149 protein-coding genes, 1 tRNA gene and 5 pseudogenes (2 of these 155 cut by a window edge) are annotated in these 230,686 nt (G+C 65.5%); 91 read left to right on the forward strand and 64 right to left on the reverse strand.

Annotated elements, in window-relative coordinates; translation table 11 throughout:
• On the reverse strand, positions 1-967 hold the 5' portion of the coding sequence (locus OHQ90_RS13725) for a M48 family metallopeptidase (RefSeq protein ID WP_328410604.1). The gene continues 110 nt to the left of window position 1, outside the view; 967 of the gene's 1,077 nt are visible here — the first part of the coding sequence; it begins with the start codon at positions 965-967; its stop codon lies beyond the left edge, outside the window.
• A gap of 105 nt (positions 968-1,072) precedes the next feature.
• On the opposite strand from OHQ90_RS13725, the gene OHQ90_RS13730 reads away from it, so the two are divergent.
• From OHQ90_RS13730 to OHQ90_RS13765, 8 genes are all read left to right on the forward strand, one after another.
• Positions 1,073-1,162, forward strand: a complete 90-nt coding sequence (locus tag OHQ90_RS13730) for an Ms4533A family Cys-rich leader peptide (protein WP_328410605.1) — start codon at positions 1,073-1,075, stop codon at positions 1,160-1,162.
• A 198-nt stretch (positions 1,163-1,360) separates the two neighbouring features.
• Positions 1,361-2,407 (forward strand): sulfate ABC transporter substrate-binding protein, encoded by a 1,047-nt coding sequence (locus OHQ90_RS13735; RefSeq protein WP_328410607.1) that lies wholly within the window; start codon positions 1,361-1,363, stop codon positions 2,405-2,407.
• A gap of 107 nt (positions 2,408-2,514) precedes the next feature.
• On the forward strand, positions 2,515-3,354 hold the full coding sequence (cysT, locus tag OHQ90_RS13740) for a sulfate ABC transporter permease subunit CysT (protein WP_442941461.1): 840 nt from the start codon (positions 2,515-2,517) through the stop codon (positions 3,352-3,354).
• Complete coding sequence (cysW, locus tag OHQ90_RS13745; protein ID WP_328410609.1) at positions 3,351-4,157, forward strand: sulfate ABC transporter permease subunit CysW; 807 nt, start codon at positions 3,351-3,353, stop codon at positions 4,155-4,157. Before cysT ends, cysW begins: the two co-directional genes overlap by 4 nt.
• A gap of 22 nt (positions 4,158-4,179) precedes the next feature.
• Positions 4,180-5,175 carry a sulfate/molybdate ABC transporter ATP-binding protein gene (locus tag OHQ90_RS13750; protein ID WP_328410611.1) on the forward strand — a complete coding sequence of 332 codons (996 nt, stop codon included), beginning with the start codon at positions 4,180-4,182 and terminating at the stop codon, positions 5,173-5,175.
• Between the two features lie 531 nt (positions 5,176-5,706).
• Positions 5,707-6,861, forward strand: a complete 1,155-nt coding sequence (locus OHQ90_RS13755) for an Hsp70 family protein (protein ID WP_328410613.1) — start codon at positions 5,707-5,709, stop codon at positions 6,859-6,861.
• Positions 6,862-7,003: 142 nt separating this feature from the next.
• On the forward strand, positions 7,004-8,008 hold the full coding sequence (locus OHQ90_RS13760) for an AurF N-oxygenase family protein (protein ID WP_328412825.1): 1,005 nt from the start codon (positions 7,004-7,006) through the stop codon (positions 8,006-8,008).
• A 1-nt stretch (position 8,009) separates the two neighbouring features.
• Positions 8,010-9,593, forward strand: coding sequence for an FAD-dependent oxidoreductase (locus OHQ90_RS13765; RefSeq protein WP_328410615.1), 1,584 nt, complete (start codon positions 8,010-8,012; stop codon positions 9,591-9,593).
• A 290-nt stretch (positions 9,594-9,883) separates the two neighbouring features.
• Here OHQ90_RS13765 and OHQ90_RS13770 read toward each other — a convergent pair whose 3' ends face one another.
• A complete protein-coding gene (locus tag OHQ90_RS13770) occupies positions 9,884-10,645 on the reverse strand; it encodes an SDR family NAD(P)-dependent oxidoreductase (protein WP_328410617.1) in 762 nt (253 codons plus the stop codon).
• 577 nt (positions 10,646-11,222) lie between these two features.
• On the opposite strand from OHQ90_RS13770, the gene OHQ90_RS13775 reads away from it, so the two are divergent.
• Positions 11,223-13,472: an Hsp70 family protein gene (locus OHQ90_RS13775; RefSeq protein ID WP_328410619.1), complete on the forward strand. Its 2,250-nt coding sequence runs from the start codon at positions 11,223-11,225 to the stop codon at positions 13,470-13,472.
• A gap of 500 nt (positions 13,473-13,972) precedes the next feature.
• The gene (locus OHQ90_RS13780; protein ID WP_328410620.1) at positions 13,973-14,821 is read left to right on the forward strand and encodes an HAD family hydrolase; all 849 of its coding nucleotides are present in this window, start codon (positions 13,973-13,975) and stop codon (positions 14,819-14,821) included.
• A gap of 112 nt (positions 14,822-14,933) precedes the next feature.
• Here the strand turns inward: OHQ90_RS13780 and OHQ90_RS13785 are convergent, their stop codons facing one another.
• Positions 14,934-15,338: a VOC family protein gene (locus tag OHQ90_RS13785; RefSeq protein ID WP_328410622.1), complete on the reverse strand. Its 405-nt coding sequence runs from the start codon at positions 15,336-15,338 to the stop codon at positions 14,934-14,936.
• 92 nt (positions 15,339-15,430) lie between these two features.
• Here OHQ90_RS13785 and OHQ90_RS13790 point away from each other — a divergent pair, with 92 nt between their 5' ends.
• Positions 15,431-16,372, forward strand: coding sequence for a helix-turn-helix transcriptional regulator (locus OHQ90_RS13790; RefSeq protein ID WP_328410624.1), 942 nt, complete (start codon positions 15,431-15,433; stop codon positions 16,370-16,372).
• Between the two features lie 298 nt (positions 16,373-16,670).
• Positions 16,671-17,093: a hypothetical protein gene (locus OHQ90_RS13795; RefSeq protein ID WP_328410625.1), complete on the forward strand. Its 423-nt coding sequence runs from the start codon at positions 16,671-16,673 to the stop codon at positions 17,091-17,093.
• A gap of 110 nt (positions 17,094-17,203) precedes the next feature.
• On the opposite strand, the gene OHQ90_RS13800 is transcribed toward OHQ90_RS13795, so the two are convergent.
• Positions 17,204-17,902: an SGNH/GDSL hydrolase family protein gene (locus tag OHQ90_RS13800; protein ID WP_328410627.1), complete on the reverse strand. Its 699-nt coding sequence runs from the start codon at positions 17,900-17,902 to the stop codon at positions 17,204-17,206.
• 74 nt (positions 17,903-17,976) lie between these two features.
• A complete protein-coding gene (locus OHQ90_RS13805; RefSeq protein ID WP_328410628.1) occupies positions 17,977-19,392 on the reverse strand; it encodes an MFS transporter in 1,416 nt (471 codons plus the stop codon).
• A 108-nt stretch (positions 19,393-19,500) separates the two neighbouring features.
• On the opposite strand from OHQ90_RS13805, the gene OHQ90_RS13810 reads away from it, so the two are divergent.
• Entirely contained in the window at positions 19,501-20,136 is a 636-nt protein-coding gene (locus OHQ90_RS13810) for a TetR/AcrR family transcriptional regulator (protein ID WP_328410630.1), read from the forward strand.
• A 119-nt stretch (positions 20,137-20,255) separates the two neighbouring features.
• Here the strand turns inward: OHQ90_RS13810 and OHQ90_RS13815 are convergent, their stop codons facing one another.
• The 7 genes from OHQ90_RS13815 to OHQ90_RS39380 all read right to left on the reverse strand — a co-directional run bounded on the left by OHQ90_RS13815 (position 20,256) and on the right by OHQ90_RS39380 (position 27,894).
• Positions 20,256-21,125, reverse strand: coding sequence for a hypothetical protein (locus tag OHQ90_RS13815; RefSeq protein ID WP_328410632.1), 870 nt, complete (start codon positions 21,123-21,125; stop codon positions 20,256-20,258).
• Positions 21,126-21,363: 238 nt separating this feature from the next.
• Positions 21,364-22,143 (reverse strand): sirohydrochlorin chelatase, encoded by a 780-nt coding sequence (locus tag OHQ90_RS13820; RefSeq protein WP_328410634.1) that lies wholly within the window; start codon positions 22,141-22,143, stop codon positions 21,364-21,366.
• Positions 22,144-22,513: 370 nt separating this feature from the next.
• On the reverse strand, positions 22,514-23,809 hold the full coding sequence (locus tag OHQ90_RS13825; RefSeq protein WP_328410636.1) for a sulfate adenylyltransferase subunit 1: 1,296 nt from the start codon (positions 23,807-23,809) through the stop codon (positions 22,514-22,516).
• 1 nt (position 23,810) lies between these two features.
• Complete coding sequence (gene cysD, locus OHQ90_RS13830) at positions 23,811-24,791, reverse strand: sulfate adenylyltransferase subunit CysD (RefSeq protein ID WP_442941391.1); 981 nt, start codon at positions 24,789-24,791, stop codon at positions 23,811-23,813.
• Positions 24,770-25,516 carry a phosphoadenylyl-sulfate reductase gene (locus OHQ90_RS13835; protein ID WP_328410639.1) on the reverse strand — a complete coding sequence of 249 codons (747 nt, stop codon included), beginning with the start codon at positions 25,514-25,516 and terminating at the stop codon, positions 24,770-24,772. Before OHQ90_RS13835 ends, cysD begins: the two co-directional genes overlap by 22 nt.
• 63 nt (positions 25,517-25,579) lie before the next feature.
• Positions 25,580-27,391 carry a nitrite/sulfite reductase gene (locus tag OHQ90_RS13840; RefSeq protein ID WP_328410641.1) on the reverse strand — a complete coding sequence of 604 codons (1,812 nt, stop codon included), beginning with the start codon at positions 27,389-27,391 and terminating at the stop codon, positions 25,580-25,582.
• A 134-nt stretch (positions 27,392-27,525) separates the two neighbouring features.
• Positions 27,526-27,894 (reverse strand): Ms4527A family Cys-rich leader peptide, encoded by a 369-nt coding sequence (locus OHQ90_RS39380; RefSeq protein ID WP_442941392.1) that lies wholly within the window; start codon positions 27,892-27,894, stop codon positions 27,526-27,528.
• Here OHQ90_RS39380 and OHQ90_RS13845 point away from each other — a divergent pair.
• The 8 genes from OHQ90_RS13845 (at position 27,830) to OHQ90_RS13880 (ending at position 33,454) form a co-directional block, all read left to right on the forward strand.
• On the forward strand, positions 27,830-28,237 hold the full coding sequence (locus tag OHQ90_RS13845; RefSeq protein ID WP_328410642.1) for an SgcJ/EcaC family oxidoreductase: 408 nt from the start codon (positions 27,830-27,832) through the stop codon (positions 28,235-28,237). The genes OHQ90_RS39380 and OHQ90_RS13845 overlap by 65 nt on opposite strands.
• 214 nt (positions 28,238-28,451) lie before the next feature.
• On the forward strand, positions 28,452-29,612 hold the full coding sequence (gene hemW / locus OHQ90_RS13850) for a radical SAM family heme chaperone HemW (RefSeq protein ID WP_328412826.1): 1,161 nt from the start codon (positions 28,452-28,454) through the stop codon (positions 29,610-29,612).
• A 309-nt stretch (positions 29,613-29,921) separates the two neighbouring features.
• Positions 29,922-30,266, forward strand: a complete 345-nt coding sequence (locus OHQ90_RS13855; protein WP_328410644.1) for a type VII secretion target — start codon at positions 29,922-29,924, stop codon at positions 30,264-30,266.
• Complete coding sequence (locus OHQ90_RS13860; protein WP_328410646.1) at positions 30,263-31,162, forward strand: hypothetical protein; 900 nt, start codon at positions 30,263-30,265, stop codon at positions 31,160-31,162. The genes OHQ90_RS13855 and OHQ90_RS13860 overlap by 4 nt, the downstream gene beginning before the upstream one ends.
• 343 nt (positions 31,163-31,505) lie before the next feature.
• Positions 31,506-31,727: a hypothetical protein gene (locus OHQ90_RS13865; RefSeq protein WP_328410647.1), complete on the forward strand. Its 222-nt coding sequence runs from the start codon at positions 31,506-31,508 to the stop codon at positions 31,725-31,727.
• A gap of 322 nt (positions 31,728-32,049) precedes the next feature.
• Positions 32,050-32,238, forward strand: coding sequence for a hypothetical protein (locus tag OHQ90_RS13870; RefSeq protein WP_328410649.1), 189 nt, complete (start codon positions 32,050-32,052; stop codon positions 32,236-32,238).
• Positions 32,239-32,289: 51 nt separating this feature from the next.
• Positions 32,290-32,643, forward strand: coding sequence for a hypothetical protein (locus OHQ90_RS13875; protein WP_328410650.1), 354 nt, complete (start codon positions 32,290-32,292; stop codon positions 32,641-32,643).
• A 10-nt stretch (positions 32,644-32,653) separates the two neighbouring features.
• Entirely contained in the window at positions 32,654-33,454 is an 801-nt protein-coding gene (locus OHQ90_RS13880; RefSeq protein WP_328410651.1) for an alpha/beta fold hydrolase, read from the forward strand.
• Positions 33,455-33,501: 47 nt separating this feature from the next.
• On the opposite strand, the gene OHQ90_RS13885 is transcribed toward OHQ90_RS13880, so the two are convergent.
• Complete coding sequence (locus OHQ90_RS13885) at positions 33,502-34,194, reverse strand: hypothetical protein (RefSeq protein ID WP_328410653.1); 693 nt, start codon at positions 34,192-34,194, stop codon at positions 33,502-33,504.
• A 588-nt stretch (positions 34,195-34,782) separates the two neighbouring features.
• Here OHQ90_RS13885 and hrcA point away from each other — a divergent pair.
• The 10 genes from hrcA to era all read left to right on the forward strand — a co-directional run bounded on the left by hrcA (position 34,783) and on the right by era (position 44,764).
• The gene (gene hrcA, locus OHQ90_RS13890; RefSeq protein ID WP_328410654.1) at positions 34,783-35,814 is read left to right on the forward strand and encodes a heat-inducible transcriptional repressor HrcA; all 1,032 of its coding nucleotides are present in this window, start codon (positions 34,783-34,785) and stop codon (positions 35,812-35,814) included.
• A gap of 104 nt (positions 35,815-35,918) precedes the next feature.
• Positions 35,919-37,067: a molecular chaperone DnaJ gene (gene dnaJ / locus OHQ90_RS13895; RefSeq protein WP_328410656.1), complete on the forward strand. Its 1,149-nt coding sequence runs from the start codon at positions 35,919-35,921 to the stop codon at positions 37,065-37,067.
• A 3-nt stretch (positions 37,068-37,070) separates the two neighbouring features.
• Positions 37,071-37,811, forward strand: coding sequence for a 16S rRNA (uracil(1498)-N(3))-methyltransferase (locus OHQ90_RS13900; RefSeq protein ID WP_328410658.1), 741 nt, complete (start codon positions 37,071-37,073; stop codon positions 37,809-37,811).
• Positions 37,812-38,167: 356 nt separating this feature from the next.
• On the forward strand, positions 38,168-39,349 hold the full coding sequence (locus OHQ90_RS13905) for an RNA-guided endonuclease InsQ/TnpB family protein (RefSeq protein WP_328412828.1): 1,182 nt from the start codon (positions 38,168-38,170) through the stop codon (positions 39,347-39,349).
• 43 nt (positions 39,350-39,392) lie between these two features.
• Positions 39,393-40,271, forward strand: coding sequence for a LysR family transcriptional regulator (locus OHQ90_RS13910; RefSeq protein WP_328410660.1), 879 nt, complete (start codon positions 39,393-39,395; stop codon positions 40,269-40,271).
• A gap of 153 nt (positions 40,272-40,424) precedes the next feature.
• The gene (locus tag OHQ90_RS13915; protein ID WP_328412830.1) at positions 40,425-41,477 is read left to right on the forward strand and encodes a PhoH family protein; all 1,053 of its coding nucleotides are present in this window, start codon (positions 40,425-40,427) and stop codon (positions 41,475-41,477) included.
• Positions 41,478-41,601: 124 nt separating this feature from the next.
• Complete coding sequence (ybeY, locus tag OHQ90_RS13920; RefSeq protein WP_328410662.1) at positions 41,602-42,156, forward strand: rRNA maturation RNase YbeY; 555 nt, start codon at positions 41,602-41,604, stop codon at positions 42,154-42,156.
• Positions 42,153-43,520: a hemolysin family protein gene (locus OHQ90_RS13925; RefSeq protein ID WP_328410664.1), complete on the forward strand. Its 1,368-nt coding sequence runs from the start codon at positions 42,153-42,155 to the stop codon at positions 43,518-43,520. Before ybeY ends, OHQ90_RS13925 begins: the two co-directional genes overlap by 4 nt.
• Positions 43,513-43,872, forward strand: coding sequence for a cytidine deaminase (locus OHQ90_RS13930; RefSeq protein WP_328410665.1), 360 nt, complete (start codon positions 43,513-43,515; stop codon positions 43,870-43,872). The genes OHQ90_RS13925 and OHQ90_RS13930 overlap by 8 nt, the downstream gene beginning before the upstream one ends.
• Complete coding sequence (gene era / locus OHQ90_RS13935; protein ID WP_328410667.1) at positions 43,865-44,764, forward strand: GTPase Era; 900 nt, start codon at positions 43,865-43,867, stop codon at positions 44,762-44,764. Before OHQ90_RS13930 ends, era begins: the two co-directional genes overlap by 8 nt.
• Before the next feature lie 95 nt (positions 44,765-44,859).
• Here the strand turns inward: era and OHQ90_RS13940 are convergent, their stop codons facing one another.
• Positions 44,860-46,284, reverse strand: a complete 1,425-nt coding sequence (locus OHQ90_RS13940; protein ID WP_328410669.1) for an amidase — start codon at positions 46,282-46,284, stop codon at positions 44,860-44,862.
• Between the two features lie 180 nt (positions 46,285-46,464).
• Between OHQ90_RS13940 and OHQ90_RS13945 the strand changes: the two genes are divergently transcribed.
• The 5 genes from OHQ90_RS13945 to OHQ90_RS13965 all read left to right on the forward strand — a co-directional run bounded on the left by OHQ90_RS13945 (position 46,465) and on the right by OHQ90_RS13965 (position 50,232).
• Complete coding sequence (locus OHQ90_RS13945) at positions 46,465-47,331, forward strand: alpha/beta fold hydrolase (protein ID WP_328410671.1); 867 nt, start codon at positions 46,465-46,467, stop codon at positions 47,329-47,331.
• The gene (locus OHQ90_RS13950) at positions 47,318-47,920 is read left to right on the forward strand and encodes a TetR/AcrR family transcriptional regulator (RefSeq protein WP_328410673.1); all 603 of its coding nucleotides are present in this window, start codon (positions 47,318-47,320) and stop codon (positions 47,918-47,920) included. Before OHQ90_RS13945 ends, OHQ90_RS13950 begins: the two co-directional genes overlap by 14 nt.
• A gap of 110 nt (positions 47,921-48,030) precedes the next feature.
• Positions 48,031-48,822: a DNA repair protein RecO gene (gene recO / locus OHQ90_RS13955; RefSeq protein ID WP_328410675.1), complete on the forward strand. Its 792-nt coding sequence runs from the start codon at positions 48,031-48,033 to the stop codon at positions 48,820-48,822.
• A gap of 137 nt (positions 48,823-48,959) precedes the next feature.
• Positions 48,960-49,790, forward strand: coding sequence for an isoprenyl transferase (locus OHQ90_RS13960; RefSeq protein WP_328410677.1), 831 nt, complete (start codon positions 48,960-48,962; stop codon positions 49,788-49,790).
• Between the two features lie 85 nt (positions 49,791-49,875).
• Positions 49,876-50,232 (forward strand): YbjN domain-containing protein, encoded by a 357-nt coding sequence (locus tag OHQ90_RS13965; RefSeq protein WP_328412832.1) that lies wholly within the window; start codon positions 49,876-49,878, stop codon positions 50,230-50,232.
• Between the two features lie 264 nt (positions 50,233-50,496).
• On the opposite strand, the gene OHQ90_RS13970 is transcribed toward OHQ90_RS13965, so the two are convergent.
• Complete coding sequence (locus OHQ90_RS13970) at positions 50,497-51,117, reverse strand: TetR/AcrR family transcriptional regulator (protein ID WP_328410679.1); 621 nt, start codon at positions 51,115-51,117, stop codon at positions 50,497-50,499.
• A gap of 102 nt (positions 51,118-51,219) precedes the next feature.
• Here OHQ90_RS13970 and OHQ90_RS13975 point away from each other — a divergent pair, with 102 nt between their 5' ends.
• Both OHQ90_RS13975 and OHQ90_RS13980 read left to right on the forward strand, forming a co-directional pair.
• The gene (locus OHQ90_RS13975; protein WP_328410681.1) at positions 51,220-52,089 is read left to right on the forward strand and encodes a hypothetical protein; all 870 of its coding nucleotides are present in this window, start codon (positions 51,220-51,222) and stop codon (positions 52,087-52,089) included.
• Positions 52,077-52,199, forward strand: coding sequence for a hypothetical protein (locus OHQ90_RS13980; protein WP_328410683.1), 123 nt, complete (start codon positions 52,077-52,079; stop codon positions 52,197-52,199). The genes OHQ90_RS13975 and OHQ90_RS13980 overlap by 13 nt, the downstream gene beginning before the upstream one ends.
• Positions 52,200-52,266: 67 nt before the next feature.
• On the opposite strand, the gene OHQ90_RS13985 is transcribed toward OHQ90_RS13980, so the two are convergent.
• The 3 genes from OHQ90_RS13985 to OHQ90_RS13995 form a co-directional block, all read right to left on the reverse strand.
• Positions 52,267-52,785, reverse strand: coding sequence for an alpha-ketoglutarate-dependent dioxygenase AlkB (locus tag OHQ90_RS13985; protein ID WP_328410685.1), 519 nt, complete (start codon positions 52,783-52,785; stop codon positions 52,267-52,269).
• A gap of 139 nt (positions 52,786-52,924) precedes the next feature.
• Entirely contained in the window at positions 52,925-53,356 is a 432-nt protein-coding gene (locus tag OHQ90_RS13990; RefSeq protein WP_328410687.1) for a Fur family transcriptional regulator, read from the reverse strand.
• 3 nt (positions 53,357-53,359) lie between these two features.
• The gene (locus tag OHQ90_RS13995; RefSeq protein WP_328410690.1) at positions 53,360-53,710 is read right to left on the reverse strand and encodes an ArsR/SmtB family transcription factor; all 351 of its coding nucleotides are present in this window, start codon (positions 53,708-53,710) and stop codon (positions 53,360-53,362) included.
• Positions 53,711-53,909: 199 nt separating this feature from the next.
• Here OHQ90_RS13995 and OHQ90_RS14000 point away from each other — a divergent pair, with 199 nt between their 5' ends.
• Entirely contained in the window at positions 53,910-55,301 is a 1,392-nt protein-coding gene (locus OHQ90_RS14000; RefSeq protein ID WP_328410691.1) for a glycine--tRNA ligase, read from the forward strand.
• A gap of 52 nt (positions 55,302-55,353) precedes the next feature.
• Here the strand turns inward: OHQ90_RS14000 and OHQ90_RS14005 are convergent, their stop codons facing one another.
• From OHQ90_RS14005 to OHQ90_RS14015, 3 genes are all read right to left on the reverse strand, one after another.
• On the reverse strand, positions 55,354-55,749 hold the full coding sequence (locus OHQ90_RS14005; protein WP_328410693.1) for a DUF1707 domain-containing protein: 396 nt from the start codon (positions 55,747-55,749) through the stop codon (positions 55,354-55,356).
• A 206-nt stretch (positions 55,750-55,955) separates the two neighbouring features.
• Positions 55,956-56,681, reverse strand: coding sequence for a DUF899 domain-containing protein (locus OHQ90_RS14010; RefSeq protein WP_328410695.1), 726 nt, complete (start codon positions 56,679-56,681; stop codon positions 55,956-55,958).
• 80 nt (positions 56,682-56,761) lie between these two features.
• Positions 56,762-57,973 (reverse strand): FAD-dependent monooxygenase, encoded by a 1,212-nt coding sequence (locus tag OHQ90_RS14015; RefSeq protein WP_328410697.1) that lies wholly within the window; start codon positions 57,971-57,973, stop codon positions 56,762-56,764.
• A gap of 91 nt (positions 57,974-58,064) precedes the next feature.
• On the opposite strand from OHQ90_RS14015, the gene OHQ90_RS14020 reads away from it, so the two are divergent.
• Positions 58,065-58,841 (forward strand): TetR family transcriptional regulator, encoded by a 777-nt coding sequence (locus tag OHQ90_RS14020; RefSeq protein ID WP_328410698.1) that lies wholly within the window; start codon positions 58,065-58,067, stop codon positions 58,839-58,841.
• Positions 58,842-58,986: 145 nt separating this feature from the next.
• On the opposite strand, the gene OHQ90_RS14025 is transcribed toward OHQ90_RS14020, so the two are convergent.
• On the reverse strand, positions 58,987-59,898 hold the full coding sequence (locus tag OHQ90_RS14025; RefSeq protein WP_328410699.1) for a tyrosine-protein phosphatase: 912 nt from the start codon (positions 59,896-59,898) through the stop codon (positions 58,987-58,989).
• Positions 59,899-60,320: 422 nt separating this feature from the next.
• On the opposite strand from OHQ90_RS14025, the gene OHQ90_RS14030 reads away from it, so the two are divergent.
• Positions 60,321-61,022 carry a TetR/AcrR family transcriptional regulator gene (locus OHQ90_RS14030; protein WP_328410701.1) on the forward strand — a complete coding sequence of 234 codons (702 nt, stop codon included), beginning with the start codon at positions 60,321-60,323 and terminating at the stop codon, positions 61,020-61,022.
• Between the two features lie 140 nt (positions 61,023-61,162).
• On the opposite strand, the gene OHQ90_RS14035 is transcribed toward OHQ90_RS14030, so the two are convergent.
• Positions 61,163-61,771, reverse strand: coding sequence for a TenA family protein (locus OHQ90_RS14035; RefSeq protein WP_328410703.1), 609 nt, complete (start codon positions 61,769-61,771; stop codon positions 61,163-61,165).
• Positions 61,772-61,841: 70 nt separating this feature from the next.
• Here OHQ90_RS14035 and OHQ90_RS14040 point away from each other — a divergent pair, with 70 nt between their 5' ends.
• Positions 61,842-63,122 carry a phthiocerol/phthiodiolone dimycocerosyl transferase family protein gene (locus OHQ90_RS14040; RefSeq protein WP_328410705.1) on the forward strand — a complete coding sequence of 427 codons (1,281 nt, stop codon included), beginning with the start codon at positions 61,842-61,844 and terminating at the stop codon, positions 63,120-63,122.
• Between the two features lie 15 nt (positions 63,123-63,137).
• Here OHQ90_RS14040 and OHQ90_RS14045 read toward each other — a convergent pair whose 3' ends face one another.
• Both OHQ90_RS14045 and OHQ90_RS14050 read right to left on the reverse strand, forming a co-directional pair.
• On the reverse strand, positions 63,138-63,413 hold the full coding sequence (locus OHQ90_RS14045) for a DNA-binding protein (protein WP_328410707.1): 276 nt from the start codon (positions 63,411-63,413) through the stop codon (positions 63,138-63,140).
• The gene (locus OHQ90_RS14050; RefSeq protein WP_328410709.1) at positions 63,410-63,700 is read right to left on the reverse strand and encodes a hypothetical protein; all 291 of its coding nucleotides are present in this window, start codon (positions 63,698-63,700) and stop codon (positions 63,410-63,412) included. Before OHQ90_RS14050 ends, OHQ90_RS14045 begins: the two co-directional genes overlap by 4 nt.
• 607 nt (positions 63,701-64,307) lie before the next feature.
• On the opposite strand from OHQ90_RS14050, the gene OHQ90_RS14055 reads away from it, so the two are divergent.
• Complete coding sequence (locus OHQ90_RS14055; protein ID WP_328410711.1) at positions 64,308-64,607, forward strand: hypothetical protein; 300 nt, start codon at positions 64,308-64,310, stop codon at positions 64,605-64,607.
• Between the two features lie 333 nt (positions 64,608-64,940).
• On the opposite strand, the gene OHQ90_RS14060 is transcribed toward OHQ90_RS14055, so the two are convergent.
• Entirely contained in the window at positions 64,941-65,276 is a 336-nt protein-coding gene (locus OHQ90_RS14060; RefSeq protein WP_328410712.1) for a cupin domain-containing protein, read from the reverse strand.
• 71 nt (positions 65,277-65,347) lie between these two features.
• Here OHQ90_RS14060 and OHQ90_RS14065 point away from each other — a divergent pair, with 71 nt between their 5' ends.
• Positions 65,348-66,283 carry a GlxA family transcriptional regulator gene (locus OHQ90_RS14065; RefSeq protein WP_328410716.1) on the forward strand — a complete coding sequence of 312 codons (936 nt, stop codon included), beginning with the start codon at positions 65,348-65,350 and terminating at the stop codon, positions 66,281-66,283.
• A gap of 263 nt (positions 66,284-66,546) precedes the next feature.
• Positions 66,547-67,995 carry a molybdopterin-dependent oxidoreductase gene (locus tag OHQ90_RS14070; RefSeq protein ID WP_328410718.1) on the forward strand — a complete coding sequence of 483 codons (1,449 nt, stop codon included), beginning with the start codon at positions 66,547-66,549 and terminating at the stop codon, positions 67,993-67,995.
• Positions 67,996-68,301: 306 nt separating this feature from the next.
• On the opposite strand, the gene OHQ90_RS14075 is transcribed toward OHQ90_RS14070, so the two are convergent.
• Both OHQ90_RS14075 and OHQ90_RS14080 read right to left on the reverse strand, forming a co-directional pair.
• The gene (locus tag OHQ90_RS14075) at positions 68,302-69,126 is read right to left on the reverse strand and encodes a MerR family transcriptional regulator (protein WP_328410720.1); all 825 of its coding nucleotides are present in this window, start codon (positions 69,124-69,126) and stop codon (positions 68,302-68,304) included.
• Between the two features lie 69 nt (positions 69,127-69,195).
• Positions 69,196-71,175, reverse strand: coding sequence for a TPM domain-containing protein (locus tag OHQ90_RS14080; RefSeq protein WP_328410722.1), 1,980 nt, complete (start codon positions 71,173-71,175; stop codon positions 69,196-69,198).
• Between the two features lie 90 nt (positions 71,176-71,265).
• Between OHQ90_RS14080 and OHQ90_RS14085 the strand changes: the two genes are divergently transcribed.
• Positions 71,266-71,910 (forward strand): MBL fold metallo-hydrolase, encoded by a 645-nt coding sequence (locus OHQ90_RS14085; protein WP_328412834.1) that lies wholly within the window; start codon positions 71,266-71,268, stop codon positions 71,908-71,910.
• Between the two features lie 9 nt (positions 71,911-71,919).
• Here OHQ90_RS14085 and OHQ90_RS14090 read toward each other — a convergent pair whose 3' ends face one another.
• Positions 71,920-72,816 (reverse strand): NAD(P)-dependent oxidoreductase, encoded by an 897-nt coding sequence (locus OHQ90_RS14090; protein WP_328410724.1) that lies wholly within the window; start codon positions 72,814-72,816, stop codon positions 71,920-71,922.
• A 256-nt stretch (positions 72,817-73,072) separates the two neighbouring features.
• On the opposite strand from OHQ90_RS14090, the gene OHQ90_RS14095 reads away from it, so the two are divergent.
• From OHQ90_RS14095 to dnaG, 3 genes are all read left to right on the forward strand, one after another.
• Positions 73,073-73,750 (forward strand): YdcF family protein, encoded by a 678-nt coding sequence (locus OHQ90_RS14095; RefSeq protein WP_328412836.1) that lies wholly within the window; start codon positions 73,073-73,075, stop codon positions 73,748-73,750.
• A gap of 6 nt (positions 73,751-73,756) precedes the next feature.
• Positions 73,757-75,034 carry a deoxyguanosinetriphosphate triphosphohydrolase gene (locus tag OHQ90_RS14100; RefSeq protein WP_328410726.1) on the forward strand — a complete coding sequence of 426 codons (1,278 nt, stop codon included), beginning with the start codon at positions 73,757-73,759 and terminating at the stop codon, positions 75,032-75,034.
• A gap of 144 nt (positions 75,035-75,178) precedes the next feature.
• Positions 75,179-77,101 (forward strand): DNA primase, encoded by a 1,923-nt coding sequence (dnaG, locus tag OHQ90_RS14105; RefSeq protein WP_328410728.1) that lies wholly within the window; start codon positions 75,179-75,181, stop codon positions 77,099-77,101.
• Positions 77,102-77,165: 64 nt separating this feature from the next.
• On the opposite strand, the gene OHQ90_RS14110 is transcribed toward dnaG, so the two are convergent.
• Positions 77,166-77,411 (reverse strand): hypothetical protein, encoded by a 246-nt coding sequence (locus tag OHQ90_RS14110; protein WP_328410730.1) that lies wholly within the window; start codon positions 77,409-77,411, stop codon positions 77,166-77,168.
• Between the two features lie 211 nt (positions 77,412-77,622).
• Between OHQ90_RS14110 and OHQ90_RS14115 the strand changes: the two genes are divergently transcribed.
• Positions 77,623-77,695, forward strand: a tRNA-Asn gene (locus OHQ90_RS14115).
• 79 nt (positions 77,696-77,774) lie between these two features.
• Here the strand turns inward: OHQ90_RS14115 and OHQ90_RS14120 are convergent.
• The gene (locus OHQ90_RS14120) at positions 77,775-78,989 is read right to left on the reverse strand and encodes a site-specific integrase (RefSeq protein WP_328410731.1); all 1,215 of its coding nucleotides are present in this window, start codon (positions 78,987-78,989) and stop codon (positions 77,775-77,777) included.
• A 227-nt stretch (positions 78,990-79,216) separates the two neighbouring features.
• A complete protein-coding gene (locus OHQ90_RS14125; protein ID WP_328410733.1) occupies positions 79,217-79,495 on the reverse strand; it encodes a helix-turn-helix domain-containing protein in 279 nt (92 codons plus the stop codon).
• Positions 79,496-79,922: 427 nt separating this feature from the next.
• Here OHQ90_RS14125 and OHQ90_RS14130 point away from each other — a divergent pair, with 427 nt between their 5' ends.
• The 4 genes from OHQ90_RS14130 to OHQ90_RS14145 all read left to right on the forward strand — a co-directional run bounded on the left by OHQ90_RS14130 (position 79,923) and on the right by OHQ90_RS14145 (position 84,930).
• Entirely contained in the window at positions 79,923-80,303 is a 381-nt protein-coding gene (locus OHQ90_RS14130; RefSeq protein ID WP_328410735.1) for a hypothetical protein, read from the forward strand.
• A 183-nt stretch (positions 80,304-80,486) separates the two neighbouring features.
• Positions 80,487-82,874, forward strand: coding sequence for an ATP-binding protein (locus OHQ90_RS14135; RefSeq protein ID WP_328410737.1), 2,388 nt, complete (start codon positions 80,487-80,489; stop codon positions 82,872-82,874).
• Positions 82,871-83,995, forward strand: a complete 1,125-nt coding sequence (locus OHQ90_RS14140; protein ID WP_328410739.1) for an aminotransferase class V-fold PLP-dependent enzyme — start codon at positions 82,871-82,873, stop codon at positions 83,993-83,995. The genes OHQ90_RS14135 and OHQ90_RS14140 overlap by 4 nt, the downstream gene beginning before the upstream one ends.
• Complete coding sequence (locus OHQ90_RS14145) at positions 83,992-84,930, forward strand: aminoglycoside phosphotransferase family protein (protein WP_328410741.1); 939 nt, start codon at positions 83,992-83,994, stop codon at positions 84,928-84,930. Before OHQ90_RS14140 ends, OHQ90_RS14145 begins: the two co-directional genes overlap by 4 nt.
• Before the next feature lie 718 nt (positions 84,931-85,648).
• Here the strand turns inward: OHQ90_RS14145 and OHQ90_RS14150 are convergent.
• From OHQ90_RS14150 to OHQ90_RS14170, 5 genes are all read right to left on the reverse strand, one after another.
• Positions 85,649-85,846 (reverse strand): hypothetical protein, encoded by a 198-nt coding sequence (locus tag OHQ90_RS14150; protein WP_328410743.1) that lies wholly within the window; start codon positions 85,844-85,846, stop codon positions 85,649-85,651.
• 2 nt (positions 85,847-85,848) lie between these two features.
• Positions 85,849-86,469 carry a hypothetical protein gene (locus tag OHQ90_RS14155; RefSeq protein ID WP_328410745.1) on the reverse strand — a complete coding sequence of 207 codons (621 nt, stop codon included), beginning with the start codon at positions 86,467-86,469 and terminating at the stop codon, positions 85,849-85,851.
• 69 nt (positions 86,470-86,538) lie between these two features.
• A complete protein-coding gene (locus tag OHQ90_RS14160) occupies positions 86,539-86,760 on the reverse strand; it encodes a hypothetical protein (protein WP_328410747.1) in 222 nt (73 codons plus the stop codon).
• A 6-nt stretch (positions 86,761-86,766) separates the two neighbouring features.
• A complete protein-coding gene (locus tag OHQ90_RS14165; protein WP_328410749.1) occupies positions 86,767-87,378 on the reverse strand; it encodes a hypothetical protein in 612 nt (203 codons plus the stop codon).
• Positions 87,379-87,384: 6 nt separating this feature from the next.
• Positions 87,385-87,603, reverse strand: a complete 219-nt coding sequence (locus tag OHQ90_RS14170) for a hypothetical protein (RefSeq protein ID WP_328410751.1) — start codon at positions 87,601-87,603, stop codon at positions 87,385-87,387.
• 300 nt (positions 87,604-87,903) lie between these two features.
• Between OHQ90_RS14170 and OHQ90_RS14175 the strand changes: the two genes are divergently transcribed.
• Positions 87,904-89,112 (forward strand): helix-turn-helix domain-containing protein, encoded by a 1,209-nt coding sequence (locus OHQ90_RS14175; RefSeq protein WP_328410753.1) that lies wholly within the window; start codon positions 87,904-87,906, stop codon positions 89,110-89,112.
• A 5-nt stretch (positions 89,113-89,117) separates the two neighbouring features.
• On the opposite strand, the gene OHQ90_RS14180 is transcribed toward OHQ90_RS14175, so the two are convergent.
• Complete coding sequence (locus OHQ90_RS14180; protein WP_328410755.1) at positions 89,118-89,516, reverse strand: YunG family protein; 399 nt, start codon at positions 89,514-89,516, stop codon at positions 89,118-89,120.
• A 305-nt stretch (positions 89,517-89,821) separates the two neighbouring features.
• Positions 89,822-91,768, reverse strand: a complete 1,947-nt coding sequence (locus OHQ90_RS14185; protein WP_328410757.1) for a DUF2075 domain-containing protein — start codon at positions 91,766-91,768, stop codon at positions 89,822-89,824.
• Positions 91,769-91,927: 159 nt separating this feature from the next.
• On the opposite strand from OHQ90_RS14185, the gene OHQ90_RS14190 reads away from it, so the two are divergent.
• The gene (locus OHQ90_RS14190; protein ID WP_328410759.1) at positions 91,928-92,290 is read left to right on the forward strand and encodes a nucleotide pyrophosphohydrolase; all 363 of its coding nucleotides are present in this window, start codon (positions 91,928-91,930) and stop codon (positions 92,288-92,290) included.
• A 287-nt stretch (positions 92,291-92,577) separates the two neighbouring features.
• Here the strand turns inward: OHQ90_RS14190 and OHQ90_RS14195 are convergent, their stop codons facing one another.
• Positions 92,578-92,961, reverse strand: coding sequence for a hypothetical protein (locus OHQ90_RS14195; RefSeq protein ID WP_328410761.1), 384 nt, complete (start codon positions 92,959-92,961; stop codon positions 92,578-92,580).
• A 252-nt stretch (positions 92,962-93,213) separates the two neighbouring features.
• Between OHQ90_RS14195 and OHQ90_RS14200 the strand changes: the two genes are divergently transcribed.
• From OHQ90_RS14200 to OHQ90_RS14270, 15 genes are all read left to right on the forward strand, one after another.
• Positions 93,214-93,708, forward strand: coding sequence for a hypothetical protein (locus OHQ90_RS14200; RefSeq protein ID WP_328410763.1), 495 nt, complete (start codon positions 93,214-93,216; stop codon positions 93,706-93,708).
• A 59-nt stretch (positions 93,709-93,767) separates the two neighbouring features.
• Positions 93,768-96,194 (forward strand): ATP-binding protein, encoded by a 2,427-nt coding sequence (locus tag OHQ90_RS14205; RefSeq protein ID WP_328410765.1) that lies wholly within the window; start codon positions 93,768-93,770, stop codon positions 96,192-96,194.
• Between the two features lie 641 nt (positions 96,195-96,835).
• On the forward strand, positions 96,836-97,636 hold the full coding sequence (locus OHQ90_RS14210) for a hypothetical protein (protein ID WP_328410767.1): 801 nt from the start codon (positions 96,836-96,838) through the stop codon (positions 97,634-97,636).
• Positions 97,629-98,813, forward strand: coding sequence for a helix-turn-helix domain-containing protein (locus OHQ90_RS14215; RefSeq protein WP_328410769.1), 1,185 nt, complete (start codon positions 97,629-97,631; stop codon positions 98,811-98,813). The genes OHQ90_RS14210 and OHQ90_RS14215 overlap by 8 nt, the downstream gene beginning before the upstream one ends.
• Positions 98,814-100,056: 1,243 nt before the next feature.
• A complete protein-coding gene (locus tag OHQ90_RS14220) occupies positions 100,057-100,845 on the forward strand; it encodes a DUF6883 domain-containing protein (RefSeq protein ID WP_328410771.1) in 789 nt (262 codons plus the stop codon).
• A gap of 978 nt (positions 100,846-101,823) precedes the next feature.
• Entirely contained in the window at positions 101,824-105,837 is a 4,014-nt protein-coding gene (locus OHQ90_RS14225; RefSeq protein ID WP_328410773.1) for an AAA domain-containing protein, read from the forward strand.
• A 1-nt stretch (position 105,838) separates the two neighbouring features.
• A complete protein-coding gene (locus OHQ90_RS14230; RefSeq protein WP_328410775.1) occupies positions 105,839-106,723 on the forward strand; it encodes a hypothetical protein in 885 nt (294 codons plus the stop codon).
• A gap of 666 nt (positions 106,724-107,389) precedes the next feature.
• A complete protein-coding gene (locus OHQ90_RS14235) occupies positions 107,390-107,710 on the forward strand; it encodes a WXG100 family type VII secretion target (RefSeq protein ID WP_328410777.1) in 321 nt (106 codons plus the stop codon).
• The gene (locus OHQ90_RS14240) at positions 107,707-108,003 is read left to right on the forward strand and encodes a WXG100 family type VII secretion target (RefSeq protein WP_328410779.1); all 297 of its coding nucleotides are present in this window, start codon (positions 107,707-107,709) and stop codon (positions 108,001-108,003) included. Before OHQ90_RS14235 ends, OHQ90_RS14240 begins: the two co-directional genes overlap by 4 nt.
• Positions 108,000-109,424, forward strand: coding sequence for a WXG100-like domain-containing protein (locus tag OHQ90_RS14245; RefSeq protein WP_328410782.1), 1,425 nt, complete (start codon positions 108,000-108,002; stop codon positions 109,422-109,424). Before OHQ90_RS14240 ends, OHQ90_RS14245 begins: the two co-directional genes overlap by 4 nt.
• Positions 109,424-109,837 (forward strand): ankyrin repeat domain-containing protein, encoded by a 414-nt coding sequence (locus tag OHQ90_RS14250; RefSeq protein ID WP_328410784.1) that lies wholly within the window; start codon positions 109,424-109,426, stop codon positions 109,835-109,837. The genes OHQ90_RS14245 and OHQ90_RS14250 overlap by 1 nt, the downstream gene beginning before the upstream one ends.
• A gap of 38 nt (positions 109,838-109,875) precedes the next feature.
• Positions 109,876-110,271, forward strand: coding sequence for a YbaB/EbfC family nucleoid-associated protein (locus OHQ90_RS39385; RefSeq protein WP_442941393.1), 396 nt, complete (start codon positions 109,876-109,878; stop codon positions 110,269-110,271).
• Positions 110,272-110,834: 563 nt separating this feature from the next.
• A complete protein-coding gene (locus OHQ90_RS14260) occupies positions 110,835-110,963 on the forward strand; it encodes a hypothetical protein (protein ID WP_328410787.1) in 129 nt (42 codons plus the stop codon).
• A 432-nt stretch (positions 110,964-111,395) separates the two neighbouring features.
• Positions 111,396-112,241, forward strand: a complete 846-nt coding sequence (locus tag OHQ90_RS14265) for a hypothetical protein (protein WP_328410789.1) — start codon at positions 111,396-111,398, stop codon at positions 112,239-112,241.
• 59 nt (positions 112,242-112,300) lie between these two features.
• On the forward strand, positions 112,301-112,492 hold the full coding sequence (locus OHQ90_RS14270) for a hypothetical protein (protein ID WP_328410791.1): 192 nt from the start codon (positions 112,301-112,303) through the stop codon (positions 112,490-112,492).
• An 809-nt stretch (positions 112,493-113,301) separates the two neighbouring features.
• On the opposite strand, the gene OHQ90_RS14275 is transcribed toward OHQ90_RS14270, so the two are convergent.
• Both OHQ90_RS14275 and OHQ90_RS14280 read right to left on the reverse strand, forming a co-directional pair.
• A complete protein-coding gene (locus OHQ90_RS14275) occupies positions 113,302-116,046 on the reverse strand; it encodes a hypothetical protein (protein WP_328410793.1) in 2,745 nt (914 codons plus the stop codon).
• Between the two features lie 210 nt (positions 116,047-116,256).
• The gene (locus OHQ90_RS14280; RefSeq protein ID WP_328410795.1) at positions 116,257-116,406 is read right to left on the reverse strand and encodes a hypothetical protein; all 150 of its coding nucleotides are present in this window, start codon (positions 116,404-116,406) and stop codon (positions 116,257-116,259) included.
• A gap of 220 nt (positions 116,407-116,626) precedes the next feature.
• Here OHQ90_RS14280 and OHQ90_RS14285 point away from each other — a divergent pair, with 220 nt between their 5' ends.
• Positions 116,627-117,694 (forward strand): DUF4365 domain-containing protein, encoded by a 1,068-nt coding sequence (locus OHQ90_RS14285; RefSeq protein ID WP_328410797.1) that lies wholly within the window; start codon positions 116,627-116,629, stop codon positions 117,692-117,694.
• A gap of 356 nt (positions 117,695-118,050) precedes the next feature.
• Here OHQ90_RS14285 and OHQ90_RS14290 read toward each other — a convergent pair whose 3' ends face one another.
• Together OHQ90_RS14290 and mobF are read right to left on the reverse strand one after the other, a co-directional pair.
• Positions 118,051-118,317, reverse strand: a complete 267-nt coding sequence (locus OHQ90_RS14290; protein ID WP_328410799.1) for a hypothetical protein — start codon at positions 118,315-118,317, stop codon at positions 118,051-118,053.
• Positions 118,318-118,365: 48 nt separating this feature from the next.
• A complete protein-coding gene (mobF, locus tag OHQ90_RS14295; RefSeq protein WP_328410801.1) occupies positions 118,366-123,759 on the reverse strand; it encodes a MobF family relaxase in 5,394 nt (1,797 codons plus the stop codon).
• A gap of 1,830 nt (positions 123,760-125,589) precedes the next feature.
• Between mobF and OHQ90_RS14300 the strand changes: the two genes are divergently transcribed.
• Both OHQ90_RS14300 and OHQ90_RS14305 read left to right on the forward strand, forming a co-directional pair.
• Positions 125,590-130,791, forward strand: coding sequence for an AAA family ATPase (locus OHQ90_RS14300; RefSeq protein ID WP_328410803.1), 5,202 nt, complete (start codon positions 125,590-125,592; stop codon positions 130,789-130,791).
• A 911-nt stretch (positions 130,792-131,702) separates the two neighbouring features.
• Positions 131,703-131,951, forward strand: a complete 249-nt coding sequence (locus tag OHQ90_RS14305) for a hypothetical protein (protein ID WP_328410804.1) — start codon at positions 131,703-131,705, stop codon at positions 131,949-131,951.
• Between the two features lie 64 nt (positions 131,952-132,015).
• Here the strand turns inward: OHQ90_RS14305 and OHQ90_RS14310 are convergent, their stop codons facing one another.
• On the reverse strand, positions 132,016-132,186 hold the full coding sequence (locus OHQ90_RS14310; protein ID WP_328410807.1) for a hypothetical protein: 171 nt from the start codon (positions 132,184-132,186) through the stop codon (positions 132,016-132,018).
• Between OHQ90_RS14310 and OHQ90_RS14315 the strand changes: the two genes are divergently transcribed.
• Entirely contained in the window at positions 132,185-133,684 is a 1,500-nt protein-coding gene (locus tag OHQ90_RS14315) for a helicase associated domain-containing protein (RefSeq protein ID WP_328410809.1), read from the forward strand. The genes OHQ90_RS14310 and OHQ90_RS14315 overlap by 2 nt on opposite strands.
• Before the next feature lie 101 nt (positions 133,685-133,785).
• Positions 133,786-134,530: pseudogene (locus OHQ90_RS14320) on the forward strand (IS701 family transposase); the annotation flags it as partial.
• Positions 134,531-134,538: 8 nt separating this feature from the next.
• Here OHQ90_RS14320 and OHQ90_RS14325 read toward each other — a convergent pair.
• Both OHQ90_RS14325 and OHQ90_RS14330 read right to left on the reverse strand, forming a co-directional pair.
• A pseudogene (locus tag OHQ90_RS14325) lies at positions 134,539-135,028 on the reverse strand (transposase); the annotation flags it as partial.
• Positions 135,029-135,178: 150 nt separating this feature from the next.
• Positions 135,179-136,894 (reverse strand): hypothetical protein, encoded by a 1,716-nt coding sequence (locus OHQ90_RS14330; RefSeq protein WP_328410811.1) that lies wholly within the window; start codon positions 136,892-136,894, stop codon positions 135,179-135,181.
• A gap of 835 nt (positions 136,895-137,729) precedes the next feature.
• Between OHQ90_RS14330 and OHQ90_RS14335 the strand changes: the two genes are divergently transcribed.
• Both OHQ90_RS14335 and OHQ90_RS14340 read left to right on the forward strand, forming a co-directional pair.
• Positions 137,730-139,682 (forward strand): ATP-dependent nuclease, encoded by a 1,953-nt coding sequence (locus OHQ90_RS14335; protein WP_328410813.1) that lies wholly within the window; start codon positions 137,730-137,732, stop codon positions 139,680-139,682.
• A 68-nt stretch (positions 139,683-139,750) separates the two neighbouring features.
• On the forward strand, positions 139,751-141,205 hold the full coding sequence (locus tag OHQ90_RS14340; protein WP_328412838.1) for a UvrD-helicase domain-containing protein: 1,455 nt from the start codon (positions 139,751-139,753) through the stop codon (positions 141,203-141,205).
• Between the two features lie 778 nt (positions 141,206-141,983).
• Here OHQ90_RS14340 and OHQ90_RS14345 read toward each other — a convergent pair.
• On the reverse strand, positions 141,984-142,889 hold the full coding sequence (locus OHQ90_RS14345; protein ID WP_328410815.1) for a hypothetical protein: 906 nt from the start codon (positions 142,887-142,889) through the stop codon (positions 141,984-141,986).
• A gap of 529 nt (positions 142,890-143,418) precedes the next feature.
• Here OHQ90_RS14345 and OHQ90_RS14350 point away from each other — a divergent pair.
• Positions 143,419-144,148, forward strand: a pseudogene (locus OHQ90_RS14350) (IS3 family transposase); the annotation flags it as partial.
• Here the strand turns inward: OHQ90_RS14350 and OHQ90_RS14355 are convergent.
• Positions 144,147-144,388 (reverse strand): annotated as a pseudogene (locus tag OHQ90_RS14355) (IS30 family transposase); the annotation flags it as partial. The pseudogenes OHQ90_RS14350 and OHQ90_RS14355 sit on opposite strands and share 2 nt — an antisense overlap.
• Before the next feature lie 225 nt (positions 144,389-144,613).
• On the opposite strand from OHQ90_RS14355, the gene OHQ90_RS14360 reads away from it, so the two are divergent.
• Complete coding sequence (locus OHQ90_RS14360; protein WP_328410817.1) at positions 144,614-144,991, forward strand: nuclear transport factor 2 family protein; 378 nt, start codon at positions 144,614-144,616, stop codon at positions 144,989-144,991.
• Positions 144,992-145,277: 286 nt separating this feature from the next.
• On the opposite strand, the gene OHQ90_RS14365 is transcribed toward OHQ90_RS14360, so the two are convergent.
• Positions 145,278-145,784 (reverse strand): IS110 family transposase, encoded by a 507-nt coding sequence (locus OHQ90_RS14365; RefSeq protein ID WP_328410819.1) that lies wholly within the window; start codon positions 145,782-145,784, stop codon positions 145,278-145,280.
• A 196-nt stretch (positions 145,785-145,980) separates the two neighbouring features.
• Positions 145,981-146,284: pseudogene (locus tag OHQ90_RS39390) on the reverse strand (transposase); the annotation flags it as partial.
• A gap of 482 nt (positions 146,285-146,766) precedes the next feature.
• Here OHQ90_RS39390 and OHQ90_RS14375 point away from each other — a divergent pair.
• The gene (locus OHQ90_RS14375) at positions 146,767-150,342 is read left to right on the forward strand and encodes a tetratricopeptide repeat protein (RefSeq protein WP_328410820.1); all 3,576 of its coding nucleotides are present in this window, start codon (positions 146,767-146,769) and stop codon (positions 150,340-150,342) included.
• 148 nt (positions 150,343-150,490) lie between these two features.
• On the opposite strand, the gene OHQ90_RS14380 is transcribed toward OHQ90_RS14375, so the two are convergent.
• Together OHQ90_RS14380 and OHQ90_RS14385 are read right to left on the reverse strand one after the other, a co-directional pair.
• Positions 150,491-150,943 carry a hypothetical protein gene (locus tag OHQ90_RS14380; RefSeq protein WP_328410821.1) on the reverse strand — a complete coding sequence of 151 codons (453 nt, stop codon included), beginning with the start codon at positions 150,941-150,943 and terminating at the stop codon, positions 150,491-150,493.
• Positions 150,944-151,253: 310 nt separating this feature from the next.
• The gene (locus OHQ90_RS14385) at positions 151,254-152,180 is read right to left on the reverse strand and encodes a hypothetical protein (protein WP_328410822.1); all 927 of its coding nucleotides are present in this window, start codon (positions 152,178-152,180) and stop codon (positions 151,254-151,256) included.
• A gap of 160 nt (positions 152,181-152,340) precedes the next feature.
• Between OHQ90_RS14385 and OHQ90_RS14390 the strand changes: the two genes are divergently transcribed.
• Positions 152,341-152,910, forward strand: a complete 570-nt coding sequence (locus OHQ90_RS14390; RefSeq protein ID WP_328410824.1) for a restriction endonuclease — start codon at positions 152,341-152,343, stop codon at positions 152,908-152,910.
• Between the two features lie 982 nt (positions 152,911-153,892).
• On the opposite strand, the gene OHQ90_RS14395 is transcribed toward OHQ90_RS14390, so the two are convergent.
• Positions 153,893-154,666 carry a phosphotransferase family protein gene (locus OHQ90_RS14395; protein ID WP_328410825.1) on the reverse strand — a complete coding sequence of 258 codons (774 nt, stop codon included), beginning with the start codon at positions 154,664-154,666 and terminating at the stop codon, positions 153,893-153,895.
• A gap of 125 nt (positions 154,667-154,791) precedes the next feature.
• Here OHQ90_RS14395 and OHQ90_RS14400 point away from each other — a divergent pair, with 125 nt between their 5' ends.
• A complete protein-coding gene (locus OHQ90_RS14400; protein ID WP_328410826.1) occupies positions 154,792-157,323 on the forward strand; it encodes a LuxR C-terminal-related transcriptional regulator in 2,532 nt (843 codons plus the stop codon).
• Positions 157,324-157,715: 392 nt separating this feature from the next.
• Here the strand turns inward: OHQ90_RS14400 and OHQ90_RS14405 are convergent, their stop codons facing one another.
• The 3 genes from OHQ90_RS14405 to OHQ90_RS14415 all read right to left on the reverse strand — a co-directional run bounded on the left by OHQ90_RS14405 (position 157,716) and on the right by OHQ90_RS14415 (position 162,066).
• Entirely contained in the window at positions 157,716-158,141 is a 426-nt protein-coding gene (locus tag OHQ90_RS14405; RefSeq protein ID WP_328410828.1) for a hypothetical protein, read from the reverse strand.
• 451 nt (positions 158,142-158,592) lie between these two features.
• Complete coding sequence (locus tag OHQ90_RS14410; RefSeq protein ID WP_328410829.1) at positions 158,593-160,146, reverse strand: acyl-CoA carboxylase subunit beta; 1,554 nt, start codon at positions 160,144-160,146, stop codon at positions 158,593-158,595.
• Positions 160,147-160,620: 474 nt separating this feature from the next.
• Positions 160,621-162,066, reverse strand: a complete 1,446-nt coding sequence (locus tag OHQ90_RS14415; RefSeq protein WP_328410831.1) for a class IV adenylate cyclase — start codon at positions 162,064-162,066, stop codon at positions 160,621-160,623.
• Between the two features lie 1,200 nt (positions 162,067-163,266).
• On the opposite strand from OHQ90_RS14415, the gene OHQ90_RS14420 reads away from it, so the two are divergent.
• Genes OHQ90_RS14420 through OHQ90_RS14435 form a run of 4 tightly spaced genes read left to right on the forward strand, consistent with a single transcriptional unit; the run spans position 163,267 to position 219,992 of the window.
• A complete protein-coding gene (locus OHQ90_RS14420; RefSeq protein ID WP_328410832.1) occupies positions 163,267-177,228 on the forward strand; it encodes a type I polyketide synthase in 13,962 nt (4,653 codons plus the stop codon).
• Positions 177,225-182,762 (forward strand): type I polyketide synthase, encoded by a 5,538-nt coding sequence (locus OHQ90_RS14425; RefSeq protein WP_328410833.1) that lies wholly within the window; start codon positions 177,225-177,227, stop codon positions 182,760-182,762. Before OHQ90_RS14420 ends, OHQ90_RS14425 begins: the two co-directional genes overlap by 4 nt.
• 52 nt (positions 182,763-182,814) lie before the next feature.
• Entirely contained in the window at positions 182,815-208,842 is a 26,028-nt protein-coding gene (locus OHQ90_RS14430) for an SDR family NAD(P)-dependent oxidoreductase (RefSeq protein ID WP_328410835.1), read from the forward strand.
• 11 nt (positions 208,843-208,853) lie between these two features.
• Entirely contained in the window at positions 208,854-219,992 is an 11,139-nt protein-coding gene (locus OHQ90_RS14435; protein ID WP_328410837.1) for a type I polyketide synthase, read from the forward strand.
• A gap of 44 nt (positions 219,993-220,036) precedes the next feature.
• Here OHQ90_RS14435 and OHQ90_RS14440 read toward each other — a convergent pair whose 3' ends face one another.
• From OHQ90_RS14440 to OHQ90_RS14455, 4 genes are all read right to left on the reverse strand, one after another.
• Entirely contained in the window at positions 220,037-220,690 is a 654-nt protein-coding gene (locus tag OHQ90_RS14440) for a thioesterase II family protein (RefSeq protein ID WP_328410839.1), read from the reverse strand.
• 131 nt (positions 220,691-220,821) lie between these two features.
• Positions 220,822-221,691 (reverse strand): class I SAM-dependent methyltransferase, encoded by an 870-nt coding sequence (locus tag OHQ90_RS14445; RefSeq protein ID WP_328410840.1) that lies wholly within the window; start codon positions 221,689-221,691, stop codon positions 220,822-220,824.
• Positions 221,692-221,956: 265 nt separating this feature from the next.
• Positions 221,957-222,421, reverse strand: a complete 465-nt coding sequence (locus tag OHQ90_RS14450) for a hypothetical protein (protein ID WP_328410842.1) — start codon at positions 222,419-222,421, stop codon at positions 221,957-221,959.
• Positions 222,422-222,484: 63 nt separating this feature from the next.
• Positions 222,485-222,964, reverse strand: coding sequence for a DNA-directed RNA polymerase subunit beta (locus tag OHQ90_RS14455; protein WP_328410844.1), 480 nt, complete (start codon positions 222,962-222,964; stop codon positions 222,485-222,487).
• 112 nt (positions 222,965-223,076) lie between these two features.
• On the opposite strand from OHQ90_RS14455, the gene OHQ90_RS39395 reads away from it, so the two are divergent.
• Positions 223,077-223,607 carry a malic enzyme-like NAD(P)-binding protein gene (locus OHQ90_RS39395; protein WP_442941394.1) on the forward strand — a complete coding sequence of 177 codons (531 nt, stop codon included), beginning with the start codon at positions 223,077-223,079 and terminating at the stop codon, positions 223,605-223,607.
• On the opposite strand, the gene OHQ90_RS14460 is transcribed toward OHQ90_RS39395, so the two are convergent.
• Positions 223,579-224,382 carry an alpha/beta fold hydrolase gene (locus tag OHQ90_RS14460; protein WP_328410846.1) on the reverse strand — a complete coding sequence of 268 codons (804 nt, stop codon included), beginning with the start codon at positions 224,380-224,382 and terminating at the stop codon, positions 223,579-223,581. The two genes, OHQ90_RS39395 and OHQ90_RS14460, sit on opposite strands and share 29 nt — an antisense overlap.
• A gap of 227 nt (positions 224,383-224,609) precedes the next feature.
• Here OHQ90_RS14460 and OHQ90_RS14465 point away from each other — a divergent pair, with 227 nt between their 5' ends.
• Positions 224,610-225,860 carry a GAF domain-containing protein gene (locus OHQ90_RS14465; RefSeq protein WP_328410848.1) on the forward strand — a complete coding sequence of 417 codons (1,251 nt, stop codon included), beginning with the start codon at positions 224,610-224,612 and terminating at the stop codon, positions 225,858-225,860.
• A gap of 494 nt (positions 225,861-226,354) precedes the next feature.
• Positions 226,355-227,878, forward strand: coding sequence for an FAD-dependent monooxygenase (locus tag OHQ90_RS14470; protein WP_328410850.1), 1,524 nt, complete (start codon positions 226,355-226,357; stop codon positions 227,876-227,878).
• Between the two features lie 87 nt (positions 227,879-227,965).
• Here the strand turns inward: OHQ90_RS14470 and OHQ90_RS14475 are convergent, their stop codons facing one another.
• Both OHQ90_RS14475 and OHQ90_RS14480 read right to left on the reverse strand, forming a co-directional pair.
• Positions 227,966-228,439, reverse strand: a complete 474-nt coding sequence (locus OHQ90_RS14475) for an iron chaperone (protein WP_328410852.1) — start codon at positions 228,437-228,439, stop codon at positions 227,966-227,968.
• A 142-nt stretch (positions 228,440-228,581) separates the two neighbouring features.
• Positions 228,582-228,938, reverse strand: a complete 357-nt coding sequence (locus tag OHQ90_RS14480) for a VOC family protein (RefSeq protein WP_328410853.1) — start codon at positions 228,936-228,938, stop codon at positions 228,582-228,584.
• A gap of 176 nt (positions 228,939-229,114) precedes the next feature.
• Here OHQ90_RS14480 and OHQ90_RS14485 point away from each other — a divergent pair, with 176 nt between their 5' ends.
• Positions 229,115-230,686, forward strand: partial view of a LuxR C-terminal-related transcriptional regulator gene (locus OHQ90_RS14485; RefSeq protein WP_328410854.1) — the 5' portion only. 1,272 nt of this gene lie beyond the right edge of the window; the window shows 1,572 of its 2,844 coding nt (coding positions 1-1,572); the start codon lies at positions 229,115-229,117; its stop codon lies beyond the right edge, outside the window.

The raw sequence follows: 230,686 nt of genomic DNA on the forward strand, positions 1-230,686 counted from the left end.
AACCTACGTCCTTGCCGAGGTTGCGGACGGTGCGGATCAGTGGGTCCTCGGACTGGTCGAAGTTCTGTCGGTAGGTGCGGGCGGCTTCTTTCATTTCGTCACTGATTCTGGTGTTCTTGTCGTGCTCGCGGCGTGGGTATTCGCCTGCCAGGATGCGGTTGTATTCGCCGGATTGGATCCAGCGGCGCAGTTCGGCGGCGCGGAGCACCGAGAACGGGTGGCTTTGCAGCTCCAGGTTGAGCAGTTTCAGGACGCCGTCGCGCAGGTCGCCGGAGCGTTCGTAGTCGTCGGCTTGAGCCAGGAATGCGCCGTGGTTCATTTCCTTGATCCAGGTGCCGCCCGCGGTCTTCATGTGCACTCGTACCGAGGCTTCGACGTCCTGACCGCACAGGAGTCCGGCCCGGTCGCCGGACAGCTCGGATTTGCGACTCCACTCCATCAGCGCGGCCACGATGGCGCGTAATGCCCAGCCGCCCACCGGCATCCAGCCGATGCTGGCCGACAGCCGCAACAGGTGCATGAGCATGGTGCGGTAGACGGCGTGGCCGGACAGGGCGTGGCCGAGTTCGTGGCCGACGATGAAACGCAACTCTTCGGTGTCCATCAGGTCGATGAGTCCGGTGGTCAGCACGATGAACGGGGTGTCCATGCCGATGGTGAAGGCGTTGACCTCCGGGCTCTGCAAGACGAACATCTCGGGCGTCGTGCGCGCGTCGAGGATCTCGACGCAGTCCTCGCGCAACTGGTGCAGTGAACGGAACTGGCGCTCGTCGACCCGGACGGCGGTCGCCAGATACAGCAGCCGGTGCTGGCGTTCCTGCAACAACCCCGACAGCGCGCGCAGCACCACGTCGAATCCGGACAGCGAGCGCAGTGTCACCAGGGCGGTGCGGTCGGCCGGATGTTCCCAGGCGCGCGTGCTGATGCCCGGCAACCGGGTGTGGACACGATCCGGGCTGGTAGTCATGGGATGAAAACCCCCTCTTCCTGGAACTCTGCCTGTTGTCAGCAACCTGCAAGCAGTCGCCGTCACAATTCGAGACAGTGGCGTCCGCTCTGCTACAGTCTGCCCGTGTCTTCGAGTGCCGTCCCGCTGGTCCGCCATGAATTGGCGTTGATCGCTGTCGGCAACCTCGATGTCGCCGATATTCACTGTCGTTGATCGGTAACCCGGCACTTCTGCGCGTCGTTTCCTCGTAGACTGGCACGCACCTTTTTCGCAGATGTGTCCGAACCCCGACGGCCGTCCGGCCGAGAGTCGCGCCACTGCCGCAGCGGCAGGTCTACCGATCAGCATCAGCTCCTCCGTCATCGATCGCCGTGCCGGCAGTGACGGTTCCGTTGGAAAGGTCCACCCCAGATGTCTCGCAAATCTTGGCTCTCGCCGCGTCGACGCTATGCCGCCGCCGCTCTCACAGCGATCGCGGCGGTTGCACTCACCGCGTGCGGCGGTGGAGCCAGTGACACCGTCGGAGGTAGTGGTTCCGACGGTAGCGGCGGCACCCTGAACCTCTTCGCCTACGCCGTGCCGAAGCCGGGCTTCGACAAGGTGGTCCCCGAGTTCAACAAGACCGAAAAGGGCAAGAACGTTCAGGTCAACGGGTCCTATGGTGCCTCGGGCGACCAGTCCCGCAAGGTCAAGGACGGCGCCGAGGCCGACGTCGTGAACTTCTCGGTGGAGCCCGACATCACCCGACTGGTCGACGCGGGTCTGGTCGACGCGAGCTGGAATGCCGACGCCACCAAGGGAATTCCGTTCGGTTCGGTCGTCGCGATCGTGGTCCGCAAGGGCAACCCGAAGGGCATCAAGGACTGGGATGACCTGCTGAAGCCGGGCGTCGAGGTGGTCACCCCGAACCCGTTCAGCTCCGGCTCGGCCAAGTGGAACCTGCTCGCCCCGTACGCCGCCAAGAGCGATGGCGGCAAGAACCCGCAGGCCGGCCTCGATTACCTGAGCCAGCTCATCTCCAAGGAGCATGTGAAGGTCCAGCCGAAGTCCGGTCGCGAGGCCACCGAGACCTTCCTGCAAGGCACCGGTGATGTGCTGCTCAGCTACGAGAACGAGGCGCTCTTCTCCGAGCGCAACGGCGACCCGATCGAGCACGTCGTCCCAGCGACCACGTTCAAGATCGAGAACCCGGTCGCCGTACTGAAGAACAGCAAGAACCTGGAGAAGGCCACCGCCTTCCGCGACTTCCTGTTCACCCCCGAGGGCCAGAAGGCGTGGGCCTCGGCCGGTTTCCGCCCGGTCGACCCGAAGGTAGCCGCCGAGTACGCCAAGGACTTCCCGACCCCGCAGAAGCTGTGGACCATCGCCGACCTCGGTGGCTGGAAGACCGTGGACAAGGAGCTGTTCACCGCGAACACCGGCTCCGTCGCGGTCATCTACGACAAGGCCACCAAGTAGTTCGGTGACCTGAGCCACACGGGATACTCGAGACTGTGACAGACAGCAGCAACACCGGAACCGGGCCCGCGCCCGGTTCCGGCGTTTCCGTAGAGGCGGGCGCGAAAGTGACCGCCGCAGCGCCCGGGCGCTTCAACTGGTCGTGGCTGCGGGTCACCGGCTCGGTCGGTCCGCTCGGCATCGCCACCGCCGTGCTGTGGCTCAGCATCATCGTGCTGTTGCCGCTGGCCGCCCTTACCGTCACGTCCTTCGACAACGGCTGGTCCGGGTTCTGGGACGCCGTCACCGCACCCGCCGCGCTCGACTCGCTACGGATCACCATCCTGGTGTCGGTGGTGGTCGCGGTGATCAACGTCGTGATGGGCACGCTGGTCGCGTGGGTGCTCGTCCGCGACGAATTTCCCGGCAAAGGCGTCGTCAACGCACTCATCGACCTGCCTTTCGCATTGCCGACCATCGTGGCCAGCATCGTGTTGTTGTCGCTGTACGGGCCGCAGAGCCCGATCGACATCCACCTCAACGCCACCCAGCCCGGCCTGATCGTGGCATTGGCGTTCGTCACGCTGCCGTTCGTAGTGCGCTCGGTGCAGCCGGTGCTCATCGAGGCCGACCGCGAGGTGGAGCAGGCCGCACTGTCACTCGGCGCGGACAACTGGACCACTTTCCGACGGATTGTGCTGCCGACCCTGGCACCCGCCGTCATCAGCGGCGGCGGCCTCGCCTTCGCCCGTGCCATCGGCGAATACGGCTCGGTGGTGCTGATCGGTGGAGCCATTCCACGCAAGACGGAGATGGCCTCGCAGTACATCCAGAAGCAGATCGAGATCGACCGGCCGGTGAACGCGGCGGCGGTGTCGGTCACGCTGCTCGCCATCTCGTTCGTGGCGCTGTTCGTGCTGCGGCTGCTTGCCGAGCGCAGTGCGCGTAAAGAACAGGCCGCTCGATGAAACTTTCTCCACTGACCCGCATTTCGTTGCGGATCATCGCACTGGGCTATCTGTTCATCCTGCTGGTGTTGCCGCTGATCATCATCCTGTGGCGCACCTTCGAGAAGGGCGTCGGCGCGTTCATCGACTCGATCACCACGCCCGCGGCGATCTCCGCTTTCCAGCTCTCGATCATCATCGTGGCGATCGTGGTGCCGGTGAATGTCATCTTCGGCATCGTCACCGCGCTCGCGCTGGTGCGCGGTAAGTTCCCCGGCCGCACGCTGGTTCAGGGCATCGTCGACCTGCCGTTCGCCGTCTCACCGGTCGTGGTCGGCGTCGCGCTGATCCTGCTGTGGGGCGCCAACGGCTGGTTCGGCGGTCTGGAGGACCTCGGCTTCAAGGTGATCTTCAATCTGCCGGGCATGGTGATCGCCACCATCTTCGTCACACTGCCGTTCGTGGTGCGTGAGGTGGAGCCGGTACTGCACGAGATCGGCGACGATCAAGAGCAAGCCGCGGCTACGCTCGGCGCATCCCGGTGGCAGACCTTCTGGCGCATCACGCTGCCCGCGATCCGCTGGGGCCTGACCTACGGCGTTGTACTCACCGTCGCTCGCGCGCTCGGCGAATTCGGTGCGGTGATCATGGTGTCCTCCGCGCTGCCCGGCAAGTCGCAGACGCTGACCCTGCTCGTGCACGGCCGATACATCAACGACCACAACACCTTCGGCGCATATGCCGCCGCCACCCTGCTGATGGGCATCGCGCTCGTCGTACTGCTGCTGATGACCCTCCTCGAACGTAAGCGGGGCACCAAGTGATCACCCTTGCCGGAGGCCACCCATGATTACCGTGAACAACGCGAAGAAGAACTACGGTTCGTTCGCCGCTCTCGACGATGTCTCCATCGACATCCCCTCCGGAGAGCTGACCGCGCTGCTCGGACCGTCGGGTTCGGGCAAGTCGACGCTGCTCCGATCGATCGCCGGGCTGGAGTCGCTCGACTCCGGCGTCGTCGTGATCGCGGGGCGCGATGTCACGAGGGTGGCGCCGCAGAAGCGTGACATCGGTTTCGTGTTTCAGCATTACGCCGCGTTCAAACATATGACGGTGCGCGACAACGTGGCGTTCGGGCTGAAGATCCGCAAGCGCCCGAAGGGCGAAATCGCCAAGCGGGTCGACGAACTGCTCGGCATCGTCGGCCTCGACGGCTTCCAGCATCGCTACCCTGCACAGCTGTCGGGCGGTCAGCGTCAGCGCATGGCGCTGGCGCGCGCGCTGGCCGTCGACCCGCAGGTGCTGCTGCTCGACGAGCCGTTCGGCGCATTGGACGCCAAGGTTCGCGCGGACCTGCGCACCTGGTTGCGCCGGCTGCACGAAGAGGTCCACGTGACCACCGTGCTCGTCACCCACGATCAGGAGGAGGCGCTCGACGTCGCCGACCGGATCGCGGTGATGAACAAGGGCCGCATCGAGCAGGTCGGTACTCCGGAGGACGTGTACGACCGTCCCGCCAACGAGTTCGTGATGTCGTTCCTCGGTGCGGTGGCTCGGCTCAACGGACACCTGGTGCGTCCGCACGACATTCGGGTCGGCCGCGACGCGAGCATGGCGCTGGCCGCGCACGAGGGCACCGCGGAATCGGCGGGTGTCACCCGGGCGACCGTGGAACGCATCGTGCATCTGGGCTTCGAAGTGCGTGTCGAGCTGCGCAACGCCGCCACCGGCGATCTGTTCGCGGCTCAGGTGACCCGCGGTGATGCCGAGGCGTTGCACCTGAACGAGGGGGAGACGGTCTTCGCCCGTGCCACCCGTATTCCGGAGTTGCCCGCCGGATAAGGCACTTCAGGTGCACGTGCCGGACTTCACGCACCCGGCCCTTCTGGCATGCCGCCACCCAGCGTTGCGCGCTCTTTGCTCAGGTGGCAGGAGCAGGCGGCGGACATGGTCACGGAAATCGTCACGCACCAGGCGAATGTGCACCCGGTGGAGATCCGGAAGTGCCTGTGCAGTGGAGGGATTCAGCCAGACGGTAACTGGGGCGGTGCTGTCTTATTGCCGGACGGGATAGCGCTGTGCCTGTATCGCAGGGCAGAAGGTGTATTTGTTGGCAACTGGACGGTCTGCTCCGCGGCTGGCTAACTCGGACAGGGCATCCTCGAATTTCGCCGCGCCGTAAGGAAATCCGACTGCCTGCGCAAAGTTGGGCGCAGCGCGGCAGGTGAGCGGCGCTCGGTGCCTTCGCTATACGACGTGTGTCGGTGCGGGCGGATGCGGACAATCGTGTGTCCGGTGGTTGGCAGGCGGGTCGCCAAGTGGTTGCGTTAGTAGGGTTCGAAGCAAATCGGCTCGGCGATCAGGTGGATTGCGATGGCGGTTGGTCTCGGTTTGAGCATCGGCACAGTGAACACGGTTTCCGCTCTGGCGCAGGAGGGTTCGGCCAAGGCTCCGCCGGGGCGACGCTCCGCCGCCGAGCGTTCGCCCGCCATCACTCGCCGCACCACACTCACCTTCGACAGCACCGGAATGGCGCGGGTCGGCATGATTCCGCGGCACGGTCGCGCCATCACCGAATTCGCCGACCTCACCCAGCGCACCACCTTGCGGGCCCGAGTCGGGCACCGCGCCCTGTCGTCCGCCGACCTGGTCGCAGTGGTCGCCGAATGTCTGATCACCGAGGCGCGGCGCGATCGCCGGGCGGTCGAGGCCGGGATCGCGCTGACCCATCCGGCGGGCTACACCGACGATCACCTGGCCGAGTTGCGCGCGGCACTGGATGCCGTCGCTCTCGGGCATGTGGCGCTGATCGCCGAGCCGGTCGCCGCCGCGACCTGGCTGGAAGCCACGCGCGGCCCGCTCATGCCGGGGCTGGCGCTGGTCTACGACCTAGGTGGGTCCACCCTCGACGTCACCCTGGTCCGAGTCGGCGCGGGCTGTCCACACAATCCGATCGTCGGCGTCCCACTGCGCTCACCGAAATTCGGCGGCCGCGCCTTCGGTGCGCTGGTTGCCGAGCGGGTCGGGACCGGTGTTGCCGCCGCCTCGCTGTCGGGGGCGGTCACCGGCACGACCGCCGATGCGTTGCGTACCGAGCATGTGCGCCGCTCTTTGGAATTGGTGTATCGCTGCCTCGGCATGGCCGACGTGACGATGGCCGATGTGGACTGCGTACTAGTGGTCGGTGGCGCGGCTCGGCCGATCGAGGTCTCTCAGGTGCTGGCAGGTGAGTTGGCGCGCCCGGTGATCACGGCCCCGGATCCGGAGCGCACGATCGCCGACGGTGCCGCGATCATGGCACGCAGGTCGGCGGCCGCTGCCGAGGAGGCAGCGGGCATTCCACACGGGCGCAAACATCGCGGGTCGCACCGCAGGGCGACGACGAGGGCCTTGTTGTTGTCGCGACGGACGCGGCGCAAGCTGACGAAGGTCGCCATTGCGGCGGGGATGTCGGCGGGCGGTGTCGCGCTTGCCCTCGCCTTGTCCGCAGATTCGGTGGTCGCGGGATTGTCGCAGCTCGGGGTGTGACAACGCGGGGGAGAGCGGCTGCGGTGGCGAGTATCCGGTTCGCCGCCGGGGAGGCCGAGTGGGTGCCGGGTTGACTGCCGCCGTCGTTGGTGTAACCATGGGAAACAGATAACTGGTCCCATGAGGAGAGGCAGTGACGACGATGTCTGCAGCCGTGACGCCCGCAATCGATCCCGATCTGGAGAAGGCGCAGGAGTACGCAGCGAAATTGCTGCTGCTCTCCGAGGGTTCGGTCAACAAGCACTTCGACCCGTTCGAGGACATCGACTGGGACAACCCCGACTACGCGGCCGACGCCGGCGAAGAGCGGTGGATCCTGCCGATGTCCGGCGACACCCTCGGCCGCCATCCCTGGTACCTGGCACTCTCCGACGAGGAGAAGATCAAGATCGGCAAGTACCGTCAGGCCAACGTGGCCAAGGTCGGTCTGCAGTTCGAGTCGATCCTCATCAGCGGTATGGCGACGCACAACTTCGGCCTGCCCAACGGCTCGCCCGAATTCCGCTACTGCTCCCACGAAATGATCGAGGAGCACAACCACACCCTGATGTTCCAGGAGATGGTGAACCGGATCGGCGTCGACGTTCCCGGTATGGGCCCGCTGGTGAGCAAGTTCAAGTACCTCGGCGCTCCGGTGGCCGGGCTGTTCCCGAATCTGTTCTTCATGGCGGTGCTGGCCGGCGAAGAGCCGATCGACCACATCCAGAAGGCCATCCTGCGCTCCGGCGAAGAGGTCCATCCGATCATGCTCGGCGTGATGGCCATTCACGTCGCCGAGGAAGCGCGCCATATCTCCTTCGCGCACGAGTTCCTGAAGAAGCATGTGCCGGAGGCGAACCCGGCCGGCAAGCTGGTGCTGTCGGTTGCGATGCCGATCGTCATGTGGATCCTCGGTCGCTCGATCGCGACGCCGCCGAAGGCGTTCTTCAAGAAGTTCGACATCCCGCAGTCGGTCCGTAAGGAGCTGTTCTACGGCTCCAAGGAAGCCAAGCAGGTCTTCCGCGACTACTTCGCCGACGTGCGCACCCTGGCCAACGACATCGGCCTGATGAACCCGATCTCCAAGGCGGTCTGGAAGCTGCTCCGGATCGACGGCCACACCACCCGCTACCGCTCGGAGCCGTTGCGCGCGGTCAAGGCTTCCTGACGTGCCCTACGTTGTCACGCAATCCTGTTGCAGCGACGCGTCCTGCGTCTACGCCTGCCCGGTCAACTGCATCCATCCCACGCCCGACGAACCGGACTTCCTGACGGCGGAGATGCTGTACGTGGACCCGCAGGCGTGCGTGGACTGCGGTGCTTGCGCCAGCGCTTGCCCTGTCGATGCCATCACCTCGTCGAAGAAGCTGACCGATGAGCAGAAGCCGTTCATCGAGATCAACGCCGACTTCTACCGACAGGCGCTCCCGCGTCCGCTGCTCGCGCGGCCGGTGCCCGCGGCCGAGATCCATACCGAACGCCGGCCGCTGCGGGTGGCGATCGTCGGGTCGGGGCCGTCGGCGATGTATGCGGCCGATGAGCTGCTGACCCAGCCCGAGGTGTCGGTGACCGTCTTCGATCGCCTGCCGGTGCCCTATGGGCTCGCCCGCCACGGCGTCGCGCCGGACCATGGCAAGACCAGGCAGGTCAGCGAGCTGTTCGACGTCATCTCGGCGCAGCCCGGGTTCAGGTCTTATCTGAATGTCGAAGTGGGCAAGCATGTTTCGCATGAGGAGCTGCTCGGGCACTTCCATGCGGTGATCTACGCGGTCGGTGCGTCCTCGGATCGCAAGCTCGGTATCCCGGGTGAGGGGTTGACGGGCAATATCTCCGCCACCGACTTCGTCGCCTGGTACAACGGGCATCCCGATCATGCGGGCGATACCTTCGATGTGTCGCAACGCCGGGTCGTCATCGTCGGCAACGGCAATGTGGCGCTCGATGTCGCGCGCATCCTCACCGGCGATCCGGAGTCGTTGGCAGGCACCGATATCGCGCCGTACGCGTTGCGGGCGTTGCGGCACAGCAAGATCGAGGAGGTCGTCATCCTCGGCCGCCGTGGTCCTGCCGAATCTGCTTTCACCGTTCCGGAATTCGTGGGTCTGCTCGGGGCCGATGTCGACATCGCCATCGAGGGCGAGTTGCCCGAACCGGTCGAGGGCCTGCCTTACCAGGTGGAGCAGAAGCTGCGACTGCTGCGCAGCGTGGCCGACCGCCCGTTCGGTGCCCGCAAACGGATCATCTTCCGCTACCTGACCGCGCCGACCGAAATTCTCGGCACCGATGAGGTCTCCGGTATCGAGGTCGGTCGCAACGAACTCCGCACCGATCCGGACGGCCGGGTACATGCCGTCGCGACGGGGGAGACCGAGCGGATCGACGCCGGACTTGTCCTCACGTCGGTGGGCTATCGCGGTGTTGCGTTGCCCGGCTTGCCATTCGACGACCGGGCCGCGGTGATCCCGAACCGGAACGGACGTGTCCTACAGGAGGCGGGCGGATCGGTGCTTCCTGGCGCCTACGTCACCGGCTGGATCAAGCGCGGCCCTACCGGCTTCATCGGCACCAACAAGTCGTGTGCGCAGGAGACGGTGCGGCAGTTGGCCGACGATTTCAACGCCGGTCTGCTGAGCGAACCCCGCAGCAGTGCCAAAGAATTCGATCGCCTGGTGCGCAACCGTCAGCCTGCGGTCCACGCGACAGGGGCGGCGCAGCGTCCCGGCCCGATCCGCCGACTGCTCGCCCGCGCTTGATCGCAGGCCGAGCCGCCCCTCGCAACCCGCAGATCGGTGCGGACGGGCGGCAACGGCTGCGGGGGCGGTCTGATACGCACAGTCGCAGACCGTCATGGCACTGCCGGATCGCTTTCTGCCCTCGGCCGGCGCGCTCTCGGGCCGAATGCGGGACTGTTGTCCGGACTCGGTCCGGCGGCGGCGATCACGCGGTAGGGTCGCCAGAGCGGTTGTCGGCACCTCGGCCGGCGGCCACGCGATGAGGGCGTGTTCGAGCCGAGGTGCCGCGCCTGTCCACAAGGACGCGATACCTATCGAGCTGTGAACCCGCCGTCGATCGCGAGTGCCGCGCCGGTGATGAAGCTTGCTTCAGCACTGAGCAGGTACGCGCAGAACGAGGCGATTTCCTCGGGCCTGCTGATTCGGCCGAGGGGATGCAGTGCGGCAATGGCCGCTTCGCCCTCCGGTGTCGCGCCCATCGAGTTGCGGAAGGCAGGCGTGTCGATCGCGCCGGAGGTGATCGCGTTCACCCGCACACCCTGTTCGGCCGTTTCCAGCGCCACCGCGCGGGTCAGCCCGATCACGCCGTGCTTGGCCGCGACATAGGGGGCGACCTGGCCCATGCCCACCACGCCGAGGTTCGAGGCGTTGTTCAGGATCGCGCCGCCGCCGGAGGCGACCAATGCCGGAACCTGGTGGCGCAGACCGTAGAACACGCTGGTCAGGTTGAGCTCGATATCGGCGCGCCAGCCCGACTCCTCGATATCGGAGACCGGGCCGAAGGCGTTGATCGCGCCCGCGTTGTTGAAGGCTCCGTCCAGGCGGCCGTATTCGGTCAACGCGGCCTGTGTCAGCCGGGCCACGTCGGCTTCGACGGTGACATCGGTCGGCACGAACAGCGCGCGGCCGCCCGCCGCGCGGATGTCGGAGGCGATCTGCTCGCCTGCGTCTTTGCCACGAGCGCCGAGTACCACTGCCGCGCCCTCGGCGGCGACGCGCAGGGCCACAGCCTTGCCGACCCCCGAGCTCGCTCCGGTGATCAGCACGACCTTCTCCGCGAAGCGTGTAGACATCGTCTTCAGTTCCCTTCTCGTCCTTGACTTTTCATGTCGGATGTAGCTGCAGACCTGGATCTTGTCTCGGTCGTGCGCCGCATCGCTGTACTCAGTCAAGCCGCAGCGGTAGTGCGGTGCTGGCGGAAAACAGCCGTTGCATTTGACATGTCATATTCATCGAATGGGACGCGTGTGCCACGAAATTCATGACACTGGCAACGTTTTGGTTACCGACCGGTCGGTGTGCGTTGTCCGGGTTTGGTCGAAGGGTGCCAAGTGGCGAAAATGGTGCATCCAAAATGGATATCCAGGTCGCTGTGTGGTAGCGGAATCCGCGTTACCGCAGTCGAATCGCCGTCGTCGAGGGGTCTGAATCGTGCTTGCGCAATCCGCCTACCTGGGCAAATGATGGAATGTCAACGGCAGTAAAATTTTCCATATCAATTCAGCATCCATACTGGCCGGTAAGCAGTTAACCTGTGGGGGCTGTTTGGAAGACGACCGCGGCCACATGGATCTCCTGTGTGATGGACGTGGTCACGGTGCGTTGACGGGATAGCGAATGACTACTGGCGTGGGCTTCAGCATCGGTTCAGTGAACTCCGTATCGGCTTCGGTGAGCGAGGAACGCTCCCGGCCATCGGTGCGCACTCGACGTTCGGCGGTGACGTTCGACAGTGCGGGCGGCATCAGAATCGGGGGGATACCCCAATTCAGTATGGCGGTCAGTGATTTCGCTGATCTGGCGCGCGATCCGGAGCCGGTGATCGTCGGCGGGCGGATCTGGTCCCCCGCCAATCTGGTTGCCGCCGTGGTGAACGGCCTGATCGAGGCGGTCGAGCCGATCGCGGGCGCCGTATCGACCTATCCGGCAGCGTATACCGACAAACAGTTCGCGCTGCTGCGTCAGGCCATGGATCTCGCCGGAGCGCGAGACGTGCTGCTGGTGCCCGAACCGGTGGCCGCAGCGGAGTGGCTCGAGCAGGAGCAGGGTCCGCTGGAACCGGGCTTCATGCTGGTGTACGACCTCGGTGGCACCTGTCTGGATGTCACCGTCGTCCGGGTCGGGCCCGACTGGGAAGACCATCCGATGGTGGGAAAGCCGCTGCGCTCCTATGACTTCGGCGGCCGCCCGCTCGGGTCGATGATCGCGCGATACACCCAGCCCGGTCGCACCGCGCCGTTATCGATGACGTCGATCGTCGACGTCGACGGGTTGCGCACCGAGCACATCCGCGATTCCTTCGATGTGGTGCGGGCGTGTGTGCAGTCGACCGGCCTCACCCTCTCCGATATCGGACGCATCCTGCTCATCGGCGGTGCGGGCCGGCCTGCAGAAGTCGCGCGGACGCTCGCCGAACTCGGTCGCCCCGTGGTGATGTCGGCCGATCCTGGTCAGACCGTCGCCGCCGGCGCCGCATACTACGCCGCGCGCACCTTCGTCCCCGCCGTCACCGGCAACCATTTTGGGCCGCACCCCACGGTGTTCTCCAGCGCCGCAGTCGCATCCGCGATCGCGGTCTCGGCAGTCACCGTGTTCGGCGGACCCGTCGACACCGGCCTATCCCCGGCGCTCGAGCTCTTACCGGGCATCGACGTTCCCGCGGACGCGCTGCTGTACGAACCCAGCGGCGACGGATCGCTCGACAAGCTCTGGCGAACCGGGGGCGTGGGATCGCGGCCGGTCACCTATATCCCCTCCGGTCTGGCGATCGCACCTGTCGCCCGGTCGACCCGATTCGGCCCTACGCTGGCCGAATCCGGCCCCCGTCCCCACGAGAACCAACGATCCTGTTGCGACACACCACAATCCGGCCTCGGCACCTACGCCAACCCAGCTCAATTCATCAACCCGCTGCCTTTCATTCCCGCACCCAACCTCAACCTGCCGCCGGGTGTCCCCGTCATTCCCAGGATCAGTTTCCCGCCCGGCTTCCCAGGCACGACTCCTGCTCCCGCCCCGTCCAATCCGGCCCCCGCCACCCCAACGACTCCCAGCACGGGAACTCCTTCTGGTGGTGGGGCTGGTTTCCCGTCGTCTGGTGGTGGGGCTGGTTACCCGTCGTCTGGTGGTGGGGCTGGTTACCCGTCGTCTGGTGGTGGGGCTGGTTACCCGACGCCCGGTGGTGGGACTGGTAGTCCGACGTCTGGTGGTTCGACTGGTGGTCCGACGTCCGGCGGTGGGACTGGTGGTCCGACGTCTGGTGGTGGGACTGGTGGTCCGACGTCTGGTGGTTCGACTGGTGGTCCGACGTCCGGCGGTGGGACTGGTGGTCCGACGTCCGGTGGTTCGACTGGTAGCCCCACGTCCGGTGGTGCGACCGACACTCCAGCCTCCGGGGGCACCTCCGGTTCCACGTCAGGAACAACGCCAGGTGGTGCGACTTCCGGCGGCGGGGCCTCCGACCCGGCCTCGGGTGGCGCATCGTCCGGCGGCGACACCTCGGGCGGTGCTTCCTCCAGAGGAGCTTCGTCCGGTAGCACGTCCTCCGGAGGTGCGCACGGTTCGTCGTCGGGTGCATCCGGTGGGACATCTTCGGGTGGTCCAAGCTCTGGGGGAGCTGCGCCCGGTGCTGCCTCGACTGGCGGAACATCGTCTGGCGGAGCCACTTCGGGTGGTGCGTCCTCGGGTGGGACTTTCTCTGGTGGAGCTTCGTCGGGTGGCGCGAGTTCAGGTGGAGCTTCATCGGGCGGTGGTTTCTCGGGCCACTCTGGTGGTGCGGGTGGCTTGGGTGGTGCGGGTGGCTTGGGTGGTGCGGGCCACTCTGGTGGTGCGGGTGGCTTGGGTGGTGCGGGTGGTTTCGGTGGCGCAGGTGGTTTCGGTGGTGGTGCGCGCGGCCGCTGAAGTCGAGTCGAGGACTTCGAGAGCTGCACCGGCGCGTACGTGAGCGACTGCCCAATGGCCGTCCGCGAGCTGGTCGCGCGCCATTGCCTTGCGCTTGTCGGCCATGCCGTCCGCCGGTCCAGCTCCTACCTGACCATCGTCCTGCCGGCAACCAGGAATGTCGGCCGACGACCAGGGCGGCGGCGAGCGTGACCAGGATGCGGCGGACCCACGCCACCCGAACTCTGCCAGGTGTATCCGGCCGTTTACGCGCTGTTCGTCGGTGTGCATCGGACGGGTGCGGGGAGTCGCTCGAGTGTTGGTCGTCATCGCCGCCTTCGCGCTGGTCGGTCCCGCGGTGTTCACGGTGTCGGCCCGGGGACGTCATCGGGAAACGGCCTCTCGTGCGATCGGCAGGCGCATCGAATCAAGTCGTGTGGCCTATTCGCTCGCAAGCGAGTGGATGACCGCGACCGTGCCGGGTCGGTAGGTCTGAATGACCGAGTGCGCGTGGAAGTCCGGTGACAATTGACCGGATGACGCCCGGCGGCGCGCCGATGCACAATGGGTGGGTGGTTGTAGTCGGGGGACCCCAGCTGATTGCGCTGGATGTGGACGGGACGCTGCTGCAGACGGGATCGCCGGTCTCCGAACGGGTGACCGATGCCGTGCGGGCAGCGGTCGCGGCGGGTGCGCATGTGGTCGTGACGACCGGACGGACGTTGCTGACAACGCGTCCAGTGTTGGAGCAGATCGGACTGATAGAAGGGCATGCGCTGTGTTCCAACGGCGCCGTCCACATAGATGTGGCGAGGCGCGAGCCGGTCACCGTGCAGGCGTTCGATCCGGCGCCCGCCGTCACCGCTTTGCGCGCGCTGTTCCCGGACATGATCTTCGCGGTGGAGAAGGTCGGCATCGGCACCTGGGCGACCGGTATCAGCCCGGGGGAGTTCTCTATCGGTGAATACCTGCTGGTCGACGACGGTGAATTGAGCAAGGAGCCGACGCCGCGACTGAACGGCTGGTGGCCCGACGGCTCGCTGGAGGAAATGCTGCGATTGCTCAGTTCGCTGCAGGTGCCCGGCGCGAGCTGGGTACACGGTGAATTCGGTCCGTGGCTGACGGTCTCGCGCCAGGGTGTCTCGAAGGGCTGGGCCCTGGAACGCCTGCGCACATCCCTCGGCATCCCACGCGCCGCAACCCTGGCGATCGGAGACGGCTACAACGACCGCGAAATGCTGCGCTGGGCCGGACATTCCGTGGCGATGGCAAACGCACCCGACGAAATTCGAGTACTCGCCGATGAAATCGCCGACGACGTCATGGACGACGGCGTCGCAAAGGTGCTCGAGCGCTGGTTCGGCGCTTGACGAACCGGCCTTGTCGGACACCGTCGTTTTCGGGGAGGGTAGTGAAATGGCGGCTCGAAGAGACTGACGCAACCGTCATTTCACTACCGCCGATGACTACTGCCCGAGTCGGCTACGCGGGTGCGGTCTCGGCCAGCACCTCCATGTAGTGCGGGTTGCTCATCACGCCGAGCACGTTGCCGAACGGGTCGACCACGGAGGCGACGGCGAATCCCTGGGTGAGTGTCCGGACCGGCTGGTACTCCTTCGCGCCCAGTTCCATCAGCCGATCCAGGGCGGCCTGCAGGTCGTCGACGGCCCAGTACAAGACCTGGCCACCTGGCTCGGTGGGTGCGCCCTCCGGAGCGAACTGCCGGTTGAGGATGCCGAGTTCGTGTTGGTAGTCGCCGATGCGGAACTCGTAGTACGCGCCGGGCACGTGGAAGTAGGGCTCGACGCCGAGCAGTTCGGTGTACCAGTCCTTCGCGCCCTCGAAGTCTTCGGCCCAGTACGTCACGGTCGCCATTCCACGCAGCATTTCGGTCTCCTTCGGTGTTCGTCTTCTGGTACAAACCATCATCCAACCCAAAGTGCTCACGGAATGAGCACTTTTACGGGCAGAATGAAAACATGCGAGCGGACAGATTGGTGGCGACCCTGCTGTTGATGCAGGCGCGTGGACGGGTGACGGCGGCGGAGATCGCCGAGGAACTCGAGGTCTCGGTCGCCACCGCGCGCCGCGACCTCGAAGCGCTGTCGGCGGCGGGGGTTCCGGTGTACCCGCAGATGGGGCGCGGCGGCGGTTGGTCCTTGATCGGCGGCGCACGCACCGATCTCAGCGGCCTGAACGAATCGGAAGCGCGCGCACTGTTCCTCCTGGCAGGCCCGTCGGCGAACGCGGTACCCGAACTGAAGTCCGCGCTACGGAAGCTGGTGCGCGCCCTGCCGCAGACCTTTCGCGACGATGCGCAGGCCGCGGCCGACGCCGTGGCCATCGATCCCGCGCGCTGGGGCGCCCATGATCCGACGCGCCCGGAAATGGTCACCCGGTTGCAGCGGGCCGTCGTCGAGCGCCGCAAGGTGCGCCTGGACTACGACCGCAAGGGTGAGAAAACGCAGCGGCTGGTCGATCCGTGGGGTCTGGTCGACAAAGACGGCACCTGGTACCTCATCGCGGGCACCGATCGCGGTAAGCGCACCTTCCGTGTGGACCGCATCCTCGACGCGCTCGTCACCGACGAAACAGCCCCTCGCCCCGCCGATTTCGATCTGTCCGAGGCATGGGGCGAAGTGGTCGGCGAGATGGAGCAACGTCGGGCAGCCACCTCCGCAACCGCCTTGATCGCGGAGCATCTAGTGCCCGTCTTGCGCAATCAGCAGGGTAGGCACTGTGTGGTGGACGGCCCGGTCGAGGACGGCCGCATCCAAGTCTGTGTCACCGCGCCGACACCGCGCATGATCGCCCAGCAGTTGGCGGGCTGGGGGGCCGAAATAGAAGTGCTCGGTCCGCAGTCGGTGCGTGACCAGCTTGCGGTACTCGGCACCGAACTCGTCAACAGATATCGGACCTGAATCGGATTCGCAGAATGAGTCCTGCACATCGAATCATCAAGATTTCGTCTTCGAATCATCGGCAATGAATTGATGTGGCCCAGGGATTCTCGATCGGCGCGGTCGTGCCCGATCTGATTCGGCGGAGTGCCGCCGTGATCTCGGCGGCGGGGTTCCCTGGCCTGAAAAGGGTTGCGGCAGAACGGTTTGAAATCTGAACAGTCGTCCGTTACGTTGAGCTGTTCGGATCATCCTGAGCCGAACGGCAATTCGGAGACGTTCGATTCGATATCGGGGGTCGGGGAGAAATGAGAAAGACATGGTCCGTCGGACCTTTGTGAACAAGCTGGTTGCCGCGGCGATGCCGTTGGCGGTTGCGGTCACCGTCGCCGGTGTGGCATCGGCCGATCCGGGGCAGCTGGCTCCGGCACCTGCACCGGTTGTGCAGTTGGTCGCCGAGCCGGTCGTTGCGCCGGTGGCCGCCGGGATCCCGTTGGAAGAGATCGCGACCAATCCGGAAGCGACAAACCACGATCCGCTGGCCAACGGTGCGGCGGGCGGTGCTCTCGCGGGCGCCGCAGGCTCGGGCGTCCTCGCGGGTGTCGCGTGCCTGCCCGCCTTCATCGTCGGCGCGATCCCGTGTGCGATCAGCGGTGCACTGAACGGTGCGCTGTGGGGCACGGTCATCGGTCTGCTGGTCGGTGCGCTCGCTCCGGAGATGGTGCCGCAGGTGCTGCCCTGATTCCGGGGGCGAATTAGCGAACGCTGGGCCGTGTCCGGACAGAAATGTCCTGGCACGGCCCAGTGTCGTTGCGGGGCACATTCTTCGAATAAGTATGGCCGTGCGGGTAATTAGTGTGCGTGCTCTTCGGCGCGCGTGGAGAAGCGGCTGTGGAGTGCGCGCACCATCTCGGCTGCCACCACGGCATGTCCGCTCATCGTGAAGTGGATGAGGTCGGCGCTCATTACGTCGGGGCGCAACCGCAGTGGGTGATCCCAGAATTCCACCAGGATCGCGTCATAGCGCGCGGCCATTTCACGCACAACATCATTGAGTGCTGCCATCCGATCCCGCATCGGACGCATCGGACGCATTCGCTCCACCTCCCACACATCGGCCAGCGTGAACGTGCACACCTGAGCGCCGCTGCGGGCCAGCGCGCCGAAGAGCGCATCGAGATTCGTGCGCAACTCCTCGACACTGCCGCCGGGCAGGAACAAATCATTGCCGCCGCAATTCAGGTGCACCAGGTCGGGCTCGAAATCGAGAACCGGCTGCAGTTGCTCGGCAAGCACCTGTGCGGTGGTGGCGCCGATCCGGCCGGTATTCAGATACGCCAGACCGGGATTCACCGACGAAAGCGTTCCCGCGACACGGTCGGCCCACGCGGTGCTCGTATAGCCGGGGCTCGGATCGCCGACGCCCTGGGCGATGGAGTCACCGAGCACCGCGTAACGCTGCCACGGTGCGCCGACCAGTAGGCGCCGCGCTTCATCGGCGGGCAGCAGCATAGGGTCGTCGGCTTCAGTACGAACAATGTTGTCGGTCACGGTGACTCCCAATTCTCGAGCTGAGTGTTCGGCGACGTCGGCGGGCCGAATGCTGTGGTGCGGCATGCTTGCTCCTACTGTGTCGCGGGTGCGGTAGCGGGCGTGCGACTCGGGATCGCGATGAGCAGCGCAGCCGCAACGCCGATGGCCGCGGAGACGGCGAACACGGTATGGAATCCGCCGAGCGGATCGCCGGGATGCGCCGCGAACACTGCGGCCAGCACCGCGATGCCCAGCGCACCGCCGACCTGTCGCGCGGTCAGGTTCATCCCGATACCCGCGGCAAACTCCTGCGGCGGAAGAGAACTCGCCGCAGCCGTGCCGAGCACCGTGACGACGATCCCGACGCCGCCGCCGCCGAGCAGTCCCGCAGGGATCCAGGCCGACCACAGCGCCGGTGTCGAACCGAATGCATCAGTACTCATCCACGCCGTGGTGGCGGTGTACATCAGCGCGCCGAGCACGCCGACCCAGCGCCGCGTGGTGGGGGAGGTGATACGACCGGCAATGGTGGCGGTCACCATCGAGGACACCGCGCCGACGGTCAGCGCGCCGGCCGATTCCAGCACCGAGTACTGCCAAATCGCATCCAGGAAAAGCGGTCCCGCCAAGAGCCAGGCGAACATGCTCCCGCCGAACACGAAGGTCGAAGCCGTAGCGAGCGCGTACGGCCTGCTGCGCCACAACCGGACGGTGATGGCGGGATTGTGGTGCCGGGTCGAGCGGAGCAGTGCGGCGAGGAACAGCAGGGCTCCGCCGATCAGCGCGATCAGCGTGACCGGTGCGTTCCAACCCCACTCTTGTCCCTCGGTGACTCCGACGACAAGGCCGCCGAGTCCGAGCGCGATGGCGATCGTGCCGAGCGGGTCGGGCATGGCGCCGCCCGGCTGCCGGGTGTCGGGCACCGGAATGCGCAGACCGGGCACGATGAGCGCGATCGCGATCGGGATATTGATCATGAATACCGAGCGCCAGCCGAACGTCTCGACCAACGCACCGCCGATCGCGGGACCGACTACGGCGGCGAATCCGCCTGCGGCAGACCAGGCTCCGATCGCCGCACCGATCTTCTCGCGGGGAGTGACGCTCAGTACGAGCCCGAGCGCGGACGGCACCATGAGTGCCGCTGTCGCACCCTGGAGTAGGCGGCCGGCGATCAGCCATGGCGCGCTCGGCGCGAGTCCGCACAGTAGGGAGGTCAGCGCGAAACCGGCCATGGCGATCAAGAAGAGCTTGCGCCTGCCGAGGGTGTCCGCGAACCGGCCCGCCGGGGTGAGCAGCGCGGCGAACGCGACTGCATAGCCGCTGACGATCCAGGTCAGCGTGGTGGCCGGGGTGCTGGGGAAGTCACGAGCGATCGAGGGGAAGGCGATGTTGACGACGGAAAGGTCGAGGAAGGCGATGAACGCGGCGCCGGATGCGATCAGGAGGGTGCGCGCTGCGGTGTTCGTGGTCGGCGGGTTGTCGATCCGCGCGGTCACTTCGGTCATGGGGGAGATCCTTTAGCGAGGAGGACGAACAAAGCGTACGATCGTTCGTGCAATTAACGTACGACCGTACGTTCGTATTTGCAACCCCTAGGTGGAACAATGGCAGTCATGGCTGAGTCGACAACCCCTCCAGAGCTGCTGCCCGGCACCGACCAGCGCCTGGCCAAGGGCGCACGGGCCAGGGCGGCTATCGCCAGGCACGCCGTGGAAGTGGCCTCCGTCGAAGGGTTGACCGGGGTCAGCATCGGCAGGCTCGCCGCCGATCTCGGCCTGAGTAAGAGCGGCATTGCGACCTTGTTCGGGACCAAAGAGGCGCTGCAGGTAGCCGCGGTGAAGTCGGCCCGCGAAGCCTTCATCGAGCGGGTCATCGCGCCGAGCATGTCCCAGCCGCGGGGCTACGACCGCCTCCGGGTCCTGATCGAGCTGTGGTTCGAACACATCACCGACCCGACCTTCCCCGGCGGATGTTTTCGCGTCGCCACCATCGCCGAATTCGACAGCAAGCCGGGCCCGGTCCGTGACGCCATCGCCGAGGACCGTAGGGACTGGCTCGCGTTCCTGGCGAAAGAGATTCGCCGGGCCCAGGAGCAAGGTCATCTCGGCGAGCGCAACGCGGATGTCATCGCCTTCGAAATCGAGGCCGTGCTCAGCGCCGCCAACACCGCCCAGCAGATGGGCGAGGACTGGGGTGTCGCCGCCGCTCGTGCCATCGTCGACAACCTCATGGGTGAGCCGGCGCGCTGATCGGCCGACCTCGATCGGCGAAAACCGAAGCGGGCGCCCGATAATGGGCGCCCGCTCGCGGATATTTCAGTAGTGGTGAGCATTTCGGATCTCGTTTGGAGCCCTGCACCCGCAGTGGTTCAGTGTTCGTGGGTGGCAGTGGTGGCCAGGGTGAATGCGGCGGTACGGACGGTGTCGCCGTGCTTGAAATCGAGGAAGAGACGGTAGGTGCCGGGGCCGGGAACCACTGTGTGGAAGGTGATTTCGGGGCCGGGCGCGGTGACTCCGTCGCCGGGTTCGCCGTTCGGGTGGACGTGGACGTAGGCGAGGTCACCCGCGCGTAGCACCACGAGGTGCCCGAATGCGGCGAGATAGGGCTGCAGGTCGGTGACCGGCTCGCCGTCCTTGCGCACAGTGAGCGTGATCAGGCGGCCGGCACCGGGAACCAGCTCTCCATCCAGTGCAACCTCGTATCCGTCCACCACGTAGGTGCGAGCCACCTCCGGTGTGGGCTGCGGCGCGTAGTCACCCGCGACCGCGAGATCCGCACCCAGTGTGATCGTTCGCCCGAGTGCTCGCGGCGCGATATCGGTGAACACCCGATATGCCCCCGCCGCAGGCAGATTCAGCCGCACCGACCAGGTGCCGTCGGCGGCACGCTCGGGATGTACATGCCAGAACCCGGTCAGCTCCCGCTGCGCAACGATCAGATGCAACTCCTTGTCATGGATTGATGCGTACTCGGTGACCGGCAGCCCGTCGGGCCCGACAATCCGGAACCGGAAGTCGATCTCACCCGCCTGCGCAATCGTGCTCGCCAACTCCAACGTGTACCCATCCTGGGTGATCTGCAGCCCGCCGGGCCCCGTCGCCGCATGAGCGCTGTGGTCGCCGTGGCCTGCGTGGATGTCATGACCCGCGTGGGTGTCAGAAGTCGCGTGCGTCGAAGGGTCGGCGGTGGCCTCATGGTCCACGGGGGTGTTGTGCGCGGTATTCGCCTGAGTGCTCATTGCTCGGCCTCTCTGATCTTGTTCTTCGTTCCGACAGAATCGAAAATATACCCCATGGGGGTATCAAGCAAGGCTGGCTCGTGTGAGGTGTCTCACGCGGGTTCTGCATCGTCGGCCGCGCAGGTCGCACCATCGATCAGTGGTCGGCGCAACGGAATACATCACTGGTGCGCGGCGTCCCGACTTGCCGGCGAGAGCGAGGTTCCGGCCGTTGACCTCGGCGTCGACGAGCTCTCGTTCAGGCCGAGAGGGTCAATGTGGATGCGAAGGCGGCGTCGTAGCGGTTCCACACGATGTCGGCGAGGGCGGGGTGCGCGCCGATGACCTCGGCGTGGACGAGTTCCGGTGCGCCGGCCGCCAGTCGGTCGGTGAGCAGGCCTGGGGCCAGGAACCAGGGGACTACCAGGACATGGTCCGCCCCGCGTGACCGGAGGCGCGAAACCGCCTCGGTGACACCGGGTTCGGTTGTGGCGAAGCAGATCTCGGTGCGCCACCCCGTCACAGCGGACAGCCGCTGCGCAACCAGCGCCGTCCGTCCATTGGCCGCCCCCGACGACGACCCCACCGCCGCCACCGCAATCCCGACTCGCGCGAGTGGCTCCGTGCGGGTGCCGAGTGGCACGCCATCATGGGCGTCTGTCGCGATATGCCGCAGCCATGTGCCACTCACCGGGTGGCCATCGGCGAGGTACGGGGCGCCGGCGGGGTGGGAAGCGAGGGCTTCCAGAGCTCGGTCGCGGAGCGCGGCGACGAGGCGGGGGTCGGGGCCGAGGACGTCGGCCTGGGTGAGGTGAAGGCGGGGGTGGCGGGTGCGGACGGTGTCCAGGAGACCGGGTAGGTCGATTCGGGCGTGGAAGGCATTGCCGAGCAATAGGGGTGCGACCACGGCATGGGTGTGGCCGTCTGCCGCGACGGCATCGACGACCTGCTCGACCGAAGGGGTGCTCAGATCGAGAAACGCCAGCCGCACGTCGACGTCCGGGCGCGCGGCGGCGATCAGCGCGACGACATCGGACATGGTTGCGGCCGAGCGCGGGTCGCGGCTGCCGTGGGCAACGGCGATCAGTGCCGGTCGCGGTGCCGCCGTCCAAGCGGCCGTCGGGAACGTCGCCGCGGGTGCGTGGAGTTTCGCACCTGGCCGAGTCGACGTGGAGAGATCGACGTAAGGCGCCGGCGGGTGGGTCTCAGCAGTCCACGTCGGTGTCGACACGGCGAGCGTGGAATTGGCCGAGGGCGTTGCGGCGGCCTGCTTTGGCGTGGGCTCGATCGGTTCGCAAGCGCACAGGGCCGTGGCGGTGTGCGTCGATGCGGGGAGACCGAACGAGGTGTGCGGTGTGGCAGCGGTCCGCGCCTGCGCGGGGTCGAAAAGAGCTGGCGCGGACCGCATATCAGACCCCGGTACCGACCTCGACGGCCGACAGCACGTCGCCGACCAGGCCTGCGGCCAGGGTGTTGCCGCCTGCGGGGTCGATGAGCAGGAAGCTGCCGGTGTGCCGGTTCACGCGGTAGTCGTCGGCCGCGACGGGCTCGGCGACGCGCACGGAGATGCGGCCGATGTCGTTGAGTTCCAGCGACTCCGGGTTCGGGTCAGCGATCAGGCGCTGCTCGTCGAACCGCTCCAGCAGGGCGCCGACGATGGCCTGGGTGGTGCGGGTGCCGTGCTTGAGCAGCAGCCGGGCGCCGGGGCGCAGCGGCCGGTCGCCCAACCAGCACACGGTCGCATCGAAGGCATCGATCGGCTCGGGGGCGTCGGCCACCGAGGCGATGATGTCGCCGCGGGAAATGTCCACATTGTCGGCGAGTATCAGCGTGACGCTGCGCCCGGTTTGTGCCACCGCGAGTTCGCCGTCGGGGGTGTCGACCCGCTCGACCGTGGAACGGATACCCGAAGGCAGCACCACGATTTCGTCGCCGGGTGCGACCGAACCCGCTGCGATCTGACCGGCGTAACCGCGGTAGTCGGGGTATTCGGCGGTGCGCGGCCGGATCACGTACTGCACGGGGAAACGCAGCCCGAGCGCGTGCGCACCCGAGCTGTCGGCATCCACCGGCACCGACTCCAGATGCTCGATCAGCGAAGGTCCGTCGTAGTACGGGGTGTTCGCCGAGCGGGTGGCGATATTGTCGCCGTTCAGCGCGGACACCGGGATCTCCTGCACGTCCTCGCTCGCCCACCCGAGCGTGCTGGTGAGCTGATTGAACTCGGCGGAGATCTCGGCGAACACGGTCGCGGCGTCATCGACCAGGTCGATCTTGTTCACCGCGAGCACCAGCTTGGGCACGCCGAGCAGTGCGAGCACCGCGGCGTGGCGACGGGTCTGCTCGATGACACCCTTGCGGGCATCCACGAGCAGGATCACCAGCTGTGCGGTGGACGCGCCCGACACGGTATTGCGGGTGTACTGCACATGCCCGGGGGTGTCCGCGAGCACGAAAGACCGCTGCGGCGTAGCGAAGTAGCGGTAGGCGACATCGATCGTGATGCCCTGCTCGCGTTCGGCCCGCAGCCCGTCGACGAGCAGCGAAAGATCCGGAGTGGCCAGACCTTTGTCCACCGACGCGCGAGTGACGGCGTCGATCTGATCGGCGAGCACGGACTTCGTGTCGTAGAGCAGGCGTCCGACCAGAGTGGACTTGCCGTCGTCGACAGAACCGGCGGTGGCCAGCCTCAATAGGTCGGACATATCAGAAATAACCCTCTCGCTTGCGGTCCTCCATCGCGGCTTCCGACACTCGGTCGTCACCACGCGTCGCACCGCGTTCGGTCAATCGGGAGGCGGCCACCTCGGCGAGGATCGCCTCGTTGTCGGCCGCCTCGGAAAGAATTGCGCCGGTGCTGGATCCGTCACCGACGGTGCGGTAGCGCACCGAACGGGTCTCCAGCACCTCGCCCTCGCGTGGGCCGCCCCACACGCCGGGCGTCATCCACATGCCGTCGCGCTGGTACACCGGGCGCTCGTGGGTGTAGTAGATGCTCGCCAGGTCGATGTCCTCGCGCGCGATGTAGCGCCAGATGTCGAGCTCGGTCCAGTTGCTCAGCGGGAACACCCGCACGTGCTCGCCGGGTGCGTGCCGCCCGTTGTACAGGTTCCACAGCTCGGGACGCTGCCGCTTGGGATCCCACTGTCCGAAGGCGTTGCGCAGCGAGAAGATTCGCTCCTTGGCGCGGGAGCGTTCCTCGTCGCGGCGGCCGCCGCCGAATACCGCGTCGAAGCGGTGCTCGGCGATGCCGTCCAGCAGCGGGACGGTCTGCAACGGGTTGCGGATGCCGTCGGGCCGCTCGGCCAGCCGTCCGTCGGCGAGATAGTCCTCGACCTTCGCGACGTGCAACCGCAGACCGTACTTCTCGACGATCTTGTCGCGGAATTCCAGCACCTCCGGCAGGTTGTGCCCGGTGTCCACGTGCAGCAGCGCGAACGGCAGCGGCGCAGGCCAGAAGGCCTTCAGCGCCAGATGCAGCAGCACCGTCGAGTCCTTGCCGCCGGAGAACAGGATCACCGGCCGCTCGAATTCGCCTGCCACCTCACGGAAGATATGGATCGACTCGGATTCGAGCGCCGCGAGGGTGTCGAATTCGGTAATGCCAAGGGCACGTTCGGCGGTGTTCGATGATTCGTTCACAAATTCACCCACGATGGTTTCGGTCATGACTGATGCAACCCGCATTCGGTCTTGGCGAGGCCGGCCCAGCGGCCGCTTCGCGGATCGGAACCCGGCTCCGGCTTCCGTGTGCACGGAGCGCAGCCGATGGACGGATATCCCTCTTCCACCAGAGGATTGACGAGGATGCCGTGTTGCTCGATGTAGGCCTGCATCTCGTCGTCGGACCAGGCGGCGATCGGATTGATCTTCACCAGGCCGAACGCCTCGTCGAACGAGATGAGTGGCGCGTTGGCCCGAGTCGGTGCTTCCACCCGGCGGATGCCGGTGACCCAGGCGTTGTAGCCGGCGAGCGACTTCTTCAGCGGCACTACCTTGCGCAGCCGGCAGCACTCGGCGGCATCGCGCGCGAACAGATCCTTGCCGAGCAGCTGATCCTGTTCGGTCACCGAATGCTCGGGCCGCACATTGATCACGTTCACGCCGTACACGGCCTCGACCGCGTCCCGGGTGCCGATGGTTTCGGCGAAGTGGTAGCCGGTGTCGAGGAACAACACCTCGACTCCCGAACGGACCTGCGCGGCAAGGTGAACCAGCACGCCGTCCTGCATGTTCGAGGCGACGATGTAGCCGGCGCGATCGCCCTGCGCTCCGTTCGACCCGGTGCCGAAGTTGTCCTCGGTCCACCGCAGCAGTTCCGCGGCCGAAGCGCCGTCGAGCTCCGCGGCGCCGCGCTCGGCGATCGCCCGCAGCTCGTCCTCGGACAGCTTGCCCACCAACTGTGTTGTCATGTCAGATCTCCCGTACCGAGCCGTCGCACAGCTCTGCCCGATCGCCGCTGTTCGCCGCGCTCATCACTTCAGGTCGGCCTCGTCGGCGCGAACCGCCCACTGCGCGAACCGTTCGCCGTCCTCGCGGTGCTTGATGAAATTGCGCACCACCCGCTCGATGTAGTCACCGAGTTCGTCGCTGGTCACCTTGTGCTGGCGCAGCTTGCGCCCGAAAGCGCTGTCGAATCCGAGGCTGCCACCCAGGTGAACCTGGAAGCCCTCGACGTGATTCCCGCTGCCGTCATCGATGAGCTGACCCTTGAACCCGATGTCGGCGATCTGTGAGCGCGCGCACGAGTTCGGGCAGCCGTTGATGTTGATGGTCACCGGAACATCCAGCTGCGCATTGAGATCCGCGAGCCGCTCCTCGAGCTCGGGAACGAGCACCTGGGATCGCTTGCGGGTCTCGGCGAAGGAGAGCTTGCAGAACTCGATGCCGGAGCAGGCCATCAGGTTGCGCCGCCACAGCGACGGGCGGGCCTGCAGGCCCAGCGGTGCCAGCTCGTCGATGAGTTCGTCGACCTTGTCGTCGGCGACGTCGAGCACGATCAGCTTCTGGTACGGCGTGAACCGGATCCGATCCGAGCCGACCTTGGCCGCCGCGTCGGCGACCTTGGTCAGGATCGTGCCCGACACCCGGCCCGCGATGGGGGAGAAGCCGACGGCGTTGAGCCCGTTGCGCAGCTTCTGCACGCCGACGTGGTCGATCGGCTTGGTCGGCTGTTCCGGCGCGGGACCGTCGATCAGCTTGCGCTTCAGGTACTCGTCCTCGAGCACCTGGCGGAACTTCTCGATGCCCCAGTCCTTGATGAGGAACTTCAGCCTGGCCTTGGTGCGCAGCCTGCGGTAGCCGTAGTCGCGGTACAACGAGACAACGGCCTCCCACACGTCCGGCACCTCGTCGAGCGGCACCCACGCGCCGACCCGCTGAGCCAGCATCGGGTTGGTCGAGAGACCGCCGCCGACCCAGAGGTCGAGACCCGGTCCGTGCTCGGGGTGGTTCACACCGATGAAGGCGATGTCGTTGATCTCGTGCACCACGTCCTGCTGGCCCGAGATCGCGGACTTGAACTTGCGCGGCAGGTTGGAGTACTCCGGTTTACCGATGTAGCGGCGCACGATCTCGTCGATCGCGGGCGTCGGGTCGATGATCTCGTTCAGCGACTCACCGGCCAGCGGGGAACCGAGCACCACACGCGGGCAGTCGCCGCACGCCTCGGTGGTCTTCAGCCCGACCGCCTCGATCCGCTTCCAGATCTCGGGGACGTTCTCCACCTCGATCCAGTGGTACTGGACGTTCTCGCGGTCGGACAGGTCGGCGGTGTCGCGGCCGAACTCGGTGGAGATCTGGCCGAGGGTGCGCAGCTGCTCGACATTGAGCGCGCCCGCATCGCAGCGGATGCGCATCATGAAGTACTTGGCCTCGAGAATGTCGATGTTCTCGTCGCCGGTCCAGCTGCCGTCGTAGCCCTGCTCGCGCTGGGTGTAGAGACCCCACCAGCGGAACCGGCCACGCAGATCGCCCTTATCGATGCTGTCGAAGCCCTGCTTCGAGTAGATGTTCTCGATCCTGGCGCGGACGTTGAGCGGGTTGTCGTCTTTCTTGGACTGCTCGTTCGGGTTCAGCGGCTCGCGGTAGCCCAGCGCCCACTGGCCCTCCGCCTTGCGGCGAACGGGTTTACCGGTGCGGGCGCGCGGGGCGGCACCGGCCTCGGCGCGTGGCCGGTCCGGCCGCACGCGTCGCTCGGAGGCCGGGCGGTCCGGGCGGGTGTGATGCCCGGGCCGGGACTCCGGCGAAGGCTGATCGGTTGGACCGGCGTCGGTGCTCGACGTCATGGGGTCGCTCCTGCGGGGTGAGTGAACATCCGTGCTGAGGGCGCGAGGGGCTGACTCACGCCTGCGGTATCAGCGGGCCGATGTCATCGAAATCGGAAGATCGCCGGGGAGACCCGGGAATGCGCGCCGCTGAACTACCGGGGACAATCGGGGAGACAGCAGGCGCTACAGACGCGCTTGAAGTCGACGTGGCGACGTGCCACAAGTCGTACTCCGGATCCGCGCATGCGCCTATTGTGCCACGTCAGGGTGGACGTTCCGACCGTGCGGCCATATTTCCCGCAGATTCGAGGGAAATTCCCTGGACCGATGGTGACAACTGTGATGGCTGTCATAGTTCGCGGTACGAATGCGGGCGGTGATACGTCGGATGGGTTCACCGTGAACTGGCGCACATCCATTGACCTGAAGTTAACTCGAGGTAGCAGGCTCGGTGCCATGAGCACAGCCGCCGTCGAAGTAGACACCGACATCGAAGCGATCCGCCAGGTGGTCGCCACCATTCAGCATTCCCAGCAGAACGAACTCGTCGACGAATTCGTCGGCTTGTTCCGTGCCGACGCTATCTGGACCACCGGCGGCGGCAGACGCCTGTTCGGTCGTACCGCCATCGCCGAATTCACGGCCCAGGTATTGCCCGGCGCGATGCGTACGGGCACCGCGACCTACGAGGTCGAACACGTGCTGTTCATCCGCCCTGACGTCGCTGCCGTCAAAGTCGTCCAGCGCTACTTCGCAGAGGACGGCCAGCAGGCCGGCCAGGGCAGCCCCATGTACGTCATGTCCAAAGAAAACGGCCGCTGGCTGCTCACCGCCAACCAGAACACCGTGGTCGCCGATTCCTGACGCCCGCCGTCGATACCGGGTCCACGGCCGCACCTGTATCGAGATCCGTCCTCTTCCCGGCACCCGCAAGGCGGCGGATCTCGATGATGGTCGCGGTGTCCTGCGTGTCAGGCCGGCGGTCGGGCTGCCCCGTGGCGAAGGCCGAGTGGGCGGCGTTCACACTGGTGGGGTGAGTTCTGCTGCTACCGCGACCGATGCCGAGACTGCTGACCTCGTGCTGCGTGATTTCGGGGGCGGGGCATTCGGGATCTATGTGCACGTGCCGTTCTGTGCGACGCGGTGCGGGTACTGCGACTTCAACACCTACACGGCGGGGGAGCTCGGTACGTCGGCATCGCCGCAGTCCTGGCTGGAGGCGCTGCGCGGTGAACTCGCCACGGCGGCCGAGCGGTTTGCCGCGTTGCCGACGGCGACTCCGAAGGTGGCCACCATCTTCGTCGGCGGTGGCACGCCCTCGCTGCTCGGCGGTGACGGGCTCGCCGCGGTCCTCGATGCGGTGCGGGCGAACTTCACCCTCGAGTCCGATGCCGAGGTGACCACCGAGTCGAATCCGGAGTCGACCTCGCCCGAATTCTTCGAGCGGATCCGCGCGGCCGGATTCACCAGAGTGTCGCTCGGTATGCAGTCGGCGGCACAGCACGTGCTGAAGGTGTTGGACCGCACACACACTCCCGGCCGGGCCGTCGCCGCAGCCAGGGAAGCGCGCGCGGCCGGATTCGACCACGTGAACCTCGACCTGATCTACGGCACCCCCGGCGAGCGCGACGGCGACCTCGACGCCAGCCTCGACGCGGTACTCAGCGCCGGCGTCGACCACGTCTCGGCGTATTCGCTCATTGTCGAGGACGGCACCGCCCTCGCCCGCCGCGTCCGCCGCGGCGAACTGCCCGCTCCCGACGACGACGTGCTCGCCGCCCGCTACGAACGCATCGACGCGCGACTGAGCGCGGCCGGACTCACCTGGTACGAGGTATCCAATTGGGCCGCAGGCGATTCCGCGCGCTGCAGACACAACCTCGGCTATTGGGACGGTGGCGACTGGCTCGGCGCAGGCCCCGGCGCGCACAGCCACGTCGGCGGCGTCCGATGGTGGAACGTGAAGCACCCCGCACGGTATGCCGATCGCGTCGCGCTCGGCGGCCTGCCTGCCGCGGGCTGGGAGGAACTGACCGACGAGGAGCGCCACACCGAACGCGTCATGCTGGCGGCCAGGCTGCGCAGCGGACTGCCGTTGGCCGAGCTGAACGCGGTGGAAACCGCGGCGGCCGAACGTGTTGTCGCCGACCGCCTCGCCGTCCGTTCGGGCGATCATCTGGTGCTGACCGATCGCGGTCGCCTGCTCGCCGACGGTGTGGTGCGGACGCTGCTGGACTGAGCCGGGCCGCCGCTGTTCGCGTGCGGCTGGCGCGCCGATTCCGCAACGGAATCCATTGCCTCCGTGGGCATCGGGCTGTTCCTTCGTGCGCGTTGGACAGCGGTCGCGGCGCGTCCTAGGGTGGCCGCAGTTGAGAGCGGGGCAGATCGATGGAACCGAACGGCGTCGAGTTGCGTCGAATCCCATGACTGAAGGTTGAGAATCCTGCGGCGCCCAGGTGGCCGCCGCGAGAGTAGGGAGGCAGGTTATGTTCGGTGCCGATTCCGGCCAGACATCGTCCAACCGGCGCCCGTCCGGGGCGGTGCGGCGATGACATCTCCGGCGGACGCCATATCGATCGATCCGGACGAAGTACGCAGCCACGCCGAGAAGGTCAAGACACTGCTGGAAAGCATGACCTCGGCGCTCGAAGCCGCGAGTTATATCGGTGCCGCCGATGACGGCTTCGGCTCGATACCGCGCCCGTTCGTCAAGATGGTGATCGACGACAACCAGCAGGGCGCTGTCGAGGCCATCCGCAAGCTGGCAGGTGAGGTGGCCGAGTTGCCGGACAAGCTCGCCACCGTCGCCAGCACAGTCGAGGACTACGACAAGGCGTTCAAGAGGGACCTCGACGAGTTGCGCGCGACGATCGGCGAAAAGGGTGGGAAATGACCGGCATCGGCAATTGGCTCAATGAGAACACGCCGGGATTCGACGACCAGGCGGCGCCCGAGAACAACAAGCTCATAGAAGCAGGCACTGACTACCGCGAAGAATATTTCAACGAAACGCTCTTCCCCTTCTCGAAAATCGGCCTGAAGAAAGATGACAAAGGGGTCCTCGAGGTCCTCGGGGGCACCGTCGCCGGTGATGCCTGGACGGCGTACTCGGATCTGCGCTCGGCGAAGATCGCAGACGCGGTGTTCGGCGCGATCGGGGTCGGCCTCGATATCGAGGAGGCCGTCACCGACCCGTTCGGCTTCGTCGGCTCGCAGATCGCCGGGTGGATGCTCGAACATCTCGATGTGTACCGCAAGACCCTCGACGCGTTGGCGGGCAGTCCCGGCATGGTCGAGGCGTACTCGAAAACATGGAACAACATCGCGGGCAAACTGGTGGAAGTCAGCGGCGACTGGAAGACCGGGCTGGAAAAGGACATTGCGACGTGGACCGGTGCCAGCGGTGACGCCTACCGGGCCAAGGCCACCGAGTTGATCGATCACATCAGTGCGGCGGGCGGAGTCGCCGCGAGTATGGGTGAGACCATGAACCAGACGGCCGCCATCGTCAAAGCGGTCCGAACTCTGGTCGGTGACATCGTCGCCAGCCTGGTCGGTGCGTTGATCGCCTACACCATCGAACTCGCATGCACCCTCGGCGGCGCGACTCCGGCCGTCATCGCTCAGGTGATGGGCCGCTTCGCCAGGGACGGATTCAAGATCGCGACCCTGCTCACCAAGATGGGTGAAGCCTTCACGGACTTGTCAGGCTTCGCCAAGGTGATCGGGGACGCCATCGTGAAGCTCCTGACGCCCAGTGAGAATCAGCAGCAGCCGGCACCGGCCTAGCGACGACACCGCCGCGGATGTGACTGCGAGCCGGGGTGATTGGTGATGTGAGCGCGTCGGCGACGTCGCGGCCTATCGGATAGCCGCGCGTTGATCGACCGTCCGTTCCGAGACAGCATCCGGCGTGGTGGCGGCCGATCACCGCCGCACAGTTGTTGTGACGCGCGCCACGTCGTCGGGTGGCGTGGATTATCAGCTCGTCGTGCCCTGGCGGCCGCGTGGTCGTCGGCCGGCCCGAGCGCCCGACGCTGCCTATCTGTTGCCGATCGCGGGCGTGTTGCGATGGTTGCACTATCACGGTTCGGTCAACCCGCGTAGGCTCCGAAGTAACCCAAGGAGTCTTATGCCCCCGGCACGACACATCACTCTGATTCACGAACAAAGCGACTTCGCGGAGGCGCGGGCCGCAGAAAAAGCAGAAACCGCGCGACAGAGCGCGATCGCGGCCAGGACGGTCGCCAGCCATTCCGAGAACGCCGAGGACTGCGTGTCCCTCCTGGCGATGCTCGGTCTGGATGCCCTCGCCGGCAAGCTCGCCAGGGTCACCACCGGCCCTGAGCTGTAGTTCCACCCGCGCCGCGAACGGGACACGGTCGAAGTAGAGTGTCCCGTTCCACGCGGAGCGGTCAGCGGATGGCTTCTTCCGGTGCTGTCCGGCGCCACTCGCGGGGTGACATGCCGAAGGCAGCGCGGAAGCGTCGCGCGAAAATGCGACGGATCGCGGAAACCCCAGCGGCGCGCGACCATCGCGATTGATCGGTGTCTGCTGTCCGCGCGAGCGAGTTCGGTGGGCACCTGATCGAGCCGCTGGCTGATGATCCACTGTTCGAGGCTGTACTCGGCGCTCGCGCAGATTTGTACAGGTGCCGCACCGAGACGTTGTGCGCGTGAGCGATCTGTTCGGCGCTGCGGTGGGGGTCGGTGAGGTTGCGGCGCACGTACGCTCGGATCCGGCTCAGCATGATCTCGGCGGGGACAACGCCACCGTCACGGCCGGAGCCGCCGGCACAACAACAACCCGCGAACGAGTTCGATACTGGCGCAGCCCGATAGCGGTGCGGCGGGATCGTCACTGAGCGAATCGGCATCGCGGGTCAGCGGGCGATGTGGCTGGCGACCAACCGGTAGTGCGGGCTGTCCTGGACGTGCGGTGCGGCCCGGCGAATCATCTCGACCGGCAGCCCGAGCTGGTCGAGCGGCACATGCAGGCACGCCGCCGCGCCAGGTATGCCATCCCCGCGCCCGCGCTGCCGTTGTTCCAAGCAGGCCTTGCCCGGGGATTTGCGGGGCATCCAGGTTCGGTGCTGGTCGCACTCGGTGAAACGACCAGGTCGTGCCGATCGCGGTGGGGTGCGAAGTCGGCGCGGCTACCGCTCAACGGTCGGCCGCCGACCTATCCTGATGCGCCGCACGGATTGTGTGGAGACTTCGAAACGACCTTCTTCAATACCGACCTGCTCGACTTCATCAAGAACGGATAGGTAGGGACTGATGACCATCATTCGTAGCGTGCGCGCCTGCCTGGTCGCGCTGACTCTCGCTCTGACGCCCGTCGTGGCGGCCGCGCCCGCAACTGCCGAGCACCAGCCGACGATCGTGCTCGTGCACGGCGCGTTCGCCGACGCGACGAGCTGGGACGGTGTCGCGGCTCTGCTGCGCGCTGATGGCTACCGGGTGGTGACACCGGACAACCCGCTGCGCGGCCCGGCCAACGATGCCGCGGCCGTGCAGCGGACGCTGGATACCATCTCGGGACCTGTTGTGCTCGTTGGGCATTCGTACGGCGGGTTCGTCATCAGCAACGTGCACGACCCCAAGGTCGAATCGCTGGTCTATATCGCGGCCTTCGCTCCGGTGCAGTCGGAGATCGCCCAAGCCGAGCTGGACCCGATCCGCTTCCCCGGCAGCCGATTGCTGCCGCCGGTGCTGCAGGTCGCGGTCGTCGACGACCCCAAGGGCGTCGCGGGCAAGAACATAGATGGATACGTCGCGCCCGGTAGCTTCCACGAGGTCTTCGCCCAAGACGTCAGCGACGCGACCGCTGCCGACATGTTCGCCCACCAGCGCTCGATCGCCATTGTCGCGAATCTCGAACCGTCGGGTGCGCCGTCCTGGGCATCGACGCCGAGCTGGTATCTGGTCTCCGGCGCCGATCGCATCATTCCGCCTGCGTCCCAACGATTCATGGCCGACCGCATGGGCGCGCAGACCCGTGAAATCGACTCATCCCACGCGTCTCTGGTCTCCCACCCCGCCGAGGTGGCGGCCTTGGTCGAAACCGCCGCGCACTGATCCGGCGCACGAGTGGCACACCACCCCGGGGGGTGTGCCACTCGGCGTCAGTTCGTGAAGTTGGCGACGATGGCGAGCACGACGGGAACGAGGACGATGGCCCACACGATGAGGTACCACGTCCTACCCGGCGATTTCGGCTGCTGTGGTGCGAGTGCGCCGTTCAGGATCGGCACAATGGGCCCGCGGTAGTGGGTGCTTGTGCGGTGACCTGTGGCTACCGGGATCATCGCGTCTGCGAAACCGAAATCGCGCCCCATCGGGGCGACGCCCAACAGCATGGCCCTTCGTGATTTACGCAAATACACCCGCACGTGGTGCAGGCCGGGCGGGACGGGAATATGCGTAGTGCCCCATCGTGTTTCGGGCACTACCTGACCATTGACCAGAATCGTCGGCCCCGTGAGCGCGAGTAGGAACACGTACGGGAAGGTCCACGGGAAGTACGAGGTTTCCACCACGATCCCCGTCTGGCCGGGCTCCGGCTGATACTGCGGGATCGGCGACTGTGGGGTTGCGCCGTGTGGAATGACGAAGTCGGCGGGCAGGGGAGTGCTCTGATACGTCGGCGTCGTGCTGGCTTGATACCGGCCGAAGTCGGCCGGGGGCTGATGTTGCTGCACTGTGAGCTGATGCTGCTGCGCCGGGTGCTGCTGGAGTGGCTGCGCATACGGCTGGTGTGGCTGCGGGCCTGGTCTGCTCGGTTGCCAATTCTGTTGTTCACCAAGGGGATTGCTCATAGCTCTACCTCTGTCTCGAATCCGGCTGTGTCAGTAGCGATCGGGCTGCCGGTGCCCGCGATGTCGGCCATGGGCCGCGCGTGGTTTCTTCGTCGAGTTCCAGGGACCTGGAGACGGCGATGCCGAAGTCGAGCGCGGATGCGTCTCGCGGGTGCGAGCCGCCAGCTCGGGGACCGAGCCGCGGCCGGCTTCGATGGGCGCGCAGTTGTTCCGGTCATCGCGCCGTCGGTTGCCATCACAACGCCCGTGCCGCCGGCACGGGATCACCGCAGCTCTCGGTACACCGGCGGTCGGTTCACGGGCGGCGTTCGACCGCGCGCGTGGAGCAAAATCAGGATCCCCCCTGCTGATCATCGTGCCTGCGAACGATGTCGGGCACCCTATCAGCCGTATGGCTTCCGTCGAAAGACGATTCGTCGGCCGTGTACCGCTGGAGGTCGGTGCATCGGCCGAGCTCGACCGGCATCCCCAGGTGCGTGAACGAGCGGTCGGTGGCCCGGCAATTAGACTGGGTGAATAGCGAACCGGAATTCCGGCTGCGCCATCAGTGCGGGGCGTACCCGTAGACGAAGCGAGGAGGTGGGGTCGATGTCGAGCACCGAGGATCGGCGCTTCGAGGTCCTGCGCGCGATCGTCGCGGATTATGTCGCGACCAAGGAGCCGATCGGGTCGAAGACCCTGGTGGAACGGCACAACCTGGGTGTGTCCAGCGCCACGGTCCGCAACGATATGGCGGTGCTGGAGGCCGAGGGCTACATCACGCAGCCGCACACCAGCTCGGGCCGCATTCCCACCGACAAGGGCTACCGGCAGTTCGTCGACCGGATCTCCGAGGTGAAGCCGCTGTCGGGAGCCGAACGCAGGGCGATCATGGACTTCCTGGAATCGGGGGTCGACCTCGACGACGTGCTGCGCCGTGGTGTGCGCCTGCTGGCCCAGCTGACCAGGCAGGTCGCGGTGGTGCAGTATCCGACGGTGTCCGCGTCCACGGTGCGTCACATCGAGGTCGTCGCGCTGAATCCGGCCCGGCTGCTGCTGGTCGTGATCACCGACACCGGTCGCGTCGACCAGCGTCTGGTGGAACTCGGCGCGCTCATCGGCGACGACGACCTGGCCGCATTGCGCGGCATGCTCGGCGGCGCGATGGACGGCAAGCGCCTGGCCGTGGCCTCGGCGGCGGTCGCCGAACTGCCCGAGCGGGCTCCGCAGCGGCTGCGCGATGTGCTGGTGCGCGTGTCGACCGTGCTGGTCGAGACGCTGGTGGAACATCCGGAAGAGCGCCTGGTTCTCGGCGGCACCGCCAACCTGACCCGCAATGCCGCCGACTTCGGCTTCCCCGGCTCGTTGCGCGCGGTGCTGGAGGCACTCGAAGAGCAGGTGATCGTGCTCAAGCTGCTGGCCGCCGCGCAGCACCCCGGTACCGTGACGGTGCGCATCGGTGAGGAGACCCAGGTCGAGCAGATGCGGGGGACCTCGGTAGTGTCGACCGGCTATGGTGCGGCGGGCGCGGTGCTCGGCGGCATGGGTGTGCTCGGTCCGACGCGCATGGACTACCCAGGAACGATCGCCTCGGTCGCGGCCGTTGCCCGGTATATCGGTGAGGTGCTCGCCGAGCGCTGAGAGGAGCGGCGCCTGCCGACGTCGCTGCTACCCTCGAACTTTCGGCCGGATAAAGTTGAGTGCATCCGACTAATGCTGTTGCGACCAAGGACTAGAGAACTCAAGTGGCACGGGACTACTACGGACTGCTCGGTGTTGCGAAGAACGCGACCGACCAGGAAATCAAACGCGCCTACCGCAAGCTGGCGCGCGAACTGCATCCCGACGTCAACCCAGACGAGGTAGCGCAGGCCAAGTTCAAGGAAGTGTCCGCGGCCTACGAGGTGCTGTCGGACGCCGAGAAGCGGCGCATCGTCGACATGGGCGGTGACCCGCTCGAATCCGGTGGCGGCGCGGGTTATTCCGGCGCCGGTTTCGGTGGTCTCGGCGACGTGTTCGAGGCGTTCTTCGGTGGAATGAGCGGCACCGGCGCCACCCGCAAACCGCGCGGCCGCGTGCAGCCCGGCGCCGACTCACTGCTGCGCACCAGGTTGAGCCTGGCCGAATGTGCGGTCGGTGTCACCAAGCATCTGACGGTCGACACCGCCATCCTGTGCGATGTGTGCACCGGTTCGGGCACCAACGGCAATTCCAAGCCGGTGCGCTGCGAAACCTGTGGCGGTGCGGGTGAAGTGCAGTCGGTCCAGCGCTCGTTCCTCGGTCAGGTACTGACCTCGCGTCCGTGCCCGACCTGTCGCGGTGCGGGCGAGACGATCCCCGACCCGTGCCACAAGTGTGGCGGTGACGGCCGCGTGCGGGCGCGGCGCGAAATCGCCGCGCCGATTCCGGCCGGTGTCGCCAACGGTATGCGGGTGCGGTTGGCCGCGCAGGGCGAGGTCGGCCCCGGTGGCGGGCATGCGGGTGACCTGTATGTGGAGATCGTCGAGCAGCCGCACGATGTCTTCGTCCGCGACGGCGACGACCTGCACTGCACCGTCCGGCTCCCGATGGTCGACGCCGCGCTCGGGACCACCGTGGTCATCGACACCATTCTGGACGGCCCCACCGAGCTCACCATCCCGGCAGGCACCCAGCCCGGCGAGATCTCGGTGCTGCGCGGCCACGGGATGCCCCGCCTTCGTTCCGGCGCGCGCGGCGACCTGCTCGCGCACCTGGACATCGTGGTGCCGACCAAGCTCGACGCCAAGCAGACCGATCTGCTGCGCAAGTACAAGGGCACCCGGGAGCGGGAGCGCGCCGAGGTGATGTCGGCCCAGTCCGAGCACAACAGCGGCCTGTTCGCCCGGTTGCGGGCGTCTTTCAGCGGGCGATAGTCGTTGGCCGCCACGGTCTTCTACCTCGACGACATCCCGGAGCCGGGTTCCATCGCGGTCCTCGACGGCCCAGAGGGACGGCACGCCGCGACGGTGCGCCGGACCAGGGTCGGCGAGCCGATCACTCTCTCCGATGGTCGCGGCCTGCTCGCCGAATCGGAAGTCGTCGCGGCGCAGAAAGATCGACTCGAGCTGATGGTCCACAACCGCGTGCTCGCCACACCGGCGACACCGCGGGTGACCGTCGTGCAGGCACTGCCGAAGTCGGACCGCTCGGAGCTGGCTGTCGAGCTGATGACCGAAGCGGGCGCCGACACGATCATCCCGTGGCAGGCAGCTCGCTGCATCGCCAATTGGGAAGGCAAGGCGGGCAAGGCCGTCGACAAATGGCGCGCCGCCGCCCGCACGGCCGCCCGCCAATCCCGTCGCGCCTACATCCCCGAGGTCGCCGACCTCCACCGCACCCGCGACCTGCTCGACGCGATCCGTGCGGTCGACGCGGACGGCGGAATCGTGGTAGCACTGCACGAATCCGGTGCCGCCCGCTTCGCCGAGCTGCCCTTCGCCGAGTCCACCGCGATCATGCTGATCGTCGGCCCAGAAGGGGGGCTTGCCGACTCCGAACTCACCGCATTCGCCGCAGCCGGAGCCGAGGTAGCCCTGCTCGGCCCCACCGTGTTGCGCACCTCCACCGCCGCCGTCGTCGCCCTCGGTGCCTTAGGTGCACTAACCTCCCGCTGGTAGCCCCGCTGTCGTCCAGCGGATGTTCTCGCGGTCCGATGGCGCCTATCCCACCCCGAACGCGCTGGATAGGCTCGGCAACAAGGCTAGGGCGCTGTACATCGACGCAAGAGTGGTCAGTCCCGCGGCGAACAACGCGGTGGTGATCCATGCGCTCGTGCGAGGTTGCGGTGCCGGGCACTGCGGTTGTGGCTCGTCCTGACGTTCAGGATTGCCATGACGGCGAGTCAGGTTCCCCGGTTCCGTTGATCTCACCTCGCGGCTTCCTCCAGCATCATCTATGTCGCACCCCCCTGTCATGATCTGTTCGCAGCGGGTATCGGACAGGGAAGGGGCGGCTTGTGAAGCGGGTCGTTGTCGTGAAGCTCGCTCCCACCCCGGAGCAACATGCGGCGTTGAAAGCGACACTGGCGTTGTGTAACGCGGGGGCGAACACGGTTGCGCAGTACGCGCACACCGCCACCGATCGTCGACCATTCGCACTACAAAAACACGTGTACGCCCACCTCAAAGCGTCCGGGTTGTCCGCGCAACCCGCGATCCGAGTCATCAAGAAGGTCGCCGACGCGTATACGACCAGGCAAGCGAACTTGACCAACGGGAACTACGGCCCACCGGGATCGAAACGATATACGAAAATAGTCGGGAAACCGATCATGTTCCGCCAGCACGCGGGTCAACCGTTCGATGACCGGTGTCTGTCGTGGCAGATCGATCAGTCGACGGTGTCGGTCTGGACCACGGCAGGGCGGCTGCGAGGTGTTGGATTCGTTTGCGCGCCATGGCAGTTGAAACTGCTCACTGCCCGTAAGGGTGAGTCGGATTTAGTGTTCCGCGACGGTCACTTCTACCTGCACGCCACCGTCGACACCGACACCCCACCGCCGCTGATCCCGGCGGATGACCCCAGCGGGTGGTTAGGGGTGGATCTGGGGATCGTGAACCTGGCGGTGACCACCGCGGATGACCCCACCGACTTGGATGTTCGGTGGTCTGGTGGCGCGGTCACCGCACGCAGGAAGAGGAACCAAACCTTGCGGTGCGCCTTGCAGAGGGTGGGGTCCAAGTCCGCGAAACGGAAACTGAAGACCCGGCGCAGGAAGGAAACTCGTTACGTCACCGATATCAATCATCAACTCTCCAAAATGATTGTCGCGCAAGCGCAACGCACCGGTCAGGGAATCGCGGTAGAAGACCTATCGGGAATCCGGGACCGGGTACGGCTGGCTCGGAGGCAGCGGCAGCAATTACATTCGTGGGCGTTCGCGCAGCTGCGTGACCAGATCACCTACAAGGCGCAAGCCGCAGGACTGCCCGTGGTGATGATCAATCCGCGCAACACCAGCAGAACTTGTCACCGCTGCGGGTCCTGCGCCACAGCGAACAGACCCAGCCAAGCACTGTTCCGGTGCCGTAGTTGTGGGTGGAGTGGTCACGCCGACCAAAATGCCGCGCTCAACATTGCCGCACTCGGACACAAGAACTATCGGGCCGCCCAATCAACCGTGCCTAAGGCAGCCACTCCTCTGGCAGCCAGCTAGAGAAGTGAGCAGCAAACCCGAGTCCTTCAGGACCGGGTAGTTGATGACACTCGCCGAATTGGAGCAGGTAGGCGCTGCCGCCGAGCGACTGCACATCGCCCAACCCACGCTGTCGCGCATGCTCGGCCGACTCGAACGCAGGCTGGGTGTGGAATTATTCGACCGCAACGGAAAACGCATCGCGCTCAACGATTTCGGTCGAATCTATTACGAGCACGCGCGCCGCGCACGAGCCGAACTGGATGCCGCGGCACACGCCATTGCCGATCTGGCCAATCCAGCCAAAGGTGTTGTGCGACTTTCTTTTCTGCATTCTTTCGGCGGCTGGTTGGTGCCGCAGCTCGTTGGTGGTTTCCGCCGCGGTTCCGGCCGCATCACCGTCACCCTGCGCCAGGCGGCCGCCGAAGTGGTGACCGCGCACGTGCTCGACGGGGAAGCCGATCTCGGCATCGTCTCCCCGCGGCCGACCGAGACGGGCATCGGCTGGCGCAGCCTGCTGCATCAACCGCTGGTGCTGGCCGTACCTGCCGACCACCGGTTGGCCGTGCGGCGCCAGATCCGGCTCGCCGACGTCGCCGACGCGGAATTCATCACGATGCATCCTGGCTTCGGTATGCGCCGGATCTTCGACGAAATGTGCGCCGCAGCGGATATCCGTCCCCGCATCGCATTCGAATCGGGCGATCTCGTCACCGTTGCGGGTTTGGTGGCGGCGGGCCTCGGTGTCGCGGTGGTTCCGCTCGAAGATCCGGCCCCGCTGCCAGGACTGGTCACGCTGCCGCTGGCCGATGCGGGTTCGGCCCGGGATGTCGGGCTGATCTGGTCTGCGGCGGGTCCGTCCTCGGACGCGGTGCGACGGTTCCGTGATTTCGCCGAGGATTGGGCGGTGCGCAGGCGGGGAATCCAGTTACCGCGGCGGTAATCGGGTGCCCTGCGGTAGCGACTTATTCACTGTGTGTTGTCAGTGGGGCGCGTTAAACTTTCATCATCAAGGCAGTCGAGACCGGAAAGCAGGCGGTAGCCACTTTTGAGAACACAAGGCGAGATCGGCGACCCATCCACACCCACGGCAGGCATCGGTGCCGGTACGGGTCCCGCAGCACGGACCGTGCGTTCCAGCATCGAACTCGCTCCAGAATCCGTGTTCCCGTTCCTCGGTTCGGCTGATCAGAACCTGCGTGAACTCGAGCGGCTGCTGGATGCGGACATTCACGTACGCGGCAACTCCGTGACCCTCACCGGCAAGGCGCCCGATGTCGCGCTCGCCGAACGGGTCATCGAACAGCTCGTCGCGCTGACCGGGCGTAATCGAGTGGTGACACCGGAGGCGGTCCGGCACACCTTCTCGATGCTCACCGAGGGCGCCTCGGAGTCGCCCGCGGAGGTGCTGAGCCTGGATATCCTGTCCCGGCGCGGCAAGACCATTCGGCCCAAGACACTCAACCAGAAGCGCTATGTCGATGCGATCGACGCCAACACCGTCGTGTTCGGCATCGGTCCCGCGGGCACCGGCAAGACGTATCTGGCGATGGCCAAAGCCGTGCAGGCATTGCAGACCAAGCAGGTCACCCGCATTATTCTCACCCGTCCCGCGGTGGAGGCGGGCGAGCGTCTCGGATTCCTGCCCGGCACGCTCAACGAGAAGATCGACCCGTACCTGCGCCCGCTCTACGACGCGCTGCACGACATGATGGATCCGGAAGCCATTCCGAAGCTGATGGCGGCCGGTGTCATCGAGGTAGCCCCGCTCGCATACATGCGTGGTAGAACCCTCAATGACGCATTCATCATTCTGGACGAGGCGCAGAACACCACGGCCGAGCAGATGAAGATGTTCCTCACCCGCCTCGGCTTCGGCTCGAAGATCGTGGTGACCGGTGACGTCACCCAGGTCGACCTGCCGGGCGGCGCGCGGTCCGGCCTGCGGATGGCCAGCGAAATCCTCACCGAGATCGACGACATCCACTTCGCCACGCTTACCAGCAGCGACGTGGTGCGACATCGGCTGGTCGCGGATATCGTGGACGCCTACGGCCGGTTCGAGGAAGAGAACAGGCCACAGGTCGCTCCGCACTATGCGGGCAACCGGGCACAGCGCCGCGCCGCGGGTCGCAACGATCGGCGATAGTCAGCGCAGGAAGGCCGACGCCACCTCGATGAGGCGGCGTCGGCCTGTCGTGTCCCGCGGTGATTTCCAAGCGCCACCCTGCCTCCGGTCCGACGGCACGACCGTCGGGCCGTAGTCTTATCGGGTGAGTATCGAGATCGCCAACGAATCGGGTATGGACGTGCCCGAAGAAGAGCTCGTCAGTGTCGCGCGCTTTGCCATCACCCAAATGGACGTGCATCCGGCGGCCGAGCTGTCGATGGTGCTCGTCGATCTCGACACCATGGCGGACCTGCACATGCGCTGGATGGACCTACCCGGTCCGACCGACGTGATGTCGTTCCCGATGGACGAGCTGGAGCCGGGTGGACGGCCCGACAGCCCCGAACCCGGCCCCTCGATGCTCGGCGACATCGTGTTGTGCCCCGAGTTCGCGGCGGGCCAGGCTCGCAAGGCAGGCCATTCGCTCGACCACGAACTAGCGCTGCTCACGGTGCACGGCGTGCTCCACCTCCTCGGCTACGACCATGCCGAGCCGGAGGAGGAGAAAGAGATGTTCGCGCTGCAGGCCCGGCTGCTCGAAGAGTGGTACGAGAGCTTGCGCGAGGAGCAACGCCGCGCCGAACTCGCCGCCCGCGACGCCAGGTTGCTGGGGAAGGCGGGTTTCACTACACCGGGTGACGCGCTGGGCCCCGCGTGAATTCGCTGGCCCTCATCTTGTTGGCAGTCCTGCTGGTCCCGGTGGGCGGCGTGTTCGCCGCGGTGGATGCGGCATTGAATACCGTCTCACCCGCTCGTCTCGACGATATGGTCCGTATCGAACGGGCCGGCGCCGTCCGGCTGAGCCGGATCGTGTCCGACCGGCCTCGGTACGTGAATCTCCTTGTGCTGCTGCGCATCCTGTGCGAGATCAGTGCGACGGTGCTGCTCGCGGCGGCGCTGATCCCGCTCTGGGACGACGATTGGGCGCTGCTGTTCACCGCCGCCGTCATGGTGCTCATCGACTATGTCGTGATCGGGGTCGGCCCGCGCACCCTCGGTCGCCAGCACGCGTACTCCATTGCCTTGGCGGCCGCGGTGCCCTTGCAGTTCATCGGCGCGCTGCTCGGCCCGGTGAGCAGGTTGCTGATTCTGATCGGTAATGCGATTACGCCGGGTAAGGGATTTCGCAACGGGCCCTTCGCCTCCGAGATCGAACTGCGTGAGGTGGTCGAGATGGCCTCCGAGCGCGGCGTGGTGGCCGACGACGAGCGCCGGATGATCCAGTCGGTCTTCGAACTCGGCGACACCCCGGCTCGTGCGGTCATGGTGCCGCGCACCGAGATGGTCTGGATCGAGGCCGATAAGACCGCGGCCCAAGCGATGTCGCTCGCGGTGCGCAGTGGCCACTCCAGGGTTCCGGTGGTCGGCGAGAACGTCGACGATATTCTGGGCGTCGTCTATCTGAAAGACCTTGTGCCGTACGCGGATCGGAGCAAGAAGGTGCAGGTGCGCGAGGTGATGCGCACGGCCGTCTTCATGCCCGACTCCAAGCCGCTCGACAGCCTGCTGGACGAGATGCAGCGCAGGCGCAACCATATGGCGCTCCTGGTCGACGAATACGGCGGCATCGCCGGGTTGGTGACCATCGAGGACGTGCTGGAGGAGATCGTCGGCGAGATCGCCGACGAGTACGACACCGACGAGACCCCGCCCATCGAAGATCTCGGCGACGGCCGGTACCGGGTGTCGGCCCGGCTGTCGGTGGACGACCTCGCCGAGATCTACGGCATGGAGATCGAGGAGGAGGACGTCGACACCGTCGGCGGTCTGCTCGCGCACGCGCTCGGCAGGGTACCGCTGCCCGGTTCGAAGGTCGTCGTGCACGGCCTGATGCTGTGCGGTGAAGGCGGCCCGGATGCCCGCGGTCGAGTGCGGGTGAACACCATCGTGGTGCGCAGGGCACTCGAGAAATCACGCAGCGACCACGCCGAGTCCGAGAAATCGAACGGCAAACGCAGAGCCAATGGATCGGAGCGGGAGACCGTGCCCGATCGGGACCAGGATGGAGACAGCGATGACTGAATTGGATGCCGAGGACACCAAACTCGTGGTTCTTGCGCGAGGCGCGTTGGGCCGCACCGGTGGTGGTGCGGGTGCGGCGATCCGCGACACCGACGGCCGGACCTATGCGGCGGGCGAGGTCGCACTGCAATCGCTGCGCTTGACCGCGCTGCAGGCCGCGGTGGCCGCCGCGATCTCCAGTGGCGCGGAGGGATTCGAGGCGGCGGTGGTTGTCGGCGGCCGGTTCTCCGACGCCGGAGTCTCGGCGGTTCGGGAAGTGTCCGCCGAGGCGCGGATCGTCTTCACCGATCGTGACGGTGCGGTCTTCGACATCGTCGACGACGCTGCGGCCACCGAGGTGCACGGTGGCTGAATTCCGTTCCGGTTTCGTCTGTTTCGTCGGTCGACCGAATACCGGCAAGTCGACGCTGACCAATGCGCTGGTCGGTTCGAAGATCGCGATCACCTCCTCGCGTCCGCAAACCACCAGGCACACCATCCGCGGCATCGTGCACCGCGAGCACGCCCAGCTGATCCTGGTCGATACGCCCGGGTTGCACCGTCCCCGCACACTGCTCGGCCAGCGACTGAACGACCTGGTGCGCGACACCTATTCCGAGGTCGATGTCATCGCGCTGTGTATCCCGGCGGATGAGAAGATCGGCCCCGGCGACAAGTGGATCGTCGCGCAGATCAAGCAGATGGCGCCGAAAACCACCGTCCTCGGCGTGGTCACCAAGATCGACAAGGTGAGCCGCGACCAGGTCGCCGAGCAGCTGATGGCGCTCTCGCAACTGCTCGGCCCGGACGCCGACGTGGTGCCGGTCTCGGCCGTCAAGGGTGAGCAGGTCGAAGTCCTCGTCGACGTTATCGCCTCGAAGATGCCCGAGGGCCCGGCCTTCTACCCCGACGGTGAACTCACCGACGAGCCGGAGGAAACCCTGATGGCCGAGCTCATCCGTGAGGCGGCGCTCGAGGGTGTCCGCGACGAACTGCCGCACTCGCTTGCCGTCGTCATCGAAGAGGTTCTCCCGCGCGAAGAGAACGAGGACATGCTCGACGTGCACGCGCTGCTCTACGTCGAACGCCCCAGCCAGAAGGCCATCGTTATCGGCAAGGGCGGCGCGCGCCTGAAGGAGGTGGGCACCAATGCCCGCCACCAGATCGAACACATCCTCGGCGTCCGGATCTACCTGCACCTGCATGTGAAGGTGGCCAAGGACTGGCAGCGCGATCCGAAGCAACTCGGCAAGCTCGGCTTCTGACGGTGTGCGCCCGCACTCGGTGGGCAGGGGCGCACGGTGGGGTCACGACCGGTCGTGGCGCACGACCGCGGCGGTAAACCCCGCAGCGGGCTGGTTCACCACCAGGGGTCGGGCCGGTGCCGGTCCCAGCGGAGTTCCGATTCCAGTTGGGCGGCAACGGAAACGAGCAATGGCTCCGAGTTCGCGGTGCCCATCAGCTGGGCGCCGACGGGCAGGCCGGTGTCGGTGAAGCCGGCGGGGACGTTCACGCTCGGCCAGCCGAGGACGTTCCACGGCCAGGTGTAGGGGCAGGCCGCGGTGATGAGGTTGTTGGTGGCATTGACGCCGATGCCGTCGATGTCTTCGGCGCGGGGTGGCGGGGTGGCGGTGGTCGGGGACAGGACGACGTCGAAGTCACGGAAGAAGCTGCCGATTTGTTTGTGCAGCAACGGTTCTGCCTGGCGGGCGGCGAACAGGGCCGGGCCGCTGAGCAATTGACCGACGCGGACGTTGGCGCTGGTGCGCGGGTCGACGACGGCGCCGGGCATTTGCTCGTGCCGCGCCTTGATGCCCGCCATCGACCGTGGCAGGAACGTCGCGCCGATCATGACGCCGTAGTTCAGGTCGGCGACGGTGACGGTGTGGCCGAGCCTGCGCAGCGCGGTGGCGATGCCATGTACGGCTGCCTCTACCTCGGGGTGCAGCGCAGTCCTGGTGGCGGTGAAGGGAATTCGCAGCGACAGCGCGATCCGCAGCCGCCCGGGATCGCGGCCGACCGCGTCCGAGACCCGCAAGGGGGCGGGGGTGTGCTTGTCGCCGGGATGCGGGCCTGCGGCGAGGTCGAGCAGCAGTGCGGCATCGCCGACGGTCCGGGCCAGCGGTCCGTTCACGGTGAGGCCGTGGAACGCCTCGGCCTCCGGCCAGGTGGAGATCCGGCCGCGCTGTGGCTTGATGCCGACGAGATTCGTCCATGAGGCGGGGATCCGAATCGAGCCCGCGCCGTCGGAACCCAGTGCGGCGGGCACCAATCCGGCGGCGACCGCGGCAGACGAACCACCGGAGGAGCCACCAGGTGTGTGTGCGGCGTTCCACGGATTGCGGGTGTGGCCGAAGGCCGCGCCGCTGGTGAAGGGCAACTGTCCGAGTTCGCAGGTGTTGGTCTTCCCGACGATCACCGCACCGGCCGCGCGCAGTCGCCGAACCGATTCGGCGTCTTCGGTTTTCGGCGCGAAGTCGCCACCGCAGCCGAATGCTGTCGGCATACCGGCGATATCGGTGTCGTCCTTCACTGCGATCGGCACACCGAGTAGCGGCAGGCGCTCGCCCGCGGCCAGTCGCCGATCCGCTTCGGCCGCTTCGGCGAGTGCCTCTGCACGGCGCACGTGACGAAAGGCGTTGAGCGTCGTCTGGCTTGCTTCGATGCGATCGAGGACCGAACCAACTGCCGCGACGGAGCCGACGGTGCCCTTGGCGATCGCGGCCGCGAGGTCGGCAAGTCCGAGGTCGTCGGTCGGCAATTGGGTGGGGTCCGCTACGAACATGTGAGCTCCGTCTCCTAATTCTCTGCCTATGCACGGTAGCGCGCATTTGGTCAACCGTCCACATCGGTGCGATCTGTCGGGTCTACGTGCGCACCGGCCCAGGGGTTCGTCGCGAATCTGTAGACATACATACGGTATGTATGTAACAGTGGATCGGTACCGCGAGCACCTGGAGGAACCATGGGAACCAGTACGTCACTCGGCCGCACGCATGAGGTGGAACTGCCGGGCGGCCGCATCCGATATCACGACACGGGAGAGGGGCCGCCCGTCGTGTTCGTACACGGACTCCTGGTCAACGCCGATCTATGGCGGGAGGTCGTCCCGGCCGTCGCCGCGGCGGGCCATCGCTGCTTGAGTCCGGATCTGCCGCTCGGCGCGCATTCGATCCCGGTCCCCGGCGCGGACCTCACGCCGACCGGCGTCGCCGATCTCATCGCCGCCTTCCTGGAACAGCTCGACCTCACCGACGTCACCATCGTCGCCAACGACACCGGCGGCGCGATCACCCAGATCCTGCTGACCCGTAAACCAGACCGCATCGGCCGCGTGGTGCTGGCCTCCGTCGACTCCTATGAGAGCTTCTTCCCGCCGCCGTTGAGCACACTGGCTGCGATCGCGCGCATCCCCGGCTCGCTACGGCCGTTGACCGAGCTGATGCGCATCCGCGCACTGCACCGACTGCCGATCGCCTTCGGGTGGGCGGCCAAGTACCCGGTGGCACCCGAGATCGTCGATTCCTATCTGCTGCCGAGCCGCAATTCCGCTGCCATCCGCAAGGATCTGCGGCGCTTCATCACGTCGGTGCACCGCCGCTACACACTGGAGGCTGCCACCCATTTCGCGTCGGTCCGGATTCCTGTCCTGGTCGCCTGGGCCCGCGAGGACAAATTCTTCCCGGTCTCCTTCGCTGAGCGCCTGGCTCATGACCTGCCGAACGCCACCATGACACTCATCGACGACTCCTACACCTTCCTGCCGGAAGATCAGCCCGAGTTGCTCGCCGAAACGATTCTGGAGTTCACTCGGCTGCATGCCACGCCGTAGCCAGGAGGATCGCTCCCGCACCACGAAAGCCGCGCTCGAGCAGGCAGGCCGCCGCCTGTTCGCCGAGCGCGGCTTCGCTGCTACCTCGGCGGAGGAACTGGTCACCGAGGCCGGCGTTACCCGCGGCGCGCTCCACCACCACTACGGCGACAAACGCGGTCTGTTCCTCGCGGTGCTGGAGCAACTGGAGATCGAGAGCACCGCAGAGATCGAAAACGCCATCGGCGCGGTAGGCCCCGACGACATCATGACCTCCATGGCGATCGGCCTCGGCGTCTTTCTGGAAATCTGCCAGCGCCCCGAGATGATCCAGATCGGGTTGTTCGACGCCCCCGCCGTGCTCGGCTGGCAGGCCTGGCGCGAATTCGAGGCCCGCCACGGACTCGGACTGATCATCTCCGAACTGGAACGCGCCCGCGCCGAAGGGCTGATCCCCGACGTGTCGATCACTGTGCTCGCCCAACTGATCCTCAGCGCTGTCAGTGAGGCCGGACTGATCGTCGCCCACGCCGCCGACAAAGCCGCCGCCCGCTCCCAGGCCCAGCAATCCCTGATGCTGCTGGTCGCCGGCCTCATCCAGAACGGATAGCAAAGGCCGCGCGCACGTCGAGAGGCCGCGCCACCATGTCCTGCGCGGCGGGATGAAGCGGTGGGGTGCGTCGGAGGGTGGGTGTCGGGTGGGCGTGGGAGGATGGCCGGGTGCGGTTGTATCGGGACGAGGCGGTGGTGGTTCGCCAGCACAAGCTGGGCGAGGCGGATCGCATTGTCACGTTGCTGACCCGCCAGCACGGGTTGGTGCGCGCCGTGGCCAAGGGCGTGCGGCGGACCAAGTCGCGGTTCGGTGCTCGGCTGGAGCCCTTCGCCTACGTGGACGTGCAGCTGCATCCGGGACGCAATCTCGACACCGTCACCCAGGTGCACACGATGGAGGCCTTCGCCTCCGACATCGTCGACGACTACGGGCGCTACACCACGGCGTGCGCGGTGCTGGAGACTGCCGAGCGGCTGGCCGGCGAGGAGCGCGCACCCGCGCCGCGGTTGCATGCGCTGACCGCGGCCGCCTTGCGTGCGATCGCGGCCAAACAGCGGCCGCACGAATTGATTCTGGACGCATTTCTGTTGCGCGCCATGGGTTTCGCGGGTTGGGCGCCCGCACTGGACGAATGCGCCCGGTGTGCGACCCCCGGTCCGCATCGAGCGTTCCATGTCGCCGCCGGTGGCGCGGTGTGCGTGCACTGCCGTCCTCCCGGTGCGGCCACCCCCGCGCCGGGAGTGCTCGATCTGCTGATCGCACTGCGCCGCGGCGAGTGGGACTACATCGAGACCACCTCCGACGGAGTTCGCCGGCAAGCCAGCGGTCTCGTCGCGGCCCACCTGCAGTGGCACCTCGAGCGTCAGCTGCGCACCTTGCCGCTCATCGAACGCTCTCGGACCCAGCAGGCGCTCGGCGGGGCGGCCCCGCAACCCGCGGCCGCCGGCCACACCGGCTGATCAACCGCCCCGGCCCCTCCGGATACCCCGGCTGAGCGGCACCTCATGGCGTGCGCCACGCCACCGTCGGCACAGCGGTGTGCCTCCCGGCCGGCGATGGTGGAGGGCGTTCCGAAGCGCGGGTGGCATCAGGCAGGATGGAGGCCGTGATCCTCCGTCGAGACTCTTCCGGGACCAGGTCGAACAGCGCGCGGCCCGATGCCGAGCGCACCGTCCGTCCGCCGTCGCAGCACCCCTCGGGGGCGCGGCCGCCGGAGTTGCCGCCGGAGTTGGTGCCCACCCACGTCGCACTGGTGATGGACGGCAACGGGCGGTGGGCGCAGGAGCGCGGGCTGCCGCGCACCGCCGGACACGAGCGCGGCGAGGCGGTGCTGATGGACACTGTCGAGGGCTGCATCGAGATCGGCGTGAAGTGGCTGTCGGCCTACGCCTTCTCCACCGAGAACTGGCGGCGCAGCCCGGAGGAAGTGCGCTTCCTCATGGGCTTCAATCGTGACGTCATCCGCCGCAGGCGCGACGAGATGAACGAGATGGGCGTGCGCGTTCGGTGGGCCGGCCGGCGGCCGCGGTTGTGGCGCAGTGTGATCAACGAACTGGAGACCGCGCAGGAACTCACCAAGGACAACACGGTGATGACCCTCACCATGTGTGTCAACTACGGTGGGCGCGCCGAAATTGCCGATGCGGCAAGGGAAATCGCGCGTCGCGTTGCGGCGGGCGAGATCGACCCCGAGCGGGTCACCGAGGCGACGGTCGCCAAGTATCTCGACGAGCCGGATATGCCGGACGTCGACCTTTTCCTGCGGCCGTCGGGGGAGTTCCGCAGTTCGAACTTCCTCATCTGGCAGTCGGCGTACGCCGAATTCGTCTATCAGGACACCCTGTTTCCCGATTTCGACCGGCGCAACCTGTGGGAGGCATGCCTCCAGTACGCTTCGCGTGACCGCCGCTTCGGTGGGACCAAATGAACGGCGGCACCAACTGAACGGCGGCACGGATATGGATGCAGCGGTCACCCCGGAGCAGGAGCTACAGGCGCGGGCCGGCGCCTGTATGTCGCTCTACGACGTCGACGTGCGTGTCGACCCGGAGGGTTCGCTCGGTTTCGAGTACGAAGGCGCGCTGTGCTCGCTGCGCGCGGTCAACTTGGCGCCCGGACTGGACGTGCTGACGCTGACCTGCGTGCTGGCCTGGGATCGTCCGCTGAAAACGCAGCTGCACAAGCGCGTCGCCGAACGCAACAGTGCGCTGCAGTTCGGCTCGATCACCCTGATCGCACACGGGCAGCTCGCCGATGTGATTCTGCGCTACACCTTCCCGGCCGCGGGCCTGGACGATCAGGCGTTGGCGACCATGCTGTTGCTGGTGCTGTCGGGCGCGGGCCGGGCCAGGCAGGGCCTGCTGCCCTGATCGGTCGGCGGCCCGATCTCACTGTCGTCGAAAGCGTGCGACTGATCGGCGCCTAGCATGTCGACCGCGTCCGGTCGAAGAGACGCTCGCCAGGGCGGTATCGCCGAGTGCGGCCGCATGCTCGGCAAATGATCGTGCCGTCGGAAATAGCGGCTGTGCTTCGCACCCGGAACGAGTACCCGCACGACAGCGGCCCCGCCGCCGAACGCCTCGGCTGGCGTTGAGCCGGAAACTCGGCCCCCGCTCCGACACGGTGGAGGTCGGTCAGGTCGTCACGGGCTGTGCGACAGGTTCGCCGTAGGGGAGCATGGTCCGGACGCCGCGAGCCAGCGTTTCGGGGTCCGGATCGCCGATGATCAAGTGCTGCAGCATGAATCCGGGAATGAAGCAGATCATCGCGGTCGCCACCGCGTGGGTGTCGGCGTTCGCGGGCAGCCAGCCCGCGGCGTGCATCAGCTCGGCGTACTCGTGCCACAGCCCGCGCATCGCGAGGATGGCGTCTTTGACGTACTCGGACGCCTCGGGATGGACCATGGCCAGCGCCCAGACCTGCGGAGCAAGTCGGATTGTGCCCTCCGGTCCGCTCTGCGCGACGATCTGCTCGGCGAGAGCGGCGACCAACTGGGCCGGGGTGGGCAGCGGGTCGCCGTGGATCAGTGTCGACATGGTCGCGCGCACGTCGACCATGGTCTGCGTGGCCAGCGCCGAGATCAGCTCGTTCTTGCTTTTGAAATACCGGTAGACCGCCCCAGCGGACAGCCCGGATTCGGCGAAGACGTCCTGCATGGATGTCTCGTGGAAGCCCCTACGGGCAAAGCACAGTTGCGCGGCGTCGAGGATCTGCTGGCGACGGCGTTCCAGGTGTTCTTCGCTGACTCGAGGCATGTCTCCAAAGTAAAACGAATGTCCGTTCTTGACAACTTTCCTGCCGCGTGTAACGGTGTTCTCATCGAAAGAGAACGAACATTCGATTTTCGGGAGATTGACATGAACACCACCCAGCGGGCGCTCGCTGTCGGCCTTGGCGCCGCCCTGCTCCAAGCGTTGATGCTGATCGCATTCGCTTGGCCCGCCGCCAATATCGCGCCGCGCGATGTGCCGCTCGCTGTCACCGGACCGCAGGCCGCCATGGTCGCCGACAAGCTCGGCCAGCACAGTCCCGATGCCTTCGACATCTCGAACCCGGCCGACGAAGCCGCCGCGCGCGCCGCCATCGAAGACCGTGAGGTCTACGGCGCGATCATCACCGGTGGTGGCGCGCCACGGGTGCTCGTTGCCTCCGGCGCAAGCCCCGCCGTCGCCCAGCAGCTCACCGCGATCGCGCAGCAGCTCTCCGGCGCACCGGCCACGCAGGTCGAGGACGTGGTCGCGGCCGACTCCGACGACCCGCGCGGCACGGCCTTCGGGGCCATGGTGTTGCCCCTGGTCATGTCGGGTATCGCAGCGGGCGTGCTGCTCAGCCTGCTGATTCCGGCGATCGGTGGCCGAGTGGTCGGTCTGGTGACCTTCGGTGTCGCCGGTGGCCTGCTCAGCATGGCGATCGTCGAGGGGTGGATGTCGGTGGTGCCGGGTCCCTATCTCGGGCTGGCCGCGGTCGCGGGACTGGTGTCCTTCGCCGTCTCGGGTGCGGTCGTCGGCCTTGCCACGGCCATCGGCCGGCCGGGCATCGGCCTGGCCGCGCTGACCATGCTGCTCATCGGCAACCCGTTCTCCGCCGCCACCTCGGCCCCGGAGCTGCTGCCGCAGCCGTGGGGCGCCATCGGTCAGCTGCTGCCGCCGGGCGCCGCCGCATCGCTACTGCGCTCGGTCGCCTACTTCGACGGTGCTGGTGCCACGAAACCCTTGTGGTCCTGCTGATCTGGGCTGCTGCGGCGCTGGCTCTGCTCGGTGTCGGCGCACTGCGCGGCACCCGCGCGGACACCCCGCAGACGCGGGCCGCCACATCCGAGCCGGTCGCGGCCGTCTGACTCGCTCGGCACAACCCGAAGGCCACCACCACTCGGTCCGCCGAGTGCTGGTGGCCTTCAACCATATTCAGCCCAGGACGGTCCGAAAGGTGACCGAGACGCGACGTCCGCGGGTGACCCGGCCGCGCGGGGTCATATCCGACTTCCTCGGTGCGATGGCGTGGCGCCACCGATAACGCGATGGGCCGGTCATCACGATCAGGCTGCCCGCCTCCAGCCGGACCGGGATGCGCACACGAGTGTCGGGATCGAGGAAATCCATGGTGTATGCCGAGCCGAGGCTGATCGCGGCGACCTCGGGGCCGAAGCACGGAACGCAGTCGACGTGCGCGCTGATGCCCTGGCCCGGCTGATATTCGTTCACGATGACCTGGTCGGCGCGCTCGTTCAGCTGCCGGTCGCGGTGCAGGCGCGCTGTCGCCGAGAGCGCCCAGATCGGCAGCGGTGGCGCGGCGCTGCTCCTGATCGGTGACCGCTCGACGTCCGTAGTCGTAGCGATGGCCGTAATGCTGCACCCGGCGTCTGAGTTCGGTGGACCAGGTCGCAGCATCGATGGCAGCGAGCATGCCGGATTGCTCGTCGTCATCGAGCCACCTGGAGATGTACCGAAGTCCGGGTACGAGCTCGATATCGGTGGGCACCGTTGTATTCTCGCCGACCTTCGCGGTGTGGGAACAAGGCAAGGCCGCCCGGGGACCGCGAACGATACGTGGTCCTGATCCTTGTCAGACGGTGCGACCCGCTTTCGCGCAGGACTGGCAGGTGCCGAAGACCTCCATAGTGTGGCTGACCTCGGTGAAACCATGTTCACTCGCAATGGATTCGGCCCATGCCTCCACTGTGGGGCCTTCCACCTCGACGGTGCGCCCGCAATGGCGGCAGACCAGATGGTGATGGTGTCCGGTGGAGCACTGTCGATAGACCGACTCCCCGGTGTCGGTGCGCAACACGTCGACGAGGCCGGCGTCCGCCAGCGACTGCAGGGTGCGGTAGACCGTGGTCAGCCCGATGCCCTCGCCGCGGCGGCGCAGCTCGTCGTGCAGCTCCTGCGCGGAGCGGAACTCTTCGATGTCGCTGAGCAGCGCGGCGATCGCACTGCGCTGGCGGGTACTGCGAATGCCCACCGGCTTCTGTGGGAAGACCGTCTTGTCCGTCACGAATTACCCTTCCTCGGCATGCGCCACGGCGTCGACGACGATGTGTGCGAGATGGTCGTCGACGAGTTCGTACAGCACCTCGCGGCCCGACCGCTCCCCGTGCACGACGCCCGCGGACTTGAGAATGCGCAGATGCTGGCTGACCAGCGGTTGGGTGACACCGAGCGCATCGACCAGCTCGTGCACACAGCGCGGCGACTCGCGTAGTTGCAGCACGATCGCGATGCGGACCGGGGCGGCGAGGGCGCGCAGCAGTTCGCCCGCGTCCTCCAGGACGGTCCGTGCGGGCACCGCGGCGGGCGCGGGCGACCGATACGGGTTGTGGGGATGAGCGGTGGCGGTCTCGGCGGTCATCGAACCAACTCCTTATTGGAAAGCGATTCCATTTTGATATGCACAGTTGCGCATGTCAAACGGGCTCGCCGCGGGTGTCGCCCTGTGCGGTGGAAATCCCATTGGCCGATGCCGATAGTCTGGTGACACTTGCAGCGTAGTGACTACGCGAATCCGTCGTCACTACCAATCCGACTCGCAGTGGATGGAGAATTCTCGCGTGGCACCCAAGTCGAAGGTGGACACCGTTGCCAACCTCGCCAAGCGCCGGGGTCTGGTGTACCCGTGCGGTGAGATCTACGGAGGCACCAAATCGGCGTGGGATTACGGTCCACTCGGCGTCGAGCTCAAGGAGAACATCAAGCGGCAGTGGTGGCGCTCCATGGTCACCGGACGCGAGGACGTCGTCGGCCTCGACTCCTCGGTGATCCTGCCGCGCCAGGTCTGGGTGGCCTCCGGCCACGTCGGCGTGTTCAACGATCCGCTCGTCGAATGCCTCAACTGCCATCACCGGCACCGGCAGGACCACCTGCAGGAGGCCTACGCCGAGAAGAACAACTTCGACGACCCGGACAGCGTCTCGATGGACGTCATCGCGTGCCCCAATTGCGGCACCGTCGGCAAGTGGACCGAGCCGCGTGACTTCAACATGATGCTGAAGACCTACCTCGGCCCGATCGAGTCCGAGGAAGGCCTGCACTACCTCCGCCCGGAGACCGCGCAGGGCATCTTCGTCAACTACAAGAACGTGGAGACCACCGCGCGCAAGAAGCCGCCGTTCGGCATCGCGCAGATCGGCAAGAGCTTCCGCAACGAGATCACGCCGGGCAACTTCATTTTCCGCACCCGTGAGTTCGAGCAGATGGAGATGGAATTCTTCGTCAAGCCCGGCGACGACGAGCAGTGGCACCAGTACTGGATCGACACCCGGCTTGCCTGGTACACCGACCTCGGCATCGACCCGGAGAACCTGCGGCTCTACGAGCACCCCAAGGACAAGCTCTCGCACTACTCGACCCGCACGGTCGACATCGAGTACCGCTTCCGCTTCCAGGGCAGCGAGTGGGGCGAGCTGGAGGGCGTCGCCAACCGCACCGACTTCGACCTGAAGACGCATTCGGAGCACTCCGGCACCGACCTGAGCTTCTTCGATCAGAACACCAACGAGCGCTACACCCCGTACGTCATCGAACCAGCGGCCGGTCTGACCCGTTCGCTGATGGCCTTCCTGGTGGATGCGTACGCCGAGGACGAGGCGCCGAATGCCAAGGGCGGCGTGGATATTCGCACGGTGCTGCGGCTGGACCGCAGGCTCGCACCGGTGAAGGCGGCCGTGCTGCCGTTGTCGCGCAACGCGGATCTGACGCCGAAGGCGAAAGACCTGGCCGCGCAGCTGCGGAAGAACTGGAATGTCGAGTTCGACGATGCGGGCGCGATCGGCCGCCGCTACCGTCGCCAGGACGAGATCGGCACTCCGTTCTGCATCACCGTCGACTTCGACACGCTCGACGACCAGGCCGTCACCATCCGCGAGCGCGACTCGATGGCGCAGGAGCGGATCGCGCTGGACAAGGTCGAGGGCTACCTCGCTCAGCACCTGATCGGTTCCTGAGACCAGCAGAACTGTCGAGGCCGTCAGCAGAGGTGCTGGCGGCCTCGCTGTTTCAACGCTGCGACGTCGTCTGTGATCCGACGGTCAGCCCGATGGCGGTCGGGATCAGCAACGCGAAACCCCAAGGCGCCGCCACCCAGAACGGCCAGAAATACCCAGCGCCGGTCGCCACCCAGATCGTCAGGCACAGCGCGTTGACCGCGACCCACGGAATCCACATGATGACGACCCACGGCGGTATGCGTGACGCCGCCTTCGGTGGATTCTGGCGAACAGGTAAGTCCGACAGGAGCGGAGTCAGTTCGCCGTAGGTCTTGGCCGCATAGGCCTGCTGGATTCGGTCGTCGTATTCGTGCAGGGACAACCGCCCGTCATCCATCGCTTGCCGCAGTTGCTCGACGATTTTTTCGCGGTCTGCGTCCGATGCGCGCAGCCTGTCCTCACCCACGAAGGTCAGCTTAGATGCTGAGGTGTTCGGCGGCAGCGTGATTCGACAGGCCACGGCACATCGAGCTCGTGCGCACAGTGATCGGTGGGTTCGGTGAAATTGCCGGACTCGAGTCACGGAATCGACCGAGCCGTCCGGATGTCGGCTGGTGTCCCTGCGATGGATTCGGTTGTGCTCCAAGCGATGACGACCCGGTGGGTGCGTGGTCAGTGGCAGTGGTCTGCGGTGCTGCCGTAGCGGTCGTGGTGGGGGAATTCGGCGACGTGCTTCTGCCTGCCGAGCGGGGTCAGATCCAGGTAGTTGTTCGTGCCGATGAGGATGTCGCCGCCGCGGGCATAGGACGAATAGGTGTGGAAGACCGCGTTGTCGTCGTCGCGCCAGAAGATGCTGGTGCCGGGCTGTTCGCCCTCGGCCTGCCAGGTGAGTCCCTTGGCCTGCATTTCCGCCTTGCTCGCATAGTTGTATTCGACGGGTGCCATGGACTCGTCCTGTGTCACGTGGAAGTCGTAGTTGAAGTCGCTGTCGAAGGACGAGTACATCGGGAAGGTCCAGCCCATGCGATCCCGGTAGCGGTTCAGCGTGTCCCACGGCCCGCGCGAAACGGCGACGAACCTGGTGTCGTTGTATTCGAGATGCTCGGTGTGACCGACGTTGTCGAGCAGCAGCGCGCAGCTGGGACAGCCCGCGTCCAGGTCCCAGCGCCACATCATGTGATAAACGATCAGCTGTCGTTGCCCGTCGAAAAGCTCGGCCAGGCCGACCTTCCCCTTCGGCCCCTCGAATTCGTATTTCTTGTCGATGGCGACCATCGGCAGTTCGCGACGCCGGGCGGCCAGCGCATCCTGGCGATGGGTCTGTTCCCGTTCTTCGGCCAGCAGCTGCATACGCGCCGTCAGCCATTCGTCGCGGGAAACCACGGTCGGACGATTCATGACAATTCTCCTCGGGCTCCGATGAACACACGTCTGCGTATGTAGACCGGGCAGCCGAGCAGAATTCATCGCATCGGCGATCAGATCGCCGACGTCGAGGGCACTGGCCGATATTCGGGCAGCGCGGCGGTCGTCGACGGCGCCATGATGCGCTCCATGCCGGCAAGGGACTCCAGCAGTGGCGATCGCGCGATGGTGTTGCGTACCGCCATGCCGATCCGCGTCTTGGGCGCCATGAGGCGCAGGTTCGGGCCGATCTTCTGCTTGCGGTCCACCAACTCGCGGTGTGTTTCCTCATAGCGACGGAAGGCGGTTCGATGATCGCCACCCGCGGCCGCCAGCTCGCCCGCCAGCCGGTAGGCGCCGATCAGCGACAGCTCGGCACCTGCGCCCGAGGCGGGCGATGCGCAGTATGCGGCGTCGCCGACCAGCGCGATGCGACCGGTCGCCCAGGAATCCATGCGCACCTGGCTGAGGGCATCGACGTAGAGGTCGGGGTCCGCGAGCGCGCCTGCGAGGAGCTCCGGTATCCGCCAATCGGTTCGGTCCGCGAACGCGTCGGTGAGCAGGCGGCGCTCGGCAGCGGGATCGCGATGGTCGTAGTCGCGTTGCGGGCTGCGGAACATGAAGTACGCCTTGGCCTGGGCGTGGTTGCCCGAGCGGTAGACGCCCGCCATCGTTCCCGGCGTGTTGAACACCGTCATCGTCCGGTCCTGGCCATGTGTCGAATCGGCGTTGCCGAAAGCGAAGTAGTGGTCCATATGGTGCACGAACCGCGATTCCGGACCGAAGGCGAGACCGCGCACGGTCGAATGCATGCCGTCCGCGCCGATGACCAGGTCGAAGCGCCGAGGCCGGCCGTTTTCGAAGGTGACCGCGACACCGTCGTCGTCCTGGTCGAGGGATCGGATCGAATCGCCGAAGAGGTACTCGATGGGGTCGGCGTTGGCGTCGTGCAGGATCCCGACCAGGTCGCCGCGCATGATCTCCACCTCGCCGCTGCCGTACTTGTCCTGGATACCGGACATATCGATGCGAGCCAGACCGCGATCCTGCGCGTCGACGAACCGCATGCCGGCGACATCGGCGGCGGCCGCCCGTATCTGCGGCATGACGCCCATCCGCTCGGCGACCTGGATGGCCTGATCGCGGACGTCGACGCCCTGTCCGCCGGAGCGCAGTTGCGGCGCTCGCTCGACCACGGTGGGCCGGAACCCGTGTCGCGCAAGCCAGTACGCCAGTGTCTGCCCCGCGATGCTGGCACCCGAGATGAGAATCCGCTTGTTCTTCATATCCACTCCCGTGTCTCATAAATACTGACCTATGGTCAGTCGTGACCATAGGCTCCTGACCATGGGTCAGTCAAGGGCTAGAATTTCGCGGATGACCGATGACACTCGCGCCCGCATCCTGCGGGCGGCGCTGGACATGTTCGCCGCACGCGGCTATCACGCCGTCACCGTGCGGGAGATCGCCGAACATCTCGGTTTGACGAAAACTGCTGTGCTATATCACTTTCCGAGCAAGAGCGACATCATCCCCGCGCTGGCCGAGCCGCTGCTGACCGAGATGGACGCCGTGCTCACGACGGCAGGCAGGCAGTCCGATCCCGAGAGCGCGCGGTGGGCGGTTGTGGTCGGACTGCTGGATCTGTGGCTGTCACATGGCCTGCTGCTACAGATGCACATGCGGGACCAGGCGCTGTCGGCGCACGTCGAGACCTTCGGCAGGCTGCGTGATGCGGCCCTGCGTGCGCAAGAACTGATCGCGGGCGCAGACGCCGACTTGGCCGCGCGGGTGAACGCCGCACAGGTCTATGCCGCACTCAGCGACCCGGTGGTCATCTTCGCCGATCAGCCGACCACCGAGTTGCGCGCCGCGATCCTGGACGGGGCACGTCGTCTCCTTGATATGGCTGTGCCACAAGGAATCTCGACCGATTCACCGGTCGTCGCGACGGCGGCGCTGTCGAGTTCGGATCGGCGCAATCTCCGAGGCAGGCCGGGCGCGATGAGCGCAGCGATGGTCGAATCCGCGCGGCAGATGCGCGCGTCAGGCGCGTACACAGTCGATGATATCGCCGCCGAGCTTGGCGTCTCGCGTGCAACTCTTTATCGCCATCTTCCGACGCAGGGGGAGTCGCCCGCGCCGGGGAAGTAATTACGAGACGATTTGTGAGACATGAGATTCGCCGAGGCGCGCGAGCCGGCAACGTCGTTCATGTCGTCAAATCGGTGGTCGGCACGAGGGCGGGTGAGTTTCGCGTCGGTCATGTCCACGTGGTCTCAGTATTAAGCAACCGTGCCTACCGGGTCAGCAGCCGATCGCTCATCGCGGCGAGTTCGGAGTCGGTGAATCCGTGGGCGCGCAGATACTCGGCCGCGCCGCCGTACTCGTCCAGCGCGTCGAACATCGCCTGCATGGCCTCGCGTTCCGGTGGACGCACGGGTTTGCGACCCAGATCTTCGCAGGTGCCGGTACGGAAGTCTGACATCAGATAGTCGTCCATGATCGCACTGCGTTTGACACCGATCGCATCCAGAGGGACCGCGATGAAGAAAGCGGTGCGGTCCCGCCCATTCAGGCAGTGCGCCAGGGTCGCACCATCGGTGTCGAGCATCTCGCGCAACGCCGCCACGAGCGCATCACCGCTGTGCGCGGGCATGCTCCGGTAGATCGAGGGCAGGTCCCGCCTTGGCACATTGGCCTTGTCCTTGTGCAGCGCGTTGACACGGTCCGGATTGCCGCTGAGGGTGATGGTGACGCTCTCGCCGGGCCAGTTGCCCGGCGTCTTCGCCTCGCGCTCCGAGCGCAGGTCGAGGATCTTGCCGATCCCGCGGGCGAGGAGTCGGACCACATCCTCGTCCGTCGCGCACTGCGGTGTACCGCTGCGGAAGAGCACACCGTAGCGAACACTGCGGCCATCGTGCGTCATCAGCCCACCGACGTCCCGGAAGTTGTCGATGGCGTCAAAGAACCACCAGCGACGGGGACCGGAACGCCATGCGTCGGCGGATGCGTGCGGCTTGAAATGCGATGGCGCACCGACGAAGTTCTTGGCGATGAGTCGGTCCTGCGCCACCAGTTCATTGGTCACGGCCAGCAGTGGCGTCCGGAACTGGCCATCGACGCTCTTGGCCAACCTGTTGAAGTCCCGCGCGATCTGGTCTTTTGCCGCACAGAAGGCATTCGCAATCGAGTTAGTGCCAAGTGCCACCGGATTGACCTCGCGTTCTCGGTGACCACCGACGTGTCGGCGGACTGACATGTACTGTGCCGCTGAATATCACCAAATCGGTCACTCGATTCCACGTCACCGGCGCCGGCATCCAACCCGGCGAACATCAAGCATCTTCTGATGGCAAACTATCGACGATGTCCTGAGCCCTTTCGCTCCGTGCCATGCCATAAGGCCGGGCGATGCTGCCGATGATCATGCGGATGGCGACGCACATCGGGCCGCCGCGTGGGTCGAGCACGGTGGTAGCGGGGTCGGGCCGATCGGGGGCGGATGCAGCCCGGCGAGCGCAGGGCTCCAGGATGTCATCCGTTGTCATTGACCTGTTCTCTCCCGTGAAAGCATAAAGTGCTGTGACTGTAAATATCTTGTGACCATACGTCGAGTGTTACCGTGAACCGGTGACCGAACTCGGATTGCGGGCGCGCAAGAAACTTCAGACCAGGCAGCAGATCGTCGAAACGGCCGCGGCGCTGTTCGCCGAACGCGGCTTCGACAACGTCACGGTGGCCGAAATCGCCCGCGCCGCAAACGTTTCCGAGAAGACTGTCTTCAACTACTTCGGTACCAAGGAAGATCTGATCTTCAGTGGGATGGACGACTTCAGCGCCGCTCTCCTGCGGGCGATCCGAGAACGGCCCGACGGTATGTCGCCATTCGCCGCATTCGGCGAATACGTGGTCCGACCTCGTGGCCTACTGGCCGCCGACGACCCTGCCGCCATCGAACGGCTGGCCGCAGTGGCCCGAATGATCGACGCCAGCACTGCCCTGCAAACCCGCCAACGGCAACTCTTCGACGCCAGTGCCGACAGCCTCGCCGCCCTGATGGCCGAGGAGGCCGGTGTCTCCGATAGCGATATCGGCGCATGGGTAGTGGCCAATGCCCTGATCGGAGTACTACGTGCGATGCAGAAATACATCCACCGTGAGGTGCTTGCCGGTCGCCGCGGCCCCGACCTGATTCGTGACATACTCGCACAGGGCAGGCGCGCGGTCGAAGTGCTGGAACATGGACTGGCCGACTACACCGTGGGCGACCGGATGGTGTCTCCGCAGCATCCGAGCCGTTCGAAATTCGGCCGGGACGCGCGGGAGAGCTGAACGGCCGGTTCGTCCGATGCGTGATGCCGCGCGCGGTGCCCGGCAAATCGATGTGGACGGCATTCGATATCGGCGATGGAGCCGATCACCGGCGGGTCGGCCATCACGATGCGCGACTTCGGAACTGGGCGTTGTGCAGATCAGCGCGGTACGTCCCAGAATGCGAGCTCGTGGTGCATGCTTGCCAGGAAGAGCTCTTCGGCGCGGGCCTGCTCGATGTCGGCATCGTCGAGCATCTGGGCGCAGCGCCGGGTCAGCGCGGCGAATCCGGGGTCGGCGTAGGTGTCGACCCAGCGGCGATAGCGAGGTTCGGCCGGTGGGTTGCGGGCGAGGATGCTGCCAAGTGTCGAGTAGCCCCACATGCATGGGTACAGCGCGGCAAGTCCCTCGCCGTAATCGGCGGCCGACTCCAGCAGAAAGGCCGTATAGGCAACGCACGGACCGCCTTTCGTCGCGCCGTCGAGGTCGGCGTCGAACTCGGCGGCCAGCGAACGGTGCAGCGACAGCTCCTCGTGATAGGTGGCGTGGGCCAGATCCACCAGGTCGCCGAGGTGTGCCGCGGGCGCCTGCCAGGCCAGTCGGGAGAACACCCGGACATAGTCGAGCAGGAACAGATAGTCCTGCTCGAGCCAGGATCGGAAGATCGGCTCGGCCAGGTCGCCGGCCGCGATCCCGGCGACCGTGGGGTGCGCGAGTTGGTTATCGACCAGTGGACGGCCGAGTTCCTCCAGATGTGCCGCGAGACTCATATATGCAGTCTCTCGCAGCCTGCGCGGTTTCCGGTTTGCACCCGGCTCGCAGTTGCCGCACGCTTGCGGTGTGTTGCGGGATGAGGACGATGTGGTGCGGGTACTGGCACCCTCGGAGGAGCGATTTGTACGCCACGGGACCTACACCGGTCGCTCCGTGTCGGTGGTCGGCGATCTGGATATAGACGCACTGAGCGCCGCGTTCGCCGCGCTGCAGCAGGCTTATCCGGTGGCGACCTGCCGCATTGTGGAGGATGCGGCAGGCACGGGCTATCTGCTGCGTCCCGGGGCGCGGACACCGGTCGGCGTCTGGGCGAACTTCGGTGATCCCGATACCGTGCGGTTGCCCGCCGAGCCGATCGATCCGGCGGTCCAGCTGGTTTACCTGGACATCGTGCGGACGGACGCGGCACGGTCGCGCATCACGTTGTTCGCTCATCACAGCATCGCCGACGCGGGCCACTGCGTCGAGCTGTTGGCGCGGCTCTGGGACCACTACACCGATTATGTCGAGTCCGGAACGACAACTGTTGTGCCGCACGAGTATCCGCAGGCGCTGGAATGGTTCGCGGCGACGCGTGGCATCAGCCGGAGCACGCGCTCCGGGTTCGAAGACATCGCGCGGCCGCTCACGCCGCAGGAACGGTCGGTTCCCGCCGACTCCGCCACCCCGGCGCCGAGCGCGCTCGTCCGACCCCGGCGGGCCGTGCTGGACCGCGCGGCCACCACGCGCATCGTCGGACTCGGCCGCCACCAGGGCGTCACGGTCAACGGGCTGGTCACCGCCGCACTGCTGCGCGCCTACACGTCCGAAAAGGACGGAGCCGCAGGCGATCCGGTCCCGGTCGGCTGTCTATACCCCGTGGACATGCGCTCGCGCCTGCCCCCACCCGTCCCCGCCGCCGCGGGCACCAACATGGCGGGCCTGGCTTCCTTCGCCGCCGACATCGACGTCTCGGCCGGAATCATCGAACTCGCCCAACGGATTTCGTCCCGACTACACCACGACCTGGCCGCGGGCATCACCCAGCAGTCGGTGCTCCATTTCCCGGACTTCTTCGGCCCCGCCAGAGTCCACTCGCTGGCCGGCCATATCGCCGTGACCAACACCGGCGTCGTCCCCACCTTCCGAATCCCCGCGAACCTCGAACTCTCCGACTACGAAATCGTCTACCTCTCGGCCCATCCGCGCCCCTCCGCAGGCGCCTCCGCCGCCGTCACCTTCCTGGTCTACACCTTCGCCGGTCGCCTCACCGTCGGCCTACTCGGCGGCGGCCCCACCGCCGACCGGCTCCTCACTGCCGTCCGCAAAGAACTGACAGCCTTGTCGGAGGAAGCGCTCGACGGATGAGCTCTATGGTCGGGGCTACACCTTGACGATCCTGATTCCGTTGCCGCACAACAGAGTCAGGTCGTCCGGATCGGACGTCAGTACGGTGACCGGTGGTTTGGATGCGCGGGCAATTGCCGCGAGTGCGGAATCACTGGCGAATTTGTGACCATCCAGATCATGGGCGCGCAGCAAGTCTGCGGCAGCGTCGCTGACGGCGCGGGTGATCTCGTGGACGTCGATGCGCGACAGCGTCCAGGCGACCCGGGATCGGTGCACACGGCCGAGCTCTGCCTCCAATCGTGACATCACGCTGGTGCCGACGCGGGCCCCTCGGCGCGGGCCGCCGCCACGCACGTGACGACCAACCGGTCTTGCTGATAAAGCTTCGACAACCCTTCGCGGTCGAGCAACAGTGTCCCGGGCATCAGACCGAGCTGGTCTGCGGACTTACCGCGGTTTCGGGGCAGGTTCTGCTCGCGTGCCAGGCCGTCCTCGTGCCGAAGTAGCGCTCGGGCTGCCTCGACTTCCGCGCTCGACAACGGATCGTGATCCTTGGCGTAGTCCTCGACGGTCTCGCCGAGCTTGTCCATTGCCACTCGCTGCTCCAGAGCTTCCGCGAACGGCGGTTGGTGTAGCGGCCGCGATTGGGCTGTTTCCTCCTGATTGGGTGATGACCCTGGATGAGCTGCTCATGATGCGGTCGGGTGACCGCGCTGTTGTGGCGACGACAGTGGATGAGCTGGTTGAGGCCGGCTATGTGCGCAAGGAGTGGTTTCGGCGAGGGGATCGGCTTGTGGATCGGCTGGTTTCGACGGGAAAGAAGTCGATCTGCGGTGACGCCTTATCTCTCCGTAGTCGCCTCGGGTGTGGCGTCATACTGTCCATGCAGAACGGGGGTGCGGAGTGATCAGCGTTCTGATTGCGGCTGTCGGAATTGTCGGGACGGCGCTCGGGGCTGTGCTGACCGCGTCTATTGCGGCCAGAACCGAGGGGCGGCGCCAAGCCGCGTTGGAGCGGCAGCAGGTCCGAGACGCACTTACTCACAGAGACAGCCAAATTCGCGAGCTACGGCTCGAACACCTGAGGTGGCGTCGGGAACGTCGTCAGGCGGCCTACCTTGATCTGCTCACGGCCTCGAGTGCCGCGGATCGGGCCAACCAGCAGTACTTCCGGGAACTGCGAGCCGAGTCAGGACCGGTGCCGGTGGATGAAGGCCGACTGGCCGAGATCCGCGGCCTCCTCAAAGGCGCGGAGCAGATCTTCTACAAGGTCGTCCTCGAAGGACCGGGCAGCGTTTCTGAGGTAGCGCAGAAGCTGGTCGACCAGTTCAGTGCTCTGGTTGGCGAAGTCCGGCGTTTCGCGGAGGCGCAAGCCGACGGGGCGACCGATCTATCTGAACGTGGCAACACCGTCGAAGCGACCGGACAGATCTTCATGGTGCTGCACCGCGAGTTTCTCGATGCTGCTCGCACCGCCCTCGACGAAATCATTGACGCGCCTTGAGAATCCGGAATGTCGCCTGCCGCCGAGCAGTGCGTAGCCGTCGTCGGATCTCGCAACCTATCCCTGAACTTCGCCGCCCATCGCTGAACAGAACAACCCAAACCGACCCTCTTGAACACCCCCAGCCAAAAACCGCGTGGTAGCTGTTCAGTTCGGGGTGTCGACGTTGAGGAGCCAGAGCCAAACGGTGATCTGCGACGTGGACGGGTGAGCGTGCACGTGATGAGCAGCGGCGGATCTCCGGTAATGGGAGTCCATGTCCTCGCTGCCGTCGGCGGTTCCGCTTCGCGACAACGACTTGCTATGACGCCGGCCTGCTGCCTGAGCATCGAACTAGCCTTCGGGGTAGAAGAGGAACAGGGTGCAGCCGGTTGTGGTGGCGGGCACGTGCCATGACCCGGCTGGTGCGTGCAGGAATGTGCCTGCGGGGTAGTCGCGAGCGCCGTCGTTGAACGTGCCCGCGACCACGTAGACCTCCTCCGGGCCGGGTTCGTGGACATCACGGCGCGGCCACGACGTGCCCGGGTCCATCTCCAACACGTTGGCGTGCGCACCGGACGGCCCTTTCCACAGTGGACGTACCCGGATCCCGGGGAAGAGCTCGCGGATGGGGGATTCGGTAACGGAGGCGGAGGTGTAGCCCTCCTGGGCGAGGATCTCGGGGTGCATGCCTTCCACGGTGCCGCGCGCGGCGACGCCGAGAAAGTGTCGAGTAAGACACCATAGGGTACTTTTCTGCCATGCATCGTGTGGTGGCCTTGGTGCGGCCGGTGCAGTCGACGTTCGAGCTCGGCTGCGCTGTCGAGGTATTCGGTACGCAGCGCGATGGGATACCGCAGTACTACGAGTTCGAGGTGTGCACGGAGACGCCCGGCCTGGTGCCGACGACGGCCGGATACGCGATGTCCGTGCCGCATGGTCTTTCGGCGCTCGCGTGCGCGGACACCGTGCTCATCCCAGGCTGGACGCCAGTGGAGGCGCCGCTGTCGGCCTGCGTGCGCCGCGCACTGTTGCGGGCGCACGCCCGTGGGGCACGGCTGGTCACGATCTGCTCCGGAGTGTTCGCGCTGGCCCGCACGGGGCTGCTGGACGGCCGCTCGGCCGCCACGCACTGGGCGCGCGCCGCACAGCTGGCCCAGGAGTTCCCTCGGGTGCGCGTGGAGTCGGATGTGCTCTACGTCGACCACGGCGATGTCGCCACGAGCGCCGGGGCAGGTGCGGGAATCGACCTGTGCCTGCACCTCGTCCGGCAGGACCACGGCGCCGCGCATGCTGCCCTCGTCGCGCGGCATATGGTGATGCCCCCGCACCGTGAGGGCGGTCAGGCGCAGTACGCGCCACCCCCACCGCCCGTGGACGCGCTGGATGGCCTCCTCGAATGGGCCGGCGCGCGTCTGGAAACACCGTTGTCGGTGGGCCCGCTGGCCGCGTATCTCAGCGTCTCGTCCCGCACACTGGCCCGGCGCTTCGCTGACCAGCTCGGCACGAGCCCGGGTGCGTGGCTGCTTTCGCGCCGAGTGGCCGAGGCACGCACGCTGTTGGAAGAGACAGACCTGCCGGTGGAGTCGATCGCGGCCCGTGTCGGGCTCACCTCGGCGGTCAACCTGCGCCGCCGCTTCCGCGCTCAGGTCGGCACAACCCCGAGCGCCTACCGGCGAGCATTCAGGGTCTCCTGACACACATCCGGCGCCGTGGAGGAAGCACAGGCGATGTGGAGGGCGCGGAGCACCTCCTCCGAATCTCCAGGCGCCTCGACTGATGGTGCTCGGTGCCGGAAGCCGCTCGGGTGCCCGATCTGGTCTTCCGTCTCGCACCAGCCGCGGTGGCGGCATCACCGCACCGACGCCGCGTGAGGAAAAGACTGTCGGGTCGGCGGGTTCGTGGAGAATGCTGGATAGCACGGCACGGGTGGTGATCGACGGAAGCGGGTGTTGTGACGGTGCGGAGCAAGAGAGACCGGAGACGTGGTGGGCTCGGTGCCGCCGCCGTCGGTGTCGCGGCGCTCGGCGTCGGCGAAGTGATCGCCGCGACGCGGGGCGATTCGCTGATCGATGCCATCGGCCGGGCGCTGACCGATGTGGCGCCGGTTCCGGTCGTCGAGGCCACCGTCGCGCTGTCCGGTCGGCACGACAAGGCCGTCATTCGAATCGGAGTCGGTGCGGGCGCTCTCGCGGCCACGGTAGGTCTCGGCGCACTGCCAGATCGGGCGCGCACCGCCGCTGTCGCCGTATTCGGCGCCGGCGCGGCCGCGCTCGGGCTGCGGCAGGCGACCCGATCCGCGGCCACCGTCGCGGGTGCGGTCACGGCCGCAGGTGTGCTCGGTGTCGGCCTACGCAAGCAGCCGCGCGGACTGATCGGCTCGCTCGCGACGGCCGGTGCGGGTGCCGGGCTCTTAGTGGCCGCGCGGGCGCTGCATCGTGACCTCGACCGTCGCCGAGACGAGGCGATTCAGAAGGTCGGCCCGATGGGCAGTCTCGCGGCGCTGCCGCAGGACGGGCTCGAGGACGAGCCGGGGCTGTCGTCGCTGATCACCCGCAACCGCAGTTTCTACGTGGCCGATGTCAATCCGAGTCCGCCCCGGATCGACCCGACTCGCTGGCGGCTGTCGGTCACCGGCATGGTCGCGCATCCGCTGCGGCTCTCGCTTGCCGAATTGGCTGCCGACGCAGTGGAATTCGATGCGGTGATGGTCTGCGTGCACAACCGTCCCGGTGAAGGGCGGGCGGGCAACGCCCGGTGGTTCGGTGTCCCCTTGGCGAAGCTACTGGAGCATGCGATCCCGGAGGTCGGCGCGACCAGGCTGGTGACCAGGGCCGTCGACGGCTACACCATTTCGCTGCCGATCGAGCCGCTGCGCTCCGGGGCGTGGCCCGGGTACCTGGTGGTCGGCATGAACGGCGAACCGCTCGCACCGGAGCACGGCTTCCCAGCTCGTGTCTTCGTCCCCGGTCTCTACGGCCAGTACACCGGCGCGAAATGGCTTGCCGAACTGCAACTCACCGACGACACCCACGTCGACTACTGGGTGCGGCGCGGCTGGCCCGCGGAGCCGATTTGGATCACGCCGCAGGCGCGCATCGATGTTGCCGCGCCCGGTCGTGCGGCGGCGGGTACCACCACCGTCGCGGGTGTCGCCTGGGCGCCGCCGCATGGTGTCGCGGGTGTCGAGATCCGAGTCGACGAGGGGGAGTGGCGCGCGGTCGATCTCGGCACCGACCTCGCCCCCGCCGCCTGGCGTCGCTGGCGCACCACCATCGAACTGCCTGCGGGCGCACACTCCGTGCAGGCCCGCGCGATCAGCCGCTCCGGCGAGGTTCAGGACAGCCAGGACCGCGCGGCGTTCCCTGCCGGACCGAGCGGCTTCCACACCGTGACGGTTCGGGTCTGAGTGCGGCGTTCCTGCCCCAGGACGACATTCGTCCAGAGGCAGGTCGTCCGCACTACCGGTTGAGCCGAACACATTCGGCCCCGAGTTCAGCTCTCCGCATCCCCGCTCGGGGGCGCCGCCCTTTCGTTCTCGCTGGTTGGTCTCTGGGTCGCGGAGTTCTCGGCGTCCTTGGTTGGCTTCCGGGTCGCGGACTTCCTGAAGCAGGCGACCGCCGCCGGACATGCGGCAGAGCGTGACCGCGTCGCACGGCAGCGGCCGGACACGCACTGTGCGTCACCAAAAGCCCTGAGGCCGAGCTGATTATGGTCACACGGTAGTGATCGGCTCCTGGAGTTCGGTGACCCAGCCGCTCGGATCCTCGGTGTATTCGAGAGTCACCTCACGGGCATAGCCCGCCGACTTGTAGCCGTTCGCGTCGATCCAGCGGCCCAGCGCCTGCCACGACTCCAGGACGTTGTCCATGCTGCCCCGGTGGACGACCGTCGCCGCTTGTGCGATGGCGGGCAGGTCGAAGACAGCGAAGTCGTGCGCGGCATCGGGCTCGATATCGACCGGCACGGCGGCGTGCACGAGCACCGAGCCGTCGCCCGTCGTGTTCTCCTCGTAGTACGCGATCGCGGGACCCGTAATCGCCACCCCGGCCTGTTCCAGGCGTTTGCACACTTCCTCGAACAACGGGCCTACGACAGGCCCGATCGACTGTGGTTCGAAATCACCGGCTACGCCGGTCAATTCGGCTACTCGTACTGCGGGGATGGACTTGATCACCACATCATTGGCAGGCATGGCGCCCTCTTTCTCGATGATGCGGAGCCTCGTTTCGACCTGGACGAGCCGGGCGCGATCGTCGCTGATCCGCTGCTCCAGTTCCGCCCGGCGCAGCGTGAGCATGCCGCGCAGCGCGGCGCTGTCGACCCGGTCGTCGAGGATCCGGCCCACCTGTTCCAGCGTGAAGCCGAGATCCTTCAGCGCGACAATGCGATTGAGCCGAGCCAACTGCCCGGCCTCGTAGTAGCGATAGCCGCTCACCGCGTCGACCCGATCCGGGCGCAGCAGCCCGGTCGCGTCGTAGTGCCGCAGCATGCGCACCGATACCCGTCCGTGTCTGGCGAAGTCTCCGATACTGAACATGACGACTCCTGGTCTATGGCCTGACACGGTGTCAGGGTCAAGGGTGTTGTCGGAACCACCCGGTGTTCGTCAGAATCGGCCACCGCGGCTGGTCCGGCGAGACCCGGAAGAGCCGCCGTAGGAGCCCGGGCGATAGCCGCCCGACCCGGACCTGCCACCGCTCGCCGCGCCACGCAACAAGCCATCGATGAGGATGCCGCCCAGCACCGCTCCCGCCTGCGCGGTGCCGGACGGTCCCTGACGGCTCTCCCAAGCCCGCACACTGGCCTGGGCCTCGTGCAGCGCGCGCCCGGCCATGTCGGCGGCGGCCTGCGCGTGCACGAGCGCCTGCACTGGATCGGTGGCATCGAGCTGCCGGGCCGCATCGAGATTGCGCTGGGCCTCCGAGAGCCGGGTGCGCGCGTCGGCGTCGATGCCACCGCGGCGGGTGGTGATGTAGCCGGTCGCGGCATCGAGCCGGGTGCGCGCGTCGGTCAGCGCTCGCTCCAGCCTGCGTCGCAGGTCCTCTACGGCCAGTTTCCGATCCGTCGCCGCCGCGTTGGCGTGGTCCAGTTCGGCGTCGGCCGCTATCGCGTCGTGGAAGGCGTCGAGCGGATCGTTCGTCGCGTTGGCCGTTGCCTTCGCCAACGCCGCCTCCGCCGCGGTGATGGCGGCGGCGAATTCCGGACCACCGTAGGACGCGAGAGTATTCGCGGTCGCGATGTCGGAGCGCAGCTCCTGCAGTGCGGCAGGCAGCCCGGCGGTCGCCTGCTGGATGTTCGCGGCCGCATTGTCGACGGCATCGAGCAGGGCGCGGGCCTGGCCGACCGCCGCCTCCGCGGCGCGGATCGCAGCTACCGCACCGCCCTGCTTGCCGACCGGCTGGGCAAGAACGGTGCGCCCGTTGTCGATGTTGTGTTCCGCGAAGGTGATTCGCGCACGCGCCATGGTCACGTTGTCGCGGATCGGTGCGAGCACGCCGGCCGGGTAGGCGGTGGTGAGCCGGGTGAGCTCGCTCTCCGAAGCCGGTGTGCGTCTGGTGAGTTCGACCAGATCCCTGGTCAGCGCCTCCAGCCGGTCGGCGGCATTGATGAGCAGGTCGCGCATCACGTCGAACTCGGTGACCTGGGCGTCGAGCTCCCGGTCGGCGCGGCCGACCGTGCCGATCAGATCGACGAGCATGGTCCGCTGCTGGTCTGGGGTTTCGGGGAGGTCGTCGTCGAGCTGCTGGCGGATCGAAAATGCTTTGGAGGCGGCCGTTTTCGCGTGGGCAAGCGCAGTGCTGAAAGGGGTGACCGCAGTGGCCCCGAACTCGCCGGTCGCAAGCTCCAGCTCTTCACCGCTGGTTCGGATCGCATTGTCGATCTCGACAAGAACCTCCCGCGACCGCACCTGCAGCACCGCCAGCGACAACGCCCCGAGCGCCACGCTGTTATCCGGATCCAACTGCCGCGCGGCCCGTAGTTCGGCGGTGCTGCGGTCCTTGCGTCGCTTGCGCGAATACAGCACCAGCCCGCCGACGACGAGCGCGATCACCAGCCCGACGATCAGCAACGCGCGAACGCTGACACCGCCATCGCCGTGCATGGCCGAATCCAGCCCCTCGGCGGTCGCGGTCCCGGCCTCGGCCCATCTGCTCTCCCGCAGCGCGGGCTCGACGCCCGTAGTGAGCAGGCTGTCGAGCTCGGAATCGCTGACACCGCTCGGCACGTCGCCGTAGAACCAGTAGTCGCGGGTCTGGGTGGCCACGGCGAGCAACAGGTCACGCTTGCCGAAACCGGACAGCGTCGCTGTGCGCTCGGCCCATATCTCGGGACCGAGTCCGTCGAAGTCCTGCACGTAGACGATCCACAGTCGAACCTGCTGATTGGCGTACAACTGGTCGACGGCCGAGCGCACATTGTCGAACTGTGCGCGGTCGAGTACCTCCGCCGAGTCGACCACATAGGTGCCCAACCGGGTCGGTGGCTCGGCCGCCGCGGTCGCAGCGCCGAGCAGTGCGATACCCGCGAGCAGCAAGGTGATCGTCGCCCGGGCAGACCAGCGGGCTCGACGATGCGGCAGCAGCATGGCACGAATGTATCGCGAGCACCCACCTGTCGCAGACACCCTGGATACGATCGAGGGGTGATCACGATCGATCTCCCGTACACCGGCCATATGTCCCCGGGGTCGAATCCGCAGCAGCGCGATATTCCCGGTGGCCGAATCGTCAAAATGTCCGTCGGCGGCATGGACAACAACTGTTATCTCGTGCAGTGCACCGCCACCAGAGCCGCACTGCTCATCGACGCCGCCAACGAACCCGACCGCATCGAGGCGCTGATCACGCAGGAAACGCCCGGTCGAATAGCCCTGATCGTCACCACCCACCTCCACCGCGACCACTGGTGGGCGCTGAAGGACATCGCGGCCGCCACCAGCGCGCCCACCGCCGCCCACCGTCTCGACGCCGATGCCTTGCCGATCCGCCCCGACCGCTTGCTGGACGACGGCGACCTCATTGATATCGGCGACCTGCGTTTCGAAGCAATCCACCTCCGTGGCCACACTCCAGGCTCTGTTGCGCTGGCTCTCATCGACGACAGCGGTGCCGCGCACCTGTTCACTGGTGATTCGCTCTTTCCGGGCGGGGTGGGGAAGACGGCCGGCCCGAAAGAATTCGCGTCGCTGTACGCGGATGTCACCCAGAAGATCTTCGACCGGTACCCGGACGACGCAATCGTCTATCCGGGTCACGGCGACGACACCACCCTCGGCACCGAGCGTCCGCACCTGGCCGAATGGCGCGAAAGAGGTTGGTAGCCGCCCTGTCTACGCGCGCGGCTTGCCTACCGGCGGCGGGTTGAGGCTTTCGAACATCCGCTCGGTGCTTTGGGCGCCGTAGCCGTCGGCGACCTGACGGTCGACGAGGTTCTTGAGCGGGCCGACGATGTCGAGGTCGACGCCCGCGTCGCGGCTGGCCGACACGATCGCGTCGATCGCGGCCTTGGTGAAGTCGAGCGATTGGAACACCGTGGTGTAGTCGCCGGTATCGATCTGGGCCCCGGCCCGCGGCAGTGATGCGGTCATCGCCGCCAGCCACCCCGCGGACCGCTGCCCGAAGTCCGCCGCCGAGATTCCTACCGTCCGCACCATCGCCGCGCCGTGATAGAAGCCCGCGAACATGGCGTACATCCCGGCCAGCAGCGCGAAATCGACCACCGACGCGCTGCCCGCGTCGGTGCCGAAGTATTCGGCCGAGCCGAACAGCTCCCACACCTCGCGGTGATCGTCGAAGATTTGCTGCGATCCGCTGTAGAGGATCGAAGACCCCGGCTGTCCGATCATCGGGGGCGTGGCGATGATGCCACCGTCCAGATAGTCGATGCCATGCCGCTGCGCCCATACGGCGAGCTCGCGCGCGCCCTGCGGTTCGGTGCTCGTCAGGTTCACCAGCGACCGCCCGGCCAGCTGATCGGCCACCGCGTCCAGCACGTCGTGCACGGATTGATGGTCGAACAGGCAGGCGACGACGAGGTCGCCCGCCGCGACTGCCTCGGCGACGGTTGTCGCGCTCTTCGCCCCTGCCGCAACGAGTTCGGTGTCTTTGCCCGGGCTGCGATTCCAGACCGTCGTCTGGTGCCCGCCTCGTACGAGGGCCGCGGCCAGCGCCTGGCCCATCGCGCCGAGCCCGAGCACCGTCGCCGTTGTGCGCGGAGATTCCGCCATCCTGTCCACTCCTCAGTGTTGTCGAATCGCTCTGCCGTCCGTGGAGCCGGTTCGGTCGAGCGGAAGAACTTCGGTGTGGCGCGCCGGAACCAATTCTCGGCACATACCGCAGCAGCGGCAAGTACCTACTATTTGGTCATGTACTTACCTATAGGTAAGTACATGACCGCGGTGGAGCGATCGCGCCGTCGATATCCAGCGGTAACCCGAGGCGCATCGACACCGCAGGTGACCTGGCAAACTGGGTGGGGTGACCATGGCTCCCCAGCGCACCGCGATGGAACCCGGCAAGCAGCGTGGCTGTGGCGCCGGGCTACTGCGGTGGGCGCGACGGCTCGTTGTCGGCGCACTGCTCATGGGGTCGGTACTGGTGGGCGGGACTGCCTTTCGGGTGTGGCAGGTCGCCCGCATCGACGATTACACGAAGGCCGACGCGATCGTGGTGCTCGGTGCCGCGCAGTACTCCGGAACACCCTCGACGGTGTTCGAGGCGCGGCTGGACCGGGCCTACAACCTGTTCAAGGCCGGTGTCGCGCCCCGCGTGATCACCGTCGGCGGCAAGCAGGATGGTGATCTGTACACCGAGGCCGCGTCGGGCAAGAACTATCTGGAGGCCAGGGGGATACCGGCCGACAACATCCTCGCGGTGGAGACCGGATCGGACACCTTGCGCAGTATCGAAGCGGTCGCGTCCGAAATGGACGCCCGTGAGCTGTCCGCCGCGGTGCTGGTCAGCGACCCGTGGCATTCGCTGCGCACCCGAACCATGGCGCGCGACGCCGGTTTGGAGGCATGGACCGCCCCGACCCGCACCGGACCTGCGGTATACACCAGGGAATCGCAAGCCCACGGCATCCTGCGCGAGACCGGCGCATTGCTCTGGTACCAGCTCACCCATTTCTCGGCGGACTTCAAATACACAGCAGGGCAGTGAAATTCGATGAGCGACGGCTACACCGAGCACGACAGGGAGCGCCTGGTCGTCGAGGGAACCAAAACGGCCGGACTCGGTCCGCCGCGCAGCGAATTCGAAACCGGGCACCGCACCGAATTCGCCCGTGACCGCGCCAGAGTGCTGCATTCGGCGGCACTGCGAAGACTCGCCGACAAAACTCAGGTCATGGGTCCACGCGACGGCGACACCCCACGCACCCGGCTGACCCACTCGATCGAAGTCGCCCAGATCGGCCGCAGCATCGCCGACGGCCTCGGCTGCGACCCCGACCTCGTCGACCTGGCCGGCCTTGCGCACGACATCGGCCACCCGCCCTACGGTCACAACGGCGAGCAGGCACTCGACACCTTCGCCGACGCCTACGGCGGATTCGAGGGCAACGCCCAGAACCTGCGCATCCTCACCCGGCTGGAACCCAAGGTGCTCGATGCCGACGGCGTCAGCGCAGGCCTCAACCTGACCCGCGCCGCCCTCGACGCCGCCATCAAATATCCATGGGAGAGACCGGGACCCAGTACCAAGTTCGGTGCCTACGACATCGACGCCGACCGCCTCGAATGGGTCCGCAAGGGTGCGCCCGATCGCACCAAGAGCCTCGAATGCCAGATCATGGACTGGTCCGACGACGTCGCCTACTCGGTGCACGACGTCGAAGACGGCGTCATCGCCGGCCGGATCGAACTGCACGCCCTCGCCGACCCGACCGAGCAGGCAGCGCTCGCCCGCCTCGGCCACGCCCAGCACCCCGCGTCGTCGGTGGAGGAACTCGTCGCCGCCGCCCAACGGCTGTCGGAGTTGCCGGTCGTCGCCGCCGTCACCGACTACGACGGCACCCTCACCAGCTCGGTGGCCCTGAAGCGCCTGACCAGCGAGCTGGTCGGCCGCTTCGCCACCGCGGCCATCATCGCGACCCGCGAGGTCGCAGGCACGGACCCGCTGTCCCGCTACACCGCCGACCTGGAAATCCCGCGCATCGTCGCTGCCGAAGTGGCGATGCTCAAAACCATCGCCCTGCGCTACGTCATGTCCGATCCCGACCACAAACAACGCCAAGCGGCCCAGCGCGACCTCATCCTCGACGTCGCCACCCGCCTCCTGGCCGCCGCCCCCACCCACCTCGACCCACTCCTGCTGCCCTGGTGGGAAGCCGCCGCCGACGACACCGCCCGAGTCCGCGTCATCGTCGACCAGATCGCGTCCTATACCGAGAGCCGGTTGGAGCGGGTCGCGGTGATGTTGTCGGCCCCTGGCAGATCACACTGACCGGGACCTGACTCAGACGCCCATCCGCACGCTGCGCGGTGGCAGCGTCGATCTCCACCGCGCCGAGTGTGTCGACTTCGCCGACCGAATATGGCATGACCAGCCGCTGGGCGCGTCGAGGGCGGACTGGCCTAGACTCGCTCCGTGGCCGGACGACTTCCAGATCGCGATATCGCGGCGATACGTGAACGCGTTCGGATCGAGGATGTCGTGGGGGAGTACGTCGCGCTGAAGCGAGCGGGCGCGGACTCCGCGAAGGGGTTGTGCCCGTTCCACGACGAGAAGTCGCCGTCGTTCCATGTGCGGCCCAACCACGGGCTTTTCCACTGTTTCGGCTGCGGCGAGGGCGGTGACGTCTTCGCGTTCCTGCAGAAGATCGAGCACATCGGGTTCGTCGAAGCGGTCGAGCAGATGGCCGACCGGATCGGCTACCAGATCAACTACGAGGGCGGCGGTACCTCGGTGCAGCGTGATCGCGGCACCCGCTCCCGTTTGGTCGCCGCCAACGCGGCCGCGCACGAGTTCTACATGGCCAAGCTGCGCGAGCCCGAGGCCGAGACGGCCCGCAAATACCTCACCGACCGCAACTTCGACGCCAATGCCGCCCAGCAGTTCGGCTGCGGCTACGCGCCCGCTGGCTGGGATGTGCTCACCAAGCATCTGCTCCGCAAGGGCTTCGACTTCAAGGAGCTCGAGGCCGCCGGGCTGTCGCGCCAGGGGCAGCGCGGCCCGATCGACCGCTTCCATCGGCGGTTGCTGTGGCCGATCCGCAATCTCGGCGGCGACGTCATCGGTTTCGGCGCGCGCAAACTCTTCGACGACGACACCATGCCCGGCAAATACATCAACACGCCGGAAACGTTGCTGTACAAGAAGTCTCAGGTGCTCTTCGGTCTCGACCTGGCCAAGCGTGAGATCGCCAAGGGCCACCAGGCCGTCGTGGTCGAGGGCTACACCGACGTGATGGCCATGCACCTTGCAGGCGTGAAGACCGCCGTCGCCTCCTGCGGCACCGCCTTCGGCGACGAGCACCTCGCGCTGCTGCGCCGCCTGCTGATGGACGACAACTTCTGGCGCGGCGAGATCATCTACACCTTCGACGGCGATGCGGCAGGCCAGGCCGCGGCGCTGAAAGCCTTTGCGGGCGACCAGAAAATCGCCGGACAGACCTACATCGCCATCGCACCCGACGGCCAGGATCCGTGCGAGCTGCGGCAGCACTCCGGCGACGGCGCCGTCCGCGATCTAGTGGCCCGGCGAACCCCGCTGTACGAGTTCGTGGTGCGCGGCCTGCTCGCCGAGCACAACCTCGACACCGCCGAGGGACAGGTGGAGTCGTTGCGGCGCGCGGTGCCGGTGGTCGCGCAGATCAAGGACAACGCACTGCGCAAGGCATATGCGACGAAGCTGGCGGGCTGGGTCGGCTGGGACGATATCCAGACCGTTGTGCGCCGGGTGGGCGAGGAAGCCAAGCGGAACCGAAATGGTGAGGGCCGCACCGGAATACCGAGCCGCGCTGCCGCGCAATCGAGCGCCACCGTCGCCGAGCACCCCGCCGCGCGCCCGAATCCGAACGATCCCACCTTGCTGCCGCAGCGTCAAACGCTCGGCGCGGCCCTGCAATATCCCGCGATGGCCGGTGCCGTCTTCGACTCGCTCGAACCCGAAGCCTTCACCCACCCCGCCTACGCGGCGGTGCGCGCGCTGATCGCCAAGGCAGGCGGCACGGCGGCCGGGCTGGGCGGTGCGGAATGGGTGAACGCGGTCTGTGACGGCACCGACGACCTGACCATGCGTGCCCTGGTATCCGAGCTGTCGGGTGAACCGCTGCCGGTGAAGACCGCCAATGGCATCCCCCGATTCATCGCGGGTGTGCTGGCGCGGACCCAGGAGGCGTGGGTCGGTCGTCAGACCGCCGAGCTGAAATCGAAACTGCAGCGAGTGTCCTCGACCGAGGAACCGGAGGCGTACATGGCGCTGTTCGGCGACCTGGTCGCGCTGGAGCAGTATCGCAAGAGCCTGCTGGAGCAGGCCATGGGCAACCACGACGACTTCGTGCCGAGCTGAGCTGAGTAGCCGACCGCGCCCTTTGCCGCGGTCGGCCCGCCCGTTTACGCCTTGCCTGACTTGCTCAGCGCCGCAACTGATCCTGCGGAACCAGAATGGTCGTCCGCTCATCGAGCGGCACCATCGGCTCCAATTGCGGCCGGGTGCTCAACTTGTCCGACAGCTTCTGCCTGCCGACGAGCACGAGCTTGCGAGTCACCGGGCTTTCGGTCACAGCGCGGGTCGCCGCACTGATCTGCTCGTAGCGAACCCGCCCGGCCTTGGTGCCGAGCACATAGCCGGCCGCGACGCCGATGATCAACCGCAGCATCTCCTGGAGCTCCTCCCAATAGCCTGTCCGCGCCCACCTATCCTGCCCGACGCCCCATCCGCCTGTCGATCCGGATAGCCCTCACCCCACGACCCGCCCGGACACGCTGAACTGGACGCATGTCCGCAGGTAGTGACACGATTTGGGAAGCCGCGCGGCAATACGCTAGAGTTTCTCCTCGGCGCGCCCGACACGGACGAGCCAAGGATAGTCCCCTATAGCTCAATTGGCAGAGCAGCCGACTGTTAATCGGCAGGTTTCTGGTTCGAGTCCAGATGGGGGAGCTTTGACCAGGGCGAACGTTACCGTTCGACCCTGGTTTTAGTCGTTTTTGGGGTAGAACGACACGGAAACGACACGCTTTCAGCCTGCGAGGTGGCCCAAGGCCGCCGTGAAGTCGGGTGCTTCGGTGGGTTGGTCGATGTAGTGGCGTTTGGTGACGGAGTCGTTGGCGTGGCCGAGTTGCCGGGCCGCGGCCTGGGGGCCGTACTGGTCGGCGATGAGGGATGCGACGGTCTTGCGGAAGGTCTTGGGGGTGACCCAGGCGAACTGCTCGCCGCGTGCTTGGCGCCACAGGCGGTTGAAGTTGTGGGGATCCCAGATGCCGCCATCGCGGTTGGGGAAGACCAGGTCCAGTTCGTTGGCGAGTGCTTCGGCCTTGACCCGTCGGAGGGTGTCGATGACGAATTGGGGGAGGACCACTGTCCTGTAGCCGGAGTCGGTCTTGGTCCATTCCTGGCGGATCAAGCCTTTGCCTTTGATGCGGATGATGGTGCCGGAGAAGGTGATCCGTGCCGGCTTGCTGTCGAGGTCGACATCGCACCAGCGCAGGGCGAGTGCTTCGCCGGGGCGTGGACCGGTTCCGAGTTCGACGTCGGCGACGTCCAGGACTCTCGGATTGCGTTTGGGACCGTAGGTGTAGGCGGGTGCGCCGTCGAGTGGCTTTCCGGCGACCCACTCCTGGAGTTGGGTTCGCAGGTCCGCGAGGGTCTCGAGATCGGCCGCGCGCGGTTTCTGGCGCTTGCGGGGAAGGTCTGCGACCTCGCGGACCGGGTTGCGGTCGATGGCGTCGTGGCGGACGGCCATGCTCATCATCTCCGACAGGATGACCCGCTGCCGCCGCGCCTTCTCCCGGTGTCCGTTGAGAACAATCCGCTTCAGGTGCGCATCGATGCGGGAGGTGGTGGCCTCCCACACCCGCAGGCCGCCCAGCGCTGATTTGATCTTGACGGTTCCTTTGCTCGCCCTGCAATCGGTGGAAACCTCGATCTCCATTCGGTACAGGTCCAGCGTCTGCTCGGTAATGCCTTCTTGCAGAACTTTTTCCGCCAGCCACAGGTCGGCCAGATCGGTGAGCTTCGTGTCCCGGGTGATCAGCCGGCCCCGGGCTCCGGTGCGCTGAGTGAGTGATTCCCGCAGGGTATCTTCGGCCCGGCCCTTGGTGGTTCCGAACTTGTGTACGGTGCGGGTGATGCCGTCGTCGTCTCGGTAGCGCGTGGTTGCACGCCAGCTTCCGTTCGGCTGCCGCTTGGAGGTGATCCGGCCGTAGGTGCTGAGTGGAAGCGATTGTCTGGGCAACGGTTGTCCTTCCTGTGGTGGGTGGTCGTTGGGCTGCCGCGTGACCGCGACCGGACCGGATGCCCCCCGGGACGCGAGGAGTTTGCGAAGGATGCTGGAGCGTCGAGCGTGGGATCGAGCCTGTCAACGTTTGATAGCTGAACCACGGCACAAACTGCTATATCCAGCAACCCAGGGCAAGCCTCGGTTGATTGCTAAAAGTTAGCTGAATGGCCTGTTGTCTGTACTCAGTGGTCCTGCTGGCGGCTTCGGTGTTGCTTCGTTGGTGGTCGACGTCGTGGGTGTTGTGCCCGATCGGTCGGCTCATCGGCCTGAGGCCGCCCAGTCTTGTCGAGTTGGTCCTGCTCCCACTCGAGTAGATCGCTCAATCGATACCTTCGGTATCGCCCGATCCGTGCGTATCTGGGGCCCCGCCCGGCGGAGGCCCAGACCGCGAGCGTCTTCGCGGGAATCTTGAGGCGTGCGGCCAATTCGTCTGTGCTCAGCCACTCGTCATCGGGGTTCATCTGAGCCCCTGGAGGACATCGATTCTCGCGCGCAGTCCAGCATCCGGTCTGATCGGATGAGTCTGCGGCAGAGATGAATTCGATTGTCGGTTACGCCATGCGTAGTGGTTGTTATTCTCGCGCAAAGAGATTGCCGGGTGATGGAGGGGCGAATACATGCGTAACTCATTTCTGAGCCGGTCCGCGATTCTCCCTACTCCATGAAACACCAGATTCCACATCTGTACCAGGGCATCGAAAGGCCCCGCAGGTTCGAATCCGTGATCCGCTCTCGTGAAAGACCAGGTCATCGGCATCGACCTAGCTTCGCGGCAAAGTGCTGTCGTCGATGGCACGGCAGGCCATCTGGTGCGGCCATCCTGACGACGGTCTGCATCACAGAGGTCGAGGAGCTGCACATCCAGATCGACCGCACGCTAGTTCCCGCATGAGCAAGGTGGTCGAGACTGACTGGCTGACGATCGTGCGGTCGGCTGGCGCCGCGGTTGGACTGGATGTCGATCAAGTTGATCTCATTCAGGTCAGTGAAAATGCCATCTACCGGCTGCCGGGATGCGTTGTTGCCAGGGTGAGTCGACCCGGCCAACTGGCCGCATCGCGGCGGGAAGTGAACGTCGCTCGGTGGCTGGAGGCATCCGGGGTCTCAGCCGTGCAGGCTGTCCCGAACGTTGACCAGCCAGTGGACATCGGTGGCCGGGCGGTCACCTTCTGGCGCGAGCTCCCGTCGCACCATCACGGGACGCCGACGCTCACGCAGCTGCACCAGCTGCCGGTCCGGTTGCTCATCTACTTCGGTCCCCTTCAGTGAGATCGGTTTCCAGTCATGTCCGCGACATGACTGCATCGACCCGTTCGCGCTACCTGCATCTCTTCTACCGCGTCGCTCCAATCCTGCAGCACCCCAACATCTCCCGATGCCGCGGCGAACGAACCTCTATGATTCATGACTGGAACCACGTGTGTAGCGCGAGGATCGTCAGGAGGGGATGTTGTGCCGGGGACAGGTGCTCAAGCGCCGCTGGTGGACAGAATCGACGAGTTGGCGATGCTGTTGGAGGCCGTCGATCGCTCGGTCGAGTGTCGAGAGGCGCAGGTTGTCGTTCTTCGTGGTGAGGCCGGGGTCGGCAAGACGAGCCTGCTGACCACTTTCGCTCACGAGGCGGCCCACCGGCACAGTTCTGTCCACTTACTCACTGGATACGGGCAGGCGATGCTGAACTCGCTGGCCTCGGACTCGTTCCAGGCTGTGCGGGAGTGCTTGCGATCGTTGGCCGCATCGGCGCAAAGATCGGGATCCCCTTCCCGGTGGCAGCGAATCACGCAGTCGTTCAAGCAGAACGCACCGGATTGGATCGAGTCGGTACCCGTCGTTGGGCAAGTGCTGGCAGCCGGTGTCCGAACCGGGCAGTCCTACGCGGCCAGCGGCGGCGACCGCCCGGAGATCGACAGTCGACTCGACCAGTTGCTTCGGCTCATCGAGGACATCGTCACTGACACACCGCTGGTGATGGTGCTCGATGACTTGCACTGGGCCGACACCGCAACCATCGACCTCCTTACGGCCATCGCGTTGCGGGTGCAGGGTCCGCTGGTCCTCGTCCTCGCGTACCGATCCGATCAATTGAAGTCCGCCGACCAAACACATCCGTTGCAGCGGACAGTCTTCAAATTGTGCAGGTATCGTCCGGAGACACCGGTCATCGATCTGCTTCGTCTTTCGCCGCAGGACACTGAGGAGTTGGTGCGCCGCACTGTCGTCGGACCCAGCGCCCCACCGAGTGTGGTATCGCGGATCGTCCGGTTGAGCGCTGGCAACCCCTTGTTCGCTGAGTCCTTGGCTCGAGTCGATCGACACCGCGCCCACTACCCGCCGAGACAGATCACGGCAGTAATCGAAGACCGACTGTCCTACTTGAGCTCTGACGATCAGCGGTTGCTCGAAACCGCTGCCTTGATCGGTTACAGCTTCGAGGTCGACTATCTGGCTCAGCTCACTCGGCTCGACATCGACGATCTGTACGAGCGGCTCCACGTCCTCTTCGACGAACACGACCTCGTTCGTCCCGCTGAGAAGCGAAATCAATACGACCGCTACCGCATCCATCACCCGCTCTTCGCGCAGGTGCTGCGGGAACGCGGCGCCGCCAATGGCCCCCGCTGGCGTCGTCACCACGCCAAACTGCTCCAGATCATCGAGGCAGAACAGCACTGGGACGATGAGCTGTTCGTGCGGGCGACAGCGGTGGCTGTCGAAGCATCCAACGGGCCAAAAGCAGGGGCGCTCGCGCTGCAAGCCGCCCGCCGCCAATTCGCGCTCGGCGCGGTCTCGAAAGCCCGCGACCTCGCGCGCATCGCGGTTGACAACACTCCACATTTCGACGCGTTTGCTCTCTTGGCCGAATGCCTTTCCGCCGGAGGCGACCACGTTGCCGGAGTCGATGCGTGCGTGGCGGGACTCGAGCTGGCTGAGTCGGCGGCGGTAGCGCTCGCCGAGGTGGCGCGTGTTCGACTGCTGTGGGCGCGCAACCTTCGCATGACCTGCCGATGGATACAGGCAGTAGAGGTGCTCGACCAGCTGGCGATCGACTTCCCGGAACCTGGGCGAGTGTTGGCAGAGACGCTGAATCTCTATGCGGAGGTCGCGCTGTGCGGGCCTGTCCAGGATTTCGATCGGTGTGTCGATCTGTGCGACCAAGTAGCGGCGATGTCTACCGAACCCGAAGTGCAGTCCCGAGCCTTCGGCCACCGGGGGCTCGCACACTTGGCCGCCGGCCAGCCGATGGAGGCCGAGCAGTGGCTGCAAAAGGCGATCGACGTCGCCCGCGCGGCCGGACACCCGTACGCTGAATACGAGGCAGTCCATTGGCTCAGCAAGAAGACGATGGCGTGCATGGAGGTCGAACGCTCCGCTCAGCTCCTCGCTCAGCTACGGGAGATGTCTCAGACCTCCGGAGTGGCCAGCGAGAATCCGCCACACGTCCGCGACCTCAGCCGGGTGCTCGGTTTACGAGGCGAATTTCCCAACGCCGCAAACGCTTTCGCGGTGTTCACCGATATCAGCCAAACGTCGGCCGCTGGGCGGGTTTCGACTACTTTGGCCTGCCAGCTGTCGGAAATCGAGTGGCTGTGGGGTCCGGTCGCGGCGGCTGAGTTCCTCGAAGAAGTGCTGCGCGCGGCGAATGAAGACTTCTTGCTCGTCGACTCGCGCGAGCTCCTGCGCGGACTGGTCGAACGGCTCGGTGCCCGCCCGCCGGGATGGGACCCCGTCGCCTTCGCGGTCGCCGAATTGGGAGTGCCCCTCGATCACGCCGAGGCTGCCGATGCGATCTTCCGGTTCGACGTGCCCAGCCTGGCACACTTGCGGGCCGGGCTGCCGTGAAATCCGCAGCGGTCGAGGACTTCGCGCTGCGCTGTGAACTTATCCAGTTCAATCACGCATCCTATGGACTGAGTTCACGGCGAGTCATCGCTGAAGGAGAACGGCTTCGTCGTCAGATCGAATCCGACCCGACCCTGCACCTCGGTTCGGAGCTGACCCGCCGTCTCACCGCGCAGACGATATCGGTAGCCGAAATGCTCGGTGTGGACAGCACCCGATTGACGCTGTGCACCAATGCTACTTCGGCCGCCGCGGCGATCATCGCTTCAGTTCCACTCAACGCGGACAGCACGGTGGTCGTGCTCGATGTCGAGTACTCGTCGATCCGCCGTGCATGGGAAATCGCGTGTACCAAAGCCGGGGCACGCCTGGTGTCCGTGGCCGTGCCGGTGCCATTCGAATCGGCTGCTGCGCTGCTGGCTGTCCTCGATGACCAGGTCCCCGGCTTGGTCGACTACTTGCAGATCAGCGCGATTACATCGTCGACCGCGTTTCGAATGCCCGCACCGGCGCTCGGCGCGTGGGTTGAGCAGCGCGGTGGCCGACTGATAGTCGACGCTGCGCACGTGCCGGGGCACATTCCTCTGCTCCCCGAACTATGGGGTGCGGCCGCCGTATTCGGAACCCTCCACAAGTGGTTTCCGACCTTACGTCCCGTCGGCCTTCTGTGGCTCACACCAGAGCTCGACATCCGGCCGGCGGAAGTATCGCTGACGTGGGACTCCCCGGACCTCGTCGAGCGATTCTCCTGGCCAGGAACATTCGATCCGGTCCCTCGCCTGTGCACGGAGACCGCAGTCGCGCAGTGGCTCGAATGGCAAGACGCCGGGCTACTCGACGACTGCGAGCAGTTGGCAGACACCGCCGACCAGGCAATGGTCGACATTGGCGCCCGACGCACGGCCACAACGGAATTCAGGCCGCCTCGCCTTCGTTCGTTCATACTCGACGGAGTGACAGCACCCCAGGTTAAGGATGCGCTGCGGGTCGCCGGGATCCGGGCGTGGGTCGGCCACGGTGCGGGCGGCGAATGCCTGCTGCGGCTCGCGACGCACATCTACAACGACGAGAACGATGTCGATCGTGTCACCAACCGAATCCAGGAGGTGCTGTCTCGATGAACATCCCGACAATCCCCGAACGGCTGGAAGCGGCCATCATCTTCCTCCGCGGCGAGGACGACGGCCGCGCCTGGCTCGGTACGCTCCCAGTCCAACTCTCCCGGTATGCCGAGCAATGGGGCCTGGACCTGGAAAGCATCGCGGACAACGGCGCAATGTCGTGCTGCGCGTACTGCACTGAAGTCGACACAGGTCGAGCTGCTGTGCTGAAGATCCCCGTCGACCTGGAAGCCGGCAACACCGAGACGCAGATGATCGACCGCTGGGCCGTCGGCAACGCCGCACCATCGGTTCTACGCCGAGATGCCGACACTGGCGTCTTCCTGATGACCCGCATCATCCCCGGAACCGTGGCGTGGCCGGACGGCGATCCTGCTGAATCCACGAGCTTCGCCACACTGCTCAGCCGCCTCAACTCACCGGACCTGCCGGAACCACCTGCCTTGAAAGACATCGCCGACGTAGTCCAAATGCGAATGGGCTGGGCCAGAGAGCGTTTCGATGATCCCCGGTACGCGGAAGCGATCCAGCGGATCGACGGCAACCGACATCTCGCCGACGCACAAGCAGTACTCGACAAACTCCTGATCACCACGGAAAGCCGTCACGTACTCCATGCGGATCTGCAGGCCAAGAACATTTTGCAAGGTCAAGACCTGTGGTACACGATCGACCCGTTGGGTGCAGTCGGCGATGTCAACGCCGAGGCAGCGCTGTGGGTAGCGATCCAGGACGGACCTCGAACAATTGATGAACGGCTCGATGATCTGGCTACGCACCCTTTGCTGACGCCGAACCGGATGCGGGCATGGACCTATGTTCTTGCGGTCGCAGAGTACCGGCCGTATCTCCCCGCCTCGGGGGAGCGAATTTTGCACTTCGTCGATGCCATGGATTGTGGAATCGTCGACTCGATTGGATGGGATTGCCCATAAGCCACACCGCATGGCTTCGCCTCGGCTCGCCATCGGGCATCACCTCACGGATAGCGGCGTGCACCGCGAACACGTCAGCTGAACGCGCATCAGCACGCGGGCAGTCCCGACTTGGCTCGGTTCGCTCCACCGGACGTATGAGACGGCCCTCGGTGGGCGCTTTAGACCGTGTCTCACGTCGTTGTCATTCGCTCGATGGCCATAGTCCCGGCGCATGCTTGCAGAACCATGTCGTTGGAAGGCAGTGGCGTCCTGATGACCGCCTCGCGAAGGTTCGCTGACCTGGTTGATGATTGGGGGGCAATCTGTAAGTCGTTGGCGCTGTGCATATTTGATCAGCAATTTGTCGTCAAAGGTCATACGCTGCTCCGGGGACTGCTTTGACGCAGTCCATGCTCGAATGTTGTTGGCTTGGACTTGATTTCGGTTCCAATGGGCTGGGAGCCGTGACGAAGATGCACGCGGAGTCTGTCCACGAGAACCTGTCCTGGCTCGCGGATCTGCTGCGGTGTCGACGCATCGTTCGCAGGGTGATGTGGCGGTCGCCATCGGCCGAGGTTCTGGGGGTGGGGCGGCTGCGGCGTGATGTGTATCTGACATGAGGTGGGACCGGCTTCAGATGTGAGGGGCAAGCGTGAGCAAGCGGAAGGGAGCGCATCGCGCGGGCAACCCCGTGCGGCGGAAGCGATGGAGATGCACGGCGGAAGTGGGGCGAACCTCAGGCATCGCTTGCTTGCACCAGGAACGCCGTGACCTGGAGGTGTACGAAGCAGTCGTCCGGCCGGTGCGTTGCGTGGATGCGCTGCAGCTCCACTGCCCGCGCGACGGTCAGCTCGATGAGATGGACATGACACCAGCGCTCCGCCAACGTGCCGTCCGCCGCGACGAACTCCTTGCGTTGTGGTTGATCTGGCATCGTCACTGCTCTGTGTGGCTGGCGGCGGTGTCACTGCCGTTGGCCGCGGTAGGGGGTTGCCCGTGCACATCTTCGGTGCCATCCAGTCGCAGCGTCTGGGGCGGCAGAGCATCGGTGGCTTTGTCTGGCAGCCGAACTCCTCCAGCCCTGACATCGGTGACCAGCTGGTCGAATGCCTCGATGTGGCAGGACAGCATGTGTGCATCACGTTCGCCGTGCTCGGGATCGTTTCGGCGCAGGGTGTAGAGCAGGTATTTCCAGGCCAGCCAATGCACCATTTCCCCGTACGACGAGGGACCGAGCGGAGCGCCGGGCTGGACCGCGATCTCCTTCGAGTGTCCTTCGGCTTCGTGGTCGATCAGGAAGGTCAGGATGGACAGTTGTTCGTGGACGACATCGGGAACATCCCGGCGATGGTCGTAGATCACGCGCAGGATGCCGATGTACTGGTGGGCGCAGCGCAGCATCACCGTCGTCGGTTCTTCTGCCCCGGCGAAGACCCGCAGGAAGGGTCCGGCATCGGGCAGCGGATGATCGGGTTGGGCCTCGACGGGTGGAGGCGAAAAGGAGGCTGGCGTGCTCGGGAAGGTGCCCAACGCGAGGTGGCCCGACGGCAGTGGCATGAGGAAGTGGCCCTTCAGATTTGAGTGTGGATGGTCCGCGCGGCGGTTGCGCAGGATGGGTGAGAAACGTCAGTCCCACAGCGCCGCACATGGCAGCGGTGGTAGGTCGGCAGCTACGTCGTTATCGACTGTGACGGTGAACTCTGGAAAGCTCTGGGCCAGTTCGGCGGCGACGTCGGCGGCTTGCTCGGCCGAGGCAGCGAAATCCAGGTTCAGCGCACCGGATTCGATGTGAATGTGGCGGATGCGACGCGGTGGACGTGGTGCTCGGACGGGCCGCAGCGGTGCCACAACTGATCACCGCCCCAGCACGAGTTGCTGGCCGGATTCGATCGCGGCTACCAGGCAGTCGTAGCCCTCGCACAGCTGCGCCAACCGGGTTGCCTCGGGCGGCTCCTCATCGGTCGCAACGGCGGCGAGCACCAATCCCCAGAGGTCGGCCATCCGAGCAACCAACGCCCCGATGCTTTCGGTCTGTACGACCATGACCCGAGTGCCCTCCGGCACGCCGGTGATCGGGACTGGTGGCGGGGCCGAGGGCGGTGCGATTGCCCGCTGTTGTTGGCGGTTGTCGACTGTATCGTCGACTACGGCGATCAGGGTCTCGATAGCCTCGCGCGCCGAAACTAGGTCCGAGGAAGCCTGTTTCAGTTCTTGATGGCCGATCTGCTCGCCGGTCAGGGTGAGCAGCGCCTGTCGATATTGTTGCTGGCAGGCCACCAGATTGACTGCCGCGTGGACGATGTAGCTGCCCTGCAGTGGCCGTAGCCCAGCGAAGAACGCCAGCAATACCTCACTCGACGGCAATGCCGTCACCGGTGCCCATGTCGGGGTCGTCTCACTTGGAGTGTCGTCTGTGGCGTTCGGGGGACGATCCTGCCGTGCGTCGTTCTCATGCGTGCTGGTCACGGCCGATCACCGCGGCTTACTTGTGGACAGCACTATCTGGCCGGCTTCGACCAGCGTGTCGAGCGCGGATGCTTTCCGCGGGCAGTTCTTGGCCCGGCAGGCGACATGGATCTGAACGACCTCGTGGGCTTGGGCTGGAGTGAACGGCACCATCGGTACGGCGTGCGCCGCAGCGTCGCACAGGGCGATGAGTTGGTACATGGCAAGGGAATTGGCTGTGGACATCGTTTTGGCATCTCCTGGTTGGGCGGGCTCGATCGGAGGTTCCCGGCACCGGGGGCGTTTCGCCACCGGCCTGCCACTCTGGCGGGTCGGTGCGCCGGACGAGGGGTTCGGCGTCGGCCCGGTGCCGGGTACCAGGGCTGACCGTAGGGCCGCAAAACCGGCTATTTCCCGCCAAAATAGGGAGCCGTTTTAAAACATGCGGAAATCGGTATAAAGTCGGTACGGGCATGAAAACGCTTGACAGTCAATCCCGTCCGCGATTTACCATGAACGCAACATGATGTAGCGGGGAGCCCGACGATGCACATGACGACCGGTGAGACGATCCGACGGATACGCAAGTCCATCGGTATGACACAGGCGGAACTGGGCGCTCTCCTGCACTTCACGCAGCCCGCTGTTTCGCAACTGGAGCATGACGGCCCGGCCGTTTACGATGTGCGCGTTCTGCGCCGGGTGGCGAAAGCTCTGCAGGTGCCGCTCGCCATACTGGCGGTGGAGTCGGATGAGGAGGCGGAGGTGAACCGACGCCAATTTTTCAAATCGGGGGCGGTCGGAGTCGGTACTGCCACAGCAGCCGACAGGCGGCCGAACCCTCCGGCGGTTTCCGCGGGAGTCAGGGTCGGCCAAACGGACGTCGAGCGAATCACCAAGAGTGTCAGCCAGATCCACGAGCTGCAGCTGATAGCTGGTGGTGACCGGTTGTGTGAGGTCGCCGCCAACGAAGTGCGATACGTTGAACAGTTGCTGGATCTGGGTAGCTACAGCGACGAGGTTGGCAAAGTCCTGACCGGCGCTGGTGCCGAGATGATGACTGCTGCAGGCTGGGTCCACTACGACGCCGGTCGCTGGGGTGAGGCCAGACGCTACTATGCCGATGCCGCTCAGGCCGCCACGGCCGCGGGTGATGGCACCGCTGCTGCTCACGCTTGGATCAATGCCTGCCTGCTGTCATACCGGGAGGGGGCGCGGCCCAAAGAAGGGGTCCAGTTGGCTGAAGCCGCGCAGCTCGCAGCCAGGAAGCAAGGCGGCCCGAAACTGCGGGCGCTGGCAGCTATCCGCGAGGCCGAAGCGCACAGCGCGATTGGCGATCGCACCGCGATGGAGTCAGCAGTGAGCCGGGCGCACCGCGCGTACGACTCGACCAGGGGACAAGATCCTGCGTATCTGGCGCATCTGCCCGAAGCGCAGCTCAGTGGTTTGACCGGACTGGCCTTCATGCGCCTCGGTAATCACCAGTCAGCAACGACCTATCTGCAGGCGGCCATCGACGGCACTGCGGTCTATCCCCGTGAACGTACTGCCTGGCAGATCCGTTTGGCGCAGAACTTCATTCGGGCCGCAGACGTTGCCGAAGGCTGTGTCGTGTTGACCGATAACTTTGAGGACATCGCCAAGGTTGCGTCGACCCGCCTCCAAAGAACACTTCACGAGATCGCTGATGATCTGCGACCGTATTCATCGGTTCCTGAGGCCAGGGACTTTTTTGGGATGTGGACGGCCCACTGATACTGCTAGTCCATCTCGCGAAGATATCTAGCAACTCGCTTATTCAACAGTGCATATCTTTGTCTCGTGCTCTCGTACGACAGGCAGAACTCGCGGGTTGATGCGAAGCCTTTAATTCTCGGTTCCGGCTTAGAGAACTGTGTCGCATTCGGGAACTGCTGCCGGGTGAGGTCTACGATGCCGCCATCGACGAGATTGAAATAGTGCGAGACTGTTTCACCGCTGGGCAGGGTGGCAGTCGTATTGAGAATCTCACCACCGAGGTAGTCCTGGACCACACACGCAGTGACAGCGCACTGCCCCTTTGCACGGTTGGCTTCCGTCCAGCCCGAGGCTGCACTTGTATCCACTGACCACGACTGCTCCAGCGCAGTTCTGAGGGCCTCAATGGCGACCGTGCCCATGCTCGGAGAGTACCAAGCGGCTGGTGGCGCTCTGCGAAAGCCCTGATGGACGCGGAGCAGAATCTTGGTGATCCGAGTGCTGAATCCCGGCATCGAGCACGCGGTGCCGTACCGACAGAGTGTCGGCGCAAATCTGACGCTCCACGACACCCTGAAGATCGCTGGTGGGCTGGATATCGACGCCCGTGCAGGTGGGTGGTTTGCTGGTGTCGGTGGGGGGATGACCGGTCGGATACGGGGCTCGTTTCGAGGCAGTTCCTGGTTGCTCCAGCATGGGATGCGGTCAGGCTTCGAGCGGTGGTCGGCTATATGAGGGAATCGGTCAGACCAGAGATGAATTCCTGGGTCGCCGGGTCGACAGCGTAGATGACCACCCCTTGCATCCCGCGGGTCAGCAAAACCTTGTACGTGTTGCGAATGAGGATGTCGAAATCTTCATCGAAGAGCTTCTTGCTTCTGAGCTGCTTGTCCTTGTTGGCGTCCCGTCGCACTACCAGGTGCCCGTCCTCTGTGACGATCTCGGGTCCGAGAATGACACCTGCCCAGTCGAACTCGAATCCCTGTGCGGTGTAGATGCAACCGACCTGTTCGAAACCGCGTGGGTCATGCGCCCACAGCCAACTCGGAGGGGGGTCATCCGGCCCGCCGATCGTGTCCTTGTATTTGTTCCACGGTTTGGACCAGTCGCCGATCTTGATGTCGGGCACCAGCGTCCCGTCGATATCCGGTTCGGGAGTCCACTCCCAGCAGTAGCCAGCGGTGATCCTCGCAGTGACCGTTGGAGTGATTTTCGAGCGGAGAAATTCTTCCATCTGCCGTGGTGAGCTTGCGACGCGGACTATGAAATGGTCGTCGTCTTTCCATCGCATCGGTCCAAACGCCCTCAGGCCGAGCAGGTTCAGTACCCACTCGTCGTAGGCTGCACTGCCACCGCAGCGGAATTGACCGTCGAGGTTGATCTGAAAGACCGGCAGCCCTGCTCGGGCGGCATGGTCTCTGATGTGGTCGATAGTTCCGACTTCGTTCGGCCGGACCACTTGGTTCTCATCGAGCAGGAAAACCGGAACCTTTGCGGCCTCTATCAGTTCATCGACCTGCGGGCGCTTCGTCCGGAGCGTGCTCTGGGTGAATCGGTCGGTCGAAATCCGCCGGAGGCGATGAGCTTCGTCGCAGATCACCACATCCAACCACTCCGTTTGCATAGTGGTCAGGCTCTTGTAGTAGGTGATCTGCTTTTCCAGGTCGGGTTCCTGCTTGCCGTAGATTCTCCGCATGGTTTTGGTGATGGCTTCCGACCCTGTCGCGTATCGCACCCGACGACCCTCCGCACGGAGGCGTTGAAGTAGCGACAGCGCGATGATGCTCTTACCGCTGCCTGGGCCGCCGGTCACGAGCACGACGGTCTTGAGCTTGCTTCTGTGTGAGAGGCTGATTCGGCTCATCACCGCCTCGAAGGCGAGTTTTTGGTTGTCCACCAGCCACTCTCCAGCTGTGTGAAGATCTGCCGTTGTCGAATTCAGCAGCGTCGCTCTTCGGCGGACCGCGCTGGTGAGCAATCGATCTGCGGCGGAGCTGCCAGAGGTGGGTGCGAGCTGAGTGTGTAGATACTCGATGAACTCGTCGCGCTGGTCGTCGGTGAACAAGCGTCCGAATTGATCGGGACGGAGGTGGAACAGTGGCTCGACGGACTCCTTTTTGGCGTTGTGCAAGAAGGCCACACCGTGCAGTGCCTCGGGGCGGTCATGGAGTACGGCGACGTCTCTTTGGAGGTACCTGCAGTAGCCCCGCACCTGGTCGACTGGGTGAAGGTGATCGCCCCGCGTATACAGTGACCACGCGATCAGATCGCTGTCCCAACCCAGCTCAGCATGGCTCCATTGCTTCAGCTCGACCACAACGTAGTTGTCGTCGCCAGTCTTCGGATGGACGCCGGCAAGGACGACGTCGGCGCGTTGGCTCGAGCCCGGAAGGGAGCACTCGATCAGCATGGCGACCTCGCGCAGTTTGGCTTTGATCAAGAGATTGGCAAGTGTGGGAAGACTGGCCTCCCATGATCGACGCTCCCCTGGATTGCCTTTCTTGCCTGCTCCTTCGGCGATAGCTGTCACAAGCTCATCTCGGCGCGCCAAGGCTACGACTTCTGGAGCTGTCGAGCGAAACGACCGAAGCGTCACAGTACCCCCACCATTCGAAACCTGTTGTAGTGCAGCAATATCCGAGACGCGTTCGCTCGGCGGACCCGTGTTGATCATCGGAATGCTAGCGCGTCGTGCGCGATTGCTAGGCGAACCCGTCCAGATCGGGGTTACCTCGTCCAGCTCCCGTCGCCGCGATGGATTCCTGCTGATCGTTGATCGAAGATCCGTGCCTGTGGCGTAGATCGGCTGGGTATTACCTGCTAGAACCAACCCATGGCGATCGACAGGCTCCAGCGCATGGTTGCGGAGTTCGCGGCGGAGCGAGCGTGGGAACGTTTCCATACCCCCAAGAACCTCGTCATGGCGCTGACCGGGGAGGTCGGTGAGCTGTCCGAGCTCTTCCAATGGCTAACCGCCGAGCAGAGCCAGGCGCTCATGGGCGACCCGACGCGGCGCACTCCCGTCGAGGAGGAGGTCGCCGACGTTTTCATCTATCTGCTGCGACTTGCTGATGTCCTGCAGATCGATCTCGTTGCCGCAGTTGAAGCGAAGTTACGGAAGAACGCCGAGCGCTATCCGATCCAGCAGGTTTACGGCCAAGCAGTCAAATACACGGAACTCGGCAGCAGGGATTAGGTTGTTCAGCGTTGGTAGTGAGGTCTTCCCGGATGCTGCGGTCAGGTGAAGCCATGACCACAGGGCCTGGACAACCCGCTCCAACCCAGGTCGAGTCCGCCCTCGCAACGGGCGCTGACCACTGCAGCTTGGACAGTCAGGATCCGCTGGTCGACCACGTGGCCATGGTGGTCATCTTCGGAAGCGACCGAGGATCGCTGACGTCTGCCCCGCGGCCTTGGCGTCGAATTGTTCCGACATCTGGTCATCGGATCTGCCGCCTGTGGGATAGCTGATGTTCTTCTGGTCTATTGGAGGGTGGCGGTGGCGACTGAAGCTTCGATTGCCGCGAAGATGTCCGCGTCGACCTTCTGTTGCCAAGCCGGAAGTTGCTCCCAGTCTGCGACGTACGACGGTTTCGGCTCCGGGATGTGCTTGTGGATCTGGGCGATCCAGCACAGTGCGATCCAGCGCCCTTTTTGTTCGGAGCTCAGCTTGCTTGCGCTGCCGTCTGTGATCGAGAGGAACTGTGCTACTTGGTCATACACTGCGATAGCGGCGGCTTGCTCCCATGCCGGCATGTCTTCCCACTCGGCGACATATCCCGGTTTCGGATCGCCCGGGTAGTAGCTGCGGACGCCGTCGATCCAGGCTCGGCGGAAGATCCGCCCGCGGTCAGTGTCGTCGGGCACTGGTTCTCCTCGTACTGGTAGTCGGGTACAGCAGGGATGCGATCTGCATGTCGAGGTGGCGGACATGCAGATCGCGACCCAATGGTTCCAGGTGATGGCGGAGGTCATCGAGTCGACGGCCCAGGTAACCAGAGCGAAAGATCGGTCGACAAGAGGCTCACCGACGACGAGCGTGCCGCCCTACGCCCTGATTTCTTGCGTCAGGTGTCGCCGCTTGGTTGAGTGGTGTGGACTCCCTCGGAAGGTGGGGTGGTGGATCCGAGTTTGGGAGGACGGTGGGGGATGGAGCCGGTGACGATGGTGGTGGCCGCAGTGGCTGCTGGTGCTGCGGCGGGTTTGACTGGGACAGCAGAGCGAGCGGTCGCTGACGCGTATCAGGCGGTGAAAGCGATGATCAGCGGCCGGTATCGGTCGGTCGATGTGGAAGTGGTGGAGCGGCAACCGCAGTCGGCGAATCGGCGGGCAGTGTTGGTTGAGGAACTCGAGCAGGCCGGTGCCGGGGATGACGAGGAGCTGCTGGCGGCGGCGGGGCTGGTACTGGTGGCGGTGCATCGCCATGCGCCAGAAGCCGCTGAAGCGGTCGGTGTGCGATTACGCGAGGTCTGCGCCGGTGAGCTGACGATCACCGATGTCACCTCGACTGGTGCCGCGGTAGTCGCTGAGAACACCTCCGTGGAGGGCACTTTCACGATCAGCGGAATTCGGGCCGGAGCCGGGCAGGCGCCTCACCCTCCGATGGCGCAGTAGTAGTCGACCAGGATTCTGCTGCGCCACACCGTCTTCCGTCCGCGATCTCTATTACGGGGGTGAGGGTCGGCCGGGATATCTGTATCCACTACACGGTGGTGCAGCAGCCCGCGCTGCGGCCGAGGGTGACCGATACCCTGCTGCGGGATGTGGGCATGCTCGTTGGACGTCGGAGCGAGCTGGCGCAGATAGTGTCTGCGGCGGGCCAGGGGCGGGTGGTGTCGATCTACACCGTTGACGGTATGGCCGGTGTCGGGAAGACCGCGTTGGTGACTCACGCTGCCCACCGGTTGGCGGCAGGGTTTCCCGATGGGCAGTACTTCGTCGAGTTGCACGCCCACACGCCGGGACAAGCTCCCACCTATCCCGCTGATGCATTGGCGAGGCTGCTTACCGACGTCGGGGTCGATCCCAACTTCCTGCCTCCGACCTTGGAGGGGCGGCGGGATCTGTGGCGTGATCGTGTGGCCGGTAAACGGGTGTTGCTGGTCCTCGATGACGCCCGTGACCACACGCAGGTCGAACCGCTGCTGCCGGGGGCTGGTGATTGTCTGACGTTGATCACGAGCCGTCGGCACTTGACCGCTCTCGACGGCGCCGTTCCCCTGCCGTTGGACGTGCTGGATCCCGAGGCGGCCTCTAAGTTGTTCATCACCCTCGCCAGCCGCGCTGCCGACACCGATGGCGAGCAGGCGGCGGTGGCCGAGATTGTTAGGTTGTGCGGGTTTCTGCCGCTGGCGATCGTGCTGCTGGCCGGCCGCCTGGCTCACCACCCGGTGTGGACCATCGCTGGGTTGGCGGGGGAGTTCGCCGCTGCGCAGGACCGGCTTGGTGAACTCGAGGCCGGGCCGCGGGCGGTGCGGGTCGCCTTTACCATGTCCTACCAGAGCTTGCCGCCTGAACAGCAGCGCATGTTTCGGTTTCTGGGCTTGCACCCTGGCCTGGATATCGACGCTCATGCCGCAGCAGCGCTTGCGGGTGTCTCCGTGATGGTGGCGCGGACGCAGTTGGAGGCGTTCTACATAGACCACCTCGTCGAGGAAGCTCAGCCAGGCCACTACCGGATGCATGACCTGCTGCGTGCCTACGCGCGCACCCAGGCTGACACCGACCCACCCGAGACCAGCACACGAGTAGTGGATCGGCTGTTGGACTATTACCAGGCCACCACCGCCGCAGCAGACCAATACCTGGCACGACGCACTCGCCCCACTGCGCGCCCATCCACCATCCCGCAGGATGGTGTGGTTCGGGAGTTCGGCGACGAGGTGCAGGCGTTGGCGTGGATGCGCACCGAACGTGCCAATCTGCTCGCTTGTATCGACCACGCCTTCAACCGTGAGCCACGGCGAGTGATCGAGCTGACCGAGACCCTCGCCAGTCTGCTCGAGCGTGATGGCCCGTGGCTGCAGGCAGCAACCCTTCATCAACGTGCCCTGGCCGCAGCCGAGCACCTCGACGATCACATCGGGGAAGCCAACACTCTCGCCAACCTGGGCAGAGTGCGCGAGTGGAGCGGGGACTATGCCGAAGCCATCGACTTGCACCAGCAGGCACTGACTCTCTACCGCGGAATCGGCAGTCGGCTCGGGGAAGCCAACACCCTCGCCAGCCTCGGGAGTGTGCGCCGGTTGACCGGAGATTATGCGGAATCTGTTGACCTGCACCAGCGGGCGCTTACCCGTTTCTGCGAGATCGGCAACCAGCTCGGCGAGGCCAACACGTTGATGAATCTCGGCCTTGTGCGTAAGGAAACTGGGGACTACGCAAAAACGGGCGATCTGTATCAGCAGGCGCTTACCCTCTACCGCGAGATCGGCAACCAGCTCGGCGAAGCCAACGCGTTGATGAACCTCGGTAACGTGCGCAAGGAAACCGGGAACTACGCCGAATCTGTCGACCTGCATCAGCAGGCGTTGGCTCTCTTCCGTGAGATCGGCCACCGGCAGGGCGAAGCCACCACCTTCAACAATCTAGGTCTCGTGCGCAGAAGCACCGGGGACTCCGCGGAATCCGGCGACCTGCATCAGCAGGCACTGATCCTTTACCGCGAAACCGGCAACCGGCTCGGTGAAGCGTTCGCCCTCACCGGCCTCGGCAGTGTGCGCCAGTTGACCGGGGACTACGCGGAATCCGGTGACCTGCATCAGCGGGCCCTGGTTCTCTTCCGCGAGATCGGCCATCGGCTCGGTGAAGCTGAGGTGCTCAACCAGATCGGGATGCTGCTGATGAAGACCGGCGAGCCAGACAAGGCATTGGAAATGTTCACTGACGCGCTCACAGTGGCGCGAACGATCCGTAGTCAACTCGAACAGGCTCATGCATTGGAAGGGGCCGCGCGGTGCCGGGTCGGCGTCGGCGACACAGTCACTGCCGTGACCGAACTGCGAGAAGCTGTCGAGATCTACTATCGCCTCGCCGTACCGGAAGCCGAACCCGCGGCGGCCTATCTCCTTGCAACAGAATCAACTCCGCCGTCACACTGACAACCATGGTGGTGGGGTATACCCAGCGCCACATCTGCAGGAAGGCTGAAATGCGTCAGGATAGGCCTTCTAGGGATCGCCGTAGTACTCGCCGAGAATCGGGCGGATATCGGAGTAACCGCAGCTGAGGGTGCTATCGGTCGTGAGGCCGGGTCCAAAGTGGCGCCACCAATAGATCGCCCCTACCAGGGGATATGCCGAACTTCGTTGGATTCTCGGCGATTACTACCGGAACCCCTATTCGCCCGAGACCGTCAGCGTCAAGAGGCCACATCGCGGTTGTTGGCGTTGCTGTGGCCGTGGCGCAAGCCCGATAGCCATGGCGAGTTCGGCCCGGCACCCGCCGACGGTTGTGAACCCTGACGGGTGACAGTCAGCTGGAGGTTGGCTACTGCTTGCCCGATCCCTTCGCGTTGCCGAGGACACTTGAGCATCGGGCATGACTGACCTCGTCGAGTCGAGACACTCTCCCGCGTAGCCGAATTCGATCCGAACGGCTGCGCGCAGATCGGGGAGCCTGGAATATGAGAATGTCGACTTGTCGGCGTTGCGCGCTAATCTCGCGCAAAACTTAAGTGCTACGCTCCCCGGGCGATCTGATTCGTAAGTGAGCTGGCAGGGCTGCAGGGAGGGATCGACTCATGAACGACCAAGCGACACCATCGGAGTGGGAGAACGAACGGTTCGGCGAGCTGGCTCTGCCCCTTCGAGGTGCGGTCTGGCGTGCCTTGGAGGCCGCTCACCGGCGAGCGCTGGCCGGCCATATGGGATTCGGGCTGGAGACCAACGACGTCTACGGGCAGATGTGGCTGATCCAGAACGAAGAGATGGCGCGAGCGATCGAAACGGTCGCGGAGGTCCGGCGCATCAGACCCAAGCGGGCACGCTATGAGCTGACCATGGTCGGCGAGAACAACATCATCCTGTATCCGTGGAAGTTCTCTGGCGACGCCTACAGCCCGCTGTCCTCAGCGAAGATGAAACTGTCCAAGACCCGGGAGCACCTGCTGGCGCTGACCCCGCAGATTTCCGACCAATTGAGCATCGACCACGCCGAACTCAGCGAAGAAGAGCTCGAGGCCGAATTCCAAGACGTGGAGTCCTTCCTCGAAGATGCCGCGAAGGACGGGCGGATGGTCATCGTCGCCTACGCCAGTAACCCGCACGCCGGAGTACTGCGCGCCTACTGGGGCGACGCCACCCGCGCCGACGACAGCGGACACCTCTACTGGAGCCATATGGAGGAAATTCCGCAGATCTCCGAAACAGCGGGGACGTCCGTGCGGCCCGCCGGCCCCGTGGCGGCACCAAATACCGCTACAGCAGCGCGATTCGACCAGGTCCCGATGGGTGAGATCGCGTTGGCGCCACGCAATCCCCTGACCGCACCGGACGGCGGCGCTCCGCCGACACCACGACCCGAGACCGGAAGCGATGACTGAACGCCCCCCGCTGCACCTTTTCGGAGTAGGCCAGGACACCTCGAACGCGGCGGCGCCGATCGCCGCCGCGTTCGACCCGCAGGCCTTCGACCCCGGCCGCCTCACACAAGCTCGACGCCTGTCGGGCATGACGAAAGCGGCCCTCGCCGCGCAGATCGGGGTGTCGGGGGCCGCGGTGAGTCAGTGGGAAGCGAGGACTTCACCTCCACGAGCTGATCACCTCAGCTGCTTGGCCGATGCTCTCGATGTCCCCGTCGAATTCTTTGCTGTCGGGCGGCCTTTCGCGCAGCTCGACGGATCCAGCGCCCACTTCCGGAGTCTGCGCTCGACCCGGGCATCCCAGCGCGCCAAAGCTGTCGCGTTTGTCGAACAAGCGTGGGAGCTGACCTACGCGCTGGAAAAACACGTTCAGTTCCCCGCCGTCGACCTCCCGGGCTTCCTGCCCGAGGACATCGAGGATCATCAGCCCGCAACGCCAGCCGCCGCCGCGCGCGCGCTGCGCGCGCGATGGGGGCTCGGCGCCGGCCCTGTCCCGCACTTGGTCCGCACGATGGAGATGCACGGCATTGTCACCACGATGGTGCCCTTCGCCGGTACCGACACTCCCACCATCGATGCGTTCTCCACCTCGCGAATGCCTCGACCGTTGGTGGTGCTGACCCCTGACCGCGGCAGCGATGTGTACTGGCACCGCTTCACCGCCGCCCATGAACTCGGCCACCTGATCCTGCACCGCGACGCCGCCCCTGGCGACCCCGAGCAGGAACGCGAAGCCGACGCGTTCGCCGCCGAATTCCTCACTCCGGCCGATCAGATCCGCGAGGACCTGCCTGTACGCGTCGACTTCAAAGCGCTCGAACAGATCAGTCACGAATGGGGCGTCTCACTCAAATCGCTGATCTACCGCTCTCGTGAACTCGGCACTATCTCCGACGCCAGTGCCCGCCGCGCCTACCAGCGGCTCAACAACCTCTACGAACTCGGAATCATCGCTGCCGATCCGGTAACCAACTACCCCGGCGAGGTCCCCAGCCTGCTCAACAAGGCATTCGAGCTCGCCGAAACTAACGGCACCTTGACCATGGCCGGCCTCGCCCGCGAAATGCGCTGGCGGCTACCGCGGTTGCGGCTGCTGCTCGGCCATCCCGACCAGCGGCCCGTACTGCGCCTTGTCTAAGGAGGCGCAAGCCATCCTGACCGCGATGTGCAACCTGCACGTCGCGCCGACCCGAAACCACCCGTCCACCAGACGGACTCGAATGGCAACCGTGGATCTGGACCGACGAGGATGGTGACGAGGGACCCGCGCCCGCGTTGGTGACCCGCTGACCGAACATGCGGGGCCAAGGTCACCGCCTGGGAAGTGAACCTAATCGGCAGTCAGAATCAGGATGTCGTCCTGTTCTCCGCACGTACCGACGCGCTGAGCGACAAGAAAATCCTCCTCACTGACATGATCCGCGTCACATGTAATGTGGTGGTTTATCGGGCTTGCGCTCGCTCGAACGGGCTTGCTGCGCAACCAGATTCCTCAGGCTGCGTCGAAAAATGGGAGCCCCAACTTCTCCAGTCTCGGACAGTTCTGAAACTCAGTTGGCTCTAGGCCGCGCAATCATGAGCCGCTATGAGTGAATCCGTCCACTACGGCAACTAAGCTTGCTCCAGTCGGCCAGTGTTGAACCGGGGGAACCTGATTCGGCCGATTGCCTTGTTTCGGCGGCCCTCATTCGTGAGCGCGACAGCTGGGGCCCCTCCGATGGATTCGGGGTGGTCCCCACCGTCGCACTCGCGCGGCGGGTTCCCTAAACGAGGAGGTGACGGCACGTGGAACCATCACGGCCGGAATCGAACACATCAGCACCAACCAAATCGGTCCGGGCACTGGTTCGGGCCCTGCGGGACTCACTGCCGTGGGTTCAAACAGGGATGAACGTCTTCTTGCTGTTCGGCGGGCACGAAACCGCCGCCTCAGTGACCAAGATGATCACCGAGGCGGCGGCGCGGATACTAGCGGCGATCTCCGGTTCCTAAGCCAAAGGGATCACATAGCTAGTTGGGCGGCCCCGGGTGGTTCTCTGAACCTCCGGGGTCGGTTCATGTCGAGACTGCAGATGGACCCAGACTGCTCTGCATCAATCTCTCATCAATCTCAAAATCCAAGTCTACCTACTATTGCACTGCCAACAGTGAATTAGTGCCCAGCTTTCCCACTGTCCGCGACGCCGAAATCATCGCCCCGGCTCCCTCTACCTCAGGCCGCCACTACTCCCAGGAGCTCAGGCCCACGTCATCGACACCCTCAGGGCCGTTTTCGCGCCCCGTTTCGACGCGGCGACGCGCCGAAACGATCGGGCCGCACCGCACACCGCACGGGGTCGACGTCTCAGGTAACGCTGGACGCGCTGGCATCTCACAACGGCATGACGTACCAGGAGTCGATCGCGGCGCTCGTCCATCAGTACCAGCAGGCCGAACGTCCCGTGTCCTTTGCGGTAGGCCGCCAGCAGCCCCTCGTGGACGACCTGCGAGGCAAGCTACACGACTACGCCTTGAATCCTGAGCATATGCACGGCGGACCGAAGGCCGAATTCTTCAGACGTGAGCTGGGGATCGAGCAGCGCGACTGGAAACTTCTCGCGATCCAGCTGATCTCGGCCCTGCAGGCCGCCGAGCCGCGGGGGTTCAGGGACGAACCACGACATGGAGAAAGCCAGCAGCTCCGCTTCGAGATAGAAGCTCCGGTTGTGGGACTGAACGGCAAGACGAAGTCGGTCACGGCTGCCTGGAAGATCGAGGGCAACGCCCCAGCCCAGCTCGTCACAGTCACCCCTGGGAAAAAGGCACCCGGTGCCGAGGACTCGCAAACCCTCGCGCCCAGCGACTGGGCAGCCCTCTACAACATCGCCCTGACAGTTGCTGACCAGGCTCTGCGGGACTGTCGGCCTACACCGATCGCATTGGAAGGCCCTGATGGCGTCGCGGTCATCGCCGAAGGGATGGCAGGGTTTGCCTGGGTGTGTTTCCCTGGCGCTCGTACTGCATTCGTCCGATGGCTCCTACGTGCGGGGCACGCCACGAAGAGCCAACCCGGAGCGCGAGTGAGGGCACCGGCCTTCAATCTTGAGCCGGCGGCGGCGTGGGCCGAGGCAATGGCCAGCGTGTTGCAGTCGGCGGGCCATCCCTGCTCAGTCGTACAAATGCTGGACTGACCCCCTTCCCCTGCACTCGGACGCAGGCTCTCCCAGCGTCCGGGAGGCCTGACCAGCGACACGGCATCCTGCGGCCTGTCCCGCTTACCAAGCATTCCTGGTACTGGACATTGATCTCCCAGGTGCCGATACACCATCGCCGTGCGCACGGACTGAGGATTCCGTCGAGTTTCGCTGGCTGAGCAGATATTCCAGAACGGCAGACTGTCGGTGGAGCACAACGCAATAGCCACCCGGCACAGCGCTGCGCGCCGCGGCCTAATCGTCGGCTTGCTGGAAGACCCGGAGGAAGTTGCTTTCCGACAGTTCGTCGACCGAGTCGAATCGATCCAGTCAGAGAATGGCGCCCGGATCGAGGACGTGAATGTCGCAACCTGACCCAGGAGATCCCCAACAAATAACCTGACGCCCAGTTTCTAACTGGAGGCATAGGCCCGACCATAGGCAGACGGAAGCTGTGTAATGCCTTGCAGCGCTGGCCGTGCGCAGGCGCATGCGCGCAACTCGGCAATGCCGGATGTTCTGCGCGACCGCGTCGCGGATGTACGGTGCAGCCGGACGTATGAACCGGCTGACGGTACGGTCAGGTCCACACCGTCTGAGGATCTCCACGATGCTAGCGTCGGCGCTCGTCGAGCTTTGGTCGGGTGCTGTTGTCAGATCGCAGTACACCAGCGCGTCGACCAGCAATTGGTCATCCAGAAGCGGGTCGGATTCCAGCTCTGCGCGACGCCCCCGGCTCCTCGACGCCGGGCAGCGTCAATGAAGGGTCGGCGACCAACCGAACGACTCGGTCATCCGTCGCATGCTCGTCTCGTAGGAACGAGCACTATCGCCCCTTTGGTCTCGCCAACTATGCGCCACAAAGAGTTTCGCTCACTTAGCCTTGTGTGGCAGACTGGAAAGCTTGCCGCAAGCGGTGGGCTCGTGTGTCCTGCTATACCACGTCTGTCGACCATCCTTAGGGGGATCTGCGGTATGACTGCGCAGCTGGAGAGTGCGAAGGCCGATGTTGTTGTCGCCAAGGTCGCCGAGTGGCGTAATCGGCTGATTGATCTCGGTTTCCGCAACACTCTGCTTTACTTCCGCAATACCAAGCACGGCAGCCTGGATCTGACCGCAGCCGAAGCTTCGGGGCTTGCGGACCTCGAAGCAGGCAAGCAGGTGACGTTGCGTGTTCTGTTCCGGGAGACGAGCGCACACAAGGACGCCTGCGCCCGTGCTCGCAGTCTCAGTCGACGCATCAATCTGTTCGCCGAAGAACAGGGCATCGATGTTGGGCGGGTTGCGTTCGGGCTTATCCAAACCGTCCCAGCCCAGCACAGGGGTTCGACCGCCATCCCTGCGCTACGTGCCCCGCTCGTCCTACGCCCTGTTGCACTCAAGGCACGCACTGCGGCGGAAAGCGACTACAGCCTGGAGCTCGGCGAGGAAATCGAGTTCAACCGGGTACTTCTATACGCACTGGATAGCCAGTACGGCATTGACGTCGATCAGATTCGCGGACGATTGGATCAGATTCTCGCTGAGACTGCCAATCGAGACACAGTGGTGGAGCGCGCCTTTACTGAGCTCGCCAGGGTGGCTAGCGCCCAAGGTATTGAGCTGCAGCTCGACCCTGCCGTCGTGCTCGGCACATTCAACTACGAGAAGCTGGCGATGGTTGAGGATCTCGCGACCGCCACGGATCTGCTTGTCTCACATGATCTTATCGCAGCTTTGGCGGGAGACCCGTCGGCGAAAGAAGCTCTCGTAGTGGCAGGCGCCGAATACCAGGCGCAGGACATCAATGAACTGAGACCCGCCGATGAGTTCCTTGTACATGACGCAGATTCATCTCAGCACCAGGCTGTGATGGCTGCGCTCGCGGGTCAGCATGTTCACATCGAAGGCCCGCCGGGCACCGGAAAGAGCCAGACGATCGCGAACATAATCGCGGGCGCCGCCGCTCATGGAAAGCGTGTCTTGTTCGTTGCCGAGAAGCGCGCGGCGATCGACGCGGTCATGAATCGGCTGGTCAACGTCGGGCTCGGTGGACTGATGTTCGACCTACATTCAGAGCGTGCCACCAAGCGAGAAGTCGCGCGCCAGCTCGCCGAAAGTCTTGACCGGGTGAGCAAGGAGCCTCAGGTCGAGGCCGATGCGGTTCACAGCCGATTGGTGGCATCGCGACAGTTGCTCCTCAACCACTCTCAGGAATTGCACGCTCGACGTGAGCCCTGGGGTATGAGCGCGTACGAGGTGCGGGCTCGACTACTCGATCTGCCGGAAGTGGGCGTGGCATGCGCTTTTCGTGGCCAGCAGCTCAGATCCCTCGATGCACATGTCGTTCGGCTACTCGAAGAGGATTTGAAGGAGTTCATAGACCTTGGAGGTTTGAAGATTCTCCGGCAGGAGACGCCGTGGTGCCACACCGAGGTTCGCGACGAACAGCAAGTCGAGCAGATCCTCGTCCAGCTGGATCAACTCGCTGGCCACACCCTCAAGCGCAGCCAACTCGGCGTGGATCGGTTGCTGAGCCAGACCGGGCTCGCCAAGCCGGACAACATCATTGGTTGGCAGGATGTGCTCACCTTCCTCGACGATGTCTCCAAAACTGTCGATACGTTCGGGCCGGATATCTTTGGCGACAATCTGGACACCTTCTATCTCGCAACGGGAGACCGGCAGCAACGTAAGCGCATGGCACCGGACCAGAAGCTGGGTTGGTTGCCGCGCCGCCGGCTAGTCAAGCAGCTGCGCCAGATGACGCAAGGCAAGATCCGCGGCAAGGCAACCTTGCACACCAAACTGAACGATGTTCGCGAGCAGCGTCATCGCTGGAAGCAACTGGGAAGGCCTGACACCGAGCCCTCGCGCGTCGATGGCCTTGCTCAGGTCAGCGACGACTACCAGCTACTGCGAACAGAGTTGGCTGCCGTGGCACTCTCTGCACGACGCCCCGATCTCGAGTCTGGCTCCGTGCCCGAGGTTGGGGATCGCCTCGAGGAGTTGCGCGCTGACAAGGACATGCTGTTCCGGATGCCTCGGCTCAACCGACAGCTGGAGGGCTTCGGTGCCGTCGGACTCGACGCTTTCCTGAAGGACGTGGCACAGCGGAACCTCTCGGCCGAGGAAGCGTGGCAGGCGTTCCTGCGAGTATGGCTCACCTCGCTGGATGACGAGTTCAAACTCCGAGTGCCCGAGATCGGACAGTTCGTGCCAGAACGGCAGACTCGGGCAGCAGACGAGTTCTGTTCAACAGATATCCAGCACCGGGAGTTAGCGGCACGGCGAGTGCGTCGCCAGTTGGCTCGACAAGTTCGGCAGGCTAGCGACGCGTACCCGGAACAGACCCGAATTCTCCGGCAGCAGGCCAGTCGCAAGAGCCGACATATGTCGACCCGCAAACTGGTCGAGCAGACCTCGGATGTCCTTCTCGCCCTTCGACCATGCTGGGCGATGTCGCCGCTGGTCGTCAGTCGTATGTTGCCAGCTGAGCAGTTGTTCGATCTGGTCATATTCGATGAGGCCAGCCAGATTCGACCCCATGACGCGATCACCTCCATCATGCGCGGTGCGCGGGTGGTTGTTGCCGGAGACGAGAAACAGCTGCCACCCACCGACTTCTTCCAAAAGGTGCTGGAGAGCGACGAGGACGAGGACGTCGAGGACAGCCTGTCGGACTACGAGTCAATCCTGACAGCGCTGCGGCCACTCCTGCCGATTGCGAAGATGTTGACCTGGCACTACCGCAGCGCCGACGAGCGACTGATCGCGTTCTCCAACCGCGAAATCTATAAGGACAAGCTAGTCACCTTTCCGGGTTCGACAAAAGAGAGCCCGGTATCGCTAGTGCGCGTCGACGGTCGGGCATCACCAGGCCAGGATGGTTCTTCGCCCGAGGAGGTCGCCAAGGTTGTCGAGTTGGTCATCGATCACGCTCGATCGCAACCCACCGAGACTCTTGGTGTTATCGCGCTGAACGTCAAGCATCAAGCCCGAATTGAGCGGGCGCTCAGCCAGGCACGGCAAGAGCATCCTGAGGTGGATGAGTTTTTCGCCGAAGACATCGAGCCCAGTCGGCGGTTCTTCGTCAAGAACCTGGAAAGTGTTCAGGGCGACGAACGCGACGCGATCATCCTCTCCGTCGGTATCGCGCGTGACGCCGCAGGCCGGATCTCCGGCAATTCCTTCGGCCCGCTCAACCGCGAAGGCACCGAGCGTCGGGTCAATGTTGCGGTGACACGAGCGAAGCAGCGGATGACAGTCGTCGCCTCGTTCTCCGCGGCCGACCTGGCACCCACAGCGAAGAACGGAACCGCATTACTGCGGCTCTATCTCGATTTCGCAGAGCGGCACGGCCGGATCGAGGAGGTTGGCGCACCGACTGACGTGGCGTTGAACGGATTCGAACGGGCGATCTACGACGCATTGAAGGCGCGAGGTGTGCCTGTCCACCCGCAGTGGGGTGTTTCGGACTATTGCATCGACTTCGCACTGGCACATCGGGATCAACCCGGGCGAATGATCCTCGCGGTTGAAGCGGACGGCCACCGATACCACAGCTCGGCATCCGCACGGGATCGCGACCGGCTACGCCAGGCGCACCTCGAGAAGTTGGGCTGGCAGTTCCATCGCCTGTGGTCCTCGGCATGGTTCCACGATCCGCAAGTTGAGACCGACAAGATCCTCGCAGCCTGGCGCCAGGCCATGACCGAGGCTGATACCGCGCCTTCACCAACGCCGACACCAGATCCGGCACCTCCGCAGGTCGCGCACCGTGGCCCTCGTCCAAATGTGATGGCCGGCCTGAAGACTCACGAGTACAGCGACCGGCAGCTCGTCGAGATCTGCAGCTGGTTGATGACCGACGGACTGCAATTGGATAAGGAGCAGCGGCTCGTCCAGGCGATGACGGAACTGGGGTTCCGCCGCCGTGGTACCAGGATCACCGAACGGCTGATGAAAGCGATCGAGATCGCCCAGCGCCTTGCCGATCAGGAGGAATGACATGTCTGCGCTCGATCCCCTCACGTTGGACAGGGTTGCCGAGCTGATCGTGGACATCGGAGGGCCATACGAACGCAAGGGCTACCAGTTGGAAGCGCTGCTGCAGCGAGCCAAATGGATCGACCCGCCCATCTACGATGGCTCGCCGCGGGTGCCGTGGCTCCGCGACCAGTTCGAGGCTCGTCAGCAGAACTCCGGCGAACTGGAGCGGCTCCTGTGTCGCGTGTGCGACCCCATCGAGTACGATGAGGGTGCTGTGATCGCAAACGAAATTCGTGCCGCGGTCAACGACCGCCTTGCACCCGAGCACCTGGTCGTCACGCTCGTCGGCGGTCGCCCTGTTCTCGGAGAGATTGGTTCCGACGGGCACAAACCGACGTTCTCCGAACCGCCTGATCTGCGGAGGCGCCTCGAGATGCTGGTCGCGGACACAGAAACAGTCGACGTACTGATGGGACGGGTCGAAGAAACCCGAATCTGTGCCACTGGCGGTGCCTACCGCATGGCGACCATCGGAGTCGGGACATTTATTGAAGGCCTGCTGTTGGCCGTTCTGCTCGAACGTGACGAAGACTTGCGCATCAACGGGTTTCCGGACGTTCGACAGCGAATTTCCCCCGACAAGCGCACCACCAAGCGCAGCAAGGCGGATTGGGTGTCATTGGAACTGCTTATCGACACTGCCTACGCTAAGAACTGGGTCCAGCTCGACGCTGCAGCCTTTGCTCACGCGGTCCGTGACTTCCGAAACTTCATCCATCCGCGTAAAGAGATCAGCGAAAAGCCGCGTTTCGACGCCGACACAGTCATGTTGTGCTGGGGGCCGGTCCAGGCACTGATGAACGACCTCGAGCAGAATCTTCCGACATCGGGAGCGGACTGTTGAGACACTAGGAGGAACCGTCCCAAGTTTGATACCACCGGTTTATCGGTCCCGGTGGCTCGGCGCGTGGGCATAGTAGTCGGCTGCGTACTCGGTTGGCGGTGTACAACACCAGTCGGTGCATGAGCCGACTGGTGTTGTACCAGTAAATCCAGTTCACCGTGAGGGTTGCGACGTCGGCGAGCCGCTTGAGCGGCCCGCGCGGGGAACCGTGAGTCGTCCCGGATCGCTTCGGTCTTTAGAGCCCAATTATCTTCGCTGTCAACGTATTATCGCAGGCGTCACCGACCTAGCCGATCGGGCGGGATCATCCCCGGCGGCATCAGTTACTCACCGAACCGCACCCGCGTGTCTCACCACCCGGCATCCAAATGGTGAAACGTATTGCTGGACAACGGATGTCCTTAAGACGGCTGCGGCGCCGGCACCCGGGCAGCGCCCGGCACGGACCGAAACAGCCTCTCGGCGGTGAACAACCGTCTTGGATCGGGTCCATGAGAGCTGCTTCGCTGCTTGGGGTTTGGATACACACAGCTCCCGATACCATCATCGTGCTGGCCGATATATTGTCCACCCCATTGGCGATCCCGCGATCGAACTGCTCTGCCGTGTCGTCGAGCCATACGTCCTATAGTTCGTAGGCGATCTGCACGACGAGGGGAGGTAGGGGTGTCCGACGAACTCCGGGTCCAGGTCGACCGGCTGCGTGAGGCCTCCCGGTTCTCCGCGGACAAAGCCCAAGCCATCCGCGACGAGCTGACGAAGCTCGACGACACCATCGGCAAAGAACTCCTTGCCGATGGTTGGCAGGGAAAAGCAGCTAGCGCCTACGACGAGTCGTGGGTCCAGTGGAAGGCGGGCACTGACACGATCATCGCCGCGTTGGAGGAATCCGCCGCGAGCCTCGCTGAGGCCGCCACCCAATACGAGTTGCGCGACACGACAAACCGCGACGCGATCACCGGGCTCACGGGATTGGATCTGCCATGACCGGAGATGACCGCTACCGGGTCGACCTCGAGCAACTCGATGCCGCGATCGGCACGATGGAGGCGTTCGGCCGCACCGTCGAGGACTGGTTGGGCGAAGTAGACCGTCACATCGCCGACCTACACCTGACGTGGTCGAGCAAGGCGGCGACCGCGCAGCAGGTCGCGCACGACAAGTGGAGTGCCGGCGTCAACGAGATGCGCGAAAACCTCGACGAGCTACGCGAGGTGGCGCGGAAGGCACACACCAACTACTCCGGTGCCGTCGATACCAATCGACGGATGTGGCCGTGACGCCTGGTCCCAGACCGATCATCGTCAACCCGGATGGGCCTCGCGACGCCGGTGACGGATTCGCCGATGTGTATTGGAAGGCCCGGGGTGCTGTCGAGAAAGCGGTGACCGCGCTCAAAGGTTGCGCCAGCTGCGCGGGCACCGACAACGCAGGCAAGAAGTGGAGCGATGACTACGACCCAGCGGCCGCAGATGCTGTTGAGGCGCTGGGGGCTCTAGTCGAATCCTGCGGCATCATGCACGACCTGCTGCACGCGACGGCCGCGAACCACGCCAACGCCAACAGCCAGTCGGCGCCCGAACCCAACCCCAACGACCTGATGTTTCCGCCGGGTTCGATGCCGATCTACGCACCTGATGATCTCCCAGCATTCTTCGGCAGCAGCAGTAGCGACCCTTCGCTGTGGGAAGTGGTCAAGGGCTGGGTCGAAGGGGAGCTGTGGCCCAACGGTGATCCCGACAAACTTCGGACCGCTGCCCTCGCGTGGACCGCGCTGGCTGACGAACTCGGGCTTGCCGAAACCGGCGTTCCTGCTGCTCGATTCATGATCGAGCAGCAGCAGTCGCCGGAAGTCGACCAGATTCTGACCCAGGTCGATGCTGTGAAGACCGCCTTCGACGAGATCGAAGCACAGTGCCGGGTGCTGTCGGCGGCCTGCAGTGCCTACGCCGACCAGGTGGAGCACGCGCACCGCGAAATCTTCGCCATGCTCATCGAACTCGGGGCGTGGGTCGCTTTGGACCAGATGGCCGGCGTCCTCGCCGCACCATTCACTGGCGGTGGCTCGAGTGCCGCCGCGCAGGCCGGTATGGCAGGTCTTCTGGCGGTATACGGGGCGCGGATCGCGGCGCGCTGTCGCGTGCTTACTGCGACGGCCGAGGCAACCGGGCTTCCGGTGATTGCGGCCAGTGGTGCGTTTGCGCGCTGCTCGGAGTCGTTGTTGCCGTTGTTGACGTCGGATGTCCTGCTCTACGGCGCGGATGGCACGTTGTTCGGTGCTGGGGCGCATTGGACGATGGCTCTGGCGTCGCGTCGGCCGCGGTGGTGGCCGGAGACGATCGCGAAGGTCGAGTCGCAAGCAACGAAAACCCCGGACGGCAAGTACTACATTGTCGCGCCGGAGCCGGATGTCCGTGTGCCTGTGAACAAGTCGTATGCGGACAAGCCTGAGATCTTGGCTCTGCCCAAAGACGCGAAGGGGCAGTACTACGTGGATGCGGCCAATAAGGTCAGGTACCCGGTGAACCCGAAGTGGGAGATCGGGCATTCTTACGGCAACGAACACCGTCGCCTGCTCGCGGATGCCCAAGCTCGCGGCCTGACCCAGCAACAGTTCGATGTCGAGGTCAACACTCAAACAAACAGGCTGTTCATCGAAGACTTACCAGGAAACCGCAGCCATAGACGGGAGATGAAATAGTGAGTGCCACAGACGAATACGGTCGCACAGTGTTGCATTATGCCGCGAACGACGGGGACCTCGAACAGGTCGAGCGGCTCCTGGCCACCGAAGACGTCAACGCCCGCGACAACGAAGGCTGGACGCCACTGCACTTCGCGGCCCAATCCGGGCAACCTGAGGTCGTGGCCATCCTGTTGGATGCGGGCGCACAGGTCGATGCCCTCAACGACAAGGGAATGCCACCTATCTACTGGGCGATCATGACCCCCCGCGGTGACCAACCCGCGACGATCCGACTCCTCCGTGAGCGCGGCGCGGACCCGACCCGCGAAACCATCAAGGGCTACTTCGGGTTGAGCAGCCCCCTTGATGTGGTGCGAGACATCGGCAACAAACCTGACATCGTCGCTGAGTTCGCCGACCTGCTGTGAGTACTGATTACCCCGGCCTCGACGCGACTGTTGCTGACATGGCGCAGAAGGCTGCGGTCGCACGCGCGAGTCTGGAACTGGTTCGAGGGCGCGGAACCTCGGCGAACGGATCAGTTACCGCGACAGTGGATTCCGCGGGTCGTCTCCGCGATCTCAACTTCACTGCTGTTGCGTACAAATCGGGAACTCAGCTACCCAAGCTGGTTCTCGAGGCTACCCGCAACGCTGAACGTGACGCCCTGAAGCAGACTCGGGAAATAATGCGGCCCATAACGAGCGACTCGCGGGTGCAGGCATCGCTCGCAGCAGCTCGGGAGGTAGTTGGTAACGCTGCCGCGCCAGCTCCCGCGCAGCATCGGATGACCGAGGAAGAGATCCAGGCTGCCGACGACGCCTACTTCGAGCGCATGAATGAACGTGGCTGGAACCCCTGACAGAAGTCGCTGGTGTAGAGCGGAGGCGGCCTTGGAGTGGGCGACCCCGACTAGTCCGGTTAGCCCGTGGTAGTCGCGGTAGTTCCGCATGGTGCCGATCTCCCAGCCAGATCCGGCGTTGTGCAGCATCACCTGTTCCAGCGAAGGATTGACGAATCCGAACGGCAAGGGCTTGGGCTTGCCACCGGACTCTCCGACGATCGCGCAGCCGAATGTCCGGTAGGACAGGAAGTTTTCACTGCGGAGCCCGAAGACGCCCCGGTCCACCCACTCCGGCGAATGGCAGCGGACGTGGTTCAGGTTCGCCGCGGCTGTGATTCCGCCGATATCGCGAACGACGAGCGCGGGCAGCTCCGTGCCGAGGGCACGCCCGCAGCTCTGGCAGTCCACCGGCCACAGGTTCCGGCCGACCTCGTCCAGCGTGCTGGAATCCAGCCGGGACGCGATCGACGTGTCTACGACGAATGGGTACGAGTTTGTTTTGCTCATCGGGTCAACTCCTTGAATCCGAAGTTCGGGTCCGACCGTCAATCGGCACGGGCACTGGCCGTAGTATGCGGCCCGTGTCCGACATGAACTGTTGGCCCACAACATCATTCAACGACCAAGCGGTCGGTGCAGGGCTGCCGCTCGTGGCGGCGGATTCGCTGACCGTGCTGGCAGGCAGCCACAATGTGCAAGACGACAAATAACCGATGGCGGTAGGTGGCGAATTTCCGTCACCCACCGCTCGTCCTTCGCTCCATGTCGACCGACTGCAACACGGTGCGACCCGCCTGGCATAAGTCCATGATCACCCATCTCGTCGAGCTCCGACTGAAAACCAGCGGCAACACCAGAGATCGCAGGGAGTGGGCCTGCGATCGCGGCCTAATCATCAATACTGTTGGGGTACAGCAGTTTCTGAGTGAGGGTGTTGCGGCAGATCAAGAGAGCGGCTCGCCTCGGTGCGGCAGAGTGGTACAGGACCTGGCACACAGGTTCGGCTGGGCGGAAGGAACATCGTGGATCAAGCCAGAGACATCCGACGCAAGGTCACGGTAGATGCAACCGAACTCGCGTATACCCGCGCGACCGGACCGTTCTTGTGCATCGGATGCAGGGCTTCGATGATCCCGGTTGCAGTGGGTTCGACGAAGGTCATGCCGCACTTCCGCGTACAGCCCAATCACGAACCCACCTGCAATGTGGCTGGCCGCCCCGTTCCGATCGCGCCAGCAGATTCCCTGGAGGACGCTCAAATCGAGCGCCTCGGCGGGGTCGCCATCGCCTACAAACTGATTCGGCCGACGGTTCACGAAGAAGTTGATCCTGACTCGGACACCGAACCTCAGCAGCGATCGACCCGCTCTACCTCCGGCTCATCGGACTCCGAGACCGGTACCGGATACCGGGAGACTGCCGCCTCAACGATCCGCCCGTTCTGCCGGACCTACATCGAGCACCCGAACCTCCGAACGCGCCTGCGGATCGCGATCCCCGAGATCGAGGCGGACTACTACCAGTTCGCCTTCAAGAGGCTGGAACACGACAAGATCGTGGCCCACCCACTCCGCCGGATCTTCTACGCACAGGTGGCATGGAGCATCAAACCGAAATTCACTGCCGATACCGCCGAAATCGCCCTGTACGCCGGCGAGCGCGATCCCGAGCGACCCGCGCGAGTTCTCCGCGGATACCGGGTTGTCATCGACTGGTCGAACTGGAATCCGACGACACGGCTGGCCCTCCAGCGGGAAATCGATGCCGCCCATGCCGACGCGCGCCAGCACACCGGGACAGCCGCGAAGACATGGCTGTTCTTCCTCGGTACACAGGATCCATCCGACGACGCGAACCTGGGGGTCGATCACCACAGTGACTATGTGTTCCTCACCGCCGAGATCAACTACCCGAAACCAGCCAAGACCATCCAGCGTCCGGGACGCAACAGGCTCGGACCCTCACCACGACGTCGCCGACCGCGCTGAAACGGATCCACGCGGTTCATTCCTCCGCATCTTCACCGGCTGAATGCTCCCTGCTCGAAATGGCCCTCGACATCGACCCGCACAACGAAGATGTCTTTCGCGATTTGATGAAACTCCAAGCCCGTCATGAACAAATTCACGCCATCGACAGCACCCTCGAAATACTCACCCGTCGACTGAAAGAACTCGACGAACAACCAAGCGATGAAACACTTGCACTCGTCCGCACCTTCCACGAAAACGCATCCTGACAACAGCGCGGTCCCAGGAGCTGACAATCGAGTCGCCTACTTGTGGAAGCAGCTCGCTGCACCCCCCATCTCGCTGCGGAAAGCGAATGCCCCGACTGCCCGGTGCTCTCGCGCACTTCAGGGGAAACCACAACGCGACGGAAGTGCGTTCTCTGTCCCCGGGATATCGATAGTTGTTGCCTCTTGTGTGTGCAACTAAACTGATTGCTAATCGTCGCCGTGCGATTGTCCGCACGTTCAATTCGTGGCCGAATTCTATGGCGTCTAGTCCCGATTCGGTCGTGCTGAATATCCGCGAGGTGCAACCCCTGGATTTGCGCATTGCCCGGCCGTTCCCCGCGCTCTGGTCGGCAGAATCCGGGCTGTTCGTTGGGTAGCGCGATAGGTAGCGCGTTGGGTAGCGCGATTAAGACGCGCTACCCCGTGGGCCGTGTATGCCCCGGTTGTGGCCGTGTTTCGCCGCTTGGAACCGCCCAGGGTCCTACCACCCGGTAGGAACAAACACACATGCGGCCAGGTGGGGTCCGGTCCCCTCGTCGGGTCCTGCATGCCCGGCCCTCTCCGTACCTCTCTCCGTATTCGATTTATCTCCCCTTCTCTATGCGCTGGCGAGGGCGTGCAGGTGCAGGTTCACCGGCCCGGAAAGGGCAAGGTCGGATGCCATCGGTGCGCTGGTGGAGGGTACCGAACAGAACCTAACCGAGGCTAAGTCCGGCTGAGTCTGGGGGCAACGGCGGCGCGAATCGGTTGCTCGAAGCCCTGGCCACACCTGGCCGTAAACCCCGAGAATGACCAGTCTGCGGGGCCGGTCAGAACAGGTCATCCCAGGTCCATTCGGGGGAGCCGGTGCCATCGGTCTCCCGTCCGAACCGGAAGTCCTCCGGATTTGCGATGTTTCCCAGAAAGAGATCAAAGCTCCCGACTGCGGGCAGGCGGGCATTCAGCTTCTGCGTTTGGTCGGTCCACTTCCCATCCCGTAACTCCTGCACCAGCTCTACGGGGTCGATTAGTGCATTGGGAGGGGTATCGGACACGGCCCGCTCGGCCAGTGCTCGTGCCTGGTCGGTCAACCCCCGCTCCCGCAAAAACTTCAGCAGCCACCCGATGCCGATTGCGTCGAAGAGATCAACGACAGCTACGGCGCGCTCGGCCATCGCCTGCGCCTGGTCGGTCCACCCACCATCCAGTAGCGCCTCTAGCATTTGCAAGACACCAAATGAGTCGTCGAGATCTGCCTCAGAGACGGCGTGCTCGACCGGGATTCGAGCCAGGTCCGTCAACCCCTGCGCTCGCAAAACCTCCAGCAGCCATGCGAGAACAGCTGGGTTGTAGAGATAGACGGTATTAGAGACCGCGTGGTCGAATAATTCTTGCGCCTTGTCAGTCCATTCTCCCTCATCCAGCTCGTACAGCAGCGCCTCAGTGCCGACCGGAGCATCGGGGCCGTGGAAAATGTCGGGGGACAAGGCTCGCTCGACCAACTCTCTTGCCTGGTCAGTCCACCCGCCTTCCCTCAGCCCCTTCAGCAGTTCAGCGGCTGATTCCGCACCGTCGAAGGAAGCGACGGCGGGCACAGCGCACTCGACCAATTCCCGTTCCTGGTCGGTCCATCCGCCCTCCCGCAGCTCCGTCAACAGACGCCCGACCCAGAACGGGTTGCCACGAAGAACGACAGCAGATACTGCGCGCTCGACCAGTTCCCGTTCCTGGTCGGTCCATCCGCCCTCCCGCAGCTCCGTCAACAACTCCGCAATGCTGTACGGGCGGTTGTAGAGATCGGCGACGGACACAGCGCGCTCAGCTAGCACTCTTGCCTGGTCAGTCCACCCGCCCTCCCGCAGCTCCTTCAGCAGCTCCGCGATCTCTGCTGGGTCGCTAGTGACGACAGTGGGTGCAGCTCGCTCGGCAAGTACCCGCGCCTGATCCGCCCTTCCCCCCTTCCGCAGCTGCTTCAAGAGCGCACCAACCTCAGGCGTGTTGGTCTCATCCGAATTGATGTGGTTGATGACCCAGTCTGTCGGGCGTTCGTCACGAGGATGCACAACCCGCAGCAGATCAATCAATTCAGCAGCGGCGGTGACGTTCCCAGTACGGGCGGCCTCAACCCACAGTTGGGCGGCGTCACGGTAGAGGCCACGGCAGCGTGCGGCGCGGCCGAGGACGGCGCGGTCGCCGGGGTGGGCATACTCGGTGAGAGCCTCCCAGAATTCGATCGGTGGGATGATCTGCGCACGCTCTGTGCGGCGGCCGTGCTGGTCGAGGTAGTCGGCCAGCTGGTACACCGGCCCATTGGCCGTATTCGCGCCTGCGGACGGGCTTGCCTGGGATCGGGTTCTATGGGAGCGCGTGGGTGCGGCAGCGACTCGGGCCAGTGGCCCGTCGGCACCTTTGCAGGGGCGTGCGGTCTCGGCCAGCGCCTGTTCGAGCCAATCAGGCCTTGCGGCAACAGCGTTCCATTGATCAGGGATGTAGGAATGGGTGGCGGCGGCCAACAACCCGTGCGGAATGGCGTTGCGGTGACCCATGTGCCGGGCGTCCATCGCGATCTGCACGATCGCTTTCGCAACGGCGGAGAGCTCATGCTCGTAGCGGTGCAGCAGCTCCGGCCCGCCGGCCAGATACTGGGTGATGCGTCCGTGCTCAGCCCGGGCACTCGCAACGGCAAATCGCGGATCTGTCTCGGCGGCTGAGGCCAGTGTCTCCGGGTCGGCGTCGGTGAACGAAACGGGGACCTCGAGGATCGTGGCGCTGTTCGCAAGCAGGTCTCGTACCTGCGAGGCGTGTGGGCTGCGCAGCTCGGTGTAGTACTCCCTCCAGAGGGTGCCGACGATCAGGACTGGGGCGCGGGCCGGGTCGCGCAGCAGTTCCCGCAGCGCGACCGCGGCCTTCTCGTCTCCGCCGCGTCCGTCTCCGCCGAGGTATTCCTGGGACTCGTTGAGCCACAAAACAGTCCGTGGTCGCACTCGCCCGAGATTCTCATGCAGCGCGGTGCGCCTGTCCGGGCTGGTCGGATGCCACAGCCGCCACCCACCTCGCTCCCGCAGCGGCGACAACGCCTCCCATAGGGCGCGAGTCTTGCCGGTGGAGGAATCCCCCAGCAGCAACACGAACCTGCTGTGCCCCTCTCCGACCGCGGTAACGATCTCCGCCAAGGCGATGTCGTGAGAACGCGGTACGTAGGGTGTCAGCGTTCCGTCGTCGTGCCAGGGTCGACTGATGGTGATGGGCTTGTGCACGCCTAGTTCGATCGGGTCCAGTTGCTCGGTGAGTGGCTCTCCAACTTCGTCCTGGCTCGCACGCTGGTAGGCATGCTCCCATGCCGCCAGCTCCTGACTGGTCACCTGGCAGGCTGTAAGGATCGGTTCGACGGTATCCCACCGGGGCAGGTGGGTGACACCGCTCAGGATGTTGCTCAGCGTCGACTTGCCCAACTCGACACCGACGTCGTTCACCAGGGCGACGATCCGGTTCTGGCTCAAGTGCTTGCTCTTGAACAACGCACGCAGCGCCGTGCGTAGATCTTGCGGTGTTATCACCGCGTCGATGTCGGTCACCGATCTTCTGCCTCATGTGGTTCGTATTGTCTCGTTATGAGTTGCGCCAAGCCAACAGTATTGCCGCGCCAGCGAATTCGCGGAACGCGTTGCGTGAGCAGAATGCCATCGATCCGCCACGGGAATGGTCGTCCGGATGGCTGCACGGCGGGTGATCACCATCGAGTGCCAGCTGATGTCTGCCGGAGGGTCCGGGTGCCGTGGAAACTGTCACCGGTCACACTTGCGGTCACGAAGCTCGCGCACCGCGTCCAGCAACTGAACACACGCACGGACCAGTTCGGTCAGGGCGGCAGTGACATGGGAGGCGGCCTGGAGGAGGAGAACGAACGCGCCGATCCAGGCGAGGATCTGTGTCATAGCGACGACGATCGACGCGCGACTGGTTCCACCGCACCACCGTTTAGCGACCGAACACCGCACCTGCCATGAACGGGAAAGGGATGCGATCGAATCTGGCGGAACCGAACACAACCGAACAATCCGCCCGGGCGGTGAGGGTGAGTGAATGATGTTGCCTGCTCTTTGCGATGGTCGCTGCTCGCTTGCTTCGTCGGCCGTCGAGTCTAGAGTCGTTCGGGTGACCGATTCGAACGGTACTGAACGTCTCGGTGTGTACGGCGTTGGACTCCAAATCGCCAAGCTGGGCTGGATCTTTCGCATCCAGTCCGAATCTGACTTCGGTGTGGATGCGCATGTAGAGATCGTCGCGGATGGGCGGGCCACAGGGAGACTGATTGCGCTGCAGATCAAGTCAGGCCCTGCCTACTTCAGGGAACAGGCACGTGGCGGCGGGTGGGTAGTGCGGGGCAAGAAGCGAAACATGGTGTACTGGCGTGACCATCAACTGCCAGTGCTACTTGTCCTTCATGACGCCGGCACTGGATGCACGTATTGGACCCACATCAATCCGAGCGGTGAACCGGTCGATCATCAATTTACCCCCAACGGATTCAAAGTCGTTGTGCAAGAGACACATCGGCTCGACGAAGACTCAAGAGATCTCATCTCGTCGATCGCCGAGCGCTGGGTTCCTCGTCGAAACTCCGAGTGGTCCTGGTTGCATGACCGGCTGACAGGTGAGAACGCGGCTGGCGGTTTGCTCTCACCGCCGGATGCACTTTGGGATGCATTCGTGACTCGGGTCGCCGGGCGAGCCTCATTGTCGGCTCCCCAGCTCCGCCAGTCAGTGCTGGTCTACAACTTGCCGTTGATCGGGGGATCACGGGCAGCGAAGGCTAGTAGTTCGCCCATGCCAACAAGAATCCCGCTCGAAGAGCTACGAACCAGTTGGGCGATACAACCGGACACCACAGTGTTCGTCTGCGAGAACTTGGTGGTGATCGACAGCGCTGTGCGCGCGCTCGGGGAGGAGTGCATGCCGCTCGTGCACCTCGGCGGCTACCCAAACTTGGCGGTGGAGTACCTGCTGTTGGCGCTGGGGCTTTGTGGAGCGAAGCTGCGAGTCCATACAGACCACGACTCGCACGGGGCTGGTATCACGCGGCTGCTGTTTCATAGGTTGATCGAATACGAGTTGTGGTGTCCCAATCCGTCAGCCGATCAACTTGCTGAGGTTGCGCCTTCGATTCGTCGAACTGTAGAAGAGGATTGTCTGCCGTACATGCTGCACGACCTGCGCCGCTAGGACAACGGGGATCCGGGGCAATGTGGTTGTGAATCGATTCCTGCGGTCTAGGCGTGCCGCACCGCACCTAACTACGTTGATCCCTAACCCAGGTCGCGGGCACCGCGCCCGACGTTGAAATGTTGACGCAAAGCGGGAGTCTCCTAATGGCTACGGGTCGACGACCCGATCTATGCGGACGGCAAAATCGCTGGTCGCGACAGGGGGTTTGGCATCAAATTTGGCATCACGACAGGGCGTGACTGATCGGGAATGGTAGGACCACGTGGACACTACGGACGAATGATCTGCCGCTGACCTGTACGGACAGGACGTGGCGATACCGCGCGCTACGTCCGGAACTGTTTCCCGTTGGCTCATAACCCAGCGATCTTCGAGGCGGCGGAGCTGGTACGTCGCGGTCGGTATGCCGGGGGTACGGCGGTCCAGCGGTGATAAGCGCGGCTGAAGGAGGCTGCGTCATGGTAGCCGAGTCGGCCTGCGATGTCGCCGAGGGTGATGCCGTCGACGCGCAGAATGACGCTGAGCGAATCCAACGTCAACTCGGCCTGCCGTCCAAGTCGGTACTGGCAGTGGTGGCTACGGAGAGCTCTGGCGGGCTTGCCCAGAGACGACAAGGTCACGCCGATCGTCCCAACTTCGCCGGAGCTCGGGAGGAATATGCAGGGAAGTCAGAGTCCCAAGTCGGTGTCCGGCTCCCATGCGATCGGAGCCTCGATGAACTCGAGTGAGCCGTTCTCGTCGGGATTTGTTTGATGTCGCAGTTGCTGTTCGGCCGCCAGCTGAACTTCGTTGAGCATCCTGCGGCGCTGCTGTTCGGTCCGTAGCTCATCGATTTGCCGCCGAAAGTCGGCGATTCGAGCACGGGTATCAGCATCGGCGGCAGTGTCCTGTTGGACGGGTCGCTGGGGTGTGCGTTCGGGGTCTGGTGTGGCGAGAAGCCGGTCCCACCCGTCGGCGGCGCTGGCGTAGAGGGCGGCATCGCGTTGGGCTTTGAGGGCGGTGCTGCGTGCCGATTCTCGGGTGTCGGTGCGGTTCTTTTGTTCAGTGAGGAGTGCGTCGATGCGGGCCTGGACTTCGCGGCGTGTTCCACGACGGTAGGCGGGTGTGGCTTTGAGATCGCTGCGGGCGGTGTCGAGTTCGGTTGCCGTGGCTTGAACTGCCTGGACGGCATCGCTGAGTTCCTGCTCAGCGGAGCGGGCGTTGCGGATCGCCTCCTGCGCCGCGTGGTGGCGGCGGACTTCGCCGTCGTAATCCGCGTCGCTGCCCTGCCGATCGAGGGCGGGGCCGTAGAGGACCGTTTCGTTATCGACGAGTTCGATGCGCAAGTGAACGTCATCGATCTGTTGCTGTAGTTGCTCGTCGCTGAGAACGATGAGCGGATTCTGCAATGGCGGGTCGTCTGGCGCCGTGGCTTGTGATTGGGGGGTTGTGTCCTCGTGCGGATGTGTGTCGATCCAGGCGCTGATGGCTAGGCGTTCTGAGAGGGTGCGGGCAGCGCGCCAATCACGCCGGAGCATGGCACGCACAGTTGCGGGTGGTTGGGTGGCGGCGATGTGGTCGCAGCGCGCACGAATGTGCTCGGCGGCGTGGTGGTCGGGTATGGCGGGTTCGTCGTTGTCGCGGCATTCACTGCACAGGCCGTCGTCGCTGCGGCGCGGCAGGCGTGGGGTGGTGTCGATGACTGCCCGGCCGATCCCGCAAGCTACGCACGGTAGTGCGCGAGTAACGCGAACCGCGAACCGGTCGTAGTCGGGTTCGATCGGTTTGTCGGCGTCGGGTTCTTCGATCACTTTGCCCCGCATGGTGAATTCCATGGAGGTATCGATGTCGGGTTGTTCGAGGTGAGTGGGTTCGCGGAGGAGCGCGTCGCAGCGCCAGGCCAGTGCGCTGGCGAGTTGTTCGGGTCGCAGGTTCATGGCGCCGTCGGGTTGGGCGCCGAGGATCAGTTCATTTGCGGTGGTGAGCAGTTCGCGTGGCGTCCAGCCGGTACCTGTAGCGCGGTCGATGGCGGCGACGAGACGTGGCCACGCCGGGTCGTTGATCACGCGGTCGCTGATGTCGTCACCGAATAGCGCGTGGAGTTCCGGGGCCCAATCGGGGCGGAGGTTGTGGTGGGCGGTGCTAGTGTCGGCGGCGGATGGTTCGAGTTCCAGTCGCGACCACAGGGCGGCGGCGGGCATGTCGTCGGGCAACGGTCGTATCCCGGCGGCGTGGATCAGCAGTGTTTCGATGTCGATTCCCGATCGGTTGGCGACCTCGATTTTGTCGGCCATGGTCGGCCACCACGGATCTGCAATAACTCGGACTTCGAGTCGTTCGATCACCGGTGCCCATTTGTTGGCGGGGAGATGGAGGTCGCCGAGCGCGCCAGTGACGCGGACGCCGAGAAGATCTTGGTGTTCGCGTTCGGCCACTGTGTAGCGAGGCGGACCGGTCGGGCGTAGGTCGCGGTCATCGACGTGTAAGGAGCTGCGCCACAACGCGAGATCAGAGAGCAGGCGCGGGTCCGAGCCGATCAGCGGGCGCGCCCAATGCGGCGACGACACGGGAGTCCAGGCCTGCACGTCGGTGCGGATCTGGTCGGCGAGGTCGGCGACGATGCGCGCACGCGCGGAAAGCTGGGTGGAATCGCGCTCAGCGCGCAGCCCACGAGGTATCCCGGACGCCCACGGCAACGGCCCGCTACCGGTGGAGTGTGCGCCGGAGGGATCCAACCGCCAATCCAGCACAGCGGCAACATCATCGGCGGTGTCGAGTTCCCGCGCACTCGCGGCGGCGTGCAAGGCCGCGATCGGGTCGCGACCCGACAGTGCGATCGTCGCCAAATGCTGACGGAGTACTGGGTAGGCGGGGCTGTCGGTAAGGTTCGGACGCAACGTTTCCGCGGCGGTGTCGAGCTGCTCGAGACCGTCAGCGCCGAGTGCGTTTTCGGCGGCGACCCCGATCGCATCGAGGTAGATATCGAGCGCGCGACCGATACGGTGATGCGGGTCGAGCGCATCTCTCAGCATGGTGTGCGCCGACTTCTGCGCACCGTCGCGACCGAGAATGCGCAACAGGATCTCCACGGCGGTGCGTGGATATACGGCGGGTTCGGACCAGAACGAGCCTTCGGAACCGTCCAAAGCGGTCGGCACGTACGCGTGATTGGCGTGTACTCCGCGGGTGAGTGCGACGTAAAGCTGTTGGCGCGACTCACCTCCGGTGAGCGCGACATGGCACGAGTCGGCGGTGATTCCTTGCGCGGAATCGATCGTTGTCGCGTAACCCAGACGCACGTGCGCGCTCACATAGTCGGCGGGAATTCGCACCGTGTGCCCGTTGTGGCCGTCGGCGTGGCGGTGGATGGCGGTGATACTGCGGTCGTCGTGGACGGCGGTGACGGTCCAGGCGTAGCCGTTGCGGACCCAGTCACGCTCGCCCAGGCGTAATCGTGGGTTGTTGCGGCGAGTGCGAATCAGGTCACCGACCGAGGCCGCAAGTCTGTCGGCGAGTACACATTCCGCGCCAACCTCACCGCCGTCGCGGGCGATGCGGTCGGCGCGGGCGCGGGCGTTGAGCTCGGTCACGACGTCGTGGGTCGCGGCCAACATGATGGTGTCGCGGCCGGCGAGGTGGTCGGTTAGCCACGCGGTGAAGGCGTCGTCGTGGGTGGCGCCGAGGTGCCCGGCATGGATGCGGCCGTTGTCCAGATACCAGCCGAGTGCGGCGGGGTCACCGTCGCGCAGTTGCAAACTCGCTGTCGCTTCGGCGCCGGAGGCGAACCGCACGACGTGGGTCAGGGTGAGTGAATGCTCGGGTGCGGCCCGGTCGATGTCGCGATCGGCGCCGCCGGCTTCGATCGAGGCGAGCTGTTGGGGGTCGCCGATACAGCGGACCGTCGCACCCCGCGAGGTTAGGAATCGCAGCAGGCGAAGGCGTTTGAGGTTGCCGACCTTGACGTGCTCATCGACGATCACCAACGTGCCCGGGTCGATTTGCAGCACCCATTGCGGCAACGACGGCGGCTGTTCCCGGTCCAGGGCGAGGTTGTCGCGGCTGGGGGTGTGCTTGGTGAGAACGTCGAGGACCTTGTCGACGGTTTCCACGCGCGCACCGATCGACTCACCCAGCACCGCCGCGGCCGATGCGGTCGGTGCCAGGCCCAGGACTTGGCCGCCGCTGGCATGCCAGGCGTCGGCGAGTACTCGCATCGCGGTGGTCTTGCCCGACCCCGCTGGGGCATTGGTCGTTTGCACCCGCAGGTTCGAGCCAGCGAAGCCCTCGATCACGCTGATCTGCCCAGCGTTCAGGGGGCGATCCGGATTCTGGGCGTTGTGGTCGCGCACCGCCGCCGCGACGAGATCGCGTGGAAGTTGGCGTCCGCCGGGTTGCACCGACATCTCGATCAACTGTCGTTCGACCGACAGCGTCTGCGCCGTCGTATACAACTGCGCATCCGAGGAGGTGTACACGCTGGTCCCGTCGCGGCGACGCAACAACACCGGCACAGTCCGCAGTTCAGGTTCATCGGTGAGGTCGGGATCTTCGAGAGCAACCGAGAGCGCCGGGGAAACCGCCTCGGCGAGTACGGCTTCGGCGACCTGCTGCCACTCCTCGCCGCTCACTCGTCCGCGTAGTTGTCGTTCGATTTCGGCCCGCAGATTGTGGTGCTGCCACGTTGACCGGTGCTGCGAGACGACCTCGACGACGTGCTCGGCGGCGTGGGTAATCCACTGAGTCGTGACCGCAGAGCGCGCAGGTCGGACCGGATCAAGTGCCGCGGTGACCATCCGCGCCACCGCGTCCCGGCCACCGAGCAAAGCCACAGCCTCGGCCCGCCAGATGCTGCGCTGCGCGGCCAGGGACCGCAGCGCGTGCTTGATGGGGCGGGTCTCGAGGGTGGCGCGCTCGGCCAGGTCATACATTTCACCCGGGATCGGTTCGCGCCCGAGCTGCTGTTGGAACTCGGCGGCGAGCTGCCCCAGGCGGGCGGTGATTGCGGTGTCGCGGCGCGACCAGGCGGTGATCAATCGCGGTGGAACATTGACGATTTCACGGATCGGACGCTTCGAGGGATCCTGCCCGGGGCGTTCGGCGAACTCGACGCCGACGAGATGCTCGAGGTGGTGTTCGAGTCTGGTGTTGTAGATCTCGGAGACCGTGACGAGTGTTTGGTAGATCGTGGTGCCGGCGAGGGTGCGCCATGTGCCGTCGAGGGTGCGCACACGGTTGGCCATGAGAACGTGGGTGTGCAGGTCGGGGTCACCGGCGCGGCTGTCACGATGGGTGAATACGGCCGCGACGAGACCCTCGACATGGACCTGACGGATCCCGTTTCGGCCGAGCCGGGTGAAGATGCCGTGCCCCTCGAGCCACCGCAGTGCATCCTTGACGGCGGCATGGTGAGCGGCCTCGATCTTCTCCGACACCGCCCTGGGTGCCACCGCCCATAACACCGAGACGCTCTTGACCGGACTAAAGGTGATGTCGAAACCAGCGACCGCGGTGGTGTTGGGGCGCGAGTTGCGGGCCACCCAGCCTGACAGTTCCCGCGCATCCAGGGGTGCACGATCGTACTGTTTGGTGAACATTTCGAACGCGACCTGGGTGCGGATGTGTGCCCGTTCGTCATCAGCAATAGCGTCATGAGGGGCGAATCCGTGTGCGGAATTGTATTCCTCGAAGGCGTTCGCGCACCTTTTTCTGAACTCGGAAACTTCGCCATATACGCGGAATGGGTTACCTAGACGCGACGCTTGGTCGGCTGCACGTGTGGCGTCTTTGTGCTTGGCGCCCTTGCTCATCTCGGTGTCGTAGACGCGGGCTTCGATCACTTCGGCGTTCGGATGACGACCTAGCCCGAACAGGGATTTCAATTGTTCTTCGGTGACCTCATCACCTGGTTGGACGCCTAACGCAGTCAGGCCTGTGCCATGCCAGTGACCCGGTGCTTCCCCTTTTGCGGAGTAGTAGTCGGCGAGGCTGGAACGGCCGCGGGTGGATGTGTCGTTCGCGGCGACATTGCGCAGATAGTACTGATACCCGTTGCCTGCCACGACTTTATGGATGGTCGCGGTCATATATTAATCAAGCACGCTTATGTGTTTGATGCCAAGGGTTTGGGTTGCCTAGTTTTTCGTCAAATCAAGTAAATCCCCTGGTCGTTGCCAAAACGTTACCTCAAATGAAAGAGGTCTGCTTGTCGAGAGAGGAGGAAATGAGGGGAGGGGAGGGATGTGGGGGTGTGAGAGTGAGTGATTGGGGAGGAAGGGGTGGTGAGATTGGTTGGGAGGGTGAGGTAAGGGTGGTGATTGGTGGGAGTGGGTGGGCGGAGTGATGAGAGGTGACTGCCGGCTTGATGCGGTTAGATACCTGACCGCCGCTCGGATGTGCGGCTGGCGTGCGCGACCGGCTACCGGGCATCGCGGTTGGGGCGCGGCGTGGTCGAACAGCGGCAGTCACAGCGGCATTGGTTGGCGGTCGGGCGAATCACGATGGCCAGCCAGATCAGTAGGGTGATGGAAAGCCAATGGTCTGTGAGGAACTCGGTCCAGAGGTTGGTCACGGGAGTGCCTCCAGATGGTGGGGTCACGGAACGCGCAGAGCGCTGGGGTGGTGGCCGGTCCGCCGCAGGAGTGGACACTACGGCGGACCTGGAACGGTTCCCGCCTACAGCGGGACAACTGGGGAGATCAGGCGGCGAGGGGGAAGTCGCGGCGGCATTCGTCGCAGAGATCGTCGGTGTCGACGAGGCGATCGTGGGCGTAGCAGGCGCAGCACCGTGCCTTCCGCAAGGCCACCGCCGTCAGCGTCGTTACCGGTGCGGCGGACTCACAGGATCGCTGGTGGTCGAGGAACGCCAGGACGAGCCCACGTACTACTCCTGTGGAGCAAGTGCGTTACTCGGTCGTGTGTGCGCCGAGTGAGGGTGCGGCGGGGCGGCCGGTGATGACTGTGTCGTCGTACCTCGGTCTCGACGGGGTTCAGCGAACACGCCCGCCCTCTACTCTGCGACTGCGATAGCTGTTGTGCTGCAACTGCTTCGTGGCTCGCGAAGCAGCCCGGCATGATCGTCGTGTCCAAGGTGTCAGGTGCGGGCAAATCTATACTTCAACTCGGCGGGGTGCTGCCGCGCATCCGCGAAAAAGGGCTCACCGGGACACCGCAGGCAGGACCGCTTGTGTCTGATCGTGACACCCGGACGTACTCCCTGCGAGGATGAAACAGGTTGTGATGAGTCGGCGTGTCGTCTTCCACTGCGCGACAACCGGACTAACAATCTGTTGGTGCGTGTGGAGGTCTCGACCGACGGGCTGTGGATACGACTGGAACCGCTGATCCCACAGCACCGTAGACGTTTCCGCTACCCCAGATCGCAGGGCGCATCCGCACACGACCATGGGAGGGCGATCACCACGCGAAGCCGTCGGGCGTTGAGGTCGTCCACCGTTCCCGATTTCCTGGCCGATTCGGTCGAGGTCAACTGGGACAACAGAGGCGAGGGGCGATGAGCAAGCTCATCTCGCGCCGCACCGAAGTCAACATAGCGCTTGAGCTCGCGGCTGGAGACGTCGACCGTGCCCCCGTACCTAACTGGGACAGTGCCTTGTAGGTGAGGCATTGCTCAGAGTTCGGGTTACGTCGGGGGCTATCTACGTACCGAGGTTGGTGGAGGAAGCGGTTGGTTTCGAACCCGGGCACCTCAAGGGACCAGGCTGCCGTTCTGCACGGCCGTCTTGACGTGAATCGAACTTTCTGTCGATTCAGATGGTCAACAGTCGCTCACCGGGGCGAAATTCCTCGTCTTTGGACAGGGCCAAGCGATGAACCCTCGACGTCGCACACGCGAGCCTGCCACCGTCCTATTCAGCCGGAGATCCACTACGCCGATGCAATTGCTGGGTTATGAAATGACACTTCGGGCACCGCACCACGGCTACGCCTACCAGGACGTAATCACCGGTACCGCATTCGTCGACCTCATGCTCGGCACCGCCATCACCATCACGGTCGACCTCAAAGGCTTCGCCGGCGATCGATTCGACGACCTCACCATCAACTACGCTGCCGGGCATCGGCTTCGACTCCAAATCAAGCACACCACCATCGAACGTGAACTTAAGCGAGCAACCTTCTCCTCGGACAAACGCGACCTCCGGCTCGACCTGCTCCTGCGCTCACTACTCGATGACTTCGATGAAAACTCCAACAGCACCTATCGAGTTGTAGTCCGCGACGGCAAGCCGGACAGCGAATTGGCGCAGGTCCTGCTTCCGGTCGGCGCTACAGACGACCCTGGAGACCCGCTACCCGGCGTCACCACCCGCCGATACAGATTCGGCCCAGAGAAGCTCCGCGACAACAAACCTTGGGTGACGCTCCTTCAGGACTTCTCCGACGACGAACTTCGTGCAGCGTGCGCGCGCCTGGTCATCGACACTGCGGCTCCGGCAGCATCCCTTAGCTTTACCGCGCCCGGTCCCGCCGAAGCCGCGCTGCTCCGACGAGCGACTGAAGAACTCGGTGCCGGCCGCCCACCCAATACGAATCGAGCGGCAGAAGACGTCGCGCTCGCGCTGGCCCACGCGGCGACGGCAGCACGTGCAATCGATGGCTGCTTCAGCCGTGCCGACCTGGCACCTAGGCTCCGGCTGACCACCGACTTCGGCGCAGTACGAGACGGGCACCCCGTCGATACCGCCTTGGCGGTCCCTCGAACCGGTGCCGCTGCCACACTTCACGCTGCAATCGACACCACTACCCTTGCCGGTGGTCAGGTCATCCTCACTGGAGAACCCGGATCGGGCAAATCATGGCTCTGCGAACAAATCGCCGATGCCTACCGCGCCCACGACTGGCTAGTTGTCCGCCACCACTGCTGGCTCGGCGAGACCGACAGAGACCGCAACGAACGAGTGCTCGCCGAAGTCGTCATCGGAAGTCTCCTCAGTCAGCTCGAAGCCATTGTTCCCGACGCTATCGCGGAGCTGCGGCCCCGCTTCGCTGCCACCCCCGAAGCACTTGAAACAGCAATCAGAACCTGCCGTGCGAAGTACCCCGACGAGCAGCTACTCCTCATCGTCGATGGAATCGACCACGTCGACCGAGTCCTCGGCCGCCGGGTCGGCGGCCGCCACGCCGCGGACCCGTCACGCACCCTTGTCGACCGGCTTGGGGCTATCAGCCTTCCCGACGGCACCTGCATGCTGATCTCCAGCCAGCCGGGCGACCACCTCGACAACGCCGACCCGGCATCGGGCCCACCGACGCTGATGCCGCGCATGTCGACCGACGAACTTCGCTCGCTCGCACAACGGCACGGCGTCCTCGACAACCCGATGACCGGTGCAGGGGCCGACCCGGACGACAAGCGCACTATCGTCGACCTTCTCGAAGCCCGTTCGAACGGCAACGCGCTCTACGCCACTTACCTGTGCCGCCACGCGACGGGCACCTCACCCCTCGACGGGACTGGTGCAGCACCGGCCACACTCACTGACATCATCGAACGCCTCAACCAAGTACCCGAGACAGCCACTGACCTCGACGAGTACTACCGACACCTGCTCAGCACGCTGACCCCCGACCAAGAACTCGCCATCGGCGCCCTCGCTCTCTGCGATTTCGCGCTTACCCAGGACGAATTGGGGCAGCTTCTACCCGTCGTAGCAATGTACCTCGGGTCCGCGCTCACAAGACTGGCTCCAGTCCTGAACTCTCTGCCCGGTCTCGGTGGGCTCAAGGTTCACCACGAGAGCTTCAGCCGATTCATCCGCCGCGACAAACCGGAAGCGTGGGCCCAGTACATCCGCAGAAGTGCCGCAGATTGGCTTGCCGGCCGCGGCTTCTTCGCCGACACCCGCGCGTTCAGACACCTACCTCGGATACTCGCAGACCTCGACGCGTATCACGAGTTGAAGGCGCTTATCGACCTCGAGTTCGTCACCTGTGCGGTTACTGCACTCCAACCGCCGGAAGCCATTAAGCAGGTCCTCTCTGTCGTCACCAGGCAAGCCCAAGCCTGCCGTGACTGGACGATGCTGATGACGTGCCTCGAGGCCCGCCGAGCGGTGGCCGTCTACGAATACGAATCGCTTCCAGACACACTTGTCGAATACGCCGACGTGGTCGTCGGCATCCTCGGCGCCGAAGTGGTCGCCGAACGCCTCATGTATGAAGGGCGCACCACCTTTACTGCTCGTTGGGGACTGAGCTTATGCGAGGCTGTCGACCGGGCCGGGGCGGCCCCGCCTTGGGAGGCATACATCGCGGCACACGAGCGCGAAGCCGAAACCGAGAACACCCACTACGGCCCAGACAGCAACGGGCACGTCGACTTGGCGATACAACTTGGACATCTGCGGCTCAGGCCAACAGACGAAGGCCCCATCGATGTCGCCATTCTTGCTGGCCATCTCGATGGCTACGAAGGAACGCCACCTCTCCGTGACCTCGTCGAGGTCCTCGTGGCTGGCCTGCCAGCTGAGGACCTCGTCAACGCAGCACGTGCGATGACCAATCCCGGCAACATCGCGACAGTCTGGATCACGCTCGCCGACCTCGCCTCCAAAGGAGTGGCAGGTCTCCCGCACGCGGACCACCTCGCACGCGAAGCGTGGAGCCGTGTGCCGGGCGGCGACATCCGCGCCTACTTGAAATATGGAATCGACCCCGCCGACATCGTTGCGGGTCTCGGAAGCACTGACCTCGAAGGTGACCTCCGGGCAGCCACCGAATTTCTTCTCGATGAGCGCAGCGTCGATCGGTCCGGTTTCGTCGAACGTTGGCTCGCCTTGCTCACACTCGCTCACGCCCTCGACCGCAGTACGCCCATCAAGCTCAGCGCTGCCCTGACCGGTGAGGGATTCTTCCGCGCCTGGCTGCGGTTCACCATCGCCACTGTCGGCCTGCGGGAAGAAGTCGCCGACAGTGTCACAACCCCTGACGCAGCATCGGCGGCAGTCCGGGTCGCGCTCAAACAGCTGGCCGCAGAAGCATCACCCTTCACCGGCATACCACGCGCTGTCGACCTTTACTCCATCCACTCCCACATTCATGATGTCATCGAGCGTGCATTGCTCGTCGTCCAGCCCGACGACCTCGACACAGTCCTCGACCACCTCACCGCCATCGGTGAGGGGACGACCACCTCGTTGGCCGGCATGGCCGAGAACGGGCCGCTCGCCACAAACGACCTGCTCGGAATCTTCAGCCGCGTCTCCGACGTCATCGGCATCGAACCCATCCACAAGCTCCTGCCCACCGTGCGCGCCGCACGCGACGACACACACACCATGTACTCGGTAACCGCCGATTTCGAAGTGGCGACCGCCCGCATCTGCCTCGACGCTGGCGCAAGAACCGAAGCTGACGACTGTTGGAAGCGAGCCGCGCATCTTCTCGGTGCATACGGCGGTCACAAAGATGTCACCATCACAGAGTTCGTCGACGCCGTTGAAGACCTTGCAACCGTCGATATCGATGCAGCCCGTGCGGCCCTTGCCCGTCTCCAAGACCCCGCGTATCTGGTCAGCCAGCACACCGACGGTCGCGAAACCCATCACGTACCTGGCTCCTGGTGGGAACTCTCCGCCAACATCGACCCCATCGCAGCCGCAACCAACGCGGCTGCGCTACTCGTCAGCGAGTACGGATTCGAGGATTATCTCGCTCACCTCGCCCAGGTCGAACTACTAACAACCCACACCGCGATCGCGGACCCAGTCGCGCTTGCCGCACTGCGCCTCACCACCGGCACCAGTTGGAGACGGCCCGAAACCGACGTCGAAATCCTCACAAATCTCCAATCCGAGCTCAGCATCACCCACCAAACCGACATCGCGCTCGCGACCTTCGCGAACAACGTGGCAGCCGGTTACGACAATCAGGCTTTGATGTATTCGCGCGACATGCCCGAGTCGATTGCGACCCCCGAACTCGTTGCAGCTGTCCAAGAACTCGGAGGCCCTTTTTTCCCCGCCCGAGAACCACGACCCGAAAAGACCAACAACAGCGGATACCGCCACCACCCCTTCAGGGGACCTGGCAACTCGAAGAAGTTGCTCGACAGCACTCAACGTCTCAAGTTGCCGTCTGGCCCCCGTGGAGCCGTTATCGCGGCGCGCCACTATGACGACAAGAACTACGGCTCCGACCCGAACGACCTCGACGCCCTCGTCAACGCCATAGGGTGGCGCATCCTCGAAGCGACAGCTGCCGACGGACCTGATGCTGGCATCAGGACTATTGATGCTGTCGCACGCGAACTGCACTACATGTCCAACCACGAAATCTTCGCTACCCTCGCTGACGGCATCGCCAGACAGTGCGACTCGACCATCCGGAACCTGGAGCAGGTCGCGAGCTACTGCTACACCCTCGCCTACACCCGAATCCGAAGCGGCGGAGGATGGCGCACCTTCGCAGGACGCGAACGCGTCGACCTCTGGACCAAAGCCCGCGCGCTCCACCCAGACATCGCCGAAAGAACGCTCGCAGCCGCCATCGTGAACAACATCGAGACCGGTGACCGAGGCTTCTACGGCATCGTCCAGGCCGTCATCGCTGCGTTCGCAGCTCAACCCGCTAGCGGACTGGGAGGCACTGCCGTCGAAGCATGGAACACAGCATTCACCAGCCTCGAGAGCCGCATCCCCGGCACCGCTGCCCGCAGCCACCCGCCCTACGTACCGCTTTCGAGTCCCGACAACCCCAGTGATCTCAACGTCGGGCTAGCAAACCTTGCGATCGCCAACATTGCCCGACCAAAACGCGAAGAGATACGCCTCGCGCTCCTTGCGACAGCATTCCTCATCGCCTGCCGCCCCGCCCTGGCACAGGCGGCGCTCATCCCCATACTCCAAGCTGACTTCGATGCGGGACGCACCACCTGGCTTCTCGAAACCGTCCGAGACCATCTCCCACAAGGAGAACTCACCGACGGGCTCGCCGCGCGGCTGACCGATATGGCAAGAAGCGACCGCCTCTCAGTCAGAGTCCTCGCTGGCGAAATCCTTGAATGCCATCGCTATCCGGTACCTGGCCCGCCCGCGTCCCAACCCGACGCTGCTCTCCGACTCGGCATCGCCAACGCACTCGATGAGCTGCGATGACCGACCCCGCGCCTCGCGAACAGGCCGAAGCGATGATCGAACACTACCTAGCCGAGCGGCTCGATGTAAGCGGCGATCCGCCCGGCCTGCGCGAAGCAATCGAGTCTCGCCTCGCGGAGCGTGCCGAAACCATTTTGAAACGCGGCAAAGCGCAGATCAGGCAGCTAAGGTCGCGCGGCCCAGACAGGCCGCCGGCCTACTATGCACACGAAGAAACATCAGAAGACGCACTCCAAACCGCTGCAGCAGGCACCCGAACCGCATTTGCCATGGCGGGCGAAATAGTCGACCCCATCCCGTTCGAGCGTAGACTCGCCAGCGGCGTTGCTCCCAGCGCGACCTGGGCCATCCGCAGCGAAGGAGCACGAGTACCGCGTCCGTCCACGCGTCCGACGAGGCTCCATTGGTCGCTGCCGCCTGTGCCCTGGGTCGAAACCGAAGACGCTCCTTGGCCTCCACCAGAAGCACGAGCGCTGGCCGGAAGGCATCAATTAGCCAACACCGAACCAGCCCACTGCGCGGAACCGCCGTACACAGGCTGGGTCCAGATCGGTCTCATGGAGCGCCAGTTCACGTTTGAATCCCGCAGTCCGAAACAGCCCAGCCGACAGATGCTCCTCGCAACCGGGCTAGAGACTTCGGACGGCCAACCAACCGCACGGTCTTTGCCGTTCGCCGACTCGCGCCCCATCATCTGGTCACGCCCCCACACCGCACTAGTTCCGTCACTAGACCAAGAGCGAGCTCAAATGATCCTCGCCACCACTACTGGCCCGCTCACCTCTCTCCTACGGTTCAGCGAAGAGCCAGGTACACCAGACCCCGCCCGCGGTGCCGGCCTCCACCCGTTCCTACTGGGCCCGCGCATCGAACTCGTGACGCTCCTAGGTCTTCGCCCCGAGACTCCAGCTTTGCGCCTTACCCTCATCGACGGTGAAGGTCCGGCGCTGGTTTGCCGCCAATGGCGTGGCTTCCTCATACACGACGGCAACTACGAGCCGCTCACGCCGGCACTTCACGGCACGGATCTGCTTCTGAGGCCGGACCTGTACTCGAAGCTCGAAACAGCGATCGATCCATACCGTCTCCGGCTGGGCATTTCGCTGTTCTTTTCGCCCGGCCAGCAGCCATCAGACAGCACGGGAACGGGTGAACGGTGACCTCCCGCCTTATGTCGGCTCATGGAACGCAGCCCGGAGTTCCGAGACGCAATCGACCAAATCCTCAACCAGACCACGGCCCAACCACTGACGGCGGATGAGCACGCATGCTCGCCTTGAACGCCTTGTTGGTCTTGTCGGGAGAAGGCTCCCCTGATACGAAGCTGAGCTTGCCGTCCTCCTCCGCGGCGATGTTGTCGACGGTAACCCACTGCTGGACTATGAGCTTTCGCATGGCGGTGATCCTCCTTCGTCGCGCGGCCCCGTTATGGCCGCTATGCGCACGGTTGGTCAGTGACGGGTTCGCCGGCGCGATGGTCTCGGACCCGGAATCGACGGCCGCGGGGTTGGCCACGATCGAGGATCTGCTCACCGGGACGCAGGCCGCGGAGTTGTCGGCGGTGCTCGAGACCCTATGGATCGCCGGCGGTGGTGCACCGCAGCTGTTCCCGCGCCGCCTGGGCGACGGTGGGGCGAGTCTGTCGCCGGATCGGCTGAAGCTGCTCATCGAGCAGATACCGGGAGACTTCACCGAGTTCTGGCATCGCGTCGGCACCAATGTCGGGATCGAGACCTTCGCCGGACTGACTCTGCGGGGCACCCAGCCCGCCCTGCAGCAGATCATGCATACCGCGCTGCCGAACCTGGCGGTGCGCACCTGCCGTATCGTGCACAGTGGCCGACATGCCCGTACACCGGTGCGGTGGCAGGTCGGCGACGGGCAGCTCTACCTGTCCGGCACCGACCGTGAGGCCTGGCTCGGGCAGAAAAACGATGATCTTCCCCGCGCGGACGAGACCGCGTCGACGGCGCGGCCCTCACCGCAACAGCTGCTCGACCGCTTCGAGCGCGCGCGGTTGCCGATCGTGTCGGTGCAGATGATGCGTACGGGGCGGGCGCTGTCATTGGCCGACGGCCACACCGACATCCGCGCGGAAATCGTGCCGCTTGCAGCGACACTCGGCGAGGGCTACGTCGTCAACCGTGCGGGCACGCTGCTCGAAGACACCAAACCGGTGACGGCCGACTTCGTCACCGGCACTGTCTTCGGTGGGTCAGTGGCCCGCCTGTCTGCCTCAGCGTTGCTGCATGCGGCTTGGTCAGTCCTGGTCGACCTCGAGGAGGCCTACCGCGCGCAGATTGACGCCGCTATCGGGCGGCCGAGCCCGGTGAGCTGGCTCGCGGTGGATACCTCGTTTCTGCTCGATCCCGTGCCGGTCGTTCTGCTCGATGATGACCTGCTCTCGGACTGGGACACAGCGCTTTTCACCTATGACCAGCAGTCGCTGATTCCTCGCACACGGCGGTGGGTGTCGGCGACACCGCTGGACGCCGAGGAATTGGCGCGGGTGGGCGCGGTGCTGGAACAGCGCGGCGAGCTGGGCAAGGCCGAGACCTGGTATTGGCGCGCCGCGGGCGCGGGCAGCCGCACCGGCCGCGACGCCGCGCGGCGACTGCTGCAGCGCTGGAGGCGTATCGGCCGAGTCGACGAGGCGTTCGGGACCGGGCAGATCGCGCCAGCGTGGGCCGAAGCGTACGCGGCGCTGCTGAATTTCATGGCGCGGGAAGGACATTCGCGGGTTCCGCGTGAGCATCGGGAGAACGCGGTGAAACTGGGCGAGTGGGTCCATCAGCAACGACGATTTCGAGATCTGCTGACCGCGGAGCTGGAGACCCAGCTTGAGGCGGTACCAGGATGGACCTGGGAGACGAACACTCGTGACCGGCGATGACTACAGCTGATCGACGCTGCGCCGCCAAGTAACGTCACGAAAGGAGGAGTGGTTAGTACTCCAACGACACCTATGCGAGTTGGTGCTGGTAGATCTGGTGTGTGGTGTTGGATCGTGTTGTGGCGGAGTTGGATTCGTTGATGTTGCGGGTTGGGGGCGGTTCGCGCTTTCGGAACCGCGGGCTGGGGTGCGTGAATATGTATCGGGGCTGTTGGTGGGTTTGGAACGTAGGAACGGGTGGACACTGGCCGAGCGTGCTGGTGAGGCGGGCCCGGAGGGGATACAGCGGCTGCGGGGTCAGGCGGACTGGGACGTCGACGGGGTCCGCGATGATGTGGGCGCGCATATGTGGTCGCCCACCTGGGCGATCCCGAGGCGGTGGTGGCCGCCGATGAGACCGGTTTCCTGAAGAGGGCGTGAAATCGGCCGGGGTGCAACGCCAGTATTCGGGAACCGCGGCACGGACGGAAAACTGCTTGATCGGCGTGTTTCTGGCGTATGCATCCCGGCCCGGGCACGCGCTGCTCGCCCGGGAGCTGTATGTTCCCCAGTCCTGGACCGATGACCGGGACCGCTGCCGGGCGGCGGGGATCCCCGATGAGGTGGCCTTTGCCACCAAACCCCCGGCAGGTGATAGCCATGCTGGAGTGGGTCCTGGCCGCGGAGGGGCCGTTCACGTGGTTCACCGCCGACGAAGCCCACGGCCAAGCCGGTTACCTGCGTGACTGGCTGACCGAACGCGATGTGTTCTACGTGATGGCCACCTGCTGCGACCAGCCGGTGAGCACTCGCGCGGACCGCACCGAATGCGCCGATGTGCTGATCGCGGAACTACCCGCATCCAAGTAGTCGGTCATTTCCGCGACCACCTTGTCCGTGATCGCCGAGACCGTGTCATTCGAGATCGACGCACCATAGATCTCGGCGAAATGCGCCGAAATCTCACCAGCGGTTAGGCCTTTCGCGGTCAGCGACAACACGATCTCATCGTCCCCGGTCAGGCGCCGCTGACGCTTCTTCACGATCTGCGGCTCGAACGACGATGCCGTGTCACGCGGCACATCGATCTCGACCGGACCGACCTCTGCGATCACCTTCTTCGAACGAGTTCCGTTGGGGGAGTTGACCGTTCCCCGCCCGCCCGGCCATGCTTCTCATAGCCGACGTGCTCGGTTATCTCCGCTTCCAGGCGGTTTCGAGCACGGTCTTGGTCAGCTGGTTGAGCTGCCCACCCGGCCCGACCAGATCGGTCCCCTGCTCCTTGGCCCGGGCCAGCAGCTGCTCGGGCAGCTTCTTCGTCTCCGCCGCATCCTTCTTCGCCACGGCGGCCAGTGTCTCCGACATGAGTCGGCCCTTCCTGCCGAACGATCAGCTTCGGCTCATCGGATCGAGATCAGATCCGCCGAAGCTCCGACACTCCCATTCCCGATTCGACCTGGCGCGCATCCGTCGGGGCCGTCGAGGTCGGCCGCCCTGCGCAAGCCTATGAGGGAGTTACCGCAAGGATGTACCGCGCCTTTCCCATGCTCTGTTCATCAGTCCCTCGATCACAGCGTCTGCTTGGTTGTCGTCCATGTCGATGACTTTGCGATAAGCCTTTCCCAGGGGGCTTCCGAAGCTGTCTGCCCACGCGGCGCATTCTCGGCTGACGATGAGGATCGATGCCCGTATAGCGTGGCTTCGTCCTGTAAAGTTGGCGTGCTCGTTGGTGTCCGCGTTGTGCTGGAGGATGACCAGTGCGTCGCGAGCGAGAGCCCAGTCCGCGGTGGTCGCACCGTGGGCGAACTCTCCGAGGGCTCGGTTGAACAGATTCAGCCGTCGCCATCCGGCGGCTTCGATCCAGTCGCGTGGAGTGGAGTTCTGGCTGGTTTCGATCTTTGCTGCGCGGTTGGGTTTCACGCGCCATGCGCGTGTACGGGCGATTTGTTCGACCACAACTCGTAGGCAGCCCATCGCACGGGAGTCGTCCTCGAGCCAGAGCCAGACTGCCGAGCGCAGTGCTGAGCTACAGACGGCCAGTGCGTCGGCCACCGGCTTGCGTTCGGGATCGTTCCGCAGCCAAGAAGCCAGCATGGCGGCCATCTCAGCGGCGAGGTCTGCGTTGATCATCGTGTCCTGAATCGTGTGGTCAGGGTTCTCGCCCATCACTTTTCGGTCCTGATCGGAGGCCGTCACCGCCATGACCATTGCTCGGAATCGGTGGTGGCCGAAGCTGTAGAGGGGCCATCCTTCACGTGGGGGTTCGGGTTCATGGTCGGCATGGAGCGCGGCTGAGACCATGTGGAAGTAGCCCTGCATACCGTTGATGAAGTCCTGAACGACAGGAATGTCGAAGTGGCCCGGCGTCATCGGCCATACCCAGGGTCCGAGGTTGGGCACCCAACTCCGGGCAGGTGCTACAAGTCGAACGCCAGCTACAGCTTCCGCGTGCTCAGGGGCACCCTGATCCTCGACAGCAGTGGCCAGGCACAATCGCAAATGACCGAGGCTCAAGACGAGCGCCTCGCAGGTTTTCTCCATTAATTTGACGTGATCGCTGGTGGGAGCGTCGGTGATTTCGACGGCGTCGAGCCATACCAATGGCATCAGCGGGCCGCGGGCATGCATGAGCTCGCTCAGCTCGGCGAACAAGTCTCCGATCTGCCGCTTGTGTTTCGGTAACCAGACGCCGCAGTGGTTCCAGAGGCGATTCATCCACGTTGCGGTGTCTTCGCCTGGTTCTTGGTTGAGATCGGTGTTGAATGCCATGTTGGCCGACCAGCGTTCGAGCTGGGTTCGTGCGATGATCGCGGCGCCGATCGGTTGCAGGCCGAGCAGGAGGCGGACTGCCGCGCTGACGCTGTCCAACCCCCAGGCCAGATGATCCGCCCACGTCGGACCTGCAATGATGGTCGGGCGCAGTTCGTGGGCGCCGAGTTGTTCGGCGACGAAGCCCAACGCCATGGAGCTAGACAACACCGGCAAGACGATTTGCTGTGTCATCACACCCACCGCGACGATGCGCTCCATCCGTTGGTTGTGCCGTGAGAGCAGAGCTTCGGCGATACCATCATGACCGCGCTCGTGGAATTCGCGCTCGAACCCTTCGACCGTCGGTGGAACACCACGGCCTCGTTGTTCGGCCTGATTTCCAATCTCGCGGTTGGCTCGCCTGGCTGCGTGTCGGTCTGTTCGCGGACCAACCGTAGGGTCGGCGTCCCGGCTTGCCATTCCGCGATCTCCTTCATGCATCGTGGCTACGACTGAATCCCTGTGGTAGCTACGGTAATCAGCAGATCAAATCGATTTCGCTGCCTTCAACAGGACTGACAGGCATGATGTGAACATGCCGTTCTATGGGCGCAGTCCGTTCAGCGTGGAGCACTTGTGCGAGGACTGCGGGAAGGTGACGGCCGCGAGCCGGAAGACTGGGCGGCTCAACGGCCACTCGAAACCATGCTCGCACCATGAGTGTCCGGCATCCGGTTCGCAGGTGATGGAACCTGATGAGCAGGCGGCTACTGAAGGTCTGCCTGCACGCGAGGACATCTCACCGACGCGGCGGTATCGTTGCTCTAGTTGTGGGCGCAACACAAAAGTTCTGCGTCGGACCGGAATGCTGTACTCCCACAACATTCCAGGGAGCACATCGATCTGCCCGGAGTCGGCAACCGGTGTGCAGCCTCCCGAGGAAGGGTGGTTGGAACCGGAGGAGATTGCGCGGGAATTGGCCGAGCGGAAGTCCCGGGAAAGCCTCGCGCCGCCTCCACGGGCGACCTTCGTTTCGGAGTGCGGGGTAGTGGTGCGGACTGGGCGTGAAGATACACGCTCGGTGAGCGTGCGCACCCTCAAAGGCGGGCTGCCCGGCTAAGCACGCCGCGTCCGGGCCGCGCCGTCGACACGCGCCGTCGACACCGCGCCGACGACGGCCACGAACGATGGCCACTACTCTGACTTCACGACGAATTGACCCGCTACGGCAGCGGGTTGCAGTGTCGCACAAAGGTGATAGGGCCGTGAGTAGGCTAGGCGTGCGTCCAGCAAACAACCAGGGGGAGTGCCAAGAGTGCATTTGAGCCGTTTGCGAGTTCAAGGGCTGCGAGCGAGTGCCGAAGTTCCGCTTGAGGTGCGCCTACCGGCGCGTTTCACGGTGTTGGTGGGCGCGAACAATGCTGGCAAGACGACGTTCAGCGATGCCGCCTATCTGGGACACGGTGAAGTCTTTCCGAGCTTGGGTCGGTTCAGCTCAGCAGGGCTGGGGAACGGTACTCGGGAGATCGAAATTGACTACGATCTAGAATTTTTCGGCAAAGAAGGTCCGCTCGGGCGGCAAATCCTGACCCAGTATGTCGGCATGTCCCCTGGGGATACGGTCGCTTCCTGGACCAGGACGCTCTCCGGGAGTCTCGGTTCTATCCGAGCTCAATGGTTCGGTTTGCCCCCGGAAACCAGCAAGGCGATCAAGCTGCTCTACCTTCCGGCGCATCGCAACCCGTTGGATGAACTCGCGCGGCGCGAGGCACGGATTCTGGTGGAGCTTCTTCGCGCGCAGCAGCAGCGTCTGAACAACACAAGGAATTTGACCGGCCTCCGCACGCGCGCATGGAGGCTTCTCGAGGACCTCAGTGAAGATCCTGTCATCGAGGCGGTGGAGGAGCGCATTACAGCGCATCTCACCTCGCTGACTGCAGGAGTCTCGACACACTGGCCCTACGTGCGTGGACAGCGGGTCGATGATGGCTACCTGGCACGTGTGCTGGAAATGATGCTGGCTGTAATGGAGGGACGCGCCTACGCTCGACCGCTCGACGTTTCGGGGCTCGGCTACGTCAATCTTCTACACATGGCAGTCGTCCTCGCAGCGATTCCGGACTCGACAGCGGGCACTCCATCATCGCCTACTGAACCTCCCGCCGAAGGCAGCGAATCGGTTCTCGACTTGGATACGTCAGCGGACGTTGACGCGGATGCGCGCGCCGGAGCCGAAGGTGAACTGGCGCAGGCCCTGGAGGAAGCGAGGCTGACGGAGGACTCCTTCTTCCAGGAGAGTCCCTTTCACGCGACATTGGTCATCGAAGAGCCCGAAGCGCATCTACATCCGCAGCTGCAATATCGACTGGTTCGGCATCTCCGCAGAACTGTGCAGGAACGGCCAGAGCTACAGATAATTCTGTCGAGTCATGCCCCAGAGGTGATCACCGCTGCCCGGCCCGAAGATGTCGTCGTCATGCGCAAGCGTGCCGACGGGAGCCGTGTTGGTCGCGCTATTGCCACCATCCCCATGACCGGGAGAGAGGAAGTGCTGCGGAAGGCGCGGCTGCACCTGGATGCCACTCGCACAGCCTCGATCTTCGCCGAACGCGTGCTCTTGGTCGAGGGCGTTACCGAGGTGGTGCTCATCCGTGAGCTCGCCCGAGTATGGGCAGGGGAAAACTTCCGCAAACAGGCGTTCGTGGACGCGCTGACCATCACGGCAATGGGGACCAAGGTCGGATCTTGGCCGGTCCGGTTGCTGGCAACCCGGGAACACGAACTCTGTGACCGCCTGGCCATCCTGACAGACAGTGACAAAGAACTTCACGAACAACCAACACCCCCGGCCTGGCTGAACCAACACGACACCGAAATTGTTCGAGCCTTTCTGAGTCACCCGACTCTGGAACCCACGTTGGTCACTGGCAACGAGCCCCTCATCGAAAAAGCCCTTATCGACATCAATGTGGACCCCGAAGGTCCCGTGACCGTCGACTCAATACTCTGCCTTTTTCAGAGTGCGAAGGTGGAGAACAAGGTTCAGGTCAGGTCGGCCGGAAAAGGAGCCAAGAAAAAGGGCGAGTTCGCATTGGCTGTCGCCGAACAGATCACACAGGCAGTCGAAAACGGGACTCTGGTAACTGTGCCCGAACGCATCGCAGACATGCTGGATTTTCTGTACGGCACCGACAATGGCAACGGACAAGAAGGCGCGGGTGACCAGACGGAATCGCTCCTGGCTGACACGTTCTCGGAGCCGGCTTGACTGTCTCTCCGAACGGTCCGCTCCTGCGTTCACTGACCGCGGAGCAGATCGTCGCTGCGGGCACGCGATTGCCACTCGTCGTTATCGAGGCCGCGCCGGGATCGGGCAAGACAACCGTCGCCGCTCAGCGGTTTGGCTGTCTCCGATATCGGATCCAGCTCACCGATGGTGGTTCGCGTGACCACCGAGCCGTCGTTGCGGTGAGTTTCACCAAATCCGCCACTCGCGAATTGCGAGTGCGGACGGAATCGACCTGGGGTCCCTCAGTGCTGCAATGGCCACACCGAATCAGCACGATCGACGCCTTCGTCCAGACAGTGGTGCAGGACCTTCTCCACAGCAGAGTAATCAAATGGCCCGGCGGTCATACCGCGCTGACCGTCCACGAGTCGTGGAAAGCACTGGTTCCCCACACCCAGGGCTACAGGACCTGGGTGGCAACCTACCAAGACGACGGCATCGCGGTGGCCCGCCAAAGCATCGACTTGCGACCGGTGCCCAGCGAAGCCGATGTGAACGCCCAGATAGCGAATGGACACTGCACGCATGACGATATCCGCTCGGTCCTCCATACCGCGCTCGCCAAAGAACAAATCCGAGATCACGTCGGGCGCAGGCTGAGTGAAACCATCCGATGCCTGATCGTCGACGAGGTGTATGACGCCAACGAGCTGGATCTGCTTCTTGTCGAGCTGGCTGCAGAGTCCGGCTGCGAGATCACCATTATCGGTGACCCATGGCAAGCGTTGTATGGATTCCGCGGCGCCAGCCCCGAGAAGGTCCCCGGCCTCTCGGAGAGCCTGGCCATGGAGACCCTGTACTTGTCGAAATCCTTCCGTTTCCGCTCGAGTGAGCAGCAAGAACTGGCTAGAGACCTTCGAACTGGTGTCGGAGTCGAACTACGGTCCGGTATTGCGGGAACCGACTGTGAAATCGTCATCGCCCCCAATTGGAAGAACTTGTGGGATATCGGTCGCCCAGAGATCGTTCCGCTCGCATGGGGTGCCGCCAGTGACGACATATCCTATGGACTCGCGACCGTGCTCTTGGACCTGTCCGCTCGCCAGCTCACCGGGATGGGCGCCGTTTTCAAAGCGGAAGCCCTTCTTGCATTGGGGCTCACAGATGCCGGGGTCGAGGCGATGCAACCAGGCTTTACGAAAGCAATGCAGGGACTCGCCGACTCAGCGGACGCCGGCGATCTCTTCGAGGTGTACGACCATCTCGCCGAGATGTTCCGGTGCTCGGAATCGGGCAACGCACTGCCCGCGGAACCGGACAGCGTAATGCTCCAAAGATTGTGGATGATCGGTGAACGGCTCCGAATAGGCACTACCTGTGTGCCGGGCGTGACGGCCCATCAGGCGAAAGGTCGCGAATGGGATCGCGTTGGTGTCTGTCTGGGCACCACTGAGCGACGGTCGCTGCAGCGAGGACTGCGCCCGCACCAAGAATCTCACCGGGTCCTCTATGTGGCGTGCACCAGGGCTCGTCTGGGAACGGTCGAGATAGCCATCAGGTGAGACGCCTAAGCAAAGTCTTGAGCGCCTCGCGCCACCGAGGTCCTGGGTAACTCCATGTACTCACATCGAACTAGGGTGCGATGGATGTCGTTGTCAAGAGTTGGCAGCGTTGGGTGTCGTTGGTTCGGTGAGCCTATGAGCTGCGGATATATTGAAATTTTGCCCAGTTCTGGCTGTGATGTCGATTACTAGCGTTGGCGTGCGCGGGTTTCGTTGGTTGACGTCAGCCATTAAATGGCGGGTTTGATGACAAGCCACGACGGCTGGCCAGCAACCATGCCGGACATGAGCGATCGGACAAGAGTGCAGTTTTGCCATCGCATGGGCGTCAATCCCCTGCAGTTGACCCTGTCGTAGATTCGTGCCCAGGGCAGGACACGCAAAACATGGGCAACTGGAAAACGCCTAGTCATCGTAGGTGTGTACCCGGTCTGAGTGGCTGCACGCCTGGGTCAGCTGTTGGGCAGGTCTGACTGCCTCCTGCGTCGGAAACCACCTGGACGGCGGATGTGCCTACTCGTGCGTGCGCGGTACTGAGCCAGCAGTCCACAACCTCCGGCAAGCGTGCCGGTGAAGAGTAGGCCCTGATGACTTGCGACTGCTGTCATGAAAGCGGCAACGCCCGGCATCAACAGTGCTGCGCACAGAGTTACGGTGAGTAGTAGCGATTTGGCGCGGCGCAGGTGTTCATCGCATGCCAGCGTCATCGCAATCATCTCGATCAGCGTGCCGTCACCCTTTCCAAGCTGGGACGGCTGGTGTCGGCAGGACGATCGCTTCATCGCGCCCCACCTACTGAATCGCTTTGTGCCGAAGTTGATCTTCTGTCAATCAACGGCCGGATTTTGCCGTACAAGCGGATGGTCGCTTTCCCCAGCCCCAGGACGAGGTGATTGTCGCCGGTGGTTGCGTAAGCGTCGGCAAGCCCGATCTGCTGTGACGTCAGACTCGCGGCAAGATCGTCCGCGTAAGGGTAAGGGCCCCAGCGCAGTTCCCACGCATCACCAATCCCGGACAGGGTGCGGCTTCTCTCCTCGGGGCCATCTACGAAAACGCGGATCGGGTCGTAGAACCAGTTGCCGATCGCCCATTTGCCTGCCGGGTCCGAAGTCGAGATACGACAGAAGATGCCGCCCAGCAGCCGCTTGGCGTCGTTGCTCATGTGAGGGACGTCGGCCAGCTCGCTGCGTTCATGCGCTGTCAATGGCTCATCCATGGTGATCGGTCTCCACGAACGGTGCTCCCTCGTGGAGATCTGCCCTGATGGTTTCGCCGTGACCACGAGATCTGCTCCAGTGGGCAAGTGGCGCATGACGAAAGTATCGCCGCCGCAGCACTTTCGGAGACGAAGACCTGGAAGCCCGAGCAGCCGCCCTGTCACGTTGTCCGGCGCGTCGGTGATCAGGACCGTCTCGGAGAAGCGCGGCGACATAGTGATGGTGTAGGCCGACAGTATGCTCACATCCCACGACGCAGGACCTTCAGTCGCGCCGTCATCCCGCATGCAGAACGCATACGCCAGCAGGGCCCGTAAGTCGCGCTGAGCCGGTAGGCAATGATCCAGCCCATGCGCTTCCAAAGGCTGTGCGCGATTGCGACCTGTACCGGCCCGCGCGGCTTCGAAGACCTCTCCCGTACAGGCCATTCGGGACAGTGCAGCCGTGTTGCGCGATGAGTTGGGCATGCGAAAACCTCCACTACCGCCCGGTCGGTAAGTCAGGGGTCACACATTCCGGTCGACCAACATGATCAGTGCCCGCGCAACTGGGTGCACCACACCCGGCACTGGCCTTCGGTGAGATGTACCGGGGCACACCGAATTCGGCTCAGCAACCGATCTCCGCGGCTGAATCGCGTCCGATACTACTGGAAGTCGCCCGACGTGGGTAGGGGTCGCTAACAGCGAGGGCAGCCACCGATTGCGCGAATCAGCAAGCCGGGCCCCAACCTCAAACGCCAGGTCCTCCGGACATGAACGGCCATACAAGCTCGCTTCGCATCGCGAAGCCCACGATCACCCCGTGCGGCAGTCCGCCGCACCCACCCCAATGCGTTCAAGGGCCTCACAACACACGACGCATGCGGACGCAAGATGCAGGGCAACTGTTTCTGAATCCCCCCGGCATGTCCGGAGACCTTCATCTCTTGGAGAGGATGGAGTTGGGTCGTCGAGGAAGAAGTACCCGGCCGAGTTGCGTGAGCGGGCCGTGCGGATGTTCATGGAGATCCGGGACCAGCACCCGTCGGAGTGGGCGGCGATGCGAGCGGTTGCCGAGCTGCTGGGGATCGGGCATCCGGAAACAGTCTGTGGGTGGGTGCGGCAGGCCGAGATCGACGAGGGGGCGCGCCTGGAGTCACATCTGATGAGTCCGCAGAGCTGAGGCGGCTGCGGTGCGAGAACGCAGAACTCAAGCGCGCCAACGCAATTCTGAAAGCTGCGTCGGCTTTCTTCGCGGCCGAGATAGACCGGCCGCAGCGCTGATTGCGAAGTTCGGTCACCGAGCACCAAGGCCGCCGGGAGGCCGACGGCCTTGTGTGGGGTGTGGAGTCTATCTGCGCCGCGCTGTGTGAGCTCGGCGTAAACCTGGCCCCCTCAATGTATTACGAGTATCGCAAGCTAGGCCCCACGAAGCGGAATGAGCGCGACGAAAAACTGAAGGGGAGATCACCCGAGTCCACCGTGAGAACTTCAGCGCGTACAGTGCCCGGAAGGTGTGGCTGCAGCTGAACCGGGAAGCCAACCGAGTGGCTCGCGGCACCGTCGAGCGGTTGATGCGCGAACTCGGCCTGCGCGGGGCGTCGCGGGGACAGGTCAAACGCACCACCGTCGCGGATCCGGCGGCCGAGCGGCCCGCGGACCTGGTGCAGCGGAAGTTCGCGCCGTCGGCGCCGAACCGTCTATGGGTAGCCGACATAACTTATGTGTCCACGTGGTCGGGCTTCGGCCCTCGATATAGAGCGCCTGGTAGATGGCTTCGTGGCTGATCCGCATCGACTCGTCGTCAGGGAAATCGATCCGCAGCCGCTTGGCGATCTGCTCGGGACTCCATGCCTGCACCCATCCACGGTCGGGCGCGGTGGGGCTTGTTGCGGCCGGTCCAGGCGCGTCATCGGGTCTTCGACGGTGTTGCCGCGCTCGTCGGTGATCGGTCCGGACAGGCGGGTCTGGAAGTAGTCACGAAGTCACGGGTTATTAGCGCGCATGTCCCCTACAGGCGCGGTAAGAGCCGAAATACTTTGCAAAGCGATAGATTTCGGCTCTTCTTGTATCTGTTTGCGATTCGAACCCTACGAGACCTGTTGCCCAGGGATCGAGTCAGGGTTCGACGTAATCGCGCCCGGTGCTGTGCTGTGTCGCTTCGTGACCCACACTGGGGTGATATGGCTGGGATAGGTGAGGATGGCGGAATGGTTGAGGCGGATGGTGTGTTCGATGCGCTGATCGATACTTACTGTGCGGGGTGGAGTGATCCGGATCCGGTGCGGCGGCGGAGGTTTCTCGGTGACGTGTTGGCGGAGGGGGCGACGTATACCGATCCGACTGTGCACACCGTTGGGGTCGATGAGCTGGCGGTTCATATCGATGCGGTGTTCGCGCAGCAGCCGGGGATGCGGGTGATGCGGGTCAGCCGGGTAGATGCTCATCATGGGATGGCTCGGTTCGGGTGGCGGTTGGTGCGGGCGGATGGCACGGCGTTGCCGGATGGAGTGGATTTTCTGGAGGTCTCCGCGGAGGGGCGAATCCGTAGGATCGTCGGGTTCTTCGGTGGGTTGCGGAGCATTTAGCGCAGGAGAAGGTCGCTGTCATCCGGCGGCTTTGGGCGGCCGGAAAATGCTTTTAAGCTATAAGGCTGTGCCACACAGTGATTGAGTCATACCTACTGTCCGCGGACGTGTTCAAAACGCAACCGAGCCCGGATCGCGGTGGTGATTGCGGCACCTTCGACACCGCTTGTAGTGTGTCAGATCACGGTCGGTGATGAATTCGGTTGCGGGGTCGAGCACCGCCGATACGACCCTTCAGCACTAGCGGAACCCTGGTGCCCGGTGCTGTGTCGACACCGCGCGGTGGTCACCGTCGCCGAGATCTACAAAGTTCCAGGCTCGGGTCGAGTTCGTGCAGGTGCCAACGCAATCGGTTGATCAGCTCGGTGCGCTGAACAACCAAAGTATGGCGATAGTCCGACAAGAGATTCACCTCCCGCGCCGGGCCGTCGAGACGCGCGGTTGGCAGGTCGGGTTCACGCAGGGCAGCATGAGCCACCGCCAGGGCATCGATCGGATCGGATTTGCCCTTCTCCCGGCTACCGCGCCTGGCAGCGGCCATGAGATGGGTCGGCACCCGCACCACCTCGAACCCGGCAGCCAGCAGGTCCCGCTCCAGTCGGCGTGTGACGTGTCGGCAGTCCTCCAACGCGAAGCGGGCGCCCGGCCACTGGACAGCCCACTCGACCGCCTTCAAATGATCCTCGCTGGTCGTTCCGATCGTTTTCTCGGCCAACCGGCGGCCGACGGAATCCGCGGCGACCAGGGTATGGGTGCGTTTGTGGGCGTCCACACCGATCACGACATGGCTCAACGGTTTTCGTCCTCTCGACGCGCAACGATATTGCTACCAGGTGAGGACGGGCACGCGTCAATCGGGCATTTGCGGCGCGCTCCTATCAGGCCACGCACCTCGCCGGTCGGGCCCGGCGAGGCCGCACATCGTGACGAGCCACCAGCGTTCAGGCAGGGCAGCGAAGAAAAGAGCGAACCCCGCCGGGCACTCATGATCTTGACATTGACGCGAAGAAAACCGACGCTGCTTTCAAAATCGGGTTGGCGCGCTTGAGTTCTGCGTTCTCCCGCGGCAATCGTTTCAGCTCCGCCGACTCATCGGTGGTGATACCCGCGCGGGCTCCGGCGTCGATCTGGCCCTGACGCACCCACTTGCGAACCGTTTCCGGTGTCCCTACCCCGAGCAAGTCGGCAACCGCCTTCATCGCGGCCCATTCCGACTCGTGCTGCTCCCGGATCTCCACGAACATCCGCACGGCTCGCTCGCAGCTCGGCCGGGTACTGCTTCCTCGACGACACGACTCCATCCTCTCCAACAGATGATGAAATCTCCCGACCCGCCGGGGCGGTTCAATATGCCGCCCCATTGGGTCGCCCGATCTACGATTCTCCGTTGACGTCAGGAGTCCCTCCTCTTCAAGACATCGTCGATAGCCATAAGGCAGTATGCAGCCGCGCGGGCCGCGAGAGCGCAATCGTCTCGGTTCGTCGCAGTGAGGACAACCGCGGCGAGGTTCAGCACCGCCACGACAGCGGTCAAGCTGGTCCGCCATCTATCGCGACCAATCGGCGCGCGCGGCGCGTTCATCCGATGTCGAGCATCCGACGCACCCGCCGCCTCGGAGGCCACGCTCGAAATACGCTGGGACGGGGAGTTCTCCATATTGCCTCACAATCAGGGTTGGTAGAGGCAAACTCTCCAGCGAGAGCGTTGACGAGAGCGGGGGTGGCGGCATCACGGCGGCAGTTTTCTGCAAGGTTCGAGGTCACGACAGGCCGATATGGGACAGCGGCATTGCCGCAGCGGCAATCAGCGGCAACGCGTCAAGTGCGCGATGAACTCGGCCGGTGATTTGACGGGGCTTCAGCAGGCGCTGAGGCAGCTGCGTGCCGCAGGGAAGATGTCCCTGGAACAGACTGCGATCGCAGCTTCCAGACTGCTCAAGGCCGAGCATGACGAGTGGATGGCAGTTGAGCGTGCGACTCGGCGTGCGGGCGCGGCAATCCCGATCGAACGACCGCTGCTGGAGGTCACTCGGACCACGATTAACGGCTGGGTCAACGAGGGCAAGCTGCCCAAGTGGCCGCAGCTTTGGGCAGTAGTGCGTGTATGGGCGAAACACGCCAACGACGCGCGGCCTCTGGACGAGCTGCGAAACGCTTGGCAGCACCTGCATCTCTCCGCCAGCCAGATTCCACGAACACGGCATACGACGGAGCCCGCCTCCGACACCTTGGCGGTCGGCCGAATACCCAGCCAACCCACTGATTTCGTCGACCGGCGGGCATTGCAACAGCTGCGTGACTCCCTCGGCCAGCACGCGCTAGTCCAGGTGGTCACGGGGATGCGCGGCGTGGGCAAGACGCAGCTGGCCGCAGCGATCGCCCGCGAGCATCTGGCCACTAGGGAATGTGGGTTGGTGGGATGGATCGACTCCGAAACCGACGGCACCTTGCTCGAAGGCCTCGCCGCAATTGCTGAACGGGTCGGTGTACCCGACCACGAGGGCGATTCCGAGAAGTCGGCGCGGAGATTGCGCGACTACCTGACTGGTCGGAGCGAAGCGGGTCTACTCGTGTTCGATAATGCTTCCGACGCTGACAGAGTCAGCCAGTTCATCCCACCTCTCAGTGGGACCAAGGTGCTTATCACCAGCACTGCCCGCGATTTTGCGATTCTCGATTCCGCGTCGACCCTTGATCTCGGTGTCTTCGACAGACCAGAGTCCGTACGGTATCTATGCTCTGCCACAAATCTGACCGACGAAACAAAGGCCGACGCGGTTGCCACCGCACTTGGAGATCTGCCGTTGGCGCTGACTCAGGCAGCAGCGACTATTGCCGTCCGCAGACTGGACTTCAGCCGATACCTGCAGCTACTCATTGAACCGTTGCCGCATGCCTTTACACGCTTGCGAGGTCACGCGCACCCACAACGGGTGGACAAGGCAATCCTGCTATCAATCGAATCCACCGACACCCCTACCGATGATTCCGCCCTTGACTCCGCCGTCAGCGACCTACTGGGGTTGGTTGCGATGTTGTCGCCAGCAGGTGTGGAGCGTTGGGTCCTGCCCGACTACGACGGTCGAGTAGATGAAGCTATCGCCCGCTGTGTCCAAGGTTCATTGCTGAGCTGGTCAGAGGACGGCTCTGCTGTGACAATGCATCGGCTCGTAGCGCGCGTACTACGCGAACGTGCAGACAGCGATCACACTCGTCTGCTCGGCAACGCAATCAATGCGATCAGCCAAAGGGCCTTCACCGAAACATACGCCTGGAATCGGCGCGCCGATGGAGCTCACCTCGCCGATCAAATCGAGGCCATTGCCTCAACTGACATCGCCGGGGACGGATCCGCAGCATCCGCCTGCGTGCTCGACCTACGCCGCTGGGCAGGTCGACAACTAGTCAGGGCTGCCGACATCACTCGTGCCATCAGCCACACTGAGCAGACCTTCACTGACAGTGTGCGAATCCTCGGGTTCGATCACCTCAGCACACTGGCGGCCCGCAACAACCTCGCCCTGGCGTTTCAAGAAGCCGGCCGCTTGGCCGAGGCTATCGCCAACTTCGAACAGAACCTCGCCGACTATGAGCGAACGCTCGGCCCCGACCACCTCGACATACTGGCACCCCGCCAGAATCTCGCCGACGCCTACCTAGCCGCCGGACAACTCGGCAGTGCAATCGGCATCTATGAGCGAAACCTCGCCGATCGTGAACGAATACTGGGACCTGAACACCCGGGCACGCTCATCGGCCGCAACAACCTCGCCAGCGCATTCGAAGCCGCGGGAAGGCTGACCGACGCCATCCGATTGTTCGAATTGAACCTCGCCGAACATGAGCATGCTCTCGGTGCCGAGCACCCCGACACACTCAAGTTCCGCGACAACCTAGCAGGTGCCTATCTCCGCGCTGGCCGGTTCAGCGATGCCCTACCGCTAGCTGAGCGGAGCGTTGTTGAGTACGAGCGGGGCCTCGGACCCGACCATCCGGACACTCTCATCGCCTGTAACAACCTGGCGCATGTCTACCAAGCCACAAAACAGTTCACCAAAGCGATCACGGCGCTGGAGGAAAATCTCGCTAGGACCGAGCGAGTTCTAGGCCCCGACAGCCCGCACACGCATGCAGGTCGACACAACGTTGCCAACGCATACAGAGCAGCAGGAAGGTTGACCGAAGCAGTTCCGCTTCTCGTGCAGAACCTCGACAATCATGAGCGGATTTTCGGCCCGAGCCATCCCCAAACCCTCACATCGCGCGACCACCTTGCTCTCGCCTACCAGGAAGCCGGACAAGTATCCACCGCCATCGAACTATTAGAGACCACTCTCGCCGACCGCACACGATCCCTTGGTCCCAATCACCCCGAAACACTCGCCTCTCATGCAAACCTTGCAAGTGCCTACGGGGACGCCGGGCAAACTGGCGAGGCAATCAAAATGCTCGAACAGAACCTCTCCGAACGAGAGCGGATTCTTGGCCCGGATCACCCAGACACACTCGCGGCCTGCAACAACCTCGCCTGTGCCTACAAAGCCGCGGGAAAGCTCGCCAAAGCAACCGTACTGTTCAAACAGAGCCTCGAACATCAAGAACAAATCCTCGGACCCGACCATCCTCATACATTGACATTCCGCGACAACCTCGCTCACACGCATATGTCGGCAGAGGACGTCGAGAGCGGAATTCCGCTCTTCGAACAGAACCTCAGAGCGCGCGAGCGAATCCTCGGTCCCGACCACACCAAGACCCTTGAGACCCGCGACAACCTAGCTTACGCACTCCGAGCAGCGGGCCAGCCGGATAGCGCACTCCCGCTCTTCGAGCAGAACCTCGCCCATTATGAGCTGGTCCTCGGCCCCGATCACCCCACTACGCTTGCAGCCCGCGACGCCCTCGCCCTCGCTTACCAAACGGTGCTACAACCCATCGATGCCATCGGGCTTCTTCAACAGAACCTGGCAGCACGGGAGCAGACTCTGGGCCCTGACCATCCAAACACACTCGTGAACCGCGACGACCTTGCACACGCCCACCGTGGCGCGCGCCAGTTGTCCGACGCCGTAGGGCTTTTCGAACAGAACCTCATCACACGCGAGCAGACCCTCAGTGCTAATCATCCCGACATACTCGCAAACCGGGACGTCCTTGCCCACGCCTACAAGGAAGCGCACCACTTTCCCGAGGCTGCTCAGCTATATGAGCGAATCCTTGCTGATCGTAAACGACAACTTGGGCCGGAACACCCCGCTACCTGGCAAGCAAGGACGACTCTTGCATTCGTCCGATATCAACAAAGGAATCAGAATCTGACAGCCGAGCGCCCTCCGGCTTTCGAGCAATGATTGTACGCACCCTGCGCCTTGCTCAGGCTCGCCGCCAACCACCGGATCGGCTCACCGGACGCGGTCACCAACCGGTCGAACCAGCAAATCCATATTGCGCGAGGCGGGTGCGGTGCTGTTCGCGGACCCGGACGGATGGCTCGTGGTACTAATGCCGCGGGTGTTTGGCCAGTAGCCCCCGACTGGGTAGAGCAGCGCGAGAAAGGTCACTCGACGCTGTTCCAGCGAGTGAGTTATCGGGCTTGGCCCACCAGTCATCGTGGCGGCCGGTGAACGTCCGCGCCGACACCGGAGGCTCGCGCTCGGTGGCACGCTCGTACTCCACGAACGCCTCGGCAAGGGCATGGTTCAAATGCGTGACGTACGCATCGGGTTGACCGGATACGTCCCCTGAGTGGTTGAACTCGTGCCGGATCGCGAAGCACTCGCCCCCGGCCTCGGCGGGCTGCTGGTGTTCCACGTCTTCGCCGCCCTGACCGAGTTCATCCGCGAGCTGATCGTCGGCGGCACCGCCGAGGCCGGGCCGCCACCCGCCCTCGCGGACATCGTCGCGCGCCGGCCACCTGGCCCGCTTCCTCGACGAACGCGGTTGCCTGCGCACAGGACTGATCCCCGAACAAGCCACCGAGATGTGCACGGTGGCGGCCGGTCTTGCCGGGGAGAGGCGAGGAAAGCGAGACGCCCCCGCTACGACCCGCGCGGAGGCTGGGAACGGGGGCGTCTGTTGAGGGCGCGCGGCTCAGATGACCGGACGGCTGCCCTCGGATCTATCGGGCGCTGCGCGGAAAGGAATGCACGCGACGCCGACGGCTGGAGCCTATTGCCGATACTGCGACACTGCGGATTTGGAGTCAGGAGTCTGCGCAATGGACCGGCGAATGGCAACCGAGGGCTACGCAGCACAACTCATATCAGCCTAGGTCGAAGAGCTCTGCTCGACCCTCCTTTTCGAACAGGGGATATACAGCGAAATGATTCGAATTGGGTTCAACTGTTTCGGTGCCATACGAGTAAGGTGTGTACATTCCCTGAAACTCCACCACGACGGTATTCAGATCGAGGTCGAAACACTCCGATAGGGCGACGTGTTTGGGGTCAGGAAAGTTATCCTTGAAGATGATGTTGTACTTTGGTTGGAAATGCTTAATGAGTGCCGCCTCGGCAAGCGCGACACCCTCCTTGCCGTAGAATCGAGGGTTGTTTATTCGCTCGTATACCCTCCTTATGTGTGCCCGGTCTTCATCTCCTCTCACCACACCAGTATCTCTGGGATGTGCAACGCTAATAATTGCTACGTCGGTAATCGCGCATAGAGCGAGCCAAACCTCTCGGTCCGGACGTCGCTCTGAATAGATCCGCTGCAGAGTCGAATGGCTACGTAGTCGATCGAAAGCTTGTCGCTCGCCTTCGCGGCCGAATGCTTGCCCGATGTATAAGACGCTGTGCTCGCACCATTCATCTGCATCCTCGCTCGCATGGGCTACGGCTTCGTGAATGCTCGCCGAATGGATTACGGAGTTTGACGATGACTCAACAATTGCATAGTCCTCGTAGGGATACGATGACTCCCATCGCAATGCGCTTCCACCTTTGTGTTCGAAGCGGAACTCGCATGTTTCATAAGCGTATTCGATTTGCCTACGCGCCTCCCCGGTGATCACATTTCCTCTTACCGAGACGCTTCCCGGCGGAGCTGATACCCGGGGGGTGTCTGTAACAACATACAGGTGGCAAGGGGGCTCTCTTGGAATGTCGATCGACTCCAAGTCGCGCTGGCGACCAATGACTTGTGGGACAACAACGATCGAAACGCCAACCTCAGTTTCGTACTTCCTCACGCGGACTCCAAATCCAGGCGCTGCCGATCGCAGGCCGACCTTAGTAGCTTAGAGCGTGTCTCGTGTCGCCAAGATCGGTCTGCGGTGGGTCGTAATCGATTGTGCAGCATGATGTCTGGCTGTCGTCGATGCTGTCGCGGCGGCTGATGCCGGATGAGTTGTGGGCGCTGGTCGAGCCGCCGTCGCCGCGCTGGTGGTAGCACCCAAGGTCGCGGACATCGCCGAACAGCAGGCCGTGGTACTCGCTTCTGCGGGGATGTGCGCGCTGGCAGCCGTCGCCGCCGTGCTGGTGGTACGGCATCGCCGCAGGGTGCGCGCTCGCGATGACGCGCGGGTGCTGGTGGCGCTACGGCAGAACTCGCTGAGTCCCTCCGAGTTCGAGGAGGCGCTGGCCGCGTTGTGTAGGCGGGACGGCTGCGCCGATGTCCAGGTGGTCGGCGGATCCGGCGGTCTGGGCGCCGACGTAATCGCGCGGGCACCGGATGGCCGCCGGATCGTGTTGCAAGCCAAGCGATACCGCAACGGCCGCAGCGTGGGCAGCCAAGACGTGCAGCGGTTCGGCGGAACCGCGCACACCATCCACGGCGCCGATGTGGCCGCCGTGGTGACCACCGCGCAGACGTTTACCCCGCAAGCACGGGCGTATGCGGCCAAGGCCAGGATCCTGCTTGTGCCGGCAAGAGAGCTCGCAGCGTGGGAATCGCAGACCGGGCCGGCTCCTTGGGACTGAACCGGGCGAGCGACTGACCAAGCCCACGTGCCGTACACCGTGGCGGCCGCCTGGTCTTCCATGCCTTCGCCGCTCTCGTCGAGTTCATCCGCGAGCTGATCGTCGACGGCACCACCGAGGGCGGTTTCTGATGAGCTGTGCTTCGGAGCAGAACGCCGCCCGGCGCCGATGGTCTCGCGAAGGGCGATCGCGGAGGGGGCCCCTTGACGGCTGTTTGCTATGTCGTTGCCGAACGCTGAATCTGTCGGCGTGTTAAGGATTCGCCACACCGATGGGGTATTGGTTCATGTGACTATTCCGCGTCGGCGCGGCCTTCGTTGGCACACGGACGTCGCGGAGCATTGCAGCTCAGCTGTGGTTGATATCTGGGTTCTCGGCCACTCGACGAACGACACGGAAACGACACGCTTTCAGCGGGAATTGACCGGATTCAATGGGATTCGTTGGGATCCCAGTCTCTGGCATGCGTGCAGCTCATGGGCAGTTTTGAGAACTCTCGAGAAGTCAGAAACACTGCCGACCCACAATCGGCAGGTTTTTGGTTCGAGTCCAGATAGGGGAGCACGAAAAAGCCCTCTACCAGCCCAAGCAGGTGGGGGGCTTTTCCGTTGTCCGGGGAAATCTCCCCAGATCGACTACTTTCCGACTAGTTGCGATCTTGGGCATGGACACTGGTAGGCCCGAAGGGTTGTAGGGTCGTCTGCATGCCGCATGCCGAGCTGGCAACATGGGCGGCCGACTGATCGGCCGCTCGCACGCACGGAGTGGCAGGCCCAGTGCCGAACATCGCAACAGTCATCAGACTGCATTTCCCCGATACCCTCGAGGGATCGCTACATCTCGAGGGTTGCCCGCCCTGTTCGGGGCCGCTGTGTCTTCGGGTGTGGTCGCCGCAATCGCACTGGCGGAGGTCTCATCGGTCGCCCAGTAGCTGCTACCCGCTGCGGCAAGATTCGTTGCCAGTGTTTCGACAGCGGCCAGATCAGTCTGGTGCGCCAAGGGTATCGCGCTCTGATAACCTCTCGAACGCTGGCGCAAGCGTTGCTATCACTCCTGCCGATCCTGCGGGTAGCGCCACGCCGGGCAGCAGACGTGAGGTGTTGGCGGTGAAGTTTGTCCCGAGGTCCTGCAGATCCAGCTTGAACCCGGCCAGACTGGCAACATCGACTGTGAAGTCGGTCATGCTGCCCGCCGAGGTAGGTCCGCCAAGTTGACCTTGGCTGGAACTACCGATTTCCAGCCCGGTATTTGCATCTGCCCCCTCGGCGATCGTGCCCAGCATCATACCTGATCGAGGCTGCGGGCGCAGATCGAGCACACGGATTAGCTCGCCGTGCAACGAATCTCGCCTCTCGTCAGCGGGTTGCTGGTCGTGCGGAATGTACTGGCTCCAAGACGTATTCCGATTGCCTGCACGGATATCGTCGACTCGTTGCCGCAACCGATCGGCGTGTTCTGCTGACACCACCGCCCGGCGGAGCGGGCCGGATACTTGAACAAGGTCACGCATATCGAGCAGCACTCGGTATCCGGACCACTCCGAAAGGTCGTAGCCGTACTCCTCGATGAAGTTCCGAACCCACGTCTGGTCCCGCCCGTAGCGCACCGCGGCATGCCATGTCGGTATCAGGTCGATTTCTCGTTGGCCGATGCTGACCAAGTCCCAGTCTGCGAGTATCGGCTGCGCCGAATCATTTCTGTTGTCCCAGAGGAGATTTCCGGCCCATGCGTCGCCGTGGATGAGGCCGATTCCCAACGGCCGATCGAGTTGGCTCAGTTCTGTGAATGTCAGCGCAGGAAACAGTGTTTGCTGGCGGCCTGTCGTTACGACTAGCCTCGGCTCATGCACTGGCGGGCAGAGGCTGCGGTACGGGACTGACGGTGTTTACGGATGACTTCATCGGCCGTGACCCGGAGCTGGACAAGATCCGCACCTTGCTGCGGGATTCGGCTCGACTGATCACGTTGACGGGCGCGGGCGGGATAGGGAAGACCCGGCTCGCGACCGAGGCGGTTCGTGGCTTCGGCAAAACCAGTAATACACCGGTGTATTGGGTGCGACTGGCCCGGCTGGCCAAAGGCTCGGATGGCGCTGCTGTCGAGGACGAGGTAGCGCGCTCGGTGATCGATACCGACATCTCGCAACATTCGACATGGGACGCGATCGTCGACACGTTGACCGGCACGGACGCGTTGGGGCGCAGCCGACAGACGGTGTTGGTGATGGACAATTGCGAGCATGTCCTCGCCGCTGCCGGTCGGCTGATCGCCGAATTGCTCAATGCGGCACCCGGGTTGACCGTCTTGGCAACCAGTCGCGAAGCGGTCGGCTGGGTAGACGAGCATCTGGTGGTGGTTCCCCCGTTGACGCAGAAGCAGGCTGTGACCCTGTTCGTGCGGCGCGCCGATCTCACCGGGCACCCTGTCGTCGACGCCGACGAGGTAGCGACAAGCAGTCTGATCTGTCGCCATGTGCACAACCATCCGCTGTACATCCGACTGGCTGCCGCGCGGCTGCAACACAAGCCGTTGGTGATGATCCTTCAGGAATTGCTGACCGACAAACGAATGGGATGGTCACACGGTCCACGAGTGGGCGCCGAACCACGCCACCAAGGGGTCCGAGACGTCATCGCCTGGTCCTACGATCTGTGCCTCGACAAGGAGCGGCTGCTTCTGGACCGTATGTCGGTCTTCGCCGCAGGATACGACACGAATCTCCAAGACGACACCGACTCTGCGCTGGATGTCGGGGCCGCGTTGGAAGCCATCCAAGCGGTCTGTGCCGACCACTCGATACCGGCATCCGAGCGGGGGCACCAGGTCACGTTGGCAGGCGGGGAGGTCGAGAGTCTGCTGGAGCGACTCGCTGACCAGTCGTTGGTGACGGTGCACATCACGCCGACAACAGTGCGGTACTCCCTGTTGGAAAGTATTCGAATATTCGCCAAGCAACGATTGGCGGAAAGCTTCACCGGCGAGGTGGACGAACCGGCGCGGCTCGCTCAGCGTCATCTGCGTTACTATCGAGATAAAGTTGTTGCGACACAGCATGATTGGTTCAACTCTGCTGAGCAGAACTGGGCTCGTGCCGAATGGGACAACATTGTCACCGCGATCGAGACGAGCATTGCGTCGGGTGAGCCCGCGGCCGGATTGGAAATCGCTTCGGGCCTGATCGCCCTTCCTTTTTTCAAGGGGTCGCCCCGAGATATACGTCGATGGACCGAACGCACGCTGCAGGCCGCCCGCATCCCGCCCCCACGGCCGACCGAGCTCCAGTTGGCGGCCATGACGTTGATCGGCTGGATCTGGATGATGCAGGGCCGCAGCGACGAGGTCGAGCGGATCCTCGAGGAATGCGCCGCCATCTGCATCGACGACCCGAAGGTTCGACACGACTGGCAGCTGAGCCCGGAAGACGATATCGGACTGCCCGCGTCAGTCGAATTCTTGTGGGGATGTCAACTCGGGTTCGGCCAACGCGATCCGATATCGACCACCGTGCTATCGCGGGCCCGCGAGAAGTACCGCGCCCTCGGCGACGCCGGCGGCGAGGTGCGAAGCGAGCTGTACTCGGCATGGACTGCCAGCTTGCTCGGATCAGCATCTCAGGCCCTGCAGATCACTCGACGCCACCTCGATCACGCCACCACTTCTGGGGCCGGATGGGCGAAAGCCTGGGCTGAGTTGGCGTGGGCGAACGCGTTGACCAGACACGGCGATCCCTTCGAGGCATTGACAGTCGGTCGCGAAACGCTTGCCCGCCAGGTCGCCACATGCGATCAGTGGGGCGCGGGCCTGACGGTGAGTGTTCGGACATGGTCACTGGCACATATCATTACGGACCTGATCGCGACCGGGAGTGCCGACCGGGTTGTGCTGAGAACGTTGGCCACCGAAACAGCTCGACTCGCGGGCGGAGCCGCAGCACTGAGAGTAGGGCTGGGCATCAATCTGGATGATCTGGCGCTCATCGCCCATGAGAACAACAAAGCGATCGAGGTCGCCCGCCAAGTTCTGGGCCGCGAAGTGTTCACCGCCGCGTATAGGCAGGGCTCCCTTCTGCATCCTGAGTTGCACGAGGTCCAGCAGCTGGCGCTGGGCACTCTGTTGATCGACGCGATGCCGCTCGACCATCCCGCCAGGCGAAACGCCCCCTCCGGTTGGGACAAGCTGTCCGCGGCGGAACAACGGGTCGCGACGCTGGCCGCAGCAGGATGGACCAATGCCGCCATTGCCGCCCTGCGAGGGAAGTCTTGCAGAACTGTCGATTCTCAAATGGCGTCGATCTTCACCAAACTGACGATCACCTCGCGCGAAGACATCATCAAAGTTGTTCCCCAAGAACATATCGCGCAGGTTCGGCAAGAGGCAGCGAAGCGACCACCCCGCACCCGAACGACTGCTTGAGCACCGACTCGCAACGCAAGTGCGGTCAGTTACAGGCGGGTCGCCCTCGCCGACAGTCCAACTGTCGCGTTGTCGCACAAGGACATCCCGTTGTGATGTTCTTGTGTGGCAAACCGGGTGTACTCTTGCCAATCTTCCCGCGTTGCCTTCTTTGGGCAGCGATGGTTGTTCAGCATCGATCGTGTGCGGCAGGAAATTGAAATCGACAATGGGGGAAGGCCGTTCGCTACCGTCGGGACGGAAACGACTCCCGGCTGACGTACAAGTCCTTGTGAACCCGACCTGCCGAGCGGCCTCCAGGGGAATCGATCCGGGCTCCAGCTATGCCTATCAGGTTGCCCCGCTTCGCGCTGCCGGCGCGGACCGGGCGGAACGAATACCCGATCCGTCATTCAGGCTACCCGCGTCTCCCCGCCGCTTTGCCATTGCAGCACCTGGCCGACCACATCGCTAAGGGGTCCTTCGGCGCTGCAGATCGGATTCTCGAAGCCGGTCAGGTTGATCGAGAATCGCACATGGTCGTCGGCGGCATGTTGCAGACGAAACAGGCTCCACGCAAGCGCTTCGGCCAGATCGGTCGCCGGGTGCGTCTCGACCGTGACGATTCCCCGGCCGGCATCGCAGGCATCGCAGGAGACATGTGCTATATACCGAGGCTTGCGGCCCTGTAGGCGAAACCATTTCGCCGCGTGCGGACCGTGGGCCCAGTGCTCTTCGATATGGTTGGCCTTGTCCATCATGGACGCCATCTCGTATTCGTTATCGGCGTAAGCGATCTTTGCTCGAATCCTGCACCACCGGACGAAATCCGACTGCATCGACCGCCGATATTTGTGTCCCATCGTGATCACTCCTTCGGGTTCACAAATGAGTTGCTATCACCCTCGACCCGGACATCGGGCCAGTCAACACCAGACTTCCCGTTAGTGGTAAGGGTAATGCGGTTCTCGAGCACGTTGTCGCAGTACCCCCGCCGATATGAAGCCACTGATCGAAAGCGTCTGGCTGGCAGAGAAGCGGATCGAGATCATCTGCTCGGACGCTTTGCGGGACCGCGTGATTGCGCATGCCCGGGGGTTGCACGTCGCCGTTCGGGTCCCTGCGACCTACCCTGACTGGTGGGCGCATTGCTCGTCGCTCCAATCCGACCTCCTCGCAGAAGCAAAGGCATACCAACCGATCTCGGCCTCGCCGACCGACGTCATAGTTTGCTCGTGGCTGAAGATGGATCTGCTGCCACGAACAGGACCGATGAGCGGTTCGGGAAGATTACATCGGATACACCGGGTGCTTGCGCGGGTTGAACTCCGGCTTGACCGGCGGCTTTCCGCGCAACAGGTGCAGTGCGCGCCGGATCTCCAGACGGGTGTGCGCCGGTTCGATGACCGCGTCGATGTAGCCGCGTTCGGCGGCGATCCACGGGGTGGCGATCGTCTCGTTGTACTGGTTGATCATGAACTCGCGCGCCGCTGCCCTATGCTCCTCCGGCACCGCCGCCAATTGCCGCCTGCCGATGAGGTCGACCGCGCTTTCGGCGCCGATCACCGCGATCCGGGCCGTCGGCCAGGCGAAACTGATATCGGCACCCACCTGACGGGCCGCCATCATGCCGTAGGCGCCACCGTAGGATTTGCGTACGACCAGGTTGATGATCGGGACCGTCGCCTCGATGATCGCGCGCGGGACCCGGCCGCCGCGGATGATCACACCATTGGCTTCCTGCTCGAGGCCCGGCAGCACGCCCGGGGTGTCGGCGACGAAGACCAGCGGGATATTGAACGCGTCGCAGAGCCGGATGAAGTAGGTCGACTTGTCCGAGCAGGCGGCGTCGATGGAACCACCCAACACCAACGGCTGGTTGGCGATCACACCGACCGGATATCCGTCGACCCGGGCAAACCCGGTGATCAGATTCGGGGCGAACTCGGCGCGGATCTCGTGGAATTCACCGTCGTCGAAGATTCGTAGCAGGATCCCGTGCATGTCATAACCGGCGCGATCGGAATCCGGGATGATCGAGTCGAGCTCCCGATCGGAAGCAGTGATCTCCGGCTCCAGACCAGGGTTCACGATCGGCGGCTGCTCGAGACAGCTCGTCGGCATGTAGCTCAGGTAGTTGCGGGCCCAGTCGTAGGCTTGCTGCTCGGTGTCGGCCACGTGATGCAGGGTGCCGCGTTTGGCCTGTACCTCGGCGCCACCGAGTTCCTCGGCGGTGATGTCCTCACCGTTGACGGCTTTGATCACCTCCGGCCCGGTGACGAACATGTAGGAATCCTTGGTGCCGATGAGCACGTCGGTGTTGATCGGCCCGTACACCGAACCCGCGGCGCACTTGCCGAGAATGATCGACACCTGCGGCACATACCCGGACAGTTTCTCCAACACCCGGGAAATATCACCGAACGAAGCGATCGAACCCACCGCGTCCTGGATACGCGCACCGCCGGAATCATTGATCGTCACCACCGGGCACGCGGTGTCGAACGCGAGTTGCAGCGCGCGCATGAACTTGCGGGCGGAGGTGATACCGACCGACCCGCCGTACACGGTCTGATCGTGGGCGATCACGACCACTGGACGGCCCCCGATCAGCCCGCGACCGGTGACCAGCCCGTCACCGTAGAGAGCATCCGATTGGCCGGGCTGACGAGCGAACGCACCGGTCTCGATGAACGTCCCGCGGTCGAGCAGCATGTCCACACGCTGGCGAACGCTCGGAATGCCCTTCTTCTCCCGCTTGGCGGCACCGGCCTCACCTGCCGGTTCCGCGGCGATCGACAGGATCTTGACCAGTTCATCGATCTTCGCCTGGGTACCTGCCACGCTCGCTGCCACCTTCCAAACCGACTGTTGTGCCGTCGCGACGTTAAGCCCGTATCGACACGGAACGTGTCATTGAACCGGATATACGGGATAAATCACAGTCGAGGTCGGGCGCACATCACATCTCACCCAACGAGTTCGAAGACAGTCAGGGGTATGCCTCTCGCTAACCATCTCGAGAGGGTCGCCCGAGTGGCGGCAGGATGCCACCCCTCAGGCCAACCTCCTATTGCAGGCTGCCAGCCCGTGCTGCACACATGAGCCGGTCGGCCAGCGGATATCGGCCGTGCGGTGCGGACGATGCGGTCTACGAACATCGTGCACCTGGTAGCCCAGGTCGTGTTGCATGAGGTAGCGCGGTTGCTCGTCCAGGCCAACGACCAAGATGGCGCGGTCGGGAATACCTCTTCAGGTTGTGATCAGTGTGCGGCGGCCATGACCAGATCGCGGTAGGGCAGGCCGACGACGGGGTGATCAGCTATGCCGAGTTCGGTTTCGACCTCTTCGAGGTGGATGGTGGCGGCGTCCCGTATCGGCGGTGGTCACCTCGGTTTCGACGAAAGTTCCGGCATGCGTGACGGCGTCGATGGCGACGATGATGTCGTCGTGTTCGGGGTGCTGGTAGGTGGTGCGTGCTTTCTCGACACGGACGAGTTCGACCATGCCGATTGCGGCCAGCAACTGGTTGGCGACTGCGGCTTGGTCAGGGCCGCTGAGGGTGACGTTGGTTTCGCGTTTGGCGATCACGTCGGCGTCGCTGTGTGTGGCGGCATTGGACGGGGGCTTATAAGTCATTTCGGCGAACCTGTCGCGCTTCCGAATGCGAAGGCATTCAACGGTTTTCATGTAGTCGACATCGGGGCGGCTGTAGTAGGTGTCGACCTCGGTGAGGTGTCCGGCCTCGCGGTAGCCACGTTCCGCGAGCCGCTGGCGGAGGGAACTGTCGTCGGGGAGTTCGCGTTTACGCTCGACCTCGATCAAGTGCATGGGGTGGATCATCCTCTCGTGTGGATGGCGGTGTGGACGCGGGCGAGGCTGGGTGGAGCAATGTCGGCGGATCGTTCCGAGTGCCTGCTGTAATGCCTCGGAGTCGGTGACGGGGATGTTCTGGAACAACACCAGCTGTTTGGCGTCGCTCAGTGCGTTGGCGAGGTTCTTGCCGAGGAACCGGTTGTAGTAGTGGCGTTCTCGCACGAAGACACCGGTGGGTTGCACCGGCATGAGGACTGACGGTGTACCCGCCTCGGTTTCCACGGAGTGGACGGCGAAGGCCGTTAATAGCTCGTCGACGGTGAGGTAGGGGTAGGTCTCCTGGCCTTCGCGCTCGAGCCAGCTGCCCCGGATCTGTCCGCAGTCGTTGTTGCCGTGTTCGACGACTGTGAGGAACAGGTTCAGTGCGACGTCGGTGACGGGGGCGAAGATGTCGCCGTCGATCACGTGATGGTCGCCGTAGGATTCGCTGACGGCCTGAATGTTGGTGCGGTCGTTGGCCGACATCCACGCGCTATCGGTGAAGGCGAAGTGCACGCGCTTGTGACCGGTGCGGAAATCGATCCAGTCTCCCGAGAGTTGACCGTCGAGTATGGGCGTGAATCCCAATATGCCTGAGCGCCATACGTGATGGCGCAGGGTGATGTAGTGACGTTGCGCCTCGCGGAACAGGACGATCGGGGCGTGGATGACGGCGCAGACACGAGGGTCTAGTTCCGGGGCGGCGACGATGCGGGAGTTCTGGCGGACGATTATCTCGTCGTGGTGGTGGTAGGACTGGGTGCCGTGGTGCAGGTAGTACGGCAGGGACAGGCGCAGGAACTGCAACCATGATGGGGCGCTGTAGGACTGGACGGCAGGCTCGTGCAGTGATGGTGCGTCCACGGCATACACGTCGCGGTAGACGAAGAACCCGTAGGGTTTCAGCACCGTTGGGAAGGTCCGAGCTGGCTGGATGGCGTTCTATGATGACGAGCATTCAAGACCGGGCGTTGCTGCAGTTACCGGTCCCACGCCGTTTGCAACGCCCCATCGAAAACCGTGTCTTGTCTGCCAATCGGGGCAATTCGTCGATCATGACAATGGTCGGCGTCTCACTGAGTGTGGTGGCCGGCAGCCGGAAGGCATCGGGCCAGCCGCCGATTGTCTCGGGGAGGGTCTCGGGGTTCGCTGCGATCCCCGATCCTTTTAATCCTTTTTAATCCTTTCAATTCCCGAGAGAAACGTCGCAAGCGATTCGGATAGCGGCATACCCTTCGTGGTGGTGAAGCAAACATTCGGCACGACACGGGAGCTGTGAGGAACAAGGTGTCGAGTGCGGGGCAGTCGAAGTCTTCGCCGGTGAACGAGGCCCGTGCCCGCTGGCAATAGAGGCGACTGGTCCGCGTGCGAGTCGCAACCTTTCCGAGAGTGCTTGGCGGTCGCGGATTTTCAAGTCGGACACGACGTCCGGCGCCGGCAACTGCCGACCTCCTCGAAATCGTGCCGCGGCCGGCGTGAACGTCTCGCGGCGGCGATCGATCACCGAGAAACATCGGGATGTCGAGCACAGCGACCGCGGCAGCGGCGCCGACGATCCATCGGATCCCCACGGCGAGCGCACCTGGTGCCCACTGGTGATCGCCTGCGTCTCGTCTTCAGCCGTGGGGATATATCGGTCGGTTGACAACGTCAAGATCGTACAAATACTGTCCAGTAACCATGACTCCTGTCCTGCCGTTCGAACACCCGAGAGGGATCATTGTGTCAATCCATATCGCCTTAACGTAGGTGCTGTGTACGCACCTCGTTCGGGCGCTCTTGTGCGCGCCTCAATCTTCTGGCATGCCCCGTAGCGCTTCAGTTTTCAGCGTCGCTCGCTGATCAATTGCGCTACTGAGCCCGGCGGCATAGCTGGGTAGTCCGGGCCTGGCCTGCACAATCTCCTCGGTGCCCCAGGCCGCCTGCGGAAGACGCTCCGCATCCTTCAGGGTTCTTCGCTGAGCCTCGACCGCGTCGAAATCCGATATGTCGAAGTAGGAATTGTCCGATTCGACCTGCTTATGAACTTGTTAGTTAGACCTACGAATTAACACACTCGTCAGACGCTTACGGGGGGTCACAGCGTGCATTGAGGAAGGATGTTCAGAGGTGACCGGATCGGCGTTTGACGTCGCTATTGTCGGCATGTCCTGCAGAATGCCCGGCGCGGCCGATCTCGACAGCTTCTGGCAGCTGCTCAGAGAGGGCCGCGCCGCGATCGGTACGGCTCCCCCGGGGCGGGAGAGCATCACCGAGCGGGCCGGATTCGTCGACACCGTAGGGGAGTTCGACGCGGACTTCTTCGGGGTCTCGCCCAATGAGGCGCGCGCAATCGATCCGCAGCAGCTGCTGGCATTGGAATTGAGCTGGGAGGCGCTCGAGGACGCGGGCCTGGCCGCCACGGCACGCGATGCCCGGCAGTGCGGTGTGTTCCTCGGCTGCACCGGAAGCGATTTCGCCGAAATCCTGGCTTCCCAGGGCGGCCCCGGCGTCAGCCGCCACTCGCTGTGGGGTGTCGGACGCGGCATCATCGCCAACCGCGTCTCGAACTACTTCGGTTTCAGCGGCCCGAGCATCCTGGTCGACAGCGCCCAGGCATCCTCACTGGTCGCGGTGCATCTGGCCTGTGAGAGCCTGCGCAGCGGCGAGAGCGACGTGGCACTGGCCGGCGGTCTGAACTTGATTCTGTCGCCGACGAGCGGTGAGCGAATCGAGCAGTTCGGCGCGCAGTCGGCGCTCGGCGGATGCTACACCTTCGATGCGCGGGCCGACGGGTTCGTGCGCGGCGAGGGTGGCGGCGTGGTGGTGCTGAAACCACTGGCGCAGGCGGTCGCCGATGGCGACCGGATCCATGCCGTGATCCGAGGCAGTGCGGTCAACACCGGCAACGAACGCCGCGTGCTGACCGCCCCGAGCCGGGATGCGCAGGCGGCGGCCATCCGCTCCGCGCTGACCGCGGCAGGCGTCGAAGCGCCGTCGGTGCAGTACGTCGAATTGCACGGCACCGGAACACCCGCCGGCGATCCGGTGGAGGCCGCCGCGCTCGGCGAAACCTACGGCGTGCGCCGGGTGCAGGATGCGCCGCTGGCCGTCGGATCGGTCAAGACGAATATCGGGCATCTGGAAGGTGCTTCCGGTATCGCGGGCCTCATCAAGACCGTGCTCTCGCTGACTCACCGAGAACTGGTGGCCAGCCTGAACTTCGAAACGCCGAATCCGCTAATTCCGCTCGCAGACTTGGGTTTACGAGTGGTGACGGGCACCGAAAATTGGCCCGTGGCCACCGTACGCAGGGCAGGTGTGTCCTCGTTCGGCATGGGAGGCTCCAATGCCCACGTGATCGTGGAGGAGGCGCCTGCCGTCGGGTCCGCCGCGTCCACGGTAGACGGCGCGGCCGGTGCGGTGCCGTGGGTGGTATCGGCCCGCAGCGAGGAAGGTGTGCGGGCGCAAGCAGCCAGACTGCGGGAGTGGCTGCTGCGCCATTCGGAGTCGGATGTGGCCGATGTGGCCTACTCGCTGCTGGCCACCCGAGCCCAGATGGAGTGGCGCGGCAGCGTCGTCGGGCAGGATCGAGAGGAGCTGCTGGCCGGTTTGGCGGCCCTGGCCGACCCGACCGCGCCCGCCGTGGCGATCGAGCCGACAACCGAGCGGGCCGAGCAGCGGCGGGTCGCGTTCGTGTTCCCGGGGCAGGGCAGCCAATGGGAGGGCATGGCGCTGGGCCTGCTGGATTCGGGTGGGGCGTTCGCGGAGTCGATCGCGGAATGTGAAGCGGCGCTTGCGCCGTACGTGGACTGGTCGCTGACGGCGGTGCTGCGTCGCGAAGCAGACGCGCCCCCGCTCGATCGTGTGGACGTGGTGCAGCCGGTGTTGTTCGCAATCATGGTGTCACTGGCTCGGTTGTGGCGTGCGCACGGGGTGGAACCGAGTGTTGTTATCGGTCATTCCCAGGGCGAGGTTGCCGCGGCAGTGACCATCGGAGCGCTGTCGGTGCAGGACGGCGCGCGCATTATTGCGCTGCGTTCCCGGGCCGGGGCGCAGGTGCTCGCCGACAAGGGCGGTATGGCCGCGGTCGGGTTGTCGGCCGATGCTGCGCGGAAGCGGTTGGCGCCGTTCGGTGATCGGTTGTCGCTGGCCGCGATCAACGGCCCGGTGCAGACAGTGGTATCCGGCGAGGGTGCAGCGCTGGAGGAGTTCGTGGCCGGCTGTGCCGCGGCTGGGGTGTGGGCGCGCCTGGTCCCTGCCACCTGGCCGGGACATTCGAAAGTGACTGAACTGGTGCGTGATCGGCTGCTGACCGAGCTGGCTCCGGTGCAGCCGCGCTCTGCGCCGATTCCGTTCTTTTCCACCGTGAACGCTGACTTTGTCGATACAGCGACTCTGGACGCACAGTACTGGTATCGGTCCCTGCGCGAGCCCGTGCGCTTCGCCGATGCGATTACGGCGCTGATCGGGGAAGGTACTACCGGATTCATCGAGGTAAGTCCGCATCCGGTGGTCGCAATGAGCATCGGCGCGATCGCCGAGGCCGTCGGTGCGGCCGAGGACGTAGCCGTTGTCGGGTCGCTTCGGCGTGGTCAAGGCGGCCCGGAACGGATACTGGCATCGCTGGCACAGGCCCACTGCGCCGGTGTGCAGGTGGATCCACGCGCGCTGGTCTCCGGTGGGGCCCGGGTCGACCTGCCGCCATATGCGTTCCAGCGCAGTAGCTTCTGGGCCGGTGCGCCGGTCACTGTCACGCGTGTCACCGATGTCGTTGCGGCAACCGGTGATCACATCTCCGAGGGCCACGTTTCCGATGGCGGTGCACAGGCCGGAGCGCGTGACGACAGCCCGCTGGCGCGCACGCTGCTGGCCACCCCCGAATATCAGCGCGACACAGTGGTTCTCGACATTGTTCGTGCGCATGCCGCTGCCGTACTGGGCCACGAGTCGGCCCGATCGATTCACCCCGACCTGCCGTTCACCGAGTTCGGCTTCGACTCCGTCAGCGGGGTGGAGCTGCAGAACCGACTGATACGGGCCACCGGTGTGCCGCTGCCGAAGACGCTCATCTTCGACCATCCGACCGCGGGTGCGATCGCGGCGCTGCTACTGGCGCAGGTCACGGGCACCGACGGCGGGCAGCGGCGGGTATCGCGGCGCGCTGAGCCAACCCGCCCCACCGGCTCCGCCGGCCGACCGTCCCCGATATCGGACGAACCGATCGCGATCGTGGGCATGGGTGCCCGATTCCCGGGCGGCGTGCGATCCGCCGAGGACCTGTGGGATCTGGTGGCCGCGGGCCGGGACGCGATCGGCGAATTCCCTGCCGACCGCGGCTGGGACCTGGACCGGCTGTTCGATCCGGACCCCGACAAACCGGGAAAGGTATACACGCGCCACGGCGGATTCCTCAGCAGTGCAGGCGATTTCGATCCTGGCTTCTTCGGTATCAGCCCCCGTGAAGCGTTGGCGATGGATCCGCAGCAGCGGCTGCTGCTCGAAACAGCATGGGAAGCCCTGGAGGACGCGGGTATCGACCCGATATCGTTGCGGGGCAGTGATACCGGTGTCTTCGCGGGCGCCTGCTCGTCGGGTTACTCGCGGCGGGTGACCGGTGACCTGGAGGGTTTCCGGCTGACCGGCACGTCGCACAGCGTCATCTCGGGTCGCGTCGCGTACGCGTTCGGCCTGGAAGGTCCGGCGGTGACGGTGGATACGGCGTGCTCGTCATCGCTGGTGGCGTTGCATCTGGCATGCCAGGCACTGCGCCAGGGCGACAGCTCGCTGGTGCTCGCCGGCGGTGTGACCGTCGCGGCCAGTCCGACTCTGTATGTGGACTTCGCCCGCCAGCGCGGCCTGTCACCGGACGGTCGCTGTAAGGCGTTCTCGGCTGCCGCCGACGGTGTGGCGTGGTCAGAGGGCTCGGGTGTGCTTGTGCTCGAACGGCTTTCGGATGCGCAGCGGCTCGGCCACAACATCCTGGCCGTTGTTCGCGGTAGTGCGGTGAATCAAGACGGCGCGAGCAACGGCCTGACCGCGCCGAACGGTCCGTCGCAGGAGCGGGTCATCGCGCAGGCCCTCGCCAATGCGGGGATCTCGGCGGTCGACGTGGACGCGGTGGAGGCGCACGGAACCGGCACGAGTCTGGGCGATCCGATCGAAGCGCAAGCTTTGATCGCCGCCTACGGACAGGATCGCGGCGATCGGGAACCGTTGCGGATCGGGTCCTTGAAATCGAATATCGGCCACGCGGTCGCCGCGGCTGGTGTGGCCGGTGTGATCAAGATGGTGCAGGCGATGCGGCACGAGCGGCTGCCGCGGACGATGCACGCCGAAACGCCTACGCCGCACGTGGATTGGGCGGCGGGCGCGGTGCGTCTGCTGACCGAGGCCGAACCGTGGACCGCGGGCGATCGAGTGCGCCGGGCGGGTGTGTCCTCGTTCGGGATCAGCGGCACCAACGCACATGTGATCCTCGAACAAGCGCCGGCCGCACCGGTAGCGGCTGCTGAGGGCGACATCGAAGACGATGCGGATCGACAGTCGAATATGTCGGTCACTCCGCTGCTGGTGTCGGGCAAGGGCGAGGCAGGTCTGCGCGCGCAGGCCGCCCGGCTGCGTACCTGGTTGTCGGAGCGACCGGAGATCGACGTCGCGGATGCGGCCTATTCGCTTGCGACGTCGCGGGCGCAGCTGGATGCGCGCAGTGTGATCCTCGGTCGCGATCGGGACGAATTGCTCGAGCGGCTTGCGAATCTCGCGGAATCGGGCACTGGCGCCGGTGTCATCACGGGTGCCACCGGTTCGGGGACGACGGCATTCTTGTTCACCGGTCAGGGTGCGCAGCGGTTCGGTATGGGCGCCGGCTTGTACGAGGCGTTCCCGGTATTCGCGGACGTGTTGGACTCGGTGTGCGCCCAGTTCGATCCGGTGCTGGAGTGCTCGCTCGAAGACATCATGTTCGGCGGTACCGGTGCCACGGTCCTGGATCGGACCGAGTTCACCCAGCCCGCGCTGTTCGCCTTCGAGGTGGCGCTGTATCGCTTGCTGGAATCCTTCGGCGTCACCCCGGACGTGTTGATCGGCCATTCGATCGGAGAAGTCGCGGCCGCATATCTCGCGGGCCTGTGGTCGCTCGAGGATGCGTGCCGGTTGGTGGCGGCGCGCGGCCGTCTCATGGGTGCATTGCCCGAGGGCGGTGCCATGCTGGCCATCGGGGCGTCCGAAACCGACGTGCACGAGGTCGTCGCGCGATATCCCGACCGAGTGTCCATCGCCGCGGTGAACGCGCCTGAGGCCCTGGTGATTTCGGGTGACGAGGACGCGGTCGCCGAGATCGAGGCGCTGTTCGTCGAGCGCGGCCGGAAGACGTCTCGGCTGCGCGTCGGTCACGCCTTCCACTCGCATCGGATGGAGCCGATGCTGGCCGAATTCGAGTCTGTCGCAAAGGACTTGACGTACAACCGACTACGCCTACCGGTGGTGTCGAACGTGTCCGGTCAGCTGGCTGGGGACGAGGTTATGGAACCCGCCTACTGGGTTCGGCAAGTGCGGGCCGCGGTGCGTTTCGCGCCGGGTATCGAGACATTGATCTCCACGGGAGTGCGCCGATTCCTGGAAATCGGGCCCGACGCGGTACTGGCGGCGATGACCCGGCAGACCCTTCCGGAGGGTGTGGAGTCGGTGGTGGCCGCGGCCGCGCGCCGGGATCACGATGAGCCCCGACAATTCCTGACGATGTTGGCGCACGCTCACACGTCCGGTGTGCGCGTGGATTGGACGCCACTGTTCCGTCGCCGGGCGGTACGACGAGTTCCCCTGCCCACGTACGCCTTCCAACACCAGCGATTCTGGTTGCCGCCGCGTCCCGAAGCCACCGGCGACGCCCTCGGCCACCCGTTGCTCACCAGTGTGGTGCCGGTGGCCGGTAAGGACGAGTTCGTTTTCACCGGCCGGTTCTCGCTGCCGACCGACCCGTGGGTCGCCGACCATATGACCTACGGCACGGTGGTGCTGCCGAGCGCGACCCTCGTCGAGTTCCTGCTCGTCGCGGGCAGCAGAATCGATTGCGGCGTCGTCGAGGAGCTGACCCTGGAGGCTCCGATACTTCCGACGGAGGACGACGAGGTCGAGCTCCAGGTGTCGGTGCAGGAGCCGGACGGGACCGGGCGACGACCGTTCAACTTCTACTTCCGTAAGGCAGGCCGCCGAGCGGGTGAATGGGTGCGCAACGCCAGCGGCGTACTGGCGCCCTCCTGGGACGGCAATGACGCTCTGCTGGACCGGCTGCGGGACGAGGCATGGCCGCCGGCCGACGCCGAAATCCTCGACACCTCATGGATTCCCGAGCGGATCGCCAAGGGATCCGGACTCGAATACGGTCCGGCGTTCATCGGTGTCGACGCCGCATGGCAGCGGGGCGGGACCGTCTTCTCCGAGATCACACTGGATACGGCGGCCGCGTCCGAACCGGAGCGGTTCGATCTGCATCCCGCCCTGCTCGACCTGGTGATGCACGCCGGGTTGGCCGGGCTCGTCTGGCACGATCAGGACAGCGATCCGAACACCGGCCGGTTGCTGTTCCGCTGGGGCGGGGCGCGACTGCACCAGCCGCTGGTCAAGGCGACGACGCTGCGGGTTATCGCCGTCGCGAGCGGCCCGGAGACGGTCTCCGTTGCGACCGTCGACGATTCGGGACGGCCCGTGATCTCCGTCGACGCGGTCGTCATGCGGCCCTACGACGTGAAACAGATGCGCGCCACACTGGCAGGGGATGACGCCGACCTCTACGAGGTCCAGTGGACGCCGGCGCCGGCGGCGACATCGAGTCTGTCCGCGGACCGGATGGCCGTACTCGGTTCGATACCGGTCGCCGGAATCGGCACCTGTTGCCCAACCCCCTCGGAACTTGGTGCGGCACAAGCGATACCGGATGTCGTGATCTGGTATCCGGAGGTCATCGGCGCGGCCGAGGATCCGGTGGTCGTTCGCGGCCACCTGGAAACGGTCTTGGCGACGGTACAGGCCTGGCTGGCGGAAGAACGCCTGGCCGACACTCGGCTGGTCGTGGTGACGGCGCACGGTGCCGCGCTGCCAGGCGCGGCACCGGATCTCGCCGCGGCAGCTATCTGGGGCCTGATGCGCAGCGCCCAATCCGAATATCCGGGCCGGTTCATCCTCCTCGACGCCGACCCGTCGGCCGCTGCGTCCATGGATCACCCGACGCTGGTCGGCGCGGTGATCGCGGCAGACGAACCGCAGGCCGCGGTGCGCGACGGAGCATTGCTCGTGCCGAGACTGGCGAGAGCACGAGCCGAGCACGATGCCGAGCCTGGCCAGGCCCACCCGTCGCCCGACCGCCACCCCTCATCGAGTCGCTACGCGACGCTGGCCCACCCGTCGCCCGACCGCCACCCCTCATCGAGTCGCTACGCGACGCTGGCCCACCCGTCGCCCGACCGCCACCCCCGATCGAGTCGCTACGCGACGCTGTCATTTGGCGCCGGTACCGTCCTGATCACCGGCGGCACCGGTGGCCTCGGCGCACTCGTGGCTCGACATCTGGTCGCCGCACACGGCGTCCGCCGTTTGCTACTGGTCTCCAGGCGTGGCGAAACTGCCGACGGTGCAACGGAACTGGTGTCCGAGCTGTCGGAAGCCGGCGCTGCTGTCAGGGTCGCGGCCTGCGATGTAGGCGATCGAGAAGCCCTCCGTTCGCTGCTGGATTCGATCGAGTCCGATCATCCGCTGACCGGCGTCGTCCATGCGGCGGGTGTCCTCGACGACGGCACCCTCGCAGGCCTGACCGCCGAGCAACTGCGGCGAGTGTTCGGCTCGAAGGCAACCGCCGCATGGCACCTGCACGAGCTCACTCGCGACCGTGACCTGTCGGCCTTCGTGCTGTTCTCCTCTGTCGCGGCAACGATCGGATCGGCGGGACAGGGCAACTACGCGGCAGCCAACGCCTTCCTCGACGCGCTGGCGCACCGTCGCCGAGCCGAAGGGCTGTCTGCGATTTCGCTGGCGTGGGGGCCCTGGAATTCCGCCGCCGGCATGACCGGTGGCTTGGACCGCAGCGCCGTCGCCCGCTGGGAAAGGCTCGGCCTGCACCCGCTCGGGAACGACGAAGGTCTCCGGCTGCTCGATGCGGCCGCCGGCCGCGCCGCCGCGCACCTGGTAGCGATCGGGTTCGACCCGGCTCAGCTGCGGCGCGAAGCGCGGGGCGGTGCGGTGCCGACGGTGTTCCGCGGTTTCCTGCCCCGCGCCACGGACCGGACCGCGGCCGCGTCGAGTTCGCTGGGCACACGACTGAGCCGGGTACCGGAGGGCCGACGCGCCGAGGTGGTGCTCGACCTGGTCCGGGAGCACGCGGCAGCCGTGCTGGGACACGGTTCCGCCGAAGACATCAGCCCCGACGAGCGATTCGACGCACTGGGATTCGACTCGCTCGGCGGCGTCGAATTCCGCAACCGGCTGTCGAAGGCCACCGGTGTCCAGCTGTCGTCCACCCTGGTCTTCGACCACCCCACCGCCGCGGCGGTCGCCACCCTCTTGCGCGCCAAGATCGAGGGAACAGAATCCGGGCCGAGGACCTCACGGGTGTCGCGCCGCGTCCGCGTGGACGAGCCCATCGCGATCGTCGGCATGAGCTGCCGATTCCCCGGCGGCGTCCGAACCCCGGAGCAGTTGTGGGATCTGGTGCGGTCGGGGACCGATGCCACCACCGAATTTCCGAACGATCGCGGCTGGGATCTCGAGCAGCTGATCGACCAGGACCCGGACAAGCCCGGCACGGTCTACAGCCGCGGCGGCGGATTCCTGGACGACGCAGGCGATTTCGACGCCGGATTCTTCGGAATCAGCCCGCGCGAGGCGCTGGCGATGGATCCGCAACAGCGGTTGCTGCTGGAAGCGTCATGGGAGGCACTGGAGGAATCCGGAATCGATCCGAACACGTTGCGCGGCAGTGACACCGGTGTGTTCGCGGGCGCGTGCACCTCGGGGTATGTCGATCGCGTGACCGGCGACCTGGAAGGATTCCGGCTGACCGGCACCACCCACAGTGTTGTCTCCGGCCGCGTGGCATACGTTTTCGGCCTCGAGGGACCAGCGGTCACGATCGATACCGCATGCTCGTCCTCACTGGTGGCCATGCACCTGGCGTGTCAGGCCCTCCGTCAGGGCGAAACATCGCTGGCCGTGGCCGGTGGCGTCACCGTGGCCGCAACCCCTTATCTCTCCGTGGATTTCGCGCGGCAACGCGGCCTGTCGCCGGATGGCCGATGCAAGGCGTTCTCCGCCGCGGCCGACGGTGTGGCCTTCGCCGAGGGCGTGGGCGTACTGATCCTGGAGCGGCTGTCGGACGCGCAGCGGCTGGGCCATGACATCCTGGCCGTCATCCGGGGCAGTGCGGTGAATCAGGATGGTGCGAGCAATGGCCTGACGGCGCCGAACGGTCCGTCGCAGGAGCGAGTGATCGCGCAGGCTCTCGCGAATGCCGGGCTCACACCCGCCGACGTGGATGCGGTGGAAGCGCACGGAACCGGCACTCCCCTGGGGGATCCCATCGAAGCCAACGCGTTGATCGCCGCGTACGGGCAGGATCGCGGGGATCGAGAGCCGCTGCGCATCGGATCGATCAAATCGAATATCGGTCATACCGTCGCGGCCGCCGGTGTCGGTGGCGTGATCAAGATGGTGCAGGCGCTGCGTCACGAAGCCCTGCCCCCGACCTTGCACGCGGAAGCGCCTTCCCCGCACGTGGATTGGTCCGCCGGCGCGGTGCGACTGCTGACCCGGCCGGAACCGTGGCGCGCAGGGGGAACGATTCGCCGGGCAGGTGTGTCCTCGTTCGGAGTAAGCGGCACCAACGCCCACCTGATCCTCGAGGAAGCGCCCGCCCCGCAGCCTGGCGTCTCGCCACCGGCTACCACCGACCACCCACATACGGCGGTGGCATGGCTGCTGTCGGCCAAGAGTGAGACCGCCCTGCGGGCACAGGCGGCGAAACTGCAGCAGTGGCTGATCGATCACCTCGACGCCGATCCGGCGGATGTGGCCTATTCGCTCGCCACGACACGTGCGCAGCACGAGTGGCGAGCGGCGGTCCTCGGTTCCGATCGCGACGAACTGATCGCGCGGCTGGCGAAGCTGGTCGCCGGATCCGCCTCGGCCGGAGTGGTTTCCGGCACCGCGGGCTCGGGGAAGACCGCCTTCCTGTTCACCGGTCAGGGCGCGCAGCGGGTCGGTATGGGCACGGGTCTGTCCGAGGCCTTCCCGGTATTCGCCACAGCGCTGGACGAGGTGTGCGCCCGGTTCGATCCACTGCTCGGATGTTCCCTGAAGCAAGCGATGTTCACCGGACACCTGATCGACGATCAGGGCGTCGCCGCGGAGACCGGGATTCTGGATCGGACCCGACTGACCCAGCCCGCGCTGTTCGCGTTCGAAGTGGCGCTGTATCGGCTGCTGGAGTCATTCGGGCTCGTCCCGGACATGGTGATCGGGCACTCGATCGGTGAACTGGCCGCGGCCTATGTGGCCGGTGTGTGGTCACTGGAGGACGCCTGCGAGCTGGTCGCGGCACGAGGGCGGCTGATGGATGCGCTGCCTGCGGGCGGCGCGATGCTCGCGGTCGCCGCGTCCGAGACCGAAATCAGCGCGGCGATCTCCGGATTCGGTGATCGGGTCTCGGTGGCGGCGGTGAATGCGCCTGCGGCCGTGGTGGTCTCGGGTGACGAGGACGTCGTCGACGAGATCGATCGGCAGTTCGCCGAGCGGGGTCGCAAGACGAGCCGACTGCGGGTGTCGCATGCGTTCCATTCCCCTCGGATGGAGCCCATGCTGGCCGAGTTCGAGGCCCTCGCGGCGGCGGTAGCCTTCAACGCCCCACGGATTCCGTTGGTGTCGAACATCTCCGGCCGGATCGCCGGCGACGAGATCCTGGATCCGGGGTACTGGGTATCACAGGTGCGCGCCACGGTGCGTTTCGCGCCCGGTGTCGAGACGCTGGTGGCATCGGGTGTGCGCCGGTTCCTCGAAGTCGGACCCGACGCGGTGCTGGCGGCGATGACGCGGCACACGCTTCCCGCGGAGGTCGAGGCTCGATCGGTGGTCGCCGCGGCGGGCCGCCGGGATCACGACGAGGTCGAGCAGTTCCTGACCCTGCTCGGCCACGCGCACACCGCCGGTCTGGCCGTCGACTGGAATCCGCTGTTCGCCATCCGCCAGGTGTCGCGAATCGCCTTGCCCACCTATGCCTTCGAGCATCGGCGGTACTGGCTCGAACCCAGCCTCGGCGAGCCCAGGAGCGCCGCCTCGGACCATCCGCTGCTCACCGACGTGGTGCGAGTGGCCGACCGCGACGAGTGGCTGTTCACGGGGCGGCTCTCGCTGCGCACCCATCCCTGGATCGCCGACCACACCACTTACGGCGTGGTGCTCGTCCCGAGTGCCGCGCTCATGGAGATGCTGCTGGTCGCGGGTCCGCGGATCGGATGCAGTGCCGTGGAGGAGCTCACCCTCGAGACGCCGATCCTCCCGCCGGCAGACGGCGAGGTCGAACTCCAGGTGCTGGTGCGCGAACCCGATTCCACGGGACGTCGATCGTTCACGTTCCACTACCGCCTGACCGGCGATAGGGCCGATAGCGAGTGGACGCGCAACGCCAGTGGCGTGCTGAGCAGCCGAGAGCTGATCGACTTCGGACTCATGGACATGCTGCGCAATGCGCCCTGGCCGCCCATCGACGCCGAACCGGTGGATACCGACTGGATTCCGGCCCAGGTGGCGCGTGCCGCCGGACTGGAATACGGTGCCTCGTTCATCGGCGTCGACGCCGCATGGCGCAGTGGTGACACGGTTTTCTCCGAGGTCACCCTGAACCAGGAATTCCCGGCCGAACGGTTCCAGCTGCATCCGGCGCTGTTCGACATGGTGATGCATGCGGGAATCGCCTGTTTGATCTGGCCCGACCACAAGGGCAATCCCGCCGAGGGCAAACTCCTGTTCCGTTGGGGTGGAACGCAAATTCACACCACATCCACAGTCAGGACGTTGCGGGTGATGGCCATCCAGCGCAGCGGTGAGGCGATCACCGTCGTGGCGGTCGACCAGGACGGAACTCCGGTGGTCACCATCGACGAAGCGGTCATGCGCTCCTACGACGTCCAGCAGTTCCGCGCCACGCTGCCGGGCGGACGCGCGGCACGGTACGGGTTGCGCTGGGCGACGGTGGAGAAGCCCGACGGACACACCCCGACCGGGAGCGCAGCCGTGCTCGGAGCCGCGCACGTGGACGGAATCGACGAGCGGTATCCGGATCTGACCACGCTCGCTTCGGCTTCGACCGTTCCGGACGTCGTGGTGTGGTCCGAAGTTGCTGCGCTGCACGGTGATTCACAGTCATCCGCGCGCAATCGGGTCAAGGCCGCCTTGCACACGGTGCGAGACTGGTTGGCCGACGAACGATTCGCACGGTCGCAGCTGGTTGTGATGACCAGCCGTGCGGCAGCCCTGCCCGATGAGACACCGGACACCGCATCGGCTGCGGTGTGGGGGCTGATCCGCAGCGCTCAGACCGAATATCCCGAGCGGATCGTGCTACTCGACGCGGACGAATCCGATGGTGTACAGCACATTTCGGCCGACTCGATCCGAGCCGTGCTCGAGACCGGAGAGCCGCAGGTAGCAGTGCGGGGCGACCAGGTCCTGATACCGCGACTGGAGGCACTGACCTCAGGAGATGTCACAGAGCAAGTATCGTTCGGGCCCGGAACCGTTCTGATCACCGGCGGGACCGGGGGATTGGGCGCGCTGCTGGCCCGGCACCTGGTCACCACGCACGGTGTGCGGCGACTATTGCTGGTCTCTCGCCGTGGCGAGCGTGCCGACGGTGCAACGGAACTCGTGGCGGAACTGTCCCGATCCGGCGCCGAGGTGCGCATCGCCGCCTGCGATGTCACCGACCGCGATGCGCTTCGAGATGTGCTCTCGAGCCTGCCCGCGGAGCACCCGCTCACCGGTGTCGTCCACACGGCGGGTGTGCTCGACGACGGCACGTTCCACACGCTCGCCGGTGACCAGGTCGATCGGGTGTTCGCTCCCAAGGCCGATGCGGCGTGGCATCTGCACGAGCTCACCCGGGACCTGAATCTGTCGGCGTTTGTGATGTTCTCCTCGATTGCCGGAATGATCGGTTCGGCCGGGCAAGCGAATTACGCTGCCGCGAACAGCTTCCTGGACGCCCTCGCGATGCAACGCCGCGCCGCGGGACTTCCGGCACTCTCACTCGCCTGGGGGCCGTGGCAGCAGGACATCGGCATGACCGGCGCGCTGGATCGCACAGCCATGAGCCGGTTGGAGCGACTGGGCCTGGCTCCGCTGGACCGCACCGACGGCCTGCGATTGTTCGATGAATCGCTGACTACGGCCGAACCGGTGCCAGCGCTGTTGCAGCTGGATACCGACAAACTGCGCATGGAAGCGCATACGGGTCCGATTTCGGCGGTGCTGCGCGGGTTCGTTCGCGCACGCGGCCGGTCGGCCCCGACATCGAGTGGTGAACTGTCGCTCGGGGAGCGTCTGCACGGTGTGGCGGAGGCGAAGCGAGGTGGGGTCGTCCTGGATCTGGTGCGGGAACACGTGGCGGCGGTGCTCGGTTACGGGTCGGCCGAGGACATCGGACCCGATCGCGGCCTCAGCGAACTCGGCTTCGATTCCCTCGGCGGAGTCGAGTTCCGGAACCGGCTCTCGAAGGTGACGGGGCTGTCGCTGCCCTCGACCTTGGTCTTCGACTACCCGACCGCGGGAGATGTCGCCGACTACCTGCTGGCACAGACCGCGGTGACAGCGCCTCCACAACCGACATCGGCGGTCCCCGACGACATCGCGCAGCTCGAGGCCCTGCTCGAGCGGATCATCGCCGACGGTAGCGACAACGACGAGACCGTCGCCGGATTGCGGGGCGTCAACGAGCGCCTCCGCACCTACCTGACCGGCACGTCGTCGATCGGCGCGTACGACGATCTCGAATTCCATTCCGACAGTGAGCTGTTCGACCTGATCGACGAGGAGTTCGGCCCAGCATGAGCAACCCTGCCGCCAGCAACGAGGAACGGCTCAGCCGGTATCTGAGGAAGCTCACCGGAGATCTCCGCGTCGCCAAGAAGCGCATCCAGAACCTGGAAGAACGTGCCGGCGAACCGATCGCGATCGTCGGCATGAGCTGTCGGTATCCGGGCGGTGTCGAAACTCCGGCGCAGTTGTGGGATTTGGTCGCTGCCGGCACCGACGCCGTCGGCCCCTTTCCGGTCGACCGGGGCTGGGACCTGGAGCAGCTGTTCGACACCGATCCGGACGTGCCCGGGACCGTCTACACCCGCGAAGGCGGATTCCTGGACGCGGCGGGCGCTTTCGACGCCGGCTTCTTCGGGATCGGCCCGAGTGCGGCCCTGGCGATGGATCCTCAGCAGCGGCTGCTCCTGGAAACGGCCTGGGAGGCGCTGGAGGACGCCGGCATCGATCCGGTGACGCTGCGCGGCAGCGACACCGGTGTGTTCGCCGGCGTGATCCACCAGGACTACGGCCCGCGCGTGGGGTCGCCCGGCCTCACCGCCGAGGCGGAAGGCCATGCCTACCTGGGTGTTTCGAACAGCATCCTGTCCGGCCGCGTGGCCTTCACCTTCGGCTTCAAGGGCCCGGCGCTGTCGGTGGACACCGCGTGCTCGTCGTCGCTGGTCGCCCTGCACCTGGCCTGCCAGGCGCTGCGACAGGGAGACACCTCGCTGGCACTGGTCGGCGGCGTCACCGTGATGTCGGATCCGGCCCTGCTGATCGCGTTCGGCCGGCAGCATGCGCTGTCGCCGGACGCGCGATGCAAGGCCTTCGCGGCGGCGGCGAACGGGACGGGATTCTCCGAGGGCCTCGGCATGCTCGCGATCGAGCGGCTGTCGGATGCGCGCCGGCACGGCCACCGGGTGCTCGCGGTCATCCGCGGCAGCGCGGTCAACCAGGACGGCGCCAGCAGCCGGCTGACCGCGCCGAACGGTCCGTCGCAGGAGAAGGTGATCGCGCAGGCGCTCGCCAATGCCGGTCTCACGCCGGCCGACGTGGATGCGGTCGAAGCGCACGGCACCGGCACCACCCTCGGAGACCCGATCGAGGCGCAGGCGCTGATCGCTGCCTACGGTCGCGATCGCGCTGGAGATCCGCTGCGCATCGGCTCGCTCAAGTCGAACATCGGACACACCTCCGCCGCGGCCGGTGTCGGCGGTGTGATCAAGATGGTGCAGGCGATGCGGCACGACATGCTGCCCGCGACACTGCATGTCGATGCGCCGACCCCGCATGTGGACTGGTCCGCGGGCTCGGTGCGGCTGCTCACCACGGCGGAACCCTGGCCCGCGGGGGAGCGAGTCCGGCGCGCCGGTGTGTCCTCCTTCGGCGCCAGTGGCACGAACGCGCACGTGATTCTGGAGCAAGCCCCTGCTCTCGAAGAGGCTTCCACCGAGACGGCGGACGAGGCACCTGATCAGGGTGCGAAAGCCTTGGCGGCGGACGTCTCGACCTGGCTGCTCTCGGCGAAGACCGAGGACGGCCTGCGCGCGCAGGCGGCCAAGCTGCGGCAGTTTGCGATCGAGCACCCCGACGTTGCGGTCGACGATATCGGCTATTCACTCCTCACCACTCGCGCCCGCCTGGACTGGAGGGGCGCGGTCGTCGCCGGCGATCGCGACACACTGCTGGCCGGCCTTGCGGCGCTCGCGGAGCACGGCTCGGCGTGCACGGCCGCCGGCGTGACGGCAGCACAGGCGATGTCGCGCAGGACCGCCTTCCTGTGCACCGGGCAGGGCGCCCAGCGGGCCGGTATGGGACGTGAACTCTACGAAGCGTTTCCGGTGTTCGCCGCGGCGCTGGACGAGGTATGTGAACAGTTCGATCCACTGCTGGGCGTTTCGCTGCGGCAGGTGATGTTCACCGGCGGCGGGTCCGACGGTGCCGGCCTGCTGGATCGGACGGAATTCACCCAGCCCGCCCTGTTCGCCTACGAGGTCGCGCTGTGCCGGCTCCTGGATTCGTTCGGTGTCACACCGGATTACCTGATCGGGCATTCGATCGGCGAGCTGGCCGCCGCGTACCTCGCCGGTGTCTGGACGCTTCCGGACGCGTGTCGGCTGGTCGCGGCGCGGGGCCGGCTGATGGGCCTGCTGCCCGAAGGGGGTGCGATGCTGGCCGTCGCGGCGAGCGAACACGAAGTCTCCGAGGTACTCGCCGACCAAGCCGACCGGGTGTCCCTCGCTGCGGTGAATGCGCCGCAGGCCATGGTGGTGTCCGGTGACGAGGACGCGGTGGCGGCGTTCGAGCAGCAGTTCGCCGACCGCGGGCGCAAGACCTCGCGGCTGCGGGTGTCGCACGCGTTCCATTCCCACCGGATGGACCCGATGCTGGCCGAGTTTACCGCTGTCGCACGGGATGTCAGCTACCGCCGCCCGCAGCTGCCGCTGGTGTCGAACCTGTCCGGGCGGATCGCCGGCGACGAAGTGCTCGACCCGGCCTACTGGGTACGGCAGGTGCGGTCGGCCGTGCGCTTCGCCCCCGGGATCGAGTCGCTGGCGGCCGCCGGAGTGCGCCGATTCCTCGAAGTCGGTCCAGACGCGGTCCTGGCGGCCATGGCCCGGCAGAGCCTGCCGGAGGACATCGAATCGCAGTCGTCGGTGATCGCCGGAGCCCGCCGCGGGCACGGCGAGGTGGAGCAGTTCGTGACCGGTCTGGCGCGGGCGCACACGGCCGGTGCCGACGTCGACTGGCGGGTGTTCTTCACCGCCCGCCCGGTCTCGCGAGTGTCGTTGCCCACCTACGCCTTCCAGCGTCGCCGCTACTGGCTCGAGACCACACCGGGTATCGCCGGCGCCGATTCCCTGGGGCTGCGGGTGGTGGCACACCCCATGCTGGACGCGGCTGTGCCGATGGCAGCCGGTGGTGTCGTCCTGACCGGGCAGCTGTCTACGCTGTCGCAGCCGTGGCTGGCCGACCACGTCATCGGCGGGGCCATGTTGCTGGCCGGGACCGGGTTCGTGGAGTTGGCGTTGCGTGCCGGTCGTGAAGCCGGGTGCCCGGTAATCGAGGAGTTGATGCTGCAGGCGCCGCTGGTGTTCCCCCCGTCGGGCGGGGTGCGGATTCAGGTCGTCGTCGGCGGACCCGAGCCGGAGTCGGCGCAGCGGTCGCTATCGATCTATTCCCGCGGTGCACACGACCACGACGGCCAGTGGCAACTGCACGCACATGGCCTGCTGACCAGCCGAGACGACACGGCGATGCCCGAGCCGGAGGCGTGGCCGCCGGCTGCGGCGACCGCTGTCGAGATCGACTACACGAAGTTCCTGACGCGCGGTTACGACCTGGGACCGGCCTTCCAGGGTGTGCGGGCGCTGTGGCGCCGCGGCGAGGAGGTTTTCGCCGAGATCGCCGTCGACGCGGCCACCGGCGTGCACGGTGCGGGATTCGGAATTCATCCGGCATTGCTGGATGCCACCTTGCAATCGGGACTACTGGCCGGCGTGCAGGAGATCCCGCCGCGTCAGGTCGTCTTGCCGTTCGCGTGGCAGTCGGTGGCACTGTATTCGGCCGAGGCATCGGTGCTGCGGGTGCGGCTGACCGCGACCGGTTCGTCGGTGTCGGTGTCGATGACCGATGGGCACGGACAACCGGTGTTGTCGGGCGAGATGACGACCCGTCCGATGCCGGTGGCGCAGCTGGCCGCGGGTGCGGGCGGTGCGGCCGCTGCGGTCCTGGAACTGGTGTGGTCGCCGACCGAATCCGAGTCCCTGGTGGCGGATTCGGAAGTGGGCCGGTGGGATCGGCTGGGTCCGGAGTCGCCGGTGCCCCCGCTGGTCGTGGTCGAGGCCGGGTCCGGCTGGACCGATCACACCGGTGCCGATGTGGTGACCACGACCCACGCCGAGGTCGCCCGGATGCTCGAGGTGGTGCAGGCGTGGCTGGGACAGGACCGGTTCGCGTCGAGCCGGCTGGTGGTCGCGACGCGTGGTGCGGTCGCCCTGCCCGGTGAAGATGTCACCGACTTCGCCGGTGCCGCGGTGTGGGGTTTGGTGCGGAGTGCGCAGTCGGAGGATCCGGGCCGAATCCACTTGGTCGACACCGACACTCGTATCGACGAGCGGCTCGCGGCGCCGGCCGCGGCCGAACCACAGGTGGTGGTGCGCGCCGGTGTCGCCCACACCGCTCGACTCGGCCGGCCCACCACCGTGGTGTCACCTATGACCGGCGGCGAAGCGTCCGCCTTCGGCACGGGAACGGTGCTGATCACCGGTGGCACCGGTGCTTTGGGTGCGGTGGTCGCCCGGCACGTGGTCGTCGAGCACGGGGTGCGGTCGTTGCTGCTGGTCAGCCGCCGTGGCCCGCAAGCCGACGGTGTCGCAGCGCTGTCCGCCGAGTTGGAGCAACTGGGCGCGCAGGTTCGGGTGGTGGCGTGTGATGTCACCGATCCCGGCGCGGTGAGCCGCTTGGTGGCCGGCGTGTCCGAGCCGTGGCCGTTGACCGGGGTGATCCATGCCGCGGGCGTCCTCGACGACGGGGTCATCGCGGCGTTGACCGCGTCCCGGGTGGATGCGGTGCTGGCGCCGAAGGCCGCCGCCGCCTGGTATCTGCACGAGGCGACCGCGGATCTGAATCTGGCCGCGTTCGTGGTGTTCTCGTCGTTGTCGGGCACGGTCGGCGGCCCCGGGCAGGCCAACTACGCGGCGGCGAACACCTTCGTCGACGGTCTGGTGGCCCACCGGCGAGCACGAGGGCTGGCCGGTCGGTCACTGGCCTGGGGTCCGTGGGCACGCTCCAGCGGCATGACCGGACACCTGACCGATGCCGATGCGGCCCGGACGATGCGCGCCGGATTCACCGCGTTGTCGGACGAGCAGGCCTTGGCCGCGTGGGATTCGGTGCTCGAAACGGGTCCGGGCCACGCGGTGATCGCCGGCGTCGACACCACCGCGATCCGCGCCCAAGCCGATGCCGGACTGCTGCCACCCCTGCTGCGGGAACTGGTACCACCGGCGGCCACCCGCCCGGCGGCGACCTCGATGGTGATATCCGGTCTGCGGCAACGGCTTGCCGGCCTGGATGCCGATCGGCAGCGGCAGGTCGTGCTCGATACCGTCCGTGAGCACGTGACGGCCGTGCTCGGCCGGGACGCCGTGTCCGTGCTCGATGCCGACCGCAGCACCTTCCAGGACCTGGGATTCGATTCCTTGGGCGCGGTCGAGCTGCGCAACCGGGTCAAAGCGGATACCGGTCTGGCGCTGGCGGCCACCGTGGTTTTCGACTACCCCACACCCGCCGCGCTGGCCGAGTATCTCCGCGAACAACTCTCGGACGGGCCCGGGGAAAAGCCGGTTCGTTCGATCGACGCGATATTCGAGGATGTGGAATCCGCCCTCGCGAACGGAAATTGGGGCGAGGACGAAAAGGCCCGGATTGTGGCTCGGTTGCATTCCATTGCGACCAGTTGGGCAGCTCGCATCGACACCGCTGGTGTCCATCGCGATGACGATGTGGAAAACGCCGACGAAGCAGAGCTTTTCGCGATTCTCGACAGCGAACTAGAAGCCTGAGCACTGAATTCCTCGAGCTTGGCTCGAGTTCGGAAGGATTGCGGAAACTTAGATGGCCGACGACAACAAGCACCTTGACTACCTGAAGCGACTGACGGTCGAGCTGCGCCAAACCCGCAGGCGGCTGCGGGAAGTCGAGGATCAGAAATTCGAGCCCATCGCGGTTGTGGGTGTGGCGTGTCGTTACCCGGGTGGGGTGGCCTCTCCGGAGGATCTGTGGAATCTGGTGTCCGACGGCGTCGACGCGGTCGGTGAGTTCCCTGCCGACCGCGGTTGGGATGTGGACGGGCTCTACGACCCGGACCCGCAGGCGCGCGGGAAGTCGTACACGCGCTCGGGCGGGTTCCTCTACGACGCAGCGGAATTCGACGCGGAGTTCTTCGGGATCAGCCCGCGCGAGGCACTGGCGATGGACCCGCAGCAGCGGATCCTGTTGGAAACATCCTGGGAAGCCCTGGAACGAGCCGGTATCGACCCGTCGACGTTGCGGGGATCCGATACCGGTGTCTTCGCCGGTGCGGCGAACGGGGAGTACGCCGATCTGCTGCACGCGGGTCCGGTGGACCTGCGGGGCTACTTGCTGACCGGTACGACCGGCAGCGTGGTGTCGGGCCGGGTGGCGTACGCGCTGGGACTGGAGGGCCCGGCGGTGTCGGTGGACACCGCGTGCTCGTCGTCGCTGGTGGCGGTGCATCTGGCGGCCCAGTCGCTGCGCTCGGGGGAGTGCGCGATGGCGTTGGCCGGCGGCGTGACGGTCATGGGCTCGCCGGGGATGTTCGTGGAGTTCTCCCGGCAGCGGGGGCTGGCGGCCGATGGCCGGTGCAAGTCGTTCGCGGCGTCGGCGGACGGCACGGGCTGGTCCGAAGGCGCGGGCATGCTGGTGCTGGAGCGGCTGTCCGACGCGCAGCGACACGGGCATCGAGTGTGGGCGGTGATCCGCGGAACGGCGATCAATCAGGACGGCGCGTCCAACGGCTTGACCGTGCCGAACGGCCCCTCGCAGCAGCGGGTGATCCGCGCCGCGCTGGCCAACGGGCGGCTCTCGACCGACGACGTGGATGTGGTGGAGGCGCACGGCACCGGCACGGTGCTGGGGGATCCGATCGAAGCACACGCCCTGCTCGCCACCTACGGACAGGACCGTGATCCGCAGCGGCCACTGTGGCTCGGGTCGCTGAAATCCAATATCGGTCACTCGGTGGCCGCGGCGGGCGTCGGCGGCATGATCAAGATGATCATGGCGATGCGGCACGGGGTGATGCCGCCGACCCTGCATGTCGACGAGCCCACCCCGCGGGTGGACTGGTCCACCGGCGCGATCGAACTGCTGACCCGGAAGCGGGATTGGCCCGAGGAAGCGGACCGGCCCCGCCGGGCCGCGGTGTCCTCCTTCGGCATCAGCGGCACCAACGCGCACGTCATCCTCGAACACGTATCCGTCGGCGAAGCGGCCGAATCCGAGCCGGGCACCAACCCCGGCAGCTCGGGAAGCACTGTCGCGGTTGCGGTTCCGTGGGTGGTGTCGGCGAAGTCGGAGGCCTCGCTACGGGCGCAGGCCGCGCGGTTGCACGAGTTCGTGGCCGCCGATCCCGCGGTGTCGGTGTCCGAGGTGGCGCATTCGCTGATCTCGACTCGCACGCTGTTCGCGCATCGGGCCGTGGTCGTGGGGGACGACCGGGCCGAGCTGCTGCGCCGACTGGCCACGGTGGCGGCCGGCGACCCGGGTCCCGATGTCGCCGTCGGTTCCGGCGCGGCGTCGCGGGTCGGTGTGATGTTCGCCGGGCAGGGCTCCCAGCGGGCGGGCATGGGGCAGCGGCTCTATGGCCGGTTCCCGGTGTTCGCCGAGGCCTTCGACCAGGTCTGCGCGCAGCTGGATCCGCTGCTCGGGCTCTGCTTGCGCGACGCGATCAGCTCCGGAACCGAATTGGAGCAGACCCGGTTGACCCAGCCGGCGCTGTTCGCGGTCGAGGTGGCGCTGTATCGCCTGCTCGAATCATGGGGTGTCACCGCGGATGTGGTGTTCGGGCATTCGATCGGTGAGATCGCCGCCGCGCATGTGGCCGGCGTGCTGAGCCTTGCCGATGCGTGCACGTTGGTCGCGGCGCGGGGCCGGTTGATGCAGGAATTGCCCACCGGCGGAGCGATGCTCGCGGTGCGGGCCGGTGAGCAGGAGGTCACCGCACTGCTGGACGGTGTCGACGGGGTGGACGTGGCCGCGGTCAACGGCCCTGCGGCAGTGGTGATCTCCGGTCGTGCGGAGGTCGTGGATGTTCTCGCCGAGCAGCTGCGCGAGCGCGGGCGACGCGTCAAACGGTTGCGGGTCAGCCATGCCTTCCATTCCTCATTGATGGAACCGATGCTGGCGCGGTTCGCCGAGGTGGTCGCGACACTGCGCTTCGATCCGCCTCGGATTCCGGTGATCTCGACCGTCACCGGCGCGGTGGCGGATCCCGGCCTGTGGTGCTCGCCGCAGTACTGGGTCGACCAGGTGCGGCGGCCGGTGCGGTTCGCCGACGCCGCGGCCGCGGCCTGGGCCGATGGTGTGGACACCTTCGTGGAAGTGGGTCCCGACTCGGTGCTGTCGGCGATGACCGCCGAATGCCTGCCCGAGGCGGCGACCGCGGTGGCGGTGCTGCATCCCGAGCGTGACGAACCCGCCGAGATCCTCGCCGCGGTCGCGCGGTTGTTCGTGCGGGCGGTGCCGGTGCGCTGGAACACGGTGCTCGCGGACCCGAACCCGGCACCGGTGGAACTGCCCACCTATGCCTTCGACCGCCGCCGCTTCTGGCTCGAACCCGCGCTCGGTGCCGCCGGTGTCGAATCGGTGGGTCTGGGCGCGATGGGGCATCCGCTGCTTGGTGCGGTCGTGTCGGAAGCGAAGTCCGGCGACGTGCTGCTGACCGGGCGGTTGTCGGTGGCGACGCAGCCGTGGCTGGCCGACCACGCGGTCGCCGGGCTGGTCCTGCTGCCGGGGACCGGCTTCGTCGAGCTGGCCTTGCGCGCCGGTGCCGAAGCCGGATACCCGGTGATCGACGACCTGACGCTGCAGGCGCCGCTGGTGGTGCCCGCCTCGGGCGGTGTGCGGATCCAGGTTGTCGTCGGCGGTCCCGGACCGGAGTTCGCGCAGCGGCCGATCTCGATCTACTCGCGCAGTGAGCACGACCCGGACGGTCAGTGGGTCCTGAACGCGCGGGGGCAGCTGACCACCCTGGACGACACGGCCGCGCCCGCATCGGAGACCTGGCCGCCGGCCGCGGCGACCGATCTCGATGTCGCGTCCGCGTACACGGCCCTGTCGGAACGGGGCTACGAGTACGGTCCGGCCTTCCAGAGTGTGCGGGCGTTGTGGCGACGTGGCGCCGAGGTATTCGCCGAGATCGCCATCGACACCGATAGTGGTGCGCGCGCCGAAGGGTTCGGGATTCATCCGGCACTGCTGGACGGGGCACTCCAGGCGGGACTGCTGGCCGGCATCCTCGATAATGCTGCGGGACAGCAGGATTCACCGTTCACGGTGGCGGCCGGGCACGTCGTGCTGCCCTTCTCGTGGGAGTCGGTCGCGCTGCACGCGGCCGAGGCATCGGTGCTGCGCGTTCGGTTGACCACCACCGGATCGTCGGTGTCACTGTGGGTGGCGGACGAGCAGGGGCAGCCGGTGTTGTCCGGATCGGTGACCCCCCGGCCCATGCGACTGGAGCAGCTCGCGGCCGGTGCGGGCGGCGCGGCCGATCCGGTGCTGGAAGTGGTGTGGTCGCCGGTCGAATCGGATTCGCCCGCAGTGGATTCGGGTTCGGTCCGGTGGGACCGGCTGGATCCGGCGGCGGCGGTGCCGCCGGTCGTGGTGGTCGAGACCGGGTCCGGATGGAGCGAAGCCTCCGGCACCGACGTGGTGACCGCTACCCATGCCGAGGTCGCACGCGTCCTCGAGGTGCTACAGGCGTGGCTGTCCGAGGACCGGTTCGCCGCGAGCACACTGCTGGTCGCCACCCGCGGTGCGGTCGCAGTGGCCGACGAGGACCTCACCGATCTCGCCGGTGCCGCGGTGTGGGGCTTGGTGCGGACCGCGCAGACCGAGGATCCGGGACGAATCATCTTGGTGGACACCGACACCGGCGTCGACCAGTCCGTCGCGGCCACTGTCGTGGCCGTGGGCGAACCCCAGGTAGTCCTCCGTGACGGCATCACCCATACCGCACGGCTCTCCCGGGCTGCGCCCGTCGCGTCTGCATCGGCCGCCGCCGACGCCTTCGGTGCGGGAACGGTGCTGATCACCGGTGGCACAGGTGGTTTGGGTGCGGTGGTGGCCCGGCATGTGGTGGCCGAGCACGGCGTACGGTCGTTGATGCTGGTGAGTCGCCGTGGTCCTCGGGTCGAGGGCATCGCGGCGTTGTGCGCCGAGCTGGAGCAATCGGGTGCGCAGGTGCGGGTGGTGGCGTGTGATGTCACCGACGCCGACGCGGTGGCCGGGCTGCTGGCCGACATCCCCACGCAGTGGCCGTTGACCGGTGTGATCCATGCCGCGGGTGTGCTCGACGACGGGGTCATCGCCTCCTTGACCACCCAGCGGGTGGATGCGGTGCTGGCACCGAAGGTGGATGCCGCATGGCATCTGCACCAGGCGACCGCGGACCTGGATCTTGCCGCGTTCGTGGTGTTTTCGTCGATATCGGGCACCGTGGGCGGCCCCGGGCAGGGCAACTACTCGGCCGCGAACGCCTTCCTGGACGGACTGGTGGCCCACCGGCGAGCCCGCGGACTGGCCGGTCAGTCGCTGGCGTGGGGTCCGTGGGCGCGCTCGGGCGGTATGGCCGGGCAGTTGGGTGAGGTCGACCTGGCTCGGATGAGCCGGGCCGGATTCACCGCGATCCCGGACGAGCTGGCGTTGGCCGGTTGGGATGCGGTGCTCGAACGCGGCACGGCGCACGCGGTGATCGCCACGGTCGACACCGCCACGATCCGCGCCCAGGCCGAGGCCGGGCTGCTGCCCCCGCTGCTGCGCGCACTGGCGCCGGCGGTGCGACGGTCCGCGGCGCTCTCGACGGTGGGGTCGAGTCTGCGGCAACGGCTTTCGGGTCTGGACGCCGGTCGACAGCGGCAGGCGGTGCTCGATACCGTCCGAACCCACATCGCGGCCGTTCTCGGCCACGACAGTGCGTCCGCGATCGATCCCGATCGTGCCTTCCAGGACCTGGGTTTCGATTCCCTGGGTGCGGTCGAGTTGCGTAACCGGCTCAAGACCGCCACCGGCCTGTCGCTGGCGGCCGCGGTCGTCTTCGACTACCCCACACCGCTGGCGCTGGCCGCACACCTGACCGACGAGCTCACCGGCACCGGGCACACCGTGGCGGTCACCGCCGCGAAAGCCTTCGACGGCGAACCGATCGCGATCGTCGGCATGGCGTGCCGGTATCCGGGCGGGGTCCGATCGCCCGAGGAGCTGTGGCAGCTGGTCGTGACCGGGACCGACGCGACGTCGGAGTTCCCGGTGAACCGCGGATGGGATACCGAGCGGCTGTACGACCCGACCGGGGAAACACCGCACACCACGTACACGCGTTCGGGCGGATTCCTGCATGCCGCAGGTGAGTTCGATCCGGCGTTCTTCAATATCAGCCCGAACGAGGCCGCGCTGATGGATCCGCAGCAGTTTCTGCTGTTGGAGACCTCGTGGGAGGCGTTCGAGCGGGCCGGCGTCGACCCCGCGCTGCTGCGCGGCAGTGCGACCGGTGTCTTCGCCGGCATGATGTACCACGACTATCCGGTCAACGCGAACGCGGGATCCATTGCGTCCGGCCGGATCTCGTATGTGTTCGGTCTGGAGGGGCCTTCGGTCACGGTGGACACGGCGTGTTCGTCGTCGCTGGTGACAATGCATTTGGCGGCACAGTCGCTGCGGTCGGGTGAGTGCGATCTGGCCTTGGCCGGCGGTGTGACCGTGATGGCGACTCCGGAGACCTTTGTGGAGTTCAGCCGGCAGCGGGGGCTATCGCCGGACGGCCGGTGTAAGTCGTTCTCCGACACGGCCGATGGCGTCGCCTGGTCCGAGGGCGCCGGTGTGCTGGTGCTGGAGCGGTTGTCCGACGCGCGTCGCAACGGTCATGACGTGCTCGCGGTGATCGCCGGTTCGGCGGTCAATCAGGATGGCGCGTCCAATGGTTTGACCGCGCCGAACGGTCCCTCACAGCGGCGAGTCATTCGTCAGGCCTTGGCCAATGCCGGGGTGTCGCCGGTCGATGTCGACGTGGTGGAAGCTCACGGCACCGGTACCACGCTGGGTGATCCGATCGAGGCGCAGGCGCTGCTCGCCACGTATGGCCAGGAGCGTGTTGCGGATCGGCCGTTGTGGTTGGGGTCGTTGAAGTCCAACATCGGCCACGCTCAGGCGGCGGCGGGTGTGGGTGGCGTCATCAAGATGGTCATGGCGATGCGGCACGGACTGTTGCCGCAGACCCTGCATGTGGATCAGCCGTCCACGAAGATTGATTGGTCGGAGGGCCATGTCCGGTTGCTGACCGAACCGATGGCCTGGCCAGAGGTGGATCGGCCGCGTCGTGCGGGTGTCTCCTCGTTCGGAATCAGCGGCACCAACGCACATCTCATTATCGAGCAGGCTCCGGTATCGGCGGTCGAGTCGGTCCCGGAGGTCCGGACCGTCCCGGCGGTGCCGTGGATGCTGTCGACGCGCAGCGGCGAGGCTCTGGCCGCTGCGGCTGCGCGGCTGGCATCGCATGTGGTCGACCATGATCCGATCGATGTCGGTTTCTCGCTGGCGTCGACGCGCAGTGTCTTCGAGCATCGGGCCGTGGTGGTGGCCGATGACCGTGCGGGGCTGCTCGCGGGCGTGCGGGCGCTGGCCGCGGGTGCGCCTGCATCCGGTGTGGTGTCCGGCCGCGTGGTGGCGGGTTCGACGGGTGTGGTGTTCTCGGGTCAGGGTGCGCAGTGGGCCGGTATGGCGGCCGAGTTGTGTGCGGCGTACCCGGTGTTCGCCGAGGCTTTCGACGCGATCGTCGCCGGGTTGGATCCGATGCTGGGACAGTCTGTTTCGCTGAGTGTGGCGTTGGCGGACGGTGAGTTGGTGGATCGGACGGTGTTCGCGCAGGCGGGGTTGTTCGCGTTCGAGGTGGCGTTGTTCCGGCTGCTCGAATCGTGGGGTGTGCGGGCGGATGTGGTGGCCGGGCACTCGATCGGTGAGGTCGCTGCCGCGCATGTAGCCGGGGTGTTGTCGCTGACGGACGCGTGTGTGCTGGTGGCGGCGCGTGGCCGGTTGATGCAGGCGCTGCCTGCTGGTGGCGCGATGGTCGCTGTCGGTGCCTCCGAGGCCGATGTGCGGCCGTTGCTGGTCGATGGGGTGTCGATCGCGGCGGTGAACGGTCCGTCGTCGGTGGTGCTGTCCGGTGTCGAAGCTGGTGTTGTGGCTACCGCTGAGGTTTGTGCCGAGCGTGGTTGGCGGACGCATCGATTGCGGGTTTCGCATGCTTTCCATTCGGCTCTGATGGAGCCGATGCTGGCCGAGTTCGCCACGGCGATCGAAGGTTTGACGTTCGCGCGCCCGAGCATCCCGCTGGTGTCGACGGTGACCGGTGCCGAGGTCGTCGACGAGATGGGTGATCCGTCGTATTGGGTCGGTCAGGTCCGGGACACGGTGCGGTTCGCCGATGCCGTTGCCACGATGGCAGGTTCGGGTGTCTCGCGGTTCGCTGAGGTCGGGCCGGACGCTGTGTTGACCCCGATGGTCGCCCAGACTCTCAGCGATGCCACGGCGGTTTCGATGACCAGACGCGACCAGGCGGACGCGGTGACCGTAACCAGTGCGGTGGCCGGTTTGTTCGTGGCCGGTGCCGAGGTGGACTGGGCCGGCATCTACGACGGTTCCGGAGCGCGGCGAATCGACCTGCCCACCTACGCCTTCCAGCACGAACGGTTCTGGCTCGACGCCAAGCAGATGCTGGCCCAGTCGTGGCTCGGTGCCGAACTGGGCGGCGTCACCGCGGCCGGCCTGGATGCGGCCGCGCATCCGCTGCTGGGTGCCGTTGTGCCGCACCCGGATTCGGGAGCGGTGAGCTTCACCGGCCGGTGGTCGCTGGATTCGGTGGAATGGCTGGCGGACCACAGCGTGCTGGGCACCGTGTTGCTGCCGGGCACCGGATTCGTCGAACTGGCCGGCCACGTCGGTGGCCTGCTGGGCTGCGAGGTGGTCGACGAGCTCGTTCTGCATACTCCGTTGACCCTAACGGCCGAGGGCGATGTCGCCGTGCAGGTGGTGGTGGTCGCCCCAGACGAGGCCGGTCGCCGGCGACTGAGCGTGCACTCGCGGCAGACGGCCGCGGGTCCGTGGGTGCTCCATGCCGAAGGCGTGCTCGTCCCCGGCGAGGGGATGGCCGACTTCGACCTCGTCGCGTGGCCACCGGCCGGCGCGCAACCGCTGGACGTCGAGGGCGCGTACGACGAGCTGCTCGATATCGGATACGGCTACGGCCCCTTCTTCCAGGGGCTGCAGGCCGCGTGGCAGCGCGGTGACGAGGTGTTCGCCGAGGTCGCGCTACCGGATCCGAAGGACGCCAAGGGTTTCGGGATCCACCCCGCGCTGTTCGACGCGGCGCTGCACGCCGCGATCGTCCATGGTCTGCGTGGCGGCGTCGAGGGTTTCCCGGCGCTCCCGTTCAGTTGGAACCGCGTGGTGCTGCATGCGGCCGGCGCTGCCGCGGTGCGGGTGCGGATCGTGCTGCAGGGCGACCGGTTCGCGGTGCAGATGGCCGATGAGCAGGGGCAACCCGTACTGTCGGTGGGCGCGTTGATCTCTCGGCCGGTGTCGGCCGATCGCCTGAGCGCCGATGGGGTATCGGATGCCCTCTTCGGCGTCGAGTGGGTTGCTGCTGCGCCGTCCATGGTGAGCGTCGACCCGGACCGGGTGGCGGTACTCGGCGGGCGCGACGGTGATCTCGCGGCATTGATCGCCGATCTGGACGCGAACCCCGACTCGGTCGTGCCCGACCTCGTGCTGCTCGAGTGCCCCACCCACGAGGGTGCGCCGCCGGCGGCCGCCCGCCGGGTCGCGATGGGCGTGCTCGAGACCGTCCAGCGTTGGCTGGCCGACAGTCGTTTCGCTGGTTCGCGTTTGGTGGTGCTGACCAGGCACGCGGTGGCCATTGCCGATGCGGAGCAGGTGGATCTGGGCCAAGCGCCGGTGTGGGGTGTGCTGCGTGCCGCGCAAGCGGAACATCCGGGCCGATTCCAGCTGCTCGATCTGGACGCCGACAGTGATTCGCTCGCCGCGGCGGCCGCCGTCGCGACCGAGCCGGAGGCCGCGCTGCGGGGTATGAGCGCGTACGTGCCGCGGTTGCGCCGGCACGCGCCCGGCGCGATCGTTCGGCTGTCCGAGCCGGGCACCGTGCTGGTGACCGGTGGTACGGGTGGCCTGGGCGCGGTGATTGCCCGGCATCTGGTGACCGAACACGGTGTGCGCCACGTGCTTCTGACATCGCGGCGTGGCCCGGACGCTCCGGGGGCGGGAGAACTGCGTGCGGAGCTGACCGAGCTCGGCGCCGAGGTCACCGTCGCCGCGTGTGATGTGTCGGATCGGTCTGCGCTGGCGGCGTTGCTGGACGGCATTTCGGTTGAACATCCGCTGGTCGGTGTTGTGCACGCGGCGGGGACCTCGGACAACGGTCTGGTCGAATCGATTACGGCCGAGCGGGTCGATTATGTGTTCGGGCCCAAGGTCGATGCGGCGTGGCATCTGCACGAGCTGACTCGTGATGCCTCGTTGTCGTTGTTCGTCTTGGTGTCCTCGGCAGGCGGATTGGTGCTGGCCGCCGGTCAAGCGAACTACGCTGCGGCGAATGTCTTCCTCGATGCGCTCGCGGCACACCGTCGGAGTCTGGGATTGCCCTCGACCGCTGTGGATTACGGATTGTGGGCGCGATCGTCGGGGCTCGGTGTCGAGCTGTCCGAAGATGACTTCGATCGGATGCGCCGCCTGGGCTTCCCCCCGCTGACCGAGGCAGACGGTCTGGCGCTGTTCGATTCCGCGATCGCGACCGATACCGCGCAGCTGGTGGCGCTGCGGGTCGATCCGGCGGTGCTCCGGACGCGCGGCGAGCAGATCCCCGCTCTGGTCCGCTCGTTGGTACCGGCCCCGGTCCGCCGGCAGACCAGGACCGCTGCGGGCCAGGCCGTTGCGCTCGAGCTGGCCGGCTTGTCGGAGGTGGATCGTGCGCGCGCTCTGCTCGATCTTGTCCGATCGGTGGCTGCCGCGACTCTCGGGCATGCGTCGGTGGATGCTGTTGAGTCGCAACAGGCTTTTCAGCAGCTCGGGTTCGATTCGTTGAGTGCGGTCGAGTTCCGCAACAAGTTGAATGCTGTGACTGGTCTGCAACTGCCGGCGACGCTGGTCTTCGATTACCCGAACGCGCGGGTGGTCGCCGAGTTCATCGATTCCCAGCTCACCGGCACCGCGGCGGTCGAAAAGCCCGTGATCAGCCGGGTCCGCACCGGCGACGACCCGATCGCGGTGGTGGCGATGAGCTGCCGCTACCCCGGTGGCGTCGCCTCGCCCGAAGACCTGTGGGACCTGGTCACTTCCGGCACCGACACCACCGGCGAGATGCCGTCGGATCGTGGCTGGGATATCGAGGGCATCTACGATCCGGAACCCGGCAGGGCGGGCAAGACCTATACCCGTCAGGGTGGATTCCTGTACTCCGCGGCCGATTTCGATGCGGATTTCTTCGGGATCAGTCCCAATGAAGCCACGATGATGGATCCGCAGCAGCGGTTGCTGCTGGAGATCTCGTGGGAGGCGCTGGAGCGTGCTGGTGTGGATCCGGCGGTGCTGCGCGGTAGTTCGACCGGTGTCTTCACCGGCGTGATGTACCACGACTACGCCCAGCGCACGGGTACCGGCAGCGGCGCCGCGGGCAGCTTGGTTTCGGGCCGGGTGTCCTATGCGTTCGGTCTGGAAGGACCGTCGGTCACCGTGGACACCGCGTGCTCGTCCTCGCTGGTCGCCCTGCATCTTGCCGCGCAGTCGCTGCGGTCCGGTGAGTGCGATCTGGCACTGGCCGGTGGCGTGGCGGTGATGGGGACCCCGGACATGTTCCTCGAGTTCGGCCGGCAGCGGGGCTTGTCGCCGGACGGTCGGTGTAAGTCGTTCTCCGACACGGCCGATGGCGTCGGGTGGTCCGAGGGCGCCGGTGTGCTGGTGCTGGAGCGGTTGTCCGACGCGCGTCGCAACGGTCATGACGTGCTTGCGGTGATCGCTGGTACGGCGGTCAATCAGGATGGCGCGTCGAATGGTTTCTCCGCCCCGAATGGTCCGTCGCAGCAGCGGGTGATCCGGCAGGCGTTGGCCAATGCCGGGGTCTCGCCGGACGAGGTGGACGTGGTGGAAGCTCACGGCACCGGTACGACCTTGGGTGATCCGATCGAGGCGCAGGCGCTGCTTGCCACCTACGGCCAGCAGCGTGCTGCGGATCGGCCTTTGTGGTTGGGGTCGTTGAAGTCGAATATCGGTCATGCTCAGGCGGCAGCTGGTGTCGGCGGTGTGATCAAGATGGTCATGGCGATCCGCCACGGCCTGCTGCCGCGGACGCTGCACGTTGATCGGCCCAGCACCAAGGTGGATTGGTCCGAGGGGCATGTCCGGTTGTTGACCGAGTCGGTGGCGTGGCCGGAGGTGGATCGGCCGCGTCGTGCGGGTGTGTCCTCGTTCGGCATCAGTGGCACGAATGCCCACCTCATCGTGGAGCAGGCCCCGGTGACCGCGCCGGTGGTGGTCCAGGCTCCGGAGCCGTCCTCGGTACCGGCCGCGCGGCCGTGGGTGATCTCGGCCCGTAGCGCCGAGGCCCTCGCCGCTCAGGCTGCCCGCCTGGCATCGCATGTGGGCGACCACGATCCGGTCGACGTCGGTTTCTCCCTGGCATCCACCCGTGCGGTGTTCGAGCACCGTGCCGTTGTCGTGGCCGATGACCGTGACGGTCTGCTCGCGGGCGCCCGGGCGCTGGGCGCTGGTACGCAGGCACCCGGTGTGGTGTCCGGTCGTGCCGCGGCGGGGTCGACAGGTTTCGTCTTCTCCGGTCAGGGTGCGCAGTGGGCCGGCATGGCCGCCGGGCTGCGGACCGCCTATCCGGTGTTCGCCGAACACTTCGATGCGATCGTCACCGAGCTGGATCCGCTGCTGGGGCAGGTGGTTTCGCTGGGCACCGCGTTGGCGGACGGTGAACTGGTCGATCGGACGGTCTTCGCGCAGGCGGGTCTGTTCGCGTTCGAGGTGGCGTTGTTCCGGCTGCTCGAATCGTGGGGAGTCCGGGCCGGTGTCGCAGCCGGCCATTCGATCGGTGAGATCGCTGCCGCGCATGTGGCCGGAGTGTTGTCCCTGGCGGATGCCTGTGTGCTGGTGGCCGCGCGTGGCCGGTTGATGCAGGCGCTGCCCGCCGGTGGCGCGATGGTCGCCGTGGGCGCCTCCGAGCTCGATGTGCTGCCGCTGCTGGTGGCCGGTGCGGTGTCGATCGCGGCGGTCAACGGCCCGTCGTCGGTCGTGCTGTCCGGTGTCGAAGCCGATGTCCTCGCCGTCGCTGAACAGTGCGCCGAACAGGGATGGCGCACACACCGATTGCGGGTCTCGCACGCTTTCCACTCGGCCTTGATGGAGCCCATGCTGGCCGAATTCGCCTCGGCGATCAAGGGTTTGACCTTCGGTCGACCCAGTATCCCGTTGGTGTCGACGGTGACCGGGGCCCGGATCACCGATGAGATGTCGGATCGGGAGTATTGGGTCGGCCAGGTCCGCGACACTGTGCGGTTCGCCGACGCGGTCGCCACGATGGCTGGTTCCGGTGTGTCCAGGTTCGCCGAGATCGGCCCCGACGCAGTGCTGACCCCGATGATCGCGCAAACCCTTGATACCGGGGATGGCGCGGCCGCAACCGTGGCCGCGCTGTCGCGCCGGGACCAGGCCGATGTGTCCGCGGTGCCGACCGGCCTGGCCTGGTTGTTCGTCGCGGGCGCCGACCTCGACTGGGCGGGTCTGTACGCCGGTACCGGAGCGCGCCGAATCGACCTGCCCACCTACGCTTTCCAGCGTCGGCGGTACTGGATGTCCGAGGGGTCGGTCGGGCGCGGCGATGCCCGGGCAATGGGTCTGGTGGCGACCGCCCATCCGTTGGTTTCGGTGGTGGTATCGCAGCCGGACTCCCAGGCGATGATCCTGACCGGTCGCCTGTCGGTGCACACGCATCCGTGGTTGGCCGATCATCTGGTGCTGGGGACCGTATTGTTCCCCGGCACCGGATTCGTCGAGCTGGCCCTGTACGCGGGAGAGCGGGTCGGCTGCTCGACGCTGGACGATCTGGTGTTGCAGGCCCCGCTGGTGTTGCCGGAGTCCGAGGGGGCCGCGGTGCGCATCGTGGTCGATCCCGCGGACGAGTCCGGCCGGCGCGGGGTGCGGATCTTCTCGAGCCCGGACGGGGACGCCGATGCGTCGTCGTCGTGGCTGCTGAATGCCGAAGGCGCGCTTGCCCCGAGCGCGGCCGTGCCGGCCGTGGATCTCGCGGCGTGGCCTCCGGCCGGCGCGCAGGTTTTGAACGTCGATGGTGTCTACGACGAGCTGCTCGATGCCGGGTACGGGTATGGCCCTGTCTTCCAGGGCTTGCGGGCGGCGTGGCAGCGCGGTGAGGAGGTATTCGCCGAGGTTGCCCTCCCGGACCCGCAGGACGGCCAGGGTTTCGGGCTGCATCCGGCGCTGCTCGATGCCGCGCTGCATGCGCTGCGGCCGGCCGGGCACCTGCGCGCCGAGGGCACCGGCCCGGAGTTGCCGTTCGAGTGGTCGGGTGTCACGGTGCACGCGGCGGGGGCCGGCGCGCTGCGGGTGCGGTTGACTCGGGTTGGTGACCGTGCCGTGGCCGTGGATCTGGCGGATTCGACCGGTGCCGCGGTGGCGACGGTGCGGCAGCTGGTGTCCCGGCCGATCGATCCCGTGCAGCTCAGCACCGGTGCGTCCGTTGCGCGCAGCGCCGTATTCCAGGTCGAGTGGACACCGATCTCGGTGTCCGGCATCGGAATCGATGCGGTGTCGTGGGCGGATCTGGGTGACGAGGTGCCCGCCGCGGTGGTGCTGGACTGCCCGGCGGGTAATGAGCCGGACACGGTTCGGGCCGCGACTCACGGTGTGCTGCGGGTGCTGCAGTCGTGGCTTGCCGATGAGCGGTTCGGCGAGTCGGCGTTGGTGGTCCGGACCAGCGGTGCGGTATCGGTTGCCGGGGAGGATATTACGAATCTGGCCGGTGCTGCCGCGGCCGGTCTGGTCCGTACGGCCCAGGCGGAGAGTCGTGGCCGGATCATATTGGTGGACAGCGATTCCGACATCGACGGTCTACTGGGCGGAATTCTGGCTGTCGAGGAACCGCAGGTGGCGGTGCGTGGCGGGCAGGTCTTCGGTGCGCGACTGGTCCGGGCGACCCCCGCATCGGCGGCCACCGGCTCGCCCTTCGCCCCGGACGACACGGTCCTGATCACCGGTGCCAGCGGCTATCTCGGTGGCTTGTTCGCCCGGCATCTGGTGGCCACGCGCGGTGTTCGCCGACTGCTGTTGCTGAGCCGGCGCGGTGAATCCGCCCCCGGCGTAACCGAACTGCGGGACCAGCTGCAGCAGCTCGGTGCCGAGGTCGAGTTCGCCGCGTGCGACGTCGCCGACCGTGATGCGCTGGCCGCGGTGCTGGCCGCTATCCCCGCGGACCGTCCGCTCGCCGGTGTGTTCCATACGGCTGGTGTGCTCGATGACGGTGCGATCGCCGCGCTCACCCCGGACCGGATGGACGCGGTCTTGCGGCCGAAGGTCGATGCCGCCCTGCATCTGGACGAGCTGACCGCCGAGCTGCCGTTGCGGGCGTTCGTGCTGTTCAGTTCGGCGGCCGGCACCTTCGGCAATCCAGGGCAGGGCAACTATGCCGCGGCCAACGCCTGTTTGGATGCGGTGGCGTTGCACCGCAAGGCATCCGGGCGTAACGGGCAGTCGCTCGCGTGGGGTCTATGGGGCGCGGACGGGGGTATGGGCGCGGAGCTCGGCGACACCGAGCGGCGCCGGATGTCTCGGTCGGGCATGCAGCCGCTGACAGAAGAACAGGGCCTGGCGCTGTTCGACGCTGCTTCCGGAATCGACGCGGCCGCTCCCGTGCTGGCCCGTCTCGATCTGGACGGCATCCGCACCGCGGGGTCTGCCATGGCCCTGCTGTCCGGCCTGCTTCCCGCTCGCCGTCGGACGGCTTCGAGCGGCGCTACGGCGCTGCGTTCTCGTTTGGCCGCTACTCCCGACAGCGAGCGCCTGGGTGTGCTCGTGGAAACCGTTCGCGGTGAGGTCGCGGCGATTCTGGGCCATCGGAACGCGAATGCGATTGCACCCGACAGGGCATTCAGCGATCTGGGCTTCGATTCGATCTCCGCGGTCGAGTTCCGCAATGCCCTCGCGACCGTGACGGGTCTGCGGTTGCCGGCGAGTTTGGTGTTCGACTATCCGTCACCCCAGGCGCTGGCCGAATACCTGGCCGGCGAGTTCGCCGACCACCAGGGCTCGGCAACAGCTGTTCGCGCCGCGCAGCAGACCCGCGACCGTCAGCTCGACGAACCCATTGCGATCGTGAGTATGGCGTGCCGGTATCCGGGTGGGGTCGGTTCGCCCGAGGAGCTGTGGAATCTGGTTGCGACGGGGACGGATGCGGCATCGCAGTTCCCCGTGAATCGTGGTTGGGATGTCGATCGTCTCTACGATGCGGCCGGGGAGAAGCCGAACAGCACCTACACCCGTGAGGGTGGATTCCTCCATGCCGCAGGTGAATTCGATCCGGCGTTCTTCAATATCAGCCCGAATGAGGCCGCGCTGATGGATCCGCAGCAGTTCCTGCTGTTGGAGACCTCATGGGAGGCGTTCGAGCGGGCCGGTGTCGACCCCGGCGCGTTGAAGGGCAGCCGGACCGGTGTGTGGGTCGGCATGATGTATCACGACTATCCGGGCAACGCGAACGCGGGATCTATTGCCTCGGGCCGGGTTTCGTACGTCTTTGGGCTGGAGGGACCGTCCGTCACCGTGGATACGGCGTGTTCGTCGTCGCTGGTGGCCATGCATTCGGCTGCGGCTGCGCTGCGGTCGGGCGAATGTGATCTGGCGTTGGCCGGTGGTGTCACCGTCATGGCCACCCCGGAGACGTTCGTGGAATTCAGCCGGCAGCGTGGGCTGTCGGCGGACGGCCGGTGTAAGTCGTTCTCCGACACCGCCGATGGTGTCGGCTGGTCGGAAGGTGTCGGCATCCTGGTGCTGGAGCGGTTGTCCGACGCCCAGCGCAATGGTCATCGGGTGCTTGCGGTGATGACCGGTTCGGCGGTGAATCAGGACGGTGCGTCGAATGGTTTGACCGCGCCGAACGGTCCCTCGCAGCGGCGGGTGATCGGGCAGGCGCTGGCCAATGCCGGGATTGCGCCGACCGAGGTGGATGTGGTGGAAGCCCATGGCACCGGCACCACGTTGGGTGATCCGATCGAGGCCCAAGCCCTTTTGGCTACGTACGGGCAGGGTCGGGATGCGGATCGGCCGTTGTGGTTGGGGTCGTTGAAGTCCAACATCGGCCACGCTCAGGCCGCGGCGGGTGTCGGTGGTGTGATCAAGATGGTCATGGCGATGCGGCATGGGGTGTTGCCGAAGACACTGCATGTCGATGCGCCCAGTTCCAAGGTGGATTGGTCCGAGGGGCATGTGCGTTTGCTGACCGAGGCGGTGGCGTGGCCGGCAGCAGCTCGGCCGCGTCGTGCGGGTGTGTCGTCGTTCGGTATCAGCGGCACGAACGCGCACATCATCATCGAACAGGCCCCGGCTGTGGAACCGGAGCCGGTGGTGGCCGTTCCGGCCGGCGGATTGCTGCCGTGGGCGGTCTCTGCACGCGGCGGGCAGGCTCTTGCCGGTCAGGCCGAGCGGCTGGCCTCTCATGTCACCGATCACGACCTGGATCCGGTGGATGTCGGCTTCTCGCTGGCGTCCACGCGTGCGGTGTTGGATCATCGTGCGGTCGTCCTGGCGGAGGACCGTGATGGGCTCCTGGCGGGTATGCGGGCGCTGGGCCGCGCCGAAACCGCTTCCGGTGTGGTGGCCGGCCGGGTGGTGGCGGGTTCGACGGGGTTGGTGTTCTCGGGTCAGGGTGCGCAGTGGGCCGGTATGGCTGCCGAGCTGCGGACTGCGTATCCGGTGTTCGCCGAACACTTCGATGCGATTGTCGCGCAGCTGGATCCGCTGCTGGGGCAGCCGGTTTCGCTCAGCGTGGCGCTGGCGGACGGAGACCTGGTCGACCGGACGGTGTTCGCGCAGGCGGGGTTGTTCGCGTTCGAGGTGGCGTTGTTCCGGCTGCTCGAATCGTGGGGTGTGCGGGCGGATGTGGTGGCCGGGCACTCGATCGGTGAGGTCGCTGCCGCGCATGTAGCCGGGGTGTTGTCGCTGACGGACGCGTGTGTGCTGGTGGCGGCGCGTGGCCGGTTGATGCAGGCGTTGCCTGCTGGTGGCGCGATGGTCGCTGTCGGTGCTTCTGAAGCTGATGTGCGGCCGTTGCTGGTCGATGGGGTGTCGGTCGCGGCGGTGAACGGTCCGTCGTCGGTGGTGCTGTCCGGCGTCGAGGACGCGGTCCAGGCCGTTGTCGACACCTGCGTGGAACGTGGGTGGCGGACGCATCGCCTGCGGGTCTCGCACGCCTTCCATTCGGCGTTGATGGAGCCGATGCTGGCCGAGTTCGCTTCGGTGATCGAGGGTTTGGCGTTCGCGCGCCCGAGCCTGCCGGTGGTGTCGACGGTGACCGGTGCGCGCATCACGGATGAGATGACCGTTCCGTCCTATTGGGTCGGTCAGGTCCTCGACACCGTCCGGTTCGCCGATGCGGTCGTCGCGATGGTCGATCTGGGTGTGTCCCGGTTCGCCGAGGTCGGCCCCGACGCGGTGCTGACCCCGATGATCGCGCAGATCGTCGACTCCGGGCAGCTGCCCGCGCCTGCGGCGATCGTGCCCTTGGCGCGTCGGGGTCGGGCCGATGCGCCCATGGTGTTGGGTGGGATGGCCGCCTTGTTCGTGTCCGGCGCCGACGTGGACTGGTCCGGTCTCCATGCCGGAGGTCAGCGAATCGACCTGCCCACCTACGCCTTCCAGCACGAGCGGTTCTGGCTCGATCCCAGGCAGATGCTGGCGAAGTCGTGGCTGGGAGCCGAACTGGGCGGAGTCGGCTCGGCCGGGCTGGACGCGGTGGAGCATCCGCTGCTGGGTGCGATGGTGTCGCATCCGGAGTCGGGTGAGGTGAGTTTCACCGGCCGGTGGTCGGTGGACTCGATGGAGTGGCTGGCCGACCACAGCGTGCTCGGCACCGTATTGCTGCCGGGCACCGGATTCGTCGAGCTCGCGAGCTACGTCGGCGGCGTCCTGGGCTGCGAGGTGGTCGATGAGCTCGTCCTGCATACCCCGTTGACGATGCCGGCCGAAGGCAGTGTCTCGGTACAGGTCGTGGTGGCCGGCGCCGACGAGGCCGGTCGCCGCCGGCTGACTGTGCATTCGCGGCCGGCCGCCGAGGGGCCGTGGTTGCTGCACGCCGAAGGTGTTCTCGCACCGGGCGAGACGGCGGCCGATTTCGATCTGGCCGTGTGGCCGCCTGCGGGTGCGCAGCCGACTGCCCTCGCGGGCGTCTATGACGAGTTGTTCGACCTCGGGTACGGCTACGGCCCGTTCTTCCAGGGTTTGCGGGCAGCGTGGCGCCGCGGTGACGAGTTGTTCGCCGAGGTCACGCTGCCGGATCCGCAGGACGGCAACGGCTTCGGAGTCCATCCGGCACTGTTCGACGCGGCGCTGCATGTCGGTATCGTGCACGGTCTTCGGGATGGTGTCGGTGATTTCCCGGCCCTGCCGTTCACCTGGAACCGCGTGGTGTTGCACTCCGCCGGCGCCGCCGCGGTGCGCGTCCGAATCGTGGTCGACGGCACCGAGTTCACCGTGCAGCTGGCCGATGACCAGGGGCACCCGGTGCTGTCGGTCGGTGCGCTGGTGTCCCGACCGGTATCGGCCGATCGCCTGGGCGCCGACCATGCCGCGGAATCCCTCTTCCGCGTGGAATGGAGCACTGTTGCCCCGCCTGCGACGCCGGCGGAGCCCGTCCGGCTGGCTGCGCTCGGCTGGGTCCGAAGTTCCGGTGCGGTGCGGGGCTTCGGTGATCTCGCGGAGCTGATCGCCGATCTGGATGCGAACCCGGAGGCGGTCGTCCCCGAGATGGTGCTACTGGAGAGCCCATTCGAGGATGCGGCGCCACCGCAGGCCGCACGCCGGGTGGTGACCCGGCTCTTGGACACCGTCCAGGGCTGGCTGGCCGAAACCCGTTTCGCCGGTTCCCGTTTGGTGGTGTCGACCAGACACGCTGTGGCCGTTGCCGATTCCGAATCGGTGCGGTTGGACCAGGCGCCCGTCTGGGGGCTGGTGCGCGCCGCGCAGGCCGAGCACCCGGGTCGATTCCAGCTCCTGGACCTGGACGGCGACCATGATCCGATCGCGATCGCGACCGCGGCGATGGCTGCGGAACCGGAAGCCGCTCTGCGTGGGCAGGAGGTGCGGGTGCCGCGCTTCGGCCGCCACACACCCGATGTGATCGCTCGCCCGATCGAGCCGGGCACTGTCCTGGTGACCGGTGGCACCGGCGGTCTGGGTGCCGTGATCGCCCGGCATTTGGTGACCGAACACGGTGTGCGCCACCTGCTCCTGACGTCCCGGCGGGGTCTGGGTGCGCCCGGCGCCCCCGAGCTGCGCGATGAGCTCGTCGAGCTCGGCGCGCAGGTCGCGGTAGCCGCCTGCGATGTGTCGGATCGGGCCGCGGTAGCCGCACTGCTGGACGGCATCTCGGCCGAGCATCCGCTGGTGGGCGTCGTGCATGCGGCCGGAATCGCGGACAACGGCGTGATCGAGTCGATGACGCCGGACCGGCTCGGGAATGTCTTCGGGCCCAAGGCCGATGCCGCGTGGCATCTGCACGAGCTCACCCGCGACGCCGCGCTGTCGCTGTTCGTGCTGCTGTCCTCGGCGGGTGGGTTGGTGCTGGCTGCCGGCCAGGCCAACTACGCAGCGGCGAACGTCTTCCTCGACGCTCTCGCGGCGCATCGTCGCGATCTCGGACTACCCTCTACCGCAATTGATTACGGCCTGTGGGCGCGGTCGACCGGCCTCGGTGCCGAGCTGTCCGAGGACGACTTCGATCGGATGCGGAGGCTGGGTTTCCCGCCGTTGACCGAGGCCGAAGGCCTGGCGTTGTTCGATGCGGCGATCGCCGCCGAGACGGCCCAGGTGGTGGCGCTGCGGGTCGACGCGGCCGTGCTGCGTACCCGGGGCGAGCAGATCCCCGCCCTGCTGCGGGCGATCGCACCCGCTCCCGTGCGCCGGGCGACTCGGACCGCGGCTGGGCAGGCGTTCGCGCAGCGGCTGGCCGGGCTCTCCGACACCGATCGTGCCGGCGCACTGCTCGATCTCGTCCGCGCCACTGCCGCAGACACTCTCGGGCACGCCTCCGACGCTGCCGTTGAGCCCCAGCAGGCTTTCCAGCAGCTCGGGTTCGACTCGTTGAGCGCCATCGAGTTCCGCAACAAGCTCAATACCGCGACCGGTCTGCAACTGCCGGCCACGCTGATCTTCGATTACCCCAACCCGCAGCTCGTCGCCGACTTCATCGATTCCCAGTTCACCGGCACGAGCCAGGACATCGAAATCACCACCGGCACAGCCGTCGGCGACGACCGGATCGCCGTGGTGGCGATGGGCTGCCGCTACCCGGGTGGAATCGCGTCGCCGGAGGATCTATGGCGGTTGGTCACCTCCGGTGGGGAGACCACCGGAGAGCTGCCGGACGATCGGGGCTGGGATATCGACGGTATCTACGATCCTGAGCCCGGCAAGGCAGGTAAGACCTACACGCGCCATGGTGGATTCCTTTACTCCGCAGCCGATTTCGACGCGGACTTCTTCGGGATCAGCCCGAACGAGGCGACAGTGATGGATCCGCAGCAGCGGGTGCTGCTGGAGGTTTCCTGGGAGGCGCTGGAACGCGCCGGTGTCGACCCGGCGGTGCTGCGCGGCAGCTCGACCGGCGTGTTCACCGGCGTGATGTACCACGACTACGCCCAGGGCGCCGGCACCGGTAACAACGCCGGCGGCAGCCTGGTCTCCGGTCGCATCGCCTACACGCTGGGCTTGGAAGGTCCTGCGGTGTCGGTGGATACGGCGTGCTCGTCGTCGCTGGTCGCCCTGCATCTGGCCGCGCAGTCGCTGCGGTCGGGCGAGTGCGATCTGGCGTTGGCCGGTGGTGTGGCCGTGATGTCGGCACCGGACATGTTCCTCGAGTTCAGTCGCCAGCGGGGGTTGTCCCCGGACGGTCGCTGTAAGTCCTTCGCGGACGCGGCCGACGGTGTCGCCTGGTCGGAGGGCGCGGGTGTGCTGGTGCTCGAGCGGTTGTCCGACGCCCGGCGCAACGGTCATCGGGTGCTCGCGGTGATCGCGGGTTCGGCGGTGAATCAGGATGGTGCGTCGAACGGTTTCGCCGCGCCGAACGGCCCGTCACAGCGGCGAGTGATCCGCCAGGCTCTCGCGAATGCCGGGGTCTCGCCGGTCGACGTCGATGCGGTGGAAGCTCACGGCACCGGTACGACGCTGGGTGATCCGATCGAGGCGCAGGCGCTGATCGCCACGTACGGCCGAGATCGGGATGTCGCTCGGCCGTTGTGGTTGGGTTCGTTGAAGTCCAACATCGGTCACGCTCAGGCTGCCGCGGGTGTGGGTGGCGTGATCAAGATGGTCATGGCCATGCAGCACGGGCTGCTGCCGCAGACCCTGCACGTGGATCAGCCGTCCACGAAGGTGGATTGGTCCGAGGGGCAGGTCCGGCTGCTGACCGAGCCGGTGTTGTGGCCGGAGGTGGATCGGCCGCGTCGTGCGGCGGTGTCCTCGTTCGGCCTCAGCGGCACCAACGCGCACCTGATCGTCGAACAGGCACCCGCAGTGGACCCGGCTCCGGAGATCAAGACCGCTCCGGCCGGCGGAGTGCTGCCCTGGGTGCTCTCCGCCCGCAGTGCAGAGGCGCTCGCCGATCAGGCCGCCCGCCTGGCAGCGCAGGTGAGCGGCCACGACGACGACCCGATCGATGTCGGCTTCTCACTTATCGATTCGAGAATGCTGTTCGACCACCGGGCCGTGGTGTTCGCGACCGAACGTGACGCGCTGCGGGCCGGAACACAAGCGCTGAGCCGGTCCGAATCCCTTCCGGGTGTGGTGTCCGGCCGGGTGGTGGCGGGTTCGACGGGTCTGGTGTTCTCGGGTCAGGGTGCGCAGTGGGCCGGTATGGCCGCCGAGTTGCGTGCCGTGTACCCGGTGTTCGCCGAGCACTTCGATGCGATTGTCGCGCAGCTGGATCCGCTACTGGGACGGCAGACTTCGCTGGATGTGGCGCTGTCGGACGAGGATTCGGTCGATCAGACCGTGTTCGCGCAGGCGGGGTTGTTCGCGTTCGAGGTGGCGTTGTTCCGGCTGCTCGAATCGTGGGGCGTACGTGCGGATGTCGTGGCCGGGCACTCGATCGGTGAGGTCGCTGCCGCGCATGTGGCCGGGGTGATGTCGCTCGAGGATGCGTGTGTGCTGGTGGCGGCGCGCGGCCGGTTGATGCAGGCGTTGCCTTCCGGTGGGGCGATGGTCGCTGTCGGCGCCGCCGAGGCCGACGTGACGGCGTTGCTGTCCGGCGAGGTCTCGATCGCGGCGGTCAACGGCCCGGCATCGGTGGTGCTCTCCGGCATCGAAGGCGATGTGCTCGCGGTAGTCGAGAAGTGCACCGAGCGTGGTTGGCGGACACACAGATTGCGGGTGTCGCACGCCTTCCATTCGGCCTTGATGGAGCCGATGCTGGCCGAGTTCGCCTCGGCGATAGCTGGTTTGGTGTTCGGTCGCCCGAGCATCCCGCTGGTGTCGACGGTGACCGGTGCCCGGATCACCGATGAGATGACCGATCGGGCGTATTGGGTCGGTCAGGTTCGTGACACCGTCCGGTTTGCCGACGCGGTTGTCGCGATGGCAGGTCTGGGTGTATCCCGGTTCGCCGAGGTCGGACCGGACGCCGTGCTCTTCCCGATGGTCAACCAGATCGTCGAGGAGCTGACGGTGACCGCGGCTGCGACGGTGGTGGCGCTGGCGCGTCGAGGCCAGGCGGACGCGTCCGCCGTGGTGGCCGGGACTGCCGGGTTGTTCGTCACCGGCGCGCACGTCGATTGGGTCCGCCTGTACGCCGGTACCGGAGCTCGGCGCATCGACCTGCCCACCTACGCCTTCCAGCGTCAGCGCTATTGGATGGCCGCCGGGTCCGCCGCCGGTGGTGACGCCAGGTCGATGGGTTTCGCGGCCACCGGGCACCCCCTGGTCTCGGCCGTGGTATCGCAACCGGAGTCCGACGCGATCGCGCTCAGCGGCCGATTGTCGGTGCAGACGCAGCCCTGGCTGGCCGACCATGCCGTCATGGACACCGTGTTGGTCCCCGGCACCGGTCTGGTCGAGCTCGCCCTGCACGCCGGAGAACAGCTCGGCTGCACGGTGCTGGAGGAGCTGGTACTGCGGGCGCCGCTGGTGCTGTCGGATTCGGCAGGGGTCGCCGTGCGGGTCGTGGTCGATGCCGAGGATGCGGCCGGTCGTCGCAGGGTTCGGATCTTCTCCCGCTCCGACGATGGTGTCGATGCGCCGTGGACGTTGAACGCCGAGGGCGGGCTCGCGCCGGAAGGTGGCAGTGCCGCAGTGGATCTGGTGTCCTGGCCGCCCGCGGACGCGGTCGCGGTGGATATCGACGGTGTCTATGACGCCCTCGATGCGCAGGGCTATCACTACGGTCCGGTGTTCCAGGCGCTGCGAGCGGTCTGGCGCGGATCCGACGGGCTCTACGCCGAGGTCGAGTTGCCCGAGACGGCGCGAGCGGACGCGGAACGGTTCGGCATTCATCCCGCGCTGCTGGATGCGGCATTGCACGCCTTGCGTTTTGCCGATGAAACCACGTCGGAGGAAACCGGCCTGGCGTTGCCGTTCGAGTGGTCAGGCGTCACTGTGCACTCGGCGGGGGCCGATGCGTTGCGGGTTCGGCTCACTCGCATCGGTGCAAGCGGAGTCGCGCTGGATCTGGCGGATTCGACCGGTGCTGCCGTGGCGACGGTGCGGCACTTGGCGTCCCGGCCGATCGATCCCGCACAGCTCACCACGGGCACACCCATCACTCGCACTGCCGTCTTCGATGTCCGCTGGACACCGATCACGGTGTCCGAGAACGACGTCGCCGGGGTGGCATGGGCGGATCTCGGTGACGTGGGTGAGCAGGTCCCGCAGGTGGTGGTGCTGGACTGCCCGGCGGGCAATGATCCCGCGTCCGTTCGTGCCGCTACTCATGGTGTGCTGGAGGCACTGCAGTCCTGGATTGCCGAGCCTCGGTTCGGTGAGTCGGTGCTGGTAGTTCGGACCGGCGGCGCGGTATCGGTGGCCGGGGAGGACATTTCGAACTTGGCCGGTGCCGCTGTCGGCGGCCTGGTTCGGGCCGCACAGTCGGAGCATCCTGGTCGGATCGTGCTGATCGACAGCGATTGCGGCATAGACGGTCTGCTGGGCGGGATTCTGGCTGCCGAGGAACCACAGGTGGCCGTCCGCGCCGGGCGGGTACATGTCGCGCGACTCGCCCGGGTCGTCTCCACCGACGCTCCGGCGACCGGTTCCTTCGATTCGGGCGACACGGTTCTGATCACCGGTGCCGGCGGCTTCCTCGGTGGGTTGTTCGCCCGGCATCTGGTGGCCACGGGCGGTGTTCGCCGTCTGTTGTTGCTGAGTCGGCGCGGTGAATCCGGCACGGGTGCAACCGAACTGCGGGACCAGCTGCAGCAGCTCGGCGCCGAGGTCGAGTTCGTCGCGTGTGACGTCGCCGATCGTGCCGCGCTGGCGCAGGTGCTGGCCGGCGTCCCTGCCGACCACCCGCTGACCGGTGTGTTCCATATGGCCGGTGTGCTCGATGACGGTGCGATCGCTTCGCTGACTCCGGCCCGCATGGATGCGGTGTTCGGGCCGAAGGTCGATGCGGCCCTGCACCTGCACGAACTGACCGCCGAGCTGCCGTTGCGGGCGTTCGTCGTGTTCAGTTCGGCGGCCGGTGCATTCGGTAATGCCGGCCAGGGCAACTACGCCGCGGCCAACGCTTGCCTGGACGCGCTGGCGGCGCACCGTAGGGCAGCCGGGATCCCCGGCACCTCGCTGGCCTGGGGTCTGTGGAGTATGGACGGCGGTATGGCGGCGGAGCTCGGTGACACCGAGCGGCGCCGGATGTCCCGATCGGGCATGCTGCCGCTGTCGCAGGAGCAGGGTCTGGCGCTGTTCGATGCGGCGACCGGGCTGGACACGGCGGCCCCCGTCCTCGCCCGCTTGGATCTCGATGCCATGCGTGGCGCGGGACCCGCAGTGCCCGTACTGCTTTCCGGGCTGGTCCCGCAGCGCCGGAAGGCAGCCTCGGGTGCGTCGGCGGCGCTGCGGGCACGGTTGGCGAGCACTACCGACAGAGAGCGCCTCGACGTGCTGCTGGAGATCGTGCGTGGTCAGGTCGCGGCGATTCTGGGTCATCGGAATGCGAATGTGATTGCACCCGACCGGCCCTTCAGCGAGCTGGGCTTCGATTCGATCTCCGCTGTCGAATTCCGTAATGCCCTCGCGACCGCGACAGGTTTGCGGTTGCCGGCGACCGCGGTGTTCGACTATCCGTCACCGCAGGCGCTGGCCGAATATCTGGCCGGCCAGTTCGGCGGCCATCGGGACTCGGAGCCGGCAACGGAGCTGTCGGAGAACAGCATTCGTAACGCCCTCCAGACGATCCCGCTCGCCCGTCTGCGCGACGCGGGCCTGCTGGACGCCCTCATGAAGCTCACGAACGGGCCCGACAGCCAGGACGACACTGATCAGACCGTCACGGATGAGTCGATCGACGACCTCGATATCGACGGCTTGATCGACCTGGCCTACAACAACTCCTCCGAGGACTGAAGGACCGATTGATGACCAACCCCGATGACAATACTCAGAAGCTGGCTCGAGCCCTCCGTGTCTCGCTCAAGGAGACCGAGCGGTTGCGTGCCCGCAACCGCAAGCTCGAGTCCTCGCTTCGTGAGCCGATTGCGATCGTGGGTATGGCGTGCCGGTATCCGGGTGGGGTGGGTTCGCCGGAGGAGCTGTGGAGCCTGGTTTCGGCGGGTACCGACGCGACGTCGGAGTTCCCGGCGAATCGCGGCTGGGACACCGAACGCTTGTATGACCCGACCGGTGAGACGCCGAACTCCGCGTATACGCGTGAGGGTGGATTCCTCCATGCCGCAGGTGAATTCGATCCGGCGTTCTTCAATATCAGCCCGAATGAGGCCGCGCTGATGGATCCGCAGCAGTTCCTGCTGTTGGAGACTTCGTGGGAGGCGTTCGAGCGGGCTGGTGTCGATCCGGGGTCGTTGAAGGGCAGCCGGACCGGTGTGTGGGTCGGCATGATGTATCACGACTATCCGGCCAACGCGAATACGGGATCTATTGCCTCTGGGCGGGTTTCGTATGTGTTCGGGCTGGAGGGGCCGTCGGTCACGGTGGATACGGCGTGTTCGTCGTCTTTGGTGGCCATGCATTCGGCTGCGGCCTCGTTGCGGTCGGGTGAGTGTGATCTGGCGTTGGCCGGTGGTGTGGCGGTAATGGCGACCCCGGAGACGCTGGTGGAGTTCAGCCGGCAGCGGGGCTTGTCGCCGGACGGGCGCTGTAAGTCCTTCGCGGATGCGGCCGATGGTGTCGGTTGGTCCGAGGGTGCCGGAATGTTGGTGCTGGAGCGGTTGTCCGACGCCCGTCGCAACGGTCATCGGGTGCATGCGGTGCTGACTGGTTCGGCGGTGAATCAGGATGGTGCGTCGAATGGTTTGACCGCGCCGAACGGTCCTTCGCAGCGTCGGGTGATTCGCCAGGCCCTGGCGAATGCGGGGGTTTCGCCGGTCGATGTCGATGTGGTGGAAGCCCACGGCACGGGTACGACGTTGGGCGACCCGATCGAGGCTCAGGCACTGCTGGCCACTTACGGGCAAGAGCGTCATGCGGATCGTCCCCTGTGGCTCGGATCGTTGAAGTCGAACATCGGCCACGCTCAGGCCGCGGCGGGTGTCGGTGGTGTGATCAAGATGGTCATGGCGATGCGGCATGGGGTGTTGCCGAAGACACTGCATGTCGATGCGCCCAGTTCCAAGGTGGATTGGTCCGAGGGCCATGTGCGGTTATTGACGGAGTCGGTGGCCTGGCCGGACGCGGATCGGCCGCGTCGTGCGGGTGTGTCCTCGTTCGGAATCAGCGGCACGAATGCGCACGTCATCATCGAACAGGCCCCGGCGGCCGAACCGGCGGTGGACCAGGAGCCGGCACCTGAGACCGTGCCGGCGGGTGGGTTGCTGCCTTGGGCGGTCTCGGCGCGTAGTAGCGAGGCGCTGACCGCGCAGGCCGTCCGCTTGGCGTCTTGTGTCGCCGATCGCGACCTGGATCCGGTGGATGTCGGTTTCTCGTTGGCGTCCACGCGTGCCGTGTTCGACCATCGTGCGGTTGTCCTGGCCGAGGACCGTGCGGGTCTGCTTGCGGGTGTGCGGGCGCTGAGCCGCGCCGAAACCACTTCTGGTGTGGTGACCGGCCGGGTGGTGCCGGGGACGACGGGTCTGGTGTTTTCCGGTCAGGGTGCGCAATGGTCCGGCATGGCCGCCGAGCTGCGTGCGGCATATCCGGTATTCGCCGAGGCTTTCGACGCGATCGTCGCACAGCTGGATCCGCTGTTGGGGCAGCCGGTTTCGCTGAGTGTGGCACTGGCGGACGGTGAACTGGTCGATCGGACGGTGATCGCGCAGGCAGGTCTGTTCGCGTTCGAAGTGGCGCTGTTCCGCCTCCTCGAATCCTGGGGCGTACGAACGGATGTGGTGGCCGGTCATTCGATCGGTGAGGTCGCTGCTGCGCATGTGGCCGGGGTGATGTCTCTCGAGGATGCGTGTGTGCTGGTGGCGGCGCGTGGCCGGCTGATGCAGGCGCTGCCATCCGGTGGCGCGATGGTCGCTGTTGGTGCCTCCGAGGCCGATGTGCGGCCGTTGCTCGTTGATGGAGTGTCGATCGCGGCTGTCAACGGTCCGTCGTCGGTGGTGCTCTCCGGCGTCGAAGACGTGGTCGCTGCCGTTGTCGGGGTGTGCACCGAGCGTGGTCGGCGGACGCACCGATTGCGTGTCTCACACGCTTTCCATTCGGCCCTGATGGAGCCGATGCTGGCCGAATTCGCTTCGGCGATCGAGGGTTTGGCGTTCGCGCGCCCGAGCCTGCCGGTGGTGTCGACGGTGACCGGTGCCCGAATCACCGATGAGATGACCGTTCCGGCGTATTGGGTGGGTCAGGTTCGGGACACGGTCCGGTTCGCCGATGCCGTTGCCACGATGGCGGACATGGGGGTGTCCCGGTTCGCCGAGGTCGGCCCGGACGCGGTCCTGAGCCCGATGATCGCCCAGACTCTCGACGACGCGGCCGCGGTGGTGGTGGCGTTGGCGCGTCGTGACCGTGCCGACGCGTCCGCCGTGTCGAGTGGGGTGGCCGGGTTGTTCGTGGCCGGCGCCGAGGTGAACTGGGCCGGTCTGCATGCCGGAGGTCAGCGAATCGATCTGCCCACCTATGCCTTCCAGCACGAGCGTTTCTGGCTGGATCCCAAGGAGGCGCTGGCTTTGTCGTGGCTGGGTGCCGAACTGGGCGGGGTCGGCTCGGTCGGGCTGGATGCGGTGGAGCATCCGCTGCTGGGTGCGGTGGTGCCGCATCCGGATTCGGGTGGCGTGAGTTTCACCGGCCGGTGGACCGTGGACTCGGTCGAGTGGCTGGCCGACCACAGCGTGCTCGGCACCGTATTGCTGCCGGGCACCGGATTCGTCGAGCTCGCGAGTTACGTCGGCGGTGTGCTCGGTTGTGCCGTTGTGGACGAGCTGGTCCTACAGGCTCCGTTGACCGTGCCGGCCGAGGGCAGTGTCTCGGTACAGGTCGTGGTGACTGCGGCAGACGAGGCCGGTCGCAGGCAGTTGAGTGTGCATTCGCGGCAGACCGCCGAGGGGCCGTGGTTGCTGCACGCCGAAGGCGTGCTCGCGCCCGATGAGGTGGTGGCCGATTTCGATCTCGCCGCGTGGCCGCCGACCGGTGCCCAGCCCTTGGACATCGACGGCGTCTATGACGAGCTGCTCGATATCGGGTACGGCTACGGCCCGTTCTTCCAGGGGCTGCAGGCGGCGTGGCGGCGTGGTGACGAGTTGTTCGCCGAGGTCGCGCTGCCGGATCCACAGGACGGCAGGGGATTCGGCATCCATCCGGCACTGTTCGACGCGGCGCTGCACGCCGGGATCGTGCACGGTCTGCGTGGCGGTGTCGAGGGTTTCCCGGCCCTGCCGTTCACCTGGAACCGGGTGGTGCTGCACGCGGCCGGCGCGAGCGCCGCGCGGGTTCGCATCGTGGTCGAGGGCACCCGGTTCGCGCTCCAGCTGGCCGACGAGCAGGGCCGGCCGGTGCTGTCGGTGGGGGCTTTGGTTTCTCGGCCGGTGTCGGCCGATCGCCTGCAGGCGGATCGGGTGGATGATGCCTTCTTCGGCGTGGAGTGGGTCGCTGCCGCGCCGTCGTCGGCGAGCGTGGAGCCGGGCCGGGTGGCGGTTCTGAATGGTGATCTCGCGGCGCTGATCACCGAGTTGGATGCGGCCCGGGATGCGGATGTTCCGGAGATTGTGTTGTGGGAGGTCCCCGTCCACGACGGTGCGCCGCCGGCGGCCGCCCGCCGGGTCGCGATCGGTGTTCTGGACACTCTTCGGGGTTGGCTGGCCGAACCGCGTTTCGCCGGTTCGCGTCTGGTGGCGCTGACCAGACGTGCAGTGGCCGTAGCCGACTCGGAGCAGGTGGACCTGGGCCAGGCGCCGGTGTGGGGTCTGCTGCGTGCCGCGCAGGCCGAACATCCGGGCCGATTCCAGCTGCTCGACCTGGATCAGGATGAGGATCGTGACGCGCTCGCTATCGCCGCTGTGGCCGCGACCGCTGCGCTGGAACCCGAGGCTGCGCTGCGTGGTGCGACCCTGCTCGTGCCGCGGTTCAGTCGTCACGCGCCCGGTTCGATCGTTCGGTTGTCCGAGCCGGGCACCGTGCTGGTGACCGGTGGTACGGGTGGTCTGGGTGGGGTGATAGCTCGGCATTTGGTGGCTGAATACGGTGTGCGTCATCTGGTGCTGACGTCTCGGCGTGGCCCGGATGCTCCGGGTGCTGCGGAACTCCGTGCGGAGCTGACCGAGCTGGGTGCGCAGGTGACCATTGCTGCGTGTGACGTGTCGGATCGGTCTGCGCTGGCGGCGTTGCTGGATGGCATTTCGGTTGAGTATCCGTTGGTGGGTGTGGTGCACGCGGCCGGAACAGCGGACAACGGTCTGGTCGAATCGATTACGGCCGAGCGGGTTGATTATGTGTTCGGCCCGAAGGTTGATGCGGCGTGGCATCTGCACGAGCTGACTCGCGATGCTTCGTTGTCGTTGTTCGTGCTGGTGTCCTCTGCGGGCGGGCTGGTGCTTGCCGCCGGTCAAGCGAACTACGCCGCGGCGAATGTCTTCTTGGATGCGCTCGCGGCACACCGTCACAGCCTGGGATTGCCGGCAACCGCTGTCGACTACGGGTTGTGGGCACGATCGACCGGGCTCGGTTTCGAGCTGTCCGAGGCCGAATTCGATCTGCTGCGCCGGCAGGGCTTCCCGCCGATCTCCGAGGCCGAGGGTCTGTCGTTGTTCGATGCGGCGATTGCCACCGATTCGGCCCAGCTGGTGGCGCTGCGGGTCGATCGGGCGGTGCTCCGGACGCGGGGCGAGCTGATCCCGGCCCTGGTCCGCGCGCTCGTGCCGATCCCGGTGCGCCGCACCAACCGAGGTGCAGGGGGTCAGGCTTTCGCCCGAAAGCTGGCCGGCTTGTCGGAGGCGGATCGTGCGCGCGCTCTGCTCGATCTTGTCCGATCGGTGGCTGCCGCGACTCTCGGGCATGCGTCGGTGGATGCTGTTGAGTCGCAACAGGCTTTTCAGCAGCTCGGGTTCGATTCGTTGAGTGCGGTCGAGTTCCGCAACAAGTTGAATGCTGTGACTGGTCTGCAACTGCCGGCGACGCTGGTCTTCGATTACCCGAACGCGCGGGTGGTCGCAGAGTTCATCGATTCCCAACTCTCCGGCACGAGCCAGGATGTCGCGGTCACTGCCAGTAGGGTGGCCGGCGACGATCCGATCGCTGTGGTGGCGATGAGCTGCCGCTACCCGGGTGGTGTCGCTTCTCCCGAAGACCTGTGGAGTCTGGTTGCCGAAGGCATGGACACCACGGGTGATCTGCCCGCGGATCGTGGCTGGGATATCGAGGGCATCTACGATCCGGAACCCGGCAGGGCGGGCAAGACCTATACCCGTCAGGGTGGATTCCTGTACTCCGCGGCCGATTTCGATGCGGATTTCTTCGGGATCAGTCCCAATGAAGCCACGATGATGGATCCGCAGCAGCGGTTGCTGCTGGAGATCTCGTGGGAGGCGCTGGAGCGTGCTGGTGTGGATCCGGCGGTGCTGCGCGGTAGTTCGACCGGTGTCTTCACCGGCGTGATGTACCACGACTACGCCCAGGGGACCGGTAACAGCACGGCCGGCAGCCTGGTGTCCGGTCGCATCGCCTACACCCTCGGGTTGGAGGGCCCGGCCGTGTCGGTGGATACGGCGTGCTCGTCGTCTTTGGTGACCATGCATTTGGCGGCGCAGTCGCTGCGGTCAGGGGAGTGCGATCTGGCGTTGGCCGGTGGTGTGGCGGTGATGTCCACCCCGGAGATGCTTGTCGAGTTCAGCCGGCAGCGGGGTTTGTCTCCGGATGGTCGGTGTAAGTCCTTCGCGGATGCGGCCGATGGTGTCGGCTGGTCCGAGGGGGCCGGAATGTTGGTGTTGGAGCGGTTGTCCGATGCCCGCCGCAATGGTCATGACGTGCTTGCGGTGATCGCTGGTTCGGCGGTGAATCAGGATGGCGCGTCGAATGGTTTCTCCGCGCCGAATGGTCCGTCGCAGCGGCGGGTGATCCGACAGGCGTTGGCCAATGCCGGTGTGTCTCCGACCGAGGTGGACGTGGTCGAGGCGCACGGCACGGGTACGACGTTGGGCGATCCGATTGAAGCCCAAGCCCTTTTGGCTACCTACGGGCAGGGTCGTGCTGCGGATCGGCCTTTGTGGTTGGGGTCGTTGAAGTCGAATATCGGTCATGCTCAGGCGGCGGCTGGTGTCGGTGGTGTGATCAAGATGGTCATGGCGATGCGTCACGGACTGTTGCCGAAGACGCTGCATGTCGATGCGCCCAGCACCAAAGTTGATTGGTCCGAAGGGCATATCCGGTTGTTGACCGAGTCGGTCGCGTGGCCGGAGGTGGATCGGCCGCGTCGTGCGGGTGTGTCCTCGTTCGGTATCAGCGGTACGAATGCGCACGTCATCATCGAACAGGCCGCGGTGCCGACGGTGGAGCCGGAGCCTGTGGTCAAGTCCGCGCCGGCGGGCGGGTTGCTGTCATGGGCGGTCTCGGCCCGCAGTGCCGATGCGCTGACCGCTCAGGCCGCCCGCCTGGCATCGCATGTGGGCGAACACGATCCGATCGATGTCGGTTTCTCGCTGGCATCGACGCGCAGTGTCTTCGAACATCGTGCTGTTGTGGTGGCCGGCGACCGTGAGGAGCTGCTGGCAGGTGTCCGGACCTTGGCGGCCGGTGCGCCGGCACCCGGTGTGTTGACCGGCCGTGTGCTGGCGGGTTCGACGGGTGTGGTGTTCTCGGGTCAGGGTGCCCAGTGGGCCGGTATGGCCACGGAGCTGTGCGCGGCCTTCCCGGTCTTCGGCAACCACTTCGATGCGATCGTCGCCGAGCTCGATCCGCTACTGGAACAGTCCGTTTCGCTGAGCACGGCATTGGCGAACGACGATCTGGTCGACCGGACCGTGTTCGCGCAGGCGGGTCTGTTCGCCTTCGAGGTGGCGTTGTTCCGGCTGCTCGAATCGTGGGGTGTACGCGCGGATGTCGTAGCCGGTCACTCGATCGGTGAGATCGCTGCCGCGCATGTGGCGGGTGTGTTGTCGCTGACGGACGCCTGTGTGATGGTGGCTGCGCGTGGTCGCTCGATGCAGGCGCTGCCTTCCGGTGGCGCGATGGTGGCCGTGGGTGCCTCCGAGGCCGATGTGTGGCCGCTGCTGACCGGTGAGGTGTCGATCGCGGCGGTGAACGGCCCGTCGTCGGTGGTGCTCTCGGGTGTCGAAGCCGCTGTCGTGGCTGTCGCCGACGCTTGTGCCGAACGTGGTTGGCGGACACACCGATTGCGGGTTTCGCATGCCTTCCATTCGGCCTCGATGGAGCCGATGTTGGCCGAATTCGCCACGGCGATCGAAGGTTTGACGTTCGCGCGCCCGCGTACCCCGCTGGTGTCGACGGTGACCGGCGCCCGGGTCGCCGACGAGATGTCGGATCCGGCGTACTGGGTCGGTCAGGTCCGGGACACGGTGCGGTTCGCTGATGCCGTTGCGGCAATGACCGATCTGGGTGTAGCCAGGTTCGCCGAGGTCGGCCCCGACGCGGTGCTGACCCCGATGATCGCCCAAACCCTGGACACCGCAACGACTATCGCGCTGTCCAAACGAAACACAGCGGACTCCGAGACCGTGCTGACCGGCCTCGCCCGACTGCACGTCTCGGGTGCGACGGTGGATTGGACGACCTACTACACCGGCACCGGCGGCGTGCGGATCGACCTGCCGACCTACGGCTTCCGGCACCGCCGCTTCTGGTCCACCGGCCCGCTGCACACCGGCGAGGCGCACGCACTCGGCCTGCGGTCCACCGACCACCCGATGCTGGGTGCCCTGGTGGCACAGCCGGAGAGCGGCGGCGTCCGATTCACCGGCCGCCTGTCCACGAACACCCATCCCTGGCTGGCCGATCACGACGTGCTCGGCACGGTGCTGCTGCCGGGCACCGGATTCGTCGAACTGGCCGCCCACGCCGGCGACCAGGTCGACTGCCCGGAGCTTGCGGAACTCACCCTGCTGGCGCCACTGGTGTTCCAGGGGCAGGGCGGCGTCGACATCCAAGTGATCCTCGGCGCCGGCGACGACGCAGGTCGCCGGCGGCTCGACATCTACTCCCGGCGGGACGACGACGAACCGTCGGTGCAGTGGACGCACCACGCGGAGGGCGCCGTGCGCCCGAGCCTGGAAACCGCAGCGGCGGACGGCTGGACGGACTTCGCGCAGTGGCCACCGGTCGGTGCCACGGATATCGAGTTGGCCGGCGCCTACGACGTACTCGCCGGCCACGGCTACAACTACGGGTCCGCCTTCCGCGGACTGGAAGCCCTGTGGCGACGCGGTGAGGACCTCTTCGCCGAGGTCGCGCTGCCCGAGCCGACCGCTACCCAGGGCTACGGCATGCATCCGGCGCTGTTGGACGCGGCCATGCACGCGCTGCCCTTCGGCCTCCCGCAGGGCGTGGACGAGCAGGCCGAGCGGCCGACCCTGGTGCCGTTCGTCTGGTCGTCGGTGCGGGTGCACGCCGACGGGGCCCGGCGGGTGCGGGTTCGATTGTCCTGGCTGAACCAGGGCGAGGTCGCCCTGGCCCTGGCCGATTCCGGTGGGGCGCCGCTGTTGTCCGTCGGGTCGCTCACGCTGCGCCCGATGTCGCTCGAACTGCTCTCGGCCGCGACCCGATCCGCGCCGGACGGGCGGTACGAGCTCAGCTGGCGGCCCGGTCCGGAACTGCGCTCGGCGGGTTCGTGGGCCGAGTGGGGGTCGTCTGTATCGGCCTCGGTCGTCCTGTTCCGCCCCCCGGTCGACGGCGACGACGTGCCGGTCCGGTTGCGCACCGCGCTGCACCGCACGCTCGGCGTCGTCCAGGAGTTCCTGCGCGAGGATCGCTACGCGGCAAGCACTTTGGCTGTGGTCACCGACGCTGCGGCCGGCCCGGCCACGGCTGCGGTGTGGGGCCTGGTGCGCGCGGCGCAGGCGGAGCACCCCGGGCGGATCGTGCTCGTCGAGGCCGCGGCCGAGACCACCCCGGATCACCTTGCCGCCGCGGCGATGTCGGGTGAACCGGAGCTGGCCGTTCGGGCGGATGGGACACGGGTGCCGCGGCTCGTGCGGGCCGCGCTGCCCGAGTCGGACCCGCGGGCACCCTGGGATCCGGAACGGACGGTACTGATCACCGGCGGCACCGGCGGCATCGGTCGTCACCTCGCCAGGCACCTGGTGAGCGAGCACGGTGTGCGGCACCTGCTGCTGGCCGGCCGCCGCGGACCGGATGCCGCCGCGGATCTCATCGCGGAATTGACCGACCTCGGTGCCCGGGTGCACGTGGCCGCCTGCGACATCGCGGACCGAAATGCGTTGCGAGAATTGATTGCTTCGGTTCCGGCCGAGTATCCGCTCGGTGCGGTCGTGCACGTGGCGGGCGTTGCCTACAACGGGATGGTCGAGACCCTGACGCCGGAGCAGATCGACTACTCCCTCGGCGCCAAGGCCGACGCGGCTTGGCATCTGCACGAGCTCACCCGGGCCGCCGGGCTGTCCGCCTTCGTGCTGATCTCCTCGGTGGCAGGGTCGATCCTGCCCGCCGGCCAGGGCGGATACGCGGCGGCCAACGTGTTCCTCGACGCGCTCGCCACCCACCGGCACGCCCAAGGTTTGCCGGCCACCGCGCTCGCCTACGGTCTGTGGGATATCGAAACGGGCCTGTCGCAGTGGCTCAGCGCGGCCGACCGGCAGCGCATGCGCCGCCAGGGTCTGCCGTCGCTGGCCGCGCACAAGGCACTCGAATTGTTCGATGCCGCAGTTGCTTCGGAGACTCCGGCGAGCATCCTGACCGAGATCGACCTGCCCGCGCTGCGGGCTCGGGACTCGGTGCCCGCACTGCTGCGTGACCTGGCCAAGCGTGCCGGGCGGCGGCAGAGCGCCGGGGCCAAGGACGCGGGCGCACTGCGCCGGCAGCTGGCCCAGCTTCCGGAGTCCGAGCAGGAAGAGTGGCTCCGCAAGCACATTCTCGAGACCGCGGCCAGGCTGCTGGGTCATGAGAGCGTCGATGCTCTCGACCCGGAGCGGGATTTCCTCGAATCGGGGTTCGACTCACTGGCAGCCATGGAGCTGCGGACCACGCTCAACGCGTCCACCGGTCTGACGCTGCCGACGGCGGCGATCTTCGACCACAAGACGCCGGCGGCGCTGGCTCGATACCTGCGGACGGAGCTCACCGCGACCGCACGACGCGGCGATGCGCCGGCCGGCGAGGACGACTCGCTGTACGGGATGTTCCGGGGCGCGGTGGAGAGCGGCCGGTTCGTCCAGGCCTTCGACCTGTTGCGGGTGACGGCGGAGCTGCGCGAACAGTTCACCGCCGCACCGGAACCGGACCGGCTGCCGGTGCCGACGCGACTCGGCGCGGGACCCGCTCTGCCGCGGTTCATCTGCCTCACACCGCCATTGGCGACTGGCAGCGCGCATCAGTACGCCCGGATCGCCGCGCACCTGGGCACCTCCCGGGACATCGTGGCGGTGTCGCCCATCGGCTGCCGGACGGGTGAACCGTTGCCGGCGACGCCGACAGCGGCCTTGGAAGCCATAGCGCGCAGCGTCCTCGATGCGGCGCAGGGAGAACCGTTCGTGCTGCTCGGATACTCCTCGGGCGGCCTGCTGGCCTACCTCGTCACCGAGTACCTGGAAGGGGCCGGCGGCCAGGCGCCCGCCAGCGTGGTCATGCTGGACACCTACAAGGTGCACGATGACAGCGCATGGCTGCTTCGGGCGATGGCTGAACACATGGTGTCGGAGGAGGCTACGTTCGGTCGCTTCGACCAAGCCCGGCTGACTGGCATGGGCTGGTATTTGCAGCTCCTACAGGAGATGGTGCCCGGTTCCGTCGCCACGCCGACGTTGTTCATCCAGTGCGCCCAGACCTTCTTGGGGAGCTCATCGGATCGCGTGGACTGGCAGGCCGAACCGTGGGATTCGACGCATACCGTTGTTTCGGTACAGGCTGACCACTTCACGATACTGGAGGACGGCTCAGCGGATGTCGCCGAAGCGATCGAGGGCTGGCTCGAGAGCTAGGAACAACGACCGGGTGGGCGGATTGCTCACCCGGTCGTTCCGGCCTAGCTCGACAGCGCGCGAGCGCAATGATCGCGGATCAGCTGGCCTATCGGTCCGCAATTCGAATCGATGAAGAAATGACCGCCTGGAAATGATTTCGCAAAGAAGTTTCCAGAGGTGTGCGAGCCCCATACCTCGATTTCCGCGAGACTTGCATCGGGGTCACGATCGCCGACAATCGCGACGATAGGGTTGCTGACCATCGCGTCCGTACTGCACTGGTAGGTCTCGATGGCCCGGTAGTCGTTCCTGACGATCGACAGGATCAGCTCTCGAAATTCGGGATCCTCGAGCAAAGCCCGTGGTGTACCGCCGAACCGCAGTAGGTGCTCGCCGAGTTCTCGATCGCTCAGCAGGTGCATTCGCAGCTCAGGGAGCGTGACAGAAGGCGCGCGGCGACCGGAGGCGAACAGGACCCTCGCGGTCGCTCCCAATTCGTGCTCGAGCCGCCTGCATGCCTCGAAAGCTACGACAGATCCCATACTGTGGCCGAACAAGGAGAAATCCTGGGCACCCCCGACTGCTTCTATCAGCTCGGGCAGCAGGCCATCGACGAGGTCGGAGATATTCCCCACGAGCGGTTCACGTCTTCTATCCTGTCGCCCCGGATACTGAACAGCGAGAACCTCATATTCTGCCCCCACGCATTCGGCCAATGGCCCGAAGGATATGGCGGAGCCGCCCGCATGCGGAAAGCAGACCAATTTATGAGATCCATCCCTCGGTGCGGGGGACAGGCGACGTAGCCAGCTATTACCCATAGGGGAGAGCCTTTCGTTACGTTGAGCTAGAGGCTCGACGGTGTGTGCTCGAGCCGCACCACCGCACCCCAAGGCCTCCACGAATTTTCGATCGGCTTGCGGGGATCTGGCTGTGGGAAGAGCGTGAGCGGCTTCATGAACCAGGGCAGGCGGTTGAACCGGTGTGCCGCCGAGGCCAGATGTTCCACCTCATCAGCCGTCCAGCCGAGGTCGGCGAAGAAGCCCAGCGGATCGACCGGACCGAACTGCCAGGGGGCGTTGGCCAGCAGTTCGGTAGTGGCTTTACCCATTCGCTTCACAATGGCCTGGTTATTGACATCCAGTGCCCACCAAGCGATTTCAGGACGAGCGAGCGCGGCGGCCAAGCCGATGACATCGTCGTCGCTGAGGTAGTAGATCAGCCCCTCGGTGAGCACAAGCGCCCGCTGCGCACCCGCGAGGGCCTCGTCCAGGAACTGCCGCCGCGCCTCGGGATCGGCGAGATCCACCGCCGTGCGGCTGAGCGCGCAGCGTGGCGACTCCCCGGCCAGCAGCTTGTTCTTCTCGGCGACCAATTCGGGGAGATCGGCCTCTATCCAAGGGAATTCGGAGGGCAGATCCAGCCGATACGGGCGCGTATCCATCCCCGCGGCCATATTGATCACCAGATCGCAGCCCTGCGCGATGGTCTTCAGGATCAGGTCGTCGATGAGTTTGGTCCGGGTGACCAGGTTCCAGCCATTGAGCATCAAGCGTGGTGTGTGGCCGGCTATGGCGCGGCCCCGCTCCCCGGCGACTCGGTCGGCGAGGGGATCGTGGAAGAGGGCATCGGGGCGCGCGGATTCGGCGGCCCGGTAGGCGGCCACCCAGCGGGCGGTGTCGGAAACGTTGGTAATGAGTTCAGCGGTTTCGGCCACGGGTGCAGTCTTACACAGCAAACTAATCGATGCTCAATGGTCGCGGGGCGTGGAAGATTGGTGCGCATGCGGCGGTCGAGCATCACGTATCGTCAGAGCGGGTCACCGTTCGTCGCTGACAGTGTCCGGCCGCGGAGGTTCGATCCGAACAACCGGGCGCACCTTCCAGTGATACCGGGTCTTCGGCCGCCCCACCCTGCCGCAATCGGCTCGGCGCTCGGCGCTCGGCCGGCCCGTCGTCGGCCAGTGTGTCTGCTGAACCCATTCACCAATCGTGCGTTGGTTTCAGCTCTGCCTTTGCTTCTGCGAGGAGGTCGGATTGGAGCGACGAGCAATGAGCCCACCAGTCAGGGTAGGTCACAGGGTCCCGAACGGCGTCGTGCAATCCCCGGGCATGAGCAACTACGCGGTCCCGCAAAGCGTCCGAACAGATAATCTCGACCCGCTTCTCTGCTAGCCAGACGCTTTCGATCAGTGGCTTCATGTCGGCGGGGGTACCGCCGCGCTCGCGGATATCGAGTTCTCCCTGCAGTCGCTGCGTTGTCTCGAAGTAGTCGATGATCGCTGACTTCACCTCCTCTCTGCGGGCAAGGCGACTCTCCGCGCGGAACTTGAGCTTCGCTGCACGCGCCGAACTCCGTTGCACCATAAGCGTTGCCGATGAGCCGAGTCCCGCGCCGAGTAGTGGTAGCAGGCCCGTAACCAACGTTGAAACAACCCCTGTCGACATGACTCCAATTCTCGCAATCGGCTGCCCATCTCGATCCTGATTGCCCACTATCGCCGGTTGTCGTCAGACATGCGACACCGCCCGAGCCCGGCCCGGTCCCACGCATGCGCGAACGGACTCGATGACCAGGAGGCCGGAGGGCCGGAAAGTGTCGCGTGGTGGTTCGATCCATTGCCTGATGGCTCCGGATTGGATAGTCGGTGACGGCAACGCCACGGTGCCTCCGTCCCGGATCACAGATGCGTTGTGGCGGAACAGATCAGCGAACAGCGGCACATCGTCGGGTACGTCGGGTCGGATCAAGAAGGTCCACCGGTTCGACCGGGGATGCGACAGGATCGGACCGATAGCGGCTCCGCGTCGACCCATGTCGTGTTTGACCGACTGGCCCAGTGGTGCGGGCATCGTCAGTGCCCAGACGTGTGTGGCTTTCATGATGATGCGCCCCAGGCTCGGCGGATCGATGGTCGCGGGCAGATCGCATACCCGCCGATAGAAGACGCAACGGGATACCGGAGAATCCCCGAACGGTATGTGGTCCATCGGGTTTGACCTTTGCTCAGTTCGACAGGGGGTTAGGTGCGCTTGGTGCCACGGACGCGACAGGCAAGCGCAGGGTTGATCCGGTTGCGATGGGTGGGCCGGCGCCGCACTGATGGTGCTCGGCGGCAAGCTCATCACGCTGCTGTTCGAGTGCGTCAACCCCCAAACTGCGGAATTCGCCGGCCGTGCCCCGCTGACCGAGCATCGGATCGTCTTGCTCGGTGGGAGCACAGCCGGCTTCGGCATCGCCGACCAACTCCGCGGCGTCGTGACCGTCGATGGGCACGGCCGCGACCAGGCGCGGTCGCGATTCTGGTGCATAGACCGCTACGGCCCGCTCACCGAGGGCATGCCCGGGTTCCGTGGACTTCCAGGTCCCCTACGCTCGCCCTGTCGCCGAGGTTCGCGAATGGGATTAGTGCGAAACAGAATCCGTCGTCGGCCTGGCCGAGGTAGCACTCGCGTGCAGCCGACGGTTCTCATCGGCACCGCCACCGAGCATGGCGCATTCCCCGAGGCGATCGTGCGGGACATGCCCTTACCGAGGGACGTTTTACCGACCGTGCCGCCGGGAAGGACAGGATCGCCGCCGGAATTTGTCGTGTGCCGGCTCTTCAAAGGAAATCGGAGAGAACTTCGTTGAAGCGCTCCGGTTCCTCGAAGAACGGCACATGACCGCTGTGCTCGAACCGCACCGCCTTCGCAGCCGGAAGTTGCCCTGCGAGCCATTCTTCGAGTGGACCGGGGAAGATTTTGCTGCGCGCGCCATAGATCAGCAGTGCGGGCACGGTCACCTCGGACAGGACCGACCGGAAGTCCGCGAATGCCATGTCGTACCAAATGGCACATGCCGCCGACGTCGACATCTTCGTCGTCTCCGCATACACGGCATCGATCACCTCGTCGGGCGGTGTTTCGGCGAAGCAGGCGGCTATGAACGGCTTGATCACCGACGGGCGGGCGTGCTTCACCGCCTGCACGAACACGGCGAGGTCGCTCTGGGAGTAGCCACCTTGCAGCGGGAACTCCCAACCCGGCGAGTCGAGGAAACGCGGTGACTGATCTACGAAGGTCACCGACCGCAGCTGCGCACACCCGAATTGTTGAATGTAGGCGAGTATCACCGCGGTGCCCATCGACCAGCCCACCAGGGACACGTCCTCGAGCGAGAGATGCTGGAGCAGGCTACGGATGTCACGCGCGTACTGCGCCAGGGTGTGGCCGTCGTCGGTCTTCCCGGAGGCGCCGTGCCCACGGAGATCGACATTGATCACCCGATTCCCCTCCGACAACGCAGGCACGTTCTGTGCCCAGAAGGTGGTGTTCATCGTCCAGCCGTGAATAAGTACGACGGGACGACCGGCGCCGTGATCCTCGTAGTACATCGGCACACCATCAGGCAGTTCCAGGTAAGGCATCAACGACCTCCAGCTCGTGAGAAGAAGTGCTCCCACACGATGGCGTGCCTGCAGTCGCAAGGCCAAGGCGGAGACCAGGGGTTGCATCAACGTTGCAGCGAGAGGCAACCCGTTGTCAGAGTTATGGTCACGTGTTTACTCTTGTTTCGAGCCCGATGAACGCCCTGACGCGGCGGCCGGCGGGACCTCTCCGAATCGACCGGAATACCACGAGGCGAACGCATTTGGTGACAAGGCAGACGCATGTGATGCGTGCAGACGTGCGCGCCTCATGGGATCGTGCACAACGTCGAGGTCTGCATCCGGACCGGCATCTGCCCGAGGTCGGTTTGGCCGCAGACGAGGTCCGGACCTGGCGCAGGGACCATCAGATGGCTTCGGTATGGCCGATACTGTTCGCGAGCCTGGAGAGTGCGGCGTTCGAGCCGGGGCACGTGTTGTTCGGTGGCGACGCCGACGGCCATCTGCTGTGGGTCCAGGGTGATTCCACGACTCGCCGGGTGGCGGAACGAGCAAACCTTGTCCCAGGAGCACGATGGCACGAAGCCGAAGCCGGTACCAATGGTGTCGGCACGGCCCTGGCCCTCAGCAGACCTTTCCAAGTCCGCGGAACCGAGCACTACCTGTCGGTTGCCGCGGACTTCACCTGCACCGCGGCACCCATCAGAGACCCGGTCAGTGGTGCGGTGATCGGTGTCGTCGACGTCACCTGCAAGCTCCGCAACATGAATTCGCTTGCGCTGCCGCTGGTTACCACGGCAGCGCGACTCGCGGAGGCGCATCTGCGTGATCTCGCCCGGCAACGTCATGCCGAGATACTCACCCGCTACCGCGACCGCGTCCTCAATCGTGTCGGCGGCCACTGTGCTTTGATCTCGCAAGAGGGGCGGTTGTTGGATGCCGCTCCGTCGAGTTGGCTGCCTGCTATCTGGCCCGTACCGGTGATAGAGGGCGAAACCGAATTACCCGATGGACGTAGGGTCGTTGTCGAACGACTCTCGCTGGGCGGACCGTTCTCCGTCTACGCCCTGCCGGACCACGCTGCCGGCCGACCAGCCCCACACGTGACCTCGCTGGGCCGTAACCGCGCCGAACTGTGGATGGATGGGGTCGTCCATGAGCTCAGTCTCCGGCACAGCGAGCTGGTGGTGCTCCTGCTCGCCAACCCTGATGGATTGACTGCGGCGGCATTGGCCGAAGAGCTGTACGGGAACGCCGGAAAAACAGTGACGGTGCGCGCGGAGCTCGCCCGGCTTCGACGAATCGTCGGTTATCGCCTCTCGTCGGATCCGTACCGTCTGGACAGCCGAATCCGCACCGATTTCCAGCAACTGGAAGCAGACGTCGCGAAGGGCTCTGTGGGCGATCTACGGAGCAGATATCCAGGCCCGCTGCTACCGGGATCACAGGCCCCCGGCGTTCGGCGGATACGGCAGCGACTCCACAACCGGCTGATGCCCGATCGTCCGGCGAACTAGCGGCCGGGGGTTCAGGCCCGATCCGCCGTGGATCACGTCACGAGCATGCGCTGAGGTCTCGTAAAGGGGCTTCGCTCACTGCGTTGCGCTTCGAGAAGGATTTCGTAAGTCGCTGAGTGAGGCGCAGTTCATCCGTCGCGGCTGAAAGCTCGATAGCTGCCCGAGGACACATTGCGTACGACTCGCGTCGAACGGGCTCGGCTTCTCCGAAGGCCCCTACCAGCGGTCAGGCGTATGCCTCACCCAAAGGTGCGAAGAACTTCTCGGACCGCGGCTGCGTCCGGAGGCTATTGGAGACCTGACTGTGCCGACGTACGCGGCAAGCCGCTGCTCAGCGAGGAGGTTGCCCGTCCAGTGCGGGCGATAACGGAAAAGGAGGGCACATAGTCCTTTCCACTCCCAACATATAGCGCACTGGCGGGCTTGTGGCAAGGCCCAGGTTGTGCGGCATACTCGTCCGCCGAAGCCAGAACCTGCGGAAATGGGAGTAACGAGTGACGGACATCGACGTAATCATCGTGGGCGCGGGCCCGAGTGGCCTGATGCTGGCCGGTGAGCTACGCCTGGCCGGAGTGCGATCGCTGGTACTGGAGCGGCAGCCGGAGCCGCGAGACACCCCGAAGGCCAGCGGTATCGGCGGGCGGATTCTGGACTTGCTGCGCTACCGAGGCATTTTGGACCGATTCGAAGCGGCCAGCAGTGACCCCAACGTGCCTCCCCGATTCCCGTTCGGCAATGTGTATTTGGACCTCACACAACTGGTAGATCCCCCGATGCGGGCGTTGCCGTTGCCACAGCGGGAAATCGAGCGACTGCTCGACGAGCGCGCCCGCGAACTCGGCGCCGAGGTCCGTCGCGGACACGAGGTGGTCGGCGTGAGCCAGGACGATGCCACGGTGACCGCGGACGTGCGGGGGCCGGACGGGCCGTATCAGGTGACCGCCCGATACCTGGTGGGCTGCGACGGCGGGCGCAGCCGGGTCCGCGATATGGCAGGCATCCCGTTCCCTGGCATCACATATCCGGAGGTCAACCGGCTGGCCCAGGTCGCCGTGCACGATTCGGTGACCGTGCTCGACAACGGCGACATCGACGTCCCCGGGCTGGGCGCGATCCATGCGGGTTTCACCCGAACAGACCGCGGTGTGTTCGCGTTCGCGGTCATGGACGGGATGCTGTCGATGCAGACCACCGAAGACGAGTCCACCGAATACGACGACGACGAGCCGCTGACCATGACCGAGCTCGCAGACAGTGCTCGCCGCGTGCTCGGCGCGGATCTCCCCTTGGGAGAACCGATTCGGCTGTCGCGCTACACCTTCAAGGATCGGCAGGTCGGACGATACCGCGATGGGCGGATCATGCTGGCCGGCGATGCGGCCCACCTGCTGCCCGCCACCGGCACGGCGCTCAATGTTGGCATGCTCGACGCGGTCAACCTTGCCTGGAAGCTGGGTGCCGATATCCACGGCTGGGCGCCTGCCGGCCTGCTGGACACGTATCACGACGAGCGTCACTTCGCCGGCGCACGTGCACTGAAGCAGACCCGGGCCCAGGTGGCACTGCGGCGCGGACAGGACCTGGCCGCTGAGGCACTGCGGGAAGTCTTCCAGGAACTGCTTCTCGACGAGCCGGCATTGCGTCGCATGGGAGCCCTTGTCGGCCACGCTGACATCCGCTATCCGATGCCGGGCTCCAATCACCATGCCTTGACCGGTAACTTCGCACCCGACCTCACTCTGCACACCGACCAGGGCGTCACCAGCGTCGCGGAACTCATGCACACCGCACGGCCCGTCCTCCTCGACCTCGCCGATCGCCCTGAGCTCCGCGAGATCGCCGGAGAATGGCAGCATCGGATCGAAATCCGCACCGCGAAAACCGATGACCGACCGGCCGACGCCGTTCTGATCCGCCCGGATGCCCACATCGCCTGGGCCGCAACGATCGACGAACCTGCCGACACCGCCGCGCTCGCGCTGCGGGAAGCGCTCTCCGGCTGGTTCGGCGCACCCTGAAAACAGGAGTGCCGATCGTTGATCGGCACTCCTGCAGTGCGCTGACGCAGGCCGGCCTGCCACTGGGTGCAGTGGCAGGCATAGGCCTCAGCCCGCCGCTTTTTTGACGAGCTCGCCGAGCCTTGCCTCGTCGGCGGCACTCAATGTCGTCAACGCGAAAGCGGTCGGCCACATGGTGCCGTCGTCGAGGTTCGCGGTGTCGTTGAACCCGAACGTCGCGTACCGCGCTTTGAACTTCTCCGCGCTCTGGAAGAAGCACACCACCTTGCCGTCCCTGGCATACGAGGGCATCCCGTACCAGAGCTTGGGCGACAAGTCCGGTGCGCTGGCTTTGACGATGGCATGGACCCGCTCGGCCAGGACACGATCGGATTCCGCCATCTCGGCGATCTTCGCGAGCACGTCGGTCTCCCCGTCCGCCTTCGATGCCCGCGAGCCGCGGCGCGCGGCCGTCTTCAACTCCTGGGCGTGCTCCTTCATCGCGGCACGCTCCTCCTCCGTGAAACCCACGGAAGTCTTGCTTTTCGCGGTTGTGCGGGTGGTGGACTTCTGAGCATTCATTGCTGGTTTCCTTCGTGTCAGTTTGCTGGGGATGATCTTGATGCTGGGCATCAGTAGCCCGGGCGACCTGCCGGGTGGGAGCGTTGAGTCAGTTGTAGACGTTGGTGCCGGCGATCGGCGGCAGCAGCGCCGAGGGCGGCACTCACCGGTCCTGAAGCAGCCCTAGGACATTGCCATCGAGATCGATGACGGTGGCCACCCGACGGCCCTTACCGACGTCGCGTACGGGCTCTTTCACGGTGGCGCCCGCAGCGGTTACCTCGGCCAGCTTCGCCTCGATGTCGGACACGTGCCAGTACGCCACCGGTGCGGTCATGCCCTGCGGTCCACCGCCCGGCACCAGCCCGATGTGCTGGCCTTCGGTCTCGAAGCCGACGTAGTAGGTTCCGTCGGTCTGCGGTGGTAGGCCGAGCAGGGCGGTGTACACCCTCTTGGCCGTCGCCAGGTCGGAAACGGGATACAGCACGGTCTTGATTCCCCAGGTGGAAGCGGCAGTCATGATCAGTCCTGATGTCGTGGGTCGGGGGTGACGGCGAACGGGAAGGCCGGGAATCGACAGTCCGATCACTCGGATGGCGACTTCGCCGTTGAACCGTTCGTCTTGCGTCCATGGCAATTACGGTAGGCACGGCTCGGCGGCGTCACATCCGTGTCGAGCACGGAACGTTCCACTGAATGAGCACGCAGCTATGCCCGCGCGACGGGAAGAAACCGGTGCGCGAAGATGGGCAAGTGTCACAGCAGAAGGTTGCCGCCGGAATCTCCGACCGGGAGGCCGAGGTCCTGACCCTGGTCGGGGAACATTGCAGCAATGCCGAGATCGGCGCGCAACTGTTCATCTCGGTGCGCACCGTGGAGACCCATGTGTCCTCGCTGCTGCGCAAGGTCGGTGTCCCCGACAGGCGGGCGCTCGCTGCCCGCGCGGTCAAGCTCGCCCGCGCGGAGCGGACGAGCGAGACGATGGTCGCCCTTCCCTCGCCGTTGACGTCGTTCGTCGGCCGAGCCCAGGAGCGCATCGCACTGCGCGAGGCTGTTTCCACGCACCGTCACGTGACCGCCCTCGGTCCCGGCGGGGTCGGCAAGACCCGACTGGCGTTGGCCGTCGCTGCGGACCTGGCCGGTGATTTCGCGGACGGCGTCTGGTTCGTGGACCTCGTGCCGGTCACGGATCCGGCGATGGTCGGATCCGCGGTGGCCAGTGCTCTCGGCCTCGGTGAGCAACAGGGCCGCAGCCTCGACGATTCGGTGCTGACCGCCCTCGCCGATCGCCAGGTCCTGCTTGTGCTCGACAACTGCGAGCACCTCCTCGACGGCGCGGTGCCCTTCATCGAGCGTCTGCTCGCTCGCTGCACGCGCGTGACCGTACTGGCCACCAGCCGGGCCCGGCTCATGGTGCCCTTCGAGCAGGTCTATCCGGTTCCCCCGCTGTCCCTCGACGGCGACGCCGCCGCAGCGGACGCCATTGCGCTGTTCTTGGAACGAGCCGCTGCCCTGGGCTGGCCCGTAGATCCGGGGCAATTGGACCGGGTCGATGAGGTCTGCCAGCGGCTCGACGGGCTCGCTCTGGCGATCGAGCTTGCGGCCGCCCGCCTGCCCACGCTCGGTCTCGACGGTCTCACCGCGAGCCTCGCCGATCCGCTGCGGCTGTTGGTCGGTGGACGTCGTGCCGACGAGCGGCACCAGTCTGTGCGGGCCATGCTCGACTGGAGCCAGGCCCTGCTCACCACCTCGGACCGGTGCCTGCTCCGGCGCATCTCGGTCCTCGTCTCGCCCTTCACCGCCGCCGACGCTGCCGAGGTGGCCGGATATCCACCGCTGGAGCCGAACGCGGTCGCGGATGGCCTGGCTCGGCTCGCCGAGCAGAGCCTGCTGACCGCCGTGGCTTCCTCGGGCGGCACTCGCTACCGAGCCTTGCAGACAATCCGCCAGTACGAGACCGAGCAACTCATCGCGCACAGTGAGCTCCGCGAAATGCTTGCGCGCCACCTGCGCTGGTGCTCGACGGCCGCCGCCGCGTTGGCCGAGGAATCCCTGCCCGCCAGCGGCGACTGGCGCAAGAGGTTCGAGGCCGCGGTCGACGACATCCGGGCAGCCCTGGCCTGGGCGGCGGAACAGTCCGATCACCGTGCCGACGCGCACGACCTGGCACTGGCCCTGGCTCAGCTGACCTTCACCCGGAATCTGGTCGGCGAGTCTCAGCAGCGGTACGAACAGGCGGCGTCGCTCACCGACGACCCGGTCGTCGCG

The organism is Nocardia sp. NBC_00403, from assembly GCF_036046055.1.
Taxonomy (GTDB): domain Bacteria; phylum Actinomycetota; class Actinomycetes; order Mycobacteriales; family Mycobacteriaceae; genus Nocardia.

Excerpts from the sequence above, each read along its gene's own strand:
- OHQ90_RS14145 (WP_328410741.1), top strand. The coding sequence starts at position 83,992 with ATGAACATCCCGACAATCCCCGAACGGCTGGAAGCGGCCATCATCTTC.
- OHQ90_RS13965 (WP_328412832.1), top strand. The coding sequence starts at position 49,876 with ATGTCGCTCTACGACGTCGACGTGCGTGTCGACCCGGAGGGTTCGCTC.
- OHQ90_RS14270 (WP_328410791.1), top strand. The coding sequence starts at position 112,301 with ATGGCCCTCGACATCGACCCGCACAACGAAGATGTCTTTCGCGATTTG.
- OHQ90_RS13735 (WP_328410607.1), top strand. The coding sequence starts at position 1,361 with ATGTCTCGCAAATCTTGGCTCTCGCCGCGTCGACGCTATGCCGCCGCC.
- OHQ90_RS14180 (WP_328410755.1), bottom strand. The coding sequence starts at position 89,516 with ATGGGCACGGTCGCCATTGAGGCCCTCAGAACTGCGCTGGAGCAGTCG.
- OHQ90_RS14475 (WP_328410852.1), bottom strand. The coding sequence starts at position 228,439 with ATGAATGCTCAGAAGTCCACCACCCGCACAACCGCGAAAAGCAAGACT.
- OHQ90_RS13975 (WP_328410681.1), top strand. The coding sequence starts at position 51,220 with ATGAACACCACCCAGCGGGCGCTCGCTGTCGGCCTTGGCGCCGCCCTG.
- hrcA (WP_328410654.1), top strand. The coding sequence starts at position 34,783 with ATGTCGAGCACCGAGGATCGGCGCTTCGAGGTCCTGCGCGCGATCGTC.
- OHQ90_RS14065 (WP_328410716.1), top strand. The coding sequence starts at position 65,348 with ATGCATCGTGTGGTGGCCTTGGTGCGGCCGGTGCAGTCGACGTTCGAG.
- cysD (WP_442941391.1), bottom strand. The coding sequence starts at position 24,791 with ATGCGGGTTGCATCAGTCATGACCGAAACCATCGTGGGTGAATTTGTG.
- OHQ90_RS13760 (WP_328412825.1), top strand. The coding sequence starts at position 7,004 with ATGTCTGCAGCCGTGACGCCCGCAATCGATCCCGATCTGGAGAAGGCG.
- OHQ90_RS13855 (WP_328410644.1), top strand. The coding sequence starts at position 29,922 with ATGACATCTCCGGCGGACGCCATATCGATCGATCCGGACGAAGTACGC.
- OHQ90_RS14090 (WP_328410724.1), bottom strand. The coding sequence starts at position 72,816 with ATGGCGGAATCTCCGCGCACAACGGCGACGGTGCTCGGGCTCGGCGCG.
- OHQ90_RS13840 (WP_328410641.1), bottom strand. The coding sequence starts at position 27,391 with ATGACGTCGAGCACCGACGCCGGTCCAACCGATCAGCCTTCGCCGGAG.
- OHQ90_RS14360 (WP_328410817.1), top strand. The coding sequence starts at position 144,614 with ATGGTTGAGGCGGATGGTGTGTTCGATGCGCTGATCGATACTTACTGT.
- OHQ90_RS14300 (WP_328410803.1), top strand. The coding sequence starts at position 125,590 with ATGACACTTCGGGCACCGCACCACGGCTACGCCTACCAGGACGTAATC.
- OHQ90_RS14020 (WP_328410698.1), top strand. The coding sequence starts at position 58,065 with ATGACCGATGACACTCGCGCCCGCATCCTGCGGGCGGCGCTGGACATG.
- OHQ90_RS14450 (WP_328410842.1), bottom strand. The coding sequence starts at position 222,421 with ATGTCGACAGGGGTTGTTTCAACGTTGGTTACGGGCCTGCTACCACTA.
- OHQ90_RS39385 (WP_442941393.1), top strand. The coding sequence starts at position 109,876 with ATGGCGCAGAAGGCTGCGGTCGCACGCGCGAGTCTGGAACTGGTTCGA.
- OHQ90_RS13755 (WP_328410613.1), top strand. The coding sequence starts at position 5,707 with ATGGCGGTTGGTCTCGGTTTGAGCATCGGCACAGTGAACACGGTTTCC.
- OHQ90_RS14405 (WP_328410828.1), bottom strand. The coding sequence starts at position 158,141 with ATGCAGTCGGATTTCGTCCGGTGGTGCAGGATTCGAGCAAAGATCGCT.
- OHQ90_RS14075 (WP_328410720.1), bottom strand. The coding sequence starts at position 69,126 with ATGTTCAGTATCGGAGACTTCGCCAGACACGGACGGGTATCGGTGCGC.
- OHQ90_RS13950 (WP_328410673.1), top strand. The coding sequence starts at position 47,318 with ATGCCACGCCGTAGCCAGGAGGATCGCTCCCGCACCACGAAAGCCGCG.
- OHQ90_RS14220 (WP_328410771.1), top strand. The coding sequence starts at position 100,057 with ATGACGTACCAGGAGTCGATCGCGGCGCTCGTCCATCAGTACCAGCAG.
- OHQ90_RS39380 (WP_442941392.1), bottom strand. The coding sequence starts at position 27,894 with ATGGTGGCGACCACCTGGCGGATCGCTTCGATGTCGGTGTCTACTTCG.
- OHQ90_RS14190 (WP_328410759.1), top strand. The coding sequence starts at position 91,928 with ATGGCGATCGACAGGCTCCAGCGCATGGTTGCGGAGTTCGCGGCGGAG.
- OHQ90_RS14035 (WP_328410703.1), bottom strand. The coding sequence starts at position 61,771 with ATGAGTCTCGCGGCACATCTGGAGGAACTCGGCCGTCCACTGGTCGAT.
- OHQ90_RS13885 (WP_328410653.1), bottom strand. The coding sequence starts at position 34,194 with ATGAGCAATCCCCTTGGTGAACAACAGAATTGGCAACCGAGCAGACCA.
- OHQ90_RS13985 (WP_328410685.1), bottom strand. The coding sequence starts at position 52,785 with ATGACGACGAGCAATCCGGCATGCTCGCTGCCATCGATGCTGCGACCT.
- OHQ90_RS14125 (WP_328410733.1), bottom strand. The coding sequence starts at position 79,495 with ATGAACCCCGATGACGAGTGGCTGAGCACAGACGAATTGGCCGCACGC.
- OHQ90_RS14375 (WP_328410820.1), top strand. The coding sequence starts at position 146,767 with ATGGGACAGCGGCATTGCCGCAGCGGCAATCAGCGGCAACGCGTCAAG.
- OHQ90_RS13860 (WP_328410646.1), top strand. The coding sequence starts at position 30,263 with ATGACCGGCATCGGCAATTGGCTCAATGAGAACACGCCGGGATTCGAC.
- OHQ90_RS14455 (WP_328410844.1), bottom strand. The coding sequence starts at position 222,964 with ATGGACCACATACCGTTCGGGGATTCTCCGGTATCCCGTTGCGTCTTC.
- OHQ90_RS14330 (WP_328410811.1), bottom strand. The coding sequence starts at position 136,894 with ATGGCAAGCCGGGACGCCGACCCTACGGTTGGTCCGCGAACAGACCGA.
- OHQ90_RS14085 (WP_328412834.1), top strand. The coding sequence starts at position 71,266 with ATGTCCCCGGGGTCGAATCCGCAGCAGCGCGATATTCCCGGTGGCCGA.
- OHQ90_RS13810 (WP_328410630.1), top strand. The coding sequence starts at position 19,501 with ATGGCTGAGTCGACAACCCCTCCAGAGCTGCTGCCCGGCACCGACCAG.
- OHQ90_RS13785 (WP_328410622.1), bottom strand. The coding sequence starts at position 15,338 with ATGCTGCGTGGAATGGCGACCGTGACGTACTGGGCCGAAGACTTCGAG.
- mobF (WP_328410801.1), bottom strand. The coding sequence starts at position 123,759 with ATGACCGCGACCATCCATAAAGTCGTGGCAGGCAACGGGTATCAGTAC.
- OHQ90_RS14310 (WP_328410807.1), bottom strand. The coding sequence starts at position 132,186 with ATGCGAAAGCTCATAGTCCAGCAGTGGGTTACCGTCGACAACATCGCC.
- OHQ90_RS13940 (WP_328410669.1), bottom strand. The coding sequence starts at position 46,284 with ATGTTCGTAGCGGACCCCACCCAATTGCCGACCGACGACCTCGGACTT.
- OHQ90_RS14185 (WP_328410757.1), bottom strand. The coding sequence starts at position 91,768 with ATGATCAACACGGGTCCGCCGAGCGAACGCGTCTCGGATATTGCTGCA.
- OHQ90_RS14430 (WP_328410835.1), top strand. The coding sequence starts at position 182,815 with ATGGCCGACGACAACAAGCACCTTGACTACCTGAAGCGACTGACGGTC.
- OHQ90_RS14080 (WP_328410722.1), bottom strand. The coding sequence starts at position 71,175 with ATGCTGCTGCCGCATCGTCGAGCCCGCTGGTCTGCCCGGGCGACGATC.
- OHQ90_RS13865 (WP_328410647.1), top strand. The coding sequence starts at position 31,506 with ATGCCCCCGGCACGACACATCACTCTGATTCACGAACAAAGCGACTTC.
- OHQ90_RS14215 (WP_328410769.1), top strand. The coding sequence starts at position 97,629 with ATGACTGAACGCCCCCCGCTGCACCTTTTCGGAGTAGGCCAGGACACC.
- OHQ90_RS14150 (WP_328410743.1), bottom strand. The coding sequence starts at position 85,846 with ATGCCAGATCAACCACAACGCAAGGAGTTCGTCGCGGCGGACGGCACG.
- OHQ90_RS13790 (WP_328410624.1), top strand. The coding sequence starts at position 15,431 with ATGCGAGCGGACAGATTGGTGGCGACCCTGCTGTTGATGCAGGCGCGT.
- OHQ90_RS13995 (WP_328410690.1), bottom strand. The coding sequence starts at position 53,710 with ATGACCGCCGAGACCGCCACCGCTCATCCCCACAACCCGTATCGGTCG.
- OHQ90_RS14010 (WP_328410695.1), bottom strand. The coding sequence starts at position 56,681 with ATGAATCGTCCGACCGTGGTTTCCCGCGACGAATGGCTGACGGCGCGT.
- OHQ90_RS14095 (WP_328412836.1), top strand. The coding sequence starts at position 73,073 with ATGGCTCCCCAGCGCACCGCGATGGAACCCGGCAAGCAGCGTGGCTGT.
- OHQ90_RS14240 (WP_328410779.1), top strand. The coding sequence starts at position 107,707 with ATGACCGGAGATGACCGCTACCGGGTCGACCTCGAGCAACTCGATGCC.
- OHQ90_RS14230 (WP_328410775.1), top strand. The coding sequence starts at position 105,839 with ATGTCTGCGCTCGATCCCCTCACGTTGGACAGGGTTGCCGAGCTGATC.
- OHQ90_RS13960 (WP_328410677.1), top strand. The coding sequence starts at position 48,960 with ATGGAGGCCGTGATCCTCCGTCGAGACTCTTCCGGGACCAGGTCGAAC.
- OHQ90_RS14480 (WP_328410853.1), bottom strand. The coding sequence starts at position 228,938 with ATGACTGCCGCTTCCACCTGGGGAATCAAGACCGTGCTGTATCCCGTT.
- OHQ90_RS13815 (WP_328410632.1), bottom strand. The coding sequence starts at position 21,125 with ATGAGCACTCAGGCGAATACCGCGCACAACACCCCCGTGGACCATGAG.
- OHQ90_RS14280 (WP_328410795.1), bottom strand. The coding sequence starts at position 116,406 with ATGACACAGATCCTCGCCTGGATCGGCGCGTTCGTTCTCCTCCTCCAG.
- OHQ90_RS14435 (WP_328410837.1), top strand. The coding sequence starts at position 208,854 with ATGACCAACCCCGATGACAATACTCAGAAGCTGGCTCGAGCCCTCCGT.
- OHQ90_RS13880 (WP_328410651.1), top strand. The coding sequence starts at position 32,654 with ATGACCATCATTCGTAGCGTGCGCGCCTGCCTGGTCGCGCTGACTCTC.
- OHQ90_RS13930 (WP_328410665.1), top strand. The coding sequence starts at position 43,513 with ATGACTGAATTGGATGCCGAGGACACCAAACTCGTGGTTCTTGCGCGA.
- OHQ90_RS13805 (WP_328410628.1), bottom strand. The coding sequence starts at position 19,392 with ATGACCGAAGTGACCGCGCGGATCGACAACCCGCCGACCACGAACACC.
- OHQ90_RS13820 (WP_328410634.1), bottom strand. The coding sequence starts at position 22,143 with ATGTCCGATGTCGTCGCGCTGATCGCCGCCGCGCGCCCGGACGTCGAC.
- cysW (WP_328410609.1), top strand. The coding sequence starts at position 3,351 with ATGAAACTTTCTCCACTGACCCGCATTTCGTTGCGGATCATCGCACTG.
- OHQ90_RS14170 (WP_328410751.1), bottom strand. The coding sequence starts at position 87,603 with ATGTCCACAGCCAATTCCCTTGCCATGTACCAACTCATCGCCCTGTGC.
- OHQ90_RS14460 (WP_328410846.1), bottom strand. The coding sequence starts at position 224,382 with ATGCCTTACCTGGAACTGCCTGATGGTGTGCCGATGTACTACGAGGAT.
- OHQ90_RS13845 (WP_328410642.1), top strand. The coding sequence starts at position 27,830 with ATGAGCACAGCCGCCGTCGAAGTAGACACCGACATCGAAGCGATCCGC.
- OHQ90_RS14130 (WP_328410735.1), top strand. The coding sequence starts at position 79,923 with ATGAGCAAGGTGGTCGAGACTGACTGGCTGACGATCGTGCGGTCGGCT.
- OHQ90_RS14015 (WP_328410697.1), bottom strand. The coding sequence starts at position 57,973 with ATGAAGAACAAGCGGATTCTCATCTCGGGTGCCAGCATCGCGGGGCAG.
- OHQ90_RS14100 (WP_328410726.1), top strand. The coding sequence starts at position 73,757 with ATGAGCGACGGCTACACCGAGCACGACAGGGAGCGCCTGGTCGTCGAG.
- OHQ90_RS13795 (WP_328410625.1), top strand. The coding sequence starts at position 16,671 with ATGGTCCGTCGGACCTTTGTGAACAAGCTGGTTGCCGCGGCGATGCCG.
- OHQ90_RS13910 (WP_328410660.1), top strand. The coding sequence starts at position 39,393 with ATGACACTCGCCGAATTGGAGCAGGTAGGCGCTGCCGCCGAGCGACTG.
- OHQ90_RS13770 (WP_328410617.1), bottom strand. The coding sequence starts at position 10,645 with ATGTCTACACGCTTCGCGGAGAAGGTCGTGCTGATCACCGGAGCGAGC.
- OHQ90_RS13750 (WP_328410611.1), top strand. The coding sequence starts at position 4,180 with ATGATTACCGTGAACAACGCGAAGAAGAACTACGGTTCGTTCGCCGCT.
- OHQ90_RS14345 (WP_328410815.1), bottom strand. The coding sequence starts at position 142,889 with ATGCCCAACTCATCGCGCAACACGGCTGCACTGTCCCGAATGGCCTGT.
- OHQ90_RS14315 (WP_328410809.1), top strand. The coding sequence starts at position 132,185 with ATGGCGGTGATCCTCCTTCGTCGCGCGGCCCCGTTATGGCCGCTATGC.
- OHQ90_RS13970 (WP_328410679.1), bottom strand. The coding sequence starts at position 51,117 with ATGCCTCGAGTCAGCGAAGAACACCTGGAACGCCGTCGCCAGCAGATC.
- OHQ90_RS14060 (WP_328410712.1), bottom strand. The coding sequence starts at position 65,276 with ATGCACCCCGAGATCCTCGCCCAGGAGGGCTACACCTCCGCCTCCGTT.
- OHQ90_RS13835 (WP_328410639.1), bottom strand. The coding sequence starts at position 25,516 with ATGACAACACAGTTGGTGGGCAAGCTGTCCGAGGACGAGCTGCGGGCG.
- OHQ90_RS14425 (WP_328410833.1), top strand. The coding sequence starts at position 177,225 with ATGAGCAACCCTGCCGCCAGCAACGAGGAACGGCTCAGCCGGTATCTG.
- OHQ90_RS39395 (WP_442941394.1), top strand. The coding sequence starts at position 223,077 with ATGGTGCTCGGCGGCAAGCTCATCACGCTGCTGTTCGAGTGCGTCAAC.
- OHQ90_RS14155 (WP_328410745.1), bottom strand. The coding sequence starts at position 86,469 with ATGCCACTGCCGTCGGGCCACCTCGCGTTGGGCACCTTCCCGAGCACG.
- OHQ90_RS14225 (WP_328410773.1), top strand. The coding sequence starts at position 101,824 with ATGACTGCGCAGCTGGAGAGTGCGAAGGCCGATGTTGTTGTCGCCAAG.
- OHQ90_RS13825 (WP_328410636.1), bottom strand. The coding sequence starts at position 23,809 with ATGTCCGACCTATTGAGGCTGGCCACCGCCGGTTCTGTCGACGACGGC.
- OHQ90_RS13945 (WP_328410671.1), top strand. The coding sequence starts at position 46,465 with ATGGGAACCAGTACGTCACTCGGCCGCACGCATGAGGTGGAACTGCCG.
- OHQ90_RS14175 (WP_328410753.1), top strand. The coding sequence starts at position 87,904 with ATGCACATGACGACCGGTGAGACGATCCGACGGATACGCAAGTCCATC.
- OHQ90_RS14210 (WP_328410767.1), top strand. The coding sequence starts at position 96,836 with ATGAACGACCAAGCGACACCATCGGAGTGGGAGAACGAACGGTTCGGC.
- OHQ90_RS14110 (WP_328410730.1), bottom strand. The coding sequence starts at position 77,411 with ATGCTGCGGTTGATCATCGGCGTCGCGGCCGGCTATGTGCTCGGCACC.